This window comes from Pseudomonas sputi (genome assembly GCF_021603585.1).
In the GTDB taxonomy this organism is placed as follows: Bacteria; Pseudomonadota; Gammaproteobacteria; order Pseudomonadales; family Pseudomonadaceae; genus Aquipseudomonas; species Aquipseudomonas sputi.
In genome coordinates this window covers 230,686-407,969 of the sequence record NZ_BQHI01000004.1, presented here as the reverse complement: position 1 = coordinate 407,969, position 177,284 = coordinate 230,686, and the positions used below count along the sequence as shown (strand labels likewise).

At 55.9% G+C, this 177,284-nt stretch carries 162 protein-coding genes and 3 pseudogenes (1 of these 165 running past the window's edge); 87 read left to right on the top strand and 78 right to left on the bottom strand.

Annotated features, from left to right (window positions below; genetic code table 11):
- A partial coding sequence (locus tag L6D81_RS08705; protein WP_236178730.1) for a transposase occupies positions 1-467 on the top strand: 467 nt, incomplete at its 5' end.
- A gap of 25 nt (positions 468-492) precedes the next feature.
- On the opposite strand, the gene L6D81_RS08700 is transcribed toward L6D81_RS08705, so the two are convergent.
- Positions 493-2,967 carry a UvrD-helicase domain-containing protein gene (locus L6D81_RS08700; RefSeq protein ID WP_236178729.1) on the bottom strand — a complete coding sequence of 825 codons (2,475 nt, stop codon included), beginning with the start codon at positions 2,965-2,967 and terminating at the stop codon, positions 493-495.
- Positions 2,968-3,245: 278 nt separating this feature from the next.
- On the opposite strand from L6D81_RS08700, the gene L6D81_RS08695 reads away from it, so the two are divergent.
- Complete coding sequence (locus tag L6D81_RS08695; RefSeq protein ID WP_236178728.1) at positions 3,246-3,941, top strand: pirin family protein; 696 nt, start codon at positions 3,246-3,248, stop codon at positions 3,939-3,941.
- A 61-nt stretch (positions 3,942-4,002) separates the two neighbouring features.
- On the opposite strand, the gene pgm is transcribed toward L6D81_RS08695, so the two are convergent.
- From pgm to L6D81_RS08675, 4 genes are all read right to left on the bottom strand, one after another.
- Entirely contained in the window at positions 4,003-5,649 is a 1,647-nt protein-coding gene (gene pgm, locus L6D81_RS08690; protein WP_236178727.1) for a phosphoglucomutase (alpha-D-glucose-1,6-bisphosphate-dependent), read from the bottom strand.
- Positions 5,650-5,725: 76 nt separating this feature from the next.
- On the bottom strand, positions 5,726-7,156 hold the full coding sequence (locus L6D81_RS08685; protein ID WP_236178726.1) for an aminotransferase-like domain-containing protein: 1,431 nt from the start codon (positions 7,154-7,156) through the stop codon (positions 5,726-5,728).
- Positions 7,157-7,205: 49 nt separating this feature from the next.
- The gene (locus L6D81_RS08680; RefSeq protein WP_236178725.1) at positions 7,206-8,660 is read right to left on the bottom strand and encodes a hypothetical protein; all 1,455 of its coding nucleotides are present in this window, start codon (positions 8,658-8,660) and stop codon (positions 7,206-7,208) included.
- Between the two features lie 544 nt (positions 8,661-9,204).
- Entirely contained in the window at positions 9,205-10,227 is a 1,023-nt protein-coding gene (locus tag L6D81_RS08675; protein WP_236178724.1) for a zinc-dependent alcohol dehydrogenase family protein, read from the bottom strand.
- A 270-nt stretch (positions 10,228-10,497) separates the two neighbouring features.
- Here L6D81_RS08675 and L6D81_RS08670 point away from each other — a divergent pair, with 270 nt between their 5' ends.
- Together L6D81_RS08670 and L6D81_RS08665 are read left to right on the top strand one after the other, a co-directional pair.
- Positions 10,498-11,412, top strand: coding sequence for a LysR family transcriptional regulator (locus L6D81_RS08670; protein ID WP_011334079.1), 915 nt, complete (start codon positions 10,498-10,500; stop codon positions 11,410-11,412).
- 153 nt (positions 11,413-11,565) lie between these two features.
- Positions 11,566-12,834: a tyrosine-type recombinase/integrase gene (locus tag L6D81_RS08665; RefSeq protein ID WP_236178723.1), complete on the top strand. Its 1,269-nt coding sequence runs from the start codon at positions 11,566-11,568 to the stop codon at positions 12,832-12,834.
- Positions 12,835-13,060: 226 nt separating this feature from the next.
- Here L6D81_RS08665 and L6D81_RS08660 read toward each other — a convergent pair whose 3' ends face one another.
- The 4 genes from L6D81_RS08660 to L6D81_RS08645 form a co-directional block, all read right to left on the bottom strand.
- Positions 13,061-13,270 (bottom strand): hypothetical protein, encoded by a 210-nt coding sequence (locus L6D81_RS08660; RefSeq protein WP_236178722.1) that lies wholly within the window; start codon positions 13,268-13,270, stop codon positions 13,061-13,063.
- A gap of 155 nt (positions 13,271-13,425) precedes the next feature.
- Positions 13,426-13,722 carry an SCP2 sterol-binding domain-containing protein gene (locus L6D81_RS08655; protein WP_108538181.1) on the bottom strand — a complete coding sequence of 99 codons (297 nt, stop codon included), beginning with the start codon at positions 13,720-13,722 and terminating at the stop codon, positions 13,426-13,428.
- 458 nt (positions 13,723-14,180) lie between these two features.
- Complete coding sequence (locus tag L6D81_RS08650; protein WP_236178721.1) at positions 14,181-14,930, bottom strand: TetR/AcrR family transcriptional regulator; 750 nt, start codon at positions 14,928-14,930, stop codon at positions 14,181-14,183.
- Between the two features lie 146 nt (positions 14,931-15,076).
- Entirely contained in the window at positions 15,077-16,375 is a 1,299-nt protein-coding gene (locus L6D81_RS08645) for a protoporphyrinogen/coproporphyrinogen oxidase (protein ID WP_236178720.1), read from the bottom strand.
- 166 nt (positions 16,376-16,541) lie between these two features.
- Between L6D81_RS08645 and L6D81_RS08640 the strand changes: the two genes are divergently transcribed.
- The 5 genes from L6D81_RS08640 (at position 16,542) to L6D81_RS08620 (ending at position 22,342) form a co-directional block, all read left to right on the top strand.
- Positions 16,542-17,411, top strand: coding sequence for an alpha/beta fold hydrolase (locus L6D81_RS08640; RefSeq protein ID WP_236178719.1), 870 nt, complete (start codon positions 16,542-16,544; stop codon positions 17,409-17,411).
- 37 nt (positions 17,412-17,448) lie between these two features.
- Positions 17,449-19,101 carry a GMC oxidoreductase gene (locus tag L6D81_RS08635; RefSeq protein ID WP_236178718.1) on the top strand — a complete coding sequence of 551 codons (1,653 nt, stop codon included), beginning with the start codon at positions 17,449-17,451 and terminating at the stop codon, positions 19,099-19,101.
- A gap of 16 nt (positions 19,102-19,117) precedes the next feature.
- Entirely contained in the window at positions 19,118-19,666 is a 549-nt protein-coding gene (locus L6D81_RS08630) for a VOC family protein (RefSeq protein WP_108538186.1), read from the top strand.
- Between the two features lie 116 nt (positions 19,667-19,782).
- Positions 19,783-21,093 (top strand): NAD(P)/FAD-dependent oxidoreductase, encoded by a 1,311-nt coding sequence (locus L6D81_RS08625; RefSeq protein WP_236178717.1) that lies wholly within the window; start codon positions 19,783-19,785, stop codon positions 21,091-21,093.
- Between the two features lie 166 nt (positions 21,094-21,259).
- Positions 21,260-22,342, top strand: a complete 1,083-nt coding sequence (locus L6D81_RS08620) for a saccharopine dehydrogenase NADP-binding domain-containing protein (RefSeq protein WP_236178716.1) — start codon at positions 21,260-21,262, stop codon at positions 22,340-22,342.
- A gap of 132 nt (positions 22,343-22,474) precedes the next feature.
- Here the strand turns inward: L6D81_RS08620 and L6D81_RS29825 are convergent, their stop codons facing one another.
- The 10 genes and pseudogenes from L6D81_RS29825 to L6D81_RS08575 form a co-directional block, all read right to left on the bottom strand.
- Positions 22,475-23,215: a methyl-accepting chemotaxis protein gene (locus L6D81_RS29825; protein ID WP_439653675.1), complete on the bottom strand. Its 741-nt coding sequence runs from the start codon at positions 23,213-23,215 to the stop codon at positions 22,475-22,477.
- A 117-nt stretch (positions 23,216-23,332) separates the two neighbouring features.
- Positions 23,333-24,202 (bottom strand): annotated as a pseudogene (locus L6D81_RS29820) (MCP four helix bundle domain-containing protein); the annotation flags it as partial.
- A gap of 12 nt (positions 24,203-24,214) precedes the next feature.
- Positions 24,215-25,771, bottom strand: coding sequence for an acetolactate synthase large subunit (locus L6D81_RS08610; RefSeq protein WP_236178714.1), 1,557 nt, complete (start codon positions 25,769-25,771; stop codon positions 24,215-24,217).
- Positions 25,772-25,907: 136 nt separating this feature from the next.
- On the bottom strand, positions 25,908-26,078 hold the full coding sequence (locus L6D81_RS08605) for a hypothetical protein (protein ID WP_236178713.1): 171 nt from the start codon (positions 26,076-26,078) through the stop codon (positions 25,908-25,910).
- Positions 26,079-26,132: 54 nt separating this feature from the next.
- Complete coding sequence (locus L6D81_RS08600; protein ID WP_108538191.1) at positions 26,133-27,140, bottom strand: WD40/YVTN/BNR-like repeat-containing protein; 1,008 nt, start codon at positions 27,138-27,140, stop codon at positions 26,133-26,135.
- Between the two features lie 9 nt (positions 27,141-27,149).
- Positions 27,150-29,513 (bottom strand): efflux RND transporter permease subunit, encoded by a 2,364-nt coding sequence (locus L6D81_RS08595; protein ID WP_236178712.1) that lies wholly within the window; start codon positions 29,511-29,513, stop codon positions 27,150-27,152.
- A gap of 84 nt (positions 29,514-29,597) precedes the next feature.
- Positions 29,598-31,448, bottom strand: a complete 1,851-nt coding sequence (locus L6D81_RS08590) for a DUF1302 domain-containing protein (RefSeq protein WP_236178711.1) — start codon at positions 31,446-31,448, stop codon at positions 29,598-29,600.
- A 39-nt stretch (positions 31,449-31,487) separates the two neighbouring features.
- Entirely contained in the window at positions 31,488-32,834 is a 1,347-nt protein-coding gene (locus L6D81_RS08585) for a DUF1329 domain-containing protein (protein ID WP_236178710.1), read from the bottom strand.
- A gap of 170 nt (positions 32,835-33,004) precedes the next feature.
- Positions 33,005-33,775, bottom strand: a complete 771-nt coding sequence (locus L6D81_RS08580) for a class II aldolase/adducin family protein (protein ID WP_370694802.1) — start codon at positions 33,773-33,775, stop codon at positions 33,005-33,007.
- Positions 33,776-33,867: 92 nt separating this feature from the next.
- A complete protein-coding gene (locus L6D81_RS08575; RefSeq protein WP_108538195.1) occupies positions 33,868-34,395 on the bottom strand; it encodes a VOC family protein in 528 nt (175 codons plus the stop codon).
- 526 nt (positions 34,396-34,921) lie between these two features.
- On the opposite strand from L6D81_RS08575, the gene L6D81_RS08570 reads away from it, so the two are divergent.
- On the top strand, positions 34,922-36,274 hold the full coding sequence (locus tag L6D81_RS08570; RefSeq protein WP_236178708.1) for an MFS transporter: 1,353 nt from the start codon (positions 34,922-34,924) through the stop codon (positions 36,272-36,274).
- A 365-nt stretch (positions 36,275-36,639) separates the two neighbouring features.
- On the opposite strand, the pseudogene L6D81_RS08565 reads toward L6D81_RS08570, so the two are convergent.
- The 3 genes and pseudogenes from L6D81_RS08565 to L6D81_RS08555 all read right to left on the bottom strand — a co-directional run.
- A pseudogene (locus L6D81_RS08565) lies at positions 36,640-37,016 on the bottom strand (IS630 family transposase); the annotation flags it as partial.
- Between the two features lie 141 nt (positions 37,017-37,157).
- Entirely contained in the window at positions 37,158-38,333 is a 1,176-nt protein-coding gene (locus tag L6D81_RS08560) for a sensor histidine kinase (RefSeq protein ID WP_236178707.1), read from the bottom strand.
- A gap of 5 nt (positions 38,334-38,338) precedes the next feature.
- Entirely contained in the window at positions 38,339-39,028 is a 690-nt protein-coding gene (locus L6D81_RS08555; RefSeq protein WP_236178706.1) for a response regulator, read from the bottom strand.
- A 97-nt stretch (positions 39,029-39,125) separates the two neighbouring features.
- On the opposite strand from L6D81_RS08555, the gene L6D81_RS08550 reads away from it, so the two are divergent.
- From L6D81_RS08550 to L6D81_RS08535, 4 genes are read left to right on the top strand one after another with little or no spacing between them, the layout of a single operon-like run.
- Complete coding sequence (locus L6D81_RS08550) at positions 39,126-40,607, top strand: efflux transporter outer membrane subunit (protein WP_236178705.1); 1,482 nt, start codon at positions 39,126-39,128, stop codon at positions 40,605-40,607.
- Positions 40,604-41,416 (top strand): MipA/OmpV family protein, encoded by an 813-nt coding sequence (locus tag L6D81_RS08545; protein WP_150689062.1) that lies wholly within the window; start codon positions 40,604-40,606, stop codon positions 41,414-41,416. The genes L6D81_RS08550 and L6D81_RS08545 overlap by 4 nt, the downstream gene beginning before the upstream one ends.
- Before the next feature lie 16 nt (positions 41,417-41,432).
- Positions 41,433-42,551, top strand: coding sequence for an efflux RND transporter periplasmic adaptor subunit (locus tag L6D81_RS08540; protein WP_108538200.1), 1,119 nt, complete (start codon positions 41,433-41,435; stop codon positions 42,549-42,551).
- Positions 42,548-45,589, top strand: coding sequence for an efflux RND transporter permease subunit (locus tag L6D81_RS08535; protein WP_236178704.1), 3,042 nt, complete (start codon positions 42,548-42,550; stop codon positions 45,587-45,589). The genes L6D81_RS08540 and L6D81_RS08535 overlap by 4 nt, the downstream gene beginning before the upstream one ends.
- Before the next feature lie 179 nt (positions 45,590-45,768).
- Here L6D81_RS08535 and L6D81_RS08530 read toward each other — a convergent pair whose 3' ends face one another.
- The 3 genes from L6D81_RS08530 to L6D81_RS29505 are packed head-to-tail and all read right to left on the bottom strand — an operon-like array spanning position 45,769 to position 48,053.
- Positions 45,769-46,638: an SDR family NAD(P)-dependent oxidoreductase gene (locus tag L6D81_RS08530; RefSeq protein ID WP_236178703.1), complete on the bottom strand. Its 870-nt coding sequence runs from the start codon at positions 46,636-46,638 to the stop codon at positions 45,769-45,771.
- Positions 46,628-47,680: a SidA/IucD/PvdA family monooxygenase gene (locus tag L6D81_RS08525; RefSeq protein WP_276574203.1), complete on the bottom strand. Its 1,053-nt coding sequence runs from the start codon at positions 47,678-47,680 to the stop codon at positions 46,628-46,630. The genes L6D81_RS08530 and L6D81_RS08525 overlap by 11 nt, the downstream gene beginning before the upstream one ends.
- Complete coding sequence (locus L6D81_RS29505) at positions 47,652-48,053, bottom strand: NAD(P)-binding protein (protein ID WP_276574202.1); 402 nt, start codon at positions 48,051-48,053, stop codon at positions 47,652-47,654. Before L6D81_RS29505 ends, L6D81_RS08525 begins: the two co-directional genes overlap by 29 nt.
- Positions 48,054-48,275: 222 nt before the next feature.
- Between L6D81_RS29505 and L6D81_RS08520 the strand changes: the two genes are divergently transcribed.
- The gene (locus tag L6D81_RS08520; protein WP_236178702.1) at positions 48,276-49,322 is read left to right on the top strand and encodes an AraC family transcriptional regulator; all 1,047 of its coding nucleotides are present in this window, start codon (positions 48,276-48,278) and stop codon (positions 49,320-49,322) included.
- Between the two features lie 9 nt (positions 49,323-49,331).
- Here L6D81_RS08520 and L6D81_RS08515 read toward each other — a convergent pair whose 3' ends face one another.
- Genes L6D81_RS08515 through L6D81_RS08485 form a run of 7 tightly spaced genes read right to left on the bottom strand, consistent with a single transcriptional unit; the run spans position 49,332 to position 57,089 of the window.
- Positions 49,332-51,308 carry an SDR family NAD(P)-dependent oxidoreductase gene (locus tag L6D81_RS08515; RefSeq protein WP_236178701.1) on the bottom strand — a complete coding sequence of 659 codons (1,977 nt, stop codon included), beginning with the start codon at positions 51,306-51,308 and terminating at the stop codon, positions 49,332-49,334.
- A gap of 24 nt (positions 51,309-51,332) precedes the next feature.
- A complete protein-coding gene (locus L6D81_RS08510; RefSeq protein ID WP_236178700.1) occupies positions 51,333-51,953 on the bottom strand; it encodes a hypothetical protein in 621 nt (206 codons plus the stop codon).
- 10 nt (positions 51,954-51,963) lie between these two features.
- Positions 51,964-53,445 (bottom strand): aspartate aminotransferase family protein, encoded by a 1,482-nt coding sequence (locus L6D81_RS08505; RefSeq protein WP_236178699.1) that lies wholly within the window; start codon positions 53,443-53,445, stop codon positions 51,964-51,966.
- The gene (locus tag L6D81_RS08500) at positions 53,442-54,119 is read right to left on the bottom strand and encodes a class II aldolase/adducin family protein (RefSeq protein WP_236178698.1); all 678 of its coding nucleotides are present in this window, start codon (positions 54,117-54,119) and stop codon (positions 53,442-53,444) included. The genes L6D81_RS08505 and L6D81_RS08500 overlap by 4 nt, the downstream gene beginning before the upstream one ends.
- On the bottom strand, positions 54,116-55,744 hold the full coding sequence (locus tag L6D81_RS08495; protein ID WP_069787630.1) for a xylulokinase: 1,629 nt from the start codon (positions 55,742-55,744) through the stop codon (positions 54,116-54,118). The genes L6D81_RS08500 and L6D81_RS08495 overlap by 4 nt, the downstream gene beginning before the upstream one ends.
- A gap of 10 nt (positions 55,745-55,754) precedes the next feature.
- Positions 55,755-56,636, bottom strand: coding sequence for a TorF family putative porin (locus L6D81_RS08490; protein WP_236178697.1), 882 nt, complete (start codon positions 56,634-56,636; stop codon positions 55,755-55,757).
- A gap of 27 nt (positions 56,637-56,663) precedes the next feature.
- A complete protein-coding gene (locus L6D81_RS08485) occupies positions 56,664-57,089 on the bottom strand; it encodes a DUF2147 domain-containing protein (protein ID WP_236178696.1) in 426 nt (141 codons plus the stop codon).
- Between the two features lie 162 nt (positions 57,090-57,251).
- Here L6D81_RS08485 and L6D81_RS08480 point away from each other — a divergent pair, with 162 nt between their 5' ends.
- The 4 genes from L6D81_RS08480 (at position 57,252) to L6D81_RS08465 (ending at position 61,809) form a co-directional block, all read left to right on the top strand.
- Positions 57,252-57,926 (top strand): TetR/AcrR family transcriptional regulator, encoded by a 675-nt coding sequence (locus L6D81_RS08480; protein WP_236178695.1) that lies wholly within the window; start codon positions 57,252-57,254, stop codon positions 57,924-57,926.
- A 136-nt stretch (positions 57,927-58,062) separates the two neighbouring features.
- Positions 58,063-59,283 carry an amino acid deaminase/aldolase gene (locus L6D81_RS08475; RefSeq protein WP_236178694.1) on the top strand — a complete coding sequence of 407 codons (1,221 nt, stop codon included), beginning with the start codon at positions 58,063-58,065 and terminating at the stop codon, positions 59,281-59,283.
- Positions 59,284-59,337: 54 nt separating this feature from the next.
- Positions 59,338-60,774, top strand: coding sequence for a coniferyl aldehyde dehydrogenase (locus L6D81_RS08470; RefSeq protein ID WP_236178693.1), 1,437 nt, complete (start codon positions 59,338-59,340; stop codon positions 60,772-60,774).
- A gap of 21 nt (positions 60,775-60,795) precedes the next feature.
- The gene (locus L6D81_RS08465) at positions 60,796-61,809 is read left to right on the top strand and encodes an AraC family transcriptional regulator (protein WP_236178692.1); all 1,014 of its coding nucleotides are present in this window, start codon (positions 60,796-60,798) and stop codon (positions 61,807-61,809) included.
- Positions 61,810-61,815: 6 nt separating this feature from the next.
- On the opposite strand, the gene L6D81_RS08460 is transcribed toward L6D81_RS08465, so the two are convergent.
- Positions 61,816-63,351 (bottom strand): aldehyde dehydrogenase family protein, encoded by a 1,536-nt coding sequence (locus tag L6D81_RS08460; RefSeq protein WP_236178691.1) that lies wholly within the window; start codon positions 63,349-63,351, stop codon positions 61,816-61,818.
- 241 nt (positions 63,352-63,592) lie between these two features.
- Here L6D81_RS08460 and L6D81_RS08455 point away from each other — a divergent pair, with 241 nt between their 5' ends.
- The 5 genes from L6D81_RS08455 (at position 63,593) to gorA (ending at position 70,173) form a co-directional block, all read left to right on the top strand.
- Entirely contained in the window at positions 63,593-64,846 is a 1,254-nt protein-coding gene (locus L6D81_RS08455) for a pectate lyase family protein (RefSeq protein ID WP_236178690.1), read from the top strand.
- Positions 64,846-66,429 carry a rhamnogalacturonan lyase B N-terminal domain-containing protein gene (locus L6D81_RS08450; RefSeq protein WP_236178689.1) on the top strand — a complete coding sequence of 528 codons (1,584 nt, stop codon included), beginning with the start codon at positions 64,846-64,848 and terminating at the stop codon, positions 66,427-66,429. Before L6D81_RS08455 ends, L6D81_RS08450 begins: the two co-directional genes overlap by 1 nt.
- Positions 66,430-66,478: 49 nt before the next feature.
- Positions 66,479-67,225: a sulfite exporter TauE/SafE family protein gene (locus L6D81_RS08445; protein ID WP_154973783.1), complete on the top strand. Its 747-nt coding sequence runs from the start codon at positions 66,479-66,481 to the stop codon at positions 67,223-67,225.
- A gap of 754 nt (positions 67,226-67,979) precedes the next feature.
- Entirely contained in the window at positions 67,980-68,732 is a 753-nt protein-coding gene (locus tag L6D81_RS08440) for an alpha/beta hydrolase family protein (protein WP_236178688.1), read from the top strand.
- An 82-nt stretch (positions 68,733-68,814) separates the two neighbouring features.
- Entirely contained in the window at positions 68,815-70,173 is a 1,359-nt protein-coding gene (gene gorA, locus L6D81_RS08435) for a glutathione-disulfide reductase (protein ID WP_236178687.1), read from the top strand.
- Positions 70,174-70,244: 71 nt separating this feature from the next.
- Here the strand turns inward: gorA and L6D81_RS08430 are convergent, their stop codons facing one another.
- Complete coding sequence (locus L6D81_RS08430; RefSeq protein WP_236178686.1) at positions 70,245-72,683, bottom strand: flavin-containing monooxygenase; 2,439 nt, start codon at positions 72,681-72,683, stop codon at positions 70,245-70,247.
- Positions 72,670-74,340 carry a GMC family oxidoreductase gene (locus L6D81_RS08425; RefSeq protein WP_236178685.1) on the bottom strand — a complete coding sequence of 557 codons (1,671 nt, stop codon included), beginning with the start codon at positions 74,338-74,340 and terminating at the stop codon, positions 72,670-72,672. Before L6D81_RS08425 ends, L6D81_RS08430 begins: the two co-directional genes overlap by 14 nt.
- A gap of 222 nt (positions 74,341-74,562) precedes the next feature.
- On the opposite strand from L6D81_RS08425, the gene L6D81_RS08420 reads away from it, so the two are divergent.
- From L6D81_RS08420 to L6D81_RS08400, 5 genes are all read left to right on the top strand, one after another.
- On the top strand, positions 74,563-75,579 hold the full coding sequence (locus L6D81_RS08420; protein WP_236178684.1) for an AraC family transcriptional regulator: 1,017 nt from the start codon (positions 74,563-74,565) through the stop codon (positions 75,577-75,579).
- Between the two features lie 401 nt (positions 75,580-75,980).
- Positions 75,981-77,414, top strand: coding sequence for an NAD-dependent succinate-semialdehyde dehydrogenase (locus L6D81_RS08415; protein ID WP_236178683.1), 1,434 nt, complete (start codon positions 75,981-75,983; stop codon positions 77,412-77,414).
- 81 nt (positions 77,415-77,495) lie between these two features.
- A complete protein-coding gene (locus tag L6D81_RS08410) occupies positions 77,496-77,993 on the top strand; it encodes a CMD domain-containing protein (protein WP_236178682.1) in 498 nt (165 codons plus the stop codon).
- Positions 77,990-78,565, top strand: a complete 576-nt coding sequence (locus L6D81_RS08405; RefSeq protein WP_008015715.1) for a peroxidase-related enzyme — start codon at positions 77,990-77,992, stop codon at positions 78,563-78,565. The genes L6D81_RS08410 and L6D81_RS08405 overlap by 4 nt, the downstream gene beginning before the upstream one ends.
- 280 nt (positions 78,566-78,845) lie before the next feature.
- Positions 78,846-79,961: an AraC family transcriptional regulator gene (locus L6D81_RS08400; protein ID WP_276574201.1), complete on the top strand. Its 1,116-nt coding sequence runs from the start codon at positions 78,846-78,848 to the stop codon at positions 79,959-79,961.
- On the opposite strand, the gene L6D81_RS08395 is transcribed toward L6D81_RS08400, so the two are convergent.
- The gene (locus L6D81_RS08395) at positions 79,958-81,556 is read right to left on the bottom strand and encodes a phytoene desaturase family protein (protein WP_236178680.1); all 1,599 of its coding nucleotides are present in this window, start codon (positions 81,554-81,556) and stop codon (positions 79,958-79,960) included. The two genes, L6D81_RS08400 and L6D81_RS08395, sit on opposite strands and share 4 nt — an antisense overlap.
- Before the next feature lie 298 nt (positions 81,557-81,854).
- On the opposite strand from L6D81_RS08395, the gene L6D81_RS08390 reads away from it, so the two are divergent.
- Together L6D81_RS08390 and L6D81_RS08385 are read left to right on the top strand one after the other, a co-directional pair.
- A complete protein-coding gene (locus L6D81_RS08390) occupies positions 81,855-82,733 on the top strand; it encodes a TauD/TfdA dioxygenase family protein (RefSeq protein ID WP_236178679.1) in 879 nt (292 codons plus the stop codon).
- Between the two features lie 25 nt (positions 82,734-82,758).
- Complete coding sequence (locus L6D81_RS08385; RefSeq protein ID WP_236178678.1) at positions 82,759-83,073, top strand: EthD family reductase; 315 nt, start codon at positions 82,759-82,761, stop codon at positions 83,071-83,073.
- A 124-nt stretch (positions 83,074-83,197) separates the two neighbouring features.
- Here L6D81_RS08385 and L6D81_RS08380 read toward each other — a convergent pair whose 3' ends face one another.
- The 8 genes from L6D81_RS08380 to L6D81_RS08345 form a co-directional block, all read right to left on the bottom strand.
- Entirely contained in the window at positions 83,198-84,319 is a 1,122-nt protein-coding gene (locus L6D81_RS08380) for a PLP-dependent cysteine synthase family protein (RefSeq protein ID WP_236178677.1), read from the bottom strand.
- Positions 84,320-84,351: 32 nt separating this feature from the next.
- Positions 84,352-84,729 carry a Rid family detoxifying hydrolase gene (locus L6D81_RS08375; protein ID WP_236178676.1) on the bottom strand — a complete coding sequence of 126 codons (378 nt, stop codon included), beginning with the start codon at positions 84,727-84,729 and terminating at the stop codon, positions 84,352-84,354.
- Positions 84,730-84,835: 106 nt separating this feature from the next.
- Complete coding sequence (locus L6D81_RS08370) at positions 84,836-86,338, bottom strand: FAD-dependent oxidoreductase (RefSeq protein ID WP_236178675.1); 1,503 nt, start codon at positions 86,336-86,338, stop codon at positions 84,836-84,838.
- A gap of 278 nt (positions 86,339-86,616) precedes the next feature.
- Positions 86,617-87,927 (bottom strand): NAD(P)/FAD-dependent oxidoreductase, encoded by a 1,311-nt coding sequence (locus L6D81_RS08365; RefSeq protein WP_236178674.1) that lies wholly within the window; start codon positions 87,925-87,927, stop codon positions 86,617-86,619.
- A gap of 70 nt (positions 87,928-87,997) precedes the next feature.
- The gene (locus L6D81_RS08360) at positions 87,998-88,663 is read right to left on the bottom strand and encodes an amino acid ABC transporter permease (protein ID WP_236178673.1); all 666 of its coding nucleotides are present in this window, start codon (positions 88,661-88,663) and stop codon (positions 87,998-88,000) included.
- A 10-nt stretch (positions 88,664-88,673) separates the two neighbouring features.
- Positions 88,674-89,342: an amino acid ABC transporter permease gene (locus L6D81_RS08355; protein WP_236178672.1), complete on the bottom strand. Its 669-nt coding sequence runs from the start codon at positions 89,340-89,342 to the stop codon at positions 88,674-88,676.
- Complete coding sequence (locus tag L6D81_RS08350) at positions 89,326-90,129, bottom strand: amino acid ABC transporter ATP-binding protein (RefSeq protein WP_236178671.1); 804 nt, start codon at positions 90,127-90,129, stop codon at positions 89,326-89,328. The genes L6D81_RS08355 and L6D81_RS08350 overlap by 17 nt, the downstream gene beginning before the upstream one ends.
- Before the next feature lie 48 nt (positions 90,130-90,177).
- Complete coding sequence (locus L6D81_RS08345; protein WP_236178670.1) at positions 90,178-90,999, bottom strand: substrate-binding periplasmic protein; 822 nt, start codon at positions 90,997-90,999, stop codon at positions 90,178-90,180.
- A gap of 274 nt (positions 91,000-91,273) precedes the next feature.
- On the opposite strand from L6D81_RS08345, the gene L6D81_RS08340 reads away from it, so the two are divergent.
- Positions 91,274-91,777, top strand: coding sequence for an Lrp/AsnC family transcriptional regulator (locus L6D81_RS08340; RefSeq protein WP_236178669.1), 504 nt, complete (start codon positions 91,274-91,276; stop codon positions 91,775-91,777).
- A 76-nt stretch (positions 91,778-91,853) separates the two neighbouring features.
- On the opposite strand, the gene L6D81_RS08335 is transcribed toward L6D81_RS08340, so the two are convergent.
- A complete protein-coding gene (locus L6D81_RS08335; RefSeq protein WP_236178668.1) occupies positions 91,854-92,429 on the bottom strand; it encodes an acyl carrier protein phosphodiesterase in 576 nt (191 codons plus the stop codon).
- A 581-nt stretch (positions 92,430-93,010) separates the two neighbouring features.
- On the opposite strand from L6D81_RS08335, the gene L6D81_RS08330 reads away from it, so the two are divergent.
- Positions 93,011-93,214, top strand: coding sequence for an oxidoreductase (locus tag L6D81_RS08330; RefSeq protein WP_305380623.1), 204 nt, complete (start codon positions 93,011-93,013; stop codon positions 93,212-93,214).
- 222 nt (positions 93,215-93,436) lie between these two features.
- Here the strand turns inward: L6D81_RS08330 and L6D81_RS08325 are convergent, their stop codons facing one another.
- The 5 genes from L6D81_RS08325 to L6D81_RS08305 form a co-directional block, all read right to left on the bottom strand.
- The gene (locus L6D81_RS08325) at positions 93,437-93,724 is read right to left on the bottom strand and encodes a cyd operon YbgE family protein (RefSeq protein WP_069787662.1); all 288 of its coding nucleotides are present in this window, start codon (positions 93,722-93,724) and stop codon (positions 93,437-93,439) included.
- On the bottom strand, positions 93,721-95,001 hold the full coding sequence (gene cydB, locus L6D81_RS08320; protein WP_236178667.1) for a cytochrome d ubiquinol oxidase subunit II: 1,281 nt from the start codon (positions 94,999-95,001) through the stop codon (positions 93,721-93,723). The genes L6D81_RS08325 and cydB overlap by 4 nt, the downstream gene beginning before the upstream one ends.
- Positions 94,994-96,565 carry a cytochrome ubiquinol oxidase subunit I gene (locus tag L6D81_RS08315; RefSeq protein WP_236178666.1) on the bottom strand — a complete coding sequence of 524 codons (1,572 nt, stop codon included), beginning with the start codon at positions 96,563-96,565 and terminating at the stop codon, positions 94,994-94,996. The genes cydB and L6D81_RS08315 overlap by 8 nt, the downstream gene beginning before the upstream one ends.
- On the bottom strand, positions 96,562-96,738 hold the full coding sequence (gene cydP / locus L6D81_RS08310) for a cytochrome oxidase putative small subunit CydP (protein ID WP_024076427.1): 177 nt from the start codon (positions 96,736-96,738) through the stop codon (positions 96,562-96,564). The genes L6D81_RS08315 and cydP overlap by 4 nt, the downstream gene beginning before the upstream one ends.
- Positions 96,739-96,896: 158 nt before the next feature.
- A complete protein-coding gene (locus tag L6D81_RS08305; RefSeq protein ID WP_236178665.1) occupies positions 96,897-98,222 on the bottom strand; it encodes a sigma-54 interaction domain-containing protein in 1,326 nt (441 codons plus the stop codon).
- A 243-nt stretch (positions 98,223-98,465) separates the two neighbouring features.
- Here L6D81_RS08305 and L6D81_RS08300 point away from each other — a divergent pair, with 243 nt between their 5' ends.
- The 4 genes from L6D81_RS08300 to L6D81_RS08285 all read left to right on the top strand — a co-directional run bounded on the left by L6D81_RS08300 (position 98,466) and on the right by L6D81_RS08285 (position 104,276).
- Positions 98,466-99,344, top strand: a complete 879-nt coding sequence (locus tag L6D81_RS08300; RefSeq protein ID WP_236178664.1) for an MBL fold metallo-hydrolase — start codon at positions 98,466-98,468, stop codon at positions 99,342-99,344.
- A gap of 55 nt (positions 99,345-99,399) precedes the next feature.
- On the top strand, positions 99,400-101,070 hold the full coding sequence (locus L6D81_RS08295; protein ID WP_236178663.1) for a bifunctional protein tyrosine phosphatase family protein/NAD(P)/FAD-dependent oxidoreductase: 1,671 nt from the start codon (positions 99,400-99,402) through the stop codon (positions 101,068-101,070).
- A gap of 28 nt (positions 101,071-101,098) precedes the next feature.
- Positions 101,099-101,899, top strand: a complete 801-nt coding sequence (locus tag L6D81_RS08290) for a sulfite exporter TauE/SafE family protein (protein ID WP_236178662.1) — start codon at positions 101,099-101,101, stop codon at positions 101,897-101,899.
- A gap of 352 nt (positions 101,900-102,251) precedes the next feature.
- Positions 102,252-104,276, top strand: coding sequence for a c-type cytochrome (locus L6D81_RS08285; RefSeq protein WP_236178661.1), 2,025 nt, complete (start codon positions 102,252-102,254; stop codon positions 104,274-104,276).
- A 352-nt stretch (positions 104,277-104,628) separates the two neighbouring features.
- Here the strand turns inward: L6D81_RS08285 and L6D81_RS08280 are convergent, their stop codons facing one another.
- The 4 genes from L6D81_RS08280 to L6D81_RS08265 all read right to left on the bottom strand — a co-directional run bounded on the left by L6D81_RS08280 (position 104,629) and on the right by L6D81_RS08265 (position 109,194).
- Entirely contained in the window at positions 104,629-105,612 is a 984-nt protein-coding gene (locus L6D81_RS08280; RefSeq protein ID WP_236178660.1) for a c-type cytochrome, read from the bottom strand.
- Positions 105,573-106,274, bottom strand: coding sequence for a c-type cytochrome (locus L6D81_RS08275; protein WP_236178659.1), 702 nt, complete (start codon positions 106,272-106,274; stop codon positions 105,573-105,575). Before L6D81_RS08275 ends, L6D81_RS08280 begins: the two co-directional genes overlap by 40 nt.
- Positions 106,275-107,031: 757 nt before the next feature.
- Positions 107,032-107,604 (bottom strand): TetR/AcrR family transcriptional regulator, encoded by a 573-nt coding sequence (locus L6D81_RS08270; protein WP_236178658.1) that lies wholly within the window; start codon positions 107,602-107,604, stop codon positions 107,032-107,034.
- A 108-nt stretch (positions 107,605-107,712) separates the two neighbouring features.
- Positions 107,713-109,194: an amino acid permease gene (locus L6D81_RS08265; RefSeq protein WP_236178657.1), complete on the bottom strand. Its 1,482-nt coding sequence runs from the start codon at positions 109,192-109,194 to the stop codon at positions 107,713-107,715.
- A 372-nt stretch (positions 109,195-109,566) separates the two neighbouring features.
- Here L6D81_RS08265 and metC point away from each other — a divergent pair, with 372 nt between their 5' ends.
- Positions 109,567-110,736, top strand: a complete 1,170-nt coding sequence (gene metC / locus L6D81_RS08260) for a cystathionine beta-lyase (protein ID WP_236178656.1) — start codon at positions 109,567-109,569, stop codon at positions 110,734-110,736.
- A gap of 15 nt (positions 110,737-110,751) precedes the next feature.
- On the opposite strand, the pseudogene L6D81_RS29675 reads toward metC, so the two are convergent.
- Positions 110,752-110,961, bottom strand: a pseudogene (locus L6D81_RS29675) (hypothetical protein); the annotation flags it as partial.
- Between the two features lie 782 nt (positions 110,962-111,743).
- Here L6D81_RS29675 and L6D81_RS08255 point away from each other — a divergent pair.
- The 5 genes from L6D81_RS08255 (at position 111,744) to kefC (ending at position 115,966) form a co-directional block, all read left to right on the top strand.
- A complete protein-coding gene (locus L6D81_RS08255) occupies positions 111,744-112,076 on the top strand; it encodes a carboxymuconolactone decarboxylase family protein (RefSeq protein WP_236178655.1) in 333 nt (110 codons plus the stop codon).
- A gap of 42 nt (positions 112,077-112,118) precedes the next feature.
- The gene (locus L6D81_RS08250; protein ID WP_236178654.1) at positions 112,119-113,225 is read left to right on the top strand and encodes an alkene reductase; all 1,107 of its coding nucleotides are present in this window, start codon (positions 112,119-112,121) and stop codon (positions 113,223-113,225) included.
- Positions 113,226-113,273: 48 nt separating this feature from the next.
- Positions 113,274-113,492 carry a tautomerase family protein gene (locus tag L6D81_RS08245; protein ID WP_069787676.1) on the top strand — a complete coding sequence of 73 codons (219 nt, stop codon included), beginning with the start codon at positions 113,274-113,276 and terminating at the stop codon, positions 113,490-113,492.
- Positions 113,493-113,601: 109 nt separating this feature from the next.
- Positions 113,602-114,123, top strand: coding sequence for a glutathione-regulated potassium-efflux system oxidoreductase KefF (kefF, locus tag L6D81_RS08240; RefSeq protein ID WP_069787677.1), 522 nt, complete (start codon positions 113,602-113,604; stop codon positions 114,121-114,123).
- Position 114,124: 1 nt separating this feature from the next.
- Entirely contained in the window at positions 114,125-115,966 is a 1,842-nt protein-coding gene (gene kefC, locus L6D81_RS08235; protein ID WP_236178653.1) for a glutathione-regulated potassium-efflux system protein KefC, read from the top strand.
- Positions 115,967-115,984: 18 nt separating this feature from the next.
- On the opposite strand, the gene L6D81_RS08230 is transcribed toward kefC, so the two are convergent.
- The 8 genes from L6D81_RS08230 to L6D81_RS08195 all read right to left on the bottom strand — a co-directional run bounded on the left by L6D81_RS08230 (position 115,985) and on the right by L6D81_RS08195 (position 122,339).
- Complete coding sequence (locus L6D81_RS08230; RefSeq protein WP_179028428.1) at positions 115,985-116,314, bottom strand: thioredoxin family protein; 330 nt, start codon at positions 116,312-116,314, stop codon at positions 115,985-115,987.
- Positions 116,315-116,377: 63 nt separating this feature from the next.
- Entirely contained in the window at positions 116,378-117,076 is a 699-nt protein-coding gene (locus L6D81_RS08225; RefSeq protein WP_236178652.1) for a DsbA family oxidoreductase, read from the bottom strand.
- A gap of 14 nt (positions 117,077-117,090) precedes the next feature.
- On the bottom strand, positions 117,091-117,669 hold the full coding sequence (locus tag L6D81_RS08220; RefSeq protein ID WP_236178651.1) for a TetR/AcrR family transcriptional regulator: 579 nt from the start codon (positions 117,667-117,669) through the stop codon (positions 117,091-117,093).
- A gap of 101 nt (positions 117,670-117,770) precedes the next feature.
- Positions 117,771-118,544 (bottom strand): SDR family NAD(P)-dependent oxidoreductase, encoded by a 774-nt coding sequence (locus tag L6D81_RS08215; RefSeq protein ID WP_108538437.1) that lies wholly within the window; start codon positions 118,542-118,544, stop codon positions 117,771-117,773.
- A 94-nt stretch (positions 118,545-118,638) separates the two neighbouring features.
- Positions 118,639-119,193 (bottom strand): OsmC family protein, encoded by a 555-nt coding sequence (locus L6D81_RS08210; RefSeq protein WP_069787683.1) that lies wholly within the window; start codon positions 119,191-119,193, stop codon positions 118,639-118,641.
- Between the two features lie 179 nt (positions 119,194-119,372).
- The gene (locus tag L6D81_RS08205; protein WP_236178650.1) at positions 119,373-119,948 is read right to left on the bottom strand and encodes a TetR/AcrR family transcriptional regulator; all 576 of its coding nucleotides are present in this window, start codon (positions 119,946-119,948) and stop codon (positions 119,373-119,375) included.
- 120 nt (positions 119,949-120,068) lie between these two features.
- A complete protein-coding gene (locus L6D81_RS08200) occupies positions 120,069-120,269 on the bottom strand; it encodes a YbdD/YjiX family protein (protein WP_069787685.1) in 201 nt (66 codons plus the stop codon).
- 12 nt (positions 120,270-120,281) lie between these two features.
- Positions 120,282-122,339 (bottom strand): carbon starvation CstA family protein, encoded by a 2,058-nt coding sequence (locus L6D81_RS08195; RefSeq protein ID WP_236178649.1) that lies wholly within the window; start codon positions 122,337-122,339, stop codon positions 120,282-120,284.
- Positions 122,340-122,496: 157 nt separating this feature from the next.
- Between L6D81_RS08195 and L6D81_RS08190 the strand changes: the two genes are divergently transcribed.
- Both L6D81_RS08190 and L6D81_RS08185 read left to right on the top strand, forming a co-directional pair.
- On the top strand, positions 122,497-123,864 hold the full coding sequence (locus tag L6D81_RS08190; protein WP_236178648.1) for a cache domain-containing protein: 1,368 nt from the start codon (positions 122,497-122,499) through the stop codon (positions 123,862-123,864).
- Between the two features lie 30 nt (positions 123,865-123,894).
- Positions 123,895-124,536, top strand: a complete 642-nt coding sequence (locus L6D81_RS08185; RefSeq protein WP_236178647.1) for a response regulator — start codon at positions 123,895-123,897, stop codon at positions 124,534-124,536.
- A gap of 17 nt (positions 124,537-124,553) precedes the next feature.
- Here the strand turns inward: L6D81_RS08185 and L6D81_RS08180 are convergent, their stop codons facing one another.
- Positions 124,554-125,528 carry a helix-turn-helix domain-containing protein gene (locus L6D81_RS08180; RefSeq protein ID WP_236178646.1) on the bottom strand — a complete coding sequence of 325 codons (975 nt, stop codon included), beginning with the start codon at positions 125,526-125,528 and terminating at the stop codon, positions 124,554-124,556.
- A gap of 240 nt (positions 125,529-125,768) precedes the next feature.
- On the opposite strand from L6D81_RS08180, the gene L6D81_RS08175 reads away from it, so the two are divergent.
- From L6D81_RS08175 to L6D81_RS08155, 5 genes are all read left to right on the top strand, one after another.
- Positions 125,769-126,302 carry a 2,4'-dihydroxyacetophenone dioxygenase family protein gene (locus L6D81_RS08175; protein ID WP_108538433.1) on the top strand — a complete coding sequence of 178 codons (534 nt, stop codon included), beginning with the start codon at positions 125,769-125,771 and terminating at the stop codon, positions 126,300-126,302.
- Between the two features lie 23 nt (positions 126,303-126,325).
- A complete protein-coding gene (locus L6D81_RS08170) occupies positions 126,326-127,567 on the top strand; it encodes an MFS transporter (RefSeq protein ID WP_236178645.1) in 1,242 nt (413 codons plus the stop codon).
- A gap of 61 nt (positions 127,568-127,628) precedes the next feature.
- Positions 127,629-128,897: a carbohydrate porin gene (locus L6D81_RS08165; protein ID WP_236178644.1), complete on the top strand. Its 1,269-nt coding sequence runs from the start codon at positions 127,629-127,631 to the stop codon at positions 128,895-128,897.
- A gap of 45 nt (positions 128,898-128,942) precedes the next feature.
- Positions 128,943-129,674 carry an SDR family NAD(P)-dependent oxidoreductase gene (locus L6D81_RS08160; RefSeq protein WP_236178643.1) on the top strand — a complete coding sequence of 244 codons (732 nt, stop codon included), beginning with the start codon at positions 128,943-128,945 and terminating at the stop codon, positions 129,672-129,674.
- A 238-nt stretch (positions 129,675-129,912) separates the two neighbouring features.
- The gene (locus L6D81_RS08155; RefSeq protein ID WP_236178642.1) at positions 129,913-131,541 is read left to right on the top strand and encodes a methyl-accepting chemotaxis protein; all 1,629 of its coding nucleotides are present in this window, start codon (positions 129,913-129,915) and stop codon (positions 131,539-131,541) included.
- A gap of 56 nt (positions 131,542-131,597) precedes the next feature.
- Here L6D81_RS08155 and L6D81_RS08150 read toward each other — a convergent pair whose 3' ends face one another.
- Positions 131,598-132,443: a fumarylacetoacetate hydrolase family protein gene (locus tag L6D81_RS08150; protein ID WP_236178641.1), complete on the bottom strand. Its 846-nt coding sequence runs from the start codon at positions 132,441-132,443 to the stop codon at positions 131,598-131,600.
- A gap of 173 nt (positions 132,444-132,616) precedes the next feature.
- Here L6D81_RS08150 and L6D81_RS08145 point away from each other — a divergent pair, with 173 nt between their 5' ends.
- The 7 genes from L6D81_RS08145 to L6D81_RS08115 all read left to right on the top strand — a co-directional run bounded on the left by L6D81_RS08145 (position 132,617) and on the right by L6D81_RS08115 (position 139,211).
- Positions 132,617-133,318, top strand: a complete 702-nt coding sequence (locus L6D81_RS08145; protein ID WP_236178640.1) for an FCD domain-containing protein — start codon at positions 132,617-132,619, stop codon at positions 133,316-133,318.
- An 89-nt stretch (positions 133,319-133,407) separates the two neighbouring features.
- The gene (locus L6D81_RS08140) at positions 133,408-133,956 is read left to right on the top strand and encodes a YbhB/YbcL family Raf kinase inhibitor-like protein (RefSeq protein WP_236178639.1); all 549 of its coding nucleotides are present in this window, start codon (positions 133,408-133,410) and stop codon (positions 133,954-133,956) included.
- Positions 133,956-134,777: a helix-turn-helix transcriptional regulator gene (locus L6D81_RS08135; RefSeq protein WP_236178638.1), complete on the top strand. Its 822-nt coding sequence runs from the start codon at positions 133,956-133,958 to the stop codon at positions 134,775-134,777. The genes L6D81_RS08140 and L6D81_RS08135 overlap by 1 nt, the downstream gene beginning before the upstream one ends.
- A 446-nt stretch (positions 134,778-135,223) precedes the next feature.
- The gene (locus L6D81_RS08130; protein WP_236178637.1) at positions 135,224-136,363 is read left to right on the top strand and encodes a M14 family metallopeptidase; all 1,140 of its coding nucleotides are present in this window, start codon (positions 135,224-135,226) and stop codon (positions 136,361-136,363) included.
- 119 nt (positions 136,364-136,482) lie between these two features.
- Positions 136,483-137,259 carry an ABC transporter substrate-binding protein gene (locus L6D81_RS08125; RefSeq protein ID WP_236178636.1) on the top strand — a complete coding sequence of 259 codons (777 nt, stop codon included), beginning with the start codon at positions 136,483-136,485 and terminating at the stop codon, positions 137,257-137,259.
- A gap of 100 nt (positions 137,260-137,359) precedes the next feature.
- Entirely contained in the window at positions 137,360-138,478 is a 1,119-nt protein-coding gene (locus L6D81_RS08120; RefSeq protein WP_276574198.1) for an aminotransferase, read from the top strand.
- A 118-nt stretch (positions 138,479-138,596) separates the two neighbouring features.
- Positions 138,597-139,211, top strand: a complete 615-nt coding sequence (locus L6D81_RS08115; protein ID WP_154973829.1) for a helix-turn-helix transcriptional regulator — start codon at positions 138,597-138,599, stop codon at positions 139,209-139,211.
- 36 nt (positions 139,212-139,247) lie between these two features.
- Here the strand turns inward: L6D81_RS08115 and L6D81_RS08110 are convergent, their stop codons facing one another.
- The 9 genes from L6D81_RS08110 to L6D81_RS08070 form a co-directional block, all read right to left on the bottom strand.
- The gene (locus L6D81_RS08110) at positions 139,248-139,640 is read right to left on the bottom strand and encodes an ACT domain-containing protein (RefSeq protein WP_152746383.1); all 393 of its coding nucleotides are present in this window, start codon (positions 139,638-139,640) and stop codon (positions 139,248-139,250) included.
- A 69-nt stretch (positions 139,641-139,709) separates the two neighbouring features.
- On the bottom strand, positions 139,710-140,909 hold the full coding sequence (locus tag L6D81_RS08105) for a M20 aminoacylase family protein (protein WP_236178634.1): 1,200 nt from the start codon (positions 140,907-140,909) through the stop codon (positions 139,710-139,712).
- 28 nt (positions 140,910-140,937) lie between these two features.
- A complete protein-coding gene (locus L6D81_RS08100; protein ID WP_236178633.1) occupies positions 140,938-141,696 on the bottom strand; it encodes an ABC transporter ATP-binding protein in 759 nt (252 codons plus the stop codon).
- Complete coding sequence (gene hisM, locus L6D81_RS08095) at positions 141,693-142,457, bottom strand: histidine ABC transporter permease HisM (RefSeq protein ID WP_236178632.1); 765 nt, start codon at positions 142,455-142,457, stop codon at positions 141,693-141,695. The genes L6D81_RS08100 and hisM overlap by 4 nt, the downstream gene beginning before the upstream one ends.
- Positions 142,454-143,143 carry an ABC transporter permease gene (locus L6D81_RS08090; protein ID WP_069787704.1) on the bottom strand — a complete coding sequence of 230 codons (690 nt, stop codon included), beginning with the start codon at positions 143,141-143,143 and terminating at the stop codon, positions 142,454-142,456. The genes hisM and L6D81_RS08090 overlap by 4 nt, the downstream gene beginning before the upstream one ends.
- 91 nt (positions 143,144-143,234) lie before the next feature.
- The gene (locus L6D81_RS08085) at positions 143,235-144,008 is read right to left on the bottom strand and encodes an ABC transporter substrate-binding protein (RefSeq protein ID WP_236178631.1); all 774 of its coding nucleotides are present in this window, start codon (positions 144,006-144,008) and stop codon (positions 143,235-143,237) included.
- A gap of 99 nt (positions 144,009-144,107) precedes the next feature.
- Positions 144,108-145,634, bottom strand: a complete 1,527-nt coding sequence (hutH, locus tag L6D81_RS08080) for a histidine ammonia-lyase (RefSeq protein WP_236178630.1) — start codon at positions 145,632-145,634, stop codon at positions 144,108-144,110.
- Between the two features lie 45 nt (positions 145,635-145,679).
- Positions 145,680-147,194 (bottom strand): amidohydrolase family protein, encoded by a 1,515-nt coding sequence (locus L6D81_RS08075; protein WP_236178629.1) that lies wholly within the window; start codon positions 147,192-147,194, stop codon positions 145,680-145,682.
- 11 nt (positions 147,195-147,205) lie between these two features.
- Complete coding sequence (locus tag L6D81_RS08070) at positions 147,206-148,897, bottom strand: urocanate hydratase (RefSeq protein WP_236178628.1); 1,692 nt, start codon at positions 148,895-148,897, stop codon at positions 147,206-147,208.
- Positions 148,898-149,094: 197 nt separating this feature from the next.
- Here L6D81_RS08070 and L6D81_RS08065 point away from each other — a divergent pair, with 197 nt between their 5' ends.
- The 4 genes from L6D81_RS08065 (at position 149,095) to L6D81_RS08050 (ending at position 153,375) form a co-directional block, all read left to right on the top strand.
- Positions 149,095-150,465 carry a dihydroorotase gene (locus tag L6D81_RS08065; protein WP_236178627.1) on the top strand — a complete coding sequence of 457 codons (1,371 nt, stop codon included), beginning with the start codon at positions 149,095-149,097 and terminating at the stop codon, positions 150,463-150,465.
- Position 150,466: 1 nt separating this feature from the next.
- Complete coding sequence (locus tag L6D81_RS08060) at positions 150,467-151,726, top strand: Zn-dependent hydrolase (protein WP_236178626.1); 1,260 nt, start codon at positions 150,467-150,469, stop codon at positions 151,724-151,726.
- Between the two features lie 90 nt (positions 151,727-151,816).
- Complete coding sequence (locus L6D81_RS08055; RefSeq protein ID WP_236178625.1) at positions 151,817-152,791, top strand: LysR family transcriptional regulator; 975 nt, start codon at positions 151,817-151,819, stop codon at positions 152,789-152,791.
- Between the two features lie 59 nt (positions 152,792-152,850).
- Positions 152,851-153,375: a helix-turn-helix transcriptional regulator gene (locus L6D81_RS08050; protein ID WP_236178624.1), complete on the top strand. Its 525-nt coding sequence runs from the start codon at positions 152,851-152,853 to the stop codon at positions 153,373-153,375.
- Positions 153,376-153,929: 554 nt separating this feature from the next.
- Here the strand turns inward: L6D81_RS08050 and L6D81_RS08045 are convergent.
- On the bottom strand, positions 153,930-154,550 hold the full coding sequence (locus L6D81_RS08045; protein WP_236178623.1) for a fumarylacetoacetate hydrolase family protein: 621 nt from the start codon (positions 154,548-154,550) through the stop codon (positions 153,930-153,932).
- A 164-nt stretch (positions 154,551-154,714) separates the two neighbouring features.
- Between L6D81_RS08045 and L6D81_RS08040 the strand changes: the two genes are divergently transcribed.
- On the top strand, positions 154,715-154,867 hold the full coding sequence (locus L6D81_RS08040; RefSeq protein ID WP_236178622.1) for a helix-turn-helix domain-containing protein: 153 nt from the start codon (positions 154,715-154,717) through the stop codon (positions 154,865-154,867).
- A 25-nt stretch (positions 154,868-154,892) separates the two neighbouring features.
- Here the strand turns inward: L6D81_RS08040 and L6D81_RS08035 are convergent, their stop codons facing one another.
- On the bottom strand, positions 154,893-155,516 hold the full coding sequence (locus L6D81_RS08035; protein WP_236178621.1) for a TetR/AcrR family transcriptional regulator: 624 nt from the start codon (positions 155,514-155,516) through the stop codon (positions 154,893-154,895).
- Positions 155,517-155,598: 82 nt separating this feature from the next.
- Between L6D81_RS08035 and L6D81_RS08030 the strand changes: the two genes are divergently transcribed.
- The 13 genes from L6D81_RS08030 (at position 155,599) to L6D81_RS07975 (ending at position 167,113) form a co-directional block, all read left to right on the top strand.
- Positions 155,599-156,480 (top strand): alpha/beta hydrolase, encoded by an 882-nt coding sequence (locus L6D81_RS08030; protein ID WP_350404753.1) that lies wholly within the window; start codon positions 155,599-155,601, stop codon positions 156,478-156,480.
- Positions 156,481-156,540: 60 nt separating this feature from the next.
- Positions 156,541-157,314, top strand: coding sequence for an SDR family oxidoreductase (locus tag L6D81_RS08025; RefSeq protein ID WP_236178619.1), 774 nt, complete (start codon positions 156,541-156,543; stop codon positions 157,312-157,314).
- A gap of 185 nt (positions 157,315-157,499) precedes the next feature.
- Entirely contained in the window at positions 157,500-158,249 is a 750-nt protein-coding gene (locus tag L6D81_RS08020; RefSeq protein ID WP_236178618.1) for a hypothetical protein, read from the top strand.
- A gap of 115 nt (positions 158,250-158,364) precedes the next feature.
- A complete protein-coding gene (locus L6D81_RS08015; protein ID WP_108538423.1) occupies positions 158,365-158,589 on the top strand; it encodes an AlpA family phage regulatory protein in 225 nt (74 codons plus the stop codon).
- Positions 158,590-158,594: 5 nt separating this feature from the next.
- Positions 158,595-159,440, top strand: coding sequence for a ParA family protein (locus L6D81_RS08010; RefSeq protein WP_236178617.1), 846 nt, complete (start codon positions 158,595-158,597; stop codon positions 159,438-159,440).
- An 80-nt stretch (positions 159,441-159,520) separates the two neighbouring features.
- Positions 159,521-159,730 (top strand): hypothetical protein, encoded by a 210-nt coding sequence (locus tag L6D81_RS29580; RefSeq protein WP_309295818.1) that lies wholly within the window; start codon positions 159,521-159,523, stop codon positions 159,728-159,730.
- Positions 159,731-159,744: 14 nt separating this feature from the next.
- On the top strand, positions 159,745-161,328 hold the full coding sequence (locus L6D81_RS08005) for a ParB family protein (RefSeq protein WP_236178616.1): 1,584 nt from the start codon (positions 159,745-159,747) through the stop codon (positions 161,326-161,328).
- Positions 161,325-161,873 carry a DUF2857 domain-containing protein gene (locus tag L6D81_RS08000; protein WP_236178615.1) on the top strand — a complete coding sequence of 183 codons (549 nt, stop codon included), beginning with the start codon at positions 161,325-161,327 and terminating at the stop codon, positions 161,871-161,873. Before L6D81_RS08005 ends, L6D81_RS08000 begins: the two co-directional genes overlap by 4 nt.
- Positions 161,870-163,057 (top strand): STY4528 family pathogenicity island replication protein, encoded by a 1,188-nt coding sequence (locus tag L6D81_RS07995; protein WP_236178614.1) that lies wholly within the window; start codon positions 161,870-161,872, stop codon positions 163,055-163,057. Before L6D81_RS08000 ends, L6D81_RS07995 begins: the two co-directional genes overlap by 4 nt.
- A gap of 144 nt (positions 163,058-163,201) precedes the next feature.
- Positions 163,202-163,957 carry a PFL_4669 family integrating conjugative element protein gene (locus L6D81_RS07990; RefSeq protein WP_236178613.1) on the top strand — a complete coding sequence of 252 codons (756 nt, stop codon included), beginning with the start codon at positions 163,202-163,204 and terminating at the stop codon, positions 163,955-163,957.
- On the top strand, positions 163,954-164,472 hold the full coding sequence (locus L6D81_RS07985; RefSeq protein WP_236178612.1) for a DUF3158 family protein: 519 nt from the start codon (positions 163,954-163,956) through the stop codon (positions 164,470-164,472). Before L6D81_RS07990 ends, L6D81_RS07985 begins: the two co-directional genes overlap by 4 nt.
- Complete coding sequence (locus L6D81_RS07980; protein ID WP_236178611.1) at positions 164,469-164,924, top strand: single-stranded DNA-binding protein; 456 nt, start codon at positions 164,469-164,471, stop codon at positions 164,922-164,924. The genes L6D81_RS07985 and L6D81_RS07980 overlap by 4 nt, the downstream gene beginning before the upstream one ends.
- Before the next feature lie 221 nt (positions 164,925-165,145).
- Positions 165,146-167,113 carry a DNA topoisomerase III gene (locus tag L6D81_RS07975; protein ID WP_236178610.1) on the top strand — a complete coding sequence of 656 codons (1,968 nt, stop codon included), beginning with the start codon at positions 165,146-165,148 and terminating at the stop codon, positions 167,111-167,113.
- A 33-nt stretch (positions 167,114-167,146) separates the two neighbouring features.
- Here the strand turns inward: L6D81_RS07975 and L6D81_RS07970 are convergent, their stop codons facing one another.
- On the bottom strand, positions 167,147-167,404 hold the full coding sequence (locus L6D81_RS07970) for a hypothetical protein (protein ID WP_236178609.1): 258 nt from the start codon (positions 167,402-167,404) through the stop codon (positions 167,147-167,149).
- 209 nt (positions 167,405-167,613) lie between these two features.
- On the opposite strand from L6D81_RS07970, the gene L6D81_RS07965 reads away from it, so the two are divergent.
- The 12 genes from L6D81_RS07965 to L6D81_RS07910 all read left to right on the top strand — a co-directional run bounded on the left by L6D81_RS07965 (position 167,614) and on the right by L6D81_RS07910 (position 177,175).
- Positions 167,614-167,955: a helix-turn-helix domain-containing protein gene (locus L6D81_RS07965; RefSeq protein WP_236178608.1), complete on the top strand. Its 342-nt coding sequence runs from the start codon at positions 167,614-167,616 to the stop codon at positions 167,953-167,955.
- Between the two features lie 905 nt (positions 167,956-168,860).
- Positions 168,861-169,442, top strand: coding sequence for an STY4534 family ICE replication protein (locus tag L6D81_RS07960; protein WP_236178607.1), 582 nt, complete (start codon positions 168,861-168,863; stop codon positions 169,440-169,442).
- Positions 169,443-169,512: 70 nt separating this feature from the next.
- Positions 169,513-169,770, top strand: coding sequence for a hypothetical protein (locus tag L6D81_RS07955; protein ID WP_236178606.1), 258 nt, complete (start codon positions 169,513-169,515; stop codon positions 169,768-169,770).
- A 100-nt stretch (positions 169,771-169,870) separates the two neighbouring features.
- Positions 169,871-170,365: a RadC family protein gene (gene radC, locus L6D81_RS07950; RefSeq protein WP_236178605.1), complete on the top strand. Its 495-nt coding sequence runs from the start codon at positions 169,871-169,873 to the stop codon at positions 170,363-170,365.
- 53 nt (positions 170,366-170,418) lie between these two features.
- Positions 170,419-171,165, top strand: a complete 747-nt coding sequence (locus L6D81_RS07945) for a DUF5983 family protein (RefSeq protein ID WP_236178604.1) — start codon at positions 170,419-170,421, stop codon at positions 171,163-171,165.
- Positions 171,166-171,271: 106 nt separating this feature from the next.
- Positions 171,272-171,814 (top strand): PFGI-1 class ICE element type IV pilus protein PilL2, encoded by a 543-nt coding sequence (gene pilL2 / locus L6D81_RS07940; protein WP_236178603.1) that lies wholly within the window; start codon positions 171,272-171,274, stop codon positions 171,812-171,814.
- Positions 171,811-172,482: a chemotaxis protein gene (locus L6D81_RS07935; protein WP_236178602.1), complete on the top strand. Its 672-nt coding sequence runs from the start codon at positions 171,811-171,813 to the stop codon at positions 172,480-172,482. The genes pilL2 and L6D81_RS07935 overlap by 4 nt, the downstream gene beginning before the upstream one ends.
- A 9-nt stretch (positions 172,483-172,491) precedes the next feature.
- Positions 172,492-173,205: a TIGR03759 family integrating conjugative element protein gene (locus L6D81_RS07930; protein ID WP_236178601.1), complete on the top strand. Its 714-nt coding sequence runs from the start codon at positions 172,492-172,494 to the stop codon at positions 173,203-173,205.
- Complete coding sequence (locus L6D81_RS07925; protein ID WP_236178600.1) at positions 173,187-173,735, top strand: lysozyme family protein; 549 nt, start codon at positions 173,187-173,189, stop codon at positions 173,733-173,735. Before L6D81_RS07930 ends, L6D81_RS07925 begins: the two co-directional genes overlap by 19 nt.
- A complete protein-coding gene (locus L6D81_RS07920) occupies positions 173,732-174,247 on the top strand; it encodes an integrating conjugative element protein (RefSeq protein WP_236178599.1) in 516 nt (171 codons plus the stop codon). The genes L6D81_RS07925 and L6D81_RS07920 overlap by 4 nt, the downstream gene beginning before the upstream one ends.
- Before the next feature lie 9 nt (positions 174,248-174,256).
- On the top strand, positions 174,257-176,362 hold the full coding sequence (gene traD / locus L6D81_RS07915) for a type IV conjugative transfer system coupling protein TraD (RefSeq protein WP_236178598.1): 2,106 nt from the start codon (positions 174,257-174,259) through the stop codon (positions 176,360-176,362).
- 81 nt (positions 176,363-176,443) lie between these two features.
- A complete protein-coding gene (locus L6D81_RS07910) occupies positions 176,444-177,175 on the top strand; it encodes a TIGR03747 family integrating conjugative element membrane protein (RefSeq protein ID WP_236178597.1) in 732 nt (243 codons plus the stop codon).
- Positions 177,176-177,195: 20 nt separating this feature from the next.
- Here L6D81_RS07910 and L6D81_RS07905 read toward each other — a convergent pair whose 3' ends face one another.
- On the bottom strand, positions 177,196-177,284 hold the end of the coding sequence (locus tag L6D81_RS07905) for a hypothetical protein (RefSeq protein WP_236178732.1). Its footprint extends 568 nt past the window's final position; 89 of the gene's 657 nt are visible here — the last part of the coding sequence; the start codon falls outside the window, past its right edge — the gene reads right to left on this strand; its stop codon occupies positions 177,196-177,198.

The window sequence follows — 177,284 nt, the reverse complement described above, 5'->3', positions numbered from 1 at the left end:
TTCGCGTCGACGAAGCCAATCGACTGCGTCATGACAAGCCGGCCCGAAAGGTCATCAAGCAGGCGCGTTGGCTGCTCCTGCGCAACCCGCAGAACCTGAAAACACCGGAGCAACAGGTCCGCTTGGAAGATTTGCTGGCGGCTAACCAAGCGTTGATGACGGTCTATTTGATGAAGGCTGAACTCAAAACGCTCTGGGCGCCAAGTACCGCCTGGGGCTGGAGATCAGCCTGGAAGCAATGGCTGCGCCACGCTCATGAAAGCGCGATACCGGCTCTGATCCTGTTCGCCAAACGGCTAAAGGGTTACTGGCGGGGCATCGTCAGTCGGGTTCGCTGGCCGATGCACACGGGTCAGCTGGAAGGCATAAACAATCGAATAAAGGTCATCAAACGGATGGCGTACGGTTACCGGGATAGCGAATTCTTTTTCATGAAGATCAAGAGCGTGTTTCCCGGCAATCCGTGATGAACCTTTTTTATGGGTGCTGGATTCAGGCGGTTTTCTTGTCTGGCCGATGATCGACGAAGAACGGTTTACCCTTGGCCACCCGGTCCGATGCGCGTGGCATGTTGACCGCCTGAGTGTCCTGCGGCTCGACATACCAGTAGCAATGACTGACTGCGCGGGTGATCCCGACGTAAGCCAGGCGCAGGATTTCGTCTTTCTGCGCGCTGTCATACGGTTCGCTGTCGCCGGCCTTGCCCAGTCCGGCCATGCGATACACCTGATTCTTGTACGGTGAACTGGTCAGATGCTGGCAATCACCCAGCAGGAAAACCGCGTCGGCCTGCAGGCCTTTGGCGCTGTGATAGGTCAGTTGCTTCAGGCGTCGAGACTCGTACGGCAAGCTCGAATCAACATTAACTACAGACTGAATATGCTGTTCTATCAATGATTTATCGCTACTTTTTCGATAAAGCATCAGGATTGAATCACCCTTTCGATAGTGTTCCGCCAGGCGCAGGCCGAGTGCCTGATCGTCGCGCTCCAGCACGTTGACTGGCTGTAACGGCCTTTCTACGCCGCTGGCCTTGGCCTTCTTGCCGGCAATCGCCGGTGCTGCCCGGACGATGTGCTCTGCTGCATCGATGATGTGCTGATGGCTGCGATAGTTGTCGCTGAGCATCACCCGGGTCGTGCTCGGCGACGGGAACTCCTTGTTGAACTCCATGAAGTAGCTCGGCGAACTGCCGCGCCAGCCGTAGATCGACTGCCAGTCGTCGCCGACGCAAAGCAGCGATGATCGCTGCGCCCCGCGTCCGACGTGCATGGCCGGGCCGCGACTGCGGATTTGCGAGAGGCTGGCGCGGATCCACGAGACAATCTGCGGCGAAACGTCCTGAAACTCATCGATCATCAGGTGCGACATCGGCCGCAGCAACTCATCGCTCAGCAATTTGAAGTTTTCCGGTGAGTGCTCGCTGAACAGGGCGAACATCCGGTTGTAGGTCATGACCGGCGGCTTCTGATCCAGCAAGTGATCTTCCAGCGCTCGCCAGAACAGGCTTAAAGCTTCGAAGAAAAACCGGTCCGGATCGTCCTTGGCGAAACTCATGCGGCCAACGGCGTCTGGAACATCCAGACCCAGGTTCTCGATGAAGCCTGCGGCAGCGACAAAACAATCGAGCAACGGCGCGGATGCCAGCTCGCCCTTGACCTTGTAATCGAAGCCGGGGCCGGCGCTGACATCACCTGCAAGCGTGGCCAATAAACGTTTTGAAGACTCGTAACTATCAAGCCAAATCAATGGCTTACGAAAGAAAGCTTGAAATAGGGTGCGCTTTACGGCCCACTCCGCGCGTACCGTCAGTTTGGCGTTTGGACGACAAACCTGAGGACTTTCCCGTGGATCGAAGCCCAGCACGACCCAGGCATCCAGGCTCGGAAGGTAGCCGTGACAATGGAACGATGCGCCGTTGATTTCGAATGTCTGGCGGCTCGGCTCGATGCCCTTGATCGGCCAAGCCCCGGCGCGCAGCCACATGTCCTCGATCATGTCGCACAGCTCTTCATCGCGGCGAGCCGCCAGCTCTGTTACTGCCACCCGTTTTTGCACGTCCGGGTGATCGCGCTCCAGCTCTTTAAGCTGCAACGCGTGGCGGGACAATGGCTGGATCAATTGCGCGAAGCGCGGGTCTTCGTGGTAGAGACGGTGGTAGCAGGCGTTGAGCTGCTGGCGCTGAGCGTCGTTGATGCGCAGATCGAACGGATTACTGTCGACGTCTTCATCCGCACCGGGCGCGCGGTGACTGAGGTTTTCGAATGCCTGCAAGCGCTCGAACCCCGGCAGACTGCGGACCATCGGCAGGATTCGCGAGTGAAAGGTGCGCACCAGATCCTTTGCGTCTTTCTGACTCAATGCCCGCCCCCACAATGCGAACAGTTCGATCAGTTTGTTGATGAAGTCCTTGCGCGATTCGCGGGTGAACGTCACCACGGTCATCGAATCAAACTCAAAGCCCAAGTAATGAGTCAGCAGCAGGATCCGCAGCACCAGCGTGGTCGATTTGCCGGCGCCGGCCCCGGCAATCACTGACGTTGACGGCGTATCGCTGAAAATCATCTTCCATTGCGCCACGCTCGGCTGAGCGTGAACTGGCAACAGACGCGCGACGTCGGCCTTCATGCGTTTCTTCAGTTCTGCGCTGAGCGGCAGACGCCAGTCGTCGAACAGATGATTGTCGATACTCGGCGGGCGATGCTCGGTATTGCGGCTGTCGCGGATCAACAAAACCTGGCGGCCTTCTTCCAAACCGTCAGCCTTGCCCTCCTTGTACCCGTAATCCACGCCGGCGGTATGCCCGCTGCGAAAGCCGTCGGCCTGGCCGTGCAGCCACGAGGCCCGATGCTGGGCGCGCAGTTGCGTCAGACCGTGGCCAAGGAAACGCGCCGCCAGGCGTTTGAACCAGGGCATCTCGGCCAAGGGACGAAGTTCGGGAGGAAGATCGGGGATGTGTTGCGCCACGCTGACGGACTCCGGATATGAGGCTGTTGGGGCTAATGGTGTCTGCATTTGCTTTTTTGTTCTAGCGAAATGCTTACAGGTCATTGGTTTAGGCGATGAACTGAAAGTGGGATAAGACGGTTTCGAGCTTTTCTCATATCAATTGATTCGATTGGAATGCCGCACTTTTTACGCTTTTTATCGATTATTGACTGATAGATGATGGCCCTCATCAATCACCGGTCTCGCTTCGTGGCTCAGGCATCACGCCCCATGACGAACCTTTTGAGGAGACGATCATGCTTGAACTCAGACCTTTCAGCTCGCTGGGCGGCGCCCATCACGGCTGGTTGGATGCCCACCACCATTTTTCGTTCGCCGAGTACTACGATCCGCAACGCATGAGCTGGGGCAACCTGCGCGTGTGGAACGACGACATCATTGCTGCGGGCACGGGCTTCCCTACCCACCCACACCGTGACATGGAAATCATCACATACGTACGTGAAGGTGCGATCAGCCACCAGGACAACCTGGGCAACAAGGGCCGTACCGAGGCTGGCGACGTGCAAGTGATGAGCGCCGGTACCGGGATCGCCCACAGCGAATACAACCTGGAAGCGACGGACACCAAGATTTTCCAGATCTGGATTCTGCCGACCGAAACCGGTGCACCACCGTCCTGGGGCGCCAAACCGTTCCCGAAAGGCGACCGCGAAGGCTTCGTGACCCTCGCCAGCGGCAAGGAAGGTGACGATCAGAGCCTGCGTATTCGCGCCGACGCACGTTTGGTGGCGGCCAATATCAAGGCCGGGGAAACGGCTGAATACCGCCTCGATGCCGGACGTCGGGCGTATCTGGTTCCGGCGACAGGTGTCATTGAAGTCAATGGCTTGCGCGCGCAAGCTCGAGACGGTGTGGCGGTAGCCGATGAACAGATATTGACCGTCACGGCGCTGGAAGACAGCGAGATCGTGTTGGTGGACCTGGCCTGACCGGCGAATCGCGGGCACAAAAAAGGGCGACCACCGGGTCGCCCTTTTCCGTTGCCTGGTTTTACCTGGTGCTGATCGCACCGTCCACCAGGGTTTGCGCTTCGGCCACCAGTTGCTTGAGGTGGTCGTCGCCGATGAAGCTCTCGGCGTAGATCTTGTAGATGTCTTCGGTGCCCGACGGACGTGCAGCGAACCAGCCGTTTTCGGTCATCACTTTCAGACCGCCGATGGCCTGATCGTTGCCAGGCGCATGGCTGAGGATGCTCTGGATCTTCTCGCCCGCCAGCTCGGTCGAGGTGACCTGCTCCGGCGACAGCTTGCTCAGCAGGGCTTTCTGTTCAGGATTGGCCTTGGCGTCGACACGCACCGAGAACGGTTCGCCCAGCTCGTCGGTCAGTGCACGGTAGGCCTGGCTTGGGTCGCGGCCGGTACGGGCGGTCATTTCAGCGGCCAGCAGGGCCGGGATCAGACCGTCCTTGTCGGTGCTCCAGACACCGCCGTCCTTGCGCAGGAACGAGGCGCCGGCGCTTTCTTCGCCGCCAAAACCCAGCGAGCCGTCGAACAGGCCGTCGGCAAACCACTTGAAGCCGACCGGCACTTCGTACAGGCGACGGCCCAAGCGCTTGGCCACGCGATCGATCAGACCGCTGCTGACCACGGTTTTACCCACGGCCGCATCAGCGCGCCACTGCGGACGGTTCTGGAACAGGTAATCGATCGACACCGCCAGATAGTTGTTAGGAGCGAGCAAGCCGCCGGACGGCGTGACGATCCCGTGACGGTCGTGGTCCGGGTCGCAGGCGAAGGCCACGTCAAAGCGCTCTTTCAGGCCGATCAGGCCTTGCATGGCATGGCTGGACGATGGGTCCATGCGAATCTGCCCGTCCCAGTCGACGGTCATGAAACGGAACGTCGAATCGACTTCCTTGTTCACCACGTCCAGGTCCAGACGATAGTGCTCGGCAATCGCTGACCAGTAGCGCACCCCTGCTCCACCCAGTGGGTCGACGCCCAGGCGCAGCTTCGCGCCGCGAATGGCTTCGAAGTCAATGACGTTGATCAGGTCGGCCACGTAGGTGTTGACGTAGTCGTGGCGATGGGTAGTGCTGGCCTTGAGCGCTTGTTCGTAGCTGACGCGTTTGACGCCGGCCAGTTTGTTGGCCAGCAGTTCGTTGGCCTTGGCTTCGATCCACTTGGTAATGTGGGTGTCGGCCGGGCCACCATTGGTTGGGTTGTATTTGTAGCCACCGCTTTGAGGCGGGTTGTGCGACGGAGTGATGACGATGCCGTCGGCCAGGCCGGTGGTGCGACCACGGTTGTAGCAAAGAATGGCGTGGGAGACTGCCGGGGTCGGGGTGTACTCATCGCCTTCGGCGATCATTACCGTCACACCGTTGGCCGCCAGCACTTCCAGGGCGCTGGCCCCGGCCGGGGTCGACAACGCATGCGTATCGATACCGACGAACAGCGGCCCGGTGATGCCCTGGGCGTCGCGATACAGGCAGATCGCCTGGCTGATGGCCAGCACATGCCATTCGTTGAAACTCAAATCAAAGGAACTGCCCCGGTGTCCGGAGGTGCCGAACGCCACGCGCTGGGTGGAAACCGAGGCGTCGGGTTGACCGGTGTAATACGCCGTAACCAGTCGCGGGATGTCGACCAACAGTTCTGCCGGTGCCGGTTTGCCCGCAAAAGGACTGAGTGTCATGCAAAACCTCTGAAATAGAGTGGTTCAGGAAATTACAAGGGAGTTTACTGGCAGTTTGTCCGGAGTGCGATGGGGTCTATTGCATACAGGCCGGGCGTTTGCGCACATCCGCCCGCGGAGCCAGTCGTAACGCATCCCCAAGCAGTCCGACAAGTCTTAACAACTCGAGTTCGGCGCTGCCGGTTACACTCAGGCGCAGGTTCTGTGCGTGCAGCCCCTGAAGACTGAACAGCTCTCCCGGTGCAATCAGCACGTGTTGTTTAAGCAGACGCTGAAACACGGCATCCATTGTGATCGGGCGCGCAGAATGCAGCCAGATCGTGGCGCCACCCTGAGGTTCGATGATCTGCACAACATCACCCAGGCGCTCACGTATCAACTCGATCCATCGCGTCCGACGCTCCTTGAGCATGCGCTTGAGTACCGGCAAGTGCTGGTCGACCCGCCCGCTCCCATAGAGTCGGGCAATGGCCTTCTGGCGGATCGGTGACAGACGAAACGAACGCAACAGGAAGTGACGCTGCAGATCGGCGCGCCATTGTCGCGACAGGACAAACCCGTAGGGCGCTTCAACCCCGATGATTTTTTCGAACATGGAAAAAACCAACAGCCGGTCGGGATCCACCAGTTCGCGCAGCGGCTCACCGCCATCGTCGTCCAGCAACTCGCCATGACAATCATTCTCCAGAACCCAGGTGCCATGATTCGCGAGCAACTGCGCGACGGCCTGGCGACTGTTCTGGGGTATACGGCTGCCGTGGGGCATGTTCAGTTTCGAAGACAGCAGGATCAACCGCACCCGCTCGGTTTCGAGCATTCTCTGCAGTCTCTGCAGATCGAGTGCCCCGTCTGGCTCAATCGGGAGTTCGATAACCCGGACTTCGGCAGAGTCCAGCAGACGCAGGAGCATCCAGTCACAGGGCGATTCGACAACTACGGTTGCATGGCGCAATTCGAGAACGGCGATCAGGATTTCCAGCACGCCTCTCAGATCGGCACCGATGTAGACATCCTCGGCGTGCCAGCAATGTTTCGCCGATGAGGTGTAGCGCGCCGCCAGCAACGTGCGCAACTCCAGCTCGCCGCAAGGCTGGGCGGGCGCCTGCAAGTGCTGGGGATACTGGCGCAACAGCTCTCGCTCGAGCGTCAGCAAAGGGCGATCCAAAGGCTGAACCAGGGCCGGCTCATCCGCACTCAGTACCTGCATGCCAGCGCATCTGGCGTTGACGTAGACCGTTTCCAGCAAATCACTGCCGCGCCCTGGCGGCATGATCGTCGATGTTGTCTGTGCAAAGTAACCGGACTTGGCCACGGAATAGACCCGGCCTTCTTTCTCCAGCAGTGCGTAGGCGTACTGAATGGTCGAAATCGATACGTTCAACCGCTCGGCCAGTTGCCTTAACGATGGCAGTCGAATGGGTCCCTGAATGCCCGGTTCGTTAATCAGTTGCGTCAGGTAGCGATAGACCGCCTGATAGGCAAAATCGGACGCCTGCGACTCACTCATGAGCAGATGCCCGCGGGCGCGTTCCCGTGACGGAGCAGCAAAATCGCACTCAACCTTCCGCCGATCGGTCACTCGTAGCGACCTCGTGCTCGGGCCGTTCATGCGTCTTCGCAACATGATCGCCCATCCGGATTGCATCCATCGCATACAACCGGCAGATCAGCCGCAAAGGCATACCGCTGACATCGGTCATCCATTGCAAGACTTGCTCTGGCGCGTGCAGGCCTTGCATGGCACGGTGCAGATCCGGCATGGCGACCAGCATGCCCGGATGGCAGGTGCGCAGGAAGCGTTCAAGGCCGGCGCCGGCATTGATGAAAGGCGCGAACAGCAGGCAAACCAGCTGCGACTCGTTGAGGCCGACATTCTTTTGCAGCGAGGCCGCTGCCTGCGACCGCTGTCCGGCGAGATCGGACAGATTGCAGAATGTGGCGATGAAACGTTCGCAGATCTGTTCGGGTGTGTTCCTGCGGCGCATCGTCGCCAGGTATTGCTGCAGATAGTCCGATACACCGGCTTCATAGTTGCGCCCTTCGATATAACTGGCTTGCAACCCCTTGAGGTAGGCACCGACCAAGGGGTCGGTGCATTCCCCGGTGCAGGCTTCAAGCATCAGGTCATCGGCCTGGAACCCGAGGAAATCGCTGAGCAAGGGCCAGCGCTCCTCCATTTTGCCGACGACCATATCGTCGATGCCGATATAGCCGGTTCGACGGCAGGCCTCGAATTCGCCGAGCGGTCGCCAAGGTACCCGGTCGTCCTGGGAATAGAGTTCGCGATAACAATCGCCACCGATGCTGTCGAGCAATCCGAACAATTCATCAAATCCTCCCCCCTTCCGCGCCAGTCCGCCAAGGCCGGCCTTGCGTACCGCCCGATCAAGGCCGTCGATAAATTGCTCCTGACGACGTGCGTTGTCGCTACTGATCAAAGCGTCGACACCGTTATTCCATCGGGCGACCTGACCGTAGAACTCGGCAGTGGTCAGATACAGGTCGTCCCAGAGCGTGAGGTCCTCATTCCATCCACGACGGTGCCCTATCATCAGCAGGTTGAGTCTGCCGGCCTCGCGCCCCTCGTCGCAAACAGGCGCCAGATGGTTGAACGGCAGGATCTCGCGATGATCCACCATCAAAAGCTCGACCCTTGGATCGTCGTGCAGGAACAGTGCACTGAAGCTGCGATGCATGTTGTGCAATGCCGAAGCCGGTACGCCATTGCAACGCAGTGTGGCGACCCGCAAGTGGAAGGTGGCGGGGGCTCGCCCGGCGATGCTCAGTTGCGCTGCGCGTAACAAGGCCAGACTGTAGCAACAGTCGCGTGTGCCGGATTGGGTCACCAATACCTTGAATTCACCGATGCGCTCCATGCCCCCGGCGGCAACCGCAATGCGCTGGATCAACAGCTGCAAGGCCGTGCGCTCGGCACGGGAAAAGAAACTCAGCAGTCGCTGCAATACTTGCTGGTAGACATAATTCATTGCCTGATCATGGATCGTGCTCATCAGTACTTCACCCGGTATCAAAGTTTTTAATCACGCACCCACGCGGGGCGAGCGCGCAATCAGTCTTCATTAATTAATAGACGCTGAAATGCTAACACTTAAGTTTTGTAGTTATTTGAAACAGTTAAGCGCGTGGCATTTCGTCATCGCGACCGACATGAGCGCAAGCCCAGACACTGCGGGGCTTTCAGTAAGTTTCAGGTTTCCTAGGAAACTTCTTACAAGTCCCTGCACATAATGAGCACAAGAAAAAAAGAAGGGATTACATGACACCCCTACAAACTTTAAACAGAAGTTTGAATCGCGACAATAAACAGCCGATCGAGACTGTACGGAACAAATAGAATGCACAGACATGGCTCATTCCTTGAGATGAAAGTAGTCATTCAATTATCAGGGTCTGGAGGGCAATTAGAAGATACAGATCACGAGCAAAAACCAGTTCAGTTGCTGAACTTCCCCGGGTATCAGGCCCAGGGTTTCTCGATGTCTGAAGGATAAAACGCACAAGAGTCCGTGGGGCCACGGACTCTGACAGGAAAGGTCAGGCAGGTTCGATTTGCAGGGCAACCCGCTCGCGGCACGGACACTCGTCCATGTAGCGGTGAGCTTCGACAAACTCGTTGAACGGGAACACCCGGGTCTTGAGCGGCAGCAATACTCGGTCAGACGTGAGTTGATTGATATCACGCAAGGCACGTTGCAAGGCGACGTGGTCCTGGATGATGCCCAGCTCCGGCTTGCCGGTGAAGTTGCCGATGCAATGCACGAAGAACTGAATATTTTTCTGGAACGCTGCGCAGGCCGGGAACGGCGTCTGGTTGCCACCCTGCAAGCCGTACAGCACCAGGCTGCCACGTGGCGCGAGCACATCGCCAAGCAACGACATCTGTGGCCCACCGAGACCGTCGAACACCACGTCGACGCCGCGGTTGTCGGTGATCTTGTTGATCCGCATCAACAGGTCTTCTTCTTCGGTGACGATCACTTTCTCGGCACCGAGAGACAGCAGGTATTCACGCTCTTCCGCCGTTTTGGTGGCAGCAATTACCCGCACACCCAGCGCCTTGCCCAACTGGACAAAGGACGGCCCGGCACAGTGACTGGCGTCGGTCACCAGGGCGAACTGCCCGGGTTTGACCCGTGCCAGATCAACGTATCCGAAATAGGCGATCAACAGCGGTGTGTAATGCACGCTGGCTTCAATCGGGCTGAGCACGTCCGGGTACCGGGTCAGCGCGGTGCGCGGCAGAACGATCAGCTCGCCGTAGACCGGATAATCATTGGGGCTCTCGGCCGGGAAGCTGGCCACCTTGTCGCCCACCGCCAGATCTTCGACGCCCTCGCCGACCGCGGTGACCACGCCGGCCATTTCATGGCCCAGACCGGAAGGCAGGCGCGCCTGGGACGATGCCAGATTCTGACGCCAGAGCGTGTCATACCAGCTGATGCCGATCGCCTCGACACGCACCTGCACTTCGCCAGGACCTGGCTGAGCAGCCGCATGCTCTTCGCATTTGAGCACCTCGGCCGGACCAAACTTGTGAAAACGGATCGTGCGGGACATCGCAAACCTCGTCAAAGTAACCTCTAATGCCCTGAACTCTATCTGGGCTTTCCAGCCAAGACTATCAGTGGCTATTAATAGTCGACATGCCTGTCATTGATTCCGCAGCATGGCCAGCATTGAAAAAATCCATGAAAAATCTGCTGCCGCCTTCTCAGTAAAGCTGAATTACCCGGTGCAGAGTACCAGCCTTTCCCCGTAAGATTCATGCCGGCCATTGTTCTCATATGGTCGCTCTCGTCAAGCTTGATGACTCTGCCAGGACTCCAGATGAATCGTAATGACCTGCGTCGTGTCGACCTCAACCTGTTGATCGTGTTCGAAACGCTGATGCATGAGCGCAGCGTGACCCGTGCGGCGGAAAAGCTGTTCCTCGGACAACCGGCGATCAGCGCGGCGCTTTCACGCCTGCGCGGCCTGTTCGACGATCCTTTGTTCGTGCGCACCGGACGCAGCATGGAGCCTTCCGCCCGCGCGGTGGAAATCTTCGCCCTGCTCTCCCCGGCCCTGGACTCGATTTCCACCGCCGTCAGCCGCGCTGCCGAATTCGATCCGGCCACCAGCACTTCGGTATTCCGCATCGGCCTGTCGGACGACGTCGAATTCGCGCTGTTGCCAATGTTGCTCAAACGCTTGCGCGCCGAAGCGCCCGGCATCGTGCTGGTGGTGCGTCGCGTCAACTACATATTGATGCCCGGCCTGCTCGCCTCCGGCGAAATTTCCATCGGTGTCAGCTACACCACCGATTTGCCGGCCAACGCCAAGCGCAAGGTGCTGCGCCGCAGCGCCCCCAAGTTGCTGCGCGCCGATACTGTACCGGGGCCGCTGAGCCTGGACGATTACTGCGCCCGACCGCACGCGCTGGTGTCGTTTGCCGGCGACCTCAGTGGTTTCGTCGATGAAGAATTGGAAAAACTCGGACGCAAGCGGCATGTGGTCCTGGCCGTGCCGCAGTTCAACGGCTTGGGGACGCTGCTGGCAGGCACCGACATCGTAGCGACCGTCCCCGATTACACGGCGGATGCCCTGACAGCGGCTGGCGGCTTGCGCGCCGAAGACCCACCGTTGCCGACGCGTACGTTTGAATTGCACATGGCGTGGCGGGGATCGCAGGATAATGATCCGGGGGAGCGTTGGTTGAGATCGCGGATTCAGATGTTTTTTGGGGACCCCGATAGCCTGTAATGGAGTTCCATTAAATTCCATAAAATCGTTTTATAACAACAACTTATTGGTTATTCCAGTCCGCTGCCGTCTGTCTAAATCCAATGGATTCCACGACTCATGGGGGCATAATTGGGGGCAAATTTCGGTTCCTTAAAAAGGATGCCCCCACCGATGCCCCCAAATAATGCAGTCGTTTTCAGACGAAAACTAAGCGATGCCTTCATCCGCTCGCTGACCGAATGTGGCAAGCATGCCGACGGCGAAGTTCCTGGTCTCTACTTGGAGGTAAGGGCGTCGAGCAAGGTCGGCAAATCCCCTTCCAAGGTTTGGCGATTGAAGTACCGGCTGTATGGTAAGGAAAACCGCTTCTCCATCGGCGCTTACCCCGACATTGGTCTCAAGGAGGCGCGCGACATTGCCCGCGGCGCGCGCCGCGACGTGGCTAACCACACCGCACCGCTCAAGGCCAAGACCGCCAAGATCGAAGCACACCTACTCAACGAGGTGCGCACCTTCGAATACGTAGCCAAGCAATGGTTGACGTTCAAGTCTGCCGAGCTGGTAACCAAATCCATCGCGGGGTTTAACGGAGCGCTGAACAACCACATCTTGCCCGCGATCGGTAAAAAGCCGGTCAGCGAGATCAAGCTGGAGCACATCACCACAATCATTACGGAGTTGCGCCGCCAGCGCACCATGGCCATGGCCCGGCGCGTACGTACCATAATCCGTGCCGTCCTGGGCTTTGCCGAGGGGCGCGGATGGGTGGAACGCAATGTGGCGCTCAGCAACATTGAGGAGTTGAAGATCCGCCATGTCGTGACCAGCAACCCAGCGATCGAAAGGCCAGCCGACCTAGGCAGGTTTCTTCTACGCCTTGATGACTGCAACGATGGCAGCGTTGCCACCGCCATGCGCCTGCTGGTCATGTTGCCCGTCCGCCCAGGCGAACTGGTGCAGATGCGCTGGGAAGATGTCGACTTGGTGGGCGCAGATTGGCGTTATGTGGTAAGCAAAACCAAACATCTGGACAAGAGCAAACATATCGTGCCGTTGCCTGAACAAGCCTTGGTTCTGTTACGCGAGCTACATAAAACCCGCGTGGTGGATGAAGAAGGCAAAGGCTGGGTGTTCGTCTCGCCGGTCTATCCGGGACGCCCCATAAACCCGACCTCCATGCTCAAGTCCTTTCAGCGTATTTGGCCAGAGTACGACATCACGGCCCATGGCTTTCGTGCGACCTACAGGACCATTGCCCACGAGCACTTGGGCATCGATCCAATTGTGCTCGAACTGTCGTTATCCCACCGGATGCCAGGGGCGCTAGGGGCTGTCTACGCGCGCGCCCAACTGCTGGTAAAACGCAGGGAGGCGGCTCAACAATGGGCTGACTATTTGGATCAGTTGCGGCAAAACGCTGCGCGAATAACCACAGATTGACCATACAGAGAATACAAATTAGGAGATTGGAGCGGGAAACGAGACTCGCATCTGGCGTCCGACCCATTGAAATCTAAAGGGTTTATTTTCTTGCCGAAGCAGGAAAGACTCAATTCTGGACTTGTTTTTGGGGTGTATCAAGGGCCAAGACGGAGGTGATTCAGCGAACGACCACCACGTCCCAGCTCTGAGCCAGTTGCCTGACATTAGTGGCGACTGAATAGTCCTAGCATGGAGTTTTTTCAAAACACAGTGCCAGACTACTTATGTCCACATCCGAAAGCTTGCCTGCCAGGAATCGTACTTTTAGCCACGACCTCAGGTAGGCATAACGCGCCTGGGCCAGATTGCGGAGCGCATCGTAGTATCGCTGCTCGTCATCCAGAATATCGGAATTGACACGCTCCCCGCCCGCCACGCTTTTTTTCATTGTCACGGTCAATTCCTGAGCCGAATTTACGGCAAGCTGAAAAGCTCGCATTTTGGAAAAGCTGCCGCTGTGACTCACCGGACGTTGTGGATCAATCAATAGCCATTGATTACAAATGCAGGCACGATCCGTACTTCAACGCTCGTGCCCGCATGTCTGATTCAGATCAATTGAGATAGCTTCAACGCGACGCCCATGTCGCCGTTCACCTTCAACTGCCCCTTCATAAAAGCCATCGTTGCTCCCTGCCGACCGGACAGGAGATCAAGGAAGGTGTCTTTTGAGCACAATAACTGACAGGTCCCCTTCTCGTCCGAATCCCAGGAGACGTCCTGCGTATCTGTCGTACTCGTTATTACGATCGCAGAACCGTCGTTGAACTCAACGCGCGCAACAGCTCCCAGGACACCTTTTGTCAGAACCTTTTTTAGCCCTTCGGTAATGATTTGATCGCTCATAGCAGACTCCATGACATTGAAATGTTAACGGATTTACGTGGGCAAATTGCGGAAAACCAAGCCTTCATACCGCACAAGAGGACTGCTTGACCAACCATAACCTGCTGTAAGTCAGATTATAGCGTTCAGACAAGGCTCGCAAGTCAGTCAGTAAGGTAGGGATCAATTCGACGATTTGACCGCACTGAAAGCGAATGAGCGCTCATCATGCGGTTGAAACGGGTACGAAGAAACGCACGCAACGCGGGGGAAAGAGTCTCGATGACCGCTCGACTCGTGTACGAATCCAGAGACCGCTCGTCCATTTCAGGCAGACAGAGCACGACTGCGTGCCCCACCTGGCAAGCCAACTCAACAATGAACGAACTACGCCGGGTGGGCTATGCATTCTAAACAGTGCGCCGTGAACGAGTGTCAGGATACCTAGATATCAAACTACAACACGCCCCCTTAGACCGCTATTTAGCTCCGAGGACAGCCTTGGGATTAATTAAGCGCATCGTTTCAGGAAGAACATTTCGTAAGTAACCAATGATAGCCTTCATTGTCTCTTCGAATGTTTCATCATCGATATAACCACGAGCAGAATATGCCCCCGACCAAAAAGCATCGAGAATCTCTCCCGCGTACATAAAGTTTTTTTCTAGACCAGGAATATCCGGAACCATAAAGACGCGCTTCAGGTTAACCAATGCAGCCTGCCCCAAGGTATCACTACCCTGCATATTCGCCACGCGACTTTTCCTATGTAAAGCTGGCCCCAACAAAATCTCGCACATCGGGCGATTCGAATTAAAATGTACTCGAGCTGCATCCAGACTAATACGTGTCCACTCTTGCCAAGTGCTGACCTGTTGATCGACGAGCGTTGTTTGCGCAGCGATTATCTGCCCCGTTATAATATCATTATAAATCCTGTTCAGCTCAACATGAACCGCCGCCACCGTATTAAACAAGTAGTGCACAGAGGCAGGACTAATCCCAGCCTCCTTGGCAATATCATATAAACTAATATCTTCAATATTGGCGGCATTCAACAATCTTTGGGTAGCATCGAGAATCGATTGGTATCGACGCCGACTTCGCTCCTGAGTTGGAACTCGAGGAGTCCGCAGCACCTCCGCAGTTCGCCCCTTTCGATGTGACGCCTTAGCGCGAACTACCGGCACATCACCATCATCACCGCCACCTGAATAATTTTCGTCCACTTTACTTACCTAATTTGAATTTCTGAACTTTTTCCTGCTTTATTTTAACCGGAGCTAGAGCTTAGTAAGCTACTTTATAAAGATACCACGACACTTGAATTTATGCGGCAAAAGGTCGCGCGCGCACCAGTTTAATCAGAATAGCATTACCCCTCGCATGCGCGCCGAGCTGCTCGCTGGCCGCTTCGAACGCCGGCCTCCATGTGAACGCCATCATAATCATTTCCCGCAAAGGAGATGCCCTCAAGCGTCTGGGCATGCCTCTTGAACTCAAGAATTTTGCGATAAGCACCAGGGACGTATCTCGCGATCCCCCACGAGTGCCTTATCACCCGGGCCTCATCCACCCACCCAGATATTCCAGGAAAAAATGCTTCCATATCCCGCAAAGCCTGGGAAACAACAGCGTCATCCGTTTGAAAAAAAAGGTTGGTTGAGCTCGGATAACTAGACCACGCTGAAATGATCGCCTTACCACTAGGTACCATGTAGGGCGCTTTCCTACTGTGATTAATCGCCATATTGAATACCACATCCCGATAGGGATGCCCCATGTATACATAAGCTTCGGACGAAACCGGTCTATCCAGAAAAAAATAAACCAATACAAATGGAGCACTGGGACATTCATACAGAAATTCTTTTGCAACACTTAGTTCATCGGGAAGAATTTTGGCTGCCGCCTCAATTGGGCATGCAACAATTACATGATCACACTTGAGTATTCTCCCGTCCTCAAGAAGAACCCCGTCGACACGCCCTCCCGTTGTCAAAATTTGCGCGGCCGAATTAGAATATTGAACCGACACCGATGATGCCAAGCGCTCAGCTAGCGTTACAATTCCCGTACGAAGCCCAAAAACCTTTGTCGAAAGCGCGAGCCTCATTGAATTAATAGCATGGTAAAGGCTGGTATCAGAGAGAGTTGTATTTGTCATTGCATGCATCATTGGTCGAAGCAGAAAATCGTGAAAATCATCACCCGCCCAAGAAAATGCGTCCTCCGCAGAAACATCATCATATGAGGGAATATCTCGAGAAATCTCGAATTGAGGAAATCGCTTTGCAAAAGCAATATAACGAGCAGCAAACCAGGAAAAGTCCCGGACACCACGCGCATTCATCAACTTTATCACGCCTAAATCCCTATCCGGGATACGGAGTGATCCGCTTCGATCAAGAAATGAAACCTTGCCTTGCAAAGGCATAAGCTCGCTCTGTAAACCCACTTGATTTATTAGACTGAGCATCTCTGTGTAGTTCGAATGAATTCCCTGTGCACCGACCTCCACTGAATCCCCGTGACGTGTTAAGCGCCGGATCCGTCCACCAGGTCGCTCAGATGCCTCGAGGACAGTCACCTTTCGACCACGCTTGCTCAAAGCAGCCGCAGATGCCAACCCAGTGATCCCAGCTCCAATCACAATAATGTGTCCGTCTTTCATGCTTCATCGCCCCTTCATCGCAAAGCTCCCACCTCGCTGATCCGCGATGCTACCACTATAAGTTGACTAACATCAGGTTTTATATGAAGCTGATGCAAGCGCCCACGGTGGGCACATCTGCGCGAGCAACCGCCAAATAAGAGTTTCAAGACAGGGGTAGGGTGAGATGAAAAACGACGAGACCGAATACCAAAAATCGTGGTTCACGACAAAGACAGGGCTGAAGCTTTTCTACCGAGACTACACCTCAAAGGGTTCTGAAATTCCGGTGATCTGCCTACACGGATTCATGCGCAACTCTCGTGACTTTGAGGATCTGGCCCCTCACCTGTCGACAGGCAGGCGCGTCATCGCGCCTGACCTGCGTGGGCGCGGGCGATCCGACCGTGCCACCGACGCCGAGGGATATCACTTTGATCTTCTAATCCAAGATACGTGGGAGCTCTTGGATCATTTGGAGATCAAGCGCGTCGTGATCATCGGTACAACACTGGGCGGCCTAATGGCCATTGAAATGGCAGGGCAAAACCCCGAGCGCGTTGCGGGAATCGTGGTTAACGATATTGGAGCAGAAGTCCCCTTGGCAGCGCTCAAACGAATGGCCAGCCATGCAGAAAATGCAGACTACTCATTCGATGAAGCTGTCGCGAGAGTAAAAGAGCACAACGAGGCTATTTACCCCGGGCTGGAACAGAGTGAGTGGAGTCGCTTGATGCTGCGCGCTTACCACGAGACCACTACTGGCCGTTACGAGCGAGATTTTGACCTGCTTACGATGCGCGAATCTGCGCGCATGCAAGCAAAACGACCAGAATTTTGGCTGGAGTTTGCCAAAGCGAGCGCAGTACCGGCTGCGCTAATAAGAGGAGAGCTATCGGATCTGCTTACCGCCGATATCGCTACACGCATGCTGGCCGTGAATGCTTCTGCGACGCTTACCAGCGTGTCAGACCGAGGACATCCTCCCTTGCTGGATGAGCCGCAGTCGCTGACGGCGATCACTGATCTTTTACAGCGCGCATCAAAAAAGGTTTGAGGGAATGCGAGCCAATTCTAGAAATGAGGATGCATGTATGACCCCAGCCGAAATACAGGCATGCCAATGGGATGCAATCATCGTTGGGACTGGTATTGGGGGTGCCACTCTCGGTTATAGCCTCGCGCAATCCGGAATGAAAGTGCTCTTCTGCGAAAAAGGAATGGATCATCTGAGCACCTCAACTGCCCTTACGGGCGATTGGACAGAAACCTTGTTTGAACGCGAATGCGAGGGTGACTCCTATGCGAATTATCTCAAACGTAGCGGACGGTTATCGGACCCAATATTTGAGCTGAGCGGAATAACAAGCAGAGCCGTCCTCCCCATTTTGGGTGAGGGTACTGGAGGGTCCAGCACGCTCTACGGCATGGTCATGGAGCGTTTTTTCCCTTCCGATTTCGAGCCCGCCAAATACGCTAAAGCAGCGACACAAGCCCAGGTTCCGGAACGGTGGCCAATCACAATGGAAGAACTGGAGCCCTATTATTCCGAGGCAGAAGCGCTTTACCGTGTAAAAGCGACTCGTGATCCCTTACGTCCTGATACAGAGTGCCGGTCGATCCTCTCACCACCCTCTTACAGTCCTGCAAACTCAGAGCTATTCGAGTACCTGAGCGCCCAAGGATGCAACCCCTACCATGTGCCAATGGCGTGCGACTACAAACCAGGCTGTCGAGAGTGTATTGGCTTTATCTGCGAGAAACGCTGCAAGGGGGACAGCGTAAATATTTGCCTGGAACCGGCATTGCGTGAACATGGAGCGGTCCTTGCCGATAACTGCGACGTCCTCAAGCTAACCACTGAAAATACATGCGTCACGACTTTGCACTGTCGGTGGAATGGCGCCGATGTCACCTTGCGTGGCAATACGATAATACTCGCAGCCGGCGCCATTGGTACGCCAGCATTACTATTGCGTTCAGCCTCCAAGGCATGGCCGCATGGACTCGCGAACGGATCGGATCAGGTCGGACGGAACCTGATGCGTCACCTGTTTGACTATTACGTTGTCAAACCGCGAAAGTCCCCACATGAGAGTGATTTAGTCAAACAACTGGCCTGGAACGACCTCTATATCAGCGACGGCGTAAAATTGGGTACGGTGCAATCCAATGGCAATCTTCCTCCCCCACGCATCATTGCGCGTTCAATGAAGGAAGACATCTCTCGCCATTCATCAGTGCTCGGATTTATCGCATCCAAGTTTTTGCCGGTTATTGAGCAAGCTGTAAAAGCCTCGCTTAAAAAAACGATCGTTTTCGCATCGATCATGGAAGATTACCCATACCCGGATAACCGACTCACGCTTGGAACTGATGGCAAGGTCGTCATTAACTATTCGATCCATGAGAACGACAAAGAACGCCTAGAACTATTTCGAGATAAAATAAAGAAGATTTTAAAAAAGTACCATCCAAAATTAAATCAAGCGGCACAAAAAAATAGCCTCCTGGGCCATGTCTGCGGTACTTGTCGTTTTGGTGAATCACCTAAAGACAGTGTCCTAGACCGCTACAACAAGGCGCATGAGCTTGATAATCTCTACGTCGTAGATAGTTCATTCTTCCCGACAAGCTCCGGCACAAACCCCTCACTCACAATTGCAGCCAACGCACTTCGGGTAGCGGAACACATCCTCAAAAATCATACAAACCCAACACCTTGCCCCACCACACTCTACAAATAAAATATATGGAGCCTCTATGAAAACCAAGATAAATAAAATTGATCAACTGGGATTCATTGTTGACAATATCGAAGAAGCCGCCATGCACTGGGTTAACACTTGCGGAGTCGGACCATTCTTCATTCATCAAAATGTTGAATACGAAAAATTCACTTATATGAATGAAGACACACCCGTACAATTGACACTGGCGTTCTCCTACATAGGTTCCATAATGTTGGAGTTAATCTATCAACACAACGATGCGCCGTCAGTCTACACAGCCCTCAAGCACCGCAGTGGCAATGGTCTCATTCATGTGGCAAGTTTTTGTGATGACCTTGAAATCATAACTAACTCTCTAACGCCAGAGGATATCATTCAATATAGTTCGACACCCGACGGAGTAGAAACCATTTATTTGAACACCGAACATCACAATGGCGGGCTCGTTGAGTTTATAAAAATGCCCGAAATATACAAACCAATCACTGAGCTCTTCCAAAAAACGGTAGCCAATTGGAACGGCGAACGACCTTTGCGCTACATCGATCCGACAAATCCTTTTGCCGTATTAGATCTCTGAGATTGCTCAGCCTAATATAGTGTTTTCATCATTCTATCAAAGAGATGCTTACCATGTTACATAGGAGTCGTTCGCATTGGTTTGAATCAGCCCTGCTATACCCACCCAACGAACCGTTGAAGCAATCGGTTGAGGTCGATGTATGCGTCATCGGTGGCGGTATCACAGGGCTATCGACGGCCTACCACGTTCGTAAGATTGATTCGAACGCTTCTGTGGCGCTGCTCGAGGGAGAGGTCATAGGGTTCGGTGCAAGCGGTAGGAATGCTGGCCAGCTTATCATTGCGTTTGGGGAGGGCGATTTCCGGGCGCAACTAAAGCGTTACGGCGAGAAACGATTAGCCCAAGCGTATCACTATGTCCATGAAGGCTTGCAGATGATTGAGGATCTCATCCTAGAGCACGATATACACTGCGATTATGAACAAACCGGCTATTACGAAATGGGATTAAAATCGAATGGCGATGGTGCAGTAAATGACTACATAAAATTCTGCAAATCGATAGGGCAAGCAAGCTACCTAGAAAGCATCTCCGCCGAACAAGTAGCACTAGAATTCAACAGTCCATACTTCGGCAATGCATGCTTCGATTCGCGGGGAGGTCAACTTAACCCGTTGAAGCTGCTTCACGGACTAAAGAACGCTACAGAACAGCTTGGTGCAAAAATTTATGAACATAGCCCAGCAGTTAGTATTGAGCGAGACTTAAACGGGATTACCGTTCGCACAGGCAGCGGAACCGTTCGTTGCGCAAAATTAGTTCTTGCCACAAATGCGTATTCACATTTGATTCATGGTTTGCAAGATCTGGGCACAACCCGCATGCAATCCCCTGTATTTGTCTACGCCAATATTACCGAGCGGCTTACCGCCGAGCAATGGCGCGAACTGAAATGGCCTCGACGATGTGGGGTCAATATGATGTCGAAGCTATTCTATTCTTTTGCCCCAACATCTGACGGCAGGCTTTTGTATGTCGGTAATTACTATGCGGCGGTGCCAAGCGGAAACGAAATGGCCCTAGATATTAGCAAGGGTTTTATGTTGGATGGGCCACAGCACCTCCAGTCGTTCTTCCCAGCACTAGCAGGAGTGCGGACTGAGCAGAGCTGGGGGGGCCCAATCTCAACAACAAGGGATTACATTCCGCACGTCGGGTTGCTTGAGGACGCGCGAATTGGTTATGCCAATGGCTGCTGGGGGCATGGTCTTCCCATTGGTGCGCATAACGGGCGAACACTTGCAGAACTCATGCTTGAAGGATCCACTGATAGTACATTGTCTTGGTTGGTTACCCGAGACAAACTAAAATGGCCGAATCGCTTTATCACATCGACCGTCGTAAAGGGATTGTCGGCGGTGATGCGCCACGACATACGCAAAGCGGGTCAAAAAATGAATCCAAAATTTACTTTCACTAACTGAAAATAATTCACTAGACACTCCACTTAGATTTAGATCACGCATTTTAAGCCAAGATTGAGGATTCTCTATGGCCGCACACACGTGAAGTAAAATCTCTCCACAATAGATCAATAAAGCTTCAGCACACTCACCAATCAACATCTCTTAATATAACAGGAGCACTCCGATGCAGTCCGAAATTGACAGAAATACAGCATCCGTTACGCCTCTCTCAGTTCTAGTAGTTGGTGGCTATGGCGTAGTAGGTACGCAGGTATGTAATTTACTATCCCAACGCCACCCCAGACTAAAAATATGGGTCGGTGGTAGATCACTGGTAAAAGCAGAACGGATTGCTCAAGGTATAAAAAATGCAAGCGCTATATTAATAGATGTCGACAATAGCGACCCATTAGCGTCGCTAGCCACGATGCCGGATGCAATCGTAGTAGCCGTCAATGACACCAATGACCGACTGTTACTTTCCGCAGTAAAGCGCGGCGTAGCGATAGTTGATATTGCTCGATGGCTAGAGCGGATTCACGACGCGCAAGAGGTCTTGGCAGGCCAGCCCCTCCGGGCACCGGTGGTGTTATCTTCGGGATGGATGGCTGGAGTTGCCTCAGTGACCGCGGCAGCATTCAGACGTCTCCCACAACCCGCTCAACAGATAGATATCGACATTCTATTTGCAACGGGTGACAGGGCCGGACCCGACTCCGTGGTTGGCTTTATTGATGCACATCACCCGTTTACAATCTGGAGCAACGGCGAGCGGCGCTTGGTGCAAGCCATGTCCGACGGTCGACCGGTACAGTTCAGCAATAACCAGTCGGCGAACTGTCGTCGCGTTGACAGCCCAGACCAAATGACCCTCGTCCGAACAGGAAATGCACTGGGTGTATCCACACGCATGGCCTTTGATAATTCGCTGATGACGTTCATTTTCGCCAAGGTCGTTCGCTCAGGGCTATGGGCTCGACTATCGAGAAACACTCGAATCAAGATGCTGTACAACCCGGGGAGCGGCGCTTCCCATGAGTTCGTTATAACCATAAAAGAAGAAGATACCCAGCGTATTCTAGTAAAGCATAAGCTAGGGCAGACTCACCTGACGGCCATAGGCACAGTAACTCAGGTTGAGCGACTCCTGGGGCTCAACGGTCGATCTCGCCCTACCACCGGCATCAGCTATCCAGAACAAGCTGATGACATTCATGCCTACATTGATGCTCTTCGCTCCATGGGAGTGGAAATCAAGGAAGTCTGAACTCGACACTGTTAAGATAAAAAATCATGAGAGCATGGGTGGGATCGTTGACCTTCTGCTCTTGTGAGTTTGTGTTGAGCTACAAAAAATGCAATTGTGTGACCCTCCTGCGATGCGTTATGCGCTCGCAAATCACACCCGGAAGCGTCCTACCAACTGAGCCAAACCATTGGAAAGCCGCGACAGATGTTGACTTGCCTGAGCGCTTTGCTCCGATGTTTTAGCCGCATCAATTGAAAGATCACGAATATCGGTAATATTACGGACGATTTCCTCAGTAACACAACTCTGCTGCTCACAGGCAGTAGCGATTTGTGCGGCCATATTACTTATTCGTCGCACCGAGTCGCCAGTATAGGATAACGCCTCTTCGACTCCTGCTGCACGTACTACACTGTCGCGGGCCTTCAGACTTCCAGAACGTGTCGCCTCCACCGCGTTTTGAACGCTAGCTTGAAGACGATCGATCATCTTTTGAATATCTTTGGTCGAGTCCTGGGTTCGTGCTGCCAGAGCACGTACCTCGTCTGCCACTACGGCAAAGCCACGCCCCTGATCCCCCGCACGCGCAGCTTCAATCGCCGCGTTTAGCGCTAACAAATTGGTTTGTTCGGCAATACTCTTGATCACCTCCAGCACCGAACCAATGCTAGCGGTCTCTTGCTCCAAAGCCTGGATAGTATTGGAAGCATTCTCCACCTCTTGTGCCAACCGACGAATAGCATCGATGGTTGCACCCACGACCTCACCACCTTCGCGCGTCCGAATCTCGGCTTGATGTGCCGCCTCAGAGGCGCTTTGCGCATTACGTGCAACTTGAAACACAACCTCACTCATCTCAGCCACCGCAGTGCTTACCTGGTTGACCGCCATGTGCTCGCTACTAATCAAGTGGTCATTAGCCATCGTCATATCCGCCATGCAGCGAGCGGAGTCAGCCACCTCACCGGTAACCTGAGTGACCTCTCGAATTAGCAGTTGCAGCTTGTCGAGGAAACGGTTGAACGCTCGCCCCAGCTTACCCAGTTCATCCTGCGACAAGGCAACCAAGCGTATACGCAGGTCTCCATCACCATCGGCAATCTGCTCAATACGCTCCAACAGATTCTGCAACGATCGTGTAACCAGCATCGGAAAGCCAATCACCAATACCAAGCAAACAATCAGACCGATGGAAATTACCAGCCCTTGTTGCCAAATATGGACTTCACCCAGCGCAATGGCCCGTCGACCTTCGAGTTTGGCTGCTTTGTCCTCTAATTTGCCGAGTTTATCTATCACCTCACGCATTTTATAAAACTGACGCTCACTGTCTCCCGCATTAATGGAGCTGGCCATTGCTGGGTCACGGCTCGACAACTCGGCAACTTCGCGCGAGGTTTCTCGCCAAAGTGAGAAGGCTTGCTCAAACTGTGCCAGCAGTTGTTTAGATTCGCCCCCAGGGTTCATGGCCGCATACTTTTGAACTCGTTCGTAGGCCAGTTGCAAACTTTGCTCATGAGCAGCTTTTAGCGAAGGTGAAAGTTCTCCACCCGCATCATCCACGAGATTACGCTCAGCGACAAAGGCTCGATAAAGATCCTGATCGGCGTTCAGAAGCAGGCTAACAGCGGGTAGATAACGGTTAGTTAGTTGTCTGCTGGAATCCGCTACCTGAGTTATGCTCTGCATGCCCATACCGCCTACAATCACCAGCAATAAAGCCAGCAATATAAACGGCAAGGCGATTTTCCAACGAAACCCTAAATCAGCAAAAAAACGTATCACGGCTCCGCTCCTGGCGCTTGATGCGTGCAACAAGCCTATCGGTTCGAGAAGGTTACGAGATGTGAAGAGTCGTAGGAGACCCTTCACTACCATGACCCGCTAAGATCAAATCATTGCTTCGATCAATCTCGGCCCTCGTTGCTTCATTGCAGATTCATACTGAGCAGCAAATTGCTCGCAAGTCGTCGCGCGACTCGCTTCGACTCCTAGGCCTTCAGCTATCTTCACCCAGTTCATTTCCGGATTATGCAAATCCAGCATCGATAACGCCTTGTCCCCCGCCCCGATTACCCCTACACGCTGCAGTTCAACATTAAGGATTGCATAGGAACGATTAGCGTAGATGACTACCGTTATATCGAGGTTTTCCCGTGCCATTGTCCAAAGCGCTTGTACTGTATAGGCCGCCCCGCCATCACCATGGGGACAAATAACTTTACGGTCTGGTGCTGCGAGCGCTGCACCAACCGCCACGGGCAAGCCCTGCCCAATAGATCCACCTGTAAGTGGCAAGTGCGTATGCGGACGCGCGCGTCCGAACATCGTTAACAGCGCCATCCCGGACGTCGCAGACTCATCCGCAATGATTGCGTTCTCAGGGGTCAGCTCCGCCATTATCTGAGCCACGCTTATCGCACTTAGAAGCCCGTTAGGCATACCAGGTAATGCTAGAGGGACTCGCTCAACTAAGTGGATCGGCGCGCCCAAAGCATCTGCTAAACAATTCAGAGCCTCGACGCTATCCTCATGGGGATGAGCTAGATAGCTGAATAAACAGCCTTCCGGGGCACACCAACTAGGTTTTCCAGGGTAGGCAAAAAAAGAAACTGGAGGCTTGGCCCCTACAAGAATGACTTGTTCAATGTCGCTTAAAAAGTCAGTGATCTGCTCAGAAAAATAAGGGATACGCTGTACCGGGACGCGCCCTGCACCTAATTCAATGTGCGGAGCGAAAGTATCACACAACAAGCGAGCCCCCGTTTTTGCCTGAACCCGACCGGCGGCCTCCAACCCCAAGCCATATAGAGCCTCACCTCGCAATAAAATCGCAGTCTTTTTACCGTTCCCTAACAAGTTGGCCACATCTTCAACAGCCTTCGCACTGACGGCCGCCGGCCCAATATCTGCCAACATCTCAGACGGTCGCTCAGCATCGTTCCAAGCGGTATCTGCCGGTAAAATCAACGTTGCCACCCCCCCGGGCGCGGATCTCGCTGCTTGTACTGCTCTGGCAGCATCACTCGCAACAACTCGAGCACTCGTGGACTGATGTATCCAAGATGAAACTGGTCGAGCAAAGCCGACGATGTCGGAAGTTAATAACGCATCGTACTGAAGGTGATAAGTCGCGTGATCCCCCACCACGTTGACGATCGGCGTGTTCGCCCGCCGTGCGTTATGCAGGTTAGCGAGTCCATTGGCAAGGCCGGGGCCCAAATGCAATAACGTTGCTGCAGGCTTACAAGCGATTCTCCCATAGCCATCTGCGGCACCGGTGGCCACGCCCTCAAACAAACAAAGGACAGCACGCATCTCTGGCACCGAGTCGAGAGCTGCCACGAAATGCATTTCCGAGGTACCCGGATTAGCAAAACATATTTCAATACCACAATTGACCAATGTTTTGACCAGTGACTGCGCACCATTGAGCGAGTTTTTCATAAAGCCCCTTTAACAATTAAAACTAAAATAAAGAAAAGAAAAGAAAGTTCCCTACCCTAAATATAAATAACTTTAGGATGAATAACCGTATTCCGTAATCTTTTAGAAGCGCTTAGTTTTGCTAGCAAGCCCCTTATTAGCCCCACCAAGCATGTATCAGCCACACACCCGCCCATGCACCTAGCCCAACAGCAATGAACATCATGCAGCAAACCCAGTCTCCAATACCTCCTTGAAAATCTTCCTTTTCTCTATCTGGCCTTGAGTCAATTGCTGTTTTAATTTTTCTTGTATTTGAATTAAACATATTGATCTCCTCCCACATTAACTCGTACCCACTGCCGACCGATCAGTGGCACGATTAGTTAGCGCCAACCAACCCTATTGGCGAGAATAAAATTGGACCTGCAGCGCTGCCGACAATCGACGTGAGAGGTAGCCTGTCAGCTCGCGTAGACATATTGAACGTCTCGCCACCGTCATAACTACTCAGCACCAGCCCCCCGGAAGCGGCAACCCAAATACTTCCATCATCAAACTGAGTAATACCGTTTAACGACTCTTGGCCCTCCACTTTTACACGGCGCCATTGCAGCCCGTTTTTTGTGCTTAAATAGAGATGTCCGCCAATGCCCCCCGCCACAAATCCGCCTTCTCGTAGTGGAATGACATTCCACAGCGAACCATTCTGCGCAGTGGAGTGCTGTTCCCAGTGTTTGCCGTTATCCATCGAGACCAGAATTAAGCCACGCTCTCCGACGATAACAAGCGGACCTCCTCGAACACCTGCAATACCGTTGAGGTGCATATCCATGCTCTCAGCGTCATCACCAGCTGGGTGGATTACGGACCATGTTTTTCCATAATCCTGTGTTTCGATTGCCATGCCAAATTGACCAACAGCAATTCCATGCGAAGGGTTCTCAAACCAGACACCAAGTAAGGGAATCCGTGCCGCATCATCTCGCCGAAGCAATCTCCAATGCTCCCCTCCGTCATCGGTCGACAGGACCACCCCATCGTGCCCAACCGCCCAGCCATGCTCTGTATCCAAGAACTGGACATCAGTCAGCGTGGATTGAACCGGCACCTCGCCAGCCTGTCGAAATGACTTGCCATCATCACTGAGCAACACCACGCCATAGTCACCCACGGCAACAATCCTGGACGCATCGCCACCACCGGCGTGAGTGGCCGATACAATATTGGCAGACACGGCCTTAGCTGCTTGCAAGGCCGGCCGATCAGCGGGAATACGTAACGGCTTGTCTAGGGCGCTCGCCTGAACCTGCAGAGACGAGCCTGCACAACTTAAAGCGATAAACAAAACAACCAAATGGAACTCAGTTCGAAATCGGAAAATTTGCATAATCAGTACTCAATGAGCCGCTATACCCAACGCACGGACAGGTCTACGTCTTGGAATCCACTTATCCAGCATCACAGCCACAGCAGGAAGCAGCGTCATGGCCATGACCATATTAATCATGAACATAAATGCCAGGAGCTTGCCCATGTCTGCTTGAAATTTAAGCTGAGAAAATGACCACGTCGCGACCCCAATAGACAAGGTTATTGCTGTAAAAATCGTAGCAACGCCCGTTTCCAGTAGTGCATGCTTTGCGGCCTGAGTAGTTGTCATGCCTTTGGATAGGTGTAATTGAAGACGGTTGTATATGTAGAAGGCGTAGTCGACTCCTACTCCCACAGCCAAAACCATTACCGGCAAAGTTGCAACTGTCAGACCTATATCCAGATCCTTCATGAACCAATAGCCCACCCAGGTAGCAACCGTCAGAGGTACGCAGCAGACCAACATGGCACGCCAATCGCGGTAGGTCAGAAAAACCAACAAAAGAATAGTTCCATACACATATAGGAGCATCGGAGTTTCACTCTTCTCCACGACCTCGTTTATGGCCGCTTGCACACCGGCGTTTCCACTAGCTAAACGTATCTCAACACCCGCAACTATGTTATTTGTGCGAAATGCTTTGACCCGCTCAACAACCTCCTGAATTGTCGTCGCTTTATGATCTTGAAGATAGAAATTAACGGCAATGACGGAACAATCACGAGCGCGAACACCTTGCAACTTTTGTAGATTATTAATGGCCCCCCCCAACGCCCGAGAGTCCCTTGGCAGGCTCAGCATCTTCGGGTTCGCTTCATTGAGCGCTGCGGAATATTCCTTACCTAGGGTTGCCGCTGACTCAACAGCAACTACACCAGGGGCTTGAAATATCGCCCATCCCATATCATCCGCTAATTGGAGTAAGCCTTGGCTATCACAGGAGTTAGCCGGTGCGACCAATACAACTGTCAACCAGTCCAATCCAACATTGAAGCTGCTGGCAATGGAAAGCGCGTCCTGATTGAACCGCGAGTCTGCTCTCAGCTCAGGTGCTCCTCGCTCGAGGCTACCTATATGTCGTCCAAGGCTTTGCCAGTAGGCAAGGCAAAAAACAGCCACCCCAATCATAACCACCCAGCGGGCATACTGCGGTTCAGCAAGCCGAGAGAGTCCAGTCAGCCAGCCGCTACGCCGTTCTCTATGAAACATTGCCCTACGGGCATATTCAGCAGGGACATTAATGAAGGATGCGGCAACAGGCAAAAGCACTAAGTTAGTTAATATTTTGAACAAAACACCTATAGATGCTGTGATCGCCAACTCGTGGATCATTGGAATCGGAATCATCAACAATGTAATAAAACTGACGAGAGCCGTCACAAGAGCCAGAGTTCCAGGAATAAGCAAGCCTGTAAAGCTGGCACGCGCAGCACCCATTGCCGTATTGCCGGCTGCAAGTTCTCTAACAATAAAATTTATTTGCTGTACGCCATGCGAAACGCCGATCGCAAAAACTAAGAAAGGCACTAACACTGCAAGGGGATCCAACCCATAACCGAGCAAATGCAAAGCCCCTAACTGCCAGACCAAAGAGATAAGCGAGCAAAACAGCGGTAGTACAGTAAGCTTAATCGAATGACAATACCAAAATACTGCAAGCGCCGTAAGCACAAACGCCAAAATAAAAAATGGCGTGGAGGCACGACCTTCATCTGCAATGGCTCCTATTTGCTTTGCAAAGCCAATGATCTGTACCTCATAATCGTCATTCTCAAATTTGGTTCGAATCTCACCTTCTAACAACTTATTGAACGCAATATAGTCTAACTTCTGGCCTGACCCCGGCTCCTGATCGAATAAATCAGCGGTGACTGCACCACTGGTCTGATCATTCGAAACCAAGGTTCCTATATGCCCTCCTCGAGTTGCACGGTCGCGGATCTGGGCGATCACCTCATCGGTAAGACCATTTGGAGCAACATCCCCCCCCGTTACCGGCTGAGCTTCAAAGCCATTCTCGGTTACTTGCGTAAAGAAAACGTTGGGCGTCCACAACGAAGTCACCGACGACCGGTTCACACCCGGTAAAGCACTGATAGCTTCAGTCACATCAAGCAAACGCCGTAACCCATTTTCGTTCCAGATGTCACCGTGCCTGGAGTGCAAAACCACAGTTACCCGATTAGCTCCAAATAGTTGGTCCCGAAATTCATTAAATGTTTTGATGTACTCATGATCTTGAGGCAACTGCTTCTCAAACCCTGCCTCCATTCGCAGCTCCACCGCAAAAAAACCTGCAACGAGTGTCGCCAACGCGAATAGGCTGATAACCAGTGCGCGGTGCCCAAACAGCCAAGACTCCAGAATATTAATAACTCTTATTAGCATGAGGACATTACGAACTCTGTCGCACCTCTGAAAGATTATTGGGGTAATCGACCTGCCTTATCAAGCCAGGTCGAATAATACGGCCTAGAATGAACTACTAAGTGAAATACTAACGTAATCACGATCCTGCATCGGATTGGTATCCCCCCCGCCGTAGAATTGCGTGTAATCCAAACGTGCTTTCAACGGAACTTCTGTTTTGAAGTCAATATTCAACGCCGCAGTCATCTGTCCTACAGATCTTGAAAATCCAGGCATTGACTGCGCTGCGATCCCCCATAGGCCCTGGTTAACCGCGAGTTCCGGTGAAACTTTAATTCGCGTGCCAAATACGTTTGCGTAGTTCAACACTAGATCGAAAGCGAGACCTCCGGAGCTTTTTGTCGGCACCTCATAACCAATACTATTAGAATATGGTACGAGGGTGCTATTTAGAGGTGCAGACGCCAAGGCAGCCTGTAGCCGAGAACGGTCTAAATCGGGATAGTAGGCCGCCGCCATTTCAGCCAGCAGCGTACCCTCAGTCGCTCCGAGAAGACCAACTAACCCTCCCCAGCTTGACGACTGCAAAATTTCCATGCCTGACACCGTAAACTGCCACTTCTTGGTCTCTACAAACCCATGACATATAGAGCCATTTGGAAGTCCGGCACAGTCGCCAGATAAACCGGTGTTAAACAACGTCGTTGGATCAATTGCTAAAACTTGATTCGGGCGATAAGCCGCCTCCATCCCCCAGGAGAAATCACCTAATTTTAAATTATAGGAGGCGCCGAATACGTCGCGATTACCGACATATTCAGCAGCGTAGGCAGCCACAGGAAATCCACCCCCGGTATTAGTAGCAACTAGACTATTAGCGTCCATCACATACGAAACCATCGGTAATTTTTCGTGGTAGCGCATGTAATAAAGACCAAACTCGTCACCCGAATCCAAGGCGTACTTCATGCTTATGCCCCACTGGTCAGAGCCCGGCTTGATATCACGACCACGACCAACAGCGAACCCTCTGGCAAGACGCTCTTCAACTGTAAGCGGGCGACCAGTGACAGCGTCTATTGTTCCGTTATCACCACCAATTGCGCCTGGCCCTATAAAGCCGGCCAGCGCATTAGTACCAAAATATAGTGCTTGCCCCCCCGCCCCCAATAAATCTGCGGTATTGAAGAACGTACCGGAGGCAGGCAATGTTGAAGGCTTGAATCCTAGCTCATAAAACGCTTGCACCCCAAGCTTGTCAGTTAAACTGCTGCTAATACTAAACATCGGCCGCGGAATATACAGCTCCTTTAGTTGCACCCCCGCTGCAGTCGCTTTACGTATATCCAGCGGGTTCGCTTCGTTGATACCACCTTGAGTTAAAAGCGCCTCGCCCCAATTGATTACTTGATTGCCGATACGGACACTAGCTGACTGTTCTTGCCACTGAAAACCTTTATCGACGTAGGCGTCCAACAATTCTATATCTGAAACGGCATCATCATGAGCATCACCCTCAATTGATGTCCTTTCCGTATGCGTAACGGAGTAGTCTTTGAACCACGCTGCGCGCAGAAGCACTTTCAGATCGTCTGGCGCTCGTATATAAAGGTCATGCACCCCTCGAACGGTGGTACTGAATGGGCGCCCTTTTTTATAATTCAGGTCCCCGTCATCTATATTGACTATGCCAGTCTGATCAAAAACGCCAGAAGCACGAGCCGATGAGCCGCTTGGACACCCCCCGTTGTCATAGCCAACATAGCGGCAACTCGGATTGCCAGTTCTAATCTGAGTCGCAATAGACAAGGTACTGTCAAAACTACCCGACACCCCATTTCCCAAATCAAATAATGCTGCATGGCCTGCCGGGGCGTACTGAAGTAAACATGCCGATGCTAACGTTGCTGCAGGCGACACGCCAAATTTTCGAAGATTAGTACTTATTTTCATTGGAGGAAGCTCCGCTAGTAACTATAAAGTTCAGTACTATCAGCGACCAATCCATCGCCGGAATGCATCAGCGGAAAAATCGCTGGCTTTCAAGTCGTTCGAAAACCGAGCAGGTTTACCGGAGGCGGCAACAATACTTTGCCCGGCATACCGACCAGCTTGAACATCGTATATCGTACTGCCAGCGAGAAAACATGTACCCAATGAATACTCAGGAACCAAATACCCTTCCATAGTACGCCAGGTCTTTCCAGAACTATCATAAAGATCCTGAACGGATATAGTCCAAGTATCTTCATCGACATAAAATACTCGTTTCGGCATTGAGTGCCGTTTCCCTGCTTTGACGGTGGCCTCAACCTCCCACACCCGATGAAGTTCATAACGCACCATGCTGCGCTTTATAAACTCCCCTTGAAACACATCCGTTGCTTTTAGCGTATGGTCATAAAGCGAGAAGGTATTATAAGGAATGAGCAGTTCTCGCTTTCCGATCAGCTTAAAGTCATATCTATCCATTGCGCCGTTGAACATCCAGGCCACATCGGCAGTGATGAGGTTATCCGTATTTAAAATTGGCGCGTCGTACTGATAGTTGGGCGCGCGACGCATCCTGCGTTGAGCAGAAAAATACAAATTAGCTTCTGTAGGCTTATCTATGTAAGAGATGGACGCAACGCCATCACCTGCGACCGACGGAGGTGCCAAAGTTTGCTCTCGCAACGCAGACTCGACATTGCCTACTTCGGTAGGACTTGTTACTGAGGTTGACGCCATCGGAAAATACAACTGATCCAAATAGAGCTGGACCTCACCAAAATCAGTTCCTTTCGAGCCTTTAGGCGGAATGACATTGACAACGTACGTCTCAACAGATGGTCCGTTATAGCGCAGTTTATGGTTCCAAATGATTTCCGCTCCGCTTTTGGGTAAAGGAAATGGATAACCACCACCGACTGCTGCAGTTAGACGATCTTCACCATCAAGAGAAGCAAGGCTTGCATTTTTTTTTGTTTGCTCGGCAACAACGGTCGGGATACCACAACTTCGATGAGATTCAAATACAGCCATACTATAACCAGGCAGCGACTTTACTAGAGCGTATTGTCCGGGTGAAAGCCTGTCCTTGTACTGGTCAGCGCTCCCAGCATCAATAATGTAAAGTGGCTTTTCCCTCGAGTATGGATCGACGGGTTTTGCGCCTGCAGACCACCCAGTAGGAGCATGCATTACCGCTCCACCAAATGCAGGAACTCCTCCGCTACTGCTTCCGGCCACTTCAGCGCCAATTGGCGTTAGCTCACTCCCCAGTTTGGCAATATCAGCGCTATTTGGAGATGCATACACAGCGGTCGCGGCAATATATGCGAGAGCAGTCGTTATCATTCGAATTGGTATCATTCTTGTTTCCCCGAAAGTTATCAACCACCATCAGCCCAAAATACTAAATTTTGGATAGCACAGCCCGATAGATAAACTTATTATCGTTTTCCATTAAACCTTCGCACCAAGACTCAGTAAATAGTCAGTACCTGAATGCTACTGACAAACGAATATCAATCTTTAAACCCTGGATCAAGACGTTCAAGCTTTCGAAGCAACCCAGGCCAAGCATCATTGCCCTCCCCAGAGGCCGCTCGCATAATTTCAACTGGAAACGTTTCTAAAATGGGCGTTGGAACTTCAACCAGTTCACAGCCATCCGCCCCTGCCATTACTTGAATACGGCATGCTTTTCTCAAATTATGATGTCGCAGAAACGCGTGCTTGGCAAAGTACCCCAACGTCAACAAACCATGGTTGCGAAGAATAAGGTTATTATTGGCTTTCCCCAGCGACGCTTGAAGAGAAGGCATGCGCGCCTCATAGGTTTCGACGCCCTCATAATCGTGATAAGCCAAACCATCACCAATCGCAAACGCCGCCGGTTGTGATATAGGGAGCAGCCCTCTTTTCTGGGCGGCTACGGCAGCACCGAAATCATCATGAGTATGAATAACAAAGTTAGCATCTTCACGAACCGCATGTACCGCTTTCATTACATACCACCCCCCGATGGTAATCTCAAACGGCGTATCCGAAACAATCTCACCATCAAGGGTGACTTTCACCAAACTGGAGGCAGTGATTTCTTCAAACAAAAACCCAAGTGGATTAAAAAGATAGTGCTCACCGATCCGCGCAGAGCAGTGAGTCAGAGACTGATCATCCCACCCCATCATTGGAACCAATCGATACATAGCAGCTAGCTCTACACGCGCCTGCCACTCCTCCTCCGAGACTTTACCCTTTAAAGATGGATACTCAACATCACCGATTTTTAGCATCATCACGTTTTCTCAACTTTCAGTTATATTTCGGCCTTTCAGCAACAGACCGGGCGAATTCGTTAGAAAATTAGTTATTAGGTATTGAAAATTCAGTATTCGATTAAATAAGGACTCGTGCAGTCCCAGTTTTTTGCCGCATCCTTCATGTAGCTAAACGCCGCACTCAGAACAGGGGTCGCCTGTATCAATTCGAGCATTCCACCTGGATGAAGGTCGCAGTTAAAAAATATCGCCTCAACCCCCAGCTCAGAAATGCAATGCTGTACGGGATCGACCCCTCGTGCCGCCAGCTTTAGTATTTCTTCTTCAAGGTCTTCGGCCAGGATCCCGACATGATGCATCCCGAACCCATTGCGCTCGACAAAGTCCCGAAAGACAGATGGCATGTCGTTATGTTGCTGGACGAGCTCAATCTGGTAGTCACCTGAGTAAGCAAACGCGAGACTGATGTCGCAATAGGCTTGCTCACCTTGATACGTGAGCTTCGAGTATTTTGCGTGCCGGGTGACAAAGAATGGTGCGACGCCGAGCTTCTCAGCCCAGTGCTTGACTGCAAGATCGATATCCTCAACGACATAGGCGATCTGCATCAGGGAACCTGTTGTACATTCAGTCATTGCTTTTCTCCTGTGGGCAGCCTTGATTGTGGCAAAGCTCAGCGACCCATATTTTTATTTTAGTCAGATAATATGGCCGCAAATCTGTTGAAGCAAACGAATTTTTGGGTGAAATCCACATAAATCGTCCTTGACCAGGAATTTTAGTCGTGTAAAGCTAACTTACGCCAGGTTAATGCAAAAAAAATGCCATCTCCAAGCGTGCATGTAAAGGGACATCGAATCTGGGTTTGCCTACGGATAGCGGGCACACTAAAAGCATGAAACGCTGCCTTCCAGGGACGATTTTTCTTTCGAAAAGGGAGCAATTTGATGAGTAGATGTAGTTTTTTGCACTATTACAGTGCAAGAGCTTAACTGAGAAAGCGTTCATCCAGGTCAAAGCAACCAGGTATGACGCTACGAGCAATGCCTGAGCGCTAACAAGAAGAAAATGGAGCTACGGCGAGCACTTAGTGACCCCATCCTCCACAAACAATTGTCTGCCCCCTTCACAAAAATCACAATTTTTGGTGGCCTTACTGACATGAACACTCAAAAACCGAAAAACCTTGTCTGGTATCCGATCTATACCATTGGAGACCTTGCATCCGGCATCTACTCGGTCACCCCTAGCATTTTGCTGATGTTCTATATGACGAACATATTGGGTATTCCAGTAGCACTGGCAACAGCTGCGGCGTTTCTACCCAAAGTCATCGATCTATTCGCCAATCCATTTATCGGCGCACTGTCCGACCGCACCACGACCCGACTAGGAAGACGGCGCCCTTACATGTTGTTTGCTGCGTTGACAATCCTGCCAAGTTTTGCCTTGATCTGGGTATCGCCATTCTCTTCGGCAACGGTCTCTGCTTTCTTTGTGATCGGTGCCTTCAGCATCTGCACTGTCTGTTTTTCTTGTTTTCCCGTGACGTTCCTGGCGCTTAATTCAGAAATCGCAACCGATTACCATGATCGAACATCGCTGAACTCCTACCGGACGATGTACTCGATGGTGGGATGTCTTCTAGCGGGTGCTGGTGCTCCCCTCATTGTGGAGCATTTTGGTGGAGGCAAAGATGGTTATGCCGCTATGGGGATAGCGATGGGAGCAGTAATGGCCCTTGCCACGATGATTACTTTCGTTACCGCTCGTGAGCCAGCTCGAAAAAATACAACTACCCCACCTTCTTTTCGTCAGATTTGGACCTCAATCTCAAGTAACCGTCCTTTTCTTCTGCTTTTATCTGCGTATTTCCTACACATCGTCGGAGCAGGAGTTACTGGGGCTGCCTTAGCCTATTTCGTAGCCTACATCCTGCAACGTGATACCGACTTCCTTGCACTTCTGTTTCTGCTCTCATTTGGTACATCAGTGCTAGTGATACCACTTTATGTCTGGCTGGGGAGGCTGGTCGGAAAATTTTACGCTTACATTACTGGCTTATGCTTGATTGTCATCTTCTCCACTGCCTATTTTTTTGTGGGCGCCACCACTCCACTTACCACTCTTCTAGCAGTAGTGACCCTTGCAAGTATGCACGAGGGAGGCATTCAAGTTTTTACCTTCTCAATGCTGGCAGACTGCATTCGAGAAAACACTACATCAGACACTGAGCTAACAACGGAAGCTATGTACAACGGCATTTTTATTGCGGGAGAAAAGCTAGGATTCGCCACAGGAGCCCTTTTGAGCGGCGCGATTTTCATGGCCACCGGTTTGGTCGAAACGACTGAAGGCTTCATCGACCAGCCGGGAAGCGCACTTTCAGGGATTAGCATGTCTGTTTCACTTATTCCCGCGGCGTTGAACCTCATAGCAGCCCTGATTTTCATTTTTTACAAAGCATTTGATCAACGAGTCGTAAAATTAAACGCGTGCATCACAACTTCTTAAAATTGTCATCGCAGCCTGGATCATGCAACCAATGACAGCCCTTTGCCTGTTAGGGAAAGGGTTTTTAATCATTAACACCTCTATTGAAAGTTTTTTCTTCAACCTATAAATCTCACTAGTGCATTGTTCTCGAAATAATTTACTTAGTATTTACTATATCCGCCCCCTCACGCACTAGTTGAGCTTTGCTCAATTACTACGCTCCCTTAGCACTCCAAACGCAGAGGGTCGGCTCAGCGTCGCCTGACGCCAAGAACGTTGTAATGGATCTCTTCAGCTCAAGCACAGAAGCAAATTTGCCATCACGGATGTACGCCGCAGTGTCTTGAGAGAAGCGCTTCTCCACGCTCATACATGAGCAGCACGGCCCATGGTTTATGGGCGGTGGTCGAGGAAATGCCCGCCGCCCTTGCCATGCTCTGATAGCTCCAGCACGGTTTCCCGATGCAAGGTCGCTTGACCTGTTCCAAGACACCGCGGACGGCCGCCGAAGGCAATGATGATTTGCGTCCCAGCTTGTCGTCCAACGGTTGATGTGCCTGGAAACACTGAACGACTGAGTAATTGTTGTGCAGGAGAAGCCGCTCAGCCGCGCAATGTTATCTCGGGTTTCGCTTTCGGCGGCCAATAGGATTATGCCTACACGCCCACCCTCCCTGTACGCGACGGTCGCAGAGCGGACTCGCCGTTTCAGCTTAATTGTTTCTTCGGGGGAAGCGTTATGTCCGGAGCGCCACTGCAGGCTCCCCAAGGCAAGGATGACGGTTGAAGTTTAGAGGAGATTATCAATAACTTATTTCGAGAACGGCACACTGGCTTGACCATCGAACTGGGTCAACAGGGAAATCAACCGCCAATACACGATAAACATATAACTGGAGGCCTACATCGGAAATTCCGCGCTGATCAGCGTGCCACCCTGTGCGCGATTGCTAGCAGCAATGGTGCCGCCATGAGCCTGGCAGATCGCACGGGCGATGGACAGGCCTAACCCGCTACCGCCCGAATAACGCGCCCTGGAGCGCTCCGCCCGCCAGAAGCGGTCAAATACACTGTCCAGGTGCTGTGTTTCAATACCCGGCCCTCGGTCACCGATCTCAATCACAACGCGCTCTTCGAATTGACGCGCCATGATGTCCAATTCCCCGCCCCCTGCCGCATAGCGCAACAGGTTGTCGACCAGGATATTCAGCACCTGGCCAAGTCGATCGCGATCGGCATGGATACGAAACCCGTCCGCAATACTTACCTGCGTTTGCACGCCTGCCTCATCCAAATGCGGCTGGAACCAGGCCAGCCGTTCGCTCACCAAAGCCGCCAGGGAAAAGTCGCTGCATTCAAGCACTAGCCGCCCCGCCCTGGCCATAGACAGCAGATGCAGATCATCCACCAGTTTCCTGAGTTGATCGAGTTGTCGCTTGACCATGCCCAACTGCGCAGCGTTACTGGGGAAGACCTCATCAAGCATGCCCTGCACGCGCCCCATGGCGGCATTCAACGGTGTCCGCAGTTCGTGGGCGATGACCGCGCTGGACTCATGCACATCCCGCTCATAACGCTCCAATTGCGTCGTCATGCTGTTGAAGTCGCTGACCAGCCGTTGCAGCTCGTCGGGGGTGTGTGGATGACTCGGCAGCCGCGTGAAGAAATCACCGCCGGCGACCCGACGCGCGCCCTGGGCTATCGCCGAGAACTGGCTGGACAAGGGGCGCGAAAACCACAAGCCACAGACGATGATGATCGGGATGGCGGCCAGCACCAGACCGACCAGGATCAGCCAGTCACGATTGGCGATGTTCGGCTGGAAGAACTCCACCGGGTAATATTCGGCAACCAGCTGGCGCAAGCGTACCTCGTTGAGCTGCGGCTCGGCGCGCAGTTGTAGCAACTCCTTGCGCGCCGCCGGCGGCAAGTGTTGCAAAAAATACCGGTCAGACAGTTTGAAGTTGATCCACATGCACAAGGCGATAGCCACCACGGCGCCGATCGCCAACAGGCTCATGCGCATGCCGACCCAGCGCCACAAAGGTTTGTCGTTGACCCGTGATTGCTCAAGCATGCTGCTTACCGGAACCGATAGCCAATGGAGCGCACTGTCACCAACACCCCGGCGATGCCATGGGTTTCGAGCTTGCGCCGAAGGTTATGCACGTGGGCGTCGACGACGCGGGCCAGGGCTTCGCTTTCCGGCAGGCAGATTTCCAGCAACTCATCGCGTGTGAAGGCCTTGGAGGGAGTCTTGAGCAACGTGACCAGCAGCTTGAATTCAGTCGGCGTGAGGTCCAGCAACTGCGATGGCATACCACAGTGCTCAATGGCCGCAGTAAAAGCGGCAAGGTCCACCCGCAGGTTCCCATGGCGCAGCAGTTGTTCTACCGGCTGGCTGCCCGCGGTACGCCGCAACACCGCATGCACCCGCGCTACCACCTCTCGCGGGCTGTAGGGCTTGACCACATAGTCGTCCGCGCCATAACGCAAAGCGCCGAGCTTTTCCGGTTCGTCGCCCATGGCCGTGACCATGATCACCGGCGTGTCACTGCTGCGACGCACGGCGGACAGCACCTCAGTGCCACTCAAGCGCGGCAGCATCACGTCGAGCAATATCAGATCGGGGCACCAACTTTCGTGCAGGTCCAACCCGCGTCGGCCGTCTTCCGCCAAGGCCACCTCAAAGCCATCCCGGCGCAGATAGGCCTCCAGAATATTGGCGCTGTCGGCGTCGTCTTCGACGATAAGGATACGTTTTCCTGACACAAAGAAGCCCCTTGATGAAACCTTGATAATTCACGAACGGTTTATTGAAAGTCCACTGCCAGTATTGCCTTACGCCAAACTTTCGCGAACCGATCCTATGCCGACAAGTGCACCGCTGTCCAAGCCTATCAAACTGCCTGAACGCCTCGGCGCGGTTTTGCTGCTGGTCGGCATGCTGGCCGGCTGTTCGCTGGCTCCGGCGTACCAGACGCCAGCGCTGCCGGTGCCAGACAACCTGCAAGGCGCACCCACTACCGGCGTGCCTTCGACCATGACCCACGAAGTAGAAAAGCTTTCCGAGGAAGAAAAACAGCTGCTGGCCGGACTGGATTCATCGGCGCAGTTACCCCAGTTGGTTGATCAGGCCCTGAACTACAATCGCGACCTGCGCCTGGCGTTATTGCGTGTCGAACAGGCTCGTGCCCAGTACGGTATTTCCCGCGCCGACCGCTGGCCCACGACGGCACTAGGGCTGCAACGCAACCGCCAGCACTTGCACGACAAGGCTGCCGACGAGCGTTATGGGCAGGACATCGCAGTGGCCTCCTTGGGGGTATCGGACTTCGAGCTGGATTTTTTCGGCAGGGTCCGCAGCCTGGCCGACGCTGCGCAGCATGACTACCTGGCGACGCGCTACGGCGCCCTGGCCGCGCGCAAGGCGCTGATCGTCGAAGTAGCCCGACTGTATTTGCAGGAGCGCTTGCAAGCAGGCGTGCAGGCCGACACGCAGTCCATTTCCGACAACCAAAACCAGCTGCTTAGCATGCTCGTCGGCCAGCAAAAGGAAGGCCTGGTAGCCCAGGACACCGTCGACACCCAACACATCGAGGTTCGTCGCGCCACCCAGCAATTGCAGGATGCAAGCGCTGACCACGAGCGCGCATTGCAGGCGCTGTCGTGGGTCACCGGTTATCAGGCCGCCCCTTCGACAGAGACGGCGCAAATCTCCGTCATCGACCTGGAAACCCCATCATGGCTGGTCGAACTGTCCTCACAGCGACTGTTGCAGCGGTTCGATGTGCGCCAATGCGAAGAGGCCCTGCGCGCAGCGAATGCCAACATCGGTGCCGCGCGTGCAGCGTTCTTTCCCTCGATCACCTTGAGCACCGGTGCCGGCATCGCCAGCCCGCACTTGAGCAGCTTGTTTTCATCCGGCAGCGGCGCGTGGCTGTTCACGCCGCAACTGAACCTGCCGCTGTTCGACGGTGGCCGCAACCAGGCCAACCTGGACCTGGCCACAGCTCGCCGCCAATCAGCCGTCGCCCAATACGAAAAGACCGTACAGGACGCCTTCCGCGAAATCGCCGACCTGTTGAGCCAACGCCAACGAGCCTTGGCCAACGCCACCACGCAAATCGATCTGGAGGCGTTTACGGCACTGAAGGCCAAGCGCCTCGACCAACAGATTACCGCCGGTGCGGCCGCGCGCTCGGAACACCTGGCCGCTGCAATTCGCCTGGCCGAATCCGCCATAGAGGTACGCAAGGCGGCCTACCAGTTGCTATTCAACCGCCTGGCGCTATATCGCGCGCTGTCCGGCGCACCGCTGTTTTCCTCCGCAGAAAGGGTTTCACCATGAACTTGACCACTCCCCCTACCCTCCACGTGCTGTGGAGCGCCGCCCTGCTAACCTGCAGCACACTCATGAGCAACGTCCAGGCGGCCGATGCCACTCCGGCAGCCGACAAAACCACGGCTACCCTCGGGCTTGGCATGGGCGTCACGCCTCGCTACATGGGCGCCGACCGTTACCGCGCACTCGTGTTGCCGATGTTCAGTCTCCAGCACGGGGTCCTGTTTGCCGACACCACCCGTGGCGTGGGCCTGCAATTTCAATCCGACAGCGGTTTCGGCGCCAGCATGGCGATCAACTACGACCTGGGCCGCAAGGAAAAGGACAACACCACACGCCCGGGCGGGCGCGAGTTGAATGGCCTGGGTGATATCAACGGCGCAACCGTCGCCGACTTCACCCTCAGCCAGCAACTGTTCGACTGGCTGTCGGTCAGCGGCGAAGCCGAACTGCGCATGGCCGGCGAGCATCGCGGCAACCGCTACCGATTCGGCCTGGAAGGCATCCTGTTCCACTCTGACAGCGATACCCTGGCCCTGGACGTCGACGCCCATGCTGGTGATGGCCGCTACAACCAGACCTTCTTCGGCGTCACCCAGGCACAGAGCCAACGCTCGCTCTACGGGCGATATGACGCCGACGCCGGGATCTATGCCTACTCCGCCGCCTTGAACTGGCAACACACCCTGGACGCGCACTGGTCGACGCTGGTAAGCCTGACGCTGACCCATTACGCCGACCAGGCCCGCAAGAGCCCGCTGGTCATGCGTGATAATGCAGGCCTAGGCATGTTCGCAATCAACTACACCTTCTAATATCGAGGTCCCAGGCATGCGTGGTTTTCCTCAGCTGTTTTATCCCTGGGCCCGTCCCCTGCTGCTCGGCCTTGCCTGCCTGATTGTGGCGGCTTGCTCGCGCGAGGAACCGCCGCCGGAGCCGGCCGTTAGATCGGTGAAAGTCGCCAGCGTGCACGCCGCGGAGGCCGACGGCGCGATCTTGAGCGGTGTCGTACGGCAACGCGAGCGTGCCGCGCTGGCCTTCGAAGGTGCGGGCCGCCTGGTAGCGTTGAACGTTGACGTTGGCGATGCAGTGAAACAAGGCCAGGTGCTGGCGAGTCTGGACACGGCGGCCGTCAGGTTACGCTTGAAACAGGCGCAGGCCAGCTTGTTCGCCAGCGTGGCGCAGACCGCCGAACGCAAGCTCAACAAGGTCCGCCAGCAACAGCTGTATACCCAGGGCAGCGTCGCCGCCAGCGCCGTGGAGCAAGCCGAAGCGGCGTGGCAGGCGGCCGTTGCGCAGCAGGCCACCGATGAAGCGGCGCTGGACCTGGTGCGACGCGATCAGCGCCAGGGCCAACTCATTGCGCCGTTTAACGGTCGCGTCGTGGCAAGACCCGCGCAGTTGTACAGCGAGCTGTCTCCCGGCCAAGTCGTGATGGAGCTGGAGGCCGTCGGCGCGTTGCAAGTTATCGTGCAAGTGCCGGTGGAACAGGCCACCGCCCTCAAACCTGGGGACCACGCCGTTGCCGTCGACCCGGCCGCGCCCGCCTCTATCCTGCCGATGGTATTGGAAGGTCTGTCGATGCGCGCGCAGAACGGCTTGCTGCAAAGTGCGCGCTTTCGCCTGATCGCCAACGAACTCGCGCTGCCCAGCGGCGTGAACCTCAACGTGAGGCTGGCACCCACTGCCCCGCTCTCGCTGTCTATCCCGACGCAGGCCCTGCGCATGGGTGGCGACGCCAACCAGGTACAGGTGTTCGTCTATGACCCGGCCCAGGGCAAAGTCGCCCTGCGTGATATCACCATTGGCCTGATCGACCAGGGCCGCGTCGCCATCGATAAAGGTCTCAAGGATGGCGAACAAGTCGTGGTCACCGGCGTCGCGTTTCTCAACGACGGCCAGCCCGTCAACCTGCTTCAGTCCTCCAGCCGTTTGAGCGCGACCGAATGATCAATCTGACCCGTCACGCATTGGGTGCGAGCCGCCTGACATTATTCACCGCCCTGTTGATCCTGCTTGCAGGCGTGGCAACGTTCCTGAACTTCCCTACCCAGGAAGAGCCCTCGGTGACCATCCGCGACGCACTGGTGAGTATCCAGTTCCCCGGGTTGCCCAGCGAACGCGTCGAAGAACTGCTGGCCCGCCCCACGGAAGAAAAGCTGCGCGAGCTGTCGCAGATCAAAAACATCGTGACCACCATCCACCCCGGCAGCGTGGTGATCCAGGTGACGGCTCGCGACGAAATCAAGGACCTGGGGGTGCTGTGGCAACAAGTACGCAATAAAGCCGCCGAGGCAGGTGCGAACTTTCCAACGGGCACCCAGGGCCCATTTGTCGATGACAATTTCGGGCGTGTCGCTGTCGCCTCCATTGCCGTCACCGCGCCCGGCTACAGCATGAGCGAGATGCGTGGACCGTTGAAGCGCCTGCGCGACCAATTGGGCGGGTTACCCGGCATTGGCCAGGTCACCTTGCACGGTATCCAAGACCAACAACTATCGATCGATTTCAACCCGCAGCGCCTGGCTGGCATGGGTTTGTCCCCGCAACAGTTGTTCCAGCAATTGCAGCAGCAGAATGTGTTGGCGCCTGGCGGCATCGCCAACATCGGCGGGCAGATCACGACCCTCACCGTGACCGGCGAACTGCTCAGCGTGGATCAACTGCGCGAATTGCCGATTACCACCGGCGCCGCGCAAACCATTGCGCTAGGCGCCATAGCGCAGGTTTCGGTGATGGCTACCGACCCGCCACAGACCGCCGCGGTGTACCAGGGCCAGGACGCCGTGGTGCTGGCTGTGTCCATGGCGGCCGGGCAGAACATTCATCAGTTCGGCGCAGCCCTGCGCGCTCGTTTGGCGCAGTTGGAAAAGCAACTCCCACTGGGCTTTGCCGCGCATGTGGTGACGTTCCAAGCCGATGTGGTCGATCAGCAAATGGCCAAGATGAAGCATGTGATGATCGAGACAGTCGTCATCGTCATGGCCGTGGTGATGCTGTTTCTGGGCTGGCGCACCGGGCTGGTGGTAGGCGCCATCGTGCCGCTGACCATTCTGGGTACGTTGATCGCCATGCGCATGCTGGGGGTGGAGCTGCAAACTGTATCGATCGCCGCGATCATCCTCGCGCTCGGCTTGCTGGTGGACAACGGTATTGTGATCGCCGAGGACATTGAACGCCGGTTGCAGGCCGGTGAAGAACGGCGCCATGCCTGCGAAGAGGCAGGACGCACCCTGGCGATTCCGCTGTTGACCTCATCACTGGTGATTGTGCTGGCGTTCTCGCCGTTCTTTCTGGGCCAGACCAGCACCAATGAATACCTGCGCTCATTGGCCATCGTGCTGGCGCTCACCCTGCTCGGCTCGTGGTTATTGAGCATCACGGTTACGCCATTGTTGTGCCTGTATTTCGCCAAGGCTGCGCGTCACGCGGCGTCGGAGGGTAACTACGACAGCGGTTTTTACCGTGGCTATCGGGCCGTCATCTGCCGTGTGCTGCAGCACAAGGCGCTGTTTCTGATTGCCATGCTGGTGTTGCTGGGCGCCGCCGTGTTCGAACTGATGCGCGTGCCCTATGACTTCCTGCCTCAGTCGGACCGCTTGCAGTTTCAGGTGCCCATCACCCTGGAGCCCGGCAGCGGCTCGCGCAAAACCTTGCAAAAGGTGCGTGAGATCAGCCTGTGGCTGAGCAGGGAACCGCAGGTGGTCGACAGCATCGGCTACGTGGGTGATGGCGGGCCGCGCATCGTGCTGGGCCTCAACCCGCCCTTGCCGGCACCGGAAACCGCGTACTTCACGGTCAGCGTCAACGCTGGTACGGATATCGACGCGGTCATCGCCAATATGCGTCGCTACCTGCTCAAAGAACACCCTGAACTGCGCGCAGAGCCGAAACGGTTTTCCCTGGGCACCACCGAGGCCGGTGTCGTCATCTATCGCGTGCTGGGTCCGGACGAGAACGTATTACGCACCCTGGCCGGCCAGATCGAGCAGGCCTTACGTAACGTGCCTGGCACACTGGATGTGCACAATGACTGGAGCACGCGACTGGCGCGTTATACCGTCGAGGTCGATCAGCACAGTGCGCGCCGTGCCGGTGTAGACACCCAAGCGATTGCCCAGGCGTTGCAACTACACTTCGGCGGCATCCAGATCTCGTCGTTGCAGGACAACGAAACACGCGTCCCTCTGGTGGTGCGCGAACCCGCCACGGCCAACCATGACTCGCCCGATCTGCGCGGCATTCTGGTCTACCCGGCCGACGGCTCGACCCCGCTGCCGCTGACGGCCATCGCGAACATCGTCGCGTCCAGCGAACCCTCCACACTGGTGCGCCGCAATCAGGAGCGCTGCATCACCGTGGTCGGGCACAACCCTTCATTGACGGCGACCTCCATCGTCGAACAGCTGGCCCCGCAGGTGGCCGCACTGGCCTTACCGCCGGGCTACCGCGTTGAGCTGGGGGGCGAAATCGAAGACTCGGCAGACGCCAACCAGGCGCTGTTGCAATACCTGCCCCACGCGCTGATCGCGATGCTGCTGTTGTTCGTCTGGCAATTCAATTCGTTGCGCAAGTTGCTGATCGTCGTCTCCGCAATCCCCTTCGTATTAATCGGCGTTGCGGTCGCGCTGCTGATCACCGGCTACCCGTTCGGCTTCATGGCCACGTTCGGCCTGTTGTCCCTGGCAGGGATTATCGTCAACAACGCGGTGTTGCTGCTGGAACGTATCGAGGCGGAACTGCACGTTGGCCTGCCGGTTTCCGAGGCCGTGGTGAATGCCGCCGTGAAACGCCTGCGCCCCATTGTCATGACCAAGTTAACCTGCATTATCGGATTGATCCCGCTGATTCTTTTTGCCGGGCCACTGTGGGAAGGCATGGCGATCACGCTGATGGGTGGCCTGGCGCTGGGCACGTTGGTGACCTTGGGGCTGATCCCTGTGCTCTACGTGGTGTTGTTCAATAAAAACCAGAGGGCTTTGCGCTGAGGTAACTCGGGCAGTGCGAGTGCGTAACAGTCATACGCAGGTCACGACCAGCAAGTCGACTGCATGAGTCGATCCGACAAAATGCAGTCGACTTGCTGGCCTATTCAAATGCTCACTCATAAACCCTGAAGAACTCATCGACTGCTTTGTCCTTGCCTACTCTGTTCATGCTCCTCAGATCATTTCAGACGCCAACCTTCACCTTCTTTGCTTATCAACCCTCGCTGCTCGAGCGACACAACGTAGTTGCGGTGTCCCTTTTCGCTCTTGCGTCGAAACAAAGGCAATACGTACGGTAAAACTCCCGGCACAAGCATGACTAAACGCGCAGTCCAGGATTCACTGGGACGAACGAACAGTTCAAGCCGAGGTTTTTCCAGCGCTTTGATGACTGTTTTAGCCACGTCTTCGGGCATTTGAGGCGGGTCCATAAACTGCATCTTGTTGCCATCTTCAATGGCCTCGCGCATCAACATCGGCGTTTCCGTCGCCGACGGATTCACAATGGTGAATTTTACGCCCAAGCGTTTGCCATCCAACCCCAAGCACAACATGGCGCCACGCAGACCAAATTTTGTCGCTGAATAAATGCATGTTTCCGGCATGGGAAATAACCCGCCCAAGGAAACAATTGAAATAACCCGTCCGTCACTGGCTTGCTGCAACAAGGGTAGAAACGCCTGACACAGTTCCAAAGGAACCATCATATTGAGCTGAACTTCACACGCAATCGACACGACAGACCTGACCTCAAAAGGAATGTTGCTTAGTATCCCGGCGTTATTGACCAGTAGATCAAGGCGACCGATCTCACTACTCACATAGCTCACCAGTGCCCCAAGCGCTTCACGATCGGTAAGGTCTGTCTGGTAGGTCAATGCCAGGGGGCCGAGTGCGGTAGCCGCCTGGGCCAGGCGCACCGCATCAATATCGACCAGCAGGCATTTGACGCCTCGGGCGATCAGCGCCGCCGCGATAGCGCACCCCAGCCCACCGGCGCCCCCCGTGATCAGCGCTACCCAGCCCGTAAACGACGTATTACTTGCCATGCAGACTCTCCCCCAGCACGTCATGAATGACAGGCGCTGCGATCGTTGGGAAAGGCTGATCGAGTTTGATGGCCGCATATACGTCCTCAGTCAATCGTGGCCAATGCATGCGCGTGCGCAATATCTCCAGGTAGGCTGTAAAGGACCGAGCATCCAGATAAACCGCATGCCGATCCGATTGAACAAACTGAATCCCCCCACTGAGGTCCGAATCGTCGCGCTGAATCAACTGATCGAATTGGCTCGCTGTGTCGAGCCCATCCAACTGCGCCCGAAAATACGCAGCCAGGGTGAGCGCCTGGGTATCAAAAAGCTTGAAAGCACTGGAGTTCTGATCGAGGTAGCCGATGGCGCAAAGGTTACGGTGAGTGCGGCTGAACATCGACAGGTAAAGTAAAGGCCTGCCGTTCTTCCATTCGAAAAACTGCGCAGCACATTCCGCGCCCCATTTGAACCCCGTGGCACAGAGGATCAAGTCGATTTTTTCGCGGGCACCATCTTCAAAAATGACGAAATCGCCGTCCAGCCGGTCGATGTTTTTGCGCACCGCAATATTGCCGTGCTGAAGATGATGCAGCAGTTGCGAGTTCACGATCGGGTGCGTCTCGAACAAGCGATGATCAGGCTTTGGCAGGCCCCAGCGGGTCAGGTCGCCCACAAGCAGCTTCAAAAAAAACTTGAAGTCGGGCCTGGCCAACCACAGTGGCAGGTGCGGCCCACTTTCACCAAACACATCGGCAGGCACACCAAACACGTGCTTAGGAATGAAATAGTAACCGCGCCTCATGCTGCTAAAGGCGGCTTTTGCGTGGATGGCGGCTTCGCAGGAAATATCTGCGCCGGAGTTGCCCGCCCCCGCCACTAACACGTTCTTACCGTGAAATTCCGAGCCGGATTGAAACGAATTGGAGTGGCGAACTTCCCCGTTAAACTCACCACGCAACGATGGCAGGTTGGGCTTCCAGTTTGTCCCGGTGGCCAACACTATCCAACGGTATCGGCGCGCGGAACCATCACTGATGGCTGACGGACCAGTGTCCATCGGGTTCCTTGTCGATCCGGGTCACCGTTGTGCTGAACTGAATAGACTCACGCAGCCCGAAGGCAGCAGCGAAGCTCCTGAGGTAGTGAGCAATTTGACGGTGGGAGGGGTATTCCGGAAGGTCCTTGGGCATTGGAAGCCCGACGAAGCCCGATAGATCCCTGGAGGAGATAAAATGCGCCGAGTCATACATCGGTGTGCCGACATTGGTGATGTCCCAAATCCCTCCTACATCCGAATGCCGCTCAAATTGGTCATAGACGATTTTCTTGGCTTTGAGTGCGCGTGCGGCACTCAGCCCACCCGGCCCGGCGCCAATAATGCAGGCGGCATTTCCTCGGTCGATAATCGCTGCGTCTTGTTCTGATTCCATAACGCTTTCCTTGGATATTCAGTTCAGTGTTAAACCGAAATCTAAAGCGAAGCCGGTGCGTTCGATGAGCCTTTCTCGGCCATTTAGGGGACCATGGAGGACAGATAGGCTGCGCACTCAGGAAACCAGCCCGTCATGCCCGCAATAGCAGAAAGGGAGGTGTTAGATTACCGGCTCAAAGCTATCGTCTACAGACTCATTCCGATGGAGAGCGTGTGATCTATGTTAGAGCCCGCAGCCGCTGCCCAGCACTGGACGCAGCATCCCCAGCAGAATGAAACCGTGGTGGTTCCCAACGTCGCGCGGGCCTTGTTCAGCCTGTTGATGGAAAGCGGGCTGTCGACGCAGCGCATCTGCCGCGGGCTAGGCTTCGGTTATGCCGAGCTGCTTGACCTGGACATGCGCTTGTCTTATAGGCAGACCCGGATGCTGATTATTCGAACGCAGCGCGCGATCAATGACCCAGCGTTGGGGCTCGCTACCGGCATGCGTCAGACGCCCGTCTCCTGGGGACTAGCAGGCCTGGCCATGCTGACCTGCAGAACCCTGGGCGAGGCCATTACCTATGGCCTTGAACATCAAGGTGATACCGGTGCGTTACTGGAGCACCGTGCCAGCGTTCACCCCAACGAGTTCATCATTGAGGTCACCCCCAAAGTGTTTGATCTTGAAATTGAGCCCTTCTTGATCGAAGAAGCCTTTTCAAGTGCCGTATCCGTGGTAAGGCGGCTTATCGGGCCAGCCTTCAATCCCCTCAGGGTAGAGTTGGCGTACGCCCGCCCGGATTACGCCCAAGCCTATCGGCGCGAATTTCGTTGCCCGGTAAAATTCATGGCCGGGAAAAATCGCTTGATCTGCGAACCTCATTGGTTGAACGCGCGCCTGCCGGACTATGACGACATGGCGTGTGACCCGTTGCGGGCCAAATTGGATCAGATGTTGAACCGATGTGACTCGCGCAATGATCTGGTTGAAACCCTCTCCAGTCATATTCGCCTAAACCTCGACGACCCTGAAGCCCTGCAGAGCTTTTCAAAGAAGCTCAACATGAGTGAACGTACCCTGCGTCGTCGCCTGACAGACCTGGGCGTGACGTACAGCGGTCTGCTGGATCGGATCAGGCACGAGCGGGCCTGCGACTTACTGCAAAACACAGTTATGTCGATAGCTGACATCGCCCACACCCTTGGCTTCAGCGATGCTCGCGGGTTCCGGCGCGCCTTCAAGCGCTGGACGGGTGCGTTGCCAAATACGCAGCGCACCGCCTGATGTCAGACTTCATACCGAGGTGTTCTTGAAAGCGATCACGGGTGAAGTCGCGCTGCTGTCATTGGCCAACACCGGCAACTCTCGACGCAATACCCAGAGCGTGATCGGTTTGGGCAGAACTCTGGCCAAACGGATCAGCCACCTCATCGGCCAAGGAAACAAGTAGTCCCAGCGCTGGCTGCGCATCGCGTAGAGCATATGATCGACGGCTGCTGCTTCGGAAATTTCCAGCGGTGCTGGCATGCCATCGTTTGCGGTTTGCGCGGTGGCGACAAAACCTGGGTAGAGCGATAGAAAGCGAATACCTCGGTTACCAAACTCAATGCGACAGGTATCGATCAACAGGCGCAGCGCGCCCTTCGCGGCGCTATATGGCCCCTGCAACGTCACACCCAGGAAACCCGCCAGGGAATTGGTGTGCACGACAAAACCATGCCCCTGGCGACTCATCTGCTCCAGGGCGGGGAACAGATAATTGACCACTACATCGTAGTTCGAGCGCATATACGCAGTTACGTCGGCCGCACTCATCTCACGCATATCCAACGCGGGAGCGCCGCCGGCATTGAGCACGACCACATCCAGACGACCGTATAGCTCGACAATTTCATCCACGAGACCGGCCGCCGCATGCTCATCCAGGGCATCGACTGCCGAGACCAGGCATTTCCCCCCCTGAAGCGCGATTTCCAGTTGAAGGTCATTCAACAGCTCCTTGCGCCGGGCCGTGGCCACTACCCAGGCGCCTTCCTGCGCCAGACGCACCGCCAGCCCGCGCCCCATGCCGGAGGATGCTCCCACCACCAGTACCACTTTGCGCGCAAAGCTGACGGGCTTACTCGCGGGGCATCGGCGCAGCAAACCCACCAGGGTCAGTGCAATCAGCGAGAACGCGGCACTGACCAGCAACACGTACTCGGCGTTCTCCCCCACTACCCACTGCGACGACATCAAAGGGCCGAAGGCGCACCCCAGTAGTTGCATGCCTGGAACTAGCGCCGCTATCCGCCCCGAGCGATCCAGTTGCAACGCGATACGCACCTGGAACGGCGTCAACATCAACCAGATCAAGCCAAACGCGCCGCACAACACCAGGAATACCTTGACGCCCATATCAGCCGAAAAATACATCCCCAGCGCGATGCCACCCAACAGCAAAGCGGCGACCGCCAACATTGAATAGTCCGAGACTCGACGCACCAGGACAATTCCCAGGCACCCGCCCAGCACTTGCATCAGCAACGTCCCAGAGATAAGCAACTGTGCGCTTTGCGCATCCATTCCCACGTATTTGCTCAATGGCTCCAGGTAAGCCCAGAGCCCACCAATGGCGCTGAGCTGCATAAAGGCCAGCCCCAGCAATAGCACGTGGTTAAGGCCCCAACCGAACTTGGTATTTTCCGTGTGCTCTGCGTGTTGATTCGCCAATTGAATGGGTTGCCAGCGGACTAAGAGCAACGAAGCGGCCGTCAGCGCTCCCAGAAACACGAAACCGTAAGACGATGTGCTCTGAATCGGCAGCACCCAATATGCCAACACTGCGGCTACCGCCGCCTGACCAAGTGTCTGCACCACCATGAACACACCCGCCACACGATCAGGCGCAGCCCCCTGGACGATCAGATTTACGGTACCCCATAACAGCAAGCCCTCGGCCAACCCCGCCAAACCACGCGTCAGTGCCAGTGCGCCATCCCCGGTGGTGTTGGCCGTGACCAGGTCCATACCCGATGCCGCCAGGATGGCGACGACCGTAAGCAGGCGCAGGCTAAACACGGAGCGCAGTAAATCGCCCAGGACAACGCCCAACCCCAGCGAGAGAATTTCGCCCATAGCGACCAACCCGACGCCCTCAAGCGAAAGTCGGTTTTGCGCCAACAACTCCCCCAGCAGCAAGGGTTGCAGCCCTACCATCAGCACAGCAATCGAGCCCAGCGCCAAGGCGGCACTCAGGTGTTTACGGGAAACAGCGGACGATATGTGCATGGCGTTACACCTCTTGAAGGGTTTTCAGTAACCACGGTTTTCCGGCGGAATCTCGCCTCGGGCAAAACATTGCGTCGCGCGTTTTTCATCTTTCATCAGTCGGCCGTTGGCGACGAGCACCACCCACCAGGGCAACAGCGTCATCTTGGCGCCAGACGCTTTGGCGAGGGTGAAGGCCTTGGCGCATTTTTCAAACAGCTGCGCGTTAAGCGCCATCCGAGTGCCGGTGGTGCCCAGGATGACGGGCACGCCCTCGATCAACACCGCGTTACCACCGCGCTGCAAGGCTGCAGCAATGTCCTGGACTGATGCAGCCGGTCCGTCCATATGACCAATATGTCGAGCTTGCTCATCAAATAAAATCGGCATCACCCCCCCAAAGTCCCCCAGGCTCCGGGCGAAATCACCTCCGCCCAGCAGAACGGCCCCCACATCGGCCCGCGCGTGATAGATCGCATGATGGGTCTGGCTTTCACCCATGACGTGCACCGGCCAGTCGATACAGATGGGGGCCGCATCATCGAGCCGTCCCCACCACATGCGTTCCTTTCCCGGTATGCGCAAGGAAACGCTGCTTCTCGACTCCACCAGGCCGCTCAGCCGTTGCCGAAGTTCCAGCCACTGTTGTCTCAGTAAATCTTGCATCGCGCTCACCTCACACCAATTGAAAAACGGCGTCGAAACGCTCGAGCGCGTCGTCGATGACGTCGTCGGTATCGGCCAGGCTGGTGTAGATCCGACTGCCTGCCAACGTGATCAAACCGTGCGCCGTATAAGCGGCTCCCATTTCCTCCATCATGTGCTTGCGCGACTTGGCTTCATTGCGTGCTCGTAGCAGCTTGAGCGGATTACTGGTGTCCAGCAACAGCACACCCGACGTTTGCAGGTGCACGATCGAGCCCATGTTATAGGCCACGTAGGGCAACCCACGACGGTTGATGATTTCCTCAAGCCCCTTACGCATACGGTCGCCGGCGCGTCCCGCCAGGGCTGGCGCATTCAGCTTGCGCGCCTCGATCAAGGCGTAGTAGCCCGCCACGCAGGACAACGGGTTGGCCGACAACGTGCCACCGACAAAGGCGCGCCGCGCCGAGGTACCGATACCGCCGGCGAGCAGTTGCATGACATCTCTACGCCCACCGATCGCCCCGGCCATGGGGTAACCACCGGTCAAGCATTTGCCCAGCACGGTAATGTCGGGCATCACGTTGAAATAACCTTGCGCGCCACCCAAGCCAGCACGGAAGCCGGTGACCACCTCGTCAAAAATCAGCAGTGTGTCGAACTCGTCACAGAGCTTGCGTAATTGGCGGTTGAAGTCCGGGTGCACCGGGCGCGTGCCGCTTTCCGGACCAAAGGGTTCCACCATGATTGCTGCCGTACCGCCGCGCAGTCGATTGATCTGCAAGCGCCGACGCAACGCATCGAGGTTATTCGGCGGGCTCTCCTGGGTGTTGGCCGTGGCGCCCCGAGGAATACCGACCGCCTCCATACGCCCGGTGCCTGGCAAGCGCATGCCATACACCAATTGATCACTCCAGCCGTGATACGCCCCGCCGATCTTGATCACCCATTTCTTGCGGGTGTAGGCACGCGCCAAACGCACTGCGGCCATGACCGCCTCGGTGCCGGAGCCGAGCAGGCGCACCATGTCGACGCCGGGCATCACTTCGCAGACCAACTGCGCCAGCTTCACCTCATACTCATGCAGCAGGCCGGTGACCGGGCCACAGTCGTCGAGAATCCGATTGACCTGTTCACGAATGGCCGGATGGTTGGAGCCCAACAATGTCGGCCCACCGGCTTGCAGGAAATCGATATAGCGGTTGCCATCCACATCGATCAGGTGCGCGCCCTTCGCCTGGGCGATGGCGAGCGGAAAGGGATGGTTGAACGCAAGGTTATGCTGGACACCCCCCGGTATGAATTTCTTGGCCTCCTCAGCGAGCCGTCTCGAACCCTGGCAGCGCTCGTCGAAATAGCCCATGACTTTGTTCAGCGCCTCACGCTTCAAGGGGCGAATCGGCTGCTTGACCAGCGCATCGAAACGGCGATACAGCGAGTCGACATCAGGCCATTGCGAAACCGCTGAATCTGCTGGTACAGGTAATGTGACGGGATCAAGAGGCTTGTTCATGATGGGGTCTCGGAAGAAGGGTGAGCGTCGACAGCACTGGAACGCATCAGGGCGTCGACCAAGCGCGCCACGGCGGCGGGTGACTGTGCTTTATGACGGGACTTTTCGGTGATTTGGCGCAGCAAGTAGTCACGACAAAACGTCTCGAGATCCTCGAGGCGCGACAGGGTCGTCTCGACATCCGGGCCACAACACAGCACACCATGGTTACGCATCAGGTAAGCGTTGTAATCCCAGCGAATGGCACGGCCGAATTTGCCGGCCAACCAATTGGAGCCGGAGGGTGCGTACCCCACCAGGGGAATGTGTTTGCCCAAAGACTCCCACAGCTGCGGGTCCGTTACATCCAGAGGCTCACCGAGCAAGGTGCAGGCACTGGCCACGGGCTGGTGGGTGTGGATGCTGCACTGCACGTCCGGGCGAGCACGCAGGATTTTTGCATGCAAACCGCTTTCGACCGTTGGCGCGCGGTCACCGGAGAGCTGTGCCAAATCCTTGAGGCGCAGCACGCAGACATCCTCGGGGCGCATGGTGAAATAGTCGGTGGCCGACGGCGTAACAGCGATGTGCTGCGCATCGATGCGCAATGCGAGATTGCCTCCCGTCGCCGCAAAAAAACCGCGGTGGCAAAGATGCTGTGAAAGCTCGACGATTTGTTGTTGCACATGACTCATGAGGCAGTCTCCTGTGTGGGGTTCAGGCGTCGATACAGCGGCGCGAGGCGCTTGCGGACCTCCTGGAACGTTGCGAATTGATCGTCGTATAGCGCGCGAGTGACCCGGGACGGCTCAAACAGGCGGTGGGGGCGTTTGAGACTCGGAAGGTCGTGAAACTGCAACTTGCCCAACGCCACCGCCGCAATAAATGCAGCCCCGCGGGCGTTGGTCTGGATCGCGTTCTGCGGCTGCTGGATAACGCGCCCGCAGACGTCGGCCATGATCTGGCACCACACCTCGGACTGGGCGCCGCCACCGGTCGCTACGATCACGTCGCTGGGTTGGCCGAGAAAGCGCGCGAACGGTTCGAACATCCAGCGCGTATTGAGCGCGACTCCTTCCATGAAGGCGCGAATGATGTCTTCCCGTGAGTGCTCCAACTTCAGGTTGAACAAGCCGGCGCGCAGGCTCGGATCACTGATTGGCGAGCGTTCGCCACACAGCCACGGCGTGTAGATCAACCCTCTCGAGCCCGGCGGCACCCGTGCCGCGATCCGGTCGAGCAAGGCGTAGACGTCCGGCTGCTGTTCATCACTAAGCAGCTCATCCGGGTGGTACAGCACCTTGTCGCGTAAAAACGAAAGGTTCGCCCCCGCAGCCGACTGCATGGCCATCGCCAGGTAGCGGCCATTAACGGCACTCGGCACCGCAGCAATGTGGTGACGCACGCTGGTTTTTTTGAACGGGACGTGTGCGCCCACCCACGACGAGGTGCCCAGGTACAGGTGCGGGGCAAAGTCACTGACAGTGGCACCAACGGCCACCGCCGAGGTGTCGACGGCGCCCGCTACCACTTGCGTGGTGCGCGCCAGTCCGAGCATTTCGGCAAGCTCCGGGCGCAGCGTGCCGATAACATCCGTGGAGCGGACCAGCTCAGGCAGTTTGCCAGCCTCGATTCCTAGCGCCTTGACCAGGCCGTCGTCGTAGCGGATGCGATGGGGGTCGCGGTTGTCGGTGATCCATGCTGTCAGCATCGAGTCGCTGGTGGCGCAATAGCGACCCGACAGGCGCAGGTTCATGTAGTCGAGCACATTGAGAAACTTGTGGGTTCGCTCATAGCGCTGCGGCTCGTGATCAAGGATGTAAGCCATGTGCCCGGCGGCATCCATGCCGGACAACGAGGCCACGCCCCCGGTCAGACGCAACGAACGCCAGAGTTTGAGCGGCCCGTACCCGGCCAGGCTGAACCGCCCTCCTCCCATGCGCTTTTTGACCGCGCCTGCGCCCCGCTTGTCCAGCCACAACATCGCACGCCCAATGGCAACGCCGTCCTGATCCACACACACCGTTCCTTCGCCCTGTGTCGAACAACACACCGCGATCACCTGGCGCCGCCGGACGGGGTCGGCGCTGAGCAGTTCGTTGGCGCCGCGCAGAAAGGCATTCCACCAATCCTGCGGTTCCTGCTCGACGCTCAACCCGCTCACATGCAACGGTACACTGTGAAACGCCCACGCCCGAATCTCGCCTTCCAATGAAACCAGCGCGCACTTGCAACCAGAGGTGCCGAGGTCCACCGCGAGGACGAGTTGCTCCAGACCGGTGGCCACCTGAGGCGTCCGGGATAAGAAAAGCGAAGTCATAAAGGTCTACTCAGAAAGTACGTGAAATCGATGCGACCCAGCGGTTCTCATCCGTGGCGCGTACATGCCCGTTGTCCTCGGCCATATACAGCTCACGCGCCCGTGTCTTTGCGGTCACCCAGTCGAGCCCCCAGTCGAAGCCCCACAAGTGATGGATTAGGCCAACGCCGTAGTCAGCCGCATTGGCTTCGGAGAAATTAACGATTTGCTGATAACCCGCATGCAGCTTCAGCGTGGTGTTCATGCCGAGTGCGTATTTGTAGTCCAGGTCATAGAGCATGCTGCCACGGGAGTTGCGGTCGCCCTTGGCGTAGCATTCCAAGCCCTTGGTGGGATCGTCGCGGAACTGCAACTGGGCCCCGCACACACCGCCGGTGTTGGCACCACGGTAAGTTTTGGACAATACCCGCGCGACTCGACCTTCAAACGCGCCGTAACCGATTTCCAACACGGCGAACTGGCTGTTGTAGTTGGTCGTACGCTCATCGGTGGGCGTGAAGGTGTCGAAGTCAAATTTGTTGGGTGCCTTGAACTGCGCACCGGGGAACATCTCTGCCGCCAAACCCACACCGTAATGCCAAGCCTCCGGATCGCCGAAGCGATAACCGCCCGCGAGCAGGACGCCAAGGCCGTCACCTTCAAGAAACTGCTTTTTGTTGACAGTGGTGAATTCGGCCAGTGCCACCAACCCTGATTCATGGGCGACTTGAATGGTGACTCTGGCACCCGGCCGATTCAACGAATCCGAGACGCCCCGGGTCCTGACATCGGATACGGCCTTGGCCGTGACATCGATTGCATAGCTGGCCATCTCGTCGGCAAACGCCAAGGAGGGGCTGACGACAGGCCACAGCAAAGCAGCCATCAGATAATGGTGTGTAGTTGCACGCATGAGGCTCTCCCACAAGAAAGGTCGGATTTACAAAGTGCAAACCGGAGTAGGAGGCAGTGAGGCAATGCGCTCGAATTGCTCTGTCTTACCGAGGATCTCGGTACCGACAAAAGCCCGGACATTGAGGTACCCCTCTTTGACCCGAACGACGCCTTTGTATTTTTTATGATCGCGGGGATCAAACACCCAGCCATCGCGCCACGCTTCCTGGTCGAAACGATCCAGTTGCATGATCTGTACGCCGCAATCGCTGGTGGTGGAGGCCACGTCCTTGACCCAGACGACCTTTCCACACAGCGCGCCGGGTTTGTCGGCGCATTCGTCTACCTTGACCACCGCATCCTTTTCCGACGTGAGCCACAGGCCCTTGGCCTCCTGTGGGCCCGCCGCCGCAAAACCGCTGGAACAGCACACCAGTGCCAGTGAAAGGAACAGCCATTGCCGCGCGTTCATAGTCGTCACCTGTATTTTTTGTTTTAAGAGACCGTCACACTAACGACGCATCGGTTATGATAGTCATCGCTACACGATAGTTATAACTACCATTAACAACCTCAGCAACATTTTTTTTCATTTTGATAAGCTGATTCTTTAACCTTTTTTTGCTAGGTACCTATGGCCAAGCCCAACACCGCCAGCGCCCGCGCCGCTAACGCCGGGAAAACACAGGAACACAAGAAACCGCCTGCACAGCAGCGCAGCACAGAGACCTACGAGCGGATTCTCATCGCGACCGCGCAAACCCTGTGTGATGTGGGAATAGAACGTCTGTCCACCAACTTGGTCTGCGAATGCGCCGGGCTGACCCCGCCAGCGCTGTACCGCTACTTTCCGAACAAGTACGCGCTGCTGACGGTATTGGGAGAGCGCCTGCTGGAAAAACAGAACGGGCTGATCGATAACTGGATCACTCCGCAGCTGTTGTCCGGGCCGCCAGAGGCGTTGGAGTTGGCGCTCGCCGATCTGATCCTGGAGACCTATCGGGTCACCGAGGCAACGCTAGGCGGCATGTGGATCCTCAAAGGGCTGCGCGCGGTACCGGCGCTGGAGCATGTGAGGATTGACTCGCACCGAAAAGTGTCCGGCGCACAGGCAGAAATCCTCGCGGCCGTGTTTCCCCAGGCGGATCCTCAAGAACTGGCCACTGCTGCCCGTGTGGCGGTGGAGATGATCCACGCGACGATTGAACTGCTGTTTGACGAATCCATGGACCCCAAGAGCGTCTGCGCTATGGTCGCGTCGATGATTGTCAGCCATCTGGATCGGTTGGCACCTGTCACGAGAGCGTGAAGTGGAATGCGAGCATGGCCGGTGAGAACCTGTTGCCCGGCCGGATCGCACCTTCATCGACACCCACGGGCGCTTTACCCTCTTAACAGCGAGACCACACGCCCCCTTACCTACCGCCGAACTCATTAGGTCCTTCATGCGCCGTGTCGAAACCGCCCCACAGCCACCTGTTCGCGATTATGCCTATTACCATCAGGTACTGGCCGGGGTGCAGTTGCCCGCCGCATTGATTGACCTGGATGCACTGACGATCAACCTTCAGTGCCTGGGCAAACGGGCCGGGCACCTGCCCGTGCGACTAGTGACAAAATCCATACGCTCGGTGGAGATGATTCGCACGATCATGGCAACGGGGTCGTTCATGCAGGGCCTGCTGTGCTACAGCGCCGCTGAGGCCGCCTGGCTGGCTGGCCTGGGTTTCGACGATATCGTAGTGGCTTATCCGACGGTGGATGAGCGCAGCCTGGTCAAAGTCGCCTGCCAATTGCGGCGAGGACGCTCGATCACGCTGATGGTCGACAACGGGACCCAAGTGCAGGCGATCAACGAGATAGCCGTAACCGAAGGTGTGGTTATACCGTTGGCGATCGATCTGGATATGTCGTCTGATTTTCCTGGGCTGTACTTCGGCGTGCACCGCTCTCCGATCAACGACGTGGCGAGTGCGCTCGGACTGGCCGCCGATATCGCCTCGAACCAAGGCGTCATATTGCAAGGGCTGATGGGTTATGAAGGGCAAATTGCCGGACTGATGGATGCGGTGCCAGGCCAAACCGTCAAGAATAGAATCATCCGGTTTCTCAAAAGCCGCTCCATAGCCGAAGTTAATAAACGCCGGGAGCAGGTTGTGCAAGCGTTGCGTAAAGCCGGCCACAGCCTGCAGTTTGTGAACGGCGGCGGCACGGGCAGTTTTGAAAGCACCCGCCAGGATCCTTCGGTCACCGAGTTGGCAGCCGGCTCCGGCCTGTACGCACCGACCTTGTTTGACCACTACCAAGCCTTTGAACTGAAGCCCGCAGCCGGGTTTGCCTTGCCCGTGACACGCACCCAGGCCCCCGGCGTGATGGTGTGCTCAGGCGGTGGTTACATCGCCTCTGGGCCCGCGGGCAAGGACCGATTGCCCCAGCCCTGGCTACCCAGCGGCTGTCGCTTGATCGACAACGAGGCCGCAGGCGAAGTCCAAACCCCACTGCAACACACCCTGAGCCAAGCATTGAACCTCGGCGACCCGGTGCTGTTTCGTCACGCCAAGGCGGGCGAACTGTGTGAGCGTTTCGATGAACTGCTGGTGATCAGCAATGGGCGCGTGGTGGATCGCGTGCCGACTTACCGCGGCGAGGGCAAAAATTTCTTCTGACGACTCGCGCACGCTCACATCCCCTCTCTGGCATCTTGCCCAAGGATTACCGTCATGAATCAGCCTGTCAGCAGCATGCCCACGGCGCTTGAGCCTGTGCCGTTACTCAATGAACTGTTCACTGCCCAACAAGCCGCCGTGCATGCCCAGGGCGCCCCGACCTACGCGCAGCGCATGGCCGCCTTGAACGCGGTGTTGCGCCTGATCACCGATCATCATGACCCACTGCTGGAAGCGGTGTGCGCGGATTTCGGCAACCGCTCGTTCGCCGAGACCCAACTCAGTGAGCTGATGCCCATCGTCAATGGCATCAAGCATATACGCTCGCACCTCAAAGCCTGGATGCGCCCCAGCAAACGCAAAGTGGGTATAGCCTTCAAGCCCGCCACTGCGCGGGTGATTTATCAACCGCTGGGCGTAGTGGGCATCCTGGCCCCATGGAACTACCCGTTGACGCTGACCCTGGCGCCATTGGTGGAAGCCCTGGCTGCGGGTAATCGCGTGATGATCAAACCGTCCGAACTGACCCCGCGTACGGCGTTGCTGCTGCAACACTTGCTGGCCCAGACCTTTCCTGCCGACCAGGTCACCGTGGTCATCGGCGACGCGCAATTGGCCAGCCGCTTCAGCGAACTGCCGTTTGATCACTTGTTGTTTACCGGTTCTACTCAGGTCGGGCGCCTGGTGATGGCGGCCGCGGCGCGCAACCTGACTCCGGTAACCTTGGAGCTGGGAGGCAAGTCACCGGTGGTGCTCGCTGCGGATTTTCCACTGAAGAAAGCGGCGCGGATGATCGCCATCGGCAAGCTGTTCAACGCCGGCCCAACCTGCGTCGCACCCGATTATGTGCTGGTGCCGCGGCCTTTGGTCGAGCGCTTTGCCACTGAATGGCTGGCGGCAGCCAAGCAACTGTACCCTAGCATCGATGGCAATAAAGACTACACCTCGATTATTTCGCGGCGTCATTACGAGCGCTTGCTGAACCTCGTGGATCAGGCGATCGTGGCCGGCGCCAAGGTGTGGCAGAACATGGAATTCGATCAGACCACCGAGCGCAAAGTCCCACCGACCCTGCTGACCGACGTGCCATTGAGCACCGATATCATGCGCGAGGAAATTTTTGGCCCACTGTTGCCGGTTGTCGCCTACGACACGCTCGATGAGGCGCTGGCGTTCATCAATGCGCGGCCTAAACCGTTGGCGCTGTATTGCTTCTCCAATGATCGGACCTGTGTTGAGCAGGTGGTGCAGCAAACCCGTTCAGGCGGTGTAACGATCAATGGCACCATGCTGCATGCCACCCAGGACGACCTGCCCTTCGGCGGCGTCGGTGAAAGTGGCACGGGGGCCTACCATGGCTACGAAGGGTTTGTGCGCCTGTCCCATGCCCGTGGCGTGTTCAAACTCAGTCCCTTCAATATGTCCGACAAAGTCGCGGCGCCGTATGGGCGGTTTACCCGCCTGGTGACCCGCCTGATGCTGGGCAAATAACCGCATCACAGGGAGCCGACCATGCTCGGTGCTACACGGCACACCGCCGATTTACCGGTCAACCTGCTGCGCAGTCTGGCGGACCTTGTTGTGCAACTGGGCCTGGACCCGAATCGACTGTGCCTGGGCTTAGGCTTCAACATCGCTGACCTGGCCAACCCGCAAAGTCGCGTCTCGATTCGTCAGGCATGCCTGATGATCAAGCGCGCTCTGGACATGACCAAGGGGCGCGACAGAGGACTGGGCCTGGACATGAGCACGACCGAGTCCATCGCCTCCATGGGCCTGGTGGGTTATGCCATGTTGACCAGCGCTACCCTCGGTAGCGCGATAGCCCTGGGCATCGACATGCAGAAACAGACCGGCGCGCTATTGAGCTTCGAGAACCTCGAATCCCCAGGGCATATCACGCTCCAGGTCACCTGCCCGTTTCATGAGCCCGAGATCCTGACCTTTCTGGTGGAGGAAGCCTTCGGCGTGTTCTTGAATGTCGCGCGTACCCTGGCAGGCCCGGCGTTCAGCCCGTCGTCGATCGAGCTGAGTTACCCACGGCCCGCCTACGCCGCCCACTATGAAAACCTGTTCAGATGCCCGGTGCACTTTGACCGCAAGGACAATCTGTTTGTCTGCGCCAAGCACTGGGCCAATACCCCCATCGGCACCCACAATGCATTGAGTAATCGACAAGTCATGGAGTTGTTGGAAATGAGTGACGGCCGGGGCGGCGAAATTGAGTTCGTCGAATCCGTCGAGCGCATCCTGCGTCGTGATCTGCGTACACCCCTCAATTTGTCAGCGGTCGCCTCGCAACTGTGCATGAGCGAACGCACCTTGCGCCGGCGTCTGGCGCAGAACGAGATGTCCTATCAAGCCATTCTGGATGATCTGCGCAAACAGCGCGCCCTTTCTTTATTGGGCAATGTACGCATGACGCTGGATGAGGTGGCTTTTGAAGTGGGTTTCAGCGACGCGCAGAACTTCCGTAAGGCGTTCAAGCGCTGGACCGGGCACGGCCCGCGACAAACGCGCGCTTGACTGCCGTCACTTTCGTGGCTTTTGACTGAACGCTTCCAACCGCAAGCCATGCCATGCGATCGCCAGCAGGCGTAAACGACGCGGCCCATACAGCGCCTGAATGAAGCGTTCGAACAACTTGAATTTGCGTGGTGTGTAGGGGTACCAATTGGCCTCGATCTTGCTCCCGGCCTTGTCAATCAGTACGGCCTTGCTACGGGTGAACCCAAGCAGCCCTTCCGGCCCACGCAGTTTGCCGAAGCCACTTTTCTTCGCACCGCCAAATGGCAAGCCTGGGTTGCCTTCGCTCATGTTGACGTTGTTGATCGACACTCCGCCGACCTCCAGTGCACCGGCCACCCGCAACGCGCGCTGCGTGTCGGCGGTGAACACACTGGCACACAGGCCATAGTGGGTGTCATTGGCCAGCTCAATGGCGTGCGCTTCGCTGGTGAAGGCCATGACCGGCAATACCGGACCGAAGGTTTCCTCGTTCCACACCCGCATCGCCGGCGTGACACGGTCCAGAATGATCGGCTGTACAGTCAGGGAGTTCGCGCTGGGTACGGCACCGAATCTCAGGCGCGCGCCAAGATTCAGGGCGTCCTGCACATGCTCGATGACCTTGTCACGCTGAAAGCCGACGGTCATGCGCCCGACATCGGCGTCGCCGTTATCGCCAACGCGCACGACGAGCTTTTGCGCCTCCTTGACCAGACTATTGACGAAACGATCCTGCACGCTGTGCTCTACCAACAGGCGCTCCACACCGCTGCAGGATTGCCCGGCATTGGTGAAACCGCCCCACAGCGCGCCAGCCACCGAACGCGCCATGGGTGCATCGGCAAACACGATCATCGGATCTTTGCCACCCAGCTCCAGCTCCACCGGAATCAATTCACGACTGGCCTGAGCCATGATCTTGCTGCCGGTGGGGCCACTGCCGGTAAAAAAGATCTTCGCCGGCTGCTGCTCGATCAACGCCGAGCCCAGGCTGCCGGCGCCGTACACCACCCGGACCAGGCTCTGGAGTACCGATGAACACGCCAGGACCTGTTCGATCAATCCCTTGCAGGGAGCGTGTTCGGAGGGTTTATACACCACGGCATTGCCCGTTACGAACGCTGCAGCGATGCCGGTAATTGCGTTGTGGAAGGGGTAATTCCAGGGGCAGATGATCAGGACGACACCCAGGGGCTCATGCAGCAGTAACGACTGCTTGCCCAACAAAGTAATCGGCGTTTTGACCTTTTCAGGCTTCAGCAGACGCTGGGCATTTTTCTCCAACCAGTTGAGCCAATCAAGGGTGCCGAGAACTTCCGCAACCAGTGCGTCCGTTCGACACTTGCCCACCTCCTCCATGACTCGCGCGATGATCATTGAGCGATGGGCCAGAATCGTTTGTTTAAGCTTGGACAGTTCGGCCAGGCGCTCCTTGGTGGACAGCTGTGAGTGAGCGCGCAATGCCGTGCGGGCGTTTGTGAATGCCATCCGGGCAACCTCGGCCTCATACGGCAGCACGTTGTCGCGCGGGCGCGGTTTGAATTCATCGGGAGTGTTCATTCAACGTTCCTCGGAATCATCGGCCAATCTTCAAGGTAACTGACCGCAAGCCTCTGAAGCAGGGTTGAGACGGACGAAAACCGGTTAAATACGGCTATTTGCCAGCGCCCAACTGAACCTCAGCTGAAGACAATCGCTATCGCGATTAAACCGTTTGATTAATACCGATGGGTATTCAGATCATGAACAGCCTGTTTAACAAGGCTTGGCCGCCTTTAATGAAATACTCAGGACCACACCGTTGACGTTCCGGAATCCATTTGTGCAGTGCCTGTCAGCGTCCGTGCTATATGCCTTTGTGCTGATACCGCAGTTGTCCCAGGCGGCAAACCATCCCGAAGGTTTTGCCAAGGGCGTGACCGGTGGTGGCGAGGCTGCGGCTGTGCACCCCGCCACACCCACTGAACTGAAAAATGCCTTGTGCGCGCGCTTCGACACGCGCGGCAATTGCACCGATGACACGCCACGCGTGATCGCCTTGGACCATACCTTCGATTTTCGCGGTTCGGTTGTTTCCGACGGCAGCGCCGAAGTAACGGAGGCCGGATGCATGGCCAACGCCTGTGCCCATGGCGGTGGGCAATGGGCGATCGACGGCGCCAACCATTTCTGCCAGTCAAAACCGCCGACCACAGTGACCTACGACAAGGCAGGGCTGCAGCGCCTGAAGATTGGCTCGAACAAGACGCTATTGGGAGTAAGTGCCCGTGCCGGTATTCAGGGCATGGGGCTGTTTATCGGGAGCGGCGCACACAATGTCATCGTGCGTAACCTGACCCTGTCGGACATCAACCCCCGTGTGGTCTGGGGCGGTGATGCACTCACCCTGGACGATGCAGATGGCGTGTGGATCGACCATGATACCTTCGCGCGTATCGGCCGGCAGATGATCGTGACCGGTTGGGGTAGCGCGACCCATGTGACGATCTCTAACAACGAGTTCGACGGCCGCACGCCCTACTCGGCGACCTGCGATGGTCACCATTATTGGGTATGGTTGTTTCTAGGCCATCACGACACCCTGACGCTGCTCAGAAACTACGTGCATGACACCTCGGGGCGCGCGCCCCATTCAGGCGGAATGGGCAATGCCGAGATTCGCGCGCAACTGGTCAATAACGTATTTGCCCATCTCACGTACCAGGGCGCGATCATGTCCCGCACCGCCAGCTCCCATCTGCTGGTGGAAGGCAATGACTTCGAAGACGTATCGCACCCGCTGTTCAACGATACCCGACAACCCGGCACGGCATTCGCCCTCTTCGCCCCAATCCCGCAGTCGGCCAACGACACCTGCCAGTCCGCGCTAGGCAGGCCCTGTGTTGCCAACCAGCAACACTTGAGTGGCGATGACTATCGTCCCCAGGATGCTCCTGTGCTGGCGGCGTTCAAGGAATACCGTCAATACCTTATTGCACCGCAGCCAGCCGAAACGGCGCGAATTGAAGTCCCCAACAACGCCGGTGCTGGTCACGTCAATCCGGGGAGCCAGTGATGCGACGCCTCCTGCTGATCATGTTTTGCACACTTGCGGCCCACGCACACGCCGCCGGCTTCGGCTTCACCCGCACCGACTCCCGGATCGTCGTCGACACCGGTGCAAACTTGCTGTTCAGCGTGGACACGCGCAATGGCGATTTGACTTCCATGCGCTATCGCGACAGCGAATTGCAGACCACCGAACCCAAAGCCTCGCAGATTGCTTCAGGCCTTGGCAGCGCACAGGTAGACGTGCACACGGTAGGTGACGTGATTGTGATCAGTGCGCGGGCGGGAGAGTTGATCCATTACTACCTGGCGAAAAAAGGTCGCGCTGCTATCTACATGGCGACCTACGCCCCAGCCTTGCTACCCGTGGGCGAGCTGCGCTTTGTGGCCCGGCTCAACGCCAACAAGCTGCCCAAGGCCGACCGCGGCACCGACTCCAACGTCGGCACAGCGATCGAAGGCAAAGATGTGTTTTTGCTACCCGACGGGCGCACCAGCTCCAAGTTCTATTCGGCACAACCGATGATCGACGACCCACTGCACGCGGTCAAAGGCCCCGGTGTGGCGGTTTACATGCTGATGGGCAGTCGTGAACTCAGCTCTGGAGGTGCGTTTTTCAAAGATATTGCCACCCAGAAAACGCCGACCACCCATGAGCTTTACAACTACATGTTCTCCAATCACACCCAGACCGAGCCCTATCGCGGCGGCTTGCATGGGGTTTACGGGCTGTTATTTACCGACGGTGGCACCCCTGACGCGGCCTTGATCGACGTGGGTTTCGTCAATAACAGCCTGGGCCTTGCCGGGTTCGTGGACAGCGCTGGGCGCGGCGCGGTAGCCGGTCACGTTTGCGGCGTGACCAGCGCACTGCCGGCGGTGGTGGGTTTGAGCAATGCCAACGCCGAATATTGGGCGCGCGCCGATGGCAGAGGGAGATTCCAATTGACGGCGGTACGCCCGGGGCAATATCGGATGACGCTCTATCAGAATGAACTGGAAGTCGCGCAGCGCACGGTTGATGTCAAAGCCGGCACCACCACCCAGACGAGCTTGCAGGCGCAACCGCTTCCAGGCCAGGTGAAATGGCAAATCGGTGTGCCCGATGGCACTCCGGCTGGCTTTCGCAACGCGCACCTGGTGCTATCGGCACATCCCAGCGATTCACGCATGGCGTCATGGGCCCCCGTCACCTACACCGTAGGCACCAGCACTGCTGATGAATTCCCGGCGGTGCAATGGCGCGACGTTAACAGCCCCACGCGCATTCAATTCGTATTGGCCGCCAACGAGCTTAGCGCTTACCGGCTACGCCTGTTTATTTCGCTGGCCCAAGCCGGAGGGCGCCCAGCAGTGAGGGTCAATCAGCACTGGACCGCGCCAGTGCCACCCGCTTCAAAGCAGCCCGACAGCCGTGGCATCACCCGGGGCACTTATCGCGGCAACAACACCGTGTTCGAGGTCAGTGTTCCGGCCACAGCGCTGCAGGTAGGCGTTAACACAGTGGAGATCGGCGTGGCATCAGGTAAAACGGGGAAAGGCTTTCTAAGCCCAGGCATTGTGTTCGATAGCGTGCAGTGGGTGCAGTAATGATCACTGGGACCCGATCGGTCCACTCACCATCGGCAAGCACGCCGAAATGATAGCTAGCGAGTGGCTGACAGGGGCCGGCCTGGTCATTCTAGGTATCGTAACCGGCTTTGTCGGCACCAATACGGGAGGAAGCGTGTTTTTCACAGTCCCGGTCATGATTGGGCTAGGCATTGCACCGCAGTCGGCCGTAGCCACTGCCCGCTTAGCGTCACTGGGCACGATGCTGGCTGGACTACGTCATTTCCACAAGCACGGAAAAATCGATTATGCCGCTGCTTTCCCAGCGGCGCTCCTAGGTCTGCTTGGGGCGCTGGCGGGGGCGAGTCTGCTGATTGAAATCGATCCTCTGCTGCTGCACAAAATAATTGGAGCACTGACGTTATTACTTGTAGCGCTTTCGCTAATCAAAAAGCCGCTTGCCGGAGAGCCACGCCCTTCCTGGACAAGGCGACTCGCAGGCTATTTGCTGTTCATCCCAGTAGGCGCAATTGGGGGTTTATTTGGCGGGCAGGCAAAACTGTCGACGTACATCTACATTATTTTTTTTCGCAAAACGATCAGCGAATCCATTGGCACTCGAAAGGTCGGAGGGTTGGTGCTGTCAATCGGATCGCTGATGGTCTTCGGCATCAACGGCATTATCAACTGGCAATACGGCGGATGCCTATTGGCCGGCACAGTGCTTGGCGCAAACGCCGGGGCACGATTTGCGTTAAGCAAAGGCGATGAATGGATGGAGTGGGTATTCAATATCGTGGTGATTGGCTTGGCGTTGAAGCTGCTTTTTGAGTAATCGATATGGATAGGTGCCGCCAAGCCGAAATTTATCATATCGTGTTGAACCTGCAGCCGGTCCGGTAATTGGATATACCTATCGTTGCGCAACCTTGAAGCCGTTACCGACCAGAGATACTGACCGCGAGCAACGATACGGCGCAAAACCAAGTTATGACCCAGCCGTAGATTTCAAAATCAGCCCAACCCCAGACTCATCAATTACTGTTTTGTTGAGCGCCCAAGCGATGTGGCAGCTACCGCAATGACGCTACGTCGTAGACATCTAAAGGCAATGCTTGGCCCCCCCTACTCGCCTAACGCTCACTTAGTCTAAGCTCGGCAATGACGCTACGGACGCTCGACATAGGCGTTAGCGTTGCCGCGAATAATGTAGCCAACTTTCATAATTTAACAATTACAAAGATGACAGCATGACCGACGGACGATCGTTGACTCCTCATGTATCTGCTCCGAAACTGGGTGGCGTTCAGCCTCGCTCCCGGAATCAAGATGGACGGGGCAGCGATGAGCGCGATACCACGAGAACGCCAGGGAGGAAATAATCAAATACGATGAATTGCAGATCGCTCGCAACAGAGCGGCTACGCCCGGCCCCTCCTCTCTCCAAACCGAATCAAGACGCTCACAATCGAGTGTATTCTAGTAAATCTTTGATAATCTACCTTCTGGATGGTAGCTTTGTTAAATTCACTGCTCACTCATCCGGTTCGTACTGGGCAAGGAGCAGAGCCATTTGAGAGAGATTCACGATGAGCAAAAAGAAGATAACTTTCCAAAACCCTCAAGGTATGAGCCTGTCTGGTTTGCTCGAGACGCCAGAATCTCCTAAAGCCTATGCATTGTTCGCCCACTGTTTCACGTGCGGTAAAGATATCAAAGCTGCCGCAAGAATTGCTAAAGCGTTAGTCAACAACAATATCGCGGTGCTCAGATTTGATTTCACGGGCCTGGGCAGTAGTGAAGGCGACTTTTCCAACAGCAATTTCTCCTCCAACGTTGCCGACCTAGTAGCGGCTTCGGAATATCTGCGTGAAATGTACCAGGCTCCCTCCATCTTGATTGGCCATAGCTTGGGTGGAGCCGCAGTCATAGCGGCGGCGAAGTACATTCCTGAGGCCAAGGGCGTAGTCACAATCGGTGCACCCGCTGAAGCCGCCCATGTCATGAAGCAGTTCAGAGGTCATGTTGAGGCAATCAGAGACATTGGCGAATACAACGTGATGCTCGCCGGCAGAGAGTTCACGATAAAAAAACAGTTTCTGGATGACATTAAGGCCCAAAAACAGGATGCGAATATCGCTAACCTTCGACGCGCACTGCTTGTTTTTCATTCCCCAATAGACACCACCGTGTCCATAGAACAAGCCCAAAAAATTTATCTGGCAGCTAAGCACCCCAAAAGCTTTATTTCGCTCGACTCAGCAGATCACCTCCTTACTAACAGTCAGGATGCAGACTATGTCGCTTCCTGCATTACTGCTTGGAGCTCCAGATACCTCTGACCTAAGTCCACCTCCACCCAACCCAGAACACATTCGACCCCTTAACAGCGCGCTGCCATGTTGGATTACGAGGAAATTGAAAATGACTTACGATTTTGACCTTTATGTGATCGGTGCAGGTTCCGGAGGTGTTCGGGCTGCGCGCTTCTCCGCCGGTTTCGGCGCCAAAGTGGCGGTGGCCGAGAGCCGATATTTAGGTGGTACCTGTGTAAACGTTGGCTGTGTCCCGAAAAAACTGCTGGTTTACGGAGCGCACTTCTGCGACGAATTCGAGCACTCGAAAGGGTTCGGATGGACTCCAGGGGACGCCAAGTTCGAGTGGGCAACACTGATCGCCAACAAGGATCGCGAGATCAATCGACTGAACGGTATCTATCGCGATCTGCTGGTCAACAGCGGCGTGACCTTGCATGAAGGCCACGCCAAGATCGTCGACCCGCATACGGTCGAGATTAATGGTGAGCGTCACACCGCCAGGAACATTCTGATCACTACCGGTGGCTGGCCGCAGACTCCGGAGATTCCGGGTCATGAGCATGCGATCAGTTCCAATCAGGCATTCTTCCTCAAAGAACTGCCAAAGCGTGTTCTGGTGGTGGGTGGTGGTTACATCGCTGTTGAATTCGCCGGTATCTTCCACGGGTTGGGCGCCGAGACCACATTGCTGTATCGCGGCGATTTGTTCCTGCGCGGCTTTGACGGTACGGTGCGCAAACATTTGCAGGAAGAGCTGAGCAAGCGCGGCATGAACCTGCAATTCAATGCCAACATCGAGCGCATCGACAAGCAAGCCGATGGCAGCCTGAAAGCAACCCTCAAGGATGGTCGTCAGCTTGAGGCGGACTGCGTGTTCTACGCTAACGGTCGGCGTCCGATGCTCGACAACCTGGGCTTGGAAAACACTGGCGTCAAACTCGACAAGAAAGGTTTTGTCGAGGTCGATGAACTGTATCAAACCGCTGAACCGTCGATCCTGGCTCTGGGCGATGTGATTGGTCGGGTGCAACTTACACCGGTCGCGCTGGCAGAAGGCATGGCCGTAGCGCGGCGCTTGTTCAAGCCCGAGCAGTATCGCCCTGTGGATTACAAGATGATCCCGACGGCGGTGTTCAGCCAGCCCGACATCGGCACTGTCGGGTTGACCGAAGAAGATGCGCGAGAGGCCGGGCACGAAGTGGTGATTTTTGAAAGCCGTTTCCGGCCGATGAAATTGTCGCTGACTGAATGCCAGGAGCGCACTTTGATGAAGTTGGTGGTGGACGCCAAGACCGACAAGGTCTTGGGCTGCCACATGGTCGGCCCGGAGGCCGGCGAGATCGTGCAGGGTTTGGCGATTGCGCTGAAGTCGGGCGCGACCAAGCGAGATTTCGACGACACCATCGCCGTGCATCCGACGTCCGCTGAAGAGTTCGTCACCATGCGCACACCGGTCGCGGGTTAACCGCTCTTCGGTTATCTGATGCGTCTAGCCCTGTCGCAACGACAGCAGCTAGACGCACGCTTTCACCATCATCACGAACTTGTTGGCTCCGCCTGTGAAAGTTGCTCACGGGCAAACTCAGCCACTGTGTTCAGCGCTTTGGCCGCTGAGCGCAGGTAAAAGGCTTGAAGCTGAAAAACGTGCCATCGTGCTGCGTACACCTCCAGCCAGCAATTCACCCCACTGTTGACTGCGTGTTCGGCCAAACGTATGGAATCGGATAACAGCAGTTCATGGTCGCCAACCTGAACCAGCATCGGAGGCAGTCCTTGCAGATCCACTCGCAATGGACTGGGCGTCGCCTCATCGGAGGCATACCAACCCAATCCCTGCTCAAGCCAACCGCGACGAATCATGGGGTCTTCCTTAAGTCGCGAGATCATTGAGGCGCCGGTCAAGTGCTCGTCGGTTACCGGTGACATCAGCAGCAGCCCAGCGGCAAAAAGCTTGTAACGATCTCGAAGCTTGAGGGCCAAGGCCAATACCAACGCAGCGCCCGCCGAATCGCCTGCGAGAAAAATCCGGTTGGCGGCATAACCTTGAGCGCGCAAGGCTTCATAGCATGCCAGCGCATCTTGCAGTGCTGCTGGACAGGGATGCTCTGGAGCCAATCGGTAATTCGCAACCCATACCGACATCCTGGATGCCTTGGCCAAGCGACTGGTGATGCTCCAGTGCGTGTCCGGGGAGCCGAGGCAAAACGCTCCGCCGTGCAGGTACAAAATGACACCGCCGCTCTCACCTTGCTTGGGAGCAACCACCTGTACGGGAACACCATTGACCTGCTGGCAATAACGGATCACGCCAGTGGTGCCGGGCATCAGCCGGGAAAGTCCCCTGACCACCCTTCTCTGCGCGACGACACCCAATCCCGGCCCGATCAACGACCGAAATGTGGTGCGCAAGAAGCCTCGCAGAAAACGAGTTTTCATCACCTCAAGCCAATCTGGTGATTCCGCTATCGTGGTGCCTCCTTCGAACTGACGGCTAAAGCGGTAGGCGTGCAAAGCCGAGAATCGCGTTAGCCAGCGATAGCTTAGGGTGAAGCCTGGCCAATTTGTGCTGTTGTTGCCGGCTTCATCGACGTACCAGCTCTTGCATCCGTTCCACACCGTGTTGGCCAGGCGGTTCTGGGTCTGTTGGTGGAAACGGTCATACGCGCTTTGATCGACCTCAACTGTGTTCGTCTCCGTTGCATTCAAAGTGCGCAAGCATCGCATGATGTGGGCAATCTGGCTTTCAAGCATATACACGATCGAGTTGTGGCCAAGGTTGGTGTTTGGGCCGTAGAGCATGAAGAAATTGGGGAAGTTCGGAACCGCTAGTCCAAGATAAGCCCGGGTACCGTCGCGCCAAGCCTGATTAAGGTTTATTCCGCCACGCCCGACAATGCGCATCGGAGACAAAAATTCAGTGGCCGCAAACCCGGTACCGTAGACGATCGCATCGACCTCATGCTGTCTGCCGTCAGCGGTTTCAATTCCGTTCTCCGTAATACGGACAATACCGTCGGTGACCAATTCCACGTTGGGCCGGCTCATGGTCTTGAGGTATTCGCTAGACAGCAAAATGCGTTTGCAGCCGAACGGATAATCAGGAGTAAGTTTCTGCCGTAATACGGGATCAATCACTTGCTCGGTCAGCAGCTTGCGAAATGGAATACCGACCGCCCATTTCATCAAAGACTTGAACCGGGTAAACGCCAGAGCTCGTGATTCATACCGTAGATATATTGATGCGCGGTAAGCCTTCATCAACCAGGGAACATTGCGTAGCAGGGCTTTTTCTCGCTCGGAGTAAGCGCGGTCGGGACGTGGCATCACGTGCGCGGGGGAGCGCTGGAAAACCTTCAAGTGTTCCACCTGTCCGGCAATGGCCGGGACAAACTGGATCGCAGAGGCCCCGGTGCCGACTACCGCTACCCGCTTACCAGCTAACGAGTAGCTGTGATCCCAAGTGGCCGAGTGAAAGATGTGGCCCTTGAAATTATCCATGCCCGCCAATTTTGGAAATGCCGGGCGGCTCAACTGTCCGGTGCCGCTAATCAGCAACGAAGCACTCAGTACAGTTCCGTCCCTCTGAATGACCTGCCACAGCGAAGTCGCTTCATCGAATTCAGCGGAGGCGACTTCGACGCCAAAACGGATGTATTTACTCAACCCATATTTGTCGGTACAGCGTTGCAGGTAGTTATGAATTTCACCCTGCGGAGCGAACACTCGGCTCCAGCCCGGATTGGGCTCAAACGAAAACGAATATAAGTGCGAAGGTACGTCGCACGCTGCGCCGGGATATGTGTTGTCCCGCCAGACACCGCCTACGTCATGTTTTTTTTCCAGGATGACGAAGTCCTCGACGCCGGCCTTTTGCAACGCAACGGCCATGCCGATGCCAGCGAAGCCGGTTCCAATGATGATCGCGGTCAGGGGCATTGCGGACTGAAGGTCCACATCAAATTCATGCAACGACATAAGGTGCCTCATTCTTGTTATTGGCAATGGTCGAGTCTTCCGGCTCCACGGACAATTTCACCCGTTGAATACCCCGAATAAGATCAGCGGCTTTCTCAGCGATCATGATTGTCGGCGCGTTAGTATTGCCGCCGATGAGGGTTGGCATAATGGAAGCATCGACAATCCGTAAGCCCTGCAACCCATGTACGCGCAGCTTCGAGTCCACCACAGCAAGTGCGTCAACGCCCATCCGGCAGGTACCCACTGGGTGATAAACGCTGTCGGTGCGACGTTGCAGGATGGCGCGGATCTGCTCATCGGTGTCGATTTCTGCGGTATACAGATCTTGAGTGATCCAACTGGCAAGAGCGGGAGCCTGCATCAACTGACGGGTGATTTTGAACGCCGCGACCATGTCTTCAAGATCTTGTGGATCCTGAAGAAAGGCCGGATCAATCAATGGCGCCGTTTGCGGGTCATTACTGGCCAGCGACACCGCACCGCGACTGCGTGGTCGCAGAAGGCAAAAATGGCAGGAAAGTCCATGGCCGAGTCGCAATTTGCGGGCATGATCCTCGACCGGCGCAACGACGAAGTGCAGTTGAATATCCGGTTTGTCCAAAGCCTCGCGAGTTTTAAGAAACGCCCCGCCTTCGGCAAAGTTCGAGGTCAACATACCCCGACGCTCATTTCGAAAACGGACTGCCTCTTTCAGCAGCTTGACACCGCCGCCCATGGAGACGCCCATTGCGTCGAGGCTGGGTGTTTTGTAAACGAAGACAAAATCCGGGTGATCCTGCAGGTTCTGGCCTACCCCTGGAAGATTCAGCAGGACTTTGATGCCGTGGCGTTCCAGTTCTGCCTCCGGCCCCACACCAGAAAGCATCAACAGTTGTGGCGTCTGAAAGGCTCCGGCAGCAAGGATTACTTCCCGATGTGCCCGTAACACGTGAATCTGGCCGCGTTGAAGAACTTCCACACCTACGGCGCGGGTACCTTCGAACAGGATGCGTTGAACCTGTGCCCGGGTTTTCACCGTTAGATTGTTGCGTACACCGATATGAGGAAGAAGATAGGCTCGCGCTGCACTACAACGCTCACCATGCTTTTGCGTCACTTGGTAAATACCTACGCCTTCCTGCTCGACACCGTTGAAATCGTCGTTGAGCGGCAACCCGGTCTGACGGGCCGCGTCCAGGAATCGCTGTTGAAACGGGTTGTCGGAACGCAGATCGCTTACCCACAAAGGCCCGCCTCGACCGTGCCATTCGTTATCGATTCGCTCGTTGTGTTCGCTGAGGCGGAAGTAAGGCAGCACGTCTCTGAACGCCCAGCCGGTATTACCCAACGAAGCCCAATGGTCGTAATCCCATTGATGTCCCCGTACATAAATCATGGCGTTGATCGCTGACGAACCGCCCAATGTCTTACCGCGAGGCTGGTAGCCCTTGCGGCCAGCAAGAGATATTTGCGGAACGGTTTCGAACGACCAGTTGTTCACCGAAGTCGGCACCATGGACACCACGGCGGCTGGGATATTTATCAGACTTGATTGACCACCTCCCCCCGCCTCCAGCACACAAACGCTGACGTTCGGATCTTCGGTCAACCTGCTCGCAACCACACACCCACCGGAACCACCACCCACAACGATGTAATCGAAGGTCTTTTTCATTATTGTTTTCTCACGCACAGGACAGTGCGAAGTCCCAAACGTCTAATCAGAAACGTTTAAAAGCGATTTCTGATTCGCGCCAAGCACCGCGACAGCCTTTATTGTTGTTGAAACGGCTAGCCGAACACGGATGATGTTGACGCCTATCAGTGAAGAGACCAATGCTGGAAAGGGCCAACTGCTTTATTATTTGGGCCAATCTTTCGCAATAGGCAAAGAGTCATGAGCTTTCGGGATTTTACGCGCGGCCCCGCCAGCGCCTTGTTACAGCTCGAATTCGGTCGTGAGAAAGGCCTGTCGGTCACTAAAATTCTTGCGGGCTCTGGACTGACTCAGGCGCAATTGGGCGATCCGAACGTCGAGTTGACCGCCGATCAGGAGCTACGCGTGATCAGCAATTTGCTGACACTTCTAGGGAATCCATCCGGCTTGGGATTTGAAGTTGGTACACGCTATCACTTCTCCACTTATGGCCTGTTCGGTTACGGCTTGATTAGCAGTGCGACTACAGGTGATGCCTTGGCATTGGCGTTGCGCTTTCTGCCGCTCACCTACGCTTTCACCGTCATTTTGTATGAAGCGCAAGGAAATGACGGCGTGTTGACCTTTCAAGCGCCTGGGCTAGCGTCGGACTTGCGTGATTTTGTGCTGGCTCGGGATATGGCTGCAGCAGCAGTGCTCCTGAACGAGTTGGCTGGTGAACACTTCGCACTGTCGCGTTTTACTCTCAGAGCTACTGCACCAACGCTACCTGGCATCGATCATCTTTTGGGCACCACTCCGGCCTACTCGGCCAGCTGCAATAGCCTATCCTTCAATCGTGCATTCCTGTCACACCCCTTGCCCCAGGCCAATGCCGTCACGGTAAGCATGTGCGAACAGATGTGCACAAAGTTGATGCAAAGCAGAGTCGCCCGCTCGGGCATGACTGCCCTGGTGCAGCACTACCTAACTAGCTCCGAAAACACACCAAGGGATCTTTCCGAAATTGCCCGTCTGACCCATATCAGCACGCGCACCCTGAAGCGCCGACTGAGCGATGAAGGCACCACGTTTCGAACACTGCTGGCAGAAGCCCGCAGCAGCAGCGCCATCGAAATGATCAACGACTCCCGCCTGAGCCTGACCGAGATCGCCGAGCGACTAGGCTTCAGTGATTTATCGAGCTTCTCTCAAGCATTCAAGCGATGGCATGGGGTGGCACCGAGCAATTTCCAAAACTCAAAAAAACAAAAGTGATCACCGGAAAGGATTTTCGGGTTAATGAATCCCTGCTTTGCCAAATACAACCAATAGCGCTCACGCGCCCTTCACCAGAATAAGCGACTCGTATCAGCAGTGGGGTCTTGAGGCTGGTTGAAACGATCCTTGCGTTCGCCTATGGACAGAAACTTCCATGTAGTAGAGGCAAAATCGCTCCCCGCCATCCAATTGGATAATACTTTTACTAGTGTCATATTTTTTAGAAGAAAATTCTAAATTTGATGTGTTTTCTGAAAAAGAACAGAAAATTTTCCGTTGAGAAATGCCCTATATTTTATTGAAGCCCATGTGTCGTAGATAGCTTGTAGCTAAGCACCACAATGAGTTTTTAGCCAAGTCGTGGGATGTCAAAACCATAGCAACTATGAGAGGTGATCATGGAACAAATACCATTGTTTATTGGCGGTGTATGGCGTAACACGCATCCCACTGAATCGATCCCCGTAATCAATCCGGCAACTGAAGAGCAGATCGGACTCATTGCAAAAGCTAGCTTGGCTGATATTGAAGATGCGGCTATCGCAGCTGAGAAAGGCTTTGCGACATGGAAGCAGGTTTCCGCGCTCGATCGTGCATCGATTATGCACAAAGCGGCAAATTTGATTCGTGAGCGTGCTGAAAATATCGCTCTGGTGCTCACTGCCGAGCATGGAAAGCCCTTGGCGGAAGCAATGGGTGAAGTCGCAGCAACTGCTGATACCATCGATTGGCATGCTGAAGAAGGAAGACGCGCGTACGGGCGTGTTATACCTTCGCGCGCACTAGGGATTCATCAATTTACTCTGATGGAGCCTATCGGGCCTGTAGTGGGTTTTGCCCCATGGAATTTCCCGCTCATTCAAGCAGTGAAAAAGGTCGCTGGTGCGCTGGCCGCCGGCTGTTCGATCATCTTAAAAGGCGCAACCGAGGCACCTACGTGTGCTGTTGAGCTTGTGAAAGCATTCGCTGACGCTGGCGTTTCTCCGGGAGCCGTCAACCTACTGTTTGGCGACTCGAGCCAGATTTCTGAGCATTTGATTGCTCATCCCTCGATCCGGAAAGTGACCTTCACCGGATCAACGCCAGTGGGCAAAAAGCTTGCAAGCCTCGCCGGGCTGCATATGAAGCGATCCACAATGGAGCTGGGTGGCCATGCGCCGGTAATCGTTATGGACGACGCGGACATCGCAACCGCAGTTAAGATTTCTGTCGCCGCTAAATATCGAAATGCGGGCCAGGTCTGTGTCTCCCCTACTCGCTTTCTTGTTCACTCTAAAGTGTTCGACGAGTTTGTTTCCCGTTTCGTGGAAGGCGCACGCGCAATCAAGGTAGGCGACGGTCTTGATCCGACGGTAACAATGGGCCCGATGGCTCATTTGGGCCGGCTTAAGGCAACAGAAGAACTCGTGGCAGATGCTGTATCCCATGGAGCGAAGCTGGAGACTGGCGGCAACCGCGTGGGCGACAAGGGTTATTTCTTCGAACCCACCGTTCTCACGAATGTACCGGTGACCGCCCTCGCCATGGTTGATGAACCCTTCGGGCCGATTGCAATAATCAACCCGTTCGACGACATCGACGAAGCCATCAAAGAAGCGAACAGACTGCCATACGGTCTTTCTGCATACGCCTATACGCGATCGCTTAGCTCGGCCAATAAGCTGTTTAACGGCATCGAGTCTGGCGCCATCTCGATCAACCATCACAGCGTTGCCCTACCCGAGCACCCGTTTGGCGGCGTAAAAGATTCTGGATACGGAACCGAAGGAGGCCCTGGCGCACTGGATGCTTTCATGACCACGAAGTTCGTTTCGCTTGCGAGCGTTCTTTAACGTTCGGCGAACGTGTTTTTTAGTCGCTATCGAGCACGGCTGCATTCAGGAAATAACGCGTCGCTAACTATTGGAACTCATATGCTTACTCCGAACATTATCGAGCGTCTTGTCGGCGCAAACGAAAACTCTCCGCTCGCGATGGCCATTGCTGAGCGGGCAGAAATTATGGCGCTGAGCCAAGCGAGCCATGATGCCGTGATCATTCCGAAAGATCCCGGTGGTCTGTCACATGCAGAACGTGCAGCTCTTGCTGAACGAATCGCTCGGTTGAGCAACTCTGAAGAATTGGCTGATCACTACCATGCTTGCCTTGAGACCGCTGGCGGTGATGAAAACCTGTATGTCGCTGCCAATCCTGAGCAGGCTGCATTCGGGGACGAGCGCTTCATGGAGATCATCCGATTCACAGATCTGGTCACCAGAAAACCGCGAGAAGCTACTAAGCAAGATATCGATGCGTTGAAGGCAGTCGGGATCTCAGAGCCGGATATTGTCAGGCTAACTGAGGTGCTCGCGTTCGTTAACTACCAGCTTCGCGTCGTAGCAGGATTCAAAATTGCAGGAGAAATGAAATGAGCCAGGTCGTGCATAATTTCACCGTATCGGTGCCTCACTGGTCGCCGTACATCAAGCCTGTCGAGTTAGAAAGTGCGAGCCAAGAGCAGCTTGATGCGATGAAAGTGACTCCATCGAGCAAAAAGATCTCGGAGTATGTGCTCACTCTCGCCCATGACCCCGAATCGCTCGCGGTGCGATCCCCTTTGTTCAACGCCATTATGTATGGCCGTGCCGGCTTGCCCCCAGCTGAGCGTGAACTTGGGGCGATTGGTTCTTCAATTGTTAATCGATGCGTCTACTGCGCTGCAGTACACGGCGCCCGATACAATCAGCTAACCAAAAGTACAGAGCTGGTCGCAAAAATCTTTGCAGACGAAACCGAAGCACAATTGGATGATCGCTCTCAGGCGTTATTTGACTTTGCGGTTGAGTTGGCCAAGTCCCCCCCAATGCTGAATACACGGCATGCCGATGCCTTGAAAGAACTCGGCTTTGACACGCTTGGTGTCGTTGATCTGGTATTGGCTACAGCCATTTTCGGATGGGCAAATCGCTTGATGCACGTTTTAGGTGAACCCGTAAAAATCTGATCTGCGCATTCACCACTAACGGGCAGCCACGAACTGCCCGTTAGCAAAACACTATGTCGCTGCACTCCCGCCATCCAACTCATCCCCTTCGCCGCTCCTAGATCACCGACTCGCTCCGTTTCGAAAGGCGTCCATCATAGCCGTGGAATATCCGCATCAGTCGTGCTAAATAATCATCGTATTACTTTGCTGAACTCGAATTCACGGTAGCAATACTGCGCCTATAAAGCGGCGTGTCTCTTCCAAACCATGCATAGCACGTCGGGCTAACGGGCATAAAATGACTAGACCTCTCACTGTCAGTGCCACTTGGCTTGTAGGGGTCATCGAAGAACTTTCTCGGCAAGGTATCGAGCCTTCCCGTTTGGGAGCGCCTTGGGCTCAACACTTAGAAGACGTGGCGCCTACGCGACAGCTTCAACTCGTACAGGTGAGAAGGCTTTGGCAACGTGCCATGTACCTGTCGCAGGATCCACTACTCGGTTTGAAGGTTGGCATTGCACTCCCGTTGCAATCGATGAACGTCGTTGCCTTGGTCTTGATGCACAGCAGTTCATTACGTCAGGCGCTCGCCCACACTGTCAGACTGCAGCAACTGGTCAGCAACTCTGGTCGTTTTTTTACTGAACCGGCTTCCAACGATGGAGTTCAGCTGATTTACCACGTAACACCTAGCCCAGTCGCGATGCATCCCGCCCAGCTAGATTCGCTTTTTGCCGCGTACATGCGCCTGCTCTACAACTGTATGCCGGCTGACCGTAGGCCAACCAGAATTGAACTACCTGGTACTGACGCGTGTTTAGCCGACCGCTATCAAGTCTATTTTGAATGTCCAGTCATTCTCGGAGTCGAGCACGCTCGTGTTGTATTTGGCGCTGAACTGCTGGACTCACTCTGGCAGGCTGCTGATCCAACACTGCTTCGCATCGTACTCGGTCGCGCGGAGACGATGCTTAAAACCCAGGGTCGTTCCGACACGCTCGTTGATTACGTGACAGCAGCCATCGCCGCGCAGGGATTCTCGGAAGCGAATTGCGACAGCGTTGCGAGCTCGCTGGATCTCAGCAGGCGTACTCTTCAGCGTCGATTGGCTGAGCGCGGTTCATCATTCCGCCAATTACTGGAAGCGGTGCGTATGAGCGAGGCATTGGAAGGCTTGGCCGATCCCAATCTGCCGCTTGTGATGCTGGCAGAACGGCTGGGCTATGCAGAGCCCAGCGCTTTTTCGCATGCTGTGCGAGGTCATTTCGGTAAAGCACCTAGTGCGCTGCGCCTTGAATTAGCAAGCAGCTTCCCTGCAGGAGGAAAGGCCCTTGCAATCAACAGCACTGAAAGCTCAGACCACCAAGGGGCGTCTTGTAAAGCCGATTCGACCCGGTGTGAATTTGAGGGCTAAAGCTCTCGGAAAAGATCACGTTCAAGAACGGCACTTGCTGCGACTAGCCCACTGACCATCGCGCCGCTGACCCCTGCAGCGGTCACGTCTTGTCCGCTGAAGAACAGACCTTGAACAGGGCCGTGCGCGCGCATCCAGCGCTGTGCAAAACGAAGCGGCGTCTGCTCATACCCCATGAAATTCCCATGACTACGGTTTAGAAAGTGATTGAAAGTTAGAGGGGTAGCTAACTCGGCATGAGCAATGCGACCGCCGATTTGAGGATAATGTTTTAAGGCCACCGCCAAAAGGTCTTCTTTAAGGCTTGCCGTCATGTCCTCGTACTCTGCCCCTCTGCGCATCCACTTCGTGCCAGTGAAACGCTCGAACACCGACCAATCAGTTAAGCCGCAAATATCCATCGTGCTCTGCCTAGGGTGGCGCTCGGCCCAACTCGGATCCCGCAGTGATGGATGGGCAATGAAATGCAGGGGCATGGGCTGTCCCTCTGGATCAGCTTTGTACCGAGCGAGATTCGCTGGTAGATCGTTGCTTGGGTGCACCCAAAGATTGGCCGGATGAATGTTCAGATCTGCGTTTGCGATGTCGATGCCAAGGTTAAGCACAGCAAAACATTGAGTTGTACCAATGCTCTTAGTCACCTCACCCAATGGCTGCGCCAGTTCTGGATTTGCATGAGCCAGCAGCGGTACGGTCTGAGAAATACCAATCGCACTGACGACTCTGTCCGCGAGAATTTGGCTTCCGTCAGCGGTTTTAACACCTACCACGCAACCATCACGCATTTCGATGCTCACAACTTCTGCCGCCACCAGGCAAGCTCCTCCTGCAGTACGAACAGTGTCGGCCATTGCTGTCGCGATGCGTTGCGAACCGCCAACGGGATAGCTAGCACCATCGATGTAATGGCTGAAGACCATGGCATGGATCGCAAAAGAGGCCTCATCGGGAGAATTGCAGTAGTCCCCGTAATTCCCGCACCAGACCGCCTTGAGGTCAGCGTTGTCCGTCAATTCGTCCAAAACCTCCCGTACCGTCCGCTGCGCAAACGGCATGAATGCGGCCTGGGCCTTGGGGAACGCCGCATCAGACGCTGAACGTGGCAACGCCCGCTCTCCAAAGAAGGTTTTCGCAGCCCGGCTTGCCTCACCCACTAGCTCTACATAACGATCGATCGCGCGCGCGTCCTTCGGAAAGTAGTCCTTGAGTTGATCTTTGTAGGCTTCTGCACCGGCCATATGATCGTAGCTATTGGCACCTACGATAATGCGATTGTAGTTTTCGGGCATGGGCGCCCATTCAAGTTGACCACCTGAGACTTTGTCGAAAAGGCGATAGAGGCCACTCGTTTTGCGGTGTACCTCACCCATATAGTGCAGACCTACGTCCCACTCAAAGCCTTGGCGTTTGAAGGATTGCAAACAACCGCCCAACACCGCGTGACGTTCGAGCACCAAAACGCGCTGTCCTTCGAGCGCCAACAATGCGGCTGTGCTTAGGCCACCTGCGCCAGAACCTATAACGATCGTGTCGAACCCGCCGTCTAACTCACCACGGGCCAACGCACGCTTAAAACTCAGATCGTAATCGCTCATCGTTCGTCCCCTTCCCTTCCCTGCCCTTTCCGGGATTTTTATAGATCATTGCTGCGCAGTCGCTACGCAACCTGGCTGAGTGTGGGTACGTGGTGAATCGGCGTGAATGGCACCACACGCCAAAGATTTGTTTCGACGCGACATTTAAAAAAGGGGGGGGGAACAACAATCGCCAAAGGTATTGGCATCCCAAATCAATTCTCTGTCGCACGGTAGCAACGACAGCAGAGGGCTGGCATCGCAGAATCCCTTCACGGTCATCCTGTAATTATTTATAAAAATGAGAGAAGGGCCTGCGATGATGGACAGCAACTTTAGGCATATTCAGGTGGAACCCGAGGCTCACGGTTTTGGAGCCAGGATTACTGGTATCTCGATTGATAAGCCACTCACGGCAGCTGTACTAGGAGAGGTGAAAGACGCGTGGGCTAGGCATTCGGTAATTTACTTCCCGGATCAGCCGCTCTCCCACGCACAACTGGAGGCGTTCACGCTGCAGTTTGGTGAGTTTGGAGTAGATCCATATATCGTTCCGATGGAGGCGCATCCGCACATTCTCGAACTCAGACGCGAGGCTGATGAAAAGGCAGTTAACTTTGGTGCCCAGTGGCACTCAGACTGGAGCTTTCAGGAACAGCCGCCGGCGGGAACAATCCTTCATTCCAAGATCACTCCGCCCGTAGGTGGCGATACGCTTTTTGCCGACGGTTATCGTGCCTACGATGACCTATCTGAGACGATGAAGGGACTCATGAATCATCTTGTCGCGATACATTCTGCAAGCATGCCCTATGGCAAAAATGGCCTGTTTGCAAAAGAGGCTGAAGCGCGCTCAATGAAGATAGTGGTCAGCGAGGACGCTGACAAAACCTGGCCGCACCCGCTGGTACGTGTACATCCCGTAACGGGGCGCAAATCCCTCTACGTGAGCCCTGTCTACACGCAGGGTATTCAGGGTTTGACTCATGGAGAATCAACGGCACTGCTGAATTACTTGTATCAGCACATGGTGCAGGAGACATATGTCTACCGTCACCGATGGGCGCCGAACATGCTTACTCTGTGGGACAACCGCTGCACGCTTCACAATGCAGAGGGTGGCTACGACGGCCACTTACGCCTCATGCATCGAACAACCATCTCAGGCGAACGCCCTGTTGGTGTTGCCGCCGTTTAATCAATAAACCAGGGAAATACACCCAATGATTGACGTAAGCATACTGTACCCGAATGAAGCTAGCGCAACCTTCGACTTCGATTACTATCGTGAGCAGCATATGATGATGATTCAGCAGAAGATGGCCGGGGCCTGCAGTCACTTCACTATTGAAAAAGGCCTTCAAGGCCCAGTGCCGGGAAGCGATCCGACCTACCTTGCGATAGGCCATCTCTTCTTCGAATCACTCGACGCGTTCACCGCAGCATTCGGGCCGCATGCCAAAACCATCGGGGCCGATATCGCCAATTACACCAATCTCAAGCCCATCATTCAGATCAGCGAAGTGCTAGTAGGCTGATCCCCCAGAAACTGATTGGCGCGAACCGAAAGGCACCTGGTTTTTTAAGAGCCAAGTGCCGATTTATTTAAAGCTTGCATAAGAGCCATGAGTTTATTAATAACCAATTATGAGTCAAGACTGACTACCGGCCTTGCGCATTTTCACAGAGGTTGATCAGTGACACATCTGAAGCCTCTCCATCAAGAAATAAATTCAAATATTTCTCATAAGGCCTTATGTCAATTTTGGCTTCTTTAAGCCAGTCAGCGTCGTAATACGTAGAGGCATAACGATCTCCCGAGTCGCAAATTACCGATACTATCGACCCTGTCTGCTTCTGTGAGCGCATTTGCTGCGCGATACAACAAACACCAAAGAAATTCGTTCCCGTAGAACCACCAACACGACGCGATAGCCGCTCTGAAAGAACGTGCATGGCAGCAAGTGAAGCTGCATCTGGAATCTTTATCATGTGATCGATGACATCAGGGATGAACGAAGGCTCCACCCTAGGCCGACCTATACCTTCGATCCGAGAGGGAGTGGCACAAGTGCTCGCCTTATCCCCAGTATCGTAGGATTCGTAGAAAGCAGAATGTTCAACGTCAACTACACAAAGTCGAGTGCTCAGATGCTTATACTTGATATACCTTCCGATTGTAGCTGACGTTCCTCCAGTGCCGGCACTCATAACGACCCAAGCTGGTTCAGGATCTCGCTCCATCGCCATTTGTGAAAATATACTTTCGGCGATGTTATTGTTACCACGCCAGTCAGTAGCGCGTTCTGCATTTGTAAACTGATCTAAATAATGACCACCCGTTTCACGAGCAAGTTGCTCGGCCACCGTATAGATAGCCCCAGGATTGTCAACAAAGTGACATGTTCCCCCTAACCGATTGATTGCATCGACTTTCTGGCAACTGGTGGAACGCTGCATTACTGCAGTAAAGGGCAGATTTAGGAGCTTAGCGAAATACGCCTCACTGACAGCTGTTGAGCCAGAAGATGCCTCGACTAACAAAGTACCTTTCTTTATCCAACCATTGCAGATGCCATACAGGAAAAGCGATCGTGCCAAGCGGTGCTTCAGACTGCCTGTAGGGTGAGTAGACTCATCCTTCAGATAAATCGATATCCCAGGCAGCCCGTTAAAATCTAAAGGGATCAGATGTGTATCGGCAGAGCGATTGGCATCCCCCTGCAACACGCCGATAGCCCAGCGAGTCCATTCTTTATCCTGATTACCGAGATTAAGATTCATAAATATCCTGTATTTGGCTACTGATTCAACATTCAGTCCAGCGCGACAATGGCATCTACTGCAACGAGGGCTCCTTTTGGTAGTGCGGAAACCTCGAATGTGGCGCGAGCAGGGAACGGAGAAGAGAAATAGGTAGCATATACATCATTCAACTTCGAAAAATCACTTAAATCCGTTACCATTATTGTTGTTTTGATAGTCTTTGAAATATCGGTGCCCGCTGCTTCAGCAATCGCTGAGATATTGCTAAGGCACTGTTTCATTTGAAGGAAGGCATCGTCCGCCACCAGCTCTCCTTTGGCTGGGTCAATGCCTAGCTGCCCCGAAACAAATAGATATTCGCCATGGCAGACTGCTTGGGAATAAGGGCCAACGGCAGTAGGGGCTAACAAAGTTGAAATATTTCGCATAAAAGGATCCTTACCCATTATCAATGGATCTTAAAAATTTATAATTTTATTTCAGCAAAGGTATCGATTAACGATACCTTTCATAGGCCAAGCAACTATAAACAATTCAATCAGCTAAAATTTTTCTTGCTTGAGATGAATTACTAAACGGAACAACTCCTACCATCTCATGTTCTGCATAGTCGGTGAATTTATTATAGATTTCTTCAGCATCCTCAAGATAAAGCGATTTGGTGATACCACGTACCGCACGAGGAACCGAGTATCTGAACCCGCTGATAGCCGAACCGGAAAGCCCCATACTTACAAGGGCGCTGTAGGTAAAGTTGAATATATTCTTAATATAGGGAGCTTCCCCAGGATTTTTTTCGACAAACTCAAAATTCTCACCTAGGTAAGGATGGCTGGATATTTGAGCATCATCCTCCCCATGGGCAGGACTATATTTGTCTCGCCATAGCGCTATATCATCGGAAATACTTGTAAGCTCTGGGCGTAGTGAAAAATCGTTCACAAACCCAACAGCAACTATCAAGTAGTCGACCTTGAGCTTGTCTCCAGACGCAAGGGTGACCTCAACTTGTTCTTTTCCGTCATCAATGACGAGTTTCACCCCTTCCCAGGCAGCATTGGTACGAACGCTCGCACCTTCTAAACCCGACAATCGATTGTAGGCGTCCTGCGGAGCTGGAATGTTGTACCTGAACATATGCCGCATGTATTTCCACTTCAGGGAATTATCCATATCAGCGTAATGATTAAGAAACCCTGCTTTTGCCATCCAGATCTGAGGATTAATACGCTGGATATCCTTGCGACGAATACAAACAATCGCTTCTAACGCTCCCGCCTCAAGCGCGGTCGAAGCGTTATCGAATGCAGATGCGCCTGCACCGAGAACAGCTATCTTCTTACCCACAAGCTTGGCAAAATCAATATGTTCTCCTGAAGAAGCATATCGATCTTTGGGCAATGCCGATGAGATGAACTTGGGCACATGCCACGCCCCACTGCCATCAACGCCCGTCGCAACAACCACTCTGCGAGCATAAACAACGTCGTGAGCCGATATTTCTCCTCGACCGTCGAATCTGTTCAGCTCTAGTCGAAACAGTTTGTCTTCTGGAATGACGTTGGAGACACCGGTAAGATTCTCGACTGGGATCTTCAACGTATCGCGACACCATGTTAGATACTCTTGCCAGTCGCCTTTCGGAATCTTGATCAGCTCTTCCCAAGCCTCTTCGCCGTATTTGGCTGTGTACCATGCTTGAGGTGCAAGACTGGTTAATGTCGCATCAATCCCCGGCAGATGCTTTACGGTACGCAAAGTGCGCATCCGCGCCGTATTATTCCAAGGGCCTTCCATCCCCTTGGGTTGCCGATCAAAAACAACGATGTTATCAACCCGCTCGCGCAAAAGCCCCGCAGCGATTGCCAGCCCGCCTTGGCCTCCCCCGATGATAGCAACGTCATAGACATGCTTGCCGCTAGGGTGCGTCTTGGGCAGCACCCAAGGATCATGGGGAAAACGTAGAACGTGGAGATCGGCCTGTACCCTGGACGCCAATTCATCAAGAGCACTACATTCTGTTGATTTCACACTCATTTTTCTTCACCTATCTACATAGATCCGAAATATAGGTCATCTCGTCGCAAACAGCCCTAAAGGCCACTCATATCGCTCTTTCGCTAATCCGGCTTGATAAAGTCAGTGTATTCTTCCTTCACTAAAAGCAGTTTCCAATCTTCACCGCTAAAGCCAAGCAAAATCGAATAGACTTCTAAAAAAATCTAAACTTTTGGAAATATTTTCCAAACATTCGCTAATGCGTGAACAAAGATCTCCAACAACATTGCAGAGCTCACAAGTTTTTTTCGTCTTAATTACGTAAAAAGTAACGTATTGCGATAGAAACGAATTCCAGCGTCATACGCTTCTAATGCGATCTCACGCATTGGATATTTCGAAGACGTTCTTAATGGCAACGGAGTGATTACATCATCGCCGAGTGCGATTTTAGCCAGCATTTTTCCGAAATAGGCATTTGGCGCAATGCCTCGCCCATTACATCCGATGGTTGCAAAGATGCCCGGGCGCGGTTCAACGAGATGCGGCAATCTGTCGACCGTTTGGCCAAGCGTGCCTGACCACCGATAGCCCCATTTGAATGTAGGCGCGAATGGGTAGACAAACTTCATTGCGCGATTTACCCAGTTATCCCCTTCTGAATGAATGGGAAGAAATCCTATAGATCCAACATGAAGACGCCCTACCGGGTCATATCTGAACCAAAGCGGTATCTTATGTGTGTCCCACATGGCGATGTAGTGAGGCAAAATGCGCTCTCTCCACTCAGGAGGTAGTGGATCTGCAGTAGCGATACCAAAAGCACCAAGAGGCATTATTTCCTCTTTGAAACCTGGTACCAGATCATTACTGTATGCGTTGGTTGAAAGAATAACCTTGTCGGCTTTTATTGTCGTATTGGCGGTAGTCGCTACCCATCCGCTACCTGAAGGTTCCAGGGATGTCACTTTAGATCCGGTGGAAATTCTAAGACCTCTGGCGACTGCAGCTCGCGCTAACCCGCGTACGTAGGCAAGCGGCTGAAGGGTAAATCCACGATGATCGATCAGCGCAGCTTTATACCGGGTCGAACCATTCATCTCTTCGAGTTCAGAGCCATAGACCATCTGTACATTCGCGCCCAAGGCTTGCCAATCCGAAGCCTGAGTTTCGAGCTCTCTTGTTTTTTGAGGTGACGTTGAACAGCGGATGATGGGCCTTTCGTCAGCGGCACAGTCAATTCCGTAATCGCGTATCAGTTGACGGACAACGTCAGGGGCGCTGCCCAACTCCTTCAAGAAAAGCTCGCCATAATCGGGGCCTAACGCGCGGAGGATTTGTTCAGGTGAGAGAAACTGCCCAGGATTCACTTGCCCAGCGTTACGACCGCTCGCACCCGAGCCAATTTCCTGTGCTTCAACCAATATAGTTTTGGCCCCGCGCTCAGCGCAGTGAAGCCCAGCGGTCACACCATTGAATCCACCGCCAATGATCAAGACATCGCAGGACTCTCGCTGCGCCAGGATCACACTTTTTGGCCTTTCCCCACCGGTCGCAGTCCACATTGAATGGGTGATTTCAGATTCTTGTCCGCTAATGAAAGGTCTATCGCCATTAAACATAGTCATCCTACTTCGCTACGAGCGCTTAATTTATTAACTGTTTTCAATCGCTACAAAGGGTTGCTTTTTTGCTTAACTAAATAGCCATGGTATGCAAAATTTTCCGTTCCAATGCTGTGACGGCGCGAGTAATAGGAAATGCAATTACAAAATAAATTACTGCGGCAGCGGTCAATAGCTCCACTGGATGACCTGTTCGGTTAGAAATATTTTGACTAACGAACATCAAGTCAGCCATGCCCACGGCGGAGACGAGAGCGCTCTCCTTAAACAAGCTGGTACAGTTGGACAGAAGCGTGGGAGCAGCCCTGAGAAGCGCTTGTGGTAGAAGAACGTACAAAGTATGAACACGATAAGTAAGCCCTAGCGCAACCCCCGCATCATGTTGTTCTTTACTAACAAAACTGAACGATGCGCGGAACGTCTCACTCGTAATCGCCGCCATATACAACGTAAGCGCGATTATTCCGCAAGTCAGATTCGATAGCTCCATACCTAAGACCAGAGGCAAGCAGAAAAATATCCAAAATAATTGAATGAGCACTGGAGTACCGCGAAACAGAGCTACATAGACAGTGCTGATCCCATAGATAATCTTATTCTTTGAGCTCCTTGCAATCGCAACCAAAAAACCTAAAGCGCACCCCAACACAACGCATATCGCCGTGAGCTTTAGAGTTAACAAAAGGCCAAAAAGCAACGCAGCCTTGTAATCGAAGATTACTGAAAAATCTAGTTCCATGGCCGCATCCTCATGAATTTTCCGCTTTACGGCGTCGCTCTATGTATTCTACGAGCTGTGATATAGGGAACGATATCGCAAAATATATAAGAGCAATAATGGTAAACACCTCGATAGGTCGATAAGTGTCGGTGGCCAGTATTTTTCCCATATACATGAGATCTTGCAATGCGACTATCGCAACCAGGGCAGTTTGTTGGAATGCACCAATGCCGTTTGCAACCAAAACGGGTAGCGCCGAACGAAATGCTTGTGGGAGTACCACATACACAGTTCGTTGAAACGGGGAAAGTCCCAGAGCAACAGTTGCATCGTATTGATTGCTTTGAACTCCCTGGATGGCAGCCCTGTACGCTTCCGCGTTGAATGCAGCAAGGTTGAGTCCAATCGCCAAAATACCCATCGTCATTGCGTCGATGTAAACGTCGAAGATGATTGGTATGCAGTAGAAAAACCATACGATCTGGACAAGCGCAGGGGTACAGCGGAAAAACTCGATAAACAAGGTAAAAGGCCAACGGAGTATCGGATTTGGGCTCATAACCAATAGTGCAATGATGAAACCCAGAGTCAATCCAATGATATTCGCCGCTACGGTGAGTTCCAGGGTTACGACTAACCCTTTGAGCAGCGGCCAGAGACCATTCGCGATAAAGAACAAATCAAATTGATAGTTCACGTCCGACTCCTACAGTCTCACCAATATGAAAGACTCGCTGTATGAATTCTCTCGTTCGAGCTTCCTTCGGTCTACCGAGTACCTGCTCAGGAGGCCCATCTTCGACCACCACGCCGCCGGCGCAGAAGATGACACGTGAAGCGATGTTTTTGGCAAAGTGCATATCGTGAGTGACTATCACCATAGGCATCGATTGCTCGGCCAGATGCATAATGACTTGTTCGACCTCAGCAACCAGCTCGGGATCGAGAGCAGAAGTAACTTCGTCAAATAACATCAACTTAGGATCGAGCATCAAAGCTCTTGCGATGGCGACTCGTTGCTTCTGCCCCCCAGACAGGTGAGCTGGATAGGCTTTTTCCTTCGCCTCCAACCCGAACCTCGTCAACAAACCACGTGCTCGAGCTTCTGCCGACTGCCTTGATTCACCTCGCACCTTAATAGGTGCGAGAGTTAGATTCTGAAGAATATTCAGATGTGGAAATAATGTGTAATGCTGAAACACCATTCCTATATTACGACGAATCTCCTTATCGATTACCGTCCTGCCAAACTTATCGGTCGTAATATAGTTTTTACCCTGAAACAGCAATTCGCCTTTATCAATATCTTCTAGCCCCATCAACACGCGTAGCAGTGTGCTCTTCCCTCCACCACTTGGGCCAATTACTACAACGCGGTCACCTGGGCACATGCTAATATCCAGACCTTGCAGCACAGGTTTTACGCCGCCCGCATAACTCTTATGCAGGCCTTTCATTTCTACGAGATATTTGGTATTTGCCATTAGCCTCTACTCCAAGCTCAGAAAACATCCAATAATCACTGAGAACAATTACTTGGTCTCGTGAGCGATAGCTTTTTTTATCAGCTCATCCATGTGGCCAGATGTAACTGCATCATTGATATAAAGATCTAATACTTGAAGATCGGCATATGAGGTGTCACGTCGTAGTCCAAACGAAACGCCTTTTTTGTCGATTGCCGGCACGGGCTTAAGAACGACAGCCCAGTCGGTGTGAGAGGCGGCAAACAAGTCATTGGCCGCAGATGTATCAAAGATCACATCGGCTCGCTTAGACATTACTGCCAATCGGATCTCATCCGGGCCAGGCAAGCGCATAATCGATGCGTTTTTGATAATGGCTGTGAGGGACTTATCCTGAGCAGTACCTGAAGAGACAGCGATGGTCACGCCAGGCTGGTCAATATCAGTAAGGCTTTTCGGCTGATTTGTCTTGGGATTCTTCTGATTGTAGACAAACGTTGATTCGGTAGCTGATAGGTTTTTTGAGAAGACGATAGAGAGCGCACGTTGCGGGGTAGCCGTAAGTGCCGGTGCCAAATCCCATTTTCTGGATTGCAAGCCAGCGATCATGTTGTCCCAACTGGTATCCACAAATACCGGCTTGACCTTCAGAATCTCAGCAAACTCTCTGCACGCATCGACGAAGAAACCTGAATACTCCCCGGTGGCCGGATCTTTCATGATGTACGGCGGAGCTTCTGCGGTGCCACAACGAATCGACCCAGATTTTTGGGCTGCTGCCCAAACGCCATCCCCCTCACCCTCGGCGTAAGCACCCGACGATCCGGAAACCACTCCTACTAGAACCAATGCCGGTAACAGACGCATGCCCATACGTTTGAAAATCATATCGGTATCTCCCAGTGATGCGCCGGCTAAGCGCAGATTCGAGGGGATGGCCCTCTAAGCCTCTTGTTATTTTCGGTGCGCCAGCTTTTGGGCGGGGACGCACCTCTTTTTTCTCCCTGGTAAAGCACTCTGCTCGATCCGTGTAGCTGATGAAAAAAGACTACCATTTGACAATAGGTAAACTATTGCAAAATTTCCACACCTCAGCCTCTTGACATAGAAGCAACTTCCAATGTTTTCTGTATCTGTGCAATATTTTTTCGAGGCCGTGTAAATGACCAGTTCTTCAAAGCTGTCGGATCGCTCCACCCGTCTAGACCGTATCGATCGCCGAATACTGGCAGGTCTACAGCGTGACTCTACTCAGCCTGTCAATGAGCTTGCAGAGCAAGTGGGGCTCTCTATGACGCCCTGCTGGCGCAGAATTCAGCGCCTAGAACAGCAAGGTTTCATCAAGAAACGTGTCGCCATCCTCGACAGAACGACGCTGAATGCAAAAGTGACAGTGTTCATAATGATCAAAACAAGGGAGCACTCCATCGAATGGATAGATCGCTTCCACAAAGCCACACGCGACATGACCGAAATTGTCGACATTTATCGAATGAGTGGTGAGGTTGACTATCTAATTCGAGCTTTCCTACCAGACATCCAGGCGTACGACGCGCTTTATAAAAAAATCATCAGTCAGTTACCGGTCGCGAATATGACATCTATGTTTGCAATGGAAGAAATTAAATCGACAAGCGAAGTACCTCTTGAATTTATTCCAGACTAAATCAGATTTTGAATCAGCTCGTTACAACTAGACGGGCTGTTCCCTACACGCTAACCAACTGAATTATCGATATTTTTTATTCAGAACCTTGTTTTGCATAGTTCCACAGCAGCGGATAAAACTCTTGGAAATCCGCACTTAGCGGCTCATACAGCTCTGTCAGCTCTTCGTATGCCGCATGCAAGCCTTCTGGCTGGGATAGGCGCAAGGAAATGACTTCCAGCCCATGTCCGATCATCGAAAAATCCCTATACGCGCCAAGCCAATTTTCCGAAATGATTAATGGCGCGATCTGGGCCAAGCGCTCCGGCAACGCGGGCTCATCCTCTAAAAGTCGGTAGATTTTTTGAGAAAAAACGTCCAGGGGCTGATCGGCGTATCGCTCCCAATCCCGCGCTAAGCAATGATCAAAAAACATGTCGAGGGCGATACCTGCGTAGCGACGTTTTGTGACGGGAAATCGCTCCAGCGCCCTTCTAACCAGTGGATGGGAATCCGTAAAAGCATCAATTCGGCGATGCAGCCTGATTGCCTCTTCAGTCTGAGTAGAAAATTTTCCTAAAAGCGCACCCTTCACAAAATCTCCATAAAGACTCCCCAGCAACTGCTGTGGCTCCTGACCGCCTAAGTGGAGGTGTGCAAGGTAGTTCATAGTGATTCCTAGTAGCTGAATGGAGGCTGGCCACACTATTGAAGGAGAGTTCCAAGCGTAAAAAAATACCCTTAGCAGGAACACTACCAGTCAATAGGTAGGTCATCAACACCAGATTTTCCCTCCCCCAATACCCTCGTGTGGCAGACGATGGTCAACCGCCGACGCGTTCAAAGCGACATGATAAAATCGAATATTTAATCCACCGTTAATAGTCAACCAATTAGGTGGCGGCATGTGACAATATTCAAACCCCTTGCCGGTGAGCATCCGGGCTGTTAATTCCACGTAGGATGCTATGCAAGACGGTAAGCAAACCCGTGAAGCCCTCAATGCTTGCTTGGCGCAGGTGAGTAGCCCCACCCCGAGACGTGAAGGGCATGACATAGCTTTGGTCGCCCTACAAATCAGGCCCGGTTCAACCAAGTGCCCCATGTGGTGTGGAAAATGAGGATGGAATACCGGGCATCGCAGACTCTGTGAAATCTGCGCGGATGGTAATGGACGCAGGTTTTGGTGATATCGAAATCATGGCTGCCAATGACTTTCTGTTCGATTAGTTCCTAAGCAGTACGCCGAACATTCGAACGGACCAATACAGTGGCTTCGTTGAAAACCGTCAGCGCTTCCTGCTTGAGACTATTGATTCGGTTGCTGCTGAAATCGATGGTTCCAAGACCGATGTAGGTTGCTCCCCGTTTGGGGACCTGTATGACGCTTGCATATACGACGGTGAGAATAAATTTAGACGAGCACGGCAGCAGCGCTCAATGAGCGGGAACTAGAGTTTATTCAACTGAACTGCTTTGCCGCGCAGACACTTCAAGGTTTCAGTGGTGCATTCCTTGAATCCTACAGGCGCACCACTCGCGTTTCAAATAACGTCTAAATCAGGTATTAAAGCCGCCAACGAGTTTGCAGATGTCTAACGCTCTACTGGACCAGAGAAAAATACTGGCACATTTCACTAGGTCGAGCACTCAAGTGGTCAATCGTGCTGTCAGTGCTCAATGTAGAAACTTGACCCAGCCAGCAACTGCAAGTGACGCAAAGCAAGTCCAGCCCGAGAACAGCCAGCGCCAAGCACGCGCGCGTGGCACAAACCCCACGCCCCGCACAAAGGCCACACTCATCGCCGTGAACAAGGCCATTGCCAGCCCATGATCAGCTTTGCCGTCCGGGGCGGCCATCAGGGGCGGATAGAGCGTACACACGAGCATGATCGCTACCGCGATAAGCAAGCTCAGCGGGTGAAGGCGTGAGGGTGCTGGGGCGTCGGCGACACGCGGCATCATGGCCGCGGCTCCTCACGGTCGCTCAGGGCGCGACCGGCTTCGTTCTCGCCCCACATTGCATTTAATATGGCCAGCAGCAGGGCAAAACCGACTCCCAGCATCCACGCGAAATACCACATAGTCTTTGCTCCTCTGATGGCGTTAGTAGGCCGAATGTTCGTGGCTTCGATCTGTGCCACGGTGACCTTGCCGCGCATGACGCGATAGGCCCACGAGGTATAGATCACGATCAGCGGCATGAAGATCAACGTGGCCCAGAACATGATGGACAGGCTGAGATGACTGGACACGCTGTCCCACACGGTCAGGCTGGCCGCAGGCACGGTCGACGACGGCATGACAAAGGGGAACATCGACACGCCGGCCGTGCTGATCACCCCGATCACCGCGAGTGACGAGGCGACAAACGCGGCCAGTGTGCGGCGCATCATCATCAACAATGCGGCACCGGCTGCGCCACCCAAGCCCAGCGCGGGCAGCAGCCACAACACAGGATAATGGCCATAGTTGCTCATCCAGGCCCCCGCTTCGCGTACCACGGTCTTGTTGAGAATGTCCGGCAGCCCGGCGGTATCCACTACCGAGGTAATGCGATAGCCGTCGATCGATTGCAACCACACACCGGCAATGACGAATGTACCCAGCAGCACCAGCGCCGCGCCAACCCCGCCCTTGATGGCACGGACCTGGATCACGCCTTCAGTGCGGTGCGCCAGATAGGTACCGCCTTGCAGGGTGATCATTGCACTGCTCACCACGCCGGTCAGCAGCGCGAAGGGGTTCAGCAGTTGCCAGAAACTCCCGGTGTAAGTCGATACCAGCATGTTATTAAAGTGGAACGGTACGCCTTGCAACAGGTTGCCGAACGCGATGCCGAACACCAGCGGCGGCACGGCCCCGCCGACAAATAGCCCCCAGTCCCAGGTGCTGCGCCATTTGGCGTTGTGAATCTTGCTGCGATAGTCAAACCCCACCGGGCGGAAGAACAGCGCCCATAGGACCAGAATCATCGCCCAGTAAAACCCGCTGAACGCGGTGGCATACACCACCGGCCACGCCGCGAACAGTGCGCCACCCGCCGTGATGAACCACACCTGGTTGCCGTCCCAGTGCGGCCCGACGCTGTTGATTGCGACGCGGCGTTCCAGGTCCGTGCGGCCCACAAAGGGCAGCAGGTTGCCGACCCCCATGTCGTGGCCGTCCATGATGGCGAAGCCGATCAGCAGTACGCCGACCAGTGCCCACCAGATAAGTTTCAGAGTGAAGTAATCAAGCATGGTGGAGTTCCTTCAGGTTGGCATCGTAAGCATAACGACCGGTTCCGAGGCTGCCGGGCCCTTGGCGGGCAAACTTGACCATCAGGAACATTTCAACCACCAGCAGCACGGTGTAAAACGCCACGAAGCCTGCCAGCGAGCCATAGAGGTTATTGATGCTGAGGGTCGATACGCTCATGTGGGTGGGCAGCACGCCGTAGATGGTCCAGGGCTGACGGCCATATTCAGCGACGAACCAGCCCAGCTCGCAGGCCAGCCAGGGCGCGGGGAGCATGCAGAGCGCCCAACGCAGCAGCCAGCGGCGACGTGTGCAGGCCGACTTCAAGGTGCTCCAGAAGGCCAGCCCGAACAGCAGGAGCATGGCGAAACCCAGCGCGACCATGGCCCGGAACGACCAGAACATCGGGGTTACGCGCGGTACGGTATCGTTCACCGCCTTGTCGATAATGGCCGGGGTGGCCTGGTTGACATCCGCGACGTACTTTTTAAGCAGCAGGCCAAAGCCAAGGTCGGCCTTGTACGCTTCGAAGGTCTCGAACGCCGCCTTATCGGTGCGATCGGCGCGCAGGGCTTCCAGCGCATTGACCGCGGTAATGCCACGCAGGATGCGCGCGCGGTTTTTCTCTTTGATGTCATGAATGCCGGGAATCTGTTTGCTCACCGAGCGCGTGCCGATCAAGCCCATCACCCACGGCACGTCGACTTCCCAGTTGTTCCGGGATTCGGCTTCATTGATGCTTGCCAGCAAGGTCAGCCCCGCCGGCGCAGGTTTGGTTTCCCACATGGCCTCCATGGCCGCGAGCTTGGTTTGCTGCGCCTCACCCACCGTGTAACCCGACTCATCCCCCAGCACGATGACGCTCAGCACCGAGGCCAGGCCGAAGGCAGCCGCCACCCGAAAGCTGCGCTTGGCGAACTCGATGTCACGCCCCTTGAGCAAGTACCAACTGGAGATCGACAACACAAACATTGAGCCGGTGACATAACCGGCAGATACCGTGTGGACAAACTTGGCCTGGGCCACCGGGTTGAACACCACCGCCCAGAAATCCACCATCTCCATGCGCATGGTGATGTAGCTGAACTCCGAGCCCACCGGGTTCTGCATCCAGCCATTGGCGATCAAGATCCACAACGCAGACAGGTTGGTACCGACGGCCATCAGCAGCGTGACCAGCAAGTGATGCTCTTTCTTCAGGCGGTCCCAGCCAAAAAAGAACAGCCCGATCATGGTCGACTCGAGGAAAAACGCCATCAACCCCTCAATGGCCAGCGGGGCACCGAAGATGTCGCCCACGTAGTGGGAGTAGTACGCCCAGTTGGTGCCGAACTGAAATTCCAAGGTGATGCCGGTGGTCACCCCCAAGGCGAAGTTGATGCCGAATAACTTGCCCCAAAAGCGCGTCATATCTTTCCAGATGACATTCCCGGTCATCACATAGACGCTCTCCATGATGACCAGCAGCCAAACCATGCCCACCGTCAGCGGTACGAAAAGAAAGTGGTATAGCGCAGTAGCTGCGAACTGCAGCCGTGACAAATCCACCAGTTGTTCTGAGATCACTTGCTTGCCCCTTGAGTCGAGGTGGGTACACCGAATCGGTTGCCGACAGTGTTCGGGTCGACAGTGACGTGCGAATCCCGGACGAACAGCCACCACAGCACGCTCAGCAGCACGAGCTTGATCAGCACCGCGGTGAGCAGATGGCGCAGCAGTCGTTTGTCGGAAATGGTCATGCCAGGCAATTAGCACAGGGCATGCCAAGGCCTAATTCTGTATTTATATCGTTATAAAACAAACAGTTACGATGTTATCGGGTTGAATTCAGCGGGGATTGGCAGGCCAGCACGCTTCCAATCTGCCAGGTTGGCAGTCATTGGCAGTCGTAGACTGCCTAGGCCAGGCCCTGTTCTTTCAGGCGTCGGTACAAGGTCCTGTCGCTGATCCCCAGGTGCTTGGCCAACTCGCTGCGGGTGCCTTTGAATGTCGCCAACACCTGCGCCAGCGTGTTGCTGTCTAACGGCGTCGAAGCCACAGTCTGAGGCGGCAGCGCCGCGCATGCCTGGGGTAAATGGACGGCACGGATGACGCCGTCGTCAGCGAACAGACTGGCCCTTTCCAGAGCATTGCGTAACTCACGGATATTGCCAGGCCAGGGGTATTGCTGGAGCCTTGCCAAGGCTTCAGGGTCGAGGGTCAGGCGGCGCTTGCCGGCACCGCCACGCTGTAGAAAGGAATTGGCCAGCAAGCCGATGTCTTCGACCCGGTTACGCAAGGGTGGCAAGTGAATCGGGAAGGCGCTGATGCGATAGTACAGGTCCTGCCTGAACTCGCCTGTTTCCATCATCTTTTCCAGCGGTTTGTGGGTGGCGGCAATCAATCTGAAATTGGCGTGACAGGTCTCGACACTGCCGACCCGGCGATAAGTCGAGGATTCGATTAGGCGCAACAGTTTCACCTGCATGGCCAACGGCACATCGCCAATTTCATCCAGGAATAATGTGCCGCCCTGAGCGGTTTCGACCAAGCCGGGCTTGCGCGTGATGGCGCCGGTAAAGGCGCCTTTTTCATGGCCGAACAACTCGCTCTCGAACAGCGTTTCGGTCAAGCCCGAGCAATCCACCACGACAAACGGCCCGGCGGCCCGCTCGCTGGTTTCATGGACGGCGCGCGCGAACAGCTCTTTACCGGTGCCCGATTCCCCCAGCAGCAGCACCGGCAGCATGGAGGGCGCCACCCGTTGCAACTCCGATAGGGCGAGGTTGAAAGCCGCTGAACAGCCGACCAAGCCTTCGTCGCTTGGGCGCGCCGAGGCGCTGCGTACCAGTGTCAGGCGCTCCACATAGGCGGTAATCACCCCGTGCTCGTCGAGGATCGGGCGCAATTCCACGTCGACATGCTCCGGCCCCCGAGGCGTGTGGTGGATGTGCAAGACACGATCCGGCCCACGCATTTCCTGGGCTTTTTTCATCGGGCAATTCTCACCCGCCTGATCACAAGGGACGTCGTAATGGTGGGAGATCTGATAGCACTTATGCCCGATGAAGGGCTTGTCAGCGCTGCCGAACTGACGCTGATAGGCCGTGTTGGCCGCCAGGATGTTGTAGTCCGGATCAAGCACGATCATGGGGTTGGGTTCGTGTTCCAAAAACGCAACAAGCGACTGCACTTGATCCGGAGGGGGGACGGCGTTGGTGGGGGTCGGCTGAAAAGTCTTCATCATGGCTCCTGGAATCCATTCTTCTATCCTGTTGTGGCACTGCCACCTCTGTCAACAGGCACTGCCAATGGCAGAAAAACCCACCCGATAGAGGCCCTAACACGCCCATACAACAACAAAAAAACAAATAAAATCAATTAGATATTAGACAATTTGGTGAGTGCCATCGCCTGGCAAACTTATTGCACTGTCAGTCCTTAGTCTAAGTGGCTCGGTAAAAAAGCCCCCTCAAGGAGACCGTTCATGCGCGTCAAACTTCACGTCGAAGGCTTCTTCGACTCTGCCACCAACACTGTCAGCTATCTCATACTGGATGAAGCCAGCAGCCACTGCGCGATCATCGACAGCGTTTTGAATTACGACCCCAAATCAGGCCACACCGCCACCACGTCCGCCGACCGCCTGATAGCCCGGGTGAACGAGCTGAATGCGCAGGTCGAGTGGATTCTGGAGACCCACGTCCACGCCGACCACCTGACCGCCGCGCCCTACCTGAAAGAGAAAGTCGGCGGAAAAATAGGCATCGGCAGTCAGATTTCGACGGTGCAGAAGGTCTTCGGCACGCTGTTCAATACCGGTAGCGATATGCCCCGCGACGGCAGTCAGTTCGATCACCTGTTCGTCAGCGACGAGTCGTTCAGCATCGGCACGCTGCACTGCACCGCACTGCACACACCCGGCCATACGCCAGCCTGTATGACTTATGTGATCCGCAACGGCGGCGAAACGGCAGCCTTCGTCGGCGACACCTTGTTCATGCCCGACTACGGCACTGCCCGCTGTGACTTCCCCGGCGGAGACGCACGCACGCTGTTCCAGTCAATCAACAAAGTGTTGAGTCTGCCGGCAGAGACATTGCTTTATATGTGCCACGACTACCAACCGGGGGGCCGTGAAGTGCAGTTCGTCAGCACCGTTGCCGAACAGCGCGAGCACAACGTGCATGTGCGCAATGGCATCAGTGAGGAGGAGTTCGTGGCGATGCGTACCAAGCGGGATGCCTCGATGGACATGCCGACACTGATCCTGCCCTCGGTCCAGGTCAACATGCGAGCCGGGCATTTGCCCGAGCCTGAATCGAACGGGACCCGCTATCTGAAAATCCCGCTCAACGTCGCCTGACACTCATCCCCCCCCAAAAAAACATATAAGAAAAATACCCATAACGGAGACACTTATGGATATCCGCCGCCTTGCACCTGCTTTATCGGTATCAGAACAGATTCTCCCCAGCCAATTGGCTGAACTGAAAGCCGCCGGCTTTCGTGCCATCATTTGTAACCGCCCCGATGGCGAAGGCAGCGACCAACCGTTGTTTGCCGAAATCAAACGCGCCGCCGACGCAGTCGGCATCGAGGCGCACTACCTTCCCGCCGAATCGGGCAAAGTCACCGACGAGCAAGGGGCTGCCTTCGGCAAGCTGTTGGAAACACTGCCCAAGCCGGTGTTGGCCTATTGCCGCTCCGGTATGCGCTCGACAACGATGTGGGCGCTGTCACAAGCGGGTCAACACGACCTGCCGCACATCGTCGAGAGCGCCAAAAAAGCCGGGTTCGATATGAAGGGCGTGATTCGGCGGATTGCGAACCAAGGTCGCACGCCGGTCGAAGTGGCTGAGGCGCAGCACACCGTAGTCATCATTGGCGCCGGCGCGGCGGGTATCGCCACCGCCTCCAGCCTGCTGGCCCGCGCGCCGGGGCTCGACATTGCGATCGTCGACCCGGCCGATGTGCATTACTACCAGCCTGGCTGGACGCTGGTGGGCGGCGGTGTGTTCGACGCGCGTCAAACGGCTCACACGATGGGCACCACCCTGCCCCGCGGCGTGCATTGGATCAAGGCAGCGGTGGCGGCTTTCGAGCCCGAGCGAAATGCGGTCATTCTGGATGGCTGCCGGGTCGTCAAATACGAGCAACTGATCGTGTGCCCCGGCCTGAAGCTCGATTGGCATGCCGTCGAAGGTTTGTCGGAGACCCTGGGCCGCAACGGCGTGACCTCCAACTACCTGTATCACCTGGCACCTTATACCTGGGAAAGGGTGCAGCAACTGCGAGGTGGTCGGGCGATTTTCACGCAGCCGCCGATGCCGATCAAATGTGCCGGGGCGCCGCAAAAAGCCATGTACCTATCGGCCGATCATTGGAAACGCAGCGGCGTACTGGATGCCATCGAGATCGAGTTCTACAGCGCCGGTGCGGTGCTGTTCGGGGTTCCGGACTATGTGCCGGCGCTGATGGAATACGTCACTGCTTACGGTATCGACCTGAATTTCGGCAACACCCTCACCCGCGTCGACGGCCCGGCACGGACGGCCACGTTCAGCGGGGTGAATCTGGATGGCAGCCCCCGTGTGGTGACCCGTGAGTTTGATTTACTGCATGTGGTACCGCCGCAGGTCGCGCCGGATTTCATTCGAGTCAGCCCGTTGGCTGACGCGGCCGGCTGGATTGATGTCGACCCCGCCACGCTGCGACATAAAACCTGGGCAAACATTCATGCGCTGGGCGACGCGGCCAATTCGAGCAACGCCAAGACCGCTGCCGCCGCCCGCAAGCAGGCGCCGGTGGTGGCCCATAACGTGTTGGCGGCCATGGGTAAGGCGAACGGTTGCGCGCAGTACGACGGTTACGGCTCCTGCCCGCTGACGGTGGAACGCGGCAAGATCGTCCTGGCGGAGTTCACCTATGGCGGCAAGGTCGCCCCCAGCTTCCCGTCATGGCTGATCGACGGTACCCGCCCGTCCCGGCTGGCCTGGCTGCTCAAAGAGCGGATTCTTCCACCGCTGTATTGGAAGGGCATGCTCAAGGGCCGCGAATGGCTGGCGAAACCCGAGTTGACCGACCAATGAAATCAGGGCTGAACGCAAGGAGACTGAAATGATCATCGTCTTACTGCTCGGATTGACAGTGGGCGTGATTCTGGCTCTGACCGGCGCCGGCGGTGGAATACTCGCGGTGCCGTTGCTGGTGTTCGGGGCGGGCTTGAGCATGGCCGAGGCCGGGCCCATTGGCCTGCTGGCCGTCGGCCTGGCCGCGACCCTGGGCGCGGTGATGGGCCTGAAAAACGGCACCGTCCGCTACAAGGCAGCGCTGTTAATTGCCGCCGCCGGGATCATCTGTTCGCCCCTGGGCCTTTGGTTGGCGCAGCGCACGCCGAATCGTCCGCTGACGATCCTGTTTGCCTGCGTGCTGATGTATGTGGCGTTCCGGGTATTCAAACGGTCGTTGCCGCCGTCCGCGGCGTCAAAGGCCGCTGTCGCGAGCAAGCCGCCGCCCTGCGTATTGGACGCCCAACGAGGCAAGCTGAACTGGACGGCGCCGTGCGCCTGGGCGCTCACGGTGTCGGGCGTGGTTGCGGGCGGGCTTTCGGGCTTGCTCGGCGTGGGCGGCGGCTTTGTGATGGTGCCGGCGCTGCAGCGATACACCAATTTGACCGCGCAGTCGGTGCTGGCAACGTCCCTGGCGGTGATTGCACTGGTGTCGATGTCCGGCGTTGCCGCAAGCTCTGCGGCCGGCCATCTGCAGTGGGCGATTGCCCTGCCGTTCTCCCTGGGCGCATTGGTTGGCATGATGTGCGGGCGCCTGATCGCGGCCCGGCTAGCAGGTCCACACCTACAAAAAGGGTTCGCCGCTGTTTCTATGGCGGTTTCGGTGGCCTTGCTGGTGAAGGCTATTTAGTGATGTACATGAGCCATCCACTTCCAGGCCTGCCTAAGCCTCGCCTATAGCCCGTGACTTGCCCCCAGCTTTGTTCGGCTGAGCGCATGGGTGTAGTGAGTGTCACCGGCGGGCACTGCGTCGACCGCTTTTTTCAAATCGCGTTGTCAGTGGCGAAGTCCGAGTCACTTAATAAAATCCCTTGATGTAAGTGGCTGACGCTGACCCACATCAAGGGACGCCCGCAAAAAATTTGCTAAAACGATGCTGGGGCTGACCACGCCCCGGTTGTCTGCCTGATGGCTCAACAAAAACGATTGCAGACCTGCGCCAAGGGGACCGCCCCAGGCGGGGTTATTAAAGGAATAGTGCGATGACTTTTCCCCTGTTACGTCTGTGCCTTGTGGGGGTGATGCTGTGTCTGTCTCTTCCCCTGCACGCCAACGAAGCTCCCCCCTCGCTGATCGAACAGGGTAAGTACGTTGCCCAACTGGGCGACTGCATCGCCTGCCACACCGCCAAACAAGGCGCGCCAATGGCCGGCGGGCTGGAGCTGAGCACGCCGATGGGCACGATTTATTCGAGCAACATCACCCCGGACCGCGACACTGGCATCGGCCAGTACACATTCGAGCAGTTCGACCGGTTGATGCGTGAAGGCGTGACGCCTGCCGGGCAGAACGTGTACCCGGCGATGCCCTATCCGTCATACGCGAAGATGAGCGAAGGCGATATGCGCGCCTTGTTCGCCTACCTGATGCAGGGCGTGGAGGCAGTGAAAAAACCGAACATGGAAGCGCAGATGGGCTTTCCGTTCAACCAGCGCTGGGGCCTGGCGTTGTGGAATTTCGCGTTTCTCGACAAGCAGCAGTTCGCGCCTGACGCGGCGAAGGATGAAGTGCTTAACCGTGGCGCTTACCTGGTCCAGGGCCTTGGCCACTGCGGCTCTTGCCACACCCCGCGCGGCATCGCCTTCCAGGAAAAAGCCATGAGCGATGCGGACCGCAGCGGCCAGCATTACCTGGCCGGCGAGACCGTCGAACACTGGCGCGCGTTGAGCCTGCGCAACTTGTGGACGGTGGAGGACACCGTGCAACTGCTCAAAACCGGGCAGAACCGCTTTGCCACAGTCTCGGGCAACATGGCCGATGTGATTCACCACAGCACTCAGCACTTCACTGACACTGACTTGACGGCCATCGCGACCTATTTGAAATCCCTGCCGCCAGGTAAGGATGACCTGCCGATGCCTGCCGTGGCGCACGAGCCCGCAGCACCGCCCAAGGAACTGTTCAACAGCCGTGGCGGCCTGGGTTACATGCAGTTTTGCAGTGACTGCCACCGTAGCGATGGCGGCGGGGTGAAAGGCCTGTTTCCACAGTTGGCCGGTAACCCGAGTGTCGCCTCGAACGACCCGGCTTCACTGCTGCACATCACCCTCACCGGGTGGAAAACGGCTGAGACGGCAACCCATCCACGGGTCTACACCATGCCCGGGTTTGCTCGCCTGGCAGATCAGGAAATCGCCGAAATTCTCAGCTTCGTGCGCAGCAGTTGGAACAATGAAGGCACGCCCATCAGCGCAGCCCAAGTGAAGAAAATGCGCGACCAGCTCAACCCGATCACCACTGATTCTTCAGCCTTCGAAACCCCACGTTTGGCTGAGTTACTGACAGCCCCCAACGCCGAACAAGTTGTACGCGGCATGCGCCTGCATCTGCAGACCAAGGAGCTGCTGCCCAATAACGTCGGCAACTCGCTCAATTGCACCAGTTGCCATCTCAACGCGGGCACTGTGGCGGACGGTTCGCCGTTTGTTGGCGTCTCGGCGTTTTTCCCAGGTTATGCGCCACGTGCGGGCAAAGTGGTGACCCTGGAAGAACGGATCAACGGCTGCTTTCGCCGCTCCATGAATGGCAAGCCACTGCCACCACAATCGACAGATATGCAGGCGATGGTGGCGTACTTCGACTGGATGAAACACAACACTAAGCCGGAAGATAGAGTGGCAGGGCGCGGGGTGGGCAAGGTCGACACGGCGATCAAGCCTAATCTGGACAACGGCAAGCTGGTTTATGCCAAGCAATGTGCGGTGTGCCATGGCGACAATGGCCAAGGTCTGACGCGAGCGGACGGCGAACGGGTGTACCCACCGTTGTGGGGCGAACAGTCGTTCAATATTGGGGCGGGGATGGCGCGCGCATACACGGCCGCGGCGTTTGTTAAACGCAACATGCCGATCGGGTTCCACGAGAAATTTCCATTGGGGCAGGGAGGGTTGTCTGACCAAGAGGCGGTGGATGTGGCCGCGTACTTTACCCAGCAGCCAAGGCCGGATTTCCCGGACAAACTGAAGGATTGGCCGAAGGGTGGTAAGCCGGTGGATGCGCGGTATTAACCGCAGCCGCCCAAAGCGGGCGCTGTAAATAAGGGAGCGGCGGTCTTGGTAACTTTATATAAACTCCATCAAGGCCGCCAGACAAACTCCCACAGGGTCACACCGTGCCATGGCTCACAACGGATTAAGTAGCTGAATGAGGCTACTTGATCTCACCCTGGTTTTTAAAGATGAGTAAACTTGCATGATGCAGGAAAAGTTCATCGCGCCTCCATTTTGGCTAGGGATGGCCTAAAGTAGACTGATATTTTCCGGCTACTTCAGCCCACTCCAAGAACCCATCTGCGGTATGCAATTGAAGCTGCTGACGGCTACATTGCACATTTGCTTACACACGGCGCCGCGGCTAGCGCTAATCCGGTTGGTTGATACCTTGTCCCAGCATCACACCATTAACGGTCTCTCCGTATAAGTTTACGCCGTCGCCTTCGTGATACTTTTTTCGGGTCTTTTCAATGGAACCATCGACCAGACGAGGATCCTGAGGCCGCTCATGGCTATTGATGTATGCAGCCACATGCCAAGCTTCATCATCCGTCAGAGAACCGCCCTTACCCAGGGGCATATTTTGCTTGATAAAACCGGCGGCAGTATTGATGCGGTGCATCCCCGCCCCCCAGTTGTAAGAGCCCCATCCCCAAAGCGGCGGAAATACGAATGCTCCCAAGGACTTTTGGCCCTGCCCCTCCACTCCATGGCAGATGGAACATTGTTCAACATATATTTGTTTCCCTTTAGCCAGATCAAAACCTTTTTCAGGTGCGGGGATAACAGGATAGAGGCGCCCTGGAAGGTTCTCGCCCACAGGTGCCTTGGTCGCGAGCCAATAGGCATAGGTGCCGAGCGCTTTCATTACATGACTATCACTGGAGGGAGCCTTGCCGTTCATGCTGAATTCGAAGCAACACTGCTTCCGTTCGGTAAACGTATTCACTTTGTTATTCTTTTTTCGATAGGCGGGGTACATGCCATAAGCTCCCCACAGAGGGGCAGAATCCGCCTTACGACCTTGATCGAGGTGACAATTACTGCAGTTAAGACCATTGCCAACATACTCAGGAGCATTTTTTTGAGTATTGACAAAAATATCACGGCCCTCCCTTACCAGCACCCCGAAGGCATTGTCTGGCAGGTCCATTTCCTGCGGTGGGGTAAATACAGAAGGCGAAACCGCATCAACCGCCACGATGGCGTAGCTTTGAGCATTCGCATCACGTTGAGATCCGACCGGACCCTTGATTGTCGGAGCCATGTCGCGTTCTTCGTACAACGTTTTCGCAACCAGAAGTGGCACAGCTATGGCAATAGTGAGCAGTATTTTCGCTGGAAACTCCATTGCTTAACCTCACCGCTCAACCTGGGCAAATAGACTGACAAATCTTGAACTTCGGTATCGCTCAACGAACGTGCGATATGGCTCATTAGTTCATTTGGGTCATTCTCTCGCGTTCCACTGCGCCAAGCATTTAACTGCGCCGCGATGTAGGCACTGGACTGGCCAACAAGCGGGGGAAAGCTTTCTCCCACGCCAGTGTTACTCACCCCGTGACAAGCCACACATGCAGGAATATTGCGACTCCAGTCTCCTTGCTTCACCAGTTTTTCAGCGACACTGCCCAGACTACCTGTGGAATTCAACCCGACACTCGGAGCATCGACAACTAATGCATTTAAGTAGCGGGCAACAGCCTCACCTTCAGTATTTTTAAGCGCCAATGCGATAGGTTGCATCACGGCACTGGCTCGTTTTCCAGAGCGAAAATCTTCAAGTTGCTTGGCCAAATAACTCTGCGGCAAGCCCTCAAGACGGGGAAATCCTGCGCTGCTGTTGCCCATCCCATTGGTAGAATGGCAGGTAGCGCAAGCCACTGCTGCAGGTGACTCGCCTCCTTGAGTGTAGATTTTCTGACCTAGGGACTCGGCGTTTGCTCCGGTCGCCAGCACAACAACGCAGGCACTAATGCTGGTCTTGAGACAGAATCTTGTTGAAAGACTCACGATTTTTTGACTCCTTTTTTTATTGGCTCATTCACAGTGCGATCCAACTAGTTATGCCCCAAGTTTATGCCATAGGTGAAGGAGCTAGATAGCGACATACCGCGCTGTAATGATTTTTATGAATATACTTATGCCAAAAAAATATTGTCAATTTTTTCCCTCACAACTTTGAGGGAAGAGCCCCTCCTCCCATTCCCTTACTTGGAAGCGTCGCTCGGCCCCCGTCAGACCTGAAATCGCACGAGGAACTTCAGTGCGCATATCGGCAACATACGCTTCCCACTATTGCAGCGGCTTATATCAGTGATCGCTTGTGCTGCGCCTCTACTACCCGTAATTCCATGGAGACAAGTGCGCGCAGAGTCGAGCCGAATCTTCCACTCGCTCAGACGGGCAATCGCCAAAGCGAGTGCTCGCGATTCTGGATCGTCTTCACTGCGGTCCGCTCCAACGAGCCAAAGCTGCGGGTCCGGAACCTGCCCCGTACTAGGGCATGGATATCATTGGCGCCTGCACAATAATCTGCGCAGCTTCACTTTGAAGGTCCTCAAGCACTGCATCACAGTGGTCACCGGCGTGTCCGGTTCAGGACATTCCTCGTTGGTGTTCGACATGATCGCGACTGAATCCCAACGCCAGCTCAACGAAAGCTACAGCCGCAAGCCCGTTGAACACCTAGACGCGGTGCTTACTCATCAACCCGTTGCCCCGCGATGCAACTGGGCGGCTACATCGCGGGAATGCTTAACGATGGCCTTCAGGTCCGGCCTGTCACGACACTACTATTCAAAATCAAATTAAACCCAACCAGATCCGTCACCCTCTCACTGAGCGCCCATGCAACAAAACTACCGCCTTCCAGCACGCTCAATAGCGCCCTTGCCAGCGCCTCGGGATCTAGTTCTGCTTTGATGACGTTTAACGACTGCCCGAGCGCCAAATTATTTTTTAACCAAGCAAGGTGCACTTCAAAAAATTGTCGGGTCAATTGTTTAAGGGCCTCCGGCAGTACCGATAGCTCAGCGGCAAGTGCGCCACACAGCGGTAATGCGCCACTGTTGGAGCTGTCAATGAAAAACTCAGAAAAATTTTTCAAACGCGCCAGCACATCAGCGCTGTCTTCGTTAATTAATGTCAGCTTATTTTTAAACCTAAAAAGATAACTCTCGATGACCGCGGCCCCCAAATGTTCTTTAGTTGGAAAATGATGATGAATACTGGCTTTTTTAATACCAATTTCATCGGCTAAATCGGCATAGCTGAATGCTGCATAGCCTTTTGTTCGTAACAATAACTCGGCAGTAACTAAAAGATCAGTTCGTGTGCTCATGGCGCTTACCTATATTTATTAGTGCGATAATACTCACTGCGCCGGCGCACTGGTTCAACTCATCACGATAAGAGGCCACCACGACTTCGGCCTCTTATCGTTCATTTCTTATACGCCTGCTTGATTAGGATGAGCATTGATATCTAATGATTCGTTTGTTCTGGAGCGGACCACCTTCCACCATCCCAACGACAGCGCGATCGCCACCAAGGGAATAGACAAGACAGTATAAGTCCCGTTTGGATAATCGAGTCCCAACAGCACCAACACCACACCGAGGAAAATAAGCGTCAACCATGACGTAAATGGCGCGCCAGGCATTTTAAAAGACACCATTTCTACCTCCCCTCTTTTAACTGCTCGACGGTAGTTTATTTGTGACAAAACAATAAACGCCCACGTCGACAATATCCCCAGCGACACCAAGTTCAATAACAACTCGAAGAGTTGAGCAGGCATGAGAAAGTTCAACCCCACTCCAATGACGTTAATAACCATGGTGACCAGAATCCCCATATAAGGAACGCCCTGGGTGCTCATGCGTTTGAACATTTTCGGCGCAGACCCGCCCATGGCCAATGATCGCAACACCCGCCCTGTTGCATACAAACCGGAGTTTAGGCTTGAGAGCGCGGCAGTCATCACGACAATGTTCATGACGGAACCGATGCCAGGAATGCCGAGCGCCTCGAAAAAGGTGACAAAGGGGCTGACGTTAGCGCTGTAGGCAGTCCACGGTAAAACGGTCACCAGCAAAAATACCGAGCCCACGTAAAACAGGCCGATACGCCAGATCACGCCATTGATCGCCTTAGGAATTACGCGCCGTGCATCCGCCGTCTCACCTGCAGCGGTACCCACCAGTTCGATGCTCGCATACGCAAATATCACGCCTTGCACGATGATAATTGCCGGCAATAGCCCATGGGGGAATATCCCGCCATTCTCGGTAATCAAGTGCAAGCCTGGAATAGTGCCTCCCACCGCATGGCCGGTGGCAAAGAAAAACGAACCTATAACCAGGAAGACACTGATCGCCGCAACCTTTATGACCGCAAACCAGAATTCCATTTCGCCGAACCATTTCACTCCGACCATATTCATCACGGTCACCACACCCAGGGCACTCAATGCAGACACCCACTGTGGAACGTCAGAAAATATACTCCAGTACTTCATGTAAATAGCGATGGCGGTTATATCAACGACGCCCGTTAATGCCCACACCAGAAAATACATCCATCCCGCCACGAAAGAAGCGCCTTCTCCCATGAACTCTCGCGTGTATGAGACAAAACTGCCACAACTCGGGCGGTGCATTACCAACTCGCCCAAGGCTCGCAAGATGAAGAACGCAAAGATGCCACAGACCAAATAAACAACGGCCAGCGACGGACCAGCAATTTGTACCCTGGCCCCTGCGCCCAAGAACAAACCGGTGCCAATAGCACCGCCCAATGCCATCATCTGTACATGGCGTTTTTTCAAATTTTTTGAGTAGCCACTTTCGTGGGCGTCCAGCCAATCTCCCCGGTTCGCGGGCCTGCCTTTGAAACCACGGTCTTTTGGAAAGGTATTATTTTTTTTCATAATCCACCCGAGCGATTAATGTGCTTTTTTTATTTATCGAAACGCCTACTTTTTGTGTACCTTAAAAAGTTCAGATAAAACGTTCCTCATCATCACTTTGTCAGGCGCCATGCCTCTCCCGCACGCCTCTTGTATAACTCCGACTCTCGCCTGGCCAAATAACCACTAGAAACGCCGGACAACAAAAAACCTACCATCCACATGATAGTCATGCAATAAATATTTAACACGCGCGACCATGCTATTGTTTTTTATGGCAAAAAAGTAAATTGCCAACCAAGTGGTAGACATTTAAATATCGTGTGAATTACTCTGATATCGTCGCCTTAGCCGCGACCAGCCCCCTCACCAGGACAAACATTGGACGGTCGTATGAAGCCTTATAAAAACGTACAAACGCTGCTCGCCCACGCATCAATCGAGCCCGACCAGCATCATGGTTTCGTGAACACGCCGGTTTATCGAGGTTCGACCGTCGTATTTCCTACCTGCGAGGACATGCGTGAAGGCCGTCAGAAATATATCTACGGCCGATGGAACAACCCCTCGACGCAGGCGCTGACCCAGGCCCTGACCCAACTTGAAGGTGCGCAAGGCACTGTGCTTTGCCCTTCAGGTCTCAACGCATGTACGACAGCCATATTATCTGTGGTCGGTACGGGGGATCACCTGCTGGTTGCCGACAATGTGTATTCGCCGATAAGGGCTTTTGCCGATGACGTGGGGCGGCGCCTTGGCATCGAAGTATCGTTCTACGACCCGATGATCGGCTCCGACATCGCGGCGCTCATCAAACCTAACACCAAGGCCATTTACCTCGAGTCGCCAGGGTCCTTGACCCTGGAAATACAGGACATCCCCGCCATCGCCAAGGTCGCCCATGCACATGACGTATTGGTGATCGCAGACAACACCTGGGGTACCCCGCTCTACCATCCTGCGCTGGAACTGGGTGTGGATCTTTCGATCATGGCCGCCACAAAGTACATCGTCGGCCACTCTGACGCGGTGCTGGGAACGGTCTCGGCCTCAGAGAGAGCCTGGGACCGCCTGAAAAAATACCACTTCAATATGGGCTTGTTCGTCAGCCCTGACGACGTGTCACTGGCGCTTCGCGGCATGCGAACCCTGGATGTAAGACTTGAACGACATTACAAAAACGCGATGATCGTGGCCCGCTGGCTGGAAAGCCATGGCGACGTTACGGCGGTTTACTACCCGGCCCTCGAATCCCACCCTCAGCATGAACTATGGAAAAGAGATTTCAAGGGCGCCTCCGGACTGTTGTCTTTTCTGACCAAGCCCGCGACCCAAGCAGCGGCCGATGCACTGCTGGACAACTTGTCGCTGTTTTCAATCGGTTACTCGTGGGGCGGCTATGAAAGCCTGGCGATGCTTACAGACCCTAAAGCAGTCAGAAGCGCGACAACCTGGGAGCATGATGGCCATCTTGTGCGACTGCACATTGGCCTGGAAGACCCGGAAGACCTTATCGCCGACCTGGAACAAGGCTTTGAGCGCTTCAATAGGTTAAACAGCTGACAGGCTGCTGGTTTTTCATACACTTCTTTGGCTGCGCCTGACCAGCGCAGGCAAGGTTGCAAACAGCACTTCATACGGCACCGGAATCAGCCCGAACATCACCAGCGGACCCAACGAAAGCCCGCCCATGAGGGTGATCGCCATCCCTGCCCGCGAACAGCATCAACGGCACAGGCCGATGATGCAGGTAAACTTGGCCAAGACGATAGGCCGCAGCCTCATCACTTCGGCCGTCAGCATTGGGCTCCAGACCTGCACTGCGCGAGGCTGAACATGCGATCGAATCCAAATGGATGGGGAGTGGCCGGCTGGCTGGATCAACACCGGCCCTCTGCGCCTGGCAAGTTCGCGCGGCCCCACAAATCCACGACCAAAACAGTCGACCATAGAAGCGATCGGCGGCTGATCAATGGGCAGATTTGCAGTCGCGGCCGTTGAAGTCAAGGCACTTGCCCATAGCACTCAACTTTCGACCGAAGAAACCGCAGCGATGACAAAGCGATCCAAAGCAAGTCGATCCTCACTGTGAGTGCGATGCAACTGAGTACCGACATGGAGACAAACTCGATTGCGGTGGCGCAGGCCTGCCAGAAAGGTGTACCGCAATCGGGTCAGCATCACCGATGCTTTCGACCCAAAGTGCAGCGGGAGCCAGCCAGGCGGCCAGCGCTTGCAGCGAGCTATCGAGCCTGGCGAAAAACGTGAACAAACTGGTAGGCGGTTTCAAGGTTTAAACGTGCAGTGATACCAGCGGCTGCTCAAAAAACTGCGGGTTAAAACAAATCAATAACCTGCCGAAAACGCTCTCGACGGCTCAGGGCAAACGGTTAACGCTTCGGTCATGTCACTGCCTTACACTGTCTTTCAGCGCGTTTTCAGCACCTTCGATTATACGGATAGTAAATATCTTCAGAATAAACGTTGCAAGCCTACCAACTGGATGGTAGCTTGTTACCACGTTCCAAGAAGCCCGCCATCCACCACCCTACTTGTTTTGTGAGAATACTATGAAAGACTGGACCCAAACCCGCAAAGACATCAACGCTCGCCTGGTAGAACTCAACGCTCTGTCTCCAGAAACCATGAAAGGCATGGCTGCACTCGGTGCCGCCGGTGGCAAGACCAACCACCTGGACGCCAAGACCCGCGAGCTGATCTCTCTGGCCGTGGCCGTGACCACTCGTTGCGACGGTTGTATCGCTTTTCACGCTGCCGAAGCCAAGAAGATTGGCGTTACCAGTGAAGAAGTGGCCGAAGCCTTGAGTGTGGCAATCAACATGAATGCCGGCGCCGCACTCGTCTACAGCACTCACGTGCTGGACGCGTTCGATAAGTCGTAAGCAAACGATGACTTTCAACCTTTAACACTGTCGAGATCAATCATGACTAAGCTGTTCACCCCTTACGATCTGTCCGGTACCGAGCTGAAAAACCGCGTGGTCATGGCGCCGATGACCCGTACCCGTACCCTGAACAACATCGCGAACGCGTTCACCGCGCAGTACTACGCACAACGCGCGTCCGCTGGCTTGCTCATCACCGAAGGCCTGCCGATTTCCGACGAGGCCCGTGGCTACCTGTACACCCCCGGGATTTATACCGAGGAACACCTGGCAGGCTGGCGCCCAGTAACTGACGCAGTGCATGCCAAGGGCGGGAAAATTTTCGCGCAACTGTGGCACGTTGGCCGTATGTCGCACATTTCGGTACATGGCATCGTTCCAGTTTCTTCGGGTACTCAGCCGGCGGTCGATACCACCGTGTACGCCTGGTCCACACCGGACCAAACCGGCCCGGTACAACCCAGCGTGCCGCGTGCGTTGGAAACCAACGAAGTGAAACGTGTCATCGCTGACTTTGTGAAATCCGCACGCATCGCGATGGATGCCGGTTTCGACGGGATCGAAATCATGGCAGCTAATGGCTTTCTGTTCGATCAGTTCCTCAGCAGTGCTTTGAACACCCGTACCGACCAGTACGGCGGTTCAATTGCCAATCGCCAGCGTTTCCTGTTGGAAACCATTGACGCGATCGCTGCCGAAATTGGCGGCTCGAAAATTGGCGTACGTTTCTCCCCGTTTGGTCGCTTGTACGACTTCGGCGTCTACGAAGGCGAAGAAGAAACCTGGATGAGCATGGCGGCCGCGCTGAATGAACGCGAACTAGCGTTCGTTCACCTGAACTACCAGCCGACCATCGTCGCCGCGCAAACGCCACCGGGTTTCGGTGCCGCATTCCGTGAAGCGTATAAAGGTACCTTAATGGCCGCCGGCGGCTTTACCCAAACGCTCGCCGAGTCTGAATTGGCCAAGGGTGAGCTCGACCTGATCGCCTTCGGCACCGCCTACATTGCTAACCCGGATCTGGTAGAGCGGATGCAAAACGGCTGGCCATTGGCTGAACCTGATCGCGCGACGTTCTACGCTGTCGGCGATCAAGTAGCCAAAGGCTACACGGACTACCCTGAGTATGCTGCAGCCAACGCTTGATGGCTCATTGCATCACTTTTTTTCACCACAACCGTTAAGGAGCAGACCATGCCACTCGTTACCATCAAAGGTATTGAAGGCGTTTTTACCGACCAGCAAAAAGCTGAAGTCATTCAGAAAGTGACGGACGCCATGGTATCCGTAGAAGGTGAAAGCATGCGTGGCATCACCTGGGTCATCTTTGAGGAAGTCAAGAGCGGCGATTGGGGCATTGGCGGCAAACCCATTACAGCTGAAGAAGTACTGAAACTGCAAAAAGGTCAGTAAGGGGTCTCATCCCTTAATAAACGACTCCCGGGTCGTTGGGCGTTATCACGCCCAACGACCCGGGAGTTTTTGCGTTCTATATGAACACTGATTTATCGTGGAATATTCAATGATTCTGATCATTTATGCTCACCCGTACCCGGACAAATCCACGGTAAACGCGGCCATGCTCAAGCAGGCAGCCACTCATCCTGATGTCGTCATCCGCTCCCTCTACGCGCTTTATCCCGACTTCAACATCGACGTCGAGGCCGAACAGCGGGCGGTTGAAAAGGCTGACCTGGTAGTGCTGCAACATCCAATGTACTGGTACAGCTACCCTCCCCTGATGAAATTGTGGATCGATAATGTATTCACCCATGGCTGGGCCTACGGCAAACACGCCCATGCGCTTAAAGACAAACCTCTGTTGTGGGCAGTTACGACCGGCGGCGACGAGGATCACTTCGGCATCGGTGCCCATCCCGGTTTTTCTGTACTGGCTCAGCCACTGCAAGCTACGGCTATCTATTGCCATATGCGCTGGCTGGAGCCTGTGGTTTTCCATGGTGCGTATACCGCGGACCCAACTGCCCTGCACACACACCTCGAGCACTACAGCGCACGCCTGACCGCTGGCAAGGAAGATTGATATGGAAACTCACAGCCTGATTGAAATGCTCATTTACCTGGGTGCGGCGGCATTGATAGTACCGATTGCCGTGCGACTGGGGCTAGGCCCTGTGCTCGGCTACCTGATTGCCGGCTGCCTGATCGGCCCATGGGGGCTGAAGCTGGTAACGGATGTGAAGTCCATTTTGGAGTTTGCCGAAATCGGCGTCGTACTGATGCTTTTCATCATCGGCCTGGAACTTGATCCCAAACGGCTCTGGGCTATGCGCCGAATGGTATTCGGCGGCGGCGCCTTGCAAATGCTGGTCTGTGGCGCGGCGATTGCGGTGTTTTGCGTCGCATTGGGCTTGAACTGGACGGCAGCGCTGTTGGTCGGCTTGACGCTGAGCCTGTCGTCGACCGCAATCGCCATGCAAGCCATGAACGAACGCAACATGACCTCGACCGCCGTGGGCCGTAGCAGTTTTGCCGTGCTGCTGTTCCAGGACATCGCGGCCATTCCGCTGGTGGCAATGATTCCACTGCTGGCGGCACATGGTGGCACGCCGTCGGGTGCAGAACTGGCGATATCGGTCGCCAAAATCGTCGGGGCGATCGGCGCGGTCGCCGTGTTAGGCCAGTACGTTTCCCGCCCGGTGTTGCGCTTCGTGGCGCGCTCCGGATTGCGCGAAATCTTCAGCGCCGTGGCGCTGTTTCTGGTGTTCGGGTTCGGCTTTCTGCTGGAAGAAGCCGGTTTGTCGATGGCCATGGGCGCCTTTCTTGCCGGCGTGCTGTTGGCCAGCTCCGAATACCGGCACGCCCTGGAAAGCGACATCGAGCCGTTCAAGGGGCTACTGCTCGGCTTGTTCTTTATCGGCGTAGGTATGTCGATCGACTTCGGCACGCTGATCAATGCACCGCTGATGGTCTTGACCCTGACTCTGGGCTTTATAGTGATCAAGCTGCTGGTGATCAAACTGCTCGGGCGCTTCCTGAATGTTCCCGCTCACCAGCGCTCCTGGCAGGCGGTGTTTCTCGGCCAGGGCAGTGAATTTGCGTTCGTCGTGTTTGGCGCTGCAACGGTGGCGGGAATTCTGGTCGACCCGTGGGGGAAAAGCCTGACACTAGCTGTAGCCTTGTCCATGTGTGTCACGCCGTTGCTGATTCTGCTGCTTAACCGCCAGGAATCCTCCGGCAAACAGGCCGATGGGGACGCCGACACGATCGACCAGAAAAATCCGCGGGTGATCATCGCCGGCTTCGGGCGATTCGGCCAGGTCGCCGGTCGCTTGCTGATGTCTTGCGGCTTTGAGGTAGTGGTGCTGGATCACGACCCCGACCATATCGAGACGCTGCGCAAATTCGGCGTCAAGGTGTTTTACGGGGATGCTACTCGTCTGGATTTATTACATGCCGCCGGCGCTGACCAGGCGGTGGTGCTGATCAACGCCATCGACGATCAGGCCGACAACTTGAGACTGACCCAACTGGCCCAGGAGCACTTTCCTGACTTGAGGTTGGTGGTGCGCGCGCGCGACATGGGCCACATCATTACCTTGCGCCAGATGGGCATCGAGGCGGTCGAGCGGGAAACCTTCGAAAGTGCGCTGTCCTTGGGACGCAGGGCGCTGGAGTACCTGGGCATTGGGCGATACGAAGCCCGCGAGCGAGCGGATCGATTCCGTCGGCTGAATCTTGAGATGCTTGAGGACATGGCCGCACAACCGGTGGAGGATACCGAATACAAGTACGACGCCTACAAACGGGCCAACGCACTGTTGACGGAAATCTTCAACGAAGACCGCGCGCATCCCATCGTTAACTGGATCGGCGCCAATCCACACCCAAGCGATGAACAGGACCGCAAGGCAGACCAACCATAGCCCTGAGGGACAGCCGGGTCAGGCCGCCTCTTCCAGCTCTGCGAGAATCGCTTTTTTCATGGCGCCGATCGACCGGGATCCGGCCATGACTCGCAACAATCGACCCTCATGGAAAACCGCCAGGGATGGCACCGCGCGGATACCGTACATTTGCGCAATGGTCGGAGACACCGCCACATCGATCTTGCCAAACGCAGCCAACGCATGAAGTTTTTCTTCCAAGGCATGGAAGACCGGTTTCATTTCTTGGCAAGGCTTGCACCAGGACGCCGAAAACAGCACGACGCTACTGCCTTTGGCCACAAAGCGGGCGAATTGTGGGGCACTCAACTCAACGATACGGCTCATTTTGACCTCGTGTTTAAGGCGATGGGCAGGCGGTCGGTTTAAGGGCCGCATGACCATTGCCAATCAAATTTTGCAACCATCGATCCCGCAGACCTGGCCAATGAACGCGTCATCGTTGACTTCGGCCTTTGTCTGCATTTTATTCAGCGCTTCGAGAAACGCGGCCTCAGGCTGAGCCCCCGATAACGAGAACGCATTATTGAAGACAAACATCGGAACGCCTGAACCCAGTTGCGCGGCGATTTGCTCGTCCTCTTCCATCTCCACACGCAGCTCAACGGATGACTCCGCCAGTCGGATCGACTCATCCGATACACCGGCTGCCCGAGCAATGGCTTCCAGGCTGCCTTGATCAAACAGTGATTGCCCGTGAGTGGTGCTTTGCTCGTACAGCGCTTCCACCAGGTGTTTTTTCACATCGGCGTCTGTGACGGCCTTGACCAGTACGTGGGCCTGCGTGGTATCGCCAAACAGCATGGTGTCAAAGCGGTAGTCCAAGCCGTCGGCCCGACCATATTGACTCACCGTGCTGATCATCGCCTCAACCGAACTGGGATTACCAAGCTTGCGTTTAAGCGCCGCAATCATCGGCTCTGGCGCGTGGTTTGCCGCCAGGCGATACGCTCTGATGTTGATCTGTACCTGGTCTTTCTCAGCAAACTGATCAAGCGCTTTCTCGAATCGACGCTTGGCAATCCAGCACCAGGGGCACACATAATCAGACCAGATATCGACTACATATTTTTTCGAAGGGGTTTGCATCATTTATCCTGTATTCAAAGAAATTGAGACCCGGCCAGCGTGTCAAGCAAATGGTCGAAGCCAGCCAACGGGTCGGCTGATCGGCCCAATGTCCAGTTGATAAGGCTTGCGCCTTCCAACGTGCTCAGCAACATGAAGGCATACACTTGCACAGGCTTGTTCAACGACCAGCTGTGCTGCTGAGCCGCGTCATTGAGCGTGCTTTGCAGCCAGCCAAGCTGGGATTCAAAGAAGTCCCGAGTCAGCCCTTGCAGCGACAATGGCAACGCCGCCATTTCTGCTGCCAGCGCACCGCATAGCGGTAACAGCCCGTCATTGGCGCTGATAACGAAAAGCCGGGAGAACGCACGCAGGCGCTGCAGTGGATCGGCATGTATGGCTTCGATTGATGCCAGAGTCTCATTGAAGCGAGCGATATAGTCCTTGATCAACTCCGCGCCCAGGCACTCCTTGGTCGGGAAGTGATGATGGATACTGGCTTTTCTGATGCCAATTTGCATCGCAAGATCGGCGTAGCTGAACGCTGAATAGCCTTTGGAACGCATATGCGTTTCTGCGGCATTGAGTAGCGCAGCTTTGGTCGTGATGGACATTTAAGACTCCTGTAGCCAGCCTTCAGCCGCCTTCACCGTTCATCGGTAAAGGCGTGAAACTCCCGCAATGGGAGCTTCACACGCTTTGCTTGCCGCTATGGTCAGGCACGAACGGCCATGATGCCGGCATCCACGTCCCAAATAGCACCCGTCACCCAGGACGTTTTGTCCGAGAGCAGGAACAGGATCGTATTAGCGACATCTTCGGGAACGCCGACGCGGCCCAGTGGGTGGAAATCGTTCAGCGACTTCATCGCCTCCGGGATCGCGTCCTTGTCCATGAACCCTTCGTAGATCGAGGTGTGGACGATGCCTGGCGAAACGGCGTTCACGCGGATACCCGAGTGAGCCAATTCAATTGCCAGGTTACGTGTCATCGCATGCAGACCCGCCTTGGCCATGGAGTAAGCGGAAGCCGGCGAACTTGCCAGTGCAGCCTGTGCGCCGATGGAGCCGACGTTGACGATGGCACCTTCGCGCTTGGCCGCAAGCATGTTCTTGACCACGGCCTGGGTGATGAAAAAGGTCGCACGATTGATCGACAGGTACATGTCGTACTCGGCCTCATCGTGCTCGGTGAAAGCCTTAGGAATGAAGATCCCGGCTGAGTTCACCATCAGGCTGATATCGGTGTGGTTGGCGTTGATTTCCGAGCGAACTGCGTTCATGCCCGCTTCAGTCATCAGGTTAGCAACGATCACCGACACAGAGCCAAGCGGGCTCAGCTCTTTGCGGACGGCATCGGCCTTGTCTTGCTTGCTGCCGGTGAGTACCACGCTGCCGCCGGCCTTGAGCACCATGCGGGCCGTTTCCAAGCCCATGCCACTGGTGCCGCCAACGACCAACAGCTTCTTGCCTTTAAAAAAGTTGTTCATTTCAGACTCCGGTTATCCAGAACTATTGAGGGTCGGCACCAGGGCAGTTGGCCGCTGGTGCACACAAGGATTGAATCAATTTGCCGTGGGCGAATCAGCCCTCACGCACTTCCAGAGTAGGCACCATACGGATGGCTCGCGAGAAGTTGGCGTAGTTGACCGAGGTTTTCAGCACAACTTTGTGCAACTCTTCAACACGCTCACGGGAGGCGTCGGTGTGCAGGCGCACCACCACGCTCACTTCGTCGTAGCCTGGGTTGACGCTCTCGTCGATGCCCAGGAAGCCACGCAGATCGAGGGTGCCGTCTGTCTCGATTTCCAGGCTATGGATTTTGATGCCCATCATCGCGGCATTGGCGGCGTAACCGACTGACATGCAGGCGTTGAGAGCAGCCATCAGCAGTTCTTGCGGGTTTGGTGCAGAGTTCTGGCCGAGCAATTCGTTGGGCTCATCGGCGGCAATTTCAAAATTACGCGAGTGGGTCTCACCTGCCAGGCTGTAGCGGTTCACTTTGGCGACAGAACGCGTCTGGCCTTTCCACTCAGTCTTGACGTTGAAACTTGCATGGCGCTTGGTCGCATCCTCAGCTACACCTTGTGCAAACTGCTGGAGTGCGGCGACGTCGATACCGTTCAGGTTGTTGCTCATCTGCTTAATCCTCTTTGGATGGACCGGGCGTTTGGCCCGAAAGAGAAGCAACTCTACCAAGTAGTAGGTAGATAATCAAGCTATTTTATGAAAACCCCATAAACCGCTCAACAATGCAAAAAAAACGCCTCGATTATTCGAGGCGTTTATGAGGTGACGGGCGTGCAGTGTAATAGTTTTTAATGACGCATGGTGTCTGCACGTAGCCCATTCAAAATCAAATCGAACCCGGTGGACTGCTCATAAGCGTCGCTCATTGCCCAGGAAACAAAACTGCCCCCTTCCAATGTATTGAGGATGAGCCGAGCAACGTGCATTGCATTAAGCTCGGCCTTAATCTCCCCTCTCGCCTGGCCCAGCACGACATTGGCTTGAAGCCATTCAAGATGGATCTCGAAAAAGCCTCGGGTCATTTCCTTGAGCCTGACCGGCAAGACCAACAGCTCCGCAGCCAGTGCGCCGCACAACGGTAACAATCCGTTATCACTGCTCTGGGCGAACATCTGGGCAAATGCGTTCAGGCGCTCGACAATTTCCGTGTTTTCGTCATTTACCTGCTCCAATTGTTTTTTGAAACGAAACAGATAGCTCTCGACGATGGCAATCGCAAGGCCTTCCTTGGTGGGAAAATGGTGATGGATACTCGCCTTTTTAATGCCGATATCCTCAGCCAGGTCGGCGTAGCTGAAGGCTGCATAGCCCTTGGTACGCAACAGGATTTCGGCGCTGCTCAGAAGATCGGAACGTGTACTCATGATGAAGCATCCAGATTTTATCAATCGGCCATCATAAATCAGTCATCCCTGAGTTGACAGTGCACAGCCCCCATGCAGAACGCCCGATGCAAGCATCGGGCGTTCTGGGTTTACCTATTGTCAGCAACAGCGCGGCTGGCCGTTACCGCCGCCGTAGCGGGCTTGTTGGCGCTCCCGAAAGAACGTCTCGTAATCCATCAGCGGTTTGTGCGGGTGCTTGGTCTGCATGTGTTCCACATAAGTATCGTAATCAGGCATGCCGACCATCAGTCGTGCAGCCTGACCCAGATATTTACCCAGGCGGCTCAGGTCATTGAACATGGCGCGCTCCCCTCATGCATCCGGCACTGGCTGATAAGGCGCTTCCCTGTCGGTGCGTTCCTTCGTGCCCCATGCAGCGATACCTACCTTGAGTGCAAAGAACAGGATACTGAACACCACCGCCAGGAACAGCGCGGTCAACGTCGCGTTGGTATAAGCGTTGTAGATCACGTGCTGCATCTGATCCAGGCTTTTAGCCGGTGCCAGTACCTGCCCATTGGCAACCGCATCGCTGTATTTTCTGGCCAGGGCCAGGAAGCCGATCGCGGGGTTGGCGTCGAACAACTTGATGAAGCCCGCCGTAGTGGTGCAGATCAGCAGCCACACCGCTGGCAGCATGGTCACCCAGATATAGCGTTGGCGCTTCATTTTGATCAGCACAACCGTCGCCAGCATCAGCGCGATACCCGCCAGCATTTGGTTGGAGATACCGAACAGCGGCCACAAGGTGTTGATGCCACCCAGTGGGTCGATCACACCTTGGTACAGCAGGTAACCCCACATCGCCACACAACCGGCCGTTGCGATCAGGTTAGCGGTCCAGGACTCGGTACGCTTGAGCGCCGGCACGAAGGAACCCAGCAGGTCTTGCAGCATAAAGCGACCGGCACGGGTGCCCGCGTCGACGGCGGTCAGGATGAACAGTGCTTCGAACAGGATCGCAAAGTGGTACCAGAACGCCATGGTGTTTTCACCCGGCAACAGCTGGTGAAGGATCTGCGCGATGCCAACAGCCAACGTCGGCGCGCCGCCGGCTCTGGCCAGAATCGTGGTTTCACCGATGTCATGGGCGACCGTCTGCAATGCTTCCGGCGTGATCGCAAAGCCCCAGCTGCTAATGGTTTGCGCGACGGTTACCGCATCAGCACCCACGACGGCGGCCGGACTGTTCATGGCGAAATAGACGCCAGGCTCGATGACCGATGCCGCAACCATCGCCATGATCGCCACGAACGACTCCATCAACATGGCGCCGTAGCCGATGTAACGGGAATGCCCTTCGCTGGCGAGCAACTTGGGCGTGGTACCCGAGGCAATCAGCGCATGAAAACCGGAAACCGCACCACACGCGATAGTGATAAACAGGAACGGGAACAGGCCGCCCTTCCACACTGGGCCGGTACCGTCGGTAAACTGCGTCAACGCCGGCATTTTCAAATCAGGCATCGTGACCAAGATGCCGATCGCCAACGCCACAATGGTGCCGATCTTCAGGAACGTCGACAGGTAGTCACGCGGCGCCAGGATCAACCACACCGGCAGCACTGCGGCGACGAAGCCGTAACCTATCAGCATCCAGGTAATTTGGATGCCGGTGAAGGTAAAGGCCTTGGCCCAGACCGGATCAGCGGCAATCTGCCCGCCCAGCCAGATTGAACCCAGCAGCAATGCCACGCCGATGACAGAGATTTCACCGATGCGACCCGGGCGGATATAGCGCATGTAGATGCCCATGAACATCGCGATCGGGATGGTCGCCATTACGGTGAAGATGCCCCAAGGGCTCTCGGCCAGGGCCTTGACCACGATCAGCGCCAGCACTGCAAGGATGATGATCATGATCAGGAAGCAACCGAACAGCGCAATGGTGCCGGGAATGCGGCCCATCTCTTCACGCACCATGTCACCCAGCGAGCGGCCATTGCGCCGTGTCGACATGAACAACACCATGAAGTCCTGCACCGCACCGGCCAGCACCACGCCGGCAATCAGCCACAGCGTGCCAGGCAGATAACCCATCTGTGCCGCCAGCACCGGGCCCACCAATGGGCCTGCACCAGCAATTGCTGCGAAGTGATGACCGAACAGTACGTGCTTATTGGTCGGCACGAAGTCCAGGCCATCGTTGTTCACCACGGCAGGGGTGGCACGACCGGGATCGAGCTGCATCACCTTGTTGGCGATAAACAGGCTGTAGTAACGATAGGCAACCAGATAAATAGCGACTGCCGCGACGACGATCCACAGTGCGTTGATCGCTTCGCCGCGGCGCAAGGCCACGACACTCAGCGCAAATGCACCCAGGACAGCCACGGCAAACCAGGCGAGATGTTTAGCCAGACGGTTCATTGCGTGTCTCCTGTCACAGCCATTGAGCTGCGACGATAATTTTTATAATTGTGTCCGCTATGCGGCGCTGGCTAATATCCGCGCACACCGATAACAAATACATCCGCACTACTACGCAGGCGTCTACGTAGTTCTACTGAGACGCACGGGAGTCGCGATGCAACTCAAACATAAAATCGTCGCACTCGGGATACTGCCGTTAGTGTTGGCCATCGCGGTTATATGCGCACTGGTTATTTCCTTGAATAACCAGTTAGGTGACCAACAAGCGCGCCTGATTGAAGACAGCATCCTGGCCAGCAAACGCGCAGAACTGAAAAACTACGTCGCCATGGCGCAAAGTCTGATCGCACCGCTGTATAACGACGGCGCGGGCGACGAGCAGGCGCAGCGCCAAGTACTCGAAGAGCTGCGCAAGCTGAGCTTTGGTATCAACGGCTACTTCTTCGTTTACGACCGCGAAGGCCGCAGCCTGATGCATGCGCGTCAGTCGGAGTTAGTGGGGCAGTATCTGTGGGAGATGAAAGATCCGCACGGGCTGCCCGTCATCCAGGCACTGTTCAAAAGCGCCCGATCCGGCGAAGGTTTTCAGCGTTACGCCTGGAACAAGCCCTCCTCCGGCCAGGTCACCGATAAGCTCGCCTATGTGGTCATGCTGGACCGCTGGGGCTGGATGCTCGGCACCGGCATTTATCTGGAGGACGTCGAGCGCGCCACTCAGCAAGCTCGCGATGAAGTGGCCCTGGGCATCCGCAAAACCATGCTTGACATTGCCTTCGTGGCGTTGGTCGCGGTGCTGCTGGTATTCGCCAGCGGCATGACACTCAACGTCAGTGAACACCGCCTGGCCGACAAAAAGCTGCAACGCCTGAACAGGCGTATCGTCAGCCTGCAGGAAGAAGAGCGTGCCCGCGTTTCCCGCGAGTTGCACGACGGGATCAGTCAGCTTCTGGTCTCGATCAAATTCCAGTTTGAGCTGGCCGGGCATGTGCTTGAGGGGCCGGAGTCGAGCAAGGGGCTAGTGGTTCTTAGGGAGGCTACGCAACGGCTGGGTAGCGCGATTGGCGAAGTGCGCAGCATCTCCCATGACCTGCGCTCGTCACTGCTCGATACCTTGGGGCTGCCGGCCGCCATCGGTCAGCTCGCCAGTGAGTTTGAACAACGCAGCGGTCTGAAGGTGAGTTGTCAGTGCCAAGGCATCGATTACCCAATGCCGAGCGGCACGACAGATTCGTTGTTTCGGATCCTGCAGGAAGGCTTGATGAATGTTGAGCGCCACGCTCACGCAGAGCATGTTTCTATCACGCTACTCGCGACGGATCAGGGATTGAGGTTGACGATTGTGGATGACGGCGTCGGGTTCAACGTTCTCCAAGTGCTACGCCGCCACAACGGCATTGGCCTGCGTAATATTCGCGAGCGCGCCGAACACTTGGAGGGACATCTGCAACTGACCTCAACGCCAGGCAAGACCATGTTGAACATACTGCTACCGATGGAAAAACCTGGCAAAGATGCCGTTTGATTTCCCCCACTCAACAGGAAGAACACGTCGATGAAGGTGCCAGGTCGCATACGTATTGGATTGGTCGACGACCATTCGCTGGTTCGCGACGGCATTAAATCGTTGCTGGCCATTGTGGATACCGTGGAGGTGATCGGTGAGGCCGAGAACGGTCACGAGGCGCTCCACCTTGTCGAGCAGTTCCAGCCGGATCTGTTGCTGGTGGATATTGGCTTGAAGGATATGAACGGCCTTGAACTGACCCGTCGGCTCAAACAGCATTCGCCCTTTCTCAAGATCCTGATACTCAGCATGTACGATAATTTCGAGTACGTGAGTGAATCCATTCGCAGTGGTGCCAGTGGTTACGTACTGAAAAACTCCCCGTCCAGGGAAATCATCGCGGCCATTGAAGCCATCGCCAGTGGCGGCACCTTTTACAGTGCGGACATCGCGCAAAAGCTCATCACCGACAAGGACACCGACAAAGAACTGACCCCTCGTGAAAGCGAGGTTTTGTACAAGATGGTTCAAGGCATGAACAACAAAGAGATGGCCCGCGACCTGGATATCAGCGTTCGCACCGTTGAAACCCATCGGCTCAGTATTCGTCGCAAGCTCAACATCGACAAACCGGCAGCCCTGGCGAAATACGCACTGGATCACGGCCTCGTTTCGCGTAATCGAGAGTGACGGCCGAAGCGCAGACGCTATAGGCCGACCGACGATGCGCGCACGTCGCTGGGCGTGCGTCCATAGTGCGCCTTGAAGGCCCTGGCGAAATGCGCCTGGCTGGTGAACCCTTGGCGATAGGCGACCTCGGCAATGTCCAGACCGCGACTGTCCGCCTGGCTCAGCAGACGGAACGCTCCCTGTAAGCGCTTTTCCAAAATAAAACGATGGGGTTGTGTGTCTTCAAGGGCAAATAGCCTGGCCAGGTGGCGTGTGGAGACGCCGGTTTGATGAGCCACTCGCTCACAACTCAATGCAGGGTCGGACAGTTGCTCGAGGATGCATTGCTTGGCGGCCAACAAGTAGGACGCACTGAGTGCGTTGATCCGGCGGTTGCCCATCTGACCCGCAATGATAGTCCCCAGCAGTTCAAGGGCATCCTCTTGATAGTTGTCCGCACCTTGGCTGAGCGGCTGTTCGAAAAAACCGCCGGTGCGCTCACTCAATGTCCTTAGCAGTAAACGCTGTGTGCCGGTGTGTGCGCTGATCTTCACGGCGTGATCAAAGCGGCGCAGACAGCGGGAAGCAAACACGTCCTGGGGGATATCGAAGATAAACTTGTGCATCGAAGCGGAGAAGCCGAACAGGTAGGGCTTGTCGGTGCGATACACCATCATCTCGCCCGGATCCAGCAGATGGCAGTTGCCGTTCTGAAAGAAAAACGACGCACTGCCCATGACCAGCGATACGAACACCGACTCTTTGGGCACGGTGCGAATCATTGAACCATCACGCTCAATGACGTGTTGGGTACCGGCAATATGGGCGACCCGCAGCCGGTCCAGACTCAGATTGTCCTCCCGCGCGCTGAACCCGGCTTCGCTGAAGGAAGAGCACTTCAGGCCGACCAGCGTCGATGCGTTGTACTGCTCCCAGAATGGCACGCGCTGATCCAGCGGAAGGTCATCGGTACTGGCACGCTGGGTATCAAGCAAGGCGACGGTTCGGGTCATTTTTTTATTCTCGTTTTTATTGACTGCTCGGCCCCACACAAGGCGGATTACGGGGCCTGCAGCGCCCCATTAACCGCCCACCCAGGCACGCTGTCAATCGGTAGCCGATACAAAACCACGGCAACCGATGAACTGAAAATATCTGTCCGATACAGACAAGAATGACGTCAGTTTCGATCAAACCGCAGCGCCCCGTTCTCCCTAGAGTGGCCCCTGTATTCCAACAATCAGAGGCCCAACATGCCCGAATTAGCCCGCAACGAATTTTGGAAAGACCTGCAGCCCATCGCGAACTGCTTCAAGCCCGATGCCAAGCCTGAGGTTTACCTGCCGAATGCCGCCAGTGATGATCTGCGGCTCTACGTGCCCTTCACCGAGACGGTTTCTTCACGCCCTCTGTGGATCTCCCCCAGCGAAAACCGCTGGTGCGACATCTTGATGTCCAGCCATGCCGGCCTGGTCAATCGCCACTACCACCCGCACGAAGTGTTCGCCTACACCCTGTCGGGCAAGTGGGGCTACCTGGAGCACGACTGGACCGCCACCGCCGGTGATTTCGTTTATGAGACGCCCGGCGAGGGTCACACCTTGGTGGCCTATGAACACGAGGAACCCATGCGCGTTTTCTTCATCGTCAAGGGGCCGCTGATCTGGCTCGACGAGCACGGCGAATCCACCGGCTACTTCGACGTGCACTCCTACATCGCCCTGTGCCGTGAACATTACGAAAAGGTCGGCCTGGGCGCTGATGCAGTGGACCGTCTATTCCGTTAAACCCCGTGCTGCGGAGAACCGTCATGGCTCACAAAAATAATAAAGCCAGTTATGAAAATGTCCTGCTCTGCGTGTTGTTCCTGACGTTTGGTTTTGTGTTTTTCGATCGTCTAGCGCTGTCGTTCCTGTTTCCGTTCATGGCTGAAGAGCTGCATCTGAGCAACAGTCACCTCGGCATGTTGTCTTCGGTGCTGGCCTTGGCCTGGGCGATCTCCGGCACGCTGGTCGGCGCGTGGTCAGATCGCCGGGGGGTGCGCAAGCCGCTGCTGATCGCGGCGGTCATCCTCTTCTCGCTATGCTCGGCCCTCTCGGGGCTGGTCGCGGGATTCCTTAGCCTGTTGCTGTTTCGCGCCATCATGGGGTTGGCCGAGGGCCCCATCCTGCCGTTGTCTCAATCGATGATGGTGGAGGCGTCATCGCCGCGCCGACGGGGCCTGAACATGGGCTTGCTGCAAGGCTCGGCAGCGGGCCTGTTGGGCGCGGTGATCGGCCCTCCGGTGTTGATAGCCCTGGCCGAGGCTTATGGCTGGCGACATGCGTTCATTGTGTCGCTGCTGCCAGGACTGCTGATCGCATGGCTCATCTGGCGTTACGTGCGTCAGGATGAACCTCGTCAGGCTGCGGTGAATACCGTCAAACTCGCCGGGCAGCGCCTGGCACTGCTCAGAAGCCGCAACATCGTGCTGTGCACCTTGATCAGTTGCGTGTTTCTGACCTGGTTCGTGATCCTGATCTCCTTTACCCCGACGTTTCTGGTCAGCGTCCGCGGTTACAGCGCGCCGAGCATGGGCACGATCATGAGTTGCCTGGGTGCGGCATGGGTTGTGTGGGGGTTTGTGGTGCCCAGCATCTCCGACCGTATCGGCCGCCGTCCGACGCTGGTGCTGTTCTCACTGGTTGCTGCCTGCTGCCCGATAGCCCTGCTATTTGCGCCCTCGCCGATGATACTCGGCGTGCTGATGGTGCTCACCTTCACCGGGCTTGGCTGCTTCACGCTGTTCATGTCCACCATTCCGGCCGAAACCGTCCCGCGCGAGGTCATGGCTACGGCACTGGGCATGATCATGGGCATTGGCGAACTGGTGGGAGGGTTCGTGGCGCCGACCGTCGCCGGGTTCGCCGCCGATCAGTTCGGGTTGTCGATTGTGATGTGGATCTCCTGCGGCGGCGCCTTGCTGGCAGCGGGGCTGTCCCTGCTGCTCAAGGAAACCGCGCCTTCCGTGCTGCAACGCCGATCAATGCAAGCCTGCACACAGCGTGCGTGATCCAAGACCGCCACGCTGCTCCATTTGCTCATCACAACAACAATAAAATGAGTCCCCGACCATGCACCCTACTCTTCGTTTGTGCGCGTTTTTGTTCCTGGTGTTTACCTATCCCCAAGCCTGGGCACTGGACCGAGAAGGTCCACTGTCCGGCCTGGGCGAGCATTTGGCCGACTATGGCATCCAGCCCCATGTGCAATTCACGAGCCTGTCGATGAAAAACCTCGACACCGGCCCGCGCCCCTACAGCTTCGGCAACAGCGGTGACCTGTACATCGGCGCAGACGTTAACCTCGCCAAGCTCAGTGGCCTGGACGGCGCAGCCCTCCATTTCGAACAAACCGTCTTTATCCTCGATAACGGTACCGGCCAACCGACCGGGAACAAATGGCAAGGTGCCGTCGGCAGCTATTTTGGCGGTGCGCCCTTGCACAATGACATCGCCAGCAATCAGTTAAGCGTGTTGACCTACGAGCAAAAATGGCTCGACGGTCAGCTCGACCTGCACGTCGGACGGACCAATGGCCGACGGTACTTCTATATCTATAACTGCGAAACGGGCGTCACCTGCACCGACCCGATCCTGGACGCTTCAAGTGGCATGTTGCCGCCGCCCTTCGGCGCCTGGGGTGGCTACCTGAAGTATCAAGTGAACCCGCGTTTTTACGTGCACGCGGGTGCGTTCGAATCCAACCCGGTGGATTACCTGAAAAAGCGCAAAGGTCTGGACTTCAGCACTGACGACGCGAGTGGCACCAGCTTTCTGCTGGGCATTGGCAGCAAGCCGGGCGATGACACCACCCAGTACGAACTGAATGCGTACTTCAACTCGTCCAATCAGGTCGACCCGTTGACGGGTGCCAGCGACCACGGCACGGCCGGCGGCTTCTTCAAGTTCCGCCAGACGCTATGGCGCGGCGGGCAGCAAGGCGTTCAGGTATTCGGCTCGCTGTCGGTGGCGGCTGACGGTAAACAACCCTTCAGCCATTTCGCCGAAGCCGGGCTGACCTACCTTGCCCCCTTTGATCGGGCGCAGGACAAGCTCAATCTCAAAGCCAGCTACCTGCAAGTCAACGACCATCAGTTGCAGTTCCAACAACGCCTGCGCACGGCGGCCGGTGGCGATCCTGAATTGGGTGAGCGCAATGTCTACGCCGTGGAAGCCAACGGCCATTTTGCCTTGACCCGCAACCTGGCGATCGAACCGAGCATCCAGTACATCATCAACCCGGACAACTTCTACAACCCGGGCGCGACGCAATTGAGCAACAACGGTTTCGTGGTTGGCCTGCTGGTGGTGCTGGATGTGGGTTCGGTACTGGGTCTGTAAGCCGGCGCCTTGAATAAAACGTTTAACTGACTCCATGAGGTAACGATGACTATGTTCAGCAGCACTCTGTTTGAAGGCAAGGTCGCGCTCGTCAGCGGCGGGACGTCCGGGATTGGCCAAGCGACCGCCGAGTATCTGGCGCGGCATGGCGCCAGGGTCGTCGCTATCGGCTTGGGCGCCGACGCGACAATCGTCGCCGACGGGGTTGAACTCGATCTTCGCGAAGTTAACGTCACCGATGATGATGCGCTCAAAAGCGTGATCCAAAGCCTGGACCGCCTGGATATTCTGGTACCGGCTGCGGGTGGCACCATGGGCGAAAAGGAGATGGAGTGGGACGCCTTCAACCAGGTGTTGTCGGTGCAACTCAACGCTGTCTACCGTCTTATCAACCTGGCCCATCCGTTGCTCGCCAGGCAAGGTGGTTCGATAATCAACATTGCATCGATGTTCTCTTATTTCGGCGGCGGCAAACTCGTGGCCTATTCAGCCGCCAAAGGAGCTGTCGTACAGATCACCAAATCGCTGGCCGAGGCGTACGCTCCGGATGACATTCGCGTCAACGCGGTGGCACCGGGCTGGATCATCACACCATTGCTGGCGAAAATCGATGATCAACCGAGGATTGACCGTCTACTGTCACGCACCCCTATGAAGCGATTTGGTAGTGCCGAAGAAGTCGCCAAGGTGATTGCGTTTTTAGCATCGGATGCGGCGTCGTTTGTAAATGGCGTGATTCTGCCCGTTGATGGGGGCTATCTCACCACGGCGATCTGAAGCTGACGACCAGTCAAAACGCGCCTACTCTGTCAGGCGCGTTTATTCTGTGCTTTAAAGATTAGACACGACCTTTCGCTCCCGAGCTTCCGTTTTAAACATTACCCTATGCCCTACCCTGCTATCGATGTCATCAACCAACTGAACGGTAGACTTTTTCCCCCACCAAAGCTCAAGCATTCCTATCTATCGTCGATACTAACTTCACGGATGGACACTCTCAACTTAAGGACATCGTATGCTCCTGCGAAAACTGAACCTCGCGCCCCGCTCAGCTCTGTGTTTCGGCTTCTTCTGCCTGATAATCATCGCGATGGGATTACTCGCCTTAAGGCAAGCCGAGTTATTGAAGAACGCCGAAAAGTACGTTGAAACCAACGTCTTGCCCAGCGTAAAACTGTTGGGCCAACTAGACCGGGAATTCATAGCCATCAGAGGCAACAATGCTCGGGTGCGCAATCCGATCGAGCCTCAGGAACGCAAAACCAAGGCGCTCAGCGACATCCAACAATCGCAGCAAGTCATCGATCAATACTCGCAGTCTTTAACAGCACTGATTGTCACGCCTCAAGGTCGCGAAGCGTTTGAACGCCTGCGTGAAACCAAAAGTGAATATTCAAAAGCACAGGATCAGTATCTCGCCGCCGTGGCCGCGCAGCAAATGGAAACAGCCGTGTCTATCTCAAATGGGCTGATGAAAGATGCCGCCGATCGTGTCGAAGCATCACTGAACAATCTCATCAGCGTTAACGAAAACAAAGCCAAAAAAGCGGGCCGGGATGCTGATGATATTTATCAGCAAACCCAAATAATGGTAGGCGTTTTCTTGGTTGTTTCGGTGGCCGCTTCGTTACTCTTGGCTTGGCTTTACACCCGAAGTCTGACGGTGCCTATTAATGAATCATTGGTGATTGCCCGCCGTATTGCTGCGAATGATCTGAGCCAAGACTTCAATGCGACAGGTTCTGACGAGGCGGCACAACTGGTAAAAGCAATCGCCGCGATGCAGTCAAACTTACGTGATGCCCTGGCACTGATAGGGGATTCCTCCACCCAGTTGGCCGCGACCTCCGAAGAAATGCATGCCGTGACGGAGGGTGCTTCGCGGACCATTCAACGTCAAAATCATGAAATTGAAATGGCCGCCACCGCAGTCACTGAAATGAGCGCAGCCGTGGAAGAAGTCGCAGGCAATGCCGCGTCCACCTCCGAGCTGACCTCACAATCGAGCTCAGCCGCTATCGCAGGTCGTAACCAGGTTAACGAAACGGTCGCGGCCATCAACCTCATGGTCTCCAACGTCCAAAGCACCTCAGGTGAAGTGCAAGCCTTGGCAACCATGGCAACCGATATAAGCAAGGTGCTGGATGTCATCCGAGGGATTGCAGAGCAGACCAATTTATTGGCCTTGAATGCGGCCATTGAAGCTGCGCGTGCCGGCGAAGCCGGTCGTGGCTTTGCGGTCGTCGCTGATGAAGTCAGAGCCTTGGCCCATCGCACTCAAAAATCCACACAGGAAATTGAGCACATGGTCGATTCAATCCAGGCAGGCACAGGCAACGCGGTGACATCGATGAGTCAAACAAGCCTCCAAGCCAGGCAGACACTCGAAATGGCCAATAGCGCAGGTAAGGCGCTCGGCGAGATCACCGACTCGTTGAGTCAAATCAACGAGCGAAACCTGATGATTGCCACCGCGGCAGAGGAACAGGCCCAAGTCGCGCGCGAAGTGGATCGCAACCTCGTCAGTATTCGGGATTTGTCCAGCGAAGCATCGGAAGGATCAAGTCAGACGGCGATTGCCACCGCTGAGCTGACGAAGTTGGCTGCCGATCTGAATCATTTAACCAAGCAGTTCACGCTCTAAGCATCCGCACGCCGATAGTCCCATCGACGTGCACGCCACGTACGTGAATATCGGGTTCAAACAGCCGACACCACCTTTTGCCGTTGTTCGCCGAGGCCGTCAATCCACAGGTGGATTTCATCACCCGGTGACAGCCATTGCGGCATGGGCTTCATGCCCATCCCCACACCCGGTGGCGTACCCGTACAGATCACATCACCCGGCTGCAATGTCATGTAGCGGCTGCAGTACGCCACGATTTGTGCAACGGAAAAAATCATGGTTTTCGAGTTCCCGGTCTGGCGTCGCTCACCATTGACCTCCAGCCACATGTCCAGGTTTTGCGGATCGGGTACCTCATCCCGGGTCACCAGCCAAGGCCCGATCGGGCCGAACGTGTCACAGCCCTTGCCCTTGTCCCATTGCGAACTTTGCATCTGAAATGCCCGCTCCGATACATCGTTGACCACGCAGTAGCCCGCAACGTAGTTCAGCGCCTCAGCTTCGGACACGTACTTGGCTTCACTGCCGATCACCACGCCCAGTTCCAGCTCCCAGTCCATCCGGGAAGCGTCACGCGGGTGCAGGAGGTCATCATCAGGGCCGTTCAGGCAACTGATCGCCTTATGAAAGATGATGGGCTCGGCAGGAATCGACATGCCGGCCTCTTCGGCATGGTCGCGATAATTAAGGCCGATTGCGATGAATTTGCGCACCTGGGCGACAGGGACACCATAACGAACCCCCTCCTCGACCAGCGGTAACTGTGCGACATCAAGCTTCGACAATTCAGCCAGCGCCGACGGCGCAAGCACCGTCGCATTGATGTCGGAGACATGTGCAGAAAGATCGCGCACACGACCTGCAGCATCTATCACACCGGGGCGCTCCTGCCCCTGCGGCCCAAAACGACACAGCTTCATACCTACCTCGAATGTTGTCTATTAACTCAGGTAAAGCCACGAAATCGCGGGCGATATTCAGGCCCAGGAAGCCGGCGCGACAGAGATCAGGCAGGCCCGTTTGAACAAATTCATCCTATGGCATAAAATATATTTCATGCAACAAAATATATTTTTATTAAAGGAATTCTTCCATGCTTGAACGCTCCGCTCAAAGCCTCACCCAGGCCACCTATGAGCGTCTGCGCAAAGATGTCTTATCCTGCGTTTTGCGCCCCGGAGACCGAGTCAACCTGAAGGCTTTGGCCGAGCGCTACCAGGCTAGCGCCGGAGCAGTGAGGGAAGCTTTGTCACGACTGGTCGCCGAAGACCTGGTGTTGGCAGAGCCACAAAAAGGCTTTCGCATTTGTGCCATTTCGCTGGCCGATCTGAATGACCTCACATTGGCCCGCATTGAGATAGAAACGAGCTGCCTGCGCCATTCTCTGGAACACGGCAATCTTGCCTGGGAGGCGACATTGGTCTCGGCCCATCACCGCCTTTCACGGCTTGAAGAGCCCCACGATGGCGATCACGCTGGCGCTGATGCTTGGACGTCAGCGCATGCGGCGTTTCATGAGGCCCTGGTCGGTGCTTGCCCGAACACCTGGCTCTTGCGAATTCGCTCGATGTTGTTTGAGCAGACGGCGCGCTACCGCGCGATGTCAATCGCCATGGCTGCCGAACAAAGGGATATCGGTCATGAACACCAAGCGCTATTCGAGGCGGCCCTGGCCAGAGATGTATCCAAGGCCAGCGAACTGCTGAAGCAACACATCCAGACCACCTCTGCCCTACTGATTGAAGGCCTGCGCGTCACTCCCGAAGTGACGGGGCGTTCGACTCAGTCAAATTGACTGGATGGCGATGAAAATCGAGCGATAGCAAACAGTCTTAGTGCCGCTTGCGCCCCACACTCTCCTCTCCAACCCAAGAGGAAATCGGTATGCATAAATCATTGTTAGCCGCAGGCGTTCTAGCGCTGTCGCTGATCGCAACTGGCGCACACGCTCAAACGTTCGCAGTACAAAGCACCAGCATCCTGGATGGGCATTTTCAACAACGCCAATTCGCCAACGTATTCGGCTGCAGCGGCAAGAATCTCTCCCCGCAATTGTCCTGGAGCGGTGCCCCGCAAGGCACCAAAAGCTTTGTCGTGACGATGTACGATCCCGACGCGCCAACCGGGTCCGGCTGGTGGCACTGGGTGTTGGCGAACGTACCTGCAACGGTCCGTGAATTGAAGGAAGGCGCGGGTAGCGCAGGCGGCAAATTGCCAGCAGGTACACTGCAGGTTCGCGGTGACAGTGGTATGCCAGGCTATCTCGGCGCCTGCCCTCCAGCAGGGCAGACGCACAATTACGTGGTCACCGTATACGCTATGAACGTCGATAAGGTGACATTACCGCCGGCCGTCACACCCGCAATGCTGGGTTTCATGCTGCCCGGAGGTTCGCTTGGCAAAGCCACGCTCACGGCACAAGGCGGCCGCTGATGTCACCGACAAACGCTTACGACGCGCTGCGCATCACTCATCGGCCTGGCGTCGGTACGGCAGGCATCGTACTTCAGCAGGAAAACCTGGAGTTCAAGCGTTTGTATATTGAAAACCCCCTCTTGATCTACGTGGAGCGGGGTTCTAAAAGCGTGCGGTGGGCGGGTGGCGAGTACGTCATCCAGCCAGGAGAAGCGATTGCGGTGGCGGGTGGCCAATCCCTGGATATCACCAACAGGTTGGCGCAGGACGGCAGCTACCGAGCCCACTGGCTGGTGTGGGACGAGACGTTGATCGAAGCCACCGCCGAAGCCCACGCGCATTTGGCGGTCATTCAATACGCCCAGCCCATTACCCGCGATACGGTGCATTTTGCCGCAGCGTTTCAACGTGCGATTGAGGCAATAGAAGACAGCACACTGCCAAGCCTGATCGCCCGGCACCGACTACAAGAATTGTTGGCGTGGATTGGCGTGAATGGCGGACGACTCGAACAGTCACGGCTGCCAACAATGGCGATTAAAGTAAGGCGGCTCATCGCCAGCGACCTGGCTAACGACTGGAGCGCTCACACCGTTGCGTCTGCGTTTGCACTCAGCGAGGCCACGCTGCGGCGCAGACTGGCAGAAGAAGGAACGACGTTCAGCAGCTTATTGATCGATGCACGCATGACCTTCGCCCTGCAGCTGCTGCAATCTTCCGCCCAGACGGTCATGCAAATAGCGCTGTGTGTGGGCTATCAGACGCCCTCGCAATTTGCTGTGCGTTTCCGTGACCGGTTCGGCTTTGCACCCACGGCGGTTCGGGGTCATCGGCGCTAATTGAGCTCAGGATGCCATTGGCCGCTGCCCACAACGAGATGCTTGCAAGGTGGACGTCTACGCCTGGTCAATCGAACCATCGCACTACCATCGGTAGTGGCTGCTTGCACTTTACTGCTCGGGTGAGCAACCAATTCGCTCACCAGCCCATGAACCTTCAACGCTGAGGATGTCAGCCAGACGCTATGGCGAGCGGTGCAGAACCGGCGACGTGTGCATTGGGAAGTCGACACCTGGCGCCCTCGCCTGCTGCGCGCGATGAATAAGCTGCTGCCTGCCACCGTGCGCAGGGCCGCAATGAAACACTTGAGCGGCTATTGATCCCAATCGATTGTCGTCCATGCGCCGATCCCTGGCTTATTTGCGACGATACATCACCCTCCTCTTGCCCGATAGAGACATTAAGTCCACGATAGACTTAATTACCACGATCAGGCAGCGTCGCCATGGCCCTTACCGAAGCAATCACACTGCCCTCCCAAACACCTGGCGTGGTGCATACGCTGTACAAGCACACATTCAGCGGCGGCCAGGGCCAGCGTAGCGCTTATATCCAGGCCGGGCTGCACGCCGACGAACACCCGGGGTTGTTGGTGCTCCAGCATCTGCTCGTGCTGCTCCAGGAACTGGAGCGCGACGGCCGGCTGAACGGTCGTATCGTCATACGGCCTTTCGCCAACCCGGTTGGTTTGAGCCAGCAGGTGTTCGGCCAGTTGCCGGGGCGTTTCAACCTCGCCAATGGCGAAAACTTCAACCGCAACTTTCCCAATATCAGCGCCAAACTTGAAAGCGCACTGGCAACAGCACGCCCCGCGTATAACGACACCAAGGCAATGAAGTCCTTGATGCAGGATGCGCTCGGCAGTGCAGTGCCTGCCGAAACGGTGGCCGCCAACAAGCACCTGCTATTGCACGAAGCACTGCACCACGATCTGTTCATAGACCTGCATTGCGATACCTCCAGCATTCTGCACATCTACGCCAACCTCAATCAGCGTGAGCGTGCCACGCGCCTGGCCGCCAGCATGGGTGTTGAAGCGGTGTTTCTCGAGGAGGATGCCGGCGGTTTTCCGCTGGATGAGGCTTACGCCAAGGCCTGGAAAGTGCTGTATGGCAAAGCGCTGGTAGACGCCGAGCACCTGGGCTTTTCCGCCACCGTCGAACTGCGCGGCCAAAGCGATGTGGAAGACGACATCGCCCTGCAGGACGCGCAGGGGCTGCTCCGCTTTCTGTGTTCAGAAGGCCTGATCCTGGCCAGCGGCGACGTGCAGCCGCCTGTCACCCCGCAGGCCGTTACCGTCTATCCGCTGGAAGGCGTCGCGCACCTGGAAGCCAACGCCACGGGGGTTATCGCCTGGAAAAAAAACCTTGGGGCAGGTGTGGCGCGCGGCGAAGTCATCGCCGAAATCCTGGCGCTGGACATGCAACTGGGAACACCGCGTATGCCGGTATTAAGCCCGGTGCAGGGGATTCTTGTTGCCCGGCATCACATCAGACTGGTGCGCGTCGGGCAGCGGATCGGGATGGCCGCCGGCACCGAACCACTCCCCGGCCGAATCACCGGACAACTGATGAACGATTTCTAAAAAGAATAGGCGCACACGTCTATCGAAGTACCACTGAGGGAAAATTTTAAAACTGCCTTGGCGAGCTGCAATGTGCCGCTTGCCCAAAAACTCCAACAATCAATCCGAGGCACGGAAAAATGAAGATGCACATCGTGTACAGCGCCCTGGCACTGGCCCTGAGCGTGGCCACCGCCCAGGCAGCGGACCAGCCGTTGAAAATCGGTATCGAAGCGGCCTACCCGCCCTTTGCATCCAAATCCCCCAGCGGAGAAATCACCGGTTTCGACTTCGACATCGGCAACGCGCTGTGTGCCGAAATGCAGGTCAAATGTGTATGGGTCGAACAGGAATACGACGGGCTGATTCCAGCGCTGAAGGGGAAAAAAGTCGACGCAATCCTTTCCTCAATGTCGATCACTGAAGAGCGCAAAAAATCGGTCGATTTTACCGACAAGTACTACCAAAGCCCCGCGCGGCTTGTATTGAAAAAAGGTGAATCGATCGGCGACGACCTCTCCGGTCTGCAAGGCAAGCGTATCGGCGTGCAACGCTCCAGTATTCATGATCGTTTCGCGACCGAAGTGCTGGCCCCCAAAGGCGCCGAGATCGTGCGCTACACCTCGCAAAACGAGATCTACCTGGACATGAACGCCGGCCGCCTGGACGGCACGGTGGCCGATCAGATCATCCTGAGCGAATCGTTCCTCAAGCTCCCCACAGGCCAGGCATTTTCATTCACCGGTCCGCAACTGACGGATGCCCGCTACTTTGGTGACGGCATCGGGATAGCTCTGCGCAAAGGCGATACGTCGCGGGCTGAGCGCTTTAATGAAGCGATCAAGTCAATTCGCGCCAAGGGTATCTATCAAGCCATCAACGCGAAGTATTTTGACTTCGACGTGTTTGGCAAATAGTGGGTATCCCTTCAAGGAGCCTGTTTCAACTTCCATCCTGACAGCGCGATCACTTGAGTGATCGCCTTGATAACTGAACCCACGCAACCACAGGCCTGATATGAAAATCAAAGAGTTCGGCGTTGAAATATGGATGAACGCCTATGAAACCAAATGCACCTACAACCTGGCAGAAACCTGCGTCGAATCACTGACCCTGGAGCAACTGCTGGAGATGGCCGGTAAAAAAGACAGCATCCTCGCCGAGATGCTGCCGATGAAGCTGACGTATGGCGCCATCGAAGGCTCCGATCGCCTGCGTAACAACGTGGCGGCCCTGTATACAGAGCAAAGCAAAGACAACGTCATCATCACCCACGGCGCCATCGGGGCAAATGCGTTGGTGTACGAAACCCTGGTTGAGCCGGGGGACCACGTGATTTCTGTCGCGCCGACCTACCAGCAGCATTATTCAATTCCCGAAAGCTACGGCGCCGACGTCTCGATTCTTAAACTGCGCGAAGAACATGCATTTCTGCCTGACTTGGAGGCGTTGCGCGCACTGGTGCGGCCCAACACCAAAGTGATTGCGATCAACAATCCAAACAACCCCACCGGGGCGCTGATGGATCAGGCGATGCTTGAGCAGATCGTGACGATCGCCCGCTCGGTCGGTGCCTACCTGCTCAGCGACGAGGTGTATCGCGGCATTGACCAGCACGGCGACGGCTCCACAGTCTCGATAGCCGATCTTTACGAAAAAGGCATCAGCACTGCCAGCATGTCCAAGGCATTCTCCCTGGCCGGGTTAAGGCTGGGCTGGATCGTCGGCCCTGCTGATCTGATCCACAGCGTCTCCATCCATCGCGACTACAACACCATCAGCGTAGGCATGCTTAACGATCACTTCGCCTGCATCGCGCTGGAAAACAAGGACAAGATCCTGGCCCGCAACCAGGCTATCACCCGTACCAACCTTGAGTACCTGGATCAATGGGTAGCGCAAGAGCCCAAGATTTCCTACGTAAAACCCAAATCGGGTACCACTGCCTTGCTCAAGTTTGACATCGACTTGCCCTCCCGCGACTTGTGCGTCCAGTTGCTGGACAGCAAAGGCGTCATGTTTACGCCAGGCAGCGCGCTGGACATCGAAGGGTACGTGCGTATTGGTTACGCCAATAACCTCAGCGTGTTGAAGGAAGGGCTGGCGAAGGTTTCGGAATTTCTCGCTCAACGTTGACCGCGCGCATGCCCTGCCTGCATGTCCGGCAGGCAGGGCTCACTCGCGTCGCGCCTCGTAGTCATCGCGGGTAACTGCTACATTCCCCTCCTGAACGGACACCTTGCGATCGCCCAGCATGAAGAAACTCGCCAATTACAAAGCGGTTGCCGACGGCATCGCGATGCTCTATTTCCCTCACGCGGAAGTGATCATTCATGACATCAACACGCAGACCGTCGTGCACATCGCCAACAACATCTCCAAGCGACAGCTCGGCGATGACTCCGCCCTGCACGAGTTGCCGGGCGATTTTGAGCGCGTCGATAATCTCGGACCGTATGAAAAACTCAACTGGAATGGACAGCGAATTCGCTCCGTCACGAGCGTGATGCGCGATGACGCGGGCAAACCGGAAGCCCTGTTGTGCATCAACATGAACTTCAGCGTGCTCGAAATGGCACGCGACGCCTTGAACAACTTCTTCGAGCCCGGCCGCCTGCTGGCGCAACCTGAAGCGTTGTTTCGCGACGACTGGCAGGAACAAATCAACACTTTCCTCCACGCCTGGCTCCAGGACCATAACCTGTCCCTGCAGGGGCTGACCCGCAACGACAAACGCTTGCTGGTCGAAGCCCTGTTCGCCGAAGGCGCATTCGAAGGCCGCAGCGCCAGCGACTACATCGCCAATGTGCTGTCGATGGGTAGAGCCACTGTCTACAAGTACTTGAAGCGTTTGCGTGACGCGCCGTGATTGACGCGTGCGGGTGATTGGTTTGATATCAGGTGTTTAGTCCAGAATTTGATGACCCGCCTCATTGAGCACGGCAAGCCCCTGCGCGAATCGGTCGGCTTTGAGTAGCAGGAAGTCGCCATCGAACGTCGACACGACAAATACACCGAAACCGGCTTCGGTGAGAGGACGCACGACTGACAGCACAATACCGGTCTCATCAAACGCGAAGGGGCCGACAAACTGCATGCAATTCCAGTCGCGGTCGATTTTGACGCCTTCGGGCACGCGGCTCTGATGGCAGACGATGGACAGTTCATCGGCGGAGCGCGCGATGTTGACGAACCCGTCACCGTCGGCCCAGGCGGGGATCGGGTCTTTGCTGTCCAGCCGGGAAATCGAGTAAAGCTCGGGCAGGACTTTCAGGCGAATGCTTTTGACCAGTTTCATAAAATCTCCAGATAGATAAGGTTTAGTGCTGATTCGGGCGACGCGGCAGCGTGGTCGCCGCCAAGGTTTTCAGGGACCCACCGGCAACCAGGTTTCAGCCAGGCGAACCCAATACGTCGCTCCAATCGGTAAAATAGTGTCGTTGAAATCAAAACTCGCATTGTGCAGAACACACGGCCCCGGACCGTGGCCGATACCGCGATGCGCACCCTCGCCGTTGCCGATGAACACATAACAACCGGGCGTATGTTCGAGCATGTGGGCGAAGTCTTCGGCGGCCATCGTCGGCTTGCCGTCGGTAATGACATGCCCTTCACCGACCAGCTTGTGTAATACCTCGATGCACACCTGTGTCTCACCGGGGTGATTGATCAGCGGCGGATAATCCGAGTTCAACACGGTTTCCACACGGCAGCCGAACGCCTGCCCGACACTGTCGGCGATCTCCCGCATGCGCCTCTCAATCAAGTTCATGGCCTCGCGGGAAAAAGCTCTGAACGTACCGCCCAGCCAGGCTTCATCGGGAACCACGGTAAGGCTTTCCTGGCTTCCCGCCTGCAGGTGCGTCACTGAAATAACCGCAGGATCCTGGGTATCCAGATTGCGCGTAATGATGCTCTGCAAAGCCTGCGCAATGTGCATTAACGGCTGCAAAGGGTCAATGCACTCATGTGGCAACGCAGCGTGACCGCCTTTGCCGATCACCTTCATACGAAACTCAGTGTCAGACGCCATCATCGCGCCCGCATGCACCGCAAACTGTCCGGCCGCCAGCCCGGGCCAATTATGCATTCCGAATACCGCCTGCATGGGGAACAGTTCGAAAAGGCCGTCTTCGATCATGCGCCGGGCCCCGGCGTCACTTTCCTCGGCAGGCTGAAAAATGAAATACAGCGTGCCGTCCAGTTGGCGGGTGCGTGCAAGTTCGTATGCCGCCGCCAACAACATTGCGCAATGCCCATCATGGCCGCAGGCGTGCATTTTTCCGGGGTGGGCGGAAGCATGCTCGAATCGGTTGAGTTCCTGTACCGGCAGCGCGTCCATGTCCGCGCGCAAACCGATAGTCTTGGGGCTCGTGCCGCAGCGCAAAATACCCACCACGCCCGTACCCGCAAGCCCGCGGTGCACAGTCAGCCCCCACGACTCAAGTGCACGGGCGATGAGGTCGGCAGTCCTGTGCTCCTCGAAGGCCAACTCCGGGTGCCGATGAATATCACGCCTCAGGGCGTAAATCGCTTCAGGTACGTTGATCCAGTGTGTGTTGCTCATGGCGCCACTCCGGTCGCTGGATCAGCGATCACTTGAGGTCCAACGCCAGAAACTGGCGCAGCCGGTCGCTTTGCGGGTTATCGAACACCTGCTCGGGCTTGCCCTGTTCTTCAATCTTGCCGCCATGCAGAAACACCACCTGGGTGGAGGCGTGTCGGGCAAAGCCCATTTCGTGGGTGACGACAATCATCGTGCGGCCCTCCTGCGCCAGCTCCTGCATGATTTTCAGCACTTCGCCCACCAGTTCGGGGTCGAGGGCAGAGGTCGGCTCGTCGAACAACATGACCTCCGGCTCTACGGCCAGGGCACGCGCGATCGCAACACGTTGCTGTTGCCCGCCGGAAAGATGGGCCGGGTAACTGTCGTGGAAACGCGCACCCAGTCCGACTTTCTCCAGATACCCGATCGCGCGGGCTCGTGCCTCTTCCTTGCTGACGTTGAGTGCGTGCACGGGTGCCATGCTGACGTTTTCCAGCACCGTCATATGCGCCCAGAGGTTAAAGTGTTGAAACACCATTGCCAGCCGTGTGCGCAGCGCCTGCAGTGCACGGCGCTCCGGGCGCAAGGGCTTGCCTGCACCCAGGTCGATCGTCAGATTGTCCAGGCTGACACGGCCGCAGTCCGGCTGTTCGAGAAAATTGATACAACGCAAAAAGGTACTTTTACCCGAGCCGCTTGAGCCGATGATGCTGATCACTTCGCCGCGCTTGGCGCTCAAGGAAATCCCGTGCAGGACTTTATGATTGCCATAGGATTTGTGGATGTTTTCAACGGTGAGGGCATTCATACCAGGCGGCCTTCTTTTATCGTAGGGACGGGGTGCACGGGGGTGTTTTTCGCCACACGTGGCTTCAGGTGCCTTAGCCAACGTTTTTCGGCGCGATTGAAGCCGGCGATGATCCAGAAGGAAATCATCAGATAGAGCAAGGACGCCAGACCGTAGGTGCTGAACGTCGCATAGGTTTCAGCGTTGACGTCGCGAGCCACTTTGAGGATGTCCGGCACGGTGGCGGTGAACGCAAGCGTGGTGCCGTGGAGCATGAAGATCACTTCGTTGCTGTAGGCGGGCAGCGCTCGACGCAGTGCGCTGGGCAGTATCACCTTGAGATTGAGTACCGTCGCACTCAAGCCAAACGCCCTGCCCGCCTCCACTTCTCCGCGATTGCTGGCACGAATCGAACCGACCAGGATCTCGGTCATGTAGGCGCACTCGTTGAGTACGAAAGCAAACAGCGTGCAGCAATAAGCATCGCGGAAAAAACTATTGAGCAACGCCGTGTTTTGGATGAACGAGAGGCTGTACAAGCCGCTGTAGATAATCAGTAACTGCACGTAGAGCGGCGTCGTGCGGAAGGTGTAGGTGTACAGCCAGATTACGGCGCTCAGTGAGCGCGAAGAAGATACGCGCCCCAGTGCCAGTGGAATCGACAGCACAAAGCCGCCCAGCGTCGCGACGATCAACAGCCACAGCGTGACGACTACCCCGCTCCACTGCTGCCCATCGGTCCAAAGGAAGCTCTGCCAATAGGTCTGCAAGAGATCGATCATAGCTCTGCCTCGCGTACCCAGGCGGCCGAACGGTGCTTGAGCCAATACAACAGCAGGCTGGAAAACCCCGACAGACAAAAATAAACCGCGCCGGCCAGCACCATGAACATCAGGGTGTTGTGGGTGCTGCGACCAGCCTCTTGCGCCGCCATGACCAGATCGCTGAGCCCGATGATCGACACCAGCGCAGTGGCCTTGACGAGTACCTGCCAGTTGTTACTGATGCCAGGCAAGGCAAATCGGATCAACTGCGGCAGCACGACCTTCTGGAACGTTTTGCGGGCTGAGAGACCATAGGCTCTGGCGGCTTCCGCTTGCCCCGGATCGATAGCCAGAAACGCGCCGCGAAACGTTTCGGCGAAGTAGGCCCCGTAGATAAAACCCAACGTCATCACGCCCGCCACGAAGGGGTCAATTTCAAATCGACCGAGCGAGAGCTTATCGGTGAGCTGATTCACGCCGATCTGGATGGTGTAGAAGATCAGCAGCATCAATGCCAGGTCCGGAATGCCTCGGATCAATGTGGTGTAGCACTGCGCAGGCAGCGTCAGCCAGAGCGTTCCCGACAGCTTGGCCAACGCGGTGATCAGCCCCAGAAACAAGGCCAGCAACAGCGCCACCAACGCCAGTTCGACCGTACTCAAGGCACCTTTGGCAATCAACGGTAAATATTCAAGCCATTGCATGGCGCATCACTCTCAATAGGTGGACGTACAGAAGCCGCGCGGTACCAGTCATGACTGCGATACGCGGTCATGACCGGGACAAAACTCGCTGTCAGCCGCCGTAGATGTCGAAGTCGAAGTACTTGGCGGCGATCTTCTGATACGTGCCGTCAGCCAGCATTGCGGCGATGGCATCGTCGATGCGCTGCTTGAGTGCCTGATCTTCTTTGCGAACGCCTATCGCAGTGCCGCTGCCCAACACTTTGTCGTCGACAATGATCGGGCCGGCAAACGCGTAGCCTTTACCCTGGTCGGTGCGCAAAAAGGCATAGGTTGCCTGCACTTCATCCTGCAAGGAGGCATCGATACGCCCATTCAGCAGGTCGGCGTACACCTGGTCCTGGCTCGCATAGGCCTGCAATTTGATGCCTGGCACTTTCCAGTAGGTACGGGCATAAGACTCTTGAATGGTGCCTTGCTGATACCCCACGGTCTTGCCCTTGAGCCCCGCCGCTGTCGGCGTGATACCAGAGCCATCGCGCGCCACCAATCGTGTAGACGGGTTAGAGAGTTTGCTGCTGAAGTCGATCTGCTTCAGGCGTTGCTCGGTAATGGACAAGCTCGACAGTACCCCGTCGAACTTGCGTGCGAGCAACCCCGGGATCAGTCCGTCAAAGCTGCTTTGAACATACTCACACTTGACCGCCATGCGCTTGCAGATTTCGTCGCCCAGGTCGATATCAAAGCCGATCATTTTGCCCTGCGGGTCGCGGTACTCCAGTGGTGGATATGTCGGGTCAACACCCAGGCGCAGTACATCCGCAGCCTTTGCCCAAGTGGAACTCAGAAGCAACACTACGCAAGCTACAACGAGATTCTTGTTCATGATTATTCTCTATGTGGTAGTTGGCAGATTTAAGGGATTAGCGATGTCGTTGTTATTGTCCAGCGCCGGTGGTGCACAGGCCGGCGCTGGGTGGAGCACTTAGAACAGGCTGAGCAGGTCCGGGCAGGCGTTGACCAGCTCACGACTGCGGATCAACTCGGCCACGCTGGCCATGTCCGGCGCGATCGGTCGGTCCACATTCATCGCCGGCACGCTGGCACGAATGCACTCGACCGCTGGCGCCAGGCGTGCGCTGTACAACTTGCCGCCGCGCAGGTCCAGACCCTGGGCCGCACACAGCGCCTCGATAGAGAGTATCCCGCGTAACGTGCACGTCATTTCCAGCAAACGGCGCGCGCCATGGGTGGCCATCGAGACATGGTCCTCCTGGTTACCCGCCGTAGGGATCGTGTCGATGGAGGCCGGGGTGGCGCGCTGTTTGTTTTCCGATGCCATGGCAGCGGCCGAGATGTGCGCCGTCATGTAGCCCGAGTGCAAGCCGGCATCGACCGTCAACATTGGCGGCAGCCCGGAGAAGCCTGGGTCCAGCAGCAGGTTGCAACGACGTTCGGACAGGTTGCCGATCTCGGTAATGGCGATCGCCAACATGTCAGCCGCAAAGGCGACCGGCTCAGCATGGAAATTCCCGCCGGAGATGACTTCACCGGTTTCCACGAAAATCAGCGGGTTGTCAGAGGCAGCGTTGCTCTCGATCTCCAACGTGACACTGGCGTTGCGAATCAGGTCCAGGCACGCCCCCAGCACTTGGGGTTGGCAGCGAATGCTGTAGGGGTCCTGAACCTTGCCGGACGCTTGGGAAATGGCACGCATCGGGCTGTCATCCAACAGCCGCTTGAACGCAGCGCCTACGGCGATCTGTCCCGGATGACCACGCAGTGCCTGGATACGCGGGTCGAACGGACTGGCAATACCCGCCAGCGCCTCGGTGGTCATGCTACCGATTGCAATGGCCGCCATGAAGGCGTTTTCCAGGGCAAACAGGCCGGTCAGCGCGAGGGCCGTCGATACCTGAGTGCCGTTCATCAAGGCCAGGCCTTCCTTCGGGGCCAGCACGATCGGCGTGAGGCCCGCGCGTGCCAGGGCTTCAGAACCGTCGAGCAACTCGCCCTCGTACCAGGCCTGGCCCATGCCGATCATCACGGCGGTCATGTGCGCCAACGGCGCCAGATCGCCACTGGCGCCCACCGAACCCTGGGCGGGGATAAACGGGATGACACCGCGCTCGCGCATTTCTTCCAACAGCGCCACGGTGCCGTATTGCGCCCCAGAGGCACCGCGTCCAAGGCTGGCAACTTTCAAGGCCATGACCAGACGTACAACATCGGCATCCAGCGCTGGGCCGTAGCCCGTCATATGCGACATCACCAGGTTTTTTTGCAACTGGCAAAGGTCGGCATCGCTGATCCGCACATTGGCCAGTTTGCCGAACCCAGTGTTCAGGCCATACACCGCGCGCCCGCTATCGACCAACGTGTCGACCATCTTCGCCGCCGCCTCGATACCGGCACGGGCGCTGTCACAAAGCCGCGCCGGCGCACCGTTGTAAATGGCGCGCCAGGTGGCGATACGGGTTTCGCCTGGGACAATTTTCTGTACTGTGCTCATGGTTTTTCTCGCTGTTCGTAAATGAGTGGAAACAGACCAGACGGGTCAGGCGCCGCGTCTGGATCGGTCGAATTGGTTGATCGAATGGCGCATACCCGCCATTTGCGGATCGGCCAGGCAATCGTTATAGGCGCCCTCCAGATACGGCCGCAGCGTTTCGCTGGCGCTTTGGCCGCCCTGAATCCGCCCTTGCAAAGTGGGCATGCAGTCCATCAGCTCAAGCATCAACGCTTCTTCATCGATACGCGTGATCCTGCCGTGATCCACCAGCTTGCGACCGCCGACGTACACATCGCGCACAGCGTTGCCCTGTTCGCAAAAGACCAGTTGCGTCAAGGCATCATTGAGCGGCGTAAAGGCGCTGGTCTTGAGGTCGAGCAAGCAGAAATCGGCTTGCTTACCCACCTCGATCGACCCCGTCTGCGTACCGCGCCCGATGGCGTTGGCGCCACCGAGCGTGGCCATGTTGAACGCCTGCAGTGCATCAACCGGGCAGGCCTCGTCCTGATCGAGCAGTGCGTTGGAAAGCGCTGCCAGGCGCATGGCGTCAAACATCGAGTTCAGGTCATTGCCGTTATTGTTGTCGGTGCCCAGACCGACATTCACCTGACGGCGTAACATTTCGGCGATCGGCGCCACACCGCTGCCCAACTTCAGGTTACAGGCGGGATTGTGCACCACGCTGGCGCCGCTCTCGGCGATCAGATCGAGTTCAGCCGCTGACAACCAAACGCCATGCGCGAGCACGCTACGAGGTGTCAACAGCCCCAGGTCGTCCATGTACACGGCCATTGGCTTGCCATAGAACTTCGCCGCCGTGAGCGCCTGAATGCGGGTCTCCAGGAGATGGATCAGCACCGGGCGGTCGTATTGCTCGGCCAGTGCCCAGGTTTTCTGCAGAAAATCGGCACTGCAGCGTTGCGGGCCGGACGGTGAGAATACAAAGCGCACCCGGCCGCTCCAGCTGCGCGCCAGTTCCTGCCAATGCTCCAGCATCCGATCCGCAGCCTGGGCCGAGACACTGCCTTTAAGTGGGTCGGGCAACCGCTCGGCCAGGTAGGGAATTCCCTCCTGAAACGGTTTGTCGGACCACGCCACACTGACGTCGGCGCGAATGCCAAGGTCTGAATAGGCTTGAAATGCCGCATGCACCACCTCCGGTTCCAGCAGGCCACCGAAGTGAATGTCATCGACCACCGTGGTGATGCCATTGCGCAGCATCTCGATGCCGTTGAGCAAGGTGCGCAGGTACACCTCGCGCGCGGTCCAGCCACGTCGATAGGAAGGTGGATTGTACAGGCCCATCCAGATCTCCAGGGGAATCCCGGAGAAACGCCCTTTATCGAAACGATCATGAGAATGATGGTGAGCGTTGATCAGTCCTGGTATCAGCAATTTGCCCCGACCATCGGTACGCTCGTCGAGATTGACCGTCGACAGATCGATTCGCGGCGCCAGGCCGACAAAGCGATCACCGTCGATCAACACATCCATCACCTGGGCGGTCGAACCGCCCATGCCGACTACGCGAACCTGCTCGATCAAATGAAGAAGGGCCATGACGATGTCCTTTACGCGCGGTGCTGGGTGGCGTGAGGGGACCACCAGAGCGGTATTTGAATCGCGTTGTCGGTCAACGGCCCCTCGCCTCTGGACACGGTCTTGGCCATGGGGTAACCGGCTTGCGCATGGCGTACCACACCGATCCCTGCGTCAGTGGTCAGGCAGGCATCCAGGCGCAGATCGGCCTCCTCCGAACCGTCGGCGATCATCGTGACACCGGTGTGCGCCGAGATACCCATGGTGCCGTTGGACTGAATCGCCACCAAGTCTGCCATCGCCGCCACATTCAGCAGCGCATTCAGGTAAGGCCAGTCGGAAATCGCGTCCGAGCCGTCCAGCATGTTTTCGGTTTCAAAGGCGGGGTTGGCGATTGAGCCGGTATCCAGGTTGTCGCGCGAAAAAGCCACCGGCCCCGCCAGCTCACCCGAGCGTACCAACGCGTTAACCGCAAGGCCAAATGCCCGGCGCTGGCCAAAACCGAGGAAACAGATGCGCGCAGGCAACCCCTCTATCGGCAAACGATAGCGCGCGGTGCTGATCCAGCGCGTGACCAGGCTGTCATCCTTGAACATCTCCAGGGCCAGGTCATCCAGACGCTGCTGGTCGGCGATTTCGCCGGACACGCAGGTCCAGCGGAACGGGCCACGCCCCAGGAAAAACAACGGCCGCACGTACTCGGCGATACAGCCTGGATAGGCGAAGGCTTCTTCCTTGGACATCCCCGCATCCACCGCCTCCTTGCGCACGAAGGTGCCGTATTCGAACACGATCGAGCCGTTTGTTTGCAAGCGTGTCATCGCGCGCACGATACGGATCATCGACTGGCGCGACGTCGCCATGTAGGCCTCGCGGTCGGTCTCCAGCAATGCTGCGGCTTGCTCCAGCGTTAGCCCGGAAGGAATCAGCGCGAACGGGTCATGGCACGGGCACATTTCGGTGACAATGTCGGGCTTCCAGCCACAGTCAAGCGCCTGCTCCAGCGCGTCGACCATATTGCCCAGCACCACGATGGAGAGTGCCCGCCCTTCCCGCTTGGCGCTCTCGGCCATGTCGATGGCGTCCTGCAAGGACGCCGCCTGAACGTCGGCATAACCGCTGGCCAGACGCTCCACAATGCTTTGCTGGCGGACTTCCACGGTCACACTCACGCCGCCGTGCATGGTCATGGCCAAGGGCTGCGAACGCCCCATGCCGCCCAGGCCAGCGGTGAAGAAAATACGCCCCTTCAATTCCCCGTCAAAATGCCGATCGGCTACCAGCGCCAGTGTTTCAAAGGTGCCTTCAATCACACCCTGGCTCCCAATGTACTGCCACGGCCCGGCGGTGTAAGAGGCAAACGCCGTCAGGTTTTGTGCGCTCAGGTCGTAAAACTTCGGCCAGTCGGCCTTGATGACGTTGCTGTTGGCCATGACCACTCGCGGCGCCAGTCGATGGGTCTTGAATACGGCCACCGGCATGCCCGACTGAATGGCCAGGGTTTCATCGTTCTCCAGGTTTTTCAGCGACTCGACGATCGCGTCATAGCTTTCCCAGTTGCGTGCAGCCTTGCCGATACCGCCGTAGACGGTCAGACGCGAGGCGTCCTCAGCGTTTTCAAGGTTGTTTTCGAGCATGCGCAGAATGGTTTCCTGTTTCCATCCTTTACACCGCAAGGTGCTGCCACGCGCAGCCATGATTTGTTTGGCTTTTTGCTGAGTCATGTAAGGCCACTCTCGCTGAGGTAAATGCGAAAGCCTGTTGGAGAGGCTTCCGTTGGTATGGCTCGAATTATTCAAACCTACCGTGAGGAGAGCCATGCAAAAAACCGCAAGTGAAGTTGTCATTCTCCGCATGGATGGCTCGATACACCCCGTAGATACTCGCTTCATGCTTATTCACCCGATGACGAGGCTGACAAATGAGTGATTTCGATCTGGTGGTGCGGGGACGTATCGTCGACAGTGAACAGACCCGCGAAAACGGCTGGCTTGCCATAAGTGAAGGACGTATTGCCGCGCGCGGTACCGGTGAGCCGCCTGCCGCCAAAACCACGCGTGATGAACGCGGACACTGGATCTTACCCGGCGTCATCGACGGCCAGGTCCATTCTGGAAGCCAGGCCAACCAGGAAGGGCTGGGTTGGGCCAGCCGTGCCGCTGCCGCGGGAGGCATCACCGTGATGGTAGACATGCCTTACGACGACCCGGAACCGGTTGCCTGTGCCGAGCAACTGCTGCGTAAAGCCCAGGAAGTCGAAGACACCTGCCACGTTGATGTCGGCCTGTTTGCCACTGTCAATGAAACCCACGGCCTGGCGGCGATTCCGGGGCTGATCGAAGCCGGTGCCTGTGCGTTCAAGTTCTCGACCTTTGAAGCGGCACCGGGCCGCTTTCCACGCATCGAGGAGGACCTGCTGGCGGAACTGTTCACCCTGATCAAGCCGTCGGGCCTGGTTTGCGGCGTCCACAATCAGATGCAGGAAATGACGCGTAAGAATATCAACCGCTTGATCGAAGCCGGCGATACCGGATGGGATGCGTTCCTGCGCGCCCATCCACCGCTGGTGGAGGACCTGGCGACCGCGTTGATTTATGAAATCGGTGCACAGACCGGCGCACGCGCCCATCCGGTTCACGTCTCAACCAGCCGTGGGTTTGAGTTGTGCGAAATGTATCGCCAGGCCGGACACCAAGCGAGCATCGAGACGTGCATTCAGTACCTGATGCTCAACCATGAAGAACACACGCAACGCTTCGGCGCCAAAACCAAGCATTATCCACCGATCAGGCCCAAAGCCGAATCCGACAAACTCTGGGCGCACATCGCCCAGGAGCGCTGCACTTTTGTGTCTTCCGATCACGTCAGTTGGGGGCTGGAGCGTAAAGGCAATCCCAACGTGTTTCGCAACGCGTCGGGTGGACCGGGACTGGAGACATTACTGCCAGCATTCTGGACCGGCGCCATGGCGCGCGGCCTGTCGCCATCGCTGGTGGTTCGACAGCTGAGTCGCAATCCGGCCAGGCATTTTCTGCTCGATAACCGTAAAGGCGACTTCGTACTCGGCCTGGACGCTGACTTCGTCGTGCTGGCCGACGAGCAGTATCGTTACGACCCCTCTACCAGCCTGAGCGCGGTGAAGTGGAGTTCATTTGAAGGCATGCCCTTTACAGGCCGGGTCAAGACGACTTACTGCCGTGGCCAGTGCGTGTTCGACCAGGGGCAGATTCTCAACAACGCCGGCTATGGCCAATTCCTGCGCCCGCGCGCACTGACGACAGGTACGTATTGACATGACCGAACCTCAATTGGAACTGAACATCGAACGTCTTTGGAACCGGGTCAATACACTGTCGAGCTTTACGCTGCCAGACGTGCCGTGGACCCGACGCGCTTTCTCCCCAGAGTTTGAGCAGGCCAGGCAGTGGCTTAAGGCGCAATTCGAGTCGGCGGGCCTGAGCGTGACGTTGGACGCCGGTGGCAATCTGATCGGCCAGCTTGACGGAAGTGAGGCTGATTTAAAGCCGCTGATCAGCGGCTCGCACTGTGACACGGTGGTCGGGGGCGGTCAGTTTGACGGCATTATCGGAGTATTGGCGGCGCTGGAAGTCGCCCACGCGTTGAAAGACGCCGGCCAACGCTTGCGCCACCCGTTCCAGGTGATCGATTTTCTCTCCGAGGAGCCGAGTGACTATGGCATTTCCTGCGTCGGCAGTCGCGCATTTGCTGGGCTTCTGACTGCCGAGATGCTCGCATCAAAAAACCGCGCGGGTGAAAGCCTGGCACAGGCGATGACCCGCATCGGAGGCGCCCCAGAACGCCTCGGCCAGGCACTGCGGGAACCCGGTAGCACTGCCGCGTTCGTTGAGCTGCACATTGAGCAGGGCCCGGTTCTGGAAAGTCGGGGGTTGCCCATTGGGTCGGTCACCAACATCGTGGGTATTCGCCGAGTCGGAATCACCGTGCATGGCTTGCCGGATCATGCGGGCACGACGCCCATGGATCTGCGGCGTGACGCCCTGGTCGGCGCGGCGGAGCTGATTCGCGAAGCGCGCAACATGGCCGCCGACATGAGCGGCAACCCACACTACGTGGTGGCGACCGTTGGCCGGTTGGATGTGAGCCCTAATGTGCCCAATGCCGTGCCCGGCAAAGTCGAAATGGTGCTGGAGGTGCGCAGCGACTCCAAACAAGTACTGCTCGAATTTCCCGAACACCTGTTGGAACGCTGCGCCGCCGTACTGGCGGACCTTCGGCTGACTGTCGAATCGGTACCGTTGACCTATGCCGATCCTACGGACTGCTCGACGATTGTCATCGAGGCCGTCAGCGAAGTGGCTGAACAGTTAGGCTTGCCACACATGACCATGCCCAGCGGCGCCGGGCATGACGCAGTCTACGTTGGGGCCACCGGCCCCATGGGCATGGTGTTCGTGCCCTGCCTCAACGGGCGCAGCCACTGCCCCGAAGAATGGCTGGAGCCGCAGCAGTTGCTGGACGGCACTCGCGTTCTGGCGCAAACCCTGATTTATTTGGATGGCCAACTTCGCTGATCGAATGAATTGGTGTAAAACACATCAAAAGCTGAGCGTGCGACCCGGACCGGCCCGCGTGCTCTACTCCCCGCACCTGGAGCCTCCACTTTGAACACTGCCTCGGTCCCACCGTTACACGACATCGACTTGAAACACTGGCGGCTGTTCAAGGCCGTTGTCGAGTGCGGGGGGCTGTCGGCAGCTGAAGAAGCGACGGGAATGGGCATCTCGGCGATCAGCCGGCAATTGTCTGACTTGGAGAGTCGCTTCGGCAGTCAACTATGCCATCGAGGTCGCAGCGGTTTCCAACTGACCGAGGAAGGACAAGTCGCCTACACCGCAGTGCTGCGCTTACTCGATTCGATCGATGAATTTCGCGACACCCTGGCCATTTCGAAAGCCGAGGTTAAAGGCGACCTGAGCCTGTGGCTGATCGATCATTGTGCCTTCACGCCCAGCAACCCTATCGCCACTGCACTACAGCATTTTCGTCGCGATTATCCGCTGGTCAACCTTAGTATTGGGGTCGCGCCACCGGATGCGGTGGAACGTGCGGTTGCCGAAAAGAAAGCCGGCGTCGGCGTGACCATTTGCAAGTCCGACCTGCCGTCTCTGAGCTATCAGGTGATCGGCTCCGAAGCCTCAGCCTTGTACTGTGGTCGCCATCATGAGGCGTTTGGCAAAGATGAAGAACAAGCCCGTAGGATCATTGAGCAGAAGGCGCATTACGTTCGGCGCGGCTATTTGGTGCAGGACGCCGCGCCGACGAATTTCCTGCAAAAAAACAGCGCGCTCGCCCACCATGTAGAAGGCACGGTGCAACTGCTGCTCAGTGGGGGGTTTGTCGGTATCGTACCTGACCATATCGCTCAACCCTGGGTGGAGCGTGACGCCTTGTTTCGTATACCGTTGCCGGAGTTCATCGTGGAACGGCCGGTATTTGTCGTCGCGCGGGAACCACAAGGGTCGAGTCGAATAGCCAGCCTGATGCTTGACGCTATTATCAGGTCCTTTCAGGAGGCTGCGGCCCGAAGTCCTCTTGGGCCGATCGAGGAATATCCGCGACCGGATAAGGCGTTTTAACAGCACCTCGGGCAGCGTCGCTACTGATTCTCCTCCATGGGCAAGCGCTGGCGGCGTTAATGCAGCATGCCCCGGTTGCAGAGCCGGAACAGTATCGGCGCCTGATCGGTTTGACCCCAAGCTTCAATGCGCCACGCAACTGCTTCATGTTTGAGACAGCACTGCTGGAAACTCCGCTACACGCCGCCGATCCGGCAGTGCATCGCCTGATCCAGCAACACCTCGACAGCGTCAAGCAAATGTCCATCCAGCAGTTACCCGAACTTGTGCAACAACTGATCCGCAGTTTTATGCCTGATGGCCGTGCGACCATAGAGCAAATTGCCGACTATCTGAATATCAGCACCCGCACGCTACAGCGCCAGTTGCAGGAAAAGGACACCAGGTTCCAGCACTTGTTGTCGGACACGCGCCAGACCTTGGCCAGTCGCTACCTGTTGGACTCTTCCATCAGCATCTCGCAACCGGCTGATCTGCTCGGTTACAGCGACCAAACTGTCTTTTCCCGCGCCTTTCAACGCTGGCATGGGCAAAGCCCGCGAGAACGGCGCGAGCAGCATCAGATATACGGATTTCTCTTATAGCTTGCGCCAAAGAGAAGTAGCGAAATGCCGGTCGAAGGTTATTTGCGCTCTTTGTATTTCTTAACCGATGGTAGTACGCCGTAATGGCGGGATTTTCCGCTTGCACAAATCGCACACAAACAAAAACGCCGACCATCTCTGATCGGCGTTTTTGTTGAATTTTGAGCAGGAAACGAGACTCGCATCTGGCGTCCGACCCATTGAAATCTAAGGGGTTTCTTTTCTTGCCGGAGCAGGAAAAGACTTAAACTCTTGACTTATTTTTGAAGGGTATCAAGGACCAGAAGAAGGATGACTTCGGAGCTATGAGATTTGATTCGTTCCACGGCCCGCTTGAAGGCAGCAATCTTACAACACCTGAGCAGGTATTGGCTGAGGAAAAACCTTCCAGCAACTGTCAAAAGAAAGACGATTCGCTCGTAGCGCTGTTGGACACCACGCCCAACGTCTGGCGGTCCGTTTTACGACGTACTAACGCAACTTGGCGAAAGTAGCGCGCACCTCATCGACAAAGGCGATCGGCTGCTCCATCGCTACAAAATGGCCGCCTTTTGTTAACTCATTAAAATGGACAAGTTTTGTTTAGCGCCGCTCCGTCCAGCGCTTCGATTTGCGCACCGCCTCCTGGGGAGCGATCGTGAAGCCGGTCGGTAGGGTAATCGGTTTGGCCAAGCTAGCAGGCGGCGACCAACGCGCCTGGACCATTTCCCAATACAGCCGCGCCGACGACGCGCCGGTGTTCGGCAACAATACAGCATGATGTCGTCCAACATTTGGTCGAACGTAAACGACCCTTCGGCGTTGCCTGGTGTTCCACTGGTATCCTGGAACATCTGGTAGATCCAGGTTGCCTGCGCAACGGGCGAATCAGCCAGCGCATAACCAATGGTTTGTGGTCGTGTTTGCTGTTGCTTGGCATACGCCGACAGCTTGTCCCAGAAATTCATGCTGCTGGCGAGCATCGTTTTTTCATCCGGTGTTGCCGCAGCTATCTCTTCAGGTGTCGGCTGAAACATCGCGAAATGGGAAGCGTCACGCGGTTGCAGGAGGTCATAATCAGGGCCGTTCAGGCAACTGATCGCCTTATGAAAGATGATGGGCTCGACAGGACTCGACATGCCGGCCTCTTCGGCATGGTCGCGATAATTAAGGCCGATTGCGATGAATTTGCGCACCTGGGCGTCGTGGACGCCATAACGAACCCCTCCTCGACCAGCGATAACTGTGCGGCATCAAGCTTCGACAATTCAGCCATCGCCGACGGCGCAAGCACCGTCGCATTGATGTCGATGACATATGCAGAGAGATCGCGCACGCGACCTGCAGCATCTATGCTCGCATGACCTTCGCCCTGCAGCTGCTGCAATCTTCCGCCCAGACGGTCATACAAATAGCGCTGTGTGTGGGATATCAGACGCCCTCGCAATTTGCTGTGCGTTTCCGTGACCGGTTCGGCTTTGCACCCACGGCGGTTCGGGGTCATCGGCGCTAATCAAGCAGATAAATACTCCGGCCCCTTATGACTTTGGGCACAGCCCCTTTATCACAATGGCCATCCACTGCGCCCACAGACGTTCCATCATTTGCGCCTCGACCGGCGCTGAATCCGCGCGCCACGCCAAGCTCAGGATGCCATTGGCCGCTGCCCACAACGAGGTGGTTGCAATGTGGGCGTCTACGCCTGGGTCAATCGAACCATCCGCAATACCATCGGTAATAGCTGCCTCCATTTTGCCGTTCTGGTGCCTGACCAGTTCGCTCACCCGCAAGAGCGCTTCAGGATCATTCGGAGGGTCAGCCAGCAAGCGAAACGCCGTCGGACGCTCCATAGCGAAACGGAAGTAACCGTTGGCGGCCACCTGCAGACGCTCCAGAGGCGTACCTGGGGTTCGATATGCCGCGTCCATGTACGCCCTGTTTTCTTCAAAGGCTTTTTCTGCGACAGCCATCAATAAAGCCGAACGCCCGCCAACTCGGTTGTAGATGGTTTGGACGGCAACATCGGCGCGCTCGGCGACGATCTCCAGCGTCAACGCCGTCGCGCCGCTCTCAAGAATCAAGCTTTCGGCATGCTCTATGATCGCCGTCCGCGTGGCCTGGGCCTTGCGTTGGGTACGCGTGGGGGATGTGATTTTAGTCATGGCGACAGTCTACATGAAGGATAAATATTGTAAGTACGTCCAATATTGGAATAGCATCAAAAAAACAACAAGGAATACCGCCATGTCTCAACGTCTGGATGTTTCATTTGCGTCCGCGAATGCGCGTTGCGCGGCGTGGCTGTATTTGCCCGACGCCGTGTCGGCGCCGCCGGTGATCGTTATGGCGCACGGCCTGGGCGGCGTTCGGGAGATGCGCCTGGATGCCTTCGCGCAACGATTCTGCGAAGCGGGCTATGCCTGCCTGGTCTTCGACTACCGCAACTTCGGCGCAAGCGAAGGCGAGCATCGGCAATTGCTCGACATCCCGAGCCAGCAGCAGGACTGGCGATCAGCGGTCGCCTATGCTCGTAGCCACCCGGCGTTGAATCCGCAAAAAGTCATCCTGTGGGGGTCGTCTTTCAGCGGTGGGCATGTGTTGCATACCGCAGCGGCTGACAACGCCATTGCAGCCGTCATCGCGCAGTGCCCGTTCACCGACGGCCTTGCTTCGCTGAGGCAGGTGGACATCCTGACCTCCTTAAAACTGACCGCCTTAGGCATTGCGGACATGGCAAGCGCGGCTTTTGGGCTGGCACCGGTGCGCGTGAAAATTGCTGGCCCCAAGGGCTCCGCTGCACTGATGACGGCACCCGATGCCGAGCCCGGATACCTCAAACTGGTTCCAACTGATTACCCCTTCAAGAATTACGTGTCCGCGCGCTTTGCCTTGAAGATTGGTTTCTACCGACCGGGCAAGAAAGCCTCGACCCTTCGCTGCCCCATCTTGTTCTGCGTGTGCGATGCCGACAGCGTCGCGCCCGCCACGCCGACGCTCCGTTATGCAACAAAAGCCAGGGATGCCGAGATTCATCGATATCAAGCTGGGCATTTCGGCATTTATGTGGGAGACGCCTTCGAGCAAGTGGTTGAGCAGCAAATCTCATTTCTGAAGCGGCGCGTCTGACGTCGCTTTCACTCGCCTGCCCCTGAACCTTCATCGCCGCATTCAAAGAAAGGTATGACCATGAACCCTAAACCCAGCGTATTCGTGACAGGTGCCGCCAAGGGCATCGGCGCACAAACCGCTTTGATGTTCGCCAAGCATGGCTACCGAGTAGGCGCGACGGATGCCAATGAACATGACCTGCAAGCATTGAAGGCACTACTTGGCCCCGGGCATTTCTATCGCCGGCTGGACGTCACTCAGGCCGACGATTTTGCCGCCGTACTCCACGATTTTGCGACTGAAAATAAGGGTGTCATTGATGTGTTGGTCAATAACGCTGGGATCGCCTTTATCGATGACTTCGAAAAAGTGCCACTCGCAAAACACCTCGCCGTCACCGAAGTCAACGTCAAAGGCGTGCAAATAGGCGCCTATCACGCGCTGCCCTACCTGAAGAAAAGCTCGCGTCCCTGCTTGATCAATATGTGCTCGCTCAGCTCGGAATACGGCGTGCCCAGCGAAGCCTCCTATTCAGCGAGCAAGTTTTGGGTAAAAGGCTTCACCGAAGCGATCAATATTGAATGGGAACGGCATGGAATTTATGTCTGCGACATCATGCCCAATTTCGTCGCAACACCGATGATGCAAGAAGCCCATGGAAAAATCGTCGACTCAATTGGCATTCGGCTCACCGCCGAGGATGTCAGCCAGACGCTATGGCGAGCGGTGCAGAATCGGCGACGTGTGCATTGGGAAGTCGACACCTGGCGCCCTCGCCTGCTGCGCGCGATGAATAAGCTGCTGCCTACCACCGTGCGCCGAGCTGCGATGAAACACCTGAGCGGGTATTGATTCCGGCCGATTGTCGTACATGCGCCGATGCCTGGCTTATTTGCGACGACACAAAACTCGTTTAACTGGAAATGGAATGACCTCACCGAGTTGGTCAACTGTGGAAATAGCTAGCACGGATAGCTAGTTTTTATTTAAAAATAATCGGTGAGAGACCTTCCATGGGGAATGGAGGTTCGCCGTAAATGAGTGTTTATGTTTTCAATCCGAATACGAAAACCTTCTATCGCCCTATAGATGCAGCATTGCGCTGGTGCAATCTCACTCGCTACGAAGCCAAAATTTTCCAGGCAGATTGGTCTCGTCCCGATAACCTTGCAATCCTATTCCCCCAATGGCCCAATCTTCAAATCGCTTTCGAAAGGATATTAGACGCCATGCGCAATGGTGAACTGCCGTATGGATGCCTCGGCATTTCTGTTCCTTTGGGAAGCTATGTAGAGCCCTATCAGTTGACCATCCGCCATTCAGACTTACGCCGCTGGATGGAGACTCATTACCCCGACCACAAACCTAGCTTTTTATTCGAGGCCGGTGAGAACGCACCTGCAAAGGTCAGTCTCGGAACTTTTCTATCATTGAAAGCAGATCGAGATGAGTTATCGAGAGCGTTCAAAGCGCAACAGCAGCGCATTCAAGAAATCTTGGGAGAACTCCAGTCGATTGGACTTGAGAGAGATGATCTCAAAGCCTTGGCCAAAACGAATGGTCAACTCAGTGAGCGCGGCGAACTGACCTATCACAACATCATTGGGGCATTGGTCAGCCTTCTCTTGGACCATTCGCCCGCCGGAAAACCTCTTTCGGTTTTCACGAATCAAGCAGCCATCGTTGATGCCATTGTCGCCCGTCATCAGGATGTGCCCGGCCTGAGCAAGCGTACGCTGGACGAAAAATTTGCCGTGGCCAATCGTAGCCTCAAAAAAAATACCTGATCGAACCAATTGCGTTGCAATAGGGTTGATTGCAATGCAATGACTCATCCGCCGTGGTGCGATTCAATCCATGTCACTTCCCAACACGCGCCAATAGGCGCCAGGAGTGACTAGCATGTCCAGCCAATCTGAACCCGTCGTTGAAACATCTCCACTTCCGCGCCACATCATGCGACGTAATGAAGTTGAGCTAAAAACTGGCTTCAAACGTGCCCACATTTACAACCTGATGAAGGAAGGCAAGTTTCCGAAGGCCAAGCGCATAGGGCTGCGCGCAGTTGGCTGGGACTCACTGGAAATCGAGCGTTGGATTGCAGAACGCCTTTCGCGACAGGAGTGAGGGTGATGCACGTAGTCTCGGTGGTTTCCACCAAGGGTGGGGTAGGCAAAACCACAGTAGCGGTCAATCTCGGTGGTCTGTTGGCTGATGCTGGCCTGCGTGTTCTGCTCTTGGATCTGGATAGCCAACCAACCCTGTCCAGTTATTATTCATTGAGCCAGAAAGCGCAGGCAGGTGCGTACGAGCTCATTGCATTCAATTTAACAATACCTGAGCGAATAATTTCTAGGACTGCAGTCGTCGGTCTCGACCTGATTTTCTCCAACGACGATCAAGGTCGACTGAGCACGTTGTTGCTGCATGCACCTGATGGGCGACTACGCCTGCACAACTTGCTCAACGATTTGCATCTCAATTATGACTTGCTTTTGATTGATACTCAGGGAGCACGCAGTGTACTGCTGGAAATGGCCATCCTGGCCTCCAATCTCGTCCTCTCTCCCATCACGCCGGAAATGCTCGCTGCCCGCGAAATGCGTCGGGGCACCTTGAAGCTACTGAGTGAGCTCGAACCGTTTCGCCATCTAGGTATCGACCCGCCGCCCTTACGGCTCTTACTGAACCAAGTGAACCTCAATCGACTGGACACCCAGATGATCATCCGGAGCCTGCGCGAGACTTTCGCAGAGGCTACCAATATCTCGGTTCTAGACACCGTAATCCCTGACCGAGTGGCGTATCTCAATGCCGCCTCCCTCGGCTTACCGGTCCACCGAGTAGATGCACGCCCGTCGAGTAAACGCCGACGCTCGCAGTCAGCGCTAGAAATCATGCAAGCGCTGGCCATCGAATTATTCCCGGAATGGCGCGAAGCGATCTCATCGGTAACGAGGTGTGCGGAGCTTCGATAAAACAAATCGCCCAATCAGCTTTTTCACCAATTTCTTGTTTGATCGACCTTGAAGCCATCAGGCTTGGTAAGGAGTTTCTAATGTCGGATCAGTTTCCTATCGTTGTTCAGCCTTTCATTCGGCCAAACGACGCGGCTTGCGAGGAATACTGCACTGTGGTTTTTCGTTTGCGAGGGGGGCGCTCGGCCATGGTGTGGTTCCTCGCAGAACTCTCCCAACATTTCGAAGGTTCAGGAACTGCCGAGATCGTTAAGTTCGAGGTCGGTGACCATTTGCGTAAACAGCGTTAAACGAGGCTATTCAAATGAAGAAGCTCAGCCAGGAGGAGATCACCGACAAACTTCACCAGGACCATTTTCCTCGGGGGCCAGAATTGGAGCGACTGTCGGATCCAGTCATCGACACCCCCATGCTAGTCACGTTGGAGCAGCTGCGGCCCTACGAACACAACCCACGCTTCATCCGCAATCCGCTTTATGACGATATAAAAGCCTCGATCCGTGAGCGCGGGCTGGATCAACCACCGCCGATTACCCGCCGCCCGGGTGAAACCTATTTCATCATCCGCAACGGCGGTAATACGCGATTGGCGATTCTCGGCGAGCTGTGGCAGGAAACCCGCGACGAGCGCTTCTTTCGGATTCATTGCCTGTTCCGGCCGTGGAGCAATGAAATCACCACTCTGCTCGGCCATCTGGCCGAAAGCGATCTGCACGGCCAGCTCACCTTCATCGAACGTGCTCTGGCGATAGCCAAACTCAAGACCATGCTCGAACCAAATGGAGCAACACTCTCGCAACGCGAGCTGGCACGACGTCTTGCCGCTGGGGGCTACCCCATTTCACAGTCGCACATCAGCCGGATGCTGGACACCCTTGAATATTTATTGCCCGCCATTCCACAAACCCTGTATGCCGGGTTGGGGAAACCAAAAATTGAACGCCTAATTGGTCTGCGTAGCCAGGCTGAAAGAACCTGGAATCGTTATCCAACCGACGCCACCGCTTTTCCCGAGTTTTGGCTCGACACCTTAGGACAATTTGATGCCGACCCAGAGTCCTTCGACATTGAGCAAATCCAGGATGAGTTGCTCGAACGCATGAGTCGCTTACTCGGACAGTCCTACCGCATGTTGGCCCTGGAGCTGGGCGATACCCAACGGGTTATCGGGACGCCCGGCGTTGTCGTCACGCCCCCGGAGAACAACCCTCTGCCGAGCGTCGGTGAGCCCGCAGCCGAGCCTCCCCCCTCCGAGCCGCACTCCAAATCAGCTGAAACCAGGACGCAGACCGAAACAGAGCGAGAGGAGCAGCTCACGCTGCCCGAACCGGATGTGGTATCAGCCGTTAGCCCTCCGTCACGTGTCCAGCAGATCCGCGAACAGGTTGATCGCGCCACTGCCTCCGAACCAGCACAGACCGTCGCAACCTGCCCGATCGAAGACATCTGGATCATCGCACCAACACTTGATACCCCCGAACAGCTGCGTTTAGCCATTGCCGGCCTGACTAGGGAAATGGCGGCCTATGCCGGACATCCCGAGAGCATCATCGACCAAGAGCACGGCCTGGGTTTCGCCCTCAGCATCGAGCAGCTTGATCTTGCAGCCCCTCGTGCGGCCGGCGTCCACCTGTTGCTCTTGGCCCTGCTGCGTGCCCAAGACGAAGTGAGCTGGGCGGATCGCAAGCAATTGCCCTCAGCCCTGTTCGGGCAACTGCTATTGGGGGTTTATCACCTCCCGCTGGCAGATCGTCCAGCCGTGGACGTAGGACTGGAGCGACTGCCCGACTATCTGTTAATCAAACTGTATCGCCTCATTCGCTTAGCCCGGCGCCTGATCGACTTAACGCTTACCCATGAAGACGATTCACCAAGGGAGCTGCCATGAACCTGTCCTTCAATGTGCTCAACCAGGCCATGCTGACCCAGGTCCTTCACGAGTTGCGCCTGGGTAATCTGCAACGCTGCAAAGCACTCGGACTGGGTGAAGAGGACATCTACCTGTTGCAATCATTACCGCCGACCACACTGTCACGCCTGGCCCATGCCACCGTTCCCTGGGTTGAGGTCAAGATTGATTCGCCTGTATTGCATCGGTTGATCGACCAGGCCGAACGTGACGAACAGAACGAGCGCCTGATCAACCGAGCGCTCAAGCTCGGTGCCAGCAGTACCATCATGTATCAGTACTTCGGCTTGGCGCATTCGGAAACCGCCCTGCGCCGACGTCTGCTCAAGATAGAAACCCGTAAGGGCCGCCCCCAGAACTTGAGCGAAGCGCAGGAACATGCGCTTTGGCAGCGTTGGTGCCAACTACACGCTGAGGACGGTGCTGAGGATCAGCTCGACGCCATGATGATGTTGGCAGAAGAGCAACAGATCAGCTTGACCATCGTTTGGCAGCAGATCGAACATTACAGCAACGGAACATGAACACTACCCCCTCCAGTCGCTGGCAGCGTGTTCTGCAGCAATGCACCCAACAACTACGTGAACGTTGGCCCGCACGCCCCACTACTAAACATCCTTCCAACCAGACCCTGCAGGCGGGCTTTTTGTTCAGTGGCCAATCACACGAAGTCGTGCCGCGTCGACTGCTGCTGGATAGTCGGCTAACGCCATTGGAACGGAATGCCTGGCAAGTATTTCGACTCATGCTGCAAGGCCAGAGCGTGATTACTCCGCGCTATGAAGATCTGCAGCCTTACTTGTCGAGCGTGCCCTACGGTGCGTCAGCCTCCCGTGAAACCATCGCTCGCGTCTTGACGATGCTCAGGCTGACTCGCTGGCTCAGTTTGGTGAGTCGTGGCCGCGATCAGCTCAGCGGGCGCCTACAAGGTTCTCTGTACGTCCTGCACGATGAACCGTTAACGCCCGCCGAAGCCATGGAGCTGGATCAGGATTATCTGGAGTTGGTCGGACATGCCCTCTCTCACGCGACCAAGGCTGTGCGAATTGTCGCTCGGCATGTTTTGGAAGAAATTCGTCAGGACACCGATATCGATTTGGGTCGGCTCCCCACCCGGCTCGACAGTTGGGGCGACCATTGGACAAAACAAGGATTGGATAGGGCGCCCGATGAAGCGCTGCACGATTCCGAACTGGGTGGCGACCACCTCGTTCGGAATCGTGCGGGACCCGGTTCGGATTCCGAACCGGGTCCGAGCGCCAATGTTTCCGGCAGCGTTCGGAATCCGAACTCCGCCTGTACTGTATTAAAAGAAGGTATTAGTACGGTACCGCGCGCGACCCCAGCGGTGGATAACCTGCGCTGGCCCGATCTGCTGCAATTGAGTCCAAGCGAACGTCAGGCGGTCACCGTGGCGCTGGGCAAGCTTAAACCAGCGGATCGACAGGCGGTGCTCAACGAAGCGGGGGCGCGATGTGCGGCCGGCGGTATCCGCAAACCCGCGGCGTATCTGATGGGCCTGATCCAGCGGGCGCTGAAAGGCGATTTCCACCCTTGGGCAGGTCAGGCTGAATCGTTACCCATTACAGAACCGCCACCCGCTCCCCCGCGCCAACTTAGGAAAAAGGGCGAACCCGCCTCTGCCCTCGCCCAAGCGTGCCTGGACGAACTGCGCCAGCTGCGTAGCAAACGCCCTGGACGTCAGTAGATTTGATGCCACTGGCATCACTGTCGAGCGTCTCGAAAATCAACCGTCTCGAACCAAATCGAACAGACAGCATTCAGCTTTTCAGCTGTCCTTGACCTTCGTCTGTCGCAACGTTCCCGTCCAAGCCTATGCGAGGACGACACCGTGGCCGATCACTATCAGCTCAACCTGGGCTCATTGCGCAGCAGCATCACCCTGACACTGCATACCCACCACGCCGCCCGAATCTGGCAAGGTCGAACCGCACGCGAAGGCGTCCACTCGATTATGGGTATGGCCGGCTACATCAGCGTCACCAACCTGATCAAACAGGCCGCAGCGCAGGACGACCCCTATGCCGATTGGGCGATCGTGCAGCTCGAAGAAAAATTGATGCAGGCCAAGGATGGGATGCTGGAACTGACCCAGCAGTTGGACCGGATCAGACAAGAGCTGCCGTCGCAGATCGACATGGGCGACAACCTCAACATCCATCCCGTCACCTTACCGTTGTACATCGGCAGCCAACTGGGCTTCCTCGCCGTTTACCTGCTGACCGACTACGACACTTTGGTGCGACATACGCTGTTGGCTCATCACACCGCCTTGATCGGTCGTAGGGACATGGAAGCTTGGATCGACGACGGTGCTCATCTGCTGCGCAGCTTGTTTGGCCAGGCGCAGCGTTATCGGCATGCCGGCGTCACGCGTGATGACATGGCGGCGAACAACGCCTGTGCCATTGCAGCCATCGAGAAAATGGGTTTGCCTCCGATGGACATCCTTGAGGGGCATCGCCGCTCCCAGTTCGCGCCGCCAATCATTCGTCGTGGTGTGGTAGCAGTGGATGACGCTGATGCGTTGGCAGAGCACGCAGGAGATCTATCTGCGTCAGTGGATGAGCCGGAGGACGAAGTATGAAGCCCCTGATCCCGACTCAACCAATCCCCTTCGAAGCACTGACACCAGATGCCTATCGGCAACTAGAACACGCAGCCTCCCTAAAAGGCCTTTTAAAACCTTTTAAGGGTAAGGGGGAGTTGGAACACCTGGCGCAGGTGGCGAGGGAAATCGAGGCGCAGTTATGTCACCTGATGGAGGCTGTGGTGCAGCAAGCCGGACAGCCCCCATATTCACTGCTAGATATTCGATTGGTGCTGCAGAACACCAACGCGGGCAGCACTTTTTTGCGTTGGCGCACCCGTGACTTCGCCCGCATGGGGGTTGCGGTCTGGGAACGCCAGGTGAGCAACAAAGTCCTGCCGCTGGCCGTACACGAGGGATTGCACCGTTTCGAATGCAACCGCATTGCACTGAACCTACAAATGAGCGTGGTGCATTCGCTGTACCGCCAGGCCTCGGCCTGCGCGGTCAAAATGGCCAGCGCCGAACGGCTGCTGCGCCAGTTCATATCAGCAGTGGAGATATCACAATGAGTACTTTTTTCGTCGGCGAAGGCAATATCGGCAGTGCGCCAGAGTTCCAGGAATTTCCGTCAGGTAATGACGAGCCACGGCGTTTGCTACGGCTGAATGTGTACTTCGACAACCCCGTGCCACGCGATGGCAGCTATGAAGATCGAGGCGGTTATTGGGCGCCGGTTGAGCTCTGGCACCGCGAGGCTGAACACTGGAGCACGCTGTACCAGAAAGGTATGCGTGTGTTGGTCGAAGGCCGCACCGTGCGCGATGAGTGGGAGGATAGCGAAGACAATGCGCGGGTGACCTTCAAGATCGAGGCCCGTCGAGTCGGCATCCTGCCTCACCGGGTGCACGGCGTGGTCATGCGGGAACGCACCAGTGAACCAACGGCCTCTCAAAATACAGAGCCGTCCGGTTCACCTGCGTCGAAACCCAAGAAACGCAGAGGACAACCACCTACAGACTGACGGACATCAGGCATAAAAATTGCGCCTTTGCGCGAAGTTGCTGGTCTGTTATTACTCGCTGCTCGTGAAGGCCGACCCCGTCCTCCACGCTACAACGGGGTACCAGCCTCGGCCCATCCCGCCCTCACCGACTAATATGAGGAGCCTGCCATTCAGGTTTCTCATATCTCGCAACTGCTATTTCCAACAACGCTGCTCCGAACTCAATCCGGAGTAATTCTATGCGCCTCTTCCTCTGCGAGAAACCTTCCCAAGGTCGTGACATCGCCAAGGTTCTAGGAGCCAGCCGGCGCAGCGATGGCTGCCTGATCGGCACAGAGACAACCGTCACATGGTGTATCGGCCACCTGCTGGAGACAGCCCCACCTGAAGCCTATGGCGATCAGTACAAATACTGGTCGTTGGATCATCTACCGATCATTCCCGAGCAGTGGAGGGTTGAGGTCAAACCCAAGACTGCCGCACAGTTCAAAATCATCAAACACCTGCTCAGCGAAGCTACCACTGTCGTCATCGCAACCGACGCCGATCGCGAAGGTGAAATGATTGCCCGCGAATTGCTGGAGCTCTGTACGTATCGAGGCCCCGTTCAGCGCCTCTGGTTGTCGGCACTCAATGAGGCGTCGATTCGCAAGGCATTGTCCTCGCTGAAGTCCGGCCAGGAGACCTTCCCGCTGTATCACTCAGCCCTCGCCCGCAGCCGCGCCGATTGGTTGATCGGCATGAACCTCAGTCGCTTGTTTACCCTCCTCGGACGGCGGGCGGGCTACGAGGGCGTATTGTCGGTTGGACGCGTCCAGACACCCACTTTACGTCTGGTGGTCGATCGGGATCGAGCGATTGCCAGCTTCGTCTCGGTACCCTACTGGGACGTGGATGTGCACCTGCCCTCAATGGGGCAATCATTCATCGCGTCGTGGCAACCACCAAACTCAGGACGAGATGAGGCCGGTCGTTGCCTGCAACAGGCGCTTGCCAGTCAGACCGCCCAAGCGATTTCTAGCAGCAAGACCGCCACCGTACTCTCGCTGCAGACTGAGCATTTGCGCGAAGCGCCACCCCTGCCCTTCGACCTGAGCACACTGCAAGAAGCCTGCTCACGCAAGCTGGGACTCGGCGCTCAGGAAACCCTGAACATCGCCCAAGCCCTATATGAAACCCACAAAGCCACCAGCTATCCGCGCAGCGATTGCCGCTACTTGCCAGAGAATATGTTCAACGAAGTACCCACGGTATTCGATGCCCTGCTCAATACGGATCCCGCGCTGCAGCCCGCATTGGGAAGACTCGATCGATCACTGCACTCCCGCGTGTGGAACGATGCCAAGGTCACCGCGCACCACGGCATTATTCCCACCACCGAACCGGCAAACCTTGTGCGGATGTCCGAACAAGAACGCCATGTCTACGAACTGATTCGTAGCCACGACCTCGCGCAATTTCTTCCGCATCACGAGTTTGATCGAACCCAGGTCGAACTGGAGTGTGGCGAAGAACGATTGACCGCTGTTGGTAAACAGATCCTGGTCCAGGGCTGGAAAGGCTTGCTCTACGAAAACACCGAGGACGATGAGCCCAGTCACAAGTCCCAAGTGTTGCCCGTCTTGCAACAGGATACTCAGTGCGCAGTGGACGAGGTCAAACTCAAATCCATGCGCACTGCCGCTCCCAAACCACTCACCGAGGGCGATCTGATCAAGGCCATGAAAAATGTGGCCAAGCTGGTCAACGACCCTCGCCTGAAACAGAAACTTCGGGACACCACCGGTATCGGTACCGAAGCCACACGAGCCGGCATCATCAAGGGGCTGATTGATCGTGGTTATTTGCTGAAGAAAAAACGTGCCCTAATGGCCTCCGCAGCGGCCCATACCCTGATCGAAGCGGTACCAGCAGCGGTCGCGGATCCGAGTATGACCGCGATCTGGGAGCAGGCTCTGGACAAAATCGAAGCGGGACGTCTGACCCTTGATGCGTTCGTCGCTAAGCAGGCGGATTGGATTGCACAGTTGGTCGCACGCTGCGGCTCACTTATTTTAGCCATGCCTATTGAAGCCAGTCCGGCCTGCCCCATTTGCAACGCCTCAATGCTCAGGCGAAAGGGGAAATCAGGTCCGTTCTGGTCATGCTCCCAATACCCAGACTGCAAGGGCACGGTGTCGATCAGTAAAGATACGCGTCGCCCATGACGCGCCATTGGAGATCGACAGGAGTATTACTGATCAGTGCATCATCAGCGGCGGCTGATCCCTCTCTAAGTCGCTTAGCGGTTGTCCGATTTCACGGGCCAAGGCGATGCCTGTCGAAATCCATATCTGCCCCAGTTCGTTGAACGCTTTCAGGTGAGCAGGATCTTCGTCGAGCCAATGGACAAGATTGTCGAAGTGCTCAGGGTTATCAGGGCAATCATGAATCTTGATGAACAGCTCCAGTGTTCGATCCCAGATCAGATCCATGACGTTCTCGCTCTTCTCTTCCATGCTCAACCATTCCTCAGCTTGGCCCTATCAGACCGTTCATTCTCACTGACCACCTCGGACTCTGATTCCTGGAGGAATAGAAGCCACGTCGCATTACACAGCGATTTCAGCCAAAATAACAACCCTAAAAGTCGATACTCAACCGTTAAGGATGTTCATGTCAATGGGTCTTTGCTCAACCATTCGGGTTGAACTGGAGAACTCATCACTTGGCACATAAACATCCAACCCAAGCCCAAATCGGGCGCATGATCGCGAAACACCGCACCGAGCGTAATCTGACCCAGGAAGAGGTGGCTGAACGCATGGGGATCGGCAGTGAAGCCATATCGCGCCTGGAGCGGGGTGTGGTGGAGCTTTCCGTGGTCAAGCTGATGCAGTTAGCGGATATTTTCGACTGCAGGGTGGATGAACTGCTGACGGAGTCGAGCAATCGTCCCAACGACCAGGGCCAGATGATCGCGGGTCTGCTGAGTGGTCTGAAAGAAAGTGACCGCGCCTTTATCCTGGCTACCGTCGAACGATTGGCTACTCATCTCGCCAACAAATGAGCTCATTCGCTCGCATTCGATATAGGGGCTTTTGAGGGGACGCTCTCTGCCTTGACGTCATCCCACCCTCTCTGCTGTAGTGCCTTGGGATCATCGCCAACGGCGACCCAAGACCGATGCGCTCCGGGTAGCTCGGTCGGACTCCTTGAGTTCGGAGCCTTCTCTTCTGCGGAATTTTATTCCCACTTTGTGCTCGACCTGATCGTGGTGGCGGATGACCACTGTTGCCTCTACCAGGCAGTAGCGGTCATCCGCTTCAGCGATCGTATTCAGTCCCGGAGCCCGCCGGAGAAACACTGGGCACCCTTTGTGCGCGGATGCGTGCCAGCATGTTCCGACCCAGGCCACGACAAGGGTCGGTTGGCGAATCATGGCGCAGTCAATCCAAGTTTTGCGAGGCGCTTGTCGACTGCGTCAGACCGCCAAAGGTGGCTTTGCTCTTCTTCGCCTGGCACCCCGCCAGGCCCGCTCTTCACTTTCTTCAGTCCAGTGACTGCCACTGTATTCCGACCATAAAAAATCGGGTTGCAGCGTCTTGACGCTCCCCTGTGACAGGCTTATACAAAGGGCGTGGTTCGCTGTCGTTGACGGCCCAGCCCAGGTAGCTTGAACCTTCAAGGCTACGCCACGTTTGTGGTGGTTTACCCAAGTGCGATCAGCATTCGGAAGCTCGCGCGGTTACCGCTTCAGCGGTGATGAATGCCCACTACCCCATGCCTGCGGATCACCACCGCAGACGTTCCTCAGTTGCACCGTTATTCCGCCAGACGCATCGTTCTGATCATCATTGGCTTGCCGATGACGAGTCGTTCATTGCTCGCTTTCACCTTACCCACCCTGACGGGGGCTCACTTCCCCGTCAGGGGCTGTGCGTCGCCGTTTTCCCTTGAAACAGGAGAATCACCATGGCCCACACCAACCAATCCCAAGAAGCGACCACATACTTCAACCTGCACACCGTCGGTATCGGCTATCTCAACCGTGTTCGTGAAGTACAAGTTCGCCGCGGCCAGCCGTTCATGGCCTGCGATATCGCAGCCCTGCACGGTGCCACCGATGCGGTCGAGTACACCCGCTTCGACTGCAAAGTCGCTGGGAGTGAAGCTGAACGCTTGATTCGTCTTTACATGGACACCGTCAACGCCGAGAAAAAGGTCTTGCTGTCGTTCCGTATCGGCGACCTGTGGATCGATCCGTTTCTCTACGAGAAAGGTGATAAACAAGGTCAACCGGGCGCCAGTCTGAAAGGTCGTTTGCTGTTCATCGACTGGATCAAGGTCAACGGCACGTTCGAGTACAAAGCGCCTGCCAGGCAGGAAGCAACAGCACCTGCTGAGCAAGCGCCAAACAGTGAGCCATCCCCACCGTCGGCTGATGCCGAAGCTGAGGAGATCGAAACCCCAACAGAGGCTCGGGTCGAACCTGAATCTCCATCCACTCCCCGCACGGCTCGCCGTGATGCCACCCGTACCGTTCAGTCCGTCTGAACAGTCCACGATGCTCCTCATCAAGGCGCTCCGTCGAGCGCCTTTTCTTCAATCAGCACAGGAGAACCTTATGGAGTCCTTCTGGCTTTGCGACGACTGCCTGTTCGCTACGGCTTACGAGGACTACAGCACGTTGTCGCTCTACTACACGACGATTGAAATCGAGAAACGCATCGCTGACATCCATCGTGGACTGGTTCAGTTAATGCCCATCAGTGCCGACTTCGATCCCGGAGCCGGTTGGGGAATAAGAGCCTTTTCCCCGTTGCCCTGCGACGGCTGTGGTTCACCCCTACGCGGTCAACGCCACCGATTCACTCGGCTGTAAACAGCGCGTCATCGGCTAATGCCCGCGACTCCATATCCACCTCGGGGACACCACTCCCCTCGGGCGTGTACCCCTGATTGTTCCCTTCGGAGGTACCACCATGAGCACCCAACTCACACTGATTGAAACCTCGGATTTCGAGGCTGATCGTATCGTCCAAGAAAACCATGTGATCGACGAAGCGCTGCATATTCTGGATCGTCGGCTGTTCGCCCGCGGCCCTATCCTGACATCGCCTAACACCGTGGCCTCATACCTAAAACTGCATCTTGTGCAACAAGAGCATGAAGTCTTCGGTGTGATCTTTCTCGATTCCAAGCACCGGGTGCTGGCGTTCGAAGTCCTCTTTCACGGCAGCATTGATGGCGCCAGCGTTTACCCCCGCCAAGTCGTTAAGCGTTCCCTCACGCATAACGCTGCGGCCGCCATTTTTGTTCACAACCACCCCTCAGGGTGTACGGAACCCAGCCAGGCGGATCGCGTCTTGACCGCACGGTTGAAAGAGGCCTTGGCCTTGATCGAAGTGCGCGTACTGGATCACTTCATCGTGGGTGAAGGTCGTCCTCTCTCCCTTGCCGAACACGGCTGGCTTTAACCCTTATAGGCGTCTTCGGGCGCCTTGTTCATTTTCACTCTGGAGCTCCTCTCATGAACCCCACACTCCAAGCCCCAATCCTGCTGGCAGCCTCAAACCCATTTGCTCGCGGTTACGACAACCTGCATATCGAACGGCTGCTACTGATCACCTACGAAAACGACTGCCCTCCCTGCTTTCGACCCGTGCACGACTCACAAGCCCATCTGCCCGACGATGAGCTGCAACTGTTCCCCTGCCTGTTCAATGACGATTTCGCCTTGATCAGCGAAGGCCAATCTATCCCAGATGAGTTGGATGAACGCTGCCCGTCCACCGGGCTGGTGCGCCAAGTGATCTATGCCGTGATTGGCGAAATGCTCAACGAGCGGCATCACGTCGGCGACCTGTACTCCCTGGAAGAAGCCCAAGCCATGGTCCGTCGCTTGCGCTTCGAAACGGGACACTACAGTCGAGCCTGGGAAATCAGCACCTCACACCTTCCCGAAGAAGCGATGCTTTATCTAGAAGAGTGGGTCAGTCACTCCGCACCGAGGCAAACCGGCCTCTTGTTCGAGCTGTTCACGTTGTCGGATTGCTGTGGCATCGGTTGCAAACTGATCGGCACGCCATGGACCGACGATAACCTGGTGAAGATTGAGGGCCGTCCTTACTCATCGCTAAGGCAAGAGCAACTCGATGCCGGTACGCCAGTAGCGTTGATCGAGGTGCTGTACCTCGCGGCATTGGCCGATGCGCGATTGTTGATCTTCGACCCCGACGCTACCGTCTTGAATGGGCTTGCCATTTTCGATGAGTAGCAACCTGTTCAGCGTTAACATGACCCACCTTGAATCAATTTTCTCACTGAATCGCTCCTACCCCTCATGTCAGGTTCTGCACTGAATCTGACATGAGGTTTTTTCCATGGAGCGTTTTTTCACGCCTGTCTGCCTGCTGGGTTTGTTGAGCGCCTGCACCGCGCAAATCCCCAACCCAGTGCCGATCCATCCAGCGATCGACAGTGGAACCAATCGGGTACAGTTCTCGAAGCGTACAGCCGAAGAACATCATCCGGCAGAACTTCGCTATGGCCGCTATACGCTGGTCAGCACCGAGCCCACCACGGCACAACGCGATCTTCTCGCCCAAATCATCGACGTGAGCATACCGTCCAACCTGAATCCTTCGGTACAGGAGGCGATGCACTTCGTGCTGCAGCGCTCAGGTTATTCGCTCTGCCCTGCTGCCGACCCAGTGAAGGTACTTTTTACCCGGTCTCTACCCGCAGCCCATTACCGGCTCGGCCCGATCTCTTTGCGCAGCGCGCTACAAGTGCTGGCTGGCCCCGCCTGGCAACTCACGACCGATGAAGTCAGCCGTTCGGTCTGCTTCGAACAGCAGAAAACGGAGGCCGGCGTCGCGCTGATCACACCCGTCTCGCCCCATCAGTTGGAGGCACGGCCATGAAAACCTCAACGTTTCAAACCCTTATTGTCGGGCTGCTTTGCCTGGCAATTGCCGGCCTGAGTGGTGGTTTGTATAACCAGTATCAACGCGTGGCCGAACTGCAGAGCACGAACACGCAATACCGACAAACGCTGGACATCCTGCAACGTGATTCAAAAGCCCTCAAGGACGCCCAGGAGAAGCTGCAGTACGCGCTGAAAGACTTGAAGCAGATGGTCGATAGCGGTGAGCAACAGGCCAATACCCTCGATCCGATGTTGGATCAATGGGCGCAAGAGATACAGGAACTGCGTGATGGTTTGGCAGCCCGCGCCACCGCGGCAGACCTGACTGAGCTACGTGCACGCCTTGAACAGGTCGAGCAGCAGCTCCTGGACATCAGGACAAAGCCATCCTCTCCACCACCGACGCGTTCCGCGACCAAGCAGAAACAGAAGGCTCGCCCCAAGCCCCCCTCGCTCTCGCCACCGTTCTCAGTGTTGGGTCTCGAGTCCCGCGGGGGTGAGCGCTTTCTGGCGGTCGCACCTCCTGACAGTCGCTCTCTCAGAGATGTTCGGCTGCTGCATTGCGGCGAGCAGCTCGGGGACTGGCACCTGAAAGTGCTGGAGCCGAACTCAGCCATCTTCGCGGTGGCCGCTCAGCCAGACCAGACTGTGCACCTCCCTTGAGAAGCGATCATGAACAGAGCGCTACTACCCACCATTGTCTGTCTCGCTTCGCTACTGGCCATAGGCGCTGCAATGGGTAACCCCTTCACGACACAGTCACAGATCCAAGACACGCAGTCCGCTCCGCTGGGGCGCTCTGACTCTGAACAGGCTGCAAGATGGGGTCTGACGGAGCAGGAGTGGACGCGCTTCGAACAGATCCAAGCCGGCCCGCGCGGTTTCTGGAGTCCGAACCTCGATCCATTGACCGCACTCGGGGTCGAAGCCCAGACCGACCAAGAGCGCCAGCGCTATGCCGAATTACAGGTAGCGCTGGAAGCCAAACGCGCCGAGCGCGAATTGGCCTACCAAAACACTTACACCGCGGCCTGGGCCAAGCTGTTTCCCAGGCTGCTGCCGATCCAGGGCATGGCATCCACTGCCACCTCATCAGCCGTACCGAGCCAGGCCCTGTTTGTGGAGGACCACTGCCCAGCGTGCACCGCCGAAGCGCAACGTCTGCAAAGCAGTGATACAGCGTTCGATATCTACCTGGTGGGTAGCCAAGGCGATGATGAACGCGTCCGCAGCTGGGCTCGGCAAGCAGATATCGATCCGGCCAAGGTTCAACGCCGGCAGATCACCCTGAACCATGACCGTGGTCGCTGGTTCAGCCTGGGTGCCCCGGGGCCGTTGCCTGCCACATTTCAACAGGTGAATGGACAATGGCAACGCCTCGACTAAGTGGTATTGCGCTTATGTTGGCGATGCTGTCGGCTCAGGCCGAGGAGCTTCCGCCTCCAGCCTACCAATTGGCGGCGCATGACGCCGACATCCCTTCTACGGTGCTGTTCGCGATTGCCCTGCAGGAGAGTGGTACCCGCGTCCGGGATCGACTGCTGCCCTGGCCCTGGACTTTGAACATCGCCGGAACCCCCTACCGCTTCGCCACTCGCCAGGTCGCCTGTCACGCCTTACTTCAGGCACTCGCTCGACATGACGCCAAGCAGGTCGATGTTGGACTCGGGCAAACCAACCTGGGTTATCACGGACAACGTTTTTCCAGCGCCTGCGAAGCCCTGGACCCCTACCGAAATCTCGCCGTAACCGCCGCGCTGCTGCAGGAGCATCACGCTGCCACCGGTGATTGGGTGTTGGCTGCCGGGCGCTATCACCGTCCGGCAGGAGGCGCGCCGGCCGCACGCTACCGTGCTGGCTTTTCCCAGAGACTCGAACAGCTGCTGATTTCCTTTGAACAAGGCACACCACCATGAAGCGAATCGCCATTGCCTGTTATTGCATCCTGCTCTTAGCACCTTTCGCCCAGCCGGGGCTGACCGTTGCCGGGGATCAGCCTAGCGACTTCACCCGACCCTATTTTCAAGTTTCCAGGCCGCCAATAAACAACAAGATCCAGCCTGATCGGGCCATGCATGCTGACCTGTTCACGTCTGCCGATGAAGCCTGGATACTGCCCGTTCGTAGCTCTCACTTGAGCCCAGGCCAGATCACATCTCGCACCCTGAACATGCCGGGTTTGCAGCCATTTTTCCTGGTCGGTGAGGATCCTCACTCACTGGCTTGGTTGCGTCTACGCGCGGCTAAACTGCAGGAAATGGGCGCGGCCGGCATCGCCGTCGAAGTGGCTGATACTGAAGCCCTGGCCCGAATTCGAGCAGCCGCTCCGGGCATCACCATCCTGCCGGTCAACGGCAACGACATCGCCACCCGCCTTCAGATTGAGCACTACCCCGTATTGATCACTGCCACCTCAATGGAACAGTGAGTCCAGGTCATGGCCGAGCATGCGATGGAGTCCAAGCTCCGGCCAGCGGTGGAGCTGTACACCGTAGCGACCTGCATCGCCGCCGCGGTGTTGTGCGTGTATTCGCCCTGGGCGGTGGCCCTGTCATCCGAGATCAGTCTGGTTACAGCGCTGGCCTATGCCCTGTTCGGCCTTATCCGGCTGCGACAAGCCTGGGAGGTGCTGCGCTATCGGCGCAATATCCGTCGGCTGCCCCGCTACGAGCTGACCAGTCGGCAGATTCCGGTCAGCCGCAAGCGTCTATTCATGGGTCGCGGCTTTCGCTGGACCCGCCTGCACACCCAGCGCTTGGTCGAGGCCCAGGATCCGGCGGTCGCCCACTATGTCGGCCAACCGACCCGCTATCGTCTGGCACGCGGACTCGAACGGCGCCTGGAGCATGCACCGTTTCCACTCTCGATACTGGCCCGTGTCACGGCCTGGGACAGTGCCTTCAATCCGTTGCGGCCTTTGCCCCCAGTCGGTGGCTCGCCGCTATTGCATGGGGTCGAGCCCGATGAAACGGAAGTCAGTCTGCCGCTGGGCGAACGGGTCGGACACACGCTGGTGCTCGGCACTACCCGTGTCGGCAAGACCCGGCTCGCCGAGGTGTACATCACCCAGGACATTCATCGCGTCGAACATGAGGTGGTCATCGTCTTCGATCCGAAGGGCGACGCCGACTTGCTCAAACGGATGTACGTCGAAGCCAAGCGGGCCGGTCGTGATAAGGAGTTTTATGTTTTCCATCTAGGCTGGCCGGAGATCTCCGCTCGATACAATGCGGTGGGACGCTTCGGGCGCATCTCGGAAGTGGCGTCACGCATCGCCGGGCAGCTCAGCGGCGAAGGTAACTCCGCGGCCTTTCGCGAGTTTGCCTGGCGTTTCGTCAACATCATCGCCCGCGCCCTGATCGAGCTGGGCCGACGTCCGGACTACCTGCAGATCCAACGGCATGTGGTCAACATCGACGCACTGTTCATCGAGTACGCCCAGCAGTTTTTCGCCAAGACCGACCCGAAGGCGTGGGAGGTGATCGTTCAGCTTGAAGGCAAGCTCACCGAGAAGAACATCCCCCGGCATATGATCGGGCGCGAAAAGCGTGTGGTGGCCATCGAGCAGTACCTGGCGGTGAAGCGGGTATTTGATCCGGTAATGGACGGACTGCGTTCGGCGGTACGATATGACCGTACTTACTTCGACAAAATCGTTGCCTCGCTACTGCCGCTGCTGGAGAAACTCACCACCGGCAAGACCGCCCAGTTACTGGCTCCCAACTACACCGATTTAGATGACCCGCGGCCAATCTTCGACTGGATGCAGATCATTCGCAAACGCGGCATCGTCTACGTCGGTCTGGATGCGCTGACCGACGCCGAGGTGGCCGCCGCTGTGGGCAACTCCATGTTCGCCGACTTGGTCTCGGTAGCGGGCCACATCTACAAACACGGCATTGACCATGGGCTCCCCCCATCGGGCAGCGGCAGTGACAAGCTGCCGATTAACCTGCACGCCGATGAGTTCAACGAGTTGATGGGTGATGAATTTATCCCGCTGATCAATAAGGGCGGTGGTGCCGGTATCCAGGTAACCGCCTACACCCAGACCCTCAGCGATATCGAAGCGCGCATTGGGAACCGCGCCAAGGCAGGCCAGGTCATTGGCAACTTCAATACCTTACAGATGCTCCGTGTGCGCGAAACCGCCACCGCGGAGCTGCTCACCCAGCAGTTGCCCAAGGTCAATGTGCTGACCAAAACCCTGGTGTCGGGTGCCACCGACACCTCTGATCCAGAAGCCAACACGGACTTCACTTCGTCCTCGCAGGATCGCGTCAGCAGCACCAGTGTGCCGCTAATCGAGCCAGCGCATATCGTCAGTTTGCCCAAGGGACAAATGTTCTCCTTCCAGGCCGGTGGCCAGCTCTGGAAAGTCCGCATGCCATTGCCAAAACCCTCCAACGACGATGCCATGCCCAAGGACCTGCTGGACCTCACCCAGCGGATGCGGGCGGCCTACAACGAGCAGGCAGGGCAATGGTGGAGCGCAAGCGGTGGCGGCCCAACAATTAACTTTGATCTGGATCAGGTGGGGTAGCCCTACCCTGACCTAGGTTTCGACTCAGCAGAAAAACGATCCAAAAGGCGTAGTGCCCACCTCAACACAACGGAGTGAACTATGGCGATTTCCGCCCAGAACACGCCACCACAGCCGATCCAGCGTCCGGGATTGATCATCTCGGCGATCAGCCTGGTCCTGCGTATCATCGGTTTGTTGATCGCCTCGTTGCTGTTCTCGATACTCATCGAGTTCGCTGGCCTGCTGCTGTTTTGGGGTGATCAGGGCTGGCGGCATAGTCAGGCCATGCTTACCAGCGAATTGGACTGGCTGAGTGAGCACTTCAAATCTTCACTCATCATCCAACAGCCCGGGCAAACGATTGTCCAGTGGCTAGATTTCCTCAATCAGTGGTTGTTGGTCAAGACCGGCTTTGCGGGTTTTGCCCAGCAGGCGCGGGTGTCGAGCAAGGGCAACGGCTTCTGGAGCTGGATCAACCAGCTCTACGTGAGCATTGAGGATTTCGTGCTGGCGGCGGTATATGTGACCTTTACCTTCATGGTACGCATGACCATTCTGATCCTAGCCACCCCCTTATTTCTGCTGGCCATGTTCACTGGTTTCGTCGATGGCTTGATGCGCCGCGACCTGCGCAAGTTTGGAGCTGGGCGAGAAAGTAGTTTTGTTTATCACCGCGCTAAACGAGCAGTGATACCTCTGCTGATCGTGCCTTGGATCATTTACCTGTCCTTGCCCTTTTCGCTCAATCCCATGGCCGTTTTTTTGCCTAGTGCGGTGGTGCTCGGAGTAACGACATCTATCACCGCGGCGACGTTTAAAAAATACATCTGATAGAACGTATTGCTGGCGTGTTAAACCATTCCGGTTAATTTAGCCAACACCGCGACGATGTAACCGCCAATGATAGACAAACCAACAATACCCCACGGCCGCTGCCACC

Excerpts from the sequence above, each read along its gene's own strand:
- L6D81_RS08695 (WP_236178728.1), top strand. The coding sequence starts at position 3,246 with ATGCTTGAACTCAGACCTTTCAGCTCGCTGGGCGGCGCCCATCACGGC.
- pgm (WP_236178727.1), bottom strand. The coding sequence starts at position 5,649 with ATGACACTCAGTCCTTTTGCGGGCAAACCGGCACCGGCAGAACTGTTG.
- L6D81_RS08685 (WP_236178726.1), bottom strand. The coding sequence starts at position 7,156 with ATGAGTGAGTCGCAGGCGTCCGATTTTGCCTATCAGGCGGTCTATCGC.
- L6D81_RS08680 (WP_236178725.1), bottom strand. The coding sequence starts at position 8,660 with ATGAGCACGATCCATGATCAGGCAATGAATTATGTCTACCAGCAAGTA.
- L6D81_RS08675 (WP_236178724.1), bottom strand. The coding sequence starts at position 10,227 with ATGTCCCGCACGATCCGTTTTCACAAGTTTGGTCCGGCCGAGGTGCTC.
- L6D81_RS08670 (WP_011334079.1), top strand. The coding sequence starts at position 10,498 with ATGAATCGTAATGACCTGCGTCGTGTCGACCTCAACCTGTTGATCGTG.
- L6D81_RS08665 (WP_236178723.1), top strand. The coding sequence starts at position 11,566 with ATGCCCCCAAATAATGCAGTCGTTTTCAGACGAAAACTAAGCGATGCC.
- L6D81_RS08655 (WP_108538181.1), bottom strand. The coding sequence starts at position 13,722 with ATGAGCGATCAAATCATTACCGAAGGGCTAAAAAAGGTTCTGACAAAA.
- L6D81_RS08645 (WP_236178720.1), bottom strand. The coding sequence starts at position 16,375 with ATGAAAGACGGACACATTATTGTGATTGGAGCTGGGATCACTGGGTTG.
- L6D81_RS08640 (WP_236178719.1), top strand. The coding sequence starts at position 16,542 with ATGAAAAACGACGAGACCGAATACCAAAAATCGTGGTTCACGACAAAG.
- L6D81_RS08635 (WP_236178718.1), top strand. The coding sequence starts at position 17,449 with ATGACCCCAGCCGAAATACAGGCATGCCAATGGGATGCAATCATCGTT.
- L6D81_RS08630 (WP_108538186.1), top strand. The coding sequence starts at position 19,118 with ATGAAAACCAAGATAAATAAAATTGATCAACTGGGATTCATTGTTGAC.
- L6D81_RS08620 (WP_236178716.1), top strand. The coding sequence starts at position 21,260 with ATGCAGTCCGAAATTGACAGAAATACAGCATCCGTTACGCCTCTCTCA.
- L6D81_RS29825 (WP_439653675.1), bottom strand. The coding sequence starts at position 23,215 with ATGGCGGTCAACCAGGTAAGCACTGCGGTGGCTGAGATGAGTGAGGTT.
- L6D81_RS08610 (WP_236178714.1), bottom strand. The coding sequence starts at position 25,771 with ATGAAAAACTCGCTCAATGGTGCGCAGTCACTGGTCAAAACATTGGTC.
- L6D81_RS08605 (WP_236178713.1), bottom strand. The coding sequence starts at position 26,078 with ATGTTTAATTCAAATACAAGAAAAATTAAAACAGCAATTGACTCAAGG.
- L6D81_RS08600 (WP_108538191.1), bottom strand. The coding sequence starts at position 27,140 with ATGCAAATTTTCCGATTTCGAACTGAGTTCCATTTGGTTGTTTTGTTT.
- L6D81_RS08595 (WP_236178712.1), bottom strand. The coding sequence starts at position 29,513 with ATGCTAATAAGAGTTATTAATATTCTGGAGTCTTGGCTGTTTGGGCAC.
- L6D81_RS08590 (WP_236178711.1), bottom strand. The coding sequence starts at position 31,448 with ATGAAAATAAGTACTAATCTTCGAAAATTTGGCGTGTCGCCTGCAGCA.
- L6D81_RS08585 (WP_236178710.1), bottom strand. The coding sequence starts at position 32,834 with ATGATAACGACTGCTCTCGCATATATTGCCGCGACCGCTGTGTATGCA.
- L6D81_RS08580 (WP_370694802.1), bottom strand. The coding sequence starts at position 33,775 with ATGCTAAAAATCGGTGATGTTGAGTATCCATCTTTAAAGGGTAAAGTC.
- L6D81_RS08575 (WP_108538195.1), bottom strand. The coding sequence starts at position 34,395 with ATGACTGAATGTACAACAGGTTCCCTGATGCAGATCGCCTATGTCGTT.
- L6D81_RS08570 (WP_236178708.1), top strand. The coding sequence starts at position 34,922 with ATGAACACTCAAAAACCGAAAAACCTTGTCTGGTATCCGATCTATACC.
- L6D81_RS08560 (WP_236178707.1), bottom strand. The coding sequence starts at position 38,333 with ATGCTTGAGCAATCACGGGTCAACGACAAACCTTTGTGGCGCTGGGTC.
- L6D81_RS08550 (WP_236178705.1), top strand. The coding sequence starts at position 39,126 with ATGCCGACAAGTGCACCGCTGTCCAAGCCTATCAAACTGCCTGAACGC.
- L6D81_RS08545 (WP_150689062.1), top strand. The coding sequence starts at position 40,604 with ATGAACTTGACCACTCCCCCTACCCTCCACGTGCTGTGGAGCGCCGCC.
- L6D81_RS08540 (WP_108538200.1), top strand. The coding sequence starts at position 41,433 with ATGCGTGGTTTTCCTCAGCTGTTTTATCCCTGGGCCCGTCCCCTGCTG.
- L6D81_RS08535 (WP_236178704.1), top strand. The coding sequence starts at position 42,548 with ATGATCAATCTGACCCGTCACGCATTGGGTGCGAGCCGCCTGACATTA.
- L6D81_RS08530 (WP_236178703.1), bottom strand. The coding sequence starts at position 46,638 with ATGGCAAGTAATACGTCGTTTACGGGCTGGGTAGCGCTGATCACGGGG.
- L6D81_RS08525 (WP_276574203.1), bottom strand. The coding sequence starts at position 47,680 with ATGGACACTGGTCCGTCAGCCATCAGTGATGGTTCCGCGCGCCGATAC.
- L6D81_RS29505 (WP_276574202.1), bottom strand. The coding sequence starts at position 48,053 with ATGGAATCAGAACAAGACGCAGCGATTATCGACCGAGGAAATGCCGCC.
- L6D81_RS08520 (WP_236178702.1), top strand. The coding sequence starts at position 48,276 with ATGTTAGAGCCCGCAGCCGCTGCCCAGCACTGGACGCAGCATCCCCAG.
- L6D81_RS08515 (WP_236178701.1), bottom strand. The coding sequence starts at position 51,308 with ATGCACATATCGTCCGCTGTTTCCCGTAAACACCTGAGTGCCGCCTTG.
- L6D81_RS08510 (WP_236178700.1), bottom strand. The coding sequence starts at position 51,953 with ATGCAAGATTTACTGAGACAACAGTGGCTGGAACTTCGGCAACGGCTG.
- L6D81_RS08505 (WP_236178699.1), bottom strand. The coding sequence starts at position 53,445 with ATGAACAAGCCTCTTGATCCCGTCACATTACCTGTACCAGCAGATTCA.
- L6D81_RS08500 (WP_236178698.1), bottom strand. The coding sequence starts at position 54,119 with ATGAGTCATGTGCAACAACAAATCGTCGAGCTTTCACAGCATCTTTGC.
- L6D81_RS08495 (WP_069787630.1), bottom strand. The coding sequence starts at position 55,744 with ATGACTTCGCTTTTCTTATCCCGGACGCCTCAGGTGGCCACCGGTCTG.
- L6D81_RS08490 (WP_236178697.1), bottom strand. The coding sequence starts at position 56,636 with ATGCGTGCAACTACACACCATTATCTGATGGCTGCTTTGCTGTGGCCT.
- L6D81_RS08485 (WP_236178696.1), bottom strand. The coding sequence starts at position 57,089 with ATGAACGCGCGGCAATGGCTGTTCCTTTCACTGGCACTGGTGTGCTGT.
- L6D81_RS08480 (WP_236178695.1), top strand. The coding sequence starts at position 57,252 with ATGGCCAAGCCCAACACCGCCAGCGCCCGCGCCGCTAACGCCGGGAAA.
- L6D81_RS08475 (WP_236178694.1), top strand. The coding sequence starts at position 58,063 with ATGCGCCGTGTCGAAACCGCCCCACAGCCACCTGTTCGCGATTATGCC.
- L6D81_RS08470 (WP_236178693.1), top strand. The coding sequence starts at position 59,338 with ATGAATCAGCCTGTCAGCAGCATGCCCACGGCGCTTGAGCCTGTGCCG.
- L6D81_RS08465 (WP_236178692.1), top strand. The coding sequence starts at position 60,796 with ATGCTCGGTGCTACACGGCACACCGCCGATTTACCGGTCAACCTGCTG.
- L6D81_RS08460 (WP_236178691.1), bottom strand. The coding sequence starts at position 63,351 with ATGAACACTCCCGATGAATTCAAACCGCGCCCGCGCGACAACGTGCTG.
- L6D81_RS08450 (WP_236178689.1), top strand. The coding sequence starts at position 64,846 with ATGCGACGCCTCCTGCTGATCATGTTTTGCACACTTGCGGCCCACGCA.
- L6D81_RS08445 (WP_154973783.1), top strand. The coding sequence starts at position 66,479 with ATGATAGCTAGCGAGTGGCTGACAGGGGCCGGCCTGGTCATTCTAGGT.
- L6D81_RS08440 (WP_236178688.1), top strand. The coding sequence starts at position 67,980 with ATGAGCAAAAAGAAGATAACTTTCCAAAACCCTCAAGGTATGAGCCTG.
- gorA (WP_236178687.1), top strand. The coding sequence starts at position 68,815 with ATGACTTACGATTTTGACCTTTATGTGATCGGTGCAGGTTCCGGAGGT.
- L6D81_RS08430 (WP_236178686.1), bottom strand. The coding sequence starts at position 72,683 with ATGTCGTTGCATGAATTTGATGTGGACCTTCAGTCCGCAATGCCCCTG.
- L6D81_RS08425 (WP_236178685.1), bottom strand. The coding sequence starts at position 74,340 with ATGAAAAAGACCTTCGATTACATCGTTGTGGGTGGTGGTTCCGGTGGG.
- L6D81_RS08420 (WP_236178684.1), top strand. The coding sequence starts at position 74,563 with ATGAGCTTTCGGGATTTTACGCGCGGCCCCGCCAGCGCCTTGTTACAG.
- L6D81_RS08415 (WP_236178683.1), top strand. The coding sequence starts at position 75,981 with ATGGAACAAATACCATTGTTTATTGGCGGTGTATGGCGTAACACGCAT.
- L6D81_RS08410 (WP_236178682.1), top strand. The coding sequence starts at position 77,496 with ATGCTTACTCCGAACATTATCGAGCGTCTTGTCGGCGCAAACGAAAAC.
- L6D81_RS08405 (WP_008015715.1), top strand. The coding sequence starts at position 77,990 with ATGAGCCAGGTCGTGCATAATTTCACCGTATCGGTGCCTCACTGGTCG.
- L6D81_RS08400 (WP_276574201.1), top strand. The coding sequence starts at position 78,846 with ATGACTAGACCTCTCACTGTCAGTGCCACTTGGCTTGTAGGGGTCATC.
- L6D81_RS08395 (WP_236178680.1), bottom strand. The coding sequence starts at position 81,556 with ATGAGCGATTACGATCTGAGTTTTAAGCGTGCGTTGGCCCGTGGTGAG.
- L6D81_RS08390 (WP_236178679.1), top strand. The coding sequence starts at position 81,855 with ATGATGGACAGCAACTTTAGGCATATTCAGGTGGAACCCGAGGCTCAC.
- L6D81_RS08385 (WP_236178678.1), top strand. The coding sequence starts at position 82,759 with ATGATTGACGTAAGCATACTGTACCCGAATGAAGCTAGCGCAACCTTC.
- L6D81_RS08380 (WP_236178677.1), bottom strand. The coding sequence starts at position 84,319 with ATGAATCTTAATCTCGGTAATCAGGATAAAGAATGGACTCGCTGGGCT.
- L6D81_RS08375 (WP_236178676.1), bottom strand. The coding sequence starts at position 84,729 with ATGCGAAATATTTCAACTTTGTTAGCCCCTACTGCCGTTGGCCCTTAT.
- L6D81_RS08370 (WP_236178675.1), bottom strand. The coding sequence starts at position 86,338 with ATGAGTGTGAAATCAACAGAATGTAGTGCTCTTGATGAATTGGCGTCC.
- L6D81_RS08365 (WP_236178674.1), bottom strand. The coding sequence starts at position 87,927 with ATGACTATGTTTAATGGCGATAGACCTTTCATTAGCGGACAAGAATCT.
- L6D81_RS08360 (WP_236178673.1), bottom strand. The coding sequence starts at position 88,663 with ATGGAACTAGATTTTTCAGTAATCTTCGATTACAAGGCTGCGTTGCTT.
- L6D81_RS08350 (WP_236178671.1), bottom strand. The coding sequence starts at position 90,129 with ATGGCAAATACCAAATATCTCGTAGAAATGAAAGGCCTGCATAAGAGT.
- L6D81_RS08345 (WP_236178670.1), bottom strand. The coding sequence starts at position 90,999 with ATGATTTTCAAACGTATGGGCATGCGTCTGTTACCGGCATTGGTTCTA.
- L6D81_RS08340 (WP_236178669.1), top strand. The coding sequence starts at position 91,274 with ATGACCAGTTCTTCAAAGCTGTCGGATCGCTCCACCCGTCTAGACCGT.
- L6D81_RS08335 (WP_236178668.1), bottom strand. The coding sequence starts at position 92,429 with ATGAACTACCTTGCACACCTCCACTTAGGCGGTCAGGAGCCACAGCAG.
- L6D81_RS08325 (WP_069787662.1), bottom strand. The coding sequence starts at position 93,724 with ATGATGCCGCGTGTCGCCGACGCCCCAGCACCCTCACGCCTTCACCCG.
- cydB (WP_236178667.1), bottom strand. The coding sequence starts at position 95,001 with ATGCTTGATTACTTCACTCTGAAACTTATCTGGTGGGCACTGGTCGGC.
- cydP (WP_024076427.1), bottom strand. The coding sequence starts at position 96,738 with ATGACCATTTCCGACAAACGACTGCTGCGCCATCTGCTCACCGCGGTG.
- L6D81_RS08305 (WP_236178665.1), bottom strand. The coding sequence starts at position 98,222 with ATGAAGACTTTTCAGCCGACCCCCACCAACGCCGTCCCCCCTCCGGAT.
- L6D81_RS08300 (WP_236178664.1), top strand. The coding sequence starts at position 98,466 with ATGCGCGTCAAACTTCACGTCGAAGGCTTCTTCGACTCTGCCACCAAC.
- L6D81_RS08295 (WP_236178663.1), top strand. The coding sequence starts at position 99,400 with ATGGATATCCGCCGCCTTGCACCTGCTTTATCGGTATCAGAACAGATT.
- L6D81_RS08290 (WP_236178662.1), top strand. The coding sequence starts at position 101,099 with ATGATCATCGTCTTACTGCTCGGATTGACAGTGGGCGTGATTCTGGCT.
- L6D81_RS08285 (WP_236178661.1), top strand. The coding sequence starts at position 102,252 with ATGACTTTTCCCCTGTTACGTCTGTGCCTTGTGGGGGTGATGCTGTGT.
- L6D81_RS08280 (WP_236178660.1), bottom strand. The coding sequence starts at position 105,612 with ATGGAGTTTCCAGCGAAAATACTGCTCACTATTGCCATAGCTGTGCCA.
- L6D81_RS08270 (WP_236178658.1), bottom strand. The coding sequence starts at position 107,604 with ATGAGCACACGAACTGATCTTTTAGTTACTGCCGAGTTATTGTTACGA.
- L6D81_RS08265 (WP_236178657.1), bottom strand. The coding sequence starts at position 109,194 with ATGAAAAAAAATAATACCTTTCCAAAAGACCGTGGTTTCAAAGGCAGG.
- metC (WP_236178656.1), top strand. The coding sequence starts at position 109,567 with ATGAAGCCTTATAAAAACGTACAAACGCTGCTCGCCCACGCATCAATC.
- L6D81_RS08255 (WP_236178655.1), top strand. The coding sequence starts at position 111,744 with ATGAAAGACTGGACCCAAACCCGCAAAGACATCAACGCTCGCCTGGTA.
- L6D81_RS08250 (WP_236178654.1), top strand. The coding sequence starts at position 112,119 with ATGACTAAGCTGTTCACCCCTTACGATCTGTCCGGTACCGAGCTGAAA.
- L6D81_RS08245 (WP_069787676.1), top strand. The coding sequence starts at position 113,274 with ATGCCACTCGTTACCATCAAAGGTATTGAAGGCGTTTTTACCGACCAG.
- kefF (WP_069787677.1), top strand. The coding sequence starts at position 113,602 with ATGATTCTGATCATTTATGCTCACCCGTACCCGGACAAATCCACGGTA.
- kefC (WP_236178653.1), top strand. The coding sequence starts at position 114,125 with ATGGAAACTCACAGCCTGATTGAAATGCTCATTTACCTGGGTGCGGCG.
- L6D81_RS08230 (WP_179028428.1), bottom strand. The coding sequence starts at position 116,314 with ATGAGCCGTATCGTTGAGTTGAGTGCCCCACAATTCGCCCGCTTTGTG.
- L6D81_RS08225 (WP_236178652.1), bottom strand. The coding sequence starts at position 117,076 with ATGCAAACCCCTTCGAAAAAATATGTAGTCGATATCTGGTCTGATTAT.
- L6D81_RS08220 (WP_236178651.1), bottom strand. The coding sequence starts at position 117,669 with ATGTCCATCACGACCAAAGCTGCGCTACTCAATGCCGCAGAAACGCAT.
- L6D81_RS08215 (WP_108538437.1), bottom strand. The coding sequence starts at position 118,544 with ATGAACAACTTTTTTAAAGGCAAGAAGCTGTTGGTCGTTGGCGGCACC.
- L6D81_RS08210 (WP_069787683.1), bottom strand. The coding sequence starts at position 119,193 with ATGAGCAACAACCTGAACGGTATCGACGTCGCCGCACTCCAGCAGTTT.
- L6D81_RS08205 (WP_236178650.1), bottom strand. The coding sequence starts at position 119,948 with ATGAGTACACGTTCCGATCTTCTGAGCAGCGCCGAAATCCTGTTGCGT.
- L6D81_RS08200 (WP_069787685.1), bottom strand. The coding sequence starts at position 120,269 with ATGTTCAATGACCTGAGCCGCCTGGGTAAATATCTGGGTCAGGCTGCA.
- L6D81_RS08195 (WP_236178649.1), bottom strand. The coding sequence starts at position 122,339 with ATGAACCGTCTGGCTAAACATCTCGCCTGGTTTGCCGTGGCTGTCCTG.
- L6D81_RS08190 (WP_236178648.1), top strand. The coding sequence starts at position 122,497 with ATGCAACTCAAACATAAAATCGTCGCACTCGGGATACTGCCGTTAGTG.
- L6D81_RS08185 (WP_236178647.1), top strand. The coding sequence starts at position 123,895 with ATGAAGGTGCCAGGTCGCATACGTATTGGATTGGTCGACGACCATTCG.
- L6D81_RS08180 (WP_236178646.1), bottom strand. The coding sequence starts at position 125,528 with ATGACCCGAACCGTCGCCTTGCTTGATACCCAGCGTGCCAGTACCGAT.
- L6D81_RS08175 (WP_108538433.1), top strand. The coding sequence starts at position 125,769 with ATGCCCGAATTAGCCCGCAACGAATTTTGGAAAGACCTGCAGCCCATC.
- L6D81_RS08170 (WP_236178645.1), top strand. The coding sequence starts at position 126,326 with ATGGCTCACAAAAATAATAAAGCCAGTTATGAAAATGTCCTGCTCTGC.
- L6D81_RS08165 (WP_236178644.1), top strand. The coding sequence starts at position 127,629 with ATGCACCCTACTCTTCGTTTGTGCGCGTTTTTGTTCCTGGTGTTTACC.
- L6D81_RS08160 (WP_236178643.1), top strand. The coding sequence starts at position 128,943 with ATGACTATGTTCAGCAGCACTCTGTTTGAAGGCAAGGTCGCGCTCGTC.
- L6D81_RS08155 (WP_236178642.1), top strand. The coding sequence starts at position 129,913 with ATGCTCCTGCGAAAACTGAACCTCGCGCCCCGCTCAGCTCTGTGTTTC.
- L6D81_RS08150 (WP_236178641.1), bottom strand. The coding sequence starts at position 132,443 with ATGAAGCTGTGTCGTTTTGGGCCGCAGGGGCAGGAGCGCCCCGGTGTG.
- L6D81_RS08145 (WP_236178640.1), top strand. The coding sequence starts at position 132,617 with ATGCTTGAACGCTCCGCTCAAAGCCTCACCCAGGCCACCTATGAGCGT.
- L6D81_RS08140 (WP_236178639.1), top strand. The coding sequence starts at position 133,408 with ATGCATAAATCATTGTTAGCCGCAGGCGTTCTAGCGCTGTCGCTGATC.
- L6D81_RS08135 (WP_236178638.1), top strand. The coding sequence starts at position 133,956 with ATGTCACCGACAAACGCTTACGACGCGCTGCGCATCACTCATCGGCCT.
- L6D81_RS08130 (WP_236178637.1), top strand. The coding sequence starts at position 135,224 with ATGGCCCTTACCGAAGCAATCACACTGCCCTCCCAAACACCTGGCGTG.
- L6D81_RS08125 (WP_236178636.1), top strand. The coding sequence starts at position 136,483 with ATGAAGATGCACATCGTGTACAGCGCCCTGGCACTGGCCCTGAGCGTG.
- L6D81_RS08120 (WP_276574198.1), top strand. The coding sequence starts at position 137,360 with ATGAAAATCAAAGAGTTCGGCGTTGAAATATGGATGAACGCCTATGAA.
- L6D81_RS08115 (WP_154973829.1), top strand. The coding sequence starts at position 138,597 with ATGAAGAAACTCGCCAATTACAAAGCGGTTGCCGACGGCATCGCGATG.
- L6D81_RS08110 (WP_152746383.1), bottom strand. The coding sequence starts at position 139,640 with ATGAAACTGGTCAAAAGCATTCGCCTGAAAGTCCTGCCCGAGCTTTAC.
- L6D81_RS08105 (WP_236178634.1), bottom strand. The coding sequence starts at position 140,909 with ATGAGCAACACACACTGGATCAACGTACCTGAAGCGATTTACGCCCTG.
- L6D81_RS08100 (WP_236178633.1), bottom strand. The coding sequence starts at position 141,696 with ATGAATGCCCTCACCGTTGAAAACATCCACAAATCCTATGGCAATCAT.
- hisM (WP_236178632.1), bottom strand. The coding sequence starts at position 142,457 with ATGATCGATCTCTTGCAGACCTATTGGCAGAGCTTCCTTTGGACCGAT.
- L6D81_RS08090 (WP_069787704.1), bottom strand. The coding sequence starts at position 143,143 with ATGCAATGGCTTGAATATTTACCGTTGATTGCCAAAGGTGCCTTGAGT.
- L6D81_RS08085 (WP_236178631.1), bottom strand. The coding sequence starts at position 144,008 with ATGAACAAGAATCTCGTTGTAGCTTGCGTAGTGTTGCTTCTGAGTTCC.
- hutH (WP_236178630.1), bottom strand. The coding sequence starts at position 145,634 with ATGAGCACAGTACAGAAAATTGTCCCAGGCGAAACCCGTATCGCCACC.
- L6D81_RS08075 (WP_236178629.1), bottom strand. The coding sequence starts at position 147,194 with ATGGCCCTTCTTCATTTGATCGAGCAGGTTCGCGTAGTCGGCATGGGC.
- L6D81_RS08070 (WP_236178628.1), bottom strand. The coding sequence starts at position 148,897 with ATGACTCAGCAAAAAGCCAAACAAATCATGGCTGCGCGTGGCAGCACC.
- L6D81_RS08065 (WP_236178627.1), top strand. The coding sequence starts at position 149,095 with ATGAGTGATTTCGATCTGGTGGTGCGGGGACGTATCGTCGACAGTGAA.
- L6D81_RS08060 (WP_236178626.1), top strand. The coding sequence starts at position 150,467 with ATGACCGAACCTCAATTGGAACTGAACATCGAACGTCTTTGGAACCGG.
- L6D81_RS08050 (WP_236178624.1), top strand. The coding sequence starts at position 152,851 with ATGCAGCATGCCCCGGTTGCAGAGCCGGAACAGTATCGGCGCCTGATC.
- L6D81_RS08040 (WP_236178622.1), top strand. The coding sequence starts at position 154,715 with ATGACCTTCGCCCTGCAGCTGCTGCAATCTTCCGCCCAGACGGTCATA.
- L6D81_RS08035 (WP_236178621.1), bottom strand. The coding sequence starts at position 155,516 with ATGACTAAAATCACATCCCCCACGCGTACCCAACGCAAGGCCCAGGCC.
- L6D81_RS08030 (WP_350404753.1), top strand. The coding sequence starts at position 155,599 with ATGTCTCAACGTCTGGATGTTTCATTTGCGTCCGCGAATGCGCGTTGC.
- L6D81_RS08025 (WP_236178619.1), top strand. The coding sequence starts at position 156,541 with ATGAACCCTAAACCCAGCGTATTCGTGACAGGTGCCGCCAAGGGCATC.
- L6D81_RS08020 (WP_236178618.1), top strand. The coding sequence starts at position 157,500 with ATGAGTGTTTATGTTTTCAATCCGAATACGAAAACCTTCTATCGCCCT.
- L6D81_RS08015 (WP_108538423.1), top strand. The coding sequence starts at position 158,365 with ATGTCCAGCCAATCTGAACCCGTCGTTGAAACATCTCCACTTCCGCGC.
- L6D81_RS08010 (WP_236178617.1), top strand. The coding sequence starts at position 158,595 with ATGCACGTAGTCTCGGTGGTTTCCACCAAGGGTGGGGTAGGCAAAACC.
- L6D81_RS29580 (WP_309295818.1), top strand. The coding sequence starts at position 159,521 with ATGTCGGATCAGTTTCCTATCGTTGTTCAGCCTTTCATTCGGCCAAAC.
- L6D81_RS08005 (WP_236178616.1), top strand. The coding sequence starts at position 159,745 with ATGAAGAAGCTCAGCCAGGAGGAGATCACCGACAAACTTCACCAGGAC.
- L6D81_RS08000 (WP_236178615.1), top strand. The coding sequence starts at position 161,325 with ATGAACCTGTCCTTCAATGTGCTCAACCAGGCCATGCTGACCCAGGTC.
- L6D81_RS07995 (WP_236178614.1), top strand. The coding sequence starts at position 161,870 with ATGAACACTACCCCCTCCAGTCGCTGGCAGCGTGTTCTGCAGCAATGC.
- L6D81_RS07985 (WP_236178612.1), top strand. The coding sequence starts at position 163,954 with ATGAAGCCCCTGATCCCGACTCAACCAATCCCCTTCGAAGCACTGACA.
- L6D81_RS07980 (WP_236178611.1), top strand. The coding sequence starts at position 164,469 with ATGAGTACTTTTTTCGTCGGCGAAGGCAATATCGGCAGTGCGCCAGAG.
- L6D81_RS07975 (WP_236178610.1), top strand. The coding sequence starts at position 165,146 with ATGCGCCTCTTCCTCTGCGAGAAACCTTCCCAAGGTCGTGACATCGCC.
- L6D81_RS07970 (WP_236178609.1), bottom strand. The coding sequence starts at position 167,404 with ATGGAAGAGAAGAGCGAGAACGTCATGGATCTGATCTGGGATCGAACA.
- L6D81_RS07960 (WP_236178607.1), top strand. The coding sequence starts at position 168,861 with ATGGCCCACACCAACCAATCCCAAGAAGCGACCACATACTTCAACCTG.
- L6D81_RS07955 (WP_236178606.1), top strand. The coding sequence starts at position 169,513 with ATGGAGTCCTTCTGGCTTTGCGACGACTGCCTGTTCGCTACGGCTTAC.
- radC (WP_236178605.1), top strand. The coding sequence starts at position 169,871 with ATGAGCACCCAACTCACACTGATTGAAACCTCGGATTTCGAGGCTGAT.
- L6D81_RS07945 (WP_236178604.1), top strand. The coding sequence starts at position 170,419 with ATGAACCCCACACTCCAAGCCCCAATCCTGCTGGCAGCCTCAAACCCA.
- pilL2 (WP_236178603.1), top strand. The coding sequence starts at position 171,272 with ATGGAGCGTTTTTTCACGCCTGTCTGCCTGCTGGGTTTGTTGAGCGCC.
- L6D81_RS07935 (WP_236178602.1), top strand. The coding sequence starts at position 171,811 with ATGAAAACCTCAACGTTTCAAACCCTTATTGTCGGGCTGCTTTGCCTG.
- L6D81_RS07930 (WP_236178601.1), top strand. The coding sequence starts at position 172,492 with ATGAACAGAGCGCTACTACCCACCATTGTCTGTCTCGCTTCGCTACTG.
- L6D81_RS07925 (WP_236178600.1), top strand. The coding sequence starts at position 173,187 with ATGGCAACGCCTCGACTAAGTGGTATTGCGCTTATGTTGGCGATGCTG.
- L6D81_RS07920 (WP_236178599.1), top strand. The coding sequence starts at position 173,732 with ATGAAGCGAATCGCCATTGCCTGTTATTGCATCCTGCTCTTAGCACCT.
- traD (WP_236178598.1), top strand. The coding sequence starts at position 174,257 with ATGGCCGAGCATGCGATGGAGTCCAAGCTCCGGCCAGCGGTGGAGCTG.
- L6D81_RS07910 (WP_236178597.1), top strand. The coding sequence starts at position 176,444 with ATGGCGATTTCCGCCCAGAACACGCCACCACAGCCGATCCAGCGTCCG.